The organism is Pseudomonas sp. P5_109 (genome assembly GCF_034009455.1).
Classification (GTDB): Bacteria; Pseudomonadota; Gammaproteobacteria; order Pseudomonadales; family Pseudomonadaceae; genus Aquipseudomonas.
The window spans coordinates 2,903,261-3,133,946 of the sequence record NZ_CP125380.1 but is presented as its reverse complement, the minus strand read 5'-3'; the positions used below and the strand labels follow the sequence as shown (position 1 = coordinate 3,133,946).

Here is a 230,686-nt window from a genome sequence, read left to right as displayed (position 1 = left end):
CTGCAATACGTGACGTCCGCGCACTCCATCGTCTTCGTCGGCCTGTTGCCCCTGGCGACGGCGGTGTTCGGCGTGCTGCGCGGCGGCGAGCGGCCACGGGCGGCGTTCTGGATTTTCTCGGTGCTGGGCAGCCTGCTGGTGGTCGGGTTTGCCCTGTCCCAAGGGCTGACCGCCTCCCCGCAGGGCGACATCCTGATGCTGCTGGCCATCCTCGCCTGCGGCCTGGGTTATGCCGAAGGCGCGAAGCTGTCGCGCACCCTCGGTGGCTGGCAAGTGATTTGCTGGGCACTGGTATTGTCGCTACCGGTGGTAGCGGTGCTCAGCTGGATGCGCATGCCGGTTTCGTTCAGCGGCATCAGCATGCCGGCCTGGTTCAGCCTGGCTTACGTCTCGCTGTTCAGCATGCTGATTGGCTTCGTGTTCTGGTACCGCGGGCTGGCCCAAGGAGGCATCGCCGCCGTTGGGCAATTGCAGCTGCTTCAGCCGTTCTTCGGGCTGACCCTGGCTGCCACCCTGCTGCATGAACACGTCAGCATCGGCATGCTGGGGGTCACCGTCGCCGTGATCCTCTGCGTCGCCGGGGCGAAAAAATTCGCCAAGTAATCCCTGGTACGGTGGTTTAGGCCCATGACTGTATGGGTCTGGCCACCCGCGAGCTGTGATAGAAATAGCGCTCTTGCTTCAGGAGCCCACCATGGACCTCGCCACCCTCTCCCTGTTTCTGCCGGCCTGCTTTGCCCTCAACATGGCACCCGGCCCCAACAACCTGCTGTCGGTCAGCAATTCGACCCGCTATGGCTACCGCACCGCGTGCGTGGCCGGCATCGGCCGGTTGCTGGCGTTCGCCGGGATGATTGCCCTGGCCTCGGCGGGGCTGGCGGTGGTGTTGCAGACCTCCGAGCTGCTGTTCTACGCCATCAAGATCCTCGGCGCGGCGTACCTGTTCTACCTCGCCTGGCAATTGTGGCGCGCCGATCCTGGCGTCGAAAACGTGGTCAGCACCGCGCCCGTTGGCACGCTGGCACTGGCCCGACAGGAGTTCCTGGTGGCGGCCGGCAACCCCAAGGCGATCCTGATCTTCACCGCGTTCCTGCCGCAATTCGTCGACTCGACCCACGCCATTGCGCCGCAGTTCGTGGTGCTTGGCGCGCTTTTCCTGGTGCTGGAATGGATTGCCATCGGCGCTTACGCTTACATGGGCCTGCACATGCGTCGCTGGTTCGCCAGGCCGTCGGGCAAGCGGATATTCAACCGCTGCTGCGCCGGGTTGCTGTCGGCGGCGGCTTCGGTACTTCTGATGGCCAGACGCGCCTGAAGGATTGGCTTTTAACGCATGTGGGAGCGGGCTTACTCGCGAAAGCGGAGTGTCAGGCACCTCAATGTTGAATGACACGACGCCTTCGCGAGCAAGCCCGCTCCCACAGAATAAGCCCTCTTTTTCGCTCGGGAATTCACTGTCGATTTTCCGGTGGAGACCACCCATGACGCGATCTATGCTGCGCCCATGAACCTACAAAAAACGCTGCTCCCGCCCCGCACCGAGATGGTTCGCGCCATGCTCGAACGAGACACCTCCTACGAGGGCGTGTTCTTTACGGCGGTCAAGACCACAGGCATCTTCTGCCGCCCCGGTTGCACCGCCCGCAGCCCGAAGCCTGCGAACGTCGAGTTCTTTGCCAACGCCCAAGAGTGCCTGGCGGCGGGCTACCGCGCCTGCCTGCGCTGCAAACCGCTGGACAATGCCGCCAGCGCGCCGGACTGGGTGCAGTCATTGTTCAAGTCGGTAGATGCCGACCCGGAGCAGCGCTGGACCGACGCCCACTTACTGGCCGCAGGCATCGAACCGCTGAAACTGCGGCGTTGGTTCAAGCAGCACTTCGGCATGACCTTCCATGCGTGGCTGCGCGCCCGACGCTTGGGCATGGCATTGGGCGGGATCAAACAGGGCGACTCCATCGACGGCGTTGCGTTCGATTCCGGCTACGAGTCCCTGAGCGGTTTCCGCGATGCCTTTCAGAAGTCGTTTCACATCACCCCGGGCCGCGCCGCCAACAGCGAGCCACTGCTGTTCACCCGCCTGACCACGCCGCTAGGGCCGATGATCGCCATGGCCGAACGCCGTGGGCTGGTGCTGCTCGAGTTTCTCGACCAGGCATCGCTGAGCCCGGAAGTTGAAGCACTGCAAAGCCGTTTCGGTTATGCCGTGGCACCGGGGCACAACCTGCATTTGCAGCAGATCGAAGCGCAATTGTCCGCCTATTTCGCCGGCACGCTCACCGAGTTCAGCGTGGCCTTGCACATGCCCGGCAGCGAGTTCTCGCGCCGGGTCTGGGCCGAACTGGCGAAGATCCCCTACGGCCGGACCACCACCTACGGCGCCATCGCGGCGATCCTGGGCAAGCCCGGCGCCAGCCGAGCAGTAGGCCTGGCCAACGGGCATAACCGCTTATCGATTGTCGTGCCCTGCCACCGGGTGATCGGCGCCGACGGCTCGTTGACCGGCTACGCTGGAGGCCAGCCGCGCAAGGCGTTTCTGCTCAGGCTGGAGAACGCGGCGGTGCAGTACACGGAGCAACTTGCGTTCTGACCCCTCATGTCTTTTGCAAAAGGAAGGAAGCTCGATGGACAGGCTCGACGATCAACTGCACCAACTGCATCACGATGGCTTGCTGATCCTCACCAATGTCGCCGACGCCGCCGGGGCGCGGCTGGTGGAGCAACTGGGCAACAAGGCCGTGGCTACCAGCAGCGCGGCCGTGGCCTGGGTGCATGGCTACCCGGATGGCAACGCCCTGCCCCTTGAGCGACTGGTCTCGACGGTCGAGTCGATTGCCCGGGTCATTTCGGTGCCGCTGACCATCGACATCGAGGCGGGTTATTCCGATGACCTGGATCAGGTGGCCCAGGTGGTTGACGCGGTGATCGCCGCCGGTGCTGTCGGGATCAACATCGAAGACGGCTCCTCGCCGCCGGAGTTGCTGGTACGCAAGATTGAAACCGCGCGCCAGGTGGCCGATCGCCGTCAGGTGAACCTGTTCATCAATGCACGCACCGATGTCTACCTGCGCGGCCTGGTGCCTGCCGAAGACCGCGTCGCCGAAACCCTCAGGCGCGCCGCACTGTATCAGGCGGCCGGGGCCAACGGCCTGTTCGCGGCCGGCGTTACCGCCGAGTACGAGATCAAGGCGCTGTGCCACGGCACCTCGCTGCCGCTCAATGTGCTCGGCTTCCCGGGCCTGCCGTCGCCCACAGAGCTCGAGGCACTCGGCGTTCGTCGCCTGAGCGCCGGTTCAGGCATCGCCGAATTCCTCTACGGCGCCATGGCCGGCATCGCCAAAAGCTTTCTGCAAACCGGCAAGTTCGACAGCCATGACCTGAAGGCGTTGACCTATGGCGAAGTGAACGCCCTGTTGAAACCGTCCGGGAAAGCCTGAGCCCATGTCCGACGGCTATCTGGCCGCCAGCCGGTTCCTGGCCGCCATCGATGAAGACTGGCGCCGCCACATCGACGCCATCGGCCCGTGCCTGCACCAACCGCATCCGGCGCGTGATCCCTATGAGTCGCTGGTGCGGGCGATTGCCTATCAGCAACTGCACGCCAGGGCCGGCGATGCGATTGTCGGCCGACTGCTGGCGCTGTTCGGTTCGGGTGCATTTCCCCGGCCTGAACAGATCGTCGCGACCGATTTCGAGCAGATGCGCAGTTGCGGGTTTTCCGCGAGCAAGATCGCGACCATCCAGGGCATCGCCCAGGCATCCCTGGACGGCGTGGTGCCGGATTACGCCACGGCGCTGGCCATGGAAGACGAGGCGTTGATCGAGCGTCTGATCACGTTGCGCGGTGTCGGGCGCTGGACCGTGGAGATGCTGCTGATCTACAGCCTGGAGCGGCCGGACATCCTGCCGGCCGATGACTTTGGCGTGCGTGAGGGTTATCGACGGCTCAAGGGGCTGGACGTGCAGCCGACGCGCAAGCAAATGATCGAGATCGGGTTGGGGTGGAGCCCTTACCGGACGGTGGCGGCCTGGTATTTGTGGCGGGTGCCAAACAAATAGACCGCGTTATCGTTCTTCGCGAGCAAGCCCGCTCCCACATTCGACCGCATTCCCATGTCAGAACTCGGTTAAATGTGGGAGCGGGCTTGCTCGCGAAGACGTCAGCCCAGTCAACACATCACCCGAAACAGATCACAACCCCGACTTCAACCGACTGAACGCCCGAATCAACGCCCGGTTGAACGCCTTGCCATTGTCATTCTTGCTGTACAGCGAAGCCTTGACCGCGGCCGGCGGATACGTCCCCGGATCGTTGCGAATCGCCGAGTCGACCAAGGCGTCCGCCGCCGTGATCGCATTGGCGTAATGGATGGTGTCGGTGATCGGCGCAATCACTTCCGGGGTCATCAGGTAGTCCATCAATGCCAGGCCGGCCTGCGGGTGCGGCGCATCCTTGGGAATGACCATGGCGTCGAACCAGATCAACGTGCCCTCCTTCGGAATCCGGTACTTGAGCGAATACGGTTTGCCCGCCGCCTCGGCCTGGCCGGCCGCGATGCCCACGTTGCCGTTCCACGACATCGCCACGCAGGTGTTACCGTTGGCCAGGTCGCTGATGTTCAGGTCGTTGTCGAAGTAGCGAATGTACGGCCGAATTTTCGCCAGTTGCTGCTCAGCCAGTTTCAGGTCGTCGAGGTTCTGCCGGTTGATGTCCAGCCCCATGTATTTCATGACCGCCGCAAACACTTCATTGGGATCGTTGAGCAGGCTGACCCCGCAATCGGCGAATTTCGCGACCACGGCCGGGTCGAACAGCATGGCCCAACTGTCGGTCGGTGCGTCGGGCAGGCGCTGCTTGACGGCCTCCTCCTGAAAGCCCACGCCCGTGGTGCCCCAGGCGTAGATCCCGGCATAACGATTGCCCGGATCGAACACCGCCATGTGCTGGCGGAACTCTTCGCCGACACCAGCAAAGTGCGGTAGCTGCTGTTTGTCCACCGTCTGCACCGCGCCACTCTCGATGGCGCGCGACAGGTGCTGCCCCGCCGTCAACACCAGGTCGTAGCCACTGCGACCGGTGAGCAGCTTGGTCTCGACGGTTTCCAGTGAGTCGAAATGATCGGCCACCACATGGATGCCGGTTTTCGCTTCAAAATTCTTCAAGGTGTCCGGGGCCAGGTACTCGCCCCAGATGTACAGGTTGACCACCGGCTTGGCGGTATCGGCGGCCTGCACACACAGGGGTGCAAGCACCAGCAGTATTGCTTGAGTCAGTTTGTGCAGGCCCATATTTACACTCCTTTGCCCGCGTACTGCGGCATGGTGATGCACGCGACGTTGCCGCCGCCGAGGAGGATTTCCCGGGAGTTTTCGATACCGACGATGCTGTGTTTCGGGAACAGCTCGGCCAGGGTCGCCAGCGCCACCTTGTCGTTGCGATCACCGAACAGCGGCACCACGATCGAACTGTTGCCGGCGTAGTAGTTGATGTACGACGCACAGATCTTCGTCCCGGCCTGGCGTGTATGGCTGCTGTCCTGCTGATCCAGGCCTTCGGCCTCTTCGGCGGTCCACTCCAGCACATCCGGTTGCGGCAGCTTGTGCACGATCAACTCGCGGCCACGACTGTCGCGGGTGCTGCGCAGGATGTCGTAGGCCTCCTGATAGATTTCCCACTGCGGGTCGTCGCGGTTGTCGGTCCATTGCAACACCACTTCGCCGGGACGCACGAAGCACGCGAGGTCGTCGACATGGCCATCGGTTTCGTCGAACTTGCAGCCCCGTGGCAGCCAGATCACCTGCTCGGCGCCGAGGTAATCGGTGAGGCGACGGGTGACTTCGTCCTTGCCCAGATGCTGGTTGCGATTGCGGTTGAGCAGGCACTGTTCGGTGGTGAGGATGCTGCCTTGGCCGTCGCTCTGGATGCCGCCCAGTTCGGCGATCAGCGGCGCGCGATAACGGTCGAAGCGTTCGATTTCGAGGATCTTGCTGGCGATCTGGTCGTCCTTGTCCCACGGGTAGTACAGGCCACCGTCGAGGCCGCCGTAGGCGTTGAATTCGAAGTCGACGCCGCGCACTTCGCCGCTCTGGTCATTGACCACAAAGCACGGGCCGCTGTCGCGGAACCAGGTGTCGTTGCAGGTCATTTCCACCACGCGCACTTGCGGCGGCAACTGCCGGCGCGCGGTGGCGAACTGGGCCGCCGAGGCGCAGACGGTGACCGGCTCGCTCATGGAAATGGCGGTGACGATCTGCACCCAGACTTTCTGCGCAGGCTTGGCACCATTGCGCCAGACGTCGGTGCGCTCTGGCCAGCCGAGCCAGCAACCGGACTTGGCTTCGAATTCGCCGGGCAGACGGAAACCGTCCTGTTTGGGGGTGGTGTCGAGCAAACGGGCCATGGTCAAACCTCTTCAGCAGGGATTGGAATGACCACAGGCTAAGGGCGTTGGCGACTGGCCCGCCAACGATGATTATTGCGGAATACTTGAGTTCAACTCATCAATCGAGCAATTGATCGTTGAACCATTCCAGCATCTGCGCCACCGCCGGCCGCTCCAGCCGCACCCGCTCGCACACCAGCGCGTATTGGCCGAGCGCGGTCATGCTCGAGGTAAACGGACGGACCAGGCGACCACTGAGCAAGTCTTCCTGGGCTGTCAGGTTGTCACCCATGGCCACGCCCTGCCCCTGGGCGGCGGCCTCCAGTGCCAGCCCGGCGTGGGCGAAATACAGCTGCCGGTCGGGGCGTTGGTCGCCGGCATGGCTGGTGAGCCACGCGGTCCAGGTCTTGCCGTCCTGGTCGTCGTGCAGCAGGCAATGGCGAACCAGGTCCTTCGGGGTTTTCAGCGTGCCCTGGTTGAACAGGCCGGGGCTGCACACCGGGAAGAACTGCAACGCCGGCAGAGGCCGGACGAAATACGCCGTGCTGTCCACCGGGCCAGTGCCGTAGGTGATCGCCAGGTCGATGTCCTCCCCGGGCGCCGTGGCGTCGATCGGTTGTTCGTACAGATGCAGGGTGATGTGCGGATAGCGCGCATAGAAATCCGTGAGCCGGCTCATCAGCCACTTTTGCGCCAGCTCGGCGGTGACCGCCAGGCGCAATACGGCGAGGGATGAAGGGTCGCGCAGTTCATCGCAGGCATCGCCAATCAGCTCGAACGCCTGCTGCAAGCTCTGCATCAGGCGCCCGGCCGCCAGGGTCGGGCGAATCTGCCGGCCTTCGCGCACGAACAGCGACACACCGAGCTGCTCTTCGAGTTGGCGAATCTGGTGGCTGACCGCACTGTCAGTGACACATAGCTCGGCCGCCGCCCGGCCGAAATGGGCATGGCGGGCGGCGCATTCGAAGGTGCGCAGGGCTGCCAGGGAAGGTAATCGTCGCATTGGGTTTTGATCCCGGTTTTTTAGAGGGCCATGCTGACTTGGCCGTTGGTGGGCGTCCAGTGGGACCGCGTTATCGTTCTTCGCGAGCAGGCCCGCTCCCACATTTGGAACGCAATCCCCTGTGGGAGCGGGCTTGCGAAGAGGCCGGCGCATTCACCACCCCTCCAACGGCCTATCACGCGGGCTGATCAACGATGACACGCCCCAAAACCCGGCGCATGTTGATGCCTCAACCGGAGGGATACGCCATGCTCGACACACTCAAACAGATCAACTCGACCTCGGCCTTCAACCGCTGGGCCGGCTTCGAAGTGACCCGCGCCGAAAGCGGCGAAGCCGAACTCACCCTGGCTTTTCGCGAAGCCGACATGGCGCAATACGCCGGCTTCCTGCATGCCGGCCTGATTGGCGCGATGCTCGATACCGCCTGCGGTTTTGCCGCCGGGACGGTCGCCGGCAACGTGCTGGCCTCGCACTTCTCGGTCAATTGCCTTGCGCCTGCGGTGGGTGAAGTGTTCATCGCCCGGGGTCGCGTGGTGAAGGCCGGCAAGAAGCAGGTATTCGCCCGCGCCGAGTTGTTCGCGCAAAGCGGCGATCAGTTGAAACTGGTGGCGACCGGCGACGCGATTCTGGTGCCTGTCCAATAGCCGCGACGGTCTAGGCTGTCCTGGGTACGTCCAAGACAGCCGGAGGCTCTCATGCAACTCGAAGGTTCCTGTCATTGCGGCGCGGTGTCGTTCAGCCTGACCAGCGCCCACCCCTACCCTTACCAGCGTTGCTACTGCTCGATCTGTCGCAAGACCCAAGGTGGCGGCGGCTATGCGATCAACCTCGGGGGCGATGCCGCCAGCCTCAAGGTTCGCGGGCGCAAGCACATCGCGATCTACCATGCGCGGCTCAAGGAGGAAGGCGACAAGCGCGCCCACAGCAGCACCGCCGAGCGGCATTTCTGCTCGGTATGTGGCTCGGGCCTGTGGCTGTTCAGCCCCGAATGGCCTGAGTTGGTTCACCCCTTCGCCTCGGCCATCGACACGCCGCTGCCGGTGCCGCCGGAGCACACGCACCTGATGCTCGGCTCGAAAGCGCCGTGGGTGGAGGTCCAGGCGCAGCCCGGGGATCAGCAGTTCGAACGGTACCCCGAAGAATCCATCGCCCAGTGGCATGAACGTCTCGGCCTGGCTCGCTGAGAATAATTATCAATTTTTTTCACACGGCAGTTCCCCTTTGCGTTTTTCGTTCGGTTAACCCCTCAGAAGCACTTCAACTACCGATCGATTCGATGCAAAGGGATCCCCATGTCGCACCAGCTTGTCGCCCGTTTCCGTTTTGCCTTGTGCCCTCTGGCGCTGGCCCTGCCCGCCGCCCTGCTGAGCCTCGTTGCCCACGCTGCTGAAACCGATGCCGAAAAGAAGCCGGCCAGGGACGACGGCGTACTGCAACTGGGCGCCACGACCATTTCCGGCCAGGCACTGGGCGCCACCACCGAAGGCACTCACTCGTACACCACCGGATCCACGTCTTCGGCCACCGGCCTGCCCCTGTCGATCCGCGAGACGCCGCAATCGGTGACGGTCATCACCCGCCAGCAGATGGACGACCGTGGTGTGCAGAGCGTCGGCGATGCTCTGCGCAACACCCCCGGCATTTCGACGCAGAAGTACGACAGTGACCGTACCGAATTTTCCGCCCGTGGCTTTGCCATCACCAACTTCCAGTACGACGGCATCAACATTCCGTATGACGGTGTCTACGGTGAAAACCCTGCCAACGGCGACGACGCGTCCAGCCTGGACCGCATCGAGATCGTCAAGGGCGCGACCGGCTTGATGACCGGTGCGGGCGACCCGTCCGCCACCGTCAACCTGATCCGCAAGAAGCCGACCAAGGAATTCAAGGCGTCGATCAGTGGGACCGTCGGTTCGTGGGACGCCTATCGCAGCGTCGGCGACATTTCCGGCTCGCTGAACGATTCCGGCAGCGTGCGTGGCCGCTTCGTCGGCGCCTATTCCGACAAGAACTCCTACCAGGACCATTACAGCCAGAAGAAAGACCTGTTCTACGGCATTCTCGAAGCCGACCTGACACCCGACACCCTGCTGACCTTTGGCGTCGACAAGTCAAGCGCCACCCCGCGCGGTTCGTCCTGGACCGGCAACCCGGTGTACTTCTCCGATGGCGGGCGTACCGACTTCCCGCGTCACTTCAACCCGGGCGCCGACTGGAGTCGTCGCGACTTCGACGACATCACCTACTTCGCCTCCCTGGAGCAGGCCCTGGCCAACGACTGGAAGTTCAAGGCCACCTTCGACCAGAAAACCACCGATCACGACACTCGACTGGCCTCGGCCAGCGGCGGCAACCCGGACCGCGCAACCGGCGAAGGCATGTTCCTGTACTGGGGGCGCTGGGAAGGTCATCGCGTGCAAAACACCGCTGACGTCAACGTCTCCGGCCCCTTTACCCTGGGTGGCCGCGAACATGAGCTGACGGCGGGCTTCATGGCTTCCCACTCGCGCCAGACCGGCGCGACCTTCGACACCAGCGCTTTTGCCACGGTCCCGGGGGGCATCTACGACTGGAACGGCGATCTGCCAGAACAGAACTTCCCGAAAAACGGCAAATACGAACGCACCCAGAGCCAGAACGGCCTGTACCTGGCCACGCGCCTGCACGCGACCGACGACCTGTCGATCATCCTCGGCAGCCGCTTGAGCACCTACAAGTACAATGAAGACTATTCGTACTATCCGGGTGTCGGCCTGGATGACACCCATGCCAGCTACAAGGAACATGGCGTGGTCACGCCTTATGCCGGCGTGGTTTATGACCTGGACGACACCTATTCGGCCTACGCCAGCTACACCAGCATCTACCAGCCGCAAACCTACAAGGACATCAACGGTTCGACCCTGGCTCCGGTCGAAGGCGACAGCTACGAAGCCGGCCTGAAAGCCGCTTACTTCGACGGCAGACTGAACGCCAGCCTGGCCTTCTTCCGCATCGAACAAGACGGTGTCGCCGAATCGATCGGCACCAACCCGGTGACCAACGAAGGCATCTACAAAGCCATCGACGGCGCAACCACCAAAGGCGTGGAACTGGAACTGGCCGGTGAAGTGACCGATGGCTGGAACGTGTCGGCCGGCTACACCTACGCCCGCACCCGTGACGCCGATGAACAGCGCATCTTTGGCTTCCCGCTGTCGACCAGCAAACCGGAACACGTCGTGCGCACGTTCACCACCTACCGCCTGCCCGGCGCACTGGATCAGGTGACCATCGGTGGCGGCATCAGCTGGCAGAGTGCGTTCTACGGCAAGATCTACAGCCCGACCGTGGGCGACTACACCCGCATCAAGCAAGGCGGCTACACCCTCGTCGACCTGATGAGCCGCTACCAGTTCAACGAGAACCTGAGCTTCACCGTCAATGCCAACAACGTCTTCGACAAACGCTACCTGACGGGACTGGGCAACTTCGACACCACCTACTACGGCGAACCACGCAACGTGATGCTGACCACAACGTGGGATTTCTGAAGCGGAACGCCTGACACGAAAAACCGGCCAACTGACCTAATGCTGTTCAGTTAAGGAAATTGTAGGAGCGAGCTTGCTCGCGATGGACTCAAGAGCGCCGCGTTTAGCCAGTAAATACGCGTTATCGTTAACGACCATCGCGAGCAAGCTCGCTCCTACAGAGGACCACATTCGCTTAAGTGAACAGCATTGCCCCAACTGGCCGGTTTTTTTCTTCACGCAACCCCGGAAACAGGCATGATCCTTACGCTTGGGACGGCCCTTTCAGTTCGACCTGGTTGCCGTCCGGATCGAAGCAATAGATAGACAGCCCACGGCCGTCGGCGCCGAAGCGCACGGCGGCTTTCTCGGGAGTCAGGCCGAAGGACTGTAAGTGACTGATCAGCGCTTCCTCGTCGAACGGTTCGATGCGCAGGCAGAAATGATCGACGTTGCGCCGCTCGCGGGCTGCGGCAGCACCGCCCTTGCGGCCGAGCTCGCCATGAATGTCGACGAGGTCGATCATCGAGGTGCCCGCACGCAAGTGCACCATGCCCAGATCGTCGCGGCGCTTGACCAGTTCGGCACCGAAAACCTCGCCGTAAAAAGTGATGCTTCGTTCGAGATCCTCGACGCGCAGGACAATGTGATCGATATGCTTGATCGTGAATGCTTGCATTGGGATGATTCCTGAAAATACCGTCTACAGCATGACCGGTGACCCGTTGACTGTAGTTCAGGACCACAAAAAATCACTGGCGACTTTTCGGTGCAAGCGCCACCGCCGCGCAACCGGGCAGCGCCTGCAGGGGTTACGCCGCAGCCGGTACACCGCTGTGGAAACGGAACTCCACATCCGGGGATTCGATGAGCTCCTGCTCGGCGGCGCGGACCTTGTCGATCACCTGGGCAATGTCCTTGGCGTCGCCGTACTGGTAAGCCAGCTTCAGGTACCCCTGGAAATGCCGGGCCTCGCTCTTGAGCAAACCGAAATAGAACTTGCCCAGCTCCTCGTCCAGATGCGGCACCAGCGCTTCGAATCGCTCGCAACTGCGGGCCTCGATGAACGCCCCCACCACCAATGTATCCACCAGCTTTACCGGCTCGTGACTGCGCACCACCTTGCGCAGCCCCGAGGCATAACGCCCCGCCGACAGCTGGCGCAATTCGATCTTGCGGCGTTTCATCAGGCGCATGACCTGTTCGTGGTGCACCAGTTCTTCCCGGGCCAGGCGCGACATCATGTTGATCAGATCGACGTGGGAGTGATACTTGGCGATCAGGCTCAACGCGGTGCTGGCGGCCTTGAATTCGCAGTTCTTGTGGTCGATCAGCAGGGTTTCCTGATCGGCCAGCGCGGCCTGGATCCAGCCGTCGGGGGTGCGGCAGCCAAGGAACTCGTGAATTTCGGGAAGGATCATGGGGCTCACGGAAAAATAGGTTCAAAACGAAGGGCGCCGATTATACCGGCCTGCCCGCAGACCACCAGTCGCCAACCGTTGATATGCATCAAGTCACCGAATCGTCGGCAGCAACTATAGTTGTGCAACGCCGTGCCTTTTCATTTTCAGGAGATAGCGATCATGCAAGCCGTACGCAGCATTCTGGTGGTCATCGAACCCGAACACTCCGAAAGCCTGGCGCTCAAACGGGCGAAGCTGATCGCCGGTGTGACCCAGGCCCAGTTGCATCTGCTGGTGTGCGACCCCAAGCATGATCACAGCGCCATGTTGGGTGTGCTCAAGGCCGCTTTGCTGGAAGACGGTTACAACGTCACCACCGAGCAGGCCTGGAACCAGAGCCTGCATCAAACCATCATCGATGTGCAGCAAGCCGAAGGCTGTGGTCTTGTGGTGAAGCAGCACTTTCCCGACAGCGCACTGAAAAAGGCCCTGCTGACACCCGAGGACTGGAAATTGCTGCGCGAATGCCCTTCCCCGGTACTGTTGGTGAAAACCGCTGGCTCATGGAAAGACAAAGTGATCCTGGCAGCTGTCGACGTGGGCAACGCCGACGGCGAACATCGCCACCTGCACGACACCATCATCGATCATGGCTATGACATTGCAACCCTGGCCAAGGCGCACTTGCACGTGATCAGCGCCCACCCGTCGCCGATGCTGTCGTCGGCCGACCCGACGTTTCAACTCAGCGAAACCATCCAGGCGCGCTACCGCGAGCAATGCAAGTCGTTCCAGGCTGAATTCGACATCGACGATGAACACCTGCACATCGAGGAAGGCCCGGCGGACGTGTTGATTCCGTTCATGGTGCACAAACTGCAGGCGGCGGTGACGGTGATCGGTACCGTGGCGCGTAGCGGGTTGTCAGGGGCGTTGATCGGTAATACGGCGGAAGTGGTGCTTGATGCGGTGGAGAGCGATGTACTGGTGCTCAAGCCGCAGGAGATCGAGGATCATCTGGAGGAAATGGCCGTCAAGCGTTGAGGCCGAACATGCTTTTGTGGCGAGGGGGCTTGCCCCCGTTGGGTCGCGAAGCGGCCCCCTGCATTCCGGCAGATGTACTGTGCCAGCTCAATTTGCGACGGCTGCGCCGCCGAGCGGGAGCAAGCTCCCTCGCCACAGTTCGGTGGCTCAGCCGCCGAAGGCGTCCTTGAGGAACCCCGGCGCAATGTAGCGCTGGTAATGCGCCTCGGAGAGCAGGAAAAATTCCCGATCAATGGCATCGCGCAATTCCGGCAGGTTCCACTCGCGAAACTCCGGCAGCAACACCATCCCGTAAGCTTCCAGATTATTGATCACCCGCGCGCCCCGGGCGATCAACTGGTAGGCCCAGCAATATTCCGACTGATGGGGCACGAAACGGATCTTGCGCTGTTCCAGTTGCATTCGCAGCAATGCCGGGTCGAAAATTTCCACCTTGGCGGCCATCACCTGGGACAGCAACTGCTCGAGACGCAGCCATACCGCGCGCTTTTCTTCCTCGTTGTAACCGTTCCAGTGGATCACTTCATGGTGGAAACGCTTGCAGCCACGGCACACCAGGTCACCGTAAACAGTGGAGCAAAGGCCGACGCACGGCGTCTTGATGGTCTGATTGGGCATAGGTAGGCAAAAACGCGAAAAGCAGAACAGGCCGGCATGTTAGCCCTTTGTCCGATATTCATCACCCCTCAAAGTCAAAGGGTTAAGGTCAATGGCACCTTGCTGGCCGCCTCCACCAAAGTCCAATAAAACCTGACTTACCTTAATTTTTTTTTTGCCGTAGAATCAGCCTGCCTTTTTAGGCGCCAATGTCCGTTAGAAGCTGTTTTCAAAGCGTCACGAGCACAGTCGTTCCTTCAGAGCGGTGTTGGCGATGGGTTTTTCCAGCGGGGAAAAGCCCAACGCCAACCCTCATCAGCTCCCGTTCTGCAGGCGTAAAACTTTGAAAGCAGCTTCTGTAAGGAATTGTCGGTAATTCTGGCTAAGTGGCTCACAACGCCATGCAGCGCATGAGTACGGCAATTTCGGGATGAGCGTCCCGGACACCCATTTGGGACCACTGATGAGGGTAATAACTGTGCTTGAAGCCTACCGCAAACATATCGAAGAGCGCGCAGCACTGGGTATCGTTCCCCAGCCGCTAAACGCCGAACAAACTGCAGGCCTGGTCGAGCTGCTGAAAAATCCCCCGGCTGGCGAAGAAGCATTCCTCGTTGACCTGATCACCAATCGCGTTCCGCCAGGCGTGGACGAAGCAGCCTATGTAAAGGCCGGCTTCCTGTCCGCCCTCGCCAAAGGCGAAGCCAAATCCCCCCTGATCGACAAGAAGCGCGCTGTTGAACTGCTCGGCACCATGCAGGGCGGCTACAACATCGTGACGCTGGTCAACCTGCTGGACGACGCCGAACTGGCTCCGGTAGCTGCCGAAGAACTCAAGCACACCCTGCTGATGTTCGATGCCTTCCACGACGTGGCTGAAAAAGCCAAGAACGGCAACGTTCACGCCAAAGGCGTCCTGCAATCCTGGGCGGACGGCGAGTGGTTCGTGAAGCGCCCGACCCTGGCCGACAAAATCAGCCTGCGCGTGTTCAAGGTCACCGGCGAAACCAACACCGACGACCTGTCCCCTGCTCCTGATGCCTGGTCCCGCCCGGACATCCCGCTGCACGCCCTGGCCATGCTGAAAATGGCTCGCGACGGCATCGTGCCTGACGCACAAGGCGTCACCGGTCCGATGAAGCAGATCGAAGAGATGCGCAACGCCGGCTTCCCGATCGCCTACGTCGGTGACGTGGTCGGTACCGGTTCTTCGCGTAAATCGGCCACCAACTCGGTGCTGTGGTTCTTCGGTGACGACGTTCCTTACGTGCCGAACAAGCGCGCCGGCGGTTTCTGCTTCGGCAGCAAAATCGCTCCGATCTTCTACAACACCATGGAAGATGCTGGCGCACTGCCAATCGAATTCGACGTTTCCAACATGCACATGGGCGACGTGATCGACCTGTACCCGCATGCTGGCAAAGTCTGCAAGCACGGCACCGACGAAGTCCTGACCACCTTCGAAATGAAGACCCCGGTCCTGTTGGACGAAGTACGTGCCGGCGGCCGTATCCCGCTGATCATCGGCCGTGGCCTGACCGAGAAGGCTCGCACCGAGCTGGGCCTGGCACCTTCGGACCTGTTCAAGAAGCCTGAAGCACCGGCTGAAAGCACCAAGGGTTTCACCCTGGCGCAGAAAATGGTCGGCAAGGCTTGCGGCGTGACCGGCGTTCGTCCGGGCACCTACTGCGAACCGAAGATGACCACCGTGGGTTCCCAGGACACCACCGGTCCCATGACCCGCGACGAACTGAAAGACCTGGCGTGCCTGGGCTTCTCGACCGATCTGGTGATGCAGTCCTTCTGCCACACCGCGGCTTACCCTAAGCCGATCGACGTGACCACCCACCACACCCTGCCTGACTTCATCATGACCCGCGGCGGTGTTTCCCTGCGTCCGGGCGACGGCATCATCCACTCGTGGCTGAACCGCATGCTGCTGCCAGACACCGTCGGTACCGGTGGTGACTCGCACACCCGTTTCCCGATCGGCATCTCGTTCCCGGCCGGTTCCGGCCTGGTCGCGTTCGCCGCTGCCACCGGCGTCATGCCGCTGGACATGCCTGAGTCGATCCTGGTTCGCTTCAAAGGCGAACTGCAGCCAGGCGTCACCCTGCGTGACCTGGTTCACGCCATTCCTTACTACGCGATCCAGGCTGGCCTGCTGACCGTAGAGAAGAAAGGCAAGAAGAACGCCTTCTCCGGTCGCATCCTGGAGATCGAAGGTCTGCCTAAGCTGACCGTCGAGCAAGCCTTCGAACTGTCTGACGCCTCGGCTGAACGTTCGGCTGCCGGTTGCACCATCCAGCTGTCCAAAGAGTCGATTGCCGAGTACCTGCAGTCCAACATCACCCTGCTGCGCTGGATGATCGGCGAAGGCTACGGCGATGCACGTACTCTGGAACGTCGCGCTCAAGCGATGGAAGCCTGGCTGGCCAACCCTGAGCTGCTGCAAGCGGACAAAGACGCTGAATACGCTGAAATCATCGAGATCGACCTGGCCGACATCAAGGAGCCAGTGCTCTGCGCGCCGAACGACCCGGACGACGCTCGCCTGCTCTCCAGCGTTGCTGGCGAGAAGATCGACGAAGTGTTCATCGGTTCGTGCATGACCAACATCGGTCACTTCCGCGCTGCCGGTAAACTGCTGGAACAGGTCAAGGGTCAGTTGCCAACCCGTCTGTGGCTCTCGCCGCCGACCAAGATGGACGCTCACCAGCTGACCGAAGAAGGCTACTACGGCATCTACGGCAAGGCCGGCGCGCGCATGGAAATGCCGGGCTGCTCGCTGTGCATGGGTAACCAGGCACGTGTAGAGCCGAACTCGACCGTTGTGTCGACTTCGACCCGTAACTTCCCGAACCGCCTGGGTGACGGCGCGAACGTCTACCTGGCTTCGGCTGAGCTGGCGTCCGTGGCTTCCATCCTGGGTCGCCTGCCGACCGTCGAGGAGTACATGGAATACGCTGGCAAGATCGACAGCATGGCGGCCGATGTCTACCGCTACCTGTCCTTCGACCAGATCGCCGAGTTCCGTGAAGCCGCTGCGAACGCCAACATCCCGGTCGTTCAAGCCTAACGTTGCAACGCAATGAAAAACGCCGCCCATCGTGAGATGAGCGGCGTTTTTTATGCCTGAAGACTCACCTGTGGGGGAGCTTTTGTGGCGAGGGGGCTTGCCCCCGTTCGGCTGCGTAGCAGTCGTAAATTCGGTCAGCACTGTTTAGTTATGGAAATGCAGGGGCCGCTGCGCGACCCAACGGGGGCAAGCCCCCTCGCCACACAAGCCCTCCCACAAATTATGTGTTCAACCTGAGCGCCTGCTGCACCGCTCCATCCACACTCAACCCACTCAGCACCACCCCGCTTACCGCCACCTGCGGCAACACCGCCAACGCCAATTGTGCGTCGTCCTTGAGACGCGCCAGAATCAGCCGTTTGCCCTCCTGATGCACCCGCACAAAAAACTCCTGCAATGCCTCGATGCTGGTGCCATCCAGATCGGGGGACTCCTCAAGACTGAGAATCACCGTATGAACCGGCGTTTGCGAATGCCGGATCAAGCGCAAGGCAGCGCCAAGAATCCGCTCGACGTTGGCAAAGAACAACGCCTCACCCGGCCGCACAATCAACACGCCCGGCACTGCTTGCGCCGTTGGATGGCGCTGCAAGTCGACAAAATCGCGACCGCCATCGATGCGCCCCAAAATCTGGATATCCGCCGCCGACATCTGCTTGAGCATCAGCAACACACTGATCGCCACTGCCACCAGCAAGCCGTCCAGCACCCCCAGCAGCAACACCGCCCCCACGGCACAGATCACCAGCAAGCGGTCTCGACGCCAGATGAAATAGCGTCCCAGCGGCTGCAGGCTCAAGCCGCGTCCCAGGGCATGGATGACGATGGCGGCGAGGATCGGTTCCGGCGTCAGCGCGATGTAAGGCAGCACCGTCAGCACAATGACCAGCACCACCAGCGCCGCCACGATACCGGCCAGGCGTGAAGTGGCACCCGCCGCCTCATTCGCCGACGTGGCCGAATACCCCGCTCCCGCCGGCATGCCGTGGAACAGGCCGGATAGCAGGTTGGAGGCGCCGAGGGCCAGCAGATCGCGGTTCGAGGTCACGCGATCACCGTGCTTGAGCGCATAGGCACTGATCGAGCCATAAGACTCCGCGTACAGAATCATCACCATGGCGAACGCCAATTCACCCAGACGCAGCCAGTCGGTAAACGGCAATACCGGCAACCTCGGCACCTCCAGGCTCAGGTCGATTACGCCGATCAGCTTCACGTCATAGGCCGGCAGATCCAGCCACTGCCCCGCGGCAATACCGATCACCACCACCAACAATCCACCTGGCAGGCGCCGAAACCGGGCGAACAGCCATAACAAGGCCAGCGCCACCGCCCCGACACCAGCTGCCACCCAGTTCCATTGCGGCAATTGTTCCAGCAGTTGCGGCAGAAAGCGCACCAGGTTGGCATCGGTCAAATGCACGCCAACCACGCTGGCAACCTGTTTGAGAATGATGGTCAGCGCCAGGCCAAAGGCGAAACCACGCAGCACCGGTTTGGCGATGAACGACGTCACGCTGCCGAGCTTGAACAGCCCCGCCAGCAAGAAAAACACCCCGGTCACCAGGACCAGGCCGATAGCCAGGGTCGAGCGAAGCCCGGGATTGCCATTGGCCAGGGTGGCGGTCGCGGCGGCCAGCACGGCGGCGGAGGATGAAGTGGCCGAGACAATCGCAAAGCGGCTGGTGCCGAACACGCCATAACACAACAACCCGGCGAACAAGGCAATGACCCCGGCCTGGGGCGCCAGTGCGGCGATGCTTGAATAAGCGACCGCTTCGGGCAGCAGCAGGCCGGCAATCGACAGACCGGCCAACAGGTCCTGCCAGCGGTTGGGTTGCTCGGTGGGATTTACGTTGGGGGCGCTCGACAATCCGGTGTCTCCAGGCGAAAAAAAGCCGCTGCACGTATCACGTGCAGCGGCCACTGTAGCTGTCAATCCGGCACTGCGCGAGCAGGCCGGTCGATCACGCGGTCAGCGAATAGACCAACGCCGAAATCGCCACCAGGCCCACCGCCGTCACGAAGACGTTGGACGCCTGACCGCGATAGCGCGCCATCGCCGGCACCTTGCGGATGGCGTACATCGGCATCAGGAACAGGATCGCCGCGATCACCGGGCCACCGAGGGTCTCGATCATGCCGAGAATGCTCGGGTTCAGCGTGGCAACGATCCAGCACACTACCAGCATGAACGCAGCGGTCATGCGGTCCAGGGCCTTGGCCGACGGACGCTTGCCGCTCTTGACGATCAGGCCCTTGAGACCTTCGCTGGCACCGATGTAGTGCCCAAGGAACGACTTGGAAATGGCCACGAAGGCTATCAACGGCGCCGCGAAGGCGATGGTCGGATTGCTGAAGTGGTTGGCCAGGTACGACAGGATCGACAGGTTCTGCGCCTTGGCTTCAGCCAGTTGCGCTGGCGACAGGGTCAGCACGCAACTGAAGACGAAGAACAGCACCATCACCACCATCAGCAGGTGGGCGCGAGACAGGATCTGCGAGCTGCGCTCCTCGGCGTGCTCACCGTAGCGACGCTTCTGGTCCACGGCGAACGCCGAGATGATCGGCGAATGGTTGAACGAGAACACCATTACCGGGATCGCCAGCCACAGGGTGTGCAACAGCGCCGAGGGTGCCGGCACGCTGCTGGCGGTGCTCAGGATGCCGCCGTTCCAGTGCGGAACCAGGTACACCGCCAGGAACAGCAGCGCGACGATGAACGGATAGACCATCAGGCTCATGGCCTTGACGATCAGTTGCTCGCCGCAACGCACCACCGCCAGCAGACCAAGGATCAGCACCAGCGACAGCGCGGCGCGCGGTGGCGGCGTGATGTGCAGTTGATGCTCGAGGAAACTGCCCACGGTGTTGGTCAGCGCCACGCTGTAGATCAGCAGGATCGGGAAAATGGCGAAGAAGTACAGCAAGGTGATCAGCGCACCGGCCTTGATGCCGAAATGCTCTTCCACCACTTCAGTGATGTCGGCGCCTTCGCGACCGGACAGCACGAACCGGGTCAGCCCGCGGTGTGCGTAGAACGTCATCGGGAACGCCAGCAACGCCAGGACCAGCAGCGGCCAGAAACCGCCCAGGCCTGCGTTGATCGGCAAAAACAGGGTACCCGCACCAATCGCCGTGCCAAACAGGCCAAGCATCCAGGTGGTGTCTTGGCGATTCCAGCTCGACAGCGTTGCTGGTGTCGCGTCTACATAGCGTTCGTTAACGCTATTGGCCTGATCATTCATCCGGTGGGATCTCCACATTCCGGTCACTTGCCACCCGGCCAGGACGCGTCGGAATACCCGACAGGCAGCGCCCGGCCGAAACAGGGGCGGCATTCTGGGGGATTAGTGAGCAGAAGCAAAGACTTAGGTGAGGAACGGTGGTACCAGGTTGCCGATAAAACCCCTGTAGGAGCTGGCTTGCCAGCGATGGCGACCTCAAGATTACCGCCATGTTCCACGGCCCCATCGCCGGCAAGTCGGCTCCTACAAAGGAATGCGGTGATTGCGGTGCGGGCACTTGATCGCCAAAGAGCAGTTCGCACTTGATAAAGGTCTACCATCATGTATTTTTAACCCACCTGCATTCCTTCTGGAGTCTTCCCATGCCACTGGTTCGCGTCGACATCAAAAAACATCAGGACCCCACCCACGCCAAGCGCATCGGCCAACTGATCTATGCCGCCATGCACAGCACCATCGGCGTGCCGGAAAACGATAACTTCCAGATCCTGAACGAACACGATGAGCAGCATTTCATCTTTGATCCCGGTTACCTGGGCATCGACCGCACCGACCAACTGGTGGTGATCCAGATCACCATGAGCGAAGGCCGGACCATCGAGCAGAAAAAACGTCTCTACAAAACCATCGCTGAAAGCCTTAATGCAGAGCTGGCCGTACGCCTGGAGGACGTTTTCATTAACCTGGTGGAAGTGAAAAAAGAGAACTGGTCGTTCGGCAATGGAATTGCCCAGTACGCCCTCTGATATTCAACCTGCGAACCGAGAGTTACCCATGCCCCGAGTTTCCCGTAAACAAGCCGACCTCAACCGCGAGACTATCGTCGATGCCGCCACGCGGCTGTTTCGCGAACGCGGCTTGCACGGGATCAGCGTGGTCGATGTGATGGCCGCCGCGGGCCTGACCCACGGCGGCTTCTACGGGCACTTCGAATCCAAAGAAGCCCTGGCGCAGGAAGCCAGTGGCCGGGCCTTCGAGCAGGCCGCGCAACGCTGGCAAGCGCGGGTGGCCGGGCATGACAACAAGGACGCCGCTCATCGCGCCGTGGTCGAGCTCTATATGTCCGACGAAAGCCGGGACAATCCGGGCGACGCCTGCCCGGTGGTGGCCTTCGCCGGAGACATGTGCCACGAGGCCGCCGACAGCGGTTTGCGCCAAACCTACCTGCAAGGCCTGAACAACCTGCTCGACTCCCTGGGTACGCTGCTGGACACAGAGGATGCAGCCAGTAAACGGCAGCAGGCGCTGGTGCAGTACTCGTTGATGTTCGGTGCGCTGATGCTGTCCCGGGCCACCCGCGGCGATCCGTTGTCGGACGAGATTCTCGAAGCCGCACGCGCCGCTCTCATGCCCCGCAATCCCGGGAAACTGTAGGAGCCAGCTTGCCGGCGATGGACTCCAACGCGCCGCGTTTATCCAATTCATACGCGTTATCGTTAACGACCATCGCTGGCAAGCCAGCTCCTACAAGGGACCGGGTTCCAGTCGAAATAGTGTGAACACCAAACTGTAGGAGCCGGCTTGCTGGCGATGGACTCAAGTGCGCCGCGTTTATCCAATTCACACGCGTCATCGTTAACGACCATCGCTGGCAAGCCAGCTCCTACAAGGGACTGCGTTCCAGTCGAAATAGTGTGAACGCCAAACTGTAGGAGCCGGCTTGCTGGCGATGGACTCAAGTGCGCCGCGTTTATCCGGTTCATACGCGTCTTCGTTAACGACCATCGCTGGCAAGCCAGCTCCTACAAGGGACCGCGTTCCAGTCGAAATAGTGTGAACGCCAAACTGTAGGAGCCGGCTTGCTGGCGATGGACTCAAGTGCGCCGCGTTTATCCAATTCACACGCGTCTTCGTTAACGACCATCGCTGGCAAGCCAGCTCCTACAAGGGACCGCGTCCGAGTCGAAATGATGTGAACACCAAACTGTAGGAGCCGGCTTGCTGGCGATGGACTCCAGTGCGCCGCGTTTATCCAGGTCACACGCGTTATCGTTCACGACCATCGCTGGCAAGCCAGCTCCTACAAGGGACTGCGTTCCAGTCGAAATAGTGTGAACGCCAAACTGTAGGAGCCGGCTTGCTGGCGATGGACTCCAGTGCGCCGCGTTTATCCTGTCCACACGCGTTATCGTTGACGACCATCGCTGGCAAGCCAGCTCCTACAGGAGACCGCGTACTGGTCGAAATGATGTGAACGCCAAACTGTAGGAGCCGGCTTGCTGGCGATGGACTCCAACGCGCCGCGCTTATCCAGCTCATACGCGTTATCGTTAACGACCATCGCTGGCAAGCCAGCTCCTACAAGGGACGTAAACGCCGCAATAAAGGTCCGCAGGCTCCTACACTGACCGCAGCTGGCGGTTGCCAAGCTATCCTTGAATCAGCAATCTCACATCACGTCCGAGCCGATTTTTCGATGCCCACAGGGAGCCAAGCATGCCTGTAACCGTTCTGGTACTGGTTGAAACCATCAATGATTACCTGCCAATCCTCGAGCATCAGGGCTTTCACCTGATTCTGGCCCCGACGCCCGCCGAGCGCGCCGAAGCCATCGCCCGCCATGCCGGACAGATCGATGCTGTCCTCACCCGCGGCCCATTAGGGTTGTATGCCGATGAAATCGCCGCGCTGCCCAAACTCAGGATCATCTGCGTGATCGGCGCCGGCTATGAACACGTCGACCTGCAGGCCGCCGCCAACCGGGGTATCACCGTCACCAACGGCGCCGGGGTCAACGCCTCGTCCGTCGCCGACCATGCCATGGCGCTGCTGCTGTCGCTGGTGCGCGACGTACCCCGCTGTGATGCCGCCGTACGGCGCGGCGAGTGGCCGAAGATCATGCGCCCTTCCCTCGCCGGCAAACGCCTGGGCATCCTCGGCCTCGGCGCGGTCGGCATGGCCATCGCCAAACGCGCCGGCGCCGGGTTCGACATGAGCATCAGCTACCACAACCGCCAGCATCGCAGCGATGTGCCCTACACGTTCTGCTCGACCCCGACCGAACTGGCGCGCGCCTCGGACTTCCTGGTCGTCGCCACGCCCGGCGGCCTGGGCACCAAGCACCTGATCAATCGCCAGGTGCTCGACGCGTTGGGTCCCAAGGGGTTTATCGTCAACATCGCCCGGGCCAGCGTGATTGCCACCGCTGACCTGATCATCGCCCTGGAGCAACGCCGGATCGCCGGTGCGGCACTGGATGTGTTCGATCACGAACCGCAAGTGCCGGATGCGCTCAAGACCCTGAGCAACGTGATCCTCACGCCGCATGTCGCCGGGCTGTCCCCGGAAGCCACCCAGGGCACCGTCGAACTGGTGGGCAAGAACCTCGTGGCGTTTTTCTCCAATCAACCGGTGCTGACGCCGATCGACTTGCCGCCGACCCTGAGCCAGGTCGCTCACTGACGGTGATTCAAACACCTGTATCAAAAACAATGATTGGCCGGCAACACGCTCACCTATAAGAGCCGTTCGCGGTTGTGGGGGAGCGGTGTGCGCATTAGATTAGCCAATAGTTTCAGGCCTCCAGAATAAGCAGAAGGGATAAGCATGGCGCTTAATGACCAGTCCACCCGTATCCGCACCGGCGAAGAGCTCGATGCGAGCCTGATCGATCCGTACCTCAAGGCCCATATTCCGGGGCTCAGCGGTTTGCCGCAGATCAGCCAGTTTCCGGGCGGCGCTTCAAACCTCACCTACTTGCTGGAATACCCCGAACAGGAATTCGTCCTGCGTCGCCCGCCGTTCGGCCACAAGGCCAAATCCGCCCATGACATGGGCCGTGAATTCCGCATCCTCAATCAACTGCGCGACGGCTTTCCGTACTGCCCGAAAGCCTACGTTCACTGCACCGACGAATCGGTGATCGGTGCCGAGTTCTACGTGATGGAACGGGTCAACGGCATCATCCTGCGCTCGGAACTGCCACCGGAACTCGGGCTGGATTCGGCAAAAACCGAAACCCTGTGCAAGAGCTTCATCGACAAGTTCGTGGAACTGCATCGCGTCGACTACAACGCCTACGGCCTGGGCGACCTGGGTAAACCCGAAGGCTACGTGGCGCGGCAAATCAAAGGCTGGAGCGATCGCTACGAAAAAGCCCTGACCCCCGATGCGCCCCAATGGGAAGCGGTCAAGGCCTGGCTCAACGACAAGATGCCGGCCGACCATCCGACCTCCAGCATCGTGCACAACGACTACCGCTTCGACAACGTCATCCTCGACCCGAACAATCCGATGCAGATCATCGGCGTGCTTGACTGGGAACTGACCACTCTCGGCGATCCGTTGATGGACCTGGGCAACACCCTCGCCTACTGGATCGAAGCCGATGATCCGGCGCCGGTGCAGATGATGCGCCGCCAGCCGAGCCACGCGCCGGGCATGTTGACCCGCCGCGAGTTCGTCGACTACTACGCCGAACGCTCGGGCATCCGCATCGACAATTTCGACTTCTACTACACCTACGGCCTGTTCCGCCTGGCCGGCATCGTGCAGCAGATCTACTACCGCTTCTACCATGGCCAGACCCAGGACAAACGCTTCGCGCAGTTCATTCACATGAACAAGCTGCTGGAGCAGATGAGCTTGCAGGTCATCCAGAAATCCAGCCTCTGACCACGATGCGATCCCCTGTAGGAGCGAGCTTGCTCGCGAAGGTCGTGAACGCTAACGCGCGATTACTGGCCAAACGCAGCAAGTTCGTCCTCACCGAACAGCATTAGCCTCTACCCCAGCATTCGACCGCATAAGAAGGAAATCCCATGTCCAAGACTCAGTTGTTCGACCTCGACGGCAAGATCGCTTTCGTCTCCGGCGCCAGCCGTGGCATCGGTGAAGCCATCGCCAAATTGCTGGCCCAGCAAGGCGCCCACGTGATCGTCTCGAGCCGCAAGCTTGAAGGCTGCCAACACGTCGCCGACGCGATCATCGCTGCCGGCGGCAAAGCCACCGCCATCGCCTGCCACATCGGCGAAATGGAACAGATCAGCCAGGTCTTCGCCGGCATCAAGGAACAGTTCGGCCGCCTCGACATCCTGGTCAACAACGCCGCGACCAACCCGCAGTTCTGCAACGTGCTGGACACCGACCTCAGCGCCTTCCAGAAAACCGTCGACGTGAACATTCGCGGCTACTTCTTCATGTCGGTCGAAGCCGGCAAGCTGATGCGCGAAAACGGTGGCGGCAGCATCATCAACGTCGCCTCGATCAACGGTGTTTCGCCGGGGATCTTCCAGGGCATCTACTCGGTGACCAAGGCGGCGGTGATCAACATGACCAAGGTGTTCGCCAAGGAATGTGCGCAGTTCGGGATCCGTTGCAATGCCTTGCTCCCAGGCCTCACCGACACTAAATTCGCCTCGGCGCTGGTGAAGAATGAGGCAATTCTGAATACCGCTTTGCAGCAGATTCCGCTCAAGCGTGTGGCGGACCCGAGTGAGATGGCGGGGGCGGTGCTTTACCTCGCCAGCGATGCTTCGAGCTACACCACGGGTGTTTCGCTGAATGTGGATGGTGGCTTCCTGTCCTGATTCTGGTTCCGAATGAAAAAAAGGCAGCCGATCAGGGAGATAGGCTGCCTTTAGTTCACACTGTTACCACCGGTCGCTCGGCAATCAAATCACTTTGGCCTGCTAACAAACTCAACCTACTCCGCTGCCGGATAGCAAACTGACTTTATTACCAGCTAATGGGCTATCCGCTTTAGGAACTAATGTAACTGTGCGCTTTGAACTACTAAGACAGGGAACTTCATTATTGGATACATCAACGCCATCAATTTAACGACAGCCTCATCCGACAGATTGTTCTAAATCAACTTGCTGACCGCAATTTTCAATGGATTAATCACTCCCCCCGCCCCTACCACAGAAATCTGGAAGGTGCCGCTTCTGTTATATCCGGTCACCTGCCAACGCCAATTGGGTCCTCCTATCCCTCCAAATGGCGGTGCACTTTGAATATCGCCCTGGGATAGCCCCTGTAAGAGCTGACAAGTCAACGTAATATTGTGTCCAGCGATCGGACTGCCCCGCTTAGGAACCAGCGTAACTTCCTGAGCCTGCCCCTTTATGAATACATTTCCACTGTCAGGCACACTTTGCCCATCAATCTTCACCTCAACTTCATCCCTCAGATCGCCCGATACCAATTTGCTGACGGTCAAGGTAATCGGTGTGGTCATGCCCTTACCCACCAATGCCAGTTGGAACGTTCCGCTATGTACCCTCCCCAATACTGCCCAGCTATAGGTGGTTTGCTCACTACCAAAGGCCGGTACACTCACCACGCTGCCGGCACTGAGACCGCTTTTGATTTCCCAAGTCAACGTGACCGGAAGGCCGTCCAACGGGCTGTTGGGCTTGGGGGTCAACGTCACTATTCGACCATGATCCCGATAAAACCAATTGCCCTCGGTGGGCACGGCGGCGCCGGCAATTTTCACATCTGCCTCATCCGCCAGGTTGCTCGACAGCAACTTGCTGACAGCCAGGGTAATCGGTGTGGTCATGCCCTTGCCCGACAAGGCCAATTGGAAGGTGCCGCTCTTGGTGTTCCCGGTCACTGCCCAGCTATGGGTAGTTGGCTCACTGCCGAAGGCCGGTGCACTCACCACATTGGCGATATCGAGGCCACTTTTGATTGCGCAGGTCAGGGTAACTGGAAGGCCGGCCAGCGGGCTGTTGGGTTTGGGGGTTAGCGTCACCGTTTGCGGTTTGCCCCGGTAAAACCAATTGCCCCCGGCGGGCACGGCGACGCCGTCAATCTTCACGTCTGCCTCATCCGCCAGGTTGTTCGAAAGCAACTTGCTGATCGCAATTTTTATTGGAGTAGACATTCCCTGCCCTACCACAGAAATTTCGAAGGTGCCGCTTCTGGTATATCCAGTCAACTGCCACTTCCAGTTTGTAACTCCTCCCCCCCCAAATGGCGGTGCACTTCGTATATCGCCTTGGAATAGCCCCTGTAACACCTTATAAGTCAGCGTAATATTGTGTCCGGCGATCGGACTGCCTGGCTTAGGGATCAACGTAACTTCCTGAGCCTGCCCCCTTATGAATACATTTCCACTGGCAGGCACACTTTGCCCACCAATCTTTACCTCAACCTCATCCGCCAGGTTACTCGACAGCAACTTGCTGACAGCCAAGGTAATCGGTGTGGTCATGCCTTTACCCGCCACCGCCAACTGGAAGGTGCCACTTCTGGTTGCCCCGGTTACTGCCCAGCTATACGTGGTTTGCTCACGGCCAAAGGGCGGCGCACTCACCACGTCGGAGGTACCGAGGCCGCTTTTGATAGCACAGGTCAGGGTGACTGGAATGCCGGCCAGCGGACTGTTGGGTTTAGGGGTCAACGTCACCGTTTGCGCCGTACCCCGGAAAAACCAATTCCCCCCGGGAGGCACGGCGACGCCGTCAATCTTCACGTCTGCCTCATCCGCCAGGTTGCTCGAGATCACCAGGCTTCGGTGCTCCCACGACTCCACCACTTCCCGGCTGAAAAACACCAGGGAGATACGTCCGCTCTTGCCTGCATCCGGCTTAATCTTCCAATGGAACTTGCCATTGACGGGAGCCAACCAGGCGCCGAATTCCGGCGACGCAACAGGCTCCAATCCGCCATTGCCAGCCAGCCCCAGGTTGAGCTCCCTGGCGATCGCGGGTGGAGCTTCCACTGTCACTTCGCTCTCCTGCCCGCGGAACAAAACGAGTTCCGCCCCCCATTCCACTTTCGTGCCGTTGATAAACAACGTGGCTTGTTCCCAAGGACTTGGTTCTGCGGTTGCAGCTTTTAATTCGGTGGTCATTACGACGTTTCCTTTTCAGCGTTGGACATAAAAAACAGTCCATGAACTATCAGGAAAAATCGATGTGCCGAGAACAACCATAAATGACAGGTAGGCTGGTGAAAAAAGTGTATTTCTCACTAATTTAGGAGTTCCTGATAGCAGCAACTATCAGAAATGACAGAAATAAAGATCATTCAGCATGGCCGCGCCGTTCACCAGCGCGGCCGTCACGCTGGTTTACTGGGTAACACACCGAGTCGTGGTGGTGACTCGGGTCACCTGCCCGTCTTCGCCCCGTACATCGCCCAGGACGTCGGTTTTATCCATGGCCTGGCAAGTGCGTTCAGGAGGGGGTGGAGTGACCGTTGGAGGGGGTGGCGGGCTGGAGCAGCCGCCGAGAATCGCCACGCACAATGCCAGCGACAAAGGTGAGATAACGCGTTTCCCAAGAGTTTTCATAGGTTGACCCGCGATAAGTGATAGACACATTTTTGTGACAACAAAACCTGCGCGCAAAATCCACACACCTGTCACAAAAATAAATATCTGCGAATCATTTATAGCCCAGCCGGTGGCTAATGCCAGCAAAAGCTGGCAATTCTTACATCACCGAGCCTGGGTATTGCAGGGAGTTACTGGCCAGTTCGTAGCGCAATTCGTCGATCAATGCAGCGACTGATTCTGTAGTTTGCAACGTACTCAAGTTCAGACCACTGACCACCAGGTCCACCTGCCCCGAAACCGGGTGATAGAGCTTTACGGTCAGCGAATGATTGCCCGTGATGTCGCATTCGCAAGCCAGGGGTGAAAAACTGCGTTCGATCAGCATCCGCAGCTGTGCCAGCGTGATCATTGCGACGGGGCCTGGCGGGCTGATACATCGTGTAACTGGCTCATGGCGGGCGGTTCCTTTTGCGGATAACGAAGAGCGCATGCAGATGACTCTTGGACACCTGCTGCTCATCCCCAGCCTAAGAGCCGATACGCCAGGTCAACACATGAATTTGCACCCTGCGCATTAGTGCATTTGCACCTTAACGCTGCCCCTTGTGCCGCCACTCGCTTGAAAATAGTCCCCGCTCCCGCGCCCAGACAATTGCCTCGCTGCGACTATGAATATCGAGCTTGGAATACACCGCGGCCACATGGTTGCGCACGGTGTTCGGCGCGAGTTTCAGGCGCGCGGCGACTTCCTTGTCGGCCAGGCCTGCGCAAATCAGGCCCAGTACATCGCGTTCACGGGCCGTCAGGTCGGTGAAAGAGCCGCCAGGCAACTGCGCAGAATTGACGATCTTCACGTTAGCCAGTTTTTCGATCAGCGTGCGGCTGAACCATGAGGCGTCCTTCATCACTTCCTCGATGGCCGACACCAGTTCCAGCTCGGTGCGCCTGCGTTCGGTGATGTCCATCAACACCAGCAGATAACATCGGCGGTCCTGAATGTTCACGGTGCCCGCCGACACCGCGCAATCGATCAGCCCCGCGTCTTTTCTACGCACGCGCACGTCGATGCGATCCAGGCTGGCGGTTTTCTCCAGCGCGGCGAACAGGCGGATGCGCGCGTTTTTGTCGTCGATGAAATCGATCTGCGCAATGCTGATCCCAAGCACCTCTTCACTGGAATAACCCAGGGTATCGAGGAACGCATCGTTGACATCCAACACCAGATGATCAGCTGCGCCGCATATCAGTATCGGCACCGGAGACAGGCGAAAGGCCTTGGCAAAGCGTTCCTCGCTCTGGCGCAGGGCGATTTCAGCTTTGTGCCGGGGCTCCACGTCGACGAATGAAAACAACATGCAGGCCTCGTCGTTGAGCTCCAGCGGTTGGCCGGCCACGATCACTTGCTTGCTGCCGCCATCGGGCAAGCGCAACTCGGCCTCCATCTGTGGAATGGTCGCCCTTTCGCGCAGGCGCTGTTTGGCCAGTTCCCGGTTTTCCACCTGTTCCAGCACGTCCAGTTCATAGGCCGAAGCGCCGATCACCTGGTCACGTGCATAACCGGTCATTTCGAGGAAGCCGGGATTGACCTTGATGTAGCGCAGATCACTGAGGCGGCAGATCACCGCCGGTGCCGGGTTGGCGGCGAAGGTTTTCTCGAAGCGCTGCTCAGCGCTGGCCCAGTCGGTGACATCGTCCATGATCAGCACCAGCGATTCCGGCTCGCCACGGCTATCGGCCAATATCAGGCTGCGCACACGATGGACCCAGGTGCGCTCTGCGTCCGCTGCCGACGTCAATTCCACCAGCACATCGCCGAACGTCTCGCCCCGGCCCACCCGGTTGATCGGGTAGCTGTCGACCGGCACCACATGATTGTTGCGATAGCGCAGTGTGAAGCGTTTGGTATACGCCTCGGCGTTGGCCCCCAGATCACTGACCTGTTCGACGCCATGCATCGTCAGCGCCGCCTCGTTGGCCCACAGGATGCTCTGGTCGGGGTCGAGCAGAATCACCCCATCGGACAGGCCGGCGATGATCTGCTGCAACTGGCGACGATTGGTTTCCGTGGTCAGGACGTCCTGGCTCATCACGCCTCCACAAGTGTTTTGCCCCTGTGAAGAGTACGACCGCAGGAGTGCCCGATCGTGCGAAGGACCTGTGGGAGCGGGCTTGCTCGCGAAGGCGGTGTATCAGTCAACATCGATGTTGAATGTAGCGCCGTCATCGCGAGCAAGCTCGCTCCTACAGGGAGCAGCGGACGTCACCGGGTTCAAGCCGCCAACTCGCCCTTGGCAACTGCCGCCGAAGCCGCCAGCATCGCCCGCAACAACACTGCACACCCGGCCGCCAGGTCGTCGGGCGCGGCGTTTTCGATTTCGTTGTGGCTGATGCCGCCTTCGCACGGCACGAAGATCATCCCGGCCGGGCCGAGTTCGGCGAGGAAGATCGCGTCATGCCCTGCTCCGCTGACGATGTCCATGTGCGACAGCCCCAGGCCCTGGGCGGCGCCGCGCACGGCTTCGACGCAGCCCTTGTCGAAGTACAGTGGCGGGAAGTCGGCGGTTGGCGTGAGCTCGAAGGTCAGGCCGTGTTCGTCGCAGGTGGTTTCGATGACTTCACGTACTTCGGCGATCATCGAGTCCAGGCGTGCCGGTTCCAGATGGCGGAAGTCCAGGGTCATGCGCACTTCGCCGGGGATGACGTTGCGCGAGCCCGGATAGGCTTGCAGGCAACCGACGGTGCCGCAGGCGTGGGGTTGATGGCTGAGGGCAGCGCGGTTGAGCGCTCCGACGATCACCGCGGCGCCAACCAGGGCGTCCTTGCGCAAGTGCATCGGGGTTGGGCCGGCGTGGGCTTCGACGCCGCGCAGTTTCAGATCGAACCATTTCTGTCCGAGAGCGCCCATCACCACGCCTATGGTCTTGCGTTCGTCTTCCAGGATCGGGCCTTGCTCGATGTGGGCTTCAAAATAGGCGCCGACTTTGTGGCCGCTGACTTTGCGCGGGCCGGCATAGCCAATGGCATTCAGCGCTTCACCCACAGTCACGCCATCGGCATCGACCTTGGCCAGGGTTTCCTCGAGGGTGAATTTTTCTGCGAACACGCCGGAGCCCATCATGCATGGGGCGAAGCGCGAGCCTTCTTCGTTGGTCCAGACCACCACTTCCAGCGGCGCTTCGGTTTCGATGTTGAGGTCATTGAGGGTGCGCAGCACTTCGACGCCGGCCAACACACCGAAGCAACCATCGAACTTGCCGCCGGTGGGCTGGGTGTCGATGTGGCTGCCGGTCATCACCGGAGGCAGGTCGGGATTGCGCCCGGGGCGACGGGCGAAGATATTGCCGACGGCGTCGATGCTGACGCTGCATCCGGCATCCGTACACCATTTGACGAAGATGTCCCGGGCCTGGCGGTCGAGGTCGGTCAAGGCCAGGCGACATACCCCGCCCTTGACCGTGGCGCCGAGCCTGGCCAGCTCCATGAGCGATTGCCACAGGCGGTCGCGGTTGATGTGCTGATGGCTGGACTGCAGAACGTCTACGACCGCGTTCATGATGATCTCCTCAGGCTGTTCTTGTGTGTTTCTTCAGGCAATTGGTTGGTGTCTGTGAGGCCGCCTTCGCGAGCAAGCCCGCTCCCACATTTGGAATGCATTCCCCTGTGGGAGCGGGCTTGCTCGCGAAGAGGCCATCAGCTACACCGCAGATTTCGCGACAGATGGGTTGGGCCGCATCACACTCAACCCGTAATAAATAACCCCACCCAGCGCCGAGCCGGTAAACCAGCCATAGCTGTAGAACCAGCTGAACGCATCGCTGCCCAGGGACAGCAGCGTCAACGCCACTGGCACGCCGAAAGCAATGAACCCGCACCAGTTCCACGCCGGGTACACGTCATCGCGGTACAAGCCGGCAAGGTCCAGTTGTTGTTTCTTGATCAGGAAATAGTCCACCACCATGATCCCGGCGATCGGCCCCAGCAGGCTGGAATAGCCGAGCAGCCAGTTGGAATAGACGGTTTCCAGACTGACGTCAGAGACAATCAGGCCGAGTTTTTTCAGCAGCTCATGGGCCATCAATGCCAACCCGACAAACCCGGTGAGCAATACTGCCTTGGTACGGTTGATCGCCTTGGGCGCGATGTTCTGGAAGTCATTGGTCGGCGACACGATGTTGGCGGCGGTATTGGTCGACAGCGTGGCGATGATGATCAGCGCCATCGCCAGTGCGACCCAGACCGGGCTCTGGATATGACCGATCAGGGTCACCGGATCGGACACCGTCACCCCCACCAGTTTCACCGACGCCGCGGTCATCACCACGCCGAGGGAGGCGAACAGGAACATGGTCAGCGGCAGGCCGATTATCTGCCCGACGATCTGGTCCTTCTGGCTTTTTGCGTAGCGACTGAAGTCCGGAATGTTCAGTGACAGCGTGGCCCAGAAGCCGACCATCGCCGTCAGCCCGGCCGCGAAGTAGCTGGCCACGCCGGCGCCTTCGGGACGCTTGGCCGGGATTGCCAGCAGTTCGCTCATCGATACGTTGGGCACGGCCCAGACCAGCAGGCCTACGCCCACCAGCACCAACAGTGGCGCCGACAGGGTTTCCAGCCATTTGATCGACTCGGCGCCACGAATCACCACCCACAGGTTCAGCGCCCAGAACACCATGAAGCCGATGACCTCGCCGGTGCCCCCCAGGGATTTCCAGCCCTCGAACACCGAGCCGAGGAACAGGTGAATCGCCAGCCCGCCGAACATGGTCTGGATGCCGAACCAGCCACACGCCACCAGGGCACGGATCAGGCACGGGATGTTGGAACCGAGCACGCCGAAGGACGAGCGCAGCAACACCGGAAAGGGAATGCCGTACTTGGTACCGGGGAAGGCGTTAAGTGTCAGGGGAATCAGCACGATGATGTTGGCGAACAGAATCGCCAGCAGCGCCTCGCCGACGGTCAGGCCGAAGTACGCGGTCAGCACGCCGCCGAGGGTGTAGGTCGGCACGCAGATCGCCATGCCCACCCACAATGCGGTGATGTGCCACTTGTTCCAGGTGCGTTCGTGCACCTTGGTCGGTGCAATATCGTGGTTGTAACGGGGACTGTCGAGGACATCGCTGCCGGCTTCCAGCTCAACCAAGCCGTCGCGCTCGGTCACTTGCGATCTGATCTGTTGCATGGCCGCTCCACTGTTCTTTTGATTATTGTTGCTCATCAGGGGTCGGCGACTTCAATAAACGTGCCGAGTACCCCGACTACGCATCGGGCAGTTCCATAAACACATTGCAACCAACTGATGTTCATCAGGTTTATTCGCTGACTCGACTATTTGTCAGGCCACTCAGGCCGAATGCCAGGCAAGTTGTCGAAACAGTCAGGACTCAATCTGGTGCGTTGATCTTTTTTCAATGGCCGCGCATCAACCATAGACCATACTCAAACAGCTGATTTCACATAAGAAATCTTGACCATTTTGAGATCCTGTCAAGTGCGTCAAAATGGTGAACGGCCTCACCATTTTGGTGACTTACTATTTTATTACTTAAATATCAAATACTTAATTGCTGAATAAGCTTATAAAAAATATTCTTGCCGATTCGGATAAGTGCAGCTAGCGTTTAATCTTGACAGCGTTGACAGGATTAATTCTGCGCCGGTTGTCTCGAATAAAACATCTAGAACCGGCACAAGCCGGTCATTGCCTGCGAGGAACTCGGAATGTCTCTGTTGATCCGTGGCGCCACCGTTGTTACCCATGATGAAAGTTATCGCGCCGATGTGTATTGCGCAGACGGCGTGATCAAGGCCATCGGCGAAAACCTCGATGTTCCCGCAGAGGCCGAAGTGCTCGACGGCAGCGGCCAATACCTGATGCCCGGCGGCATCGACCCGCACACTCACATGCAACTGCCGTTCATGGGCACGGTGGCCAGCGAAGACTTCTACAGTGGCACGGCGGCGGGGCTGGCTGGCGGCACCACCTCGATCATCGACTTTGTGATTCCCAATCCGCAGCAATCCTTGATGGAAGCCTTCCATCAATGGCGCGGCTGGGCCGAGAAGTCGGCATCGGACTACGGTTTTCATGTCGCCATCACCTGGTGGAGCGAGCAGGTTCGCGAAGAAATGGCCGAGTTGGTCAGCCAGCACGGCGTCAACAGCTTCAAGCACTTCATGGCCTACAAGAACGCGATCATGGCCGCCGATGACACCCTGGTGGCGAGTTTCGAACGCTGCCTGGAACTGGGCGCGGTGCCGACCGTGCACGCGGAAAACGGTGAGCTGGTGTATCACCTGCAGCGCAAGCTGATGGCCCAGGGCATGACCGGGCCGGAGGCGCACCCCCTGTCGCGCCCTTCACAGGTTGAAGGCGAGGCTGCGAGCCGGGCGATCCGCATCGCCGAGACCCTGGGTACGCCGCTGTATCTGGTGCACGTCTCGACCAAGGAAGCCCTGGACGAAATCACCTACGCCCGGGCCAAAGGCCAACCGGTGTACGGTGAAGTGCTGGCCGGCCACCTGCTGCTGGACGACAGCGTCTACCGCGATCCGGACTGGCAGACCGCCGCCGGTTATGTGATGAGCCCGCCGTTTCGTCCTCGCGGCCATCAGGAGGCGCTCTGGCATGGCCTGCAATCGGGCAACCTGCACACCACCGCCACCGACCACTGCTGCTTCTGCGCCGAGCAAAAAGCCGCTGGCCGCGACGACTTCAGCAAGATCCCCAACGGCACCGCCGGCATCGAAGACCGCATGGCCGTGTTGTGGGATGAAGGGGTGAACAGCGGACGCTTTTCGATGCAGCAATTCGTTGCGCTGACGTCCACCAACACCGCGAAGATCTTCAACCTCTACCCACGCAAAGGCGCAATCCGCGTCGGTGCCGATGCCGACTTGGTCCTGTGGGACCCGCAAGGCACGCGGACCATTTCCGCCAAGACCCACCATCAGCAGGTGGACTTCAACATCTTCGAAGGCAAGACCGTGCGCGGCGTACCCAGCCACACCATCAGCCAGGGCCGCGTGGTCTGGGCCGACGGCGACCTGCGGGCCGAACGCGGGGCCGGGCGCTACATCGAACGGCCGGCGTACCCGGCGGTGTTTGATTTGCTGAGCAAGCGGGCTGAGTTGCACAAGCCGGTTGCTGTGAAACGCTGAAATCGAGGCCTTCGGCCTTCGCGAGCAAGCCCGCTCCCACAGGGGAACGCATTCCAAATGTGGGAGCGGGCTTGCTCGCGAAGAGGCCCGCACAGACAACACAAAAAACAATGCCCATTCAGAGGCAGCACCTCAAATAACCGTGAGGCCAAAACCGTGATCAAGACCCTGGACCACCTCCCGCATCCCCAAGAGAATGCGGCCGCCCTCGCCGGCCACTTCACCGACCTGGCGCCGCCGCTCAACGAGCGCCAGGCCCATCTCGAAGCCTCGCGCTGCCTGTACTGCTACGACGCGCCCTGTGTGAATGCCTGTCCGAGCGAAATCGACATTCCCTCGTTCATTCGCAACATTGCGCAGGACAATGTGCAAGGCGCCGCGCAGAAGATCCTCTCGGCCAACATCCTCGGCGGCAGTTGCGCCCGGGTTTGCCCGACAGAAGTCCTTTGCCAGCAAGCCTGCGTGCGCAACAACGCCCATGAATGTGCGCCAGTCATGATCGGCCTGTTGCAACGCTACGCCGTCGACAATGCGCATTTCAGCACTCACCCCTTCCAGCGCGCTGCCGCCACCGGCAAGCGCATTGCCGTGGTGGGCGCCGGTCCAGCCGGTTTGTCCTGTGCCCACCGCAGCGCCATGCACGGGCATGACGTGGTGATTTTCGAAGCGCGGGAAAAGGCCGGCGGCCTCAATGAGTACGGGATCGCCAAATACAAACTGGTGGATGACTACGCGCAACGGGAGCTTGAGTTCCTGCTGGAAATCGGCGGAATCGAAATCCGTCACGGGCAGAAGCTCGGGGACAACCTGACCCTCAGTGAACTGCATCAACAGTTCGACGCGGTGTTCCTCGGACTCGGGCTCAACGCCAGCAAACAACTGGGCCTGGCCCACGAAGACGCGCCAGGCTTGCTCGCCGCCACCGACTACATCCGCGAACTGCGCCAGGCCGAAGACCTGACCCAACTGCCCCTGGCCGACCACTGCATCGTCCTCGGCGCAGGCAACACCGCCATCGACATGGCCGTGCAAATGGCCCGCCTGGGCGCCCGTGACGTGAATCTGGTGTATCGGCGCGGGACCGAAGAAATGGGCGCCACCCATCACGAACAGGAGATCGCCAAGGCCAATCAGGTACGGCTGATGACCTGGGCGCAACCGGAAGAAGTGCTGCTCGACGACCACGGTCGCGTGCGCGGCATGCGCTTCACCCGCACCCATCTGCTCGAAGGTCGCCTGCAAAGCACCGGCGAAACCTTCGAACTGGCCGCCGATGCGATCTTCAAGGCCATCGGCCAGGCCTTCGACGGCAGCTCCCTCGCCGATCCGCTGGCCCGTGAACTCAAGCGCCAGGGCGAGCGCATCGAGGTCGATGAACAGCTGCGCACCAGCATCCCCGGCGTGTATGCCGGCGGCGACTGCACCAGCCTCGATCAGGACCTCACCGTGCAAGCGGTGCAACACGGCAAGCGCGCTGCCGAGGCGATCAACGCGCAACTGATGCTCAACGTGGAGGCTGCATAAATGGCCGATCTGTCGATTGTCTTCGCTGGCATCAAAAGCCCCAACCCGTTCTGGCTGGCCTCCGCGCCGCCTACCGACAAGGCCTACAACGTGGTCCGCGCCTTCGAGGCCGGCTGGGGCGGCGTGGTCTGGAAAACCCTGGGGGAAGACCCGGCGGCGGTCAACGTGTCGTCGCGTTATTCGGCGCACTTCGGGGCTAACCGGGAGGTGCTCGGCTTCAACAACATCGAGCTGATCACCGACCGTTCGCTGGAGATCAACCTGCGGGAAATTACCCAGGTGAAAAAGGACTGGCCGGACCGCGCGCTGATCGTGTCCCTGATGGTGCCCTGCGTCGAAGAGTCATGGAAACACATCCTGCCGCTGGTGGAGGCCACCGGCGCCGACGGTATCGAGTTGAATTTCGGTTGCCCCCACGGCATGCCGGAACGCGGCATGGGCGCGGCAGTCGGCCAGGTGCCGGAATACGTTGAACAGGTCACCCGCTGGTGCAAGACGTATTGCTCGCTGCCGGTGATCGTCAAGCTCACGCCGAACATCACCGACATCCGCGTCGCCGCCCGCGCGGCCCATCGTGGCGGCGCCGATGCGGTGTCGTTGATCAACACCATCAACTCGATCACCAGCGTCAACCTCGAACGCATGGTCGCCAACCCCATGGTCGGCAGCCAAAGCACCCATGGCGGTTATTGCGGTTCGGCGGTCAAGCCGATTGCCTTGAACATGGTCGCCGAAATCGCCCGTGATCCACAGACCCGGGGCCTGCCCATCAGCGGCATCGGTGGCATCGGCAACTGGCGCGACGCCGCGGAATTCATTGCATTGGGCTGCGGTTCGGTGCAGGTGTGCACGGCGGCAATGCTGCATGGCTTCCGGATTGTCGAGGACATGAAGGACGGTTTGTCACGCTGGATGGACAGTCAGGGCTACGCCAGTATCTCGGAGTTTTCCGGCCGCGCGGTGGCCAACACCACGGACTGGAAGTACCTGGACATCAACTACCAGGTGATCGCGAAAATCGATCAGGAGGCTTGCATCGGTTGTGGGCGTTGCCATATCGCCTGTGAGGACACTTCGCACCAGGCCGTGGCCAGCCTCAAGCAGGCGGACGGCACGCACAAGTATCAAGTGATCGATGAGGAGTGTGTGGGCTGCAACCTGTGCCAGATCACCTGCCCGGTGCAGGACTGTATCGAGATGGTGCCGGTGGAGACCGGCAAGCCGTTTCTGGACTGGAATCATGATCCGAGGAATCCTTATCACGTCAGTCCTTGAAATCTGCGGCGCCTGATCTGGCGCCTTCGCGAGCAAGCCCGCTCCCACATTTGGAATGCATTCCAATGTGGGAGCGGGCTTGCTCGCGAAGAGGCCGGCAGCCACACCACCCAACCTCAAGGCTCCAACCCAATCCCCCGCAAAATCACACTGGTCACCGTCTGCACCGCCCTTTCGAACTGCATGTCCGACAGCGGCTGGTGGTCGTTGAGAATATTCACCTGGTGATCGAAGTCGGCATAGTGCTGGGTCGAGGCCCAGATCATGTACAGCAGGCTCGACGGTTCCACCGGCAGGATGCGCTTGTCGTCCACCCACTGGCGGATTTTCGCTTCCTTCATCTTGGCCCAGTCGTACAGGCTCACATCCAGCGCTGTGCCGAGGGTCGGCGCGCCGTGGATGATTTCGTTGGCCCAGACTTTCGAACCATAAGGCCGGCTGCGGGAATGGTTCATCTTGGCGCGGATGTAGCTGCTGAGCACCACGCGCGGGTCGTCGAACATCTCGAAACACAGCGCGTCCTGCTTCCAGACTTCCAGCAAATCGAACAACACCGCACTGTACAGTTCGGTCTTGGTGCTGAAGTAGTAGTGCAGGTTGGAACGCGGCAATTGCACTTCAGCGGCGATGTCGGCCATGGCCGTGCTGCCGAAGCCCTTTTCAGCGAAGACCTTTTCCGCCCCCAACAGGATTTTTTCGACGTTACTGCGACGAATCTCGATCTTGTGATTGCCCATGCGGGTCCCCGACAACAACGTTGAGCAAGACTAGCATCCGCTCTGGACTGCGGCGACAGGGGAAAACGAAACTTCGTACAGCCGCTGTCGTAACGCTAAACTCAGCGCACTTGGAAACTGCCATAGGTACTCACGATGCTGCTCAAGAAAACCCTGACCATCACTGCCCTGCTCGGCTCGCTGCTTGCCGCTTCTTCGGCATTTGCCCACGCCCACCTGAAAAGCCAGACACCGGCCGCCGACAGCACCGTGACCGCGCCAACGCAATTGCGCCTGGAGTTCTCCGAGGGTGTCGAGGCCAGTTTCACCAAAGTCACCCTGACCCGGGATGGCGCATCGGTGGCGGTCAAAGCGTTGACCACCGAAGGCAGCGACAAGAAGACCCTGATCGTCACCCCGGCCGAGCCGTTGACCGCCGGCGCCTACAAAGTCGAATGGCACGCCGTGTCCGTCGACACCCACAAAAGCGAAGGTGCCTACGCCTTCAAGGTGGGCCAGTAATTCATGGCGAGCGCGCTGGTGCTGTGCCGCTTCCTGCATTTCATCGTGGTGCTGATGCTGTTCGGGGCCTGGGTGTTCAGGCCGTTGCTTGCAAGTGGCGAAACAGCGCTGGATCAGCGTCTGGCACGGACCACCCGTTGGTTGGCTGGAGTGGCGCTGCTCAGTGGTGCCTGCTGGTTATTGCTGATTACCGCGAGCATGGCCGGGGCCTGGGACGCGGCCTTCGATCCGCCGACCCTGGGCCTGGTACTGGGCAATACTTTTTTCGGCCAGGTCTGGCGCTGGCATTTGCTGATCAACATCGCATTGGTGGCGTTACTGCTGAGCCCACTGCGCGCCAACCTTGCGCTGCGCCTGATCCTCAGCGGCTTGCTGCTGGCCACCCTGGCCCCGGTCGGCCACGGCGCCATGCTCGATGGCACCGCCGGGCATTTGCTGATCCTCAATCAACTCATTCACTTGATCTGCGTCGGTGCCTGGCTCGGCGGCCTGATGTTGCTGGTGATGATTCTGCGAGCGCCTGCGGGGCATTCGATGCGCACGTTGTTGCTGCGTTTCAGCGGCATCGGTTACGGGTTGGTCGCCGGGTTGCTGATCACCGGGCTGATCAATGTGCGGGTGCTCACCGGGGCATTCTGGCCGACGCCGCTGTTCAGCGGATTTGCCTTGATCCTGTTGATCAAGGCCGCGCTCGTGGCGGCGATGCTGGGTCTGGCGCTGTTCAATCGGCTGCGCATCGATGACTGCGAGCAGCGTCTGGCGACTTTGCGCTCCAGCGTGATGCTGGAATGGCTGCTGGGGATTGGCGCAGTGGCGGCGGTTTCGCTGCTGGGCACCCTACCCCCGATGATTTCCAGCTAATCACCCCATCCCCTGTGGGTGTGGGCTTTTGTGGCGAGGGGGCTTGCCCCCGTTGGACTGCGCAGCAGTCCCTTTTTTTGGGGCCGCTGCGCGACCCAACGGGGGCAAGCCCCCTCGCCACAAAGGCTCACCTACGCAAATACAATCCTTTGCACCAAGTCATCGTATAACTTCCCATTGACAACCCACAAAAATCCCGCAAATATCGCCCCCAATGTTGTACGACGACGTATGACAACAATAAAAACAAGAAACAAGGGAGCGTCACAGTGAGCAAGTTCGTCCGCAATTCCTCCGCCCGTTCTTCGCGTGCAAACTTTTCCCGTCGTCATGCCCTGAGCCTGATCGGCTGCAGCAGCCTGGCCCTCGCCCTGCCCATGACTTGCCAGGCCGAAGGTTTCACCGACGACGCCAAGGCCACGCTGAACCTGCGTAACGCCTACTTCAACCGCAACTACACCAACCCGGCCTACCCCCAGGGCAAGGCTGAAGAGTGGACGCAAAACTTCATCCTCGATGCCCGGTCCGGGTTCACCCAGGGCCCGGTGGGCTTCGGTGTGGATGTACTGGGCCTGTACTCGCAGAAGCTCGATGGCGGTAAAGGCACCGGTGGCACGCAGTTGTTGCCGATCCACGATGACGGCCGCCCCGCCGACAATTTCGGCCGGCTGGGTGTGGCGCTCAAAGGCAAGATTTCGAAAACCGAATTGAAGGTCGGCGAATGGATGCCGGTGCTGCCGATCCTGCGCTCCGACGATGGCCGCTCGCTGCCGCAGACCTTCCAGGGCGCCCAGGTGACCTCCACTGAAATCACTGGCCTGACGCTGTACGGCGGTCAATTCCAGAAAAACAGCCCGCGCAACGACGCGAGCATGGAAGACATGTTCATGAACGGCAAAACGGCGTTCACCTCGGACCGTTTCAACTTCGGCGGCGGTGAATACGCGTTCAATGAAAAGCGCACGCAGGTCGGCGTCTGGTACTCGGAACTCAGTGACATTTACCAGCAGCAATACTTCAACCTGACCCACAGCCAGCCCGTCGGCGACTGGACCCTGGGTGCCAACCTGGGCTACTTCATCGGCAAGGAAGACGGCAGCGCCAAGGCCGGCGACCTCGACAACAAGACCGCATTTGCCCTGCTCTCGGCCAAATATGGCGGCAACACTTTCTATGTCGGCCTGCAAAAACTCACCGGTGACGACGTGTGGATGCGGGTCAACGGCACCAGCGGCGGCACCCTGGCCAACGACAGCTACAACTCCAGCTATGACAACGCCCGGGAGAAATCCTGGCAGGTGCGCCACGACTACAACTTCGCTGCCCTCGGCATTCCCGGCCTGACCCTGATGAACCGCTACATCAGCGGCGACAACGTGCACACCGGCGCGATCACCGATGGCAAGGAATGGGGCCGCGAATCGGAACTGGCCTACACGGTGCAGAGCGGTGCGCTGAAGAACCTCAACGTGAAATGGCGCAACGCGAGCATTCGCAAGGACTTCAGCACCAACGAATTCGATGAGAACCGGATTTTCATCAGCTATCCGATCAGCCTGTTGTAAACACACACCCCCTGTGGGAGCGGGCTTGCTCGCGAAAGCGTTAGCATGGGCGACATGTAGGTTGGATGTGACGGTGCCTTCGCGAGCAAGCCCGCTCCCACAGGATGGCATTTCAAGCCGGATGTTTAATCCGGCAAACAGAAACGACCCTCCGTCAATTTCCACCAATGTCGCGTTGACAAGAGCCGGAAACCCTAACGATACTTCGCCTAGTCGTACGACAACCTACAACAAATCAATAACAACAACCGCGCGCCCAGGATTCCCATGACGACCACAGCAACCGCCCGCATCCCTTTCAACCGCCTGCTGCTGACCGGCGCCGCCGGTGGCCTCGGTAAAGTCCTGCGCGAAAGCCTGCGCCCTTACGCCAATGTCATTCGCCTGTCGGACATCGCCGACATCGCGCCAGCCATCGATGACCGTGAAGAAGTGATGCCGTGCGACCTCGCCGACAAGCAAGCGGTGCATCAACTGGTCGAAGGCGTGGACGCGATCCTGCATTTCGGCGGCGTGTCGACCGAGCGTTCGTTCGAAGAAATCCTCGGCGCCAACATCTGCGGCGTATTCCACATCTACGAAGCCGCGCGTCGCCACGGTGTGAAGCGGGTGATCTTTGCCAGTTCCAACCACGTGATCGGCTTCTACGGGCAAGACGAAGTCATCGACGCCCACTCCCCTCGCCGCCCGGACAGCTACTACGGCCTGTCCAAGTCCTACGGCGAAGACATGGCCACGTTCTACTTCGACCGCTATGGCATCGAGACCGTCAGCGTGCGCATCGGCTCCTCGTTCCCGGAGCCGCACAACCGCCGGATGATGAGCACCTGGCTGAGCTTCGGCGACCTGACCCAACTGCTCGAACGCGCCCTGTACACCCCGAACGTCGGCCACACCGTGGTCTACGGCATGTCCGACAACAAGGACATCTGGTGGGACAACCGCTACGCATCGGCCCTGGGTTTTGTCCCGCAGGACAGCTCCGAACAGTTCCGCGCAAAAGTCGAAGCCCAACCGATGCCCGCCGCCGATGATCCGGCACGGCTGTATCAGGGCGGCGCCTTCTGCGCTGCCGGCCCGTTCGGCGACTGAACACTTACCGCTCACTTGATCCCCACAACAAAAACCAAGGGAATGAGTTGCCATGCAAGCCGAATTGATTGTCGACGTCCGCAACGCGGTCGGTGAAAGCCCGGTCTGGGTGCCTGAGGAAAACGCGCTGTACTGGGTGGATATCCCCGCCGGCGCTTTACAGCGCTGGCGTGCCGATTCCGGCCAGGTGGACGCCTGGAAAACCCCGCAGATGCTGGCTTGCATTGCACGCCATGCTGACGGCGACTGGGTTGCCGGCATGGAAAGCGGGTTCTTCCGCCTGCATACGCGTAACGACGGCAGCCTCGACAGTGAACCGCTGGCCCACGTCGACCACGCCCGCACCGACATGCGCCTGAACGACGGCCGCTGTGACCGCCAGGGCCGCTTCTGGGCCGGCAGCATGGTGCTGAACATGGGCGCCAACGCCGCCAACGGCACCTTGTATCGCTACAGCGCCGGGCAGCACGGACCGCTCGACGCTCAATTGAGCGGGTTCATCGTGCCCAACGGCCTGGGCTTCAGCCCGGACGGGCGTACGATGTACCTGTCCGATTCCCACCCGCAGGTCCAGCAGATCTGGGCCTTCGATTACGACATCGACACCGGCACCCCCTCCAATCGCCGGGTGTTCGTCGACATGAACCAGCACGAAGGTCGCCCCGATGGCGCTGCGGTCGATGCCGATGGCTGCTACTGGATTTGCGCCAACGACGCCGGCCTGATCCACCGCTTCACTCCCGACGGCCGACTCGACCGTTCCCTCGCCGTACCGGTGAAAAAACCCACCATGTGCGCCTTCGGTGGCCCTCGACTGGACACGCTCTTCGTGACCTCGATCCGCCCCGGCGACGACCATGACCCGCAATCACTGGCCGGTGGCGTGTTCGCCCTCGATCCCGGCGTCAAAGGTTTACCCGAACCCCGTTTCAACGATTGAGCAACCTCGACAGAAAAGCGCTCCCGCTGCATCGCTGTGCCTTGAATAAAAAAACAATAAAACTGGAGACACCCCCATGGACTTCAAACGCACCTTGCTCGCCGCTGCACTCCCGTTCGCCTTCTCCCTCAGCAGTGCCGCCCAGGCGCTGGAAATCAAATTCGCCGACATCCACCCCGCCGGTTACCCGACCGTGGTGGCTGAAGAGCAACTGGGTAAAACCCTGGTCGCCGACAGCAACGGTGCGCTGACCTTCAAGATGTTCGCCGGTGGCGTACTCGGCTCGGAAAAAGAAGTGGTCGAACAGGCCCAGGTCGGCGCCATCCAGATGGCCCGGGTCAGCCTTGGCATCGTCGGCCCGGTGGTGCCGGACGTGAACGTGTTCAACATGCCGTTCGTGTTCCGCGACCAGGCGCACATGCGCAAGGTCATCGACGGTGAGGTCGGCGACGAAATCCTCGACAAGATCACCAACTCCGAATTCAACCTGGTCGCCCTGGCCTGGATGGACGGTGGCACGCGCAACATCTACACCAAAAAACCGGTACGCAGCCTTGAAGACCTCAAGGGCATGAAGATCCGCGTGCAAGGCAACCCGATGTTCATCGAAACCATCAACGCCATGGGTGGCAACGGCATTGCGATGGACACCGGGGAAATCTTCAGTGCCTTGCAAACCGGTGTGATCGACGGCGCGGAAAACAACCCACCGACCCTGCTCGAACACAACCACTACCAGAACGCCAAATTCTACAGCCTGACCGGCCACCTGATTCTGCCCGAGCCGATCGTGATGTCGAAAATCACTTGGGAAAAACTCACCCCGGAGCAACAGGCCCTGGTGAAGAAAACCGCCAAGGCGGCACAGGCTCAGGAACGTACCCTGTGGGATGCAAAATCGGCCAGCAGTGAGGAAAAACTCAAGGCCGCAGGCGTCGAGTTCATCACCGTCGACAAGAAACCTTTCTATGAGGCAACCGCCTCGATCCGCGAGAAATACGGCGCACCTTACGCCGACCTGATCAAGCGTATCGAAGCCGTTCAGTAACCCTCCCTGCACTCAAGAAAGGCCCGGCGCCGCTGACGTTGGTGTACGTCAGTGCGCGCCCGGTTACGGTGGAACCCGATGAAGAATCTGCTGCTAGGCATCAATGACAAGCTCTACATGACCTGTATCTGGGTCGCCGGGCTCTCCGTTCTGGCCATTGCGTTAATCATTCCCTGGGGCGTGTTCGCCCGCTACGTCCTCGGCACCGGCTCCAGTTGGCCGGAGCCCACGGCGATTCTGCTGATGATGGTGTTCACCTTCATCGGCGCCGCTGCCAGCTACCGGTCCGGTTCGCACATGGCAGTGGCCATGCTCACCGACCGCATGCCGGCGCATCTGCGCAAGGCCATGGCCGTGTTCGCGCAACTGCTGATGGCAACGATCTGCCTGTTCATGGCCATCTGGGGCAGCAAGCTGTGCATGTCCACCTGGAACCAGTTCATGAGCGCCCTGCCGACCTTGCGTGTGGGCATCACCTACATGCCGATTCCGGTGGGCGGCGTGCTGACGCTGGTGTTTGTCCTGGAAAAACTCCTGCTCGGTGACCAGAGCAACCGCCGGGTCGTGCGTTTCGACCTCGTTGAAGAAAACGAAGGGGCTGCCTGAATGGACGCATTTATTCTGTTGGGCAGTTTTATCGCGTTGATCCTGATCGGCATGCCGGTCGCCTACGCCCTGGGGTTTGCCGCCCTGATCGGTGCATGGTGGATCGACATTCCGTTCCAGGCCCTGATGATTCAGGTCGCCGGGGGCGTGAACAAGTTCTCCCTGCTGGCCATCCCGTTCTTTGTACTGGCGGGTGCGATCATGGCCGAGGGCGGCATGTCCCGACGCCTGGTGGCGTTCGCCGGGGTGCTGGTCGGTTTCGTGCGTGGTGGCTTGTCGCTGGTCAACATCATGGCCTCGACCTTTTTCGGCGCGATCTCCGGCTCCTCAGTGGCGGACACCGCCTCGGTCGGTTCGGTGCTGATTCCAGAAATGGAACGTCGCGGCTATCCCCGGGAATTCGCCACGGCGGTGACCGTCAGCGGTTCGGTGCAAGCCTTGCTGACACCGCCCAGCCACAACTCGGTGCTCTACTCGCTGGCCGCCGGCGGCACGGTGTCGATTGCCTCGCTGTTCATGGCCGGCGTGGTGCCGGGCCTGTTGATGAGCGCATGCCTGATGGTGTTGTGCTTGATCTTCGCCAAGAAGCGCGACTACCCCAAGGGTGAAGTCATCCCGATGCGCGAAGCGCTGAAGATCTGCGGCGAAGCGCTGTGGGGCCTGATGGCGATGGTGATCATCCTCGGCGGCATTCTGTCCGGCATTTTCACCGCGACCGAGTCGGCGGCGATTGCGGTGCTGTGGTCGTTCTTCGTGACCATGTTCATCTACCGCGACTACAAATGGAGCGAACTGCCAAAACTGATGCACCGCACCGTGCGCACGATCTCGATCGTGATGATCCTGATCGGTTTCGCCGCCAGCTTCGGCTACATCATGACCCTGATGCAGATCCCGGCGAAGATCACCACGCTGTTCCTGACCCTGTCGGACAACCGCTACGTGATCCTGATGTGCATCAACGTCATGCTGCTGTTGCTCGGTACGGTCATGGACATGGCGCCGCTGATCCTGATCCTCACGCCGATCCTGATGCCGGTGATCCTCGGCATTGGCGTGGACCCGGTACAGTTCGGCATGATCATGCTGGTCAACCTGGGCATCGGTTTGATCACACCGCCGGTGGGCGCGGTACTGTTCGTGGGGTCGGCCGTGGGTAAAGTCAGTATCGAATCAACCGTCAAGGCGCTGCTGCCGTTCTACGCGGTGCTGTTCCTGGTGCTGATGGCCGTGACCTACATTCCTGCCATTTCGCTGTGGTTGCCGCATCTGGTGTTGTAAAACACCTTGTCAGAAAGCTCCCTGTAACCAGGGAGCTTGCTGGTCAGGGGGCTTTTGTGGCGAGGGGGCTTGCCCCCGTTCGGCTGCGCAGCAGTCGCAAATACAAGCGACTCGGTGCTCCTCAAAAATTGCAGGGGGCCGCTTCGCAGCCCAACGGGGGCAAGCCCCCTCGCCACAGGGAACAGTGCAGCTACATAAAAATCACATAGCAGGTCTACATGTCACTCACACTGCTCGAACTCGAAGACGAACTCACCCACCTCACCCTCGCCCCGGAGCTGGGCGCCAGCATCGTCAACTGGACCGTGCGCAGCACCGGGCAACCCTTGCTGCGACACGCCGATGAGCATGCCCTGAACACCGGTCTGCCCGGCAAGCTCGGCTGCTTTCCCTTGATCCCCTGGTCCAACCGCATCGCCGATGGCGGTTTCGATTGTCCCGATGGCTGGCTGGCACTGACACCCAACAGCCTCACCGATCCCCTGCCGATCCACGGCAGCGCCTGGCAGCAGGCATGGCAGGTGATTTCCCGAACTGAAGATGAAGTGGTCCTGCAACTCGATAGCACAACGCCCTTCGCCTATCGCGCCCGGCAACGCTTCCATTTGAGCGCAGGCAAGCTGAGCATCGAAATGCATGTCACGCACCTGGCTGAGCACGCTGCATGGCATGGTCTGGGATTGCATCCGTACCTGCCACGGACACCAAACACCCGACTGCAGGCACCGGCACGGCAGGTGTGGTTGTGCGACGGGGCGAAACTGCCGACAGCACTTGGCGCGTTGCCGGTCGAGTGGGATTTTCAGCAACTCAAGCCATTACCCGAAACGCTGGTCGACAACGGCTTCTGCGAATGGGACGGCCATTGCCTGATCCAACAGCCCGACCTCGGATACGAGTTGGACTGCCAGGCCACTGGCAGCGATTACTACCTTCTCTACTGCCCCGTGGGCCTGGGGTTTTTCTGTATCGAACCGGTGAGCCACCCGGTCAACGCGCACCACTTGCCCGGTCGACCGGGCCTGCGTTTGCTGGAACAGGGTCAATCCACCGAACTGGGCTTCACCCTGCAGTATCGGCCGTTTCAGGCTGGTGCCCCCAACAATTGACTCAACACCGCTCGCAACTTGCCGGGCTTCACCGGTTTGTTCAGCAAGGGTGCGTTGAGTCGCTGCAACGCACGCCGACAATGGTCGGTGCGGTCGGCGGTAATGATCACCGCTGGAATGTCCTGGTGGAAATGCTCGCGCAGATGTCGCACCACATCACAGCCGACCACCCCGTGATCGAGGTGATAGTCGGCAAGAATCAGTTCCGGTGCCTGCCCGCGTAGCGCCGCCAGAGCAGCCTCTTCATCGGTGGCGACCAGAACGTCGCAGCCCCACTGCCCGAGCAACGCGCTCATGCTATCGAGAATGCTCACTTCGTTGTCGATCACCAGTAAACGACGTCCCGGTAGCGGGTTGCCGGTGCCCGGTTGTGACACCGCCTGGCTCACGGGCAGCGGAACTTCGTCGGATATCGGCACCTCGATGCTGAACATCGAACCCCGCCCCGGCATCGAGTACACACCGATCCTGTAGCCAAGGATCTTGGCGATGCGCTCGACAATCGCCAGCCCCAGGCCCACGCCCTTGCGGTCGGCGGCGCGGCCGACGTCCAACTGGTTGAACTCGAGGAAGATCGAATCGAGCCGGTCGGCGGCGATGCCACGCCCGGTGTCCCAGACCTCCAGGCGCAACATCTCGCCCCGACGCCTTGCCGCCAGCAGGATGCTGCCTTCATCGGTGTAGCGGCAAGCATTGCTGAGGAAGTTGCGCAGGATCCGCGTCATCAGGCGCAAGTCGGTGTTGATGGCGTAATCGGCCATGCGCACCCGCAGGTTCAAGCCGGCCGCCTGGGCGACGGACTGGAACTCCGACACCAGCGGCCCGAGCAGTTCGTCGAGGCGGTACGTGGCAACGTCCGGCTTGACCGCGGCCTGGTCGAGCCGGGAAATGTCGAGCAGATCCGTCAGCAAATCCTCGGCCCCTTCCAGGGCCTGGTGAGTGCGCTCCACCAGCACCTGTTCGGCTTCCGGCAATTTGCGTTCGCGCAAGGTCGAAATCAGCAACCGCGCGGCGTTCAGCGGTTGCAGCAGGTCATGGCTGGCGGCGGCGAGGTATTTGTCCTTGCTGTGATTGGCGGCCTCGGCGGCATCGCGGGCGTCGCGCAAGGCCTTGGCGATCTGTTTACGCTGGGTGATCTGCTGCTGGAGGTTACGGTTAGCCTCGAGCAACTCATCGGTGCGCGCGACGACGCGCTGCTCCAGTTCGTCATTGAGTTGCTGCAGGCGTCGCTGGGCCAGCTTGCGCTCGGTGATATCGGAGACGAAGCCTTCCACCAAGCCTTCCTGGCCGGGCTTGAGCAGCAGGTTCATCAACACATCCAGGTGACTGCCGTCCTTGCGCCGCAAGCGGGTTTCATAGCCGTGCAGGCTGCTCTGGTGCCGGAGGATTTCGCCGATGGTTTCCAGCTCCTGCGCGCCGTCGACGAACAGGGTGCTGCCCAGGTCGGTCAGGGAGAACAGCACCTCCTGCGGGTCCTGGTAGCCAAGCATGCGTGCCAGCGCCGGGTTGGCGGCGCGCATGCCATCGTGCAGGCTGGCCTGGAAGATCCCGTGCACCGCGTTTTCGAACAGCCACTTGTAGCGGTTACGCTCGGCTTCCAGATCATCCAGGCGCGCGGCCAGCTCCGGATAGTGACTCTTGCGCGCCGAATGGCTGCCCAGCCCCAACAACCCGGCCAGGGCCCGTTGCTGCTCGTCAGAGGGCTTCGCCATAGACGACCTCGACATCACGCTGGCTGGATTCGCGCGGGTTGGTCAGGATGCACGGATCGTGCATCGCATGCTGCGACAGGAACGGAATGTCCGAGGTCCTGACGCCATGCAAACCGAGGGTTTCATGAAAGCCGATGGCGTGCTTGAGGGCGATCAGGTGTTCGACCAGGCGCCCGCAGATCTGCCGGTGATTCAGGCCTCGACAGTCGATGCCCAACGTCTCGGCGATCACCTTGAAGCGATCAGGCGCCGAGTTGTAATTGAAAGCCACCACGTGCTCGACCAGCACCGCGTTGCACAGCCCATGGGGCAGATCGAGAAAGCCGCCGAGGCTGTGGGACATGGCATGCACAGCACCCAGGATCGCATTGGAAAACGCCAGCCCGGCCTGCATGCTGCCGAGCATGATTTTTTCGCGCAACGCGATGTCCGTCGGGTTGGCGATCATTTGCACCAGGTTGCCATTGATCAGGCGCATCGCCTCCAGTGCATGGGGATCGGTCAGCGGCCCGTGGCCGGTGGATACGAAGGCTTCGATGGCATGCACCAAGGCATCGATGCCGGTACAGGCCGACAGGAACGGGTCCATGCTCAGGGTGGTTTCCGGGTCGATCAGCGAAACGTCCGGCACCACGGCCTTGCTGACGATGGAGAACTTCATGCGCTCCTGCTGATTGGAAATGATCACGAATTGCGAGACATCGGCCGAGGTGCCGGCGGTGGTCGGAATCAGGATCAGCGGCGGGCTGGGCACGCGGATGGTGTCCACACCCTCGAAATCGAGAATGCTGCGGCCATGGGCGACGACAATGCCGATGCCTTTGCCGCAGTCCATCGGACTGCCGCCACCGACGGCGACGATCACGTCGCAGTGGTTTTCCCGGTACATCTCGGCGCCGAGCATCACCTCTTCGACCCGTGGGTTCGGCGAGACATCGGAGTACAGGCAATACTGGATGCCCAGCGCTTGCAGGCTGGCCTCGACATCGGCGACCCAACCGGCAGCAATCACACCGGGGTCACTGACCACCAGGACCTTGCGTGCGCCAAAGGTCTTGGCGTAATTGCCGACACTGTGCCGGCTACCGGCACCGAAGATGATTTCAGGGGAAACGAACTTGCGCAGCTGGTTGAGACTCTGGCTCATTGGAAAGCCTGTTTTTATTGTTTTGGAAGGTAGAAACCACACTAAACCATCCAGCTGTGAATGCAATCAGACCAAAGAACAGCGCTGCCCGGGCTGTAACAGAACCCTGTGGGAGCGGGCTTGCTCGCGAAGAGGCCCTGTCAGTCAATATTGATGGTGACTGACACTCCGCCTTCGCGAGCAAGCCCGCTCCCACAGGAGATCTGTGCCGCCAGGCTTATCCGCGATAGATCAGCTGCGAAGCCTTCGCGTTACGCAACGTCAGATGCTCCATCCCCAACCCCGGAGCCTCAGCTTCTTCACGGGCCTTGAGGATCACCCCATGGTGGGGCGACTTGCTGCACACCGGGTCGGCATTGCTGGCATCGCCGGTCAGCATGAAAGCCTGGCAGCGACATCCCCCCAGGTCCTTGTGCTTTTCATCGCAGGAGCGGCACGGCTCCTTCATCCAGTCATCGCCGCGAAAGCGATTGAAGCCGAACGAGTCGTTCCAGATGTGCGAGAGGCTGTGCTCGCGCACGTTGGGAAATTGCACCGGCAACTGCCGGGCGCTGTGGCAAGGCAAGGCCGTGCCGTCGGGGGTGATGTCGAGAAACAGGTTGGCCCAGCCGTTCATGCAGGTCTTGGGACGCTCTTCGTAGTAGTCCGGGGTGACGAAGATCAGTTTGCACGGGTGGCCCTGGGCTTCAAGGCGCTCGCGGTATTCATTGGTGATGCGCTCGGCACGCTGCAATTGCTCACGAGTGGGCAACAGGCCGACGCGGTTGAGTTCGGCCCAGCCATAGAATTGGCAGGTGGCCAGCTCGACAAAGTCCGCCTCCAATTCCAGGCACAGCTCGATGATCTGCGCGATCCGGTCGATGTTGTGCCGATGGGTGACGAAGTTCAGCACCATCGGATAGCCCTGGGCTTTCACCGCCCGGGCCATGGCGAGTTTCTGGGCAAAGGCCTTGCGCGAACCGGCGAGCATGTTGTTCACCGCTTCGTCGGCGGCCTGGAAGCTGATCTGGATATGGTCCAGCCCGGCCACCTTGAAGTCGCGCACCTTCTGCTCGGTCAGGCCGATGCCGGAGGTGATCAGGTTGGTGTAGTAGCCCATGTCCCGGGCGGCCTTGATCAGTTCGGCGAGGTCCTGGCGCACCAATGGCTCGCCACCGGAAAACCCCAGTTGCGCGGCCCCCATGTCCCGCGCTTCGCGGAATACGCGAATCCATTCTTGCGTGCCCAGTTCCTCGCCCTGCCGGGCAAAATCCAGTGGATTGGAGCAATACGGGCACTGCAGCGGACAGCGGTAGGTCAGCTCGGCGAGCAGCCACAACGGCGGTCCGGGCAACGTCTCACTCGATCCAGAATTGCGCATGGGCCACCTCCAGAAACGCCAGCACGTCTTCGTCGATCCCGGGTACCCCGGGGAAACTGGCGCTCAATCGATCAATGATCGCCGCCACGCTGCGCTGGCCATCCACCAGGCCGAGAATCTGTCCGGCACTGGCGTTGAGCTTGATCATGCCTTCGGGGTACAGCAGCACGTGGCAGTCCTGGCGCGGCTCCCATTGCAGACGAAAACCGCGGCGCAAGGCCGGTGACTGCTGGCGATCGATCAGGCTCACAGGGCGATCCCCCGGTGCCAGACGTTGTCGCCGGTGACCGTGTGATACGGCGGGCGTTCGAGCTCATAGGCCATGCTCATGGCATCGAGCATGCTCCACAGCACGTCGAGCTTGAATTGCAGAATCTCCAGCATGCGTTGTTGCCCCTCGGCCGTCACGTAGTGCGCCAGGGTTATGCGCAAGCCGTGCTCGACATCGCGCCGCGCCTGGCTCAGGCGCGTGCGGAAATAGTCGTAGCCGGCGACGTCGATCCACGGGTAATGGGTCGGCCAGGCGTCGAGTCGCGACTGATGGATCTGTGGCGCAAAGAGCTCGGTCAGCGAACTGCTGGCCGCTTCTTGCCAGCAGGCGCGACGAGCGAAATTGACGTAGGCGTCCACGGCAAATCGCACGCCGGGCAGCACCAGTTCCTGGGACAGAATCTGCTCGCGATCCAGCCCCACCGCTTCGCCCAGGCGCAGCCAGGCCTCGATGCCGCCCTCGCTGCCGGGGATGCCGTCGTGGTCGAGAATCCGTTGCAGCCATTCGCGGCGCACGTCGCGGTCCGGACAGTTGGCGAGAATCGCGGCGTCTTTCAGGGGGATGTTGACCTGATAGTAGAAGCGATTGGCGACCCAGCCCTGGATCTGCTCGCGGCTGGCGCGGCCGGCGTACATGGCTTGGTGGAAGGGGTGGTGGATGTGGTAGTAGGCGCCCTTGGCGCGCAGGGCGGCTTCGAATTCTGTGGGGGACATGGGGGTGTCAGTCATTTTGTTCTCCGGGAACTTCTGCGGTGCCTGTACTGGCCTCTTCGCGAGCAAGCCCGCTCCCACATTTGGAATGCAGTTTCCTGTCGGAGCGGGCTTGCTCGCGAAGGGGTCAGCCGCTACAGCTCAATACTCATGCCGTCATAAGCCACTTCAATACCCCGCCGCTCCAGCAGCGCCCGCTCGGCCGAGTCTTCATCGAGGATCGGATTGGTGTTGTTGATGTGGATCAGCACCTTGCGCTGGCGGTTGAAACCCTCCAGCACTTCAAGCATCCCGTCGGGGCCGCTTTGTGGGAGGTGCCCCATTTCGCTGCCCAGGCTCTGGCCGACTTCGCAGATGCGCATCTCGTCGTCGCGCCACAGGGTGCCGTCCAGCAGCAGGCAATCGGCACGCTGCATCCAGCCCAGTACTTCGCCGTCGATTCGGCCAAGGCCCGGCGCATAGAACAGCGAGGCGCCGTTGCGCAGGTCTTCAATGAACAGGCCAATGGTGTCGCCCGGTTGCGGATTGCCGCGATTGGGCGAATACGGTGGCGCGTTGCTCACCAGGGGTATCGCTCGAAATTGCAAATGCCCGCAGGCCGGGATGCTGAACGGCTGGCGATCGAGACCGACCGGTTGCCATTGCAACCCGCCGTTCCAGTGCTCCAGCATGTTGAACAACGGGAAACCGCTGCTCAGGTCCTGGTGCACGCGCTCGGTGCACCACACCGCATGCGGGCAACCTTCACGCAGGCTGAGCAAACCGGTGCAATGGTCAATCTGGCTGTCCAGCAGCACGATGCCGGCGATGGCGCTGTCACGCAGGCGCCGCGCCGGTTGCAGTGGCGCAAAACTCTCGAGTTGCGCGCGAATGTCCGGTGACGCATTGCACAGCACCCACTCCACACCGTCGTCACTCAGGGCAATCGACGACTGCGTACGGCGCTGTGCCCGCACGTTGCCATTGCGCGCACCGGCGCACTGGCGGCAGTTGCAATTCCACTGAGGGAATCCACCGCCAGCGGCGGAACCGAGAACGCGGATGTGCATGGCGGATGCTCCAGAAGGCAGGCCCGGCCAACGTATCCGCTGGCCGGGTGATCAATCAACGGTTGGCGAAATACATCGTCACTTCGAAGCCAATGCGCAGATCGATAAACGCGGGTTTAGTCCACATGGGTCATTCCTCTTCTTGTGCCCGGGTGATTCCGGTAGAGCCATTAATGCACGGGGCGATGAGCGCCCGAATGCTACTTTCGAAGGAGTTTGCGGGGTGATTTGGTAGGGGGTGTTGCATGGTCATTGGCATCACACAAACCCCATGTGGGAGCGGGCTTGCTCGCGAAGGCGGTGTGCCAGTCAACATCTCTGCTGAATGACACTCCGCATTCGCGAGCAAGCCCGCTCCCACAGGTTATGCGGCGTGTTTAAGGAATCAGAAGAACCCCAGCGGATTGATGTCGTAGCTCACCAGCAGGTTTTTGGTCTGCTGGTAGTGATCGAGCATCATCTTGTGGTTTTCCCGACCGACTCCGGACTTCTTGTAGCCACCAAACGCCGCATGCGCCGGGTACAGGTGGTAGCAGTTGGTCCACACGCGCCCGGCCTTGATCGCCCGGCCCATGCGGTAGGCGCGGTTGATGTCGCGGGTCCACAGGCCGGCGCCGAGGCCAAACTCGCTGTCGTTGGCAATCGCCAGGGCTTCCGCTTCGTCCTTGAAGGTGGTGATACCCACCACCGGGCCGAAGATTTCTTCCTGGAACACGCGCATCTTGTTGTGGCCCTTGAGCAGGGTCGGCTGGATGTAATAGCCGCTGGACAGGTCGCCTTCCAGACGTTCAGCCGCACCGCCGGTGAGCAGCTCGGCGCCCTCCTCCTGGGCAATGGTCAGGTACGAGAGGATCTTGTCGTATTGCTGCTCGGACGCCTGGGCGCCGACCATGGTCTCGGTGTCCAGCGGATTGCCGCGCTTGATCTTGACGATCTTCTTCATCACCTCGGCCATGAACGGCTCATAGATCGACTCCTGCACCAGCGCCCGGGACGGACAGGTGCAGACTTCGCCCTGGTTGAAGAACGCCAGCACCAGGCCTTCGGCGGCTTTTTCGATGAACGCCGGTTCAGCGTTCATGATGTCTTCGAAGAAGATGTTCGGCGATTTGCCGCCCAGTTCGACGGTGCTCGGGATGATGTTCTCGGCGGCGCAATGCATGATGTGCGCGCCCACCGGGGTCGAGCCGGTGAAGGCGATCTTGGCGATGCGTTTGCTGGTGGCCAGGGCCTCGCCGGCTTCGCGACCGAAACCCTGGACGATGTTCAGCACGCCCGCCGGCAGCAGGTCGGCGATGAGCTCGGCGAAGACCATGATCGACAGCGGCGTTTGCTCGGCAGGCTTGAGTACGATGCAGTTGCCGGCGGCCAGGGCCGGGGCGAGTTTCCAGGCGGCCATCAGCAGCGGGAAGTTCCACGGAATGATCTGCCCGACCACACCCAGGGGCTCATGGAAGTGATAGGCCGTGGTCAGCTCGTTGATCTCGGCAGCCCCGCCTTCCTGGGCGCGGATGCAGCCAGCGAAGTAACGGAAGTGGTCGGCGGCCAGCGGCACGTCGGCGTTCAGGGTTTCGCGCACGGCCTTGCCGTTGTCCCAGGTTTCGGTGACGGCCAGCACTTCAAGGTTCTGCTCGATGCGATCGGCGATTTTCAGCAGCACCAGGGAGCGGTCCTGGGCCGAGGTCTTGCCCCAGGCATCCGCTGCGGCATGGGCGGCGTCCAGGGCCTTGTCGATGTCGGCGGCGCTGGAGCGCGGGAATTCGGCGATCACTTCACCGTTGACCGGCGAGGTGTTGGTGAAGTACTCGCCATTGATCGGAGCGACGAACTCGCCACCGATGAAGTTGCCGTAGCGCGGCTTGAAGGTAATGAGGGCGCCTGGGGTTCCGGGTTGTGCGTAGATCATGGTGGGCCTCTGTCTGGGTCGATGCCTGTCGTACTGACAGGCGATGAGCCGATACTAGAGAGCCCCGCGTGCCAGACGAATGCATCGTTGGCAGGAGGGGCTCTCGTTATTTGGTCGTAGATTTCACACTGATCACTGTAGGAGCGAGCTTGCTCGCGATGAGCCCGAGAACGCCACGGGGTATCAGGTTTCCAGCGTTATCGTTGACGACCATCGCGAGCAGGCTCGCTCCTACAGGGGTTATGCGGTGGAGTCGGGATCAGTGCTTAGCGACAAGGTCCTTAGGCAGCTTGAAGGTCCAGAGCATGCCGCCCTGGTTGAAGTCCTTGATGCGCTTGGCCACTTCACCGCCCCACAGCGGTACCGCACCGCCCCAGCCGGAGAGCACCGAGACGTACTGTTCGCCGTCCATTTCCCAGGTGATGGGCGAGCCGAGCACGCCGGAGCCGGTCTGGAATTCCCAGACCTTTTCGCCGGTCTTGGCGTTGAAGGCCTGCAGGAAGCCTTCTGGCGTGCCGGTGAACACCAGGTTGCCCTTGGTGGTCAGCACCCCGCCCCACAGCGGCGCGTAGTTCTTGTGGCGCCAGACTTCCTTGCCGGTTTTCGGATCGATGGCCCGCAGCACGCCGATGTAGTCTTCGTTCAACGGCTTGATGGTGAAGCCGGCGCCGAGGAATGCCGCGCCTTTCTTGTAGGCGATGCCTTCGTTCCAGATGTCCATGCCCCATTCGTTGGACGGCACATAGAACAGCCCGGTGTCCTGGTTGTAAGCCATCGGCATCCAGTTTTTCGCGCCGAGGAACGCCGGCGCGACAAACACCGAACTGCCCTTGACTTCGGAGCCCGGGGCACCGGGACGACTGGCCTCGTTGTAGATCGGCCGGCCGTTCTTATCCAGGCCGGTGGCCCAGGTGATCTTGTCCACGAACGGGAAGCCACGGATGAATTTGCCGTTGGTGCGATCCAGCACGTAGAAGAAACCGTTACGGTCGGCAGTGGCCGCCGCCTTGATCTCCTTGCCACCTTCGCTGTAGTTGAACGACACCAGCTCGTTCACGCCATCGTAGTCCCAACCGTCGTGGGGCGTGCTCTGGAAGTGCCACTTGATGGTGCCGTCGTCCGGGTTGAGCGCCAGGCGCGACGACGAGTACAGGTTGTCGCCAGGGCGCAGGTGCGAGTTCCACGGCGCCGGGTTGCCGGTACCGAACAGCAGCAGGTTGGTTTCCGGGTCGTAATAGCCGCCCAACCAAGGGGCCGCGCCGCCGGTTTTCCACAGATCACCCGGCCAGGTCTTGCCCGCTTCGCCGCCGGAGATGCCGTTCTCCACCGCTTTGCCGTCCTTGTAGACGTAGCCCATATGGCCTTCGACCGTCGGCCGGGTCCACAGCAGATCACCGTTTTTCGGGTCGTAGGCCTCGATCTTGCCCACCACGCCGAACTCGCCACCGGCCACGCCGGTAATCAGCTTGCCGTTGATCACCAGCGGCGCGGCGCTGATCGAGTAGCCTTCCTTGTGGTCGGCGACTTTCTTGCTCCACACCACCTTGCCGGTGTCTTTGTTCAGCGCCACGAGCTTGGCGTCGAGAGTGCCGAAAATCACCAGATCGCCATACAGAGCGACGCCACGGTTGATCACGTCGCAGCAAGGGCGGATGTCATCGGGCAGGCGTGCATCGTATTGCCAGAGTTTCTTGCCGGTGCGCGCATCCACGGCGAACACCCGGGAGTAGGAACCGGTCATGTACATCACGCCGTCCTTGACCATCGGCTGCGCTTGCTGGCCACGCTGTTTTTCACCGCCGAAGGAAAACGCCCACGCCGGGCGCAGTTCCTTGACGTTGTCGACGTTGAGAATATCCAGCGGGCTGTAGCGCTGCCCCTGAACGCCGAGGCCGTTGGTCACGACCTGTTCCGGGTTCTTCGGGTCCTGGAGAATGTCCTGGTCGGAAACCCCGGCCAATGCCTGGCCGGACAACAGCATGGCACTGAGCAGCAGGCTCAAGACGAAGGGCTGGCGACGTGCGGGTTGGGTCATGACGGCTTCCTCTGCGGATTTTTGTTATTTCCGGAAAATTTTCCCGGTCTGGTGCAGATTCTTGAGCGCCGCCGCCCTAGCAACAATTGCCCGCAATGAGGAGATTGCTAGTTCCTTCGTACAGGGTGGGAGGAGATGAGCAGCGAATTTTGTGTCCGGCATAGATCCCTTGTGGGAGCGGGCTTGCTCGCGAAGACGGAGTGTCAGGCGACATCGATGTTGAATGTGTCGGCCTCTTCGCGAGCAAGCCCGCTCCCACATTAGATCGGGGTGGGTCAGTTATTTGCGTTGGAATCCACCCGCGTCATCCGCTCACGCTCGTAACGCGGGTACAGATGGCTGACGCTGCGGATCAGTTCATAGCGGCTCAGGTTGATCCCGGCGAAGCGTTCGGGGATGGGGCTGCGGATCATCTCGGCCATGTCGCTGCCATTGGCCGCGCCGTCGCGCATCAGCTGATCGAGCCAGGTCAGGTAATCGCGCATCTGCTCGAACGGTTGTGGATCGCTCGACACCGGTCCATGGCCCGGCACGACCTGCGTCCAGGGCAAGCCTTGCAGGGTCGCGATGTCCGCCAGCCACACCGCCAGCCCTGGACTGTTGGGCGTGGTCAGCGCCCGTTGATAAAACACCAGGTCCCCGGCAAACAACACGCCGGTTTGCTGGTCGAGAATAGCCAGATCCGCGCCCGTATGCCCACCCAGGCTCAGCAGACGCAGATCGTGATTCCCAAAACTTTTCACCCCGGGTGCCAACGCCTGGGTCGGCAACACCACTTCGGTGCCACGCATCCAGTCGCCGACCATGCGGTACATATTCTCGGCCATGGCATCGCCTTGCTGATGCAGTAGCTCGGTGGTGCCGGCCAGGGCGCCGATCGGCACGTCGCTGAAGGCTTGGTTGCCCAGCACATGGTCCGGGTGGTGATGGGTCAGCAAGACCTCGATCACCGGCTTGTCGGTGGTGGCGGCAATGGCCTTGCGCATCGCTTCGCCGTAACGCCGGGACGGCCCGGTGTCGATCACTACCACACCGCGTTCGGTGACGATGAACGCGGTGTTGACGATGTTGCCGCCGTTGGCCTTGGCGAAATTATCGGTGCTGCCTTCCAGCAGCCAGGTGTCCTGGGCGATCTGCCGAGGCTTGAGTGAATATTCGAGATCGGCCAGGGCCGGCAGACTGACGCTCAGCACCATCAACAGGATCCAGCGCATGCCACGCTCCTTGGGGTCAGGGGATCGACGCATCGAACTCATTGCCGCTGTTGTCCCGCAGCAGCAGGCGCGTTTGCCCTGCCCCTTCGATGTCGAAGGCCAGGTTGGGGTTTTCGCTGACCGCGGGAAACAGCTCCAGCCGGGCCAGCACTTGCTCGTTGTGGTCGCGCAGCTCGGCATGGTTGATGAAGAATTCCGGGATGCCGCTGACCATGCCGTTGTCCATGGGATGGGCCACCTGCAATCGCAAACGGCTGAATTCGCCCCGGGGATAGCGCCCGCCGAGCACTTCGCCAATGCGCTCTTCCCAGCCCGGTTGATTCCGAACCACGCTCGGTGCGGTGCAGCCGCCACCCGCTGCGTCAATCAGGGTCGAGCCGACATGCCACAACCCGTCACGGGTCAACACCGCCGCGCGCAAGGGCGTGGCCTGTTCGATGCGAATGCGCAACGACAGCCAGGGCAAAACCGAATTCAGCGGCTGGAAGTCGACGATTTTCGGCAAAGGGTTAAGTTCTGCCCAGGCGAGGATTTTCACCACCTCGCCCTTGAACGCCCTGGCGTCGATTTCCAGCGGTACCTGCCGGGCATCTTCGGCAAACGGCGGCGCCAGCAGCTTGACCCGCTCATCGAAAACGAACGGCGCATTGCCCAGGAACTGCTGGTGATAGAAGGCCCACATCACCGATGGCACCGGGTCTTTACCGGGATCGATAGCGCCAGCCTGTGCCGCCAGGCTTAACCAGCAAGCCAACAGACAACTCCCTCGCCATTTCATCGCCTGCTCCTTATTGATACATCTCGGGTACGTCGTATTGCAGGCCGTAATGGCCGTAGATGGTCTTCACCGAACCCTCGCGGATAAGCGCTTCCAGCGCCTCCTCCACGGCATAGGCCAGTTGACGGTTGCTTTCGTGCACCGCCATGCCGATTTCCCAGAGTTGCTTGCCCATGTTCGGATAGGCATTTTCTGCCAGTGCCACTTGCGGGTCGGCCGCTTCATGGACCTGCCAGTCGATTTCACCGCGCATGGCCATCACCGCGTCGACCTCACCGGCCTTCATCGCGGCAAACGCCTGGGGTACGCCCGGATAGTGATGGGTCTTGCCGGCGAGCATGCCGTTGAACACCGAGGTCAGGTAGAACGACGGCACGCTGTCGACTTCGACACCAATCGGGTGCTGCTCGAACACCGCGACGCTGGCGACCTTGTCCAGCCGCCGGCGGTCATAGGCCACCTGCCACTGCTCGTTCTGGTACGGACCGAACATCACCACGTGGCCATTTTCCAGTTCGCCGAGTTCGTTACGCTTCTGCGCGTAGTCACGGTCGTAGGGCACGCGCATCATCAGGTCGGCCAGTTGCTGGTTGTGCAAGGCACTGGCACGCCAGATGTAATCGCGCAGGTCGTCATCGAGCTTTTCCCCGGCCGGCGCCCAGATCAGCGTCAGGCGCACGCCTAGCGCCTTGGCCAGGGCCTCGGCGAGTTCGACATCGACACCCTGGGGTTTGCCGGCGCGTTCAAAACTGTAGGGCGCGAAGTCCTTGTAGACCGCCACCTTCAGCTCCCCGGCGGCGATCATTTCGTCGTAGTTGCGAACCTGCGCCTGCGCCGCCTGGCAGCACAGCCACAGAGCGCTGATCAACACCGCGAGCAGGCGCATGGGTCACTCCTCGACGTGCACAGTGTCCAGATAAGTGCGCACCGCCCACAGGGCTTCCTGGCTCAGGTAGTCGGCCATCTTCGGCATGTACACCCGACCGTCGCGCACCGCGCCATGGCGCACCCGTTCGGCGAACCATTCATCGCCCGCCTCACCGACATCGAGCATGCGCAAGTCGGGGGCGATACCGCCGGACTTGGCTTCCAGGCCATGACAGGCCGCGCAGTTCTGGGTGTAGGCCGAGGCACCGATTTCCACTGCCTTGTCGTGTTCCGCAGCGGTGCGATACGGGTTCACCGCGGCCCAGCCATCGGCATCGAGTTGCACTCCGGCGTCCTTGATCGGGGTCAGCCCCGGGGTGGCCACGGCTTGTGGCACCACGTTGCCGTGGGCCCAGACGGAACCTGCGCTGATCAAACCGGCCAATAGCCCGGTCACGAGCAAGGCGTTGCGTTTTGTTGTCATTGTTATGCCCTCTGGATTGCACGCAAAACCTCTTGGCAGAGGCTATGGCAGCCATCTTAGAAAGCCCTGCGCCCAGACCCCATGCTGCTTTGGTGGTCGCCGCCTACTCCCTTGGTCGTAAGGCTATCGGTGGACACGGGACGCGGGCCGTGGAGCCGGTCAACGCCGATCAGGGTCAGGATCAACAGGAACGGCAGGAGCAGTGCTTTGACGATACGCATGGTTAATCCCCTCCAGATCAAAGGCCGTGGTTGCCCATGCTAGAACCGCGCCGCGCGTGGCGGTCTACTACCTTGGTACTGGCCCTTCGGTACTTTCTGCATATTTTCACTGCACCACAGCCTTCCTATGCTGGCGCTACCTGTAATGGAGTGCCTTATGCGCGAGCTTGCCCCTTACGCCCTGATCTACCTGCTGGCGATTGCCTGCGCCGCCGGCCTGGCTACCCAGAGCCAGGCCGCCGATGCGCTCTTGCAGGTGCGGATCGGCTACCTGGGTTATCGCCCCGATCCCGGGCCGCTGCTGTCGAACGTCATCCCCGAGCCCACCGATGCCGGGCTGCGCGGCGCCGAACTGGCGATCACCGACAGCAACAGCACCGGGCGTTTTCTCAACCACGGCTACAGCCTGATCAGCGCCAGTGTCGACAGCCCCGAGGCCTTGCTCGAAGCGGCAAAGGTGCAGCATGAACAAGGCCTGCGCCTGTTTGTGGTGAATGCCCCCGCGACCAGCCTGCGCCAATTGAGTGCAGCACTGCCCGACAGCTTGCTGTTCAACGCCGGTAGCCCCGATGACAGCCTGCGCACCACCGATTGCCTGCCCAACGTGCTGCACACCTTGCCGAGCCGGGCGATGCTCGCCGATGCCCTGGCGCAGTTTCTGGTGCTGCGCAAATGGCAGCGGGCACTGCTGATTGTCGGCCCGACGCCGGACGATCAAGCCTATGCCGCCGCCCTGCGCCGCGGGGCCAAGCGCTTTGGCTTGCAACTGGTGGCGGAAAAAACCTGGAGCTTCGATAACGACCAACGCCGCAGCGCCCAGGCGGATATGCCGCTGTTCACCCAGACCGCCGAGTACGACGTGGTGCTGGTGGCCGATGAACGCGGCGACTTCGGTGAATACGTGCCCTACCAGACCTGGTACCCGCGTCCGGTCGCCGGCACCCAGGGCCTGACCCCGGTGGGCTGGCACAAGACCGTGGAAACTTATGGCGCCGCGCAGCTGCAAAAACGTTTCGAAGCCCTGACCGGGCGCTGGATGAATGACCGCGATTTCGCCGCGTGGATGGCCGTGCGCAGTATCGCCAGCGCCGTGAGCAAACTGCGCCAGGCCGAGCCGATGGCGATCCGTACGCTGGAAATCAGCGACCAGTTGCCACTCGACGGTTTCAAGGGCCGCAAGCTCAGCTACCGGCCGTGGAACGGCCAGTTGCGCCAGCCGATTCCCATCGTCCAGCCGCGAGCGCTGGTCAGCACCTCACCCCAGGATGGCTTTCTGCACCCGTTCAACGAGATGGACAGCCTGGGCTACGACAAACCCGAGGTCAGCTGCCGCTTTCCCTGATCCGATAATCACAACAACAAGGAATCCGCCATGCGCCGCACCCTGCTCTGCCGCTCCCTGCTTTCTTGGGCCATGCTGCTCGCCGCAGGCCATGCCGTTGCCAGCACAGCCTGGGTCTCCAACGAAAAGGACAACAGCCTGAGCCTGATCGACCTGCAGACCCTGCAAGTCACCGACACCCTGCCCGTCGGCCAGCGCCCCCGCGGCCTGCTGCTGTCCCATGACAACAAGCTGCTGTACATCTGCGCCAGTGACTCGGACCGGGTCCAGGTGATGGACGTGGCCACGCGCAAGATCATCAAGGAACTGCCCTCGGGCAAAGACCCTGAACAATTCGCCCTGCACCCGAACAATCGCTGGTTGTACGTCTCCAACGAAGACGATGCGCTGGTCACGGTGATCGACACCGAGACCTCCAAGGTGCTCGGCCAAATCAACGTCGGTGTAGAACCCGAAGGCATGGCCGTCAGTCCTGACGGCAAGTGGGCGGTCAACACCAGCGAAACCACCAACATGCTGCACTGGATCGACACCAGCACCCAGACCCTGGCCGACAGCACCCTGGTGGACCAGCGCCCGCGCTTCGTCGAGTTCTCCCCCGATGGCGCCCAGCTCTGGGCCTCGGCGGAAATCGGCGGCACCGTGACCATTCTCGATGTAGCCAGTCGCACCGTGCTCAAGACCCTGAACTTCCAGATCAAGGGCGTGCACCCGGACAAGGTCCAGCCGGTCGGCATCAAGCTCAGCGCCGATGGCAAATACGGTTTTGTCGCACTGGGCCCGGCCAATCATGTGGCGGTGATCGATGCCAGGACCTTCGAGATTCTCGATTACCTGCTGGTGGGTCGACGGGTCTGGCAGATGGCGTTCACCCCGGATCAGAAACAACTGCTGGCCACCAACGGCGTCAGCGGCGATGTCTCGGTGATCGATGTCGACAGCCTCAAGGTGAGCAAATCGGTGAAGGTCGGGCGCTATCCCTGGGGCGTGGTGGTGACGCCATGAACGCCCTTGAAGTCAGCGACCTGAGCTTTGCCTACGGTGCCCGAGAGGCCTTGCGCAAGGTGAGTTTCAGCCTGGAACCCGGGCGCTTCGCCGCGCTGCTGGGACCCAACGGCGCGGGCAAGTCGACCCTGATTGCCCTGCTGACCCGGCTCTATGATCTGCAGCACGGCGAGATCCGCATCGGTGGCTGTTCATTGCGCAGCGCGCCACGCCCGGCACTCAGGCAACTGGGCGTGGTGTTCCAGCAAAGCACCCTGGACCTGGACCTCAGCGTCGAGCAGAACCTGCGTTATCACGCGGCATTGCATGGCTTGTCCCGGCGTGAGACCGACCTTCGGGTCGACGCTGAACTGGCCCGCCAGACCCTGACCGAACGCCGCCGCGAACGGGTGCGTGAACTCAATGGCGGCCATCGTCGCCGGGTGGAAATTGCCCGCGCCCTGTTGCATCAACCGCGTCTGTTGCTGCTCGATGAAGCCAGTGTCGGCCTCGACCCGGCGAGCCGCCTGGCGCTCAACCAGCACATCCGCAGCCTGTGTCGCGAGGAACGCATCAGCGTGCTCTGGACCACCCACCTGCTCGATGAAGTACAGCCCAGCGATGACTTGCTGATCCTGCATCAGGGCCGGCTGGTAGCCAGCGGACAGGCCGATGCCCTGAGCCTGGAACACGGCGGTGACCTCGGTTCGGCCTTCACCCGCCTGACAACATCAGGAGCTGCCCAATGAACGCTTACTGGCAATGCTTCAGCGGTATCGTGCTGCGCGAATGGCTGCGCTTTGTGCTGCAACGCACGCGATTTCTCAGCGCCCTGGTGCGGCCGCTGCTGTGGCTGCTGGTGTTCGCCGCGGGTTTTCGCGCAGCGCTGGGAATCGCGATCATCGAGCCCTACGACACCTACATCCCCTATGAGGTCTACATCATTCCCGGGTTGGCCTGCATGATCCTGCTGTTCAATGGCATGCAGGGGTCACTGTCGATGGTCTACGACCGCGAGATGGGCAGCATGCGCGTGTTGCTGACCAGCCCCCTGCCCCGAACCTTTCTGCTGTGCAGCAAACTGTTGGCCACCTCGCTGATTTCGCTGTTGCAGGTGTATGCGTTCCTGGCGATTGCCTGGGTCTACGGCGTGCGGCCACCGGCCATGGGCTTGTTGCTGGCGTTGCCGGCCCTGCTGCTGGTGGCGTTGATGCTCAGCGCACTGGGCCTGTTGCTGTCGAACGCGATCCGCCAGCTGGAGAACTTCGCCGGGGTAATGAATTTCGTGATCTTCCCGCTGTTTTTCCTGTCGTCGGCGCTGTATCCGCTGTGGAAGATGCGCGAGGCCAGTGAGTGGCTGTATTGGCTATGCGCACTGAATCCGTTCACCCATGCGGTGGAGCTGGTGCGTTTTGCCCTGTATGAACGCTTCAATCCGCTGGCGCTGGCGGTGTGCTCGGGGCTGACGCTGCTGTTTGCGCTGCTCGCCGTACTGACGTTCAACCCGCAGCATGCGGCCCTGCGCAAATCCAGCTGACACCCCCCTCTGTAGGAGCCGGCTTGCTGGCGATCCAGACGACGCGGTGTATCAATTTCACCGCGTCGCCTGGATCGCCAGCAAGCCGGCTCCTACTTTAGTACTGGTTCTACCTGTCTATCGTCGCATTCCCAACGCCCCCCGACTGGCATGTAATAGGTCCATAACTATAAGGACTGAACCCATGCCACGTGCCCGACGTTGCCTGTTGCGCCCTGCTCTCGCCGTCCTGTCGCTGAGCCTGCTGCTGAGCACCGCGCAGGCCGACACTGCGCTGTTCTCCACCGACGGCTATCGCATCGGCCTGTACCGCAGCCCGACGCCGGAACAACTGCAAGGCGCAACCCTCATCGACACCCCCGCCCTGCAAACCCTGCTCGGCCAAACCCCGCGCCCGGTGCTGATTGACGTCTACCGCCGGCAGTGGCTGCAAGGGCAATTCATCGAAGACCAGCCCCATGAAAACCTGCCCGGCAGCCATTGGCTGGCCAATACCGGGGACGGCGACCTGACGCCGCAATGGCAGGACTATTTCGCCGCCAACCTGAAAAAGCTGACCGCCGGCGACCCGACACAACCGCTGGTCTTCTACTGCCGCTCCGACTGCTGGTTGAGCTGGAATGCGGTCAAGCGCGCAGCCACCATGGGCTATAAGACTCTGTATTGGTATCGCGATGGCCTGGACGCCTGGCAAGCGGCCAACCTGCCGGTTTCGCCAGCCCGGCCCGAACCCTTTCCCTGAGCTTTACGCGTGCACGCAGTTGCCACACCATAATCAAAATAATGAGGTGAAAGGCCATGTACAAAATCCTGATTGCCGACGATCACCCACTGTTTCGCGAAGCCATCCACAACGTCATCAGCGACGGTTTTGCCGGCAGCGAAGTGATGGAAACCGCCGACCTGGACAGCGCCCTGGCCCTGACCCAGGAGCACGATGACCTGGACCTGATCCTGCTCGACCTGAACATGCCCGGCATGCACGGGCTCAATGGCCTGATCAACCTGCGTAACGAAGCGCCGACCATTCCGGTGGTGATTGTCTCCGCCGAGCAGGACAAACAGATCGTGCTGCAAGCCATCACCTACGGTGCAGTGGGCTTCATCACCAAGTCGTCACCCCGCACCCAGATGACCGATGCCATCCAGCAGATTCTCAATGGCAATGTCTACCTGCCCCCGGACATCATCCGCACCGGAAAAAGCAGCAGCCACCGGCGGATGAACGACACCCCGAGTTTCCCGCCCGAACTGCTCCAGGCCCTGACCCGCAAGCAACTGCAGGTGCTGGAGCGCATGACCAAGGGCGAATCGAACAAGCAGATCGCCTACACCCTGGAAATCGCCGAGACCACGGTCAAGGCCCACGTCTCGGCAATCCTGCGCAAGCTCAACGTGCACAACCGGGTGCAGGCGATCCTGAGTGCCGGGGATATTGATTTCGGGTCTTATCTGCGGCGTTGAGTCAGTAAGACCGCGGCGCCCCTTTCGCGAGCAAGCCCGCTCCCACAAGGACAGCGATGTACCTGTGGGAGCGGGCTTGCTCGCGAAGGGGCCGTCCCATGCACCGTAGATTTCAAGGCCGGCCAAGCAAATGACTCATCGCCGTCTTCAGCTTCATCGGCCGCACCGGCTTGTGCATCAGGGTGTGGCCCAGCTCGCGGATCTGTTGCTTGAGTTCATTGCTGTAGTTGGCCGTGATCATCATTGCCGGGACCGGTGAGGCACGACGGGCATTGATTCTTGCCACCGCATCGACACCGTTCTGATCGTTGTCCAGATGGTAGTCGGCGATCAGCAGGTCGGCCTCGGCGTGGTAGTTGTCCACTTGCCGCGCCAGGTCCTCCTCCGACAGCGCCGTCACCACCCGACACCCCCACCCCTCCAGCAAGGTGCGCATGCCGGCACAAATGGTCGCGTCGTTGTCCAGCACCCAAATCCGCGCACCCCGCAGGCGCTCGAGCATCGGCTCGCTCATCTGCAACGCCGGCGGCGGTGTCGGCGCGGTGGCGCTCAAGGGCACTTCGACCGAGAACATCGAACCCCGGCCCGGCCACGAGCGCACATGTATGGGATGGCCGAGGATGCCGGCAATTTTCTCGACAATCGCCAGGCCCAGGCCCAAGCCGCGATCCTGATCGGGTCGCTGCACATCACCGCGCTTGAACTCCTGGAAAATCTCCTCCAGGCGATGCTCGGCAATGCCCATGCCGCTGTCCCAGACTTCGATCGTCAGGCACTGATGATGCCGCCGGCAACCGAGCACCACGCGACCACTGTAGGTATAGCGAATCGCATTGCTCAGCAGATTGCGCAGAATCCGCGCGAGCAACTGGATGTCGCTGCGCACCAGCGCCGAACAGCCAATGAAGTGCAGTTGCAGGCCTTCACTGCGGGCCACCTGGGTGTATTCAGCAGCCAGGTTCTCCAGCAGCTCACTGAGGGCGAACGGCGCAATGTCAGCCTTGATCACCCCCGCATCGAGCTTGGAAATATCCACCAGGGTGCCGAGCAGGTTCTCCACGTCTTCCAGGGAATTGCTCACGTTGCGCACCAGAATCTCGCTGGACATCGGCTCGCGCCGCTCCAACAAGGCGCTGGTAAACAGGCGCGCGGCATTCAACGGTTGCAGCAGGTCGTGGCTGACGGCGGCGAGGAACTTGGTCTTCGACAGGTTGGCCTGCTCGGCTTCCTGCTTGGCTTCGCGCAAGCGTGACTCGACCAGGCGCCGCTCATCGATCTCGCGCAGCAGCTGGTCGTTGAGGGTGGTCAATTCCGCCGTGCGCTCGCGTACCCGCAGCTCAAGGTTCTGATACGCCTGATGCAGCGCTTCGGCGGTGCGGCGGCGTTCGGTGATGTCGCGGATCAGCACGAAAATCCCCACCACCTCGCCACTGGCCAGACGGTTGGGCACATAGGAGCGCAGCATGTAGCGCTCCTGGTTGTTGACGTTGGTTTCGGCGAACTCGAAGGTCACGCTCTCGCCGTCCAGTGCCCTGGCCACGTAGGACTCCAGCCGCTGATAATGCTGTTCGCTGTGCACTTCGCGCAGGCTCTGGCCGAGCATCACGCCGCGGGGCCAGCAGTACCACTCTTCATAGACCTTGTTGGTGAACTCGTAGACCAGGTCAGCATTGAGGTAGGCAATCAATGCCGGTACGTGATCGGTGATCAGGCGAATCCAGTGTTCGCTTTCACTCAGCGCCTCGGCGTGCTGGTAACGTTCGGTGATGTCGGTGAAGGTATTGACGAACCCCCCGGTGGGCAACGGATGGGTGCGGATTTCCAGGACCCGGCCATCGTACAGGCGCTGTTCGCATTCGCGTACCGGTCGTCCGTTGCCATCGCGACTGGCCGGGGTCAGCAGGTTCAACTCGCTGTCGGCGATCACTTCGGCAAACGGGCGATGCGCCGCCACCGGCGCCAGGCCGCTCAACTCCAGGAACCGCCGGTTCCACAACTCCAGGATGCCCTCGGCGCTGACCATTGCCACCCCTTGGGACAGGTTGTCGACCGCCCGTTGCAGCAGGTGCGACTTCTGCGCCACCGCCTGCTCCCGTCGCATGGTTTCGCTGAGTTTGACGTCGGTAATGTCGGTGAACAGGATCACCCGCCCGCCCTCCTGGGTGGGCCGCTCGCTGACTTGCAGCCAGCGCCCGTTCTGCAGGCGGTACAGCAGGTTTTCGTCGGCATGCCCCCAAGGCTCTTCGGTGAACAGGCCGTTGTTCATCATCAATCGCTTGACCTCGGTCAGGCGCATGCCGGCATTGATCCGCACCCGGCTGTTGCGCCAAAACGCCTTGAAGCGACTGTTGAACAGCACGATTCGCTGCTCGGCGTCGAACAGCACGAAGGCGTCGGAAATGCTTTCGATGGCATCGATCAGGTGTTGATGCGCCGTTTCCGCGCGCAGGCGGGCTTCGCTAAGCAGATGATTGCCGGCCTTGAGTTCGGCCATGGCCTGGTTCAGGGCATCGGTGCGTTCGCGCACTTGCTCGGCCAGCACCACCGAATGCTGGAATGCCGCGTACGGATCGTTGCCGCGGGTTCCCCCGGACTCGACCCGTTCGATCAGCGCGCCATTGATGCGCTGCAGTTTATGGTTTTCCAGGCGCAGCCTGGCCAGTTCGGCCTGCAGCTCAGCGATGTCCTGGGGCGCGGCTTCGGGCAATGGCAACGCCGGTGAAGGTCTGGTTGATGTGCATGCCATTGAACTGTTCTCCGTAGGTGTTGAAACCCATCACCCGTTGCTCACGCAAAAACCTGCCGATCTGATCAAGACTGCCGTCGTCTTCGAGTTCCAGACGCCGCAGGAAACAGTCGCAACCGATGGTCAGCAGCAAATCGCCCAGGCGTTCCTGCAACCCCTCGAACAGGCTCTGCAGGTTCGGCAGCATCGGCCCCGGGGTCATGGCGGTGAGGACGATGCCGTTTTCCACGGCGCAGTAGAAACTCAGGCTCAGGTCCGGGTGCACCTGCTGGATGGCCCGCACGTAGTACTGCTGGTTGATCCGCACCGCCAACGGGTGCGCGGCGAAGACCCGGTGATCGAGCTGCGCCACCGGCACGCCGATGTGCCGGGCGTACTCGGCGGCGGCCGGCTCGGCATTGAGTTCGAAGACCCGGCGCAAGGTGCTGTCGGCCCCGGTGACCACCAGCTTCTCGGCGCGGGGCAGCACGTGGTGGGTGGTGAACACTTCGAAATCCAGCCAGGTATTGACCAGCACCACCACAGCCGCGCCGCTGTGGAACCCGCCATCGAAGTACACATGGGTATGGGTCAGGTAGTTGTCGTCGCCGGCCGAGCCGCCGAAATGCGGAATGTCGCCCAATGCCGCGCTCAAGGCCGCGAGGACCATTTCTTCACGGCTGGACAGGCCATCGAGCAGGGTCAGGGCAAAGCTGTTGCCCTTGATCGGGGCCAGGGTGTTGCTGCGACAGCCACTGACCAGGCGCTCGACCATTTGCTGGGCGTCGATCAGGCTGAAGTGCTCCATCTGGTCGATCAGCTCGATCGCAATGGAAAAGTGCCGGTGATCGAAACCCACCGCCGTCACGCAATTGCGCCCGTAGCCCAGCGGGGTGATTTCCCCGGCACTGGTGCAGCCCACCAGGCGAATACCGCCGAAGCTTTGCTGCAAGGCCTGGCCCAGCACCTGCAAGTCGTACTCGGCGGAACAGAAGAACAGCACGAACCCCAGGTGCGGATGCAACAACTGGCATGCCAGTTCCTGCGCGACCTGCCGGGCATCGGTGGCCTGGGACATTGCACTGACGACACCTTCGCTCTGCAGCATCATCGTCTCCGGCTGGTGCGTGTGTATGAGGCACGAGTGTACGAAGTCTGTGGGGGGGGACGAATGCTACTTGGGTAGCGGGTAGCCGCTTCGATGGGATGAGAATGTTTGAGGGGGGTGAGGACTTGAAGGCTGTAGCTGGAGATGTGAAGTACGCGCTTTGGTGGCGAGGGAGCTTGTCGGATCGCCGCACCGTCCCGCTGGACTGCGTAGCAGGCCCAAAACCGGCCGATGCGCGACCAGAATCCGGACCGCTACGCGCTCCAGCGGGAGCAAGCTCCCTCGCCACAGGGAAAGGATGAGCAGATCGGCTTTGTTACCAGGTCAATACCGCACCCACGGCAAAGGTGTCGGTGTTTTCGTTCTGCTCGTTAGTGTCGTGGCCGTTGATTTCGAACTGGTTGTACTCGGCCACCAGCTTGAGGTTGTCGTTCACGTCATGGAACAACGCGATGCCGCGGGTCTCGTAGTCCGCGCCACTCCCGACCACGCCGTTGCCATCGTCATTGGTCTTACCGTAGGACAAGGCCAGGCGGTTCTTGCCCAGTTTGTAGGAGCCCTGCAACAGGTAGCCGTCGCTGTCGACGTTACGCAAGGTCGGCTCGCCGGCATTGTTGGTGAAAAACGGGTTGATGCCCTTGGCCTGGAAGCCGGACCCGGTGAGGGACAAGCCGCCCATCTTCGCCTGCACGCCATAACCGACACCTTTGGAGGTGACGGTCTCGACCGTGGAATCGGTGTTGTCCGAGGTCTGGTAGCTGCCGTTGACCCAGCTATAGATCTTTGCCCCGGCCAGGTCGAACTGATAGGTGACTTCGCTCTCGGTACGCGGGTTTTCCTGATAGGCCTTGCCCGTCGGGCTGCTGTCGTTGGTGTCCACCGGGTCCATGATGCCGACCGCCACGCGCAGACCGTCCATCACCGGGGTGCGATAGGTGATCTGCGAGGTTGGGAACGGATACGGATAACCGGTGCCGATGTTGCCGAACGACACCCCGCCGCCATCCACCAGCCCCAACGTATCGCTGACCTGACCATAACCGGCGAGCATTTCGTCGAGCAGGATGTTGGAACGGGCGAACAGCCCGAAGTCCTTGCCGATCAGCACTTCGCCCCATTCCGGGTTGGCCACGGTGCCATAGAACTGCCGCACATCAATGGCGGTGTCGGTGCCGTTGGTTTGGCTGTCGTTGATGGTGACCCAGAACGAGGCACGGGCGCCGAGCTTGAGATCGTCTACCTGCTTGCCCATGTTGAACCCCAGGTAGTTGGGCAAGAAGCCCATCTTGACCCGCGCCTGTCGACGGTCGAACTGATCGCCGGTGCGGTCGACATCGCTGTTCACGTAGAAGGCGTTGATGTAGCCGTCGGTGGAGAACGTGGTCTGGTCCTTGTCGTACAGCATGATATCCGCCCGGGCCACCTGGCTCAGGCCAAGGGCAGACAGGCTGGCGATCAAGGCAGGCAGAAAACGATGCGTGACGTTCTTATTGTTGTGCATGGCGCGCTCCGAAACGGGGGACTAAGTGTCGGAGGCGATTATCGAAACCAGACCGGCGGCGCCATACGCTGCCTTGGAGCTGGTTTTCAGGTGCTTTGGAATGGACGACTGTACGCGACAACTAAGGCGTACGACCGTTTGTTGGCAGGGCAAGCCACTAAAGTTGTAAAGAACCGCTTTTCGTAGGATCCGGCTTGCCGGCGAAGGCGCACTTGAAGCCCCCTTCGCCGGCAAGCCGGGCTCCTACAGGTCAATCGCTGGCTTTTATCAGCATGTAGGCGGCGACCACGAAGCAAATGCTGGCGAACCCGACCTGCAACGCCCGTGCCGGCACACGGGCACAGAGCTTGCGGCCGATGATCATGCCGACGATGCTGGAGACGATGAAGGCAATGCCCAAACCATCGATGCGCACCCCGGCATGGAATGCGCCGATCACCCCGATGGCGGAAATCAGGCTGATCACCATCAGCGAGGTGGCGATGATCCCGCGCATCTGCACATCGGTCAGTTGCTTGAACGCCGGGACGATCAGAAAGCCGCCGCCCACCCCCAGCAATCCAGAGACCACGCCGGTCACCGCCCCGAGTGCGGCGAGGGTCGCGGTGCATTTGGCGGTCCAGGAAAAGCGTCCGGTCTGCTGATCGAGCATGCAGTTCTTCTGGCCCCAGTTGGCGTGGCCGTGGTCGCTCGGGCCTTCATCCTTGCGCTCACGACGCAACATCCGCCAGGCCACCATGACCATCAGCAGGCTGAACAGGATCATCAGGATCTTTTCCGGCAACTGATGGGCGAAATAAATACCCACCGGCGAAAACACCGCACCGAGCGCAGCGATCAACAACGCCGCGCGATAACGCACCAGGCCATGACGCAAGCCATCGATGGCGCCGACCGCTGCCGCGCTGCCCACCGCAAACAACGCCACCGGAGCGGCCTGGGTCATGCTCCAGCCCAACCCCAATACCAGCGCCGGGACCGCAAGGATACCGCCGCCGGCGCCGGTCAAGCCGAGCACCAACCCCATCACTACGCCAAACAGACTTGCCAGCAACATAGGGAGTTCTCAGTCGACCCTGGACAAACGCGTCAGCCACTCACGGCCCTTGAGCATACCGTTCCAGTAGAACCACGGTAGCAGTGTCGCCTTCAGCCACCACGCCGAGCGGCGCGGTGTCGTCGGGTCAAGGGGAAAGGTCGGCAGCAATTTGCCGGCGTAACCGAACTCGGCGAGGATCACCTTGCCCTTCTCCACCGTCAGCGGGCAGGAGCCGTAGCCGTCGTACTTCAGCGGCAGTGGTTGCAGCGTGCGCAACGCCAGCAGGTTCTCGGCCACCACCACGATCTGCTTGCGCACCGCCGCGGCGGTTTTTGCATTGCTGGTGCCGCAGATATCACCCAGCGCGAAGACCTCCGGATAACGCGGATGCTGCAAGCTGTGCGGGTCGACCTCGCACCAGCCAGCGGCATCGGCCAGCGGACTGCGGGCGACGAAATCCGGGGCCAGCTGAGGCGGCACGACGTGCAGCAGGTCAAAGGTTTTTGCCTGGCGGGTGACATTGCCATCGGCGTCCCTGACGTCGAACCATGCGGTTTTTGCCGGGCCGTCGACCTTGACCAGGTTCGAGTTGAACGCCAACCGGGCGTTGTATTTCTCGATGTACTTCATCAGCGGCGGGACAAAGGTCGCCACACCGAACAGTGCCGCGCCCGCAAGATTGAATTCGACGTCAATGTTGTTCAGCACGCCGCTCTTGTTCCAGTGATCGCAGGACAGGTACAGCGCCTTTTGTGGCGCTCCCGCACATTTGATCGGCATGGCCGGCTGGGTGAACAGCACCTTGCCGCCGCGCAGTTTCTGCACCTGATCCCAGGTGTAGGTCGCGTGCCGGTAGCTGTAGTTGGAGGTCACGCCGTGCTGGCCGAGGGTTTCCTCCAAGCCTTCGATTTTCTCCCAGGCCAGGCGCAGGCCGGGGCAGACGATCAGGTTTTGATAGCTGACCGTGCGTTCGTCCGCGAGCGTGAGTTGGCGCTTGTCGGGGTCGATGCCCATCACGGCAGCCTGCAGCCAGTGGGCCCCGCGCGGCATCACCGACGCCATCGGCCGCACGGTGTTTTCCACGTTGTAGGCACCACCGCCGACCAGCGTCCAGGCTGGTTGGTAGAAATGCCGGGCGCTGGGCTCGATCACAGTGATGTTCAGGTGCGGGCTACGCTTGAGCAGGCTGGCGACAAAGCCGATGCCTGCCGTGCCGCCGCCGATGACCACGATATCTGCACTGATGGATGGGCCCCAGTGTTGATCGTTCATTGCTTGTTCCTTTTGCTGTACGCAAATTTTCTTCCAGCCGCGACACAAAACGACTGTAGGAGCGAGCTTGCTCGCGATGGTCGCTAACGATTACGCGTGTTATCTGTATAAACGCGGTGCCATTACGTCCATCGCGAGCAAGCTCGCTCCTACAGGTTCGGTGTGTTAGCTGGCATCAAGGTTGTACCCAGCTTTTAAGCACCGCCCCGCAATACAGCCCGGAGAGGGTTTTCATCACCTGGATCACTTCATGGCTGGCGAGACCGTAAAAAATATACTTGCCTTCACGACGGGTCGCGACCAATCCCTCATCGCGCAGGATGCCCAACTGCTGGGACAGGGTCGGTTGGCGCACGCCGGTCATTTTCTCCAGCTCGCCCACGTTGCGCTCACCCTGGGTGAGCTGGCACAGGATCAACAGGCGATCCTCATTGGCCAGGGCCTTGAGCAGCGCGCATGCCTTGGAGGCCGAAGCGCGCAGTTGAGCGACTTCACATTCGTTCAGACTGGATTGCATTTGCAGGATGCCTTCAAAGTCACTTAAGCTACTAACATTATGTTTTTATATAAAGTGTTGCAACCCATCGCTGACTTTTCTACTCCTGCCCAGGTTCGTGCCCATGCCCGCGCTGATTGAAGCTTTCCTCGACCCCGCCTCCTCGACCTACAGCTACGTGGTCTACGAGGCTAATGGCGGGCAGTGTGCGATTGTCGACCCCGTGCTCGACTACGACGGTGCGGCCGGGCGTACCGCGACCACCCAGGCTGACAAAATCATCGCCTTCGTCCGTGCCCACAGACTGCAAGTGCAATGGCTGCTGGAAACCCACGCCCATGCCGATCACCTGTCCGCCGCGCCGTATCTGCGCGGGGAATTGGGCGGCAAGATCGCCATTGGCGAGTCGATCAGCAAGGTCCAGGACGTGTTCAAGGCGCTGTTCAATCTGGAGCCCGCCTTTCGCGTCGACGGTTCGCAGTTCGATCAGCTCTTCGCCCCCAACGAATCGTTCATGATCGGCAACCTCAAGGCGACCGCCCTGCACGTGCCCGGCCATACTCCGGCGGACATGGCCTACCTGATCGACGGAGATGTGATTCTGGTGGGCGATACGATGTTCATGCCCGACGTCGGCTCTGCCCGCTGCGATTTCCCCGGCGGCAACGCCAACCAGATGTTCGCGTCGATCCAGAAATTGCTGGCTTTCCCCGCCAGCGTGCGCCTGTACGTTTGCCACGACTACCCGCCCGAAGGACGCGCTCCCGAATGCATGACCACCGTCGGTGAACAGCGCAAACACAACATTCACGTACGCGACGGTATCGACGAAAACGCCTTCGTGGAAATGCGCACCCGGCGCGATGCGGGGTTGGGGATGCCGACACTGCTGCTGCCGGCGATCCAGGTGAATGTGCGGGCGGGGAATTTGCCGCCGGCGGAAGACAATGGTGTGACTTACTTGAAGATTCCGATCAATCAGTTGTGACTGCCGGGCTGCACCTCCTGCTTGCGCCACTGCCGGGACGCCGCGCTGTAGGTAAACGCGAGAACCTGACCGGGAGAGATGACATGTTCAAGCTCATCCGTACCCTGGGAGTGACTGATTCGGGTGGTGTAGGGTGCGTCGCACACGAACAGCACCACACTGTTGGCTGGAGCTGCCGCCGGCAAGTACACCAAGGGCGCGTAATTGCCGACCGACAATGTATAGCGAACGAATTTCTCGCCGTCGCAGGGCGCCGCAACCACATGCCCGTGCTCATTCGGCGAGCAATCGCGCACCTGCAACGCCCATTGGCGCGAACCATCAAGACACACCAGGGCAACCACCTCCCCCTTGGATAAACGGACGCCAGGCAGCGGAACATCACTGCCACGCAGATCCAGTTCACATTCCGCGTCCGCGTCCGAGCAAATCAGCAACCGGTGTGGCTCTTCATCAAGAATCGGCGGCAGCGCCACTGTTTCAGTCCAGTGCGAGTCATTGATCTGCAAGATCATATGCCGGGCGCTTGGCATGCCTTGAACGCCAATACTCGTCGGGCTGGCCTGTACAACATCAGGAATGCCCAACGCTCGGCGGCGGAACTGGTTGGCATAGATGATGTTGTCCACCAAACGATGCCGTAACGACCAATCGCAATTGATGATGTAGTACTTCATGATCGGAGAACTGGCATTGCCTGCAGCAAACCACGACATCAACGACCCCGAAATATCTTTGGCGCCGTCGAATGGAAAACTCATGCGATGGGCTTGAATGGCCCGCAATTCACCCAAGGGTTTGGTTTCATTGCCGACCCGATCAATAAACGCTTTGAGCTCACGATCCGACGGCGTATTCGAGCCTATCCAGCGTTGATTGACGCCGTTCCAAAAAAGCGCATCCCTGGGATAGGCGTTGTATGAAATGACGACATTTTTATAGTTTGGCAACGCCCATATTTGCGACACCGTCAGATCTCGATACACAGGCGATATGATCGATTCGCCCAAATAGGATTTTATTATTCCAGCTAGTTCACGATGGGCACCGGCCGTAAAATTCCTGAACTGATGAAAATTCAGAATCACGATCTCGCGTTTAGTGTCCCAATCAGAGCTTTGACGAAACATGCGCACAGCATCGAGAATATCGCCCTGGACCGTTCGCCCGTTGTTTGTTGAATGAAAAATCGAATAACGCCGTGGATCACCAACCAGGTATCCCCAATAATACTGAACCCTGAGATCCAGCACTCGAATACCGGCATTCAATTGATGGTACGGTGCAACGTCCTGACATACCTCTAGACTAGGGGTAGACGCTGCTTGTTTGTCGAAACCCGAATTGTGGGTACCGGGCAGAATTGCCATATGAATCGGCAAGTTGTTGACCACACCGTATGCGCGCATCCAGTGGGTACGAATGTTGTTGAAGGGTTTGCATATCCCGCCACTCCAACTTCCTCCCGGGCACCAACCAGCGGTAATTCCAATATCGCTATCCATGGCAGATGGACCCGGCCCACCGTCCAGAGCGGCCTGGATATCCATTAAGTCAGTTCCACCCATATCCTCGACAAACGGATCAAAAACAGGAGGAACATATTCTTTTATATTTCCGTAATCATCCAGATCATCAGGATTGACGTCCAGCGAGCAGGCCAAAGCAATTTTATCTAATACAGGCTTCATTATGTTTCACTCTAGTTAATCAATAGTGGAGAGCAAAACATAAAGAAAACTGCATCACACAAACATGAGTTCAAACTGTAGAGCGGCGCTGTACAGCTGTGACTTATTGCATCAGTAAAAACAGTGACACCGCCAATCCTTATTTATCCAGCGTCAACCCATTGGCCGGCAATGGCAGCGCCGTTTTATAGCGCACCTGTTTGAGCGCAAAACTCGACCGGATGTTCGCCACCCCCGGCACTTTGGTCAGAAAGTCCATCATGAAACGCTCCAGCGACTGGATCGTCGGCACCAGAACCCGGATCAAGTAGTCCGGGTCGCCGGCCATCAAATAGCACTCCATCACCTCGGGGCGATCGGAAATCGCTTCTTCGAAATGCTGCAACGCCTCCTCCACCTGCTTCTCCAGGCTGACGTGAATGAACACGTTCACATGCAAACCCAGCAGGTCGGCATCCAGCAGCGTCACTTGCTCGCGAATCACCCCCAGTTCTTCCATGGCCTTGACCCGGTTGAAACACGGCGTCGGCGACAGGTTCACCGAACGCGCGAGATCGGCGTTGGTGATGCGTGCGTTCTCCTGAAGGCTGTTGAGAATGCCGATATCGGTACGGTCCAGTTTGCGCATGAGACAAAACCACCTGCTTTTTGTGTTTATGCAGGTTTTTTATCTGCAAATGATCTTTAGCGCAACGAAACAGAGAGAAATATTCTTCTTGGGCGGGCCTATGATTGTTGTAGGACAAGATTTCTTCTACCGAACGAAATCTGTCAGCTCACTACAAGAAATTCACAAGATCGAGCGTAGAAGCCATGACCCAAGCGTATGAACCGCTGCGCCTGCACGTCCCCGAACCCTCGGGCCGTCCCGGCTGTAAAACCGACTTCTCCTACCTGCATCTGACCGATGCCGGCACGGTGCGCAAACCCCCAATCGACGTTGAACCGGCTGACACGGCTGACCTGGCCCGTGGCCTGATTCGCGTGCTCGACGACCAGGGCAATGCCCTTGGGGCGTGGGCCGAAAACGTGCCGGTAGAGATCCTGCGCAAGGGCATGCGCGCCATGCTCAAGACCCGCATCTACGACAACCGCATGGTCGTCGCCCAGCGTCAGAAAAAGATGTCGTTCTACATGCAGAGCCTCGGCGAAGAAGCCATCGGCAGTGCCCAGGCCCTGGCCCTGAACATCGACGACATGTGCTTCCCGACCTACCGCCAGCAAAGCATCCTGATGGCCCGCGACGTACCGCTGGTCGACCTGATCTGCCAGCTGCTGTCCAACGAGCGCGATCCGCTCAAGGGACGTCAGTTGCCAATCATGTACTCGGTCAAGGAGTCCGGTTTCTTCACCATCTCCGGCAACCTCGCCACCCAGTTCATCCAGGGTGTGGGCTGGGGCATGGCCTCGGCGATCAAGGGCGACACCAAAATTGCCTCGGCCTGGATCGGCGACGGCGCTACCGCCGAATCGGACTTCCACACCGCCCTGACGTTCGCCCACGTGTACCGTGCGCCAGTGATCCTCAACGTGGTCAACAACCAGTGGGCAATCTCCACCTTCCAGGCGATTGCCGGTGGTGAAGCGACCACCTTCGCCGGTCGTGGCGTCGGTTGCGGCATTGCCTCCCTGCGGGTCGACGGCAACGACTTCTACGCTGTTTATGCCGCTTCCGCCTGGGCCGCCGAACGTGCCCGCCGCGGTCTGGGCCCGACCATGATCGAATGGGTCACCTACCGCGCCGGCCCGCACTCGACCTCCGATGATCCGTCGAAATACCGCCCTGCCGATGACTGGAGCCACTTCCCGCTGGGCGATCCGATCGCGCGGCTCAAGCAGCACCTGATCAAGGTCGGCCAGTGGTCCGAAGAGGAACACGCCGCCGTCAGCGCCGAGCTGGAAGCCGAAGTGATCGCCGCACAGAAAGAAGCCGAGCAATACGGCACCCTCGCCGGCGGCCAGATTCCAAGCGCCGCGACCATGTTCGAAGATGTCTACAAAGAGATGCCGGAGCACTTGAAGCGCCAGCGCCAAGAGTTGGGGATCTGACATGAACGATCACAACAACACTATCGAGCTAAGCACGGAAACCGCCATGACCACGACCACCATGACCATGATCCAGGCCCTGCGCTCGGCCATGGATGTGATGCTTGAACGTGACGACAACGTCGTGGTCTTCGGCCAGGATGTGGGCTACTTCGGCGGCGTGTTCCGCTGCACCGAAGGCCTGCAGAACAAGTACGGCACCTCGCGGGTGTTCGACGCGCCGATCTCCGAAAGCGGCATCGTCGGAGTCGCCGTGGGCATGGGCGCCTACGGACTGCGGCCGGTCGCCGAGATCCAGTTCGCCGACTACGTGTACCCGGCCTCCGACCAGATCATTTCCGAAGCTGCCCGCCTGCGTTATCGCTCGGCCGGCGAGTTCACTGCCCCGATGACCCTGCGCATGCCTTGTGGCGGCGGCATCTACGGTGGCCAGACCCACAGCCAGAGCATCGAGGCGATGTTCACCCAGGTCTGCGGCTTGCGCACGGTGATGCCGTCCAACCCGTACGACGCCAAGGGCCTGTTGATCGCTTCCATCGAAAACGATGACCCGGTGATCTTCCTTGAGCCGAAACGCCTGTACAACGGCCCGTTCGACGGTCACCACGACCGCCCGGTAACCCCGTGGTCGAAACACCCCGCCGCGCAAGTGCCGGACGGTTACTACACCGTGCCGCTGGATGTCGCCGCGATCACCCGTCCGGGCAAGGACGTGACCGTGCTGACCTACGGCACCACGGTCTACGTCTCGCAAGTCGCTGCCGAAGAATCCGGCGTCGATGCGGAAGTCATCGACCTGCGCAGCCTGTGGCCGCTGGACCTGGAAACCATTGTCAAATCCGTGAAGAAAACCGGCCGCTGCGTCGTGGTTCACGAAGCCACCCGCACCTGCGGTTTCGGCGCCGAACTGGTGGCGCTGGTGCAAGAGCATTGCTTCCACCACCTGGAAGCGCCGATCGAACGCGTCACCGGTTGGGACACCCCTTACCCGCACGCGCAAGAGTGGGCGTATTTCCCAGGGCCGTCCCGAGTGGGCGCGGCGTTGAAACGGGTCATGGAGGTCTGAATGGGCACGCACGTTATTAAAATGCCGGACATTGGTGAAGGCATTGCAGAAGTTGAATTGTCGGTATGGCACGTCAAGGTCGGCGACATGGTCGTCGAAGATCAGGTCCTGGCCGATGTGATGACGGATAAAGCGATGGTGGATATTCCGTCGCCGGTGCATGGCAAGGTCATCGCCCTTGGCGGCCAGCCAGGTGAAGTCATGGCGGTCGGCAGTGTGCTGATCAGCATTGAAGTCGAAGGCGCGGGCAACGTTAAGGAATCGGCGCAACCGGCCCCTGTGAAACCAGCGCCTGTCGCAGCGCCGAAAGTCGAAGCCGTGGTGGAAAGCAAACCGGTCGCCGCCCCAGCGCCGAAAGCTGCCGTATGCCAGGGCCCGATGGTCGCTCGCGCAGCCGATGAACGCCCACTGGCTTCCCCGGCCGTGCGCAAGCATGCCCTGGACCTGGGCATCCAGCTGCGTCTGGTGCGTGGCAGCGGCCCGGCCGGTCGCGTGCTGCATGAAGACCTCGACGCCTACCTGGCCCAGGGTCAGTCGAATGCATCGACGGTCAGCAGCGGCTACACCCAGCGCACCGACGAACAGCAGATCCCGGTGATCGGCATGCGTCGCAAGATTGCCCAGCGCATGCAGGACGCCACCCAGCGCGCCGCCCACTTCAGTTATGTCGAAGAAATCGACGTCACCGCCGTGGAAGAGCTGCGCGCGCACCTCAACGAAAAACACGGCGCGACCCGCGGCAAGCTGACCTTGCTGCCGTTCCTGGTCCGCGCGATGGTCGTCGCCCTGCGCGACTTCCCGCAGATCAACGCCCGCTACGACGACGAAGCCCAGGTCATCACCCGCCTCGGCGCGGTGCATGTCGGCATCGCCACCCAGGCCGACATCGGTTTGATGGTGCCGGTGGTGCGTCACGCCGAAGCCCGCAGCCTGTGGGACAACGCGGCGGAAATTTCCCGCTTGGCCACTGCCGCACGCAATGGCAAGGCCAGCCGCGATGAACTGTCCGGCTCGAGCATCACCCTGACCAGCCTTGGCGCCTTGGGCGGCATCGTCAGCACGCCGGTGCTGAACCTGCCGGAAGTAGCGATCGTCGGCGTGAACAAGATCGTCGAACGGCCAATGGTGATCAAAGGCCAGATCGTGATCCGCAAGATGATGAACCTCTCCAGCTCCTTCGATCACCGCGTGGTCGACGGCATGGACGCGGCGCTATTCATCCAGGCCATCCGTGGCCTGCTCGAACAACCCGCCACGCTCTTTGTTGATTAAGCATTTGTGGAGAAAGTCATGCAAACTTTGAACACCACGCTGCTGATCATCGGCGGCGGCCCTGGCGGCTATGTGACGGCGATCCGTGCCGGTCAGCTTGGCATCCCGACCATTCTGGTGGAAGGCCAATCGTTGGGCGGTACCTGCCTGAACATCGGCTGCATTCCGTCCAAGGCACTGATTCACGTCGCCGAGCAGTTTCATCAGACCCGGCACCACCATCAGCTTTCGCCCCTGGGCATCAGCGTTTCCGCGCCGACGCTGGACATCACCAAGAGCGTCGAATGGAAAGACGGCATCGTCGATCGCCTGACCACCGGCGTCGCGGCGCTGCTGAAAAAGAACAAGGTCCAGGTCATTCAAGGCTGGGCCAAGGTGGTTGACGGTAAAACCATCGATGTTGGCGACACGCGCATTCTGTGCGAGCACCTGGTGCTGGCCACCGGTTCGAAAAGCGTGAACCTGCCGATATTGCCGATTGGCGGGCCGATCATCTCGTCCACCGAAGCCCTGGCGCCGACCTCCGTGCCAAAACGACTGATCGTGGTCGGGGGTGGCTACATCGGCCTGGAGCTGGGTATTGCCTACCGCAAGCTCGGCGCCGAAGTCAGCGTGGTGGAAGCGCAGGAGCGCATCCTGCCGGCCTACGACGCCGAACTGACTCAACCGGTACACGACGAGCTGAGAAAACTCGGCGTGAAGCTTTACTTGAAACATAGCGTGCAAGGCTTTGATTCAGAAGCAAATACCTTGCAAGTACTGGCCCCGAACGGCGCGACCCTGAACCTGGAAACCGATCAAGTGCTGGTGGCCGTCGGTCGCAAGCCGAACACCCTGGGCTGGAACCTCGAAGCGCTGAACCTGGACATGAACGGTTCGTCGATCAAGATCGACCACCGCTGCCAGACCAGCATGCGCAACGTCTATGCCATCGGTGACCTGAGCGGCGAACCGATGCTCGCGCACCGGGCCATGGCCCAGGGCGAAATGGTCGCCGAGCTGATCAGCGGCAAATCCCGCGAGTTCAACCCGACCGCCATCGCCGCCGTGTGCTTCACCGACCCGGAACTGGTGGTGGTCGGCAAGACCCCGGACGAGGCCAACGCCGCGGGTCTGGACTGCATCGTGTCGAGCTTCCCGTTCGCCGCCAACGGCCGGGCCATGACCCTGGAGTCGAAAAGCGGCTTCGTGCGCGTGGTCGCCCGTCGCGACAATCATGTGATTGTCGGCTGGCAGGCGGTGGGCGTCGGCGTATCGGAGTTGTCGACCGCGTTTGCGCAAAGCCTGGAAATGGGCGCGCGGCTGGAAGACATCGGCGGCACCATCCATGCGCACCCGACGCTGGGTGAGGCGGTGCAGGAAGCGGCGCTGCGTGCATTGGGGCATGCGTTGCATCTGTGATTCAGGGCGATTGATGGTGGCTGTAATGGCCTCTTCGCGAGCAAGTCGAATCGTCGCACCGCCGCTCCCACAGGGGGAATGCATTCCAAATGTGGGAGCGGGCTTGCTCGCGAATTCTCAAGGTCAATGCGAATTATCTGCCGATCAGCCGATAGTCTGGGCTGCGATTTAGCCCAAGAATGAAGTATTGTTGTGCCCATCCAAAAAACGTCAGAAGCCTTGAACCGTTTCGGCGGTTGTTAAGTGATAGAGGGTGTCATGGGTAACGAAAGCATCAATTGGGACAAGCTGGGTTTTGACTACATCAAGACCGACAAGCGCTATCTGTCGTACTTTCGCAATGGCGAGTGGGACAAAGGCACCCTGACCGAAGACAATGTGCTGCACATCAGCGAAGGCTCCACTGCCCTTCACTATGGCCAGCAATGCTTCGAAGGCATGAAGGCCTATCGTTGCAAGGACGGCTCGATCAACCTGTTCCGCCCGGACCAGAACGCCCTGCGCATGCAGCGCAGCTGCGCGCGCCTGCTGATGCCGCTGGTCGACACCGAGCAGTTCATCGAAGCCTGCAAGGAAGTGGTCCGTGCCAACGAGCGTTTCATTCCGCCGTACGGCACCGGCGGCGCGCTGTACCTGCGTCCGTTCGTGATCGGCGTGGGTGACAACATCGGCGTGCGTACCGCGCCGGAGTTCATCTTCTCGATCTTCTGCATCCCGGTTGGCGCCTACTTCAAGGGCGGCCTGACCCCGCACAACTTCCAGATCTCCAGCTACGACCGCGCCGCGCCACAGGGCACCGGTGCCGCCAAGGTCGGTGGCAACTACGCCGCCAGCCTGATGCCGGGCTCCAAGGCCAAGAAAGCCCACTTCGCCGACGCCATCTACCTGGATCCGATGACCCACACCAAGATCGAGGAAGTGGGTTCGGCCAACTTCTTCGGGATCACCCACGACAACAAGTTCGTGACCCCGAACTCGCCATCGGTACTGCCGGGCATCACCCGTCTGTCGCTGATCGAGCTGGCCAAGACCCGTCTGGGCCTGGAAGTGGTTGAAGGTGACGTGTTGATCGACAAGCTCTCCGACTTCAAGGAAGCCGGCGCTTGTGGTACCGCTGCGGTGATCACGCCGATTGGTGGCATCGACTACAACGACCACCTGCACGTGTTCCACAGCGAAACCGAAGTCGGCCCGGTCACCCAGAAGCTCTACAAAGAGCTGACCGGCGTGCAAACCGGCGACATCGAAGCGCCAGCGGGCTGGATCGTCAAGGTTTGACCTGACGCCAGACGCACAAAAGCCCCCCATCGAGTGATCGATGGGGGGCTTTTGTTTGCATTGTACTGACAAACCCACCACGCCCCCTGTGGGAGCGGGCTTGCTCGCGAAGGGGCCGTCAGATTCGACATCATCATTGCCTGACACACCGCTTTCGCGAGCAAGCCCGCTCCCACACTGGTTTTGTGTCGTTCGCAGATCTTGTGCGCCCTGTAAACCCCTGTGGGAGCGGGCTTGCCCGCGAAGGCAGTATGTCGGCCACCGCAGAAACAACCGGAAAAATGCTATTGATCGTTAACGGACACCCCCGTTGTGGTCGGAGCCGCCGCAAGCGGTGATCTTTTCCCGTTACCTTCAACCAGCAGCGGCAACTCAAACCCAAACCGCCTCGCCATTTCCCTGCGCCCCAACGCCGTCAACGCCAACGCCCGACTGTCCAGATCCTGCGTCACCCACTTGCGCTTGAGCGCCGTTTGCAGCAAGGCCGCGCCCAGCGATCCTCCCAGATGTGGTCGGCGCATGCTCCAGTCCAGGCACGGGCAGGCAAAGCGGCGGCGCAAGGTGCTCAAGTCCTGTACCTCGATCCCAAGCCCCTGAAACATTGCCGAACCACTGTCACTCAAGCGATAGGCCTGTTCGTCGGTTTCCTCCAGCCAGCCCGCTTCAAGCATCCGGTCATGCAACAGCACGGCCAGGGTGCCTGCCATGTGGTCGTAGCAGGTGCGGGCAAATTGCAGGCGATCCGGGGTACGCGACTGGAAGCCCGGCGCGGTGTTCTGGCCGATCACCATCAGCGCTTCCAGGGCCTGGGCCACGCGTTTGTCCGCGAGGCTGTAATAGCGGTGACGTCCCTGGACGTGCAGCCGCACCAGCGCCAGCTCCTTGAGTTTGGCCAGGTGGGCACTCGCGGTCGACGCGCTGACTTCGGCCACCGCCGCCAGTTCGGTACTGGTGCGGGCGTGGCCGTCCATCAGCGAACAGAGGATTTTCGTCCGCGCCGGCTCAGCGATGGCTGCCGCCACCTGCGAGACGCCGGTGTCGTGTTGTTCTGCGCTCATATTTCGCTCCCGGACGAATCAACAGCCTTTCGGACTGGAGATAGTAGCAACACTTTCCAACAACAAAAGGCTGTGACCCATGGACCCGATCATCGCTGCGACCCATTCCGATCCCTATCCCTACTACGCACAACTGCGTGCCGAGGGTGGGTTGGTTTTTTATCCGGGGCTGAACATGTGGCTGGCCAGCAGCGCCCAAGCGGTGGCCGCCGTGCTGGCGCATCCCGATTGCCACGTTCGACCGGCGCAGGAGCCAATCCCCAAGGCGATTGCCGACGGCATGGCCGGCCAGGTGTTCGGTCAATTGATGCGCATGAATGAGGGCGAGCGCCAGCGTTGCCCACGGGCGGCGATTGCGCCGGGGCTGGAATTGATCGATGCGCAGCAAGTCGAGGCCCTGGTCAGCGCCCGATTGATCACCGCCGACGCCGCTGGCCTGTACAACGCCATGTTCCGCGGACCGGTGTGCGTGGTGGCGGCGTTGCTGGGCTTCACCCCGGCCCAGGGTCGCGCCATCAGCGAACTGACGGCGGATTTCGTGGCCTGCCTGTCGCCCCTGAGCAGCCCCGCACAACTGGCTGCCGCCCATGCCGCCGCCGAACAGTTGAGCGGTTACTTCATCGAATTGCTCGACGATCCGCACAACCACAGCCATCTGCTTGCAGGAATCCGCCAGCGCTTCGCCGCCGACGCAACGCCATCGTTGATCGCCAACCTGATCGGCCTGTTCTCCCAGACCTTCGAGGCCACGGCCGGGCTGATCGGCAATGCCTTGCTGGCACTGATTCAACACCCGTCGTTGCGCAGTGATTCAACCCACATCGAAGACCTGGTGGCGGAAGTGCAGCGCTTCGACCCGCCGGTACAGAACACCCGCCGCTTCGTCGCCGCCCCCTGCGAGATTGACGGCGTGGCTCTGAATGCCGGTGATGTGATCCTGGTGCTGCTGGCCTCGGCCAATCGCGACCCGCAACTCAACGACAACCCCGACGCATTCCTGCTCGAACGCCCGAACCGGCGCAGCTTCACTTTTGGTGCGGGGCGCCATCAATGTCCGGGGCAAACACTGGCGCTGAGCATTGCTGGCGCTACCGTCCGGCAAATTCTGGCGATGCGGCCGGCACTGGATCGCCTGATCTGGCATTACCGCCCGTCCGCCAATGGACGAATTGCGCTGTTCTCGGATTGGCCAGCCGCGTGATCGACGATCAGCCCAACTGCCCAACCCGTGCAGCATCCGGCCAGAACAACGCCGCCTGCCCCACCCGCCCACCGTGTTGATCGATGAGCGTCCACACCTTGCCTTCATGAATCATGAAGGCATTCCCTTGCCGATCCACCCGATAGCCACTGTAACCATGAGCAATGCCATGGGCCGTGACCTGCTCCAGCAGGGTCTGGCGCACCGCGCGATCCAGTGGCGAGGCGCTGAAGCGTGACGGCATGCCCAGAAACTCCGGGCGCGGGTACTTGAAGCAGGCCAGCGCCTGTTCATTGGCGTAGAAAAACACAGGATCGTCTTCAGTGCCGTGGGCCAGCAGACTGTAGGGCGCGTGGGCGTGCAACCAGTGCAGGCGTTCCAGTGCGGTCAGCGACTGCGGCGCTGGCAGGTGTTCGCCGGTCCAGTGCCGATAGGACTCGTCCAGCAGTTCGATGGCCGTGGCGTATTCATCGTTGCGCAACATGCATTCTCCCTGACAAACGCGGTCAATCATCCCGCGTCAGCACTTCCAGCAATTCAATTTCGAAGATCAGGTTCGAATTCGGCGTGATCTTGCCCATGGTGCGTTCGCCATAGGCCAGGTGCGCCGGCACCAGCAATTTGCGCTTGCCACCGACCTGCATGCCCATGATGCCCTGGTCCCAGCCCTTGATGACCCGCCCGGTGCCGATCACGCACTGGAAGGGTTTGCCACGGCTGTAGGAGGAGTCGAATTCAGTCCCGTCCTCCAACCAGCCACGGTACTGGGTGGTGATCAGTGCGCCTTTTACGGCGGCTTTTCCTTCACCCAACTGAAGATCGATTACCTGAAGCTCGTCATTCATTGAATTCACTCGTATGCTCACTCGCCCTCAAGGGCCTGATGGGCGCCGTTTTCCCAGATTTGCCGTCGGTTGGCAACCCTTGCCGTCTCCGCGCGCGGCGATTAAAGCTGTTTGCTGAACTAAGATAATCAACTACGACCCGTACGGTTCAACGCCCTGATGGCCATGCCCGAATGATCATGCTCTGGACCAGCGCCATCCTTGGTTTTATGACGCTCACCCTGATCGTCGTGTTGATCTGGCGCGTACGCTTGCTGCAAAAGCAACTGGCGCAGTACCGCACGATCATCAATAACCTGTCCGAAGGCCGGAACATCCACCAGGATGGCGACGCCGAGCGCTTCAAGCGCAGCCAGTATTTCGCTCGCATCGGCACTTGGGATTGGGATGTCGACACCGACCGTTTGTACTGGTCAGATGCCATTTTCGGCATGTTCGGCTTCAAGATCGGCGAAGTTACGCCCTCTTATGCGCTGTTCTGCTCCTGCGTGCACCCGGACGACCGGCTCAGGGTTCGCGCCGGCGAACTGCGCTGCCTGGAAACCGGCGAAAACCATGATGAGGAATACCGCGTGGTCTGGCCCGACGGCACGATCCGCTGGCTGCGCGAAACCGGCAACGTGGTCAAGAACGACCATGAAGAAACGATCAAGATGATGGGCGTGGTACGCGACATCACCGAAGAAAAGGCCTCGGCCAGCTACCTCAAGCACCTGGCCCATTTCGACCCGCTGACCGGCCTGCCCAATCGCCTGGTGCTCGAAGAGCGCCTGTCCGAAGCGCTGGAGCAGGCGCGCATCAGCGCCACGCGGGTGGCCCTGGTGTTTGTCGATCTCAATGGCTTCAAGGTCATCAATGACCGCTATGGTCATGCGGCCGGCGACCGCGTGCTGGTCACTACCGCGACACGACTCAAGCGCATTCTGCGTGGCACCGACACCGTCGCCCGGATCGGTGGCGACGAATTCGTGGTCATCCTCCAGGACTTGCCCCAAGGCAAAAGCCTGCAAGACGAAGCGCGCACCATCTGCCAGAAAATCTTCGTCGAGCTCTCCCCGCCCATCACCATCGGCAACGACCAGCGCCACATCGGCACCAGCCTGGGCGTCGCGGTGTTCCCCGATCACGCGCCGAGCATCGACCGCCTGCTGCACATTGCCGACCTGGCGATGTATGAAGCCAAGCGCAGCGGGAACAATCAGTATCGATTGGGCACCGACAGCGTGGTGCGAGCACATAGCCAATAGTCTATCCCCACGCAGGCATTGATCCACTTCACACATCAATGCATGCCAACAATGCAATTAACATATCGATAGCCCTGCTCCACTATCCGCCTCAATAAGAACCGTGCGCCGCATCCAACCGGCGCACGTCATAAAAGCGGTGGAGTACAGGTCAATGACAGCATCAATCCAACGGTCCGCGACTACCGGTCGCTCCCGGGCCAGCGCGATCTTCCGGGTCACCTCGGGCAATTTCCTCGAACAGTTCGACTTCTTCCTTTTTGGCTTCTATGCCACGCAGATCGCTGCCGTGTTCTTTCCGGCCAGCAGCGAATTCGCCTCGCTGATGATGACCTTCGCGGTGTTCGGCGCAGGCTTCCTGATGCGTCCGCTGGGCGCGGTGGTACTGGGTGCTTACATCGATGACGTGGGCCGGCGCAAAGGCTTGATCCTGACCCTGTCGATCATGGCCAGCGGCACCATTCTGATTGTGCTGGTGCCCGGTTACGAAACCATCGGCTTGTTCGCCCCGGCCCTGGTGCTGATCGGGCGGCTGCTGCAGGGCTTTTCCGCCGGTGCGGAACTGGGTGGCGTGTCGGTGTACCTGGCCGAAATCGCCACGCCCGGCCACAAGGGATTCTTCACCAGCTGGCAGTCGGGCAGCCAGCAAGTGGCGATCATCGTCGCCGCTGCGCTGGGTTACGCCTTGAACCAGTGGATGGCACCGAGTGTGATTGCCGACTGGGGCTGGCGGATTCCGTTCTTCGTCGGCTGCATGATTGTGCCCTTCATTTTCCTGTTGCGCCGCAACCTGGAAGAAACCGAAGAATTCGCCACCCGTAAACATCGCCCGAGCATGGGTGAAGTGTTCCGTACCCTGGGGCAAAACTGGCTGATCGTGTTCGCCGGCATGATGATGGTCGCGCTGACCACCACCGCGTTCTACCTGATCACGGTGTACGCACCGACCTTCGGTAAAACCGTGCTGCACCTGAGCACGTCCGATGCGCTGCTGGTGACCTTGCTGGTCGGCGTTTCGAACTTCATCTGGCTGCCGATTGGCGGCGCGCTCTCGGACCGTATCGGTCGACGCCCGGTGTTGATCGCCATGGCGTTGCTGGCCATCGCCACCACCTATCCGATGCTGACCTTTCTGGTCAACGCGCCCAGCTTCATGCACATGCTGCTGGTGCTGTTGTGGCTGTCGTTCATCTACGGCCTGTACAACGGCGCGATGATCCCGGCGCTCACGGAGATCATGCCCGTGGAGGTTCGGGTGGCCGGCTTCTCCCTCGCCTATAGCCTGGCCACGGCCGTGTTCGGCGGGTTCACCCCGGCGATGTCGACCTTGTTGATCCAGTACACCGGCGACAAGGCCGCGCCCGGTTACTGGATGAGCTTTGCAGCACTGTGCGCGCTGTGCGCGACGCTGATGCTCTATCGCCGCGCCTCGAATCATCTGCATCCGGTGGCGTCGTGAACCTGCCCTTTGTCGAGACCATGACCATGAAGAAACCGTTCAAATTCGCCGCCCTCGTGTTGGCGGCCACCTTTGGCCTGAGCAACCTGGCCCAGGCTGAAGAGGTCCGTGTGATGACCTCCGGCGGTTTCACCGCGGCCTACAAGATCCTCGGCCCGAAGTTCGCCGCCGCCACCGGCAACACCCTCGACACCGCGCTCGGCCCCTCCATGGGCAAGGCCCCGGAGGCGATTCCCAATCGCCTGGCCCGCGGTGAGCAAGCCGACGTAGTGATCATGGTCGGCTACGCCCTGGATGATCTGATCAAACAAGGCAAAGTCGACGCTGCTTCTCGGGTCGAACTGGCCGACTCGCGCATTGGCCTGGTGGTGCGCGAAGGTGCGCCGAAGCCGGACATCAGCAATGTCGAGGGCCTGAAAAAGACCCTGCTCGAGGCGAAATCGGTGGCCTACTCCGACAGTGCCAGCGGCGTTTACATCGAGCAGCAGCTGTTCAAACGCCTGGGGATCGAAGACCAGCTCAAGCCCAAATCGACGATGGTGCCGAAAATCCCCGTGGGCTCGGTGGTTGCCACTGGCGACTATCAATTGGGTTTCCAGCAGGTCAGCGAATTGTTGCCGGTGCCGGGGGTGAGTTTCGTGGCGAAGATTCCGGAGTCAGTGCAGTCGGTCACCCGGTTTGCCGCCGGTATCCCGGTAGGCGCCCGGCACCCGGCCGAAGCCAAGGCCTTGCTGGAATACCTGGCCTCGGCCCAGGCGCAAGCGGACGTGAAAGCGACCGGGCTGGACTCGGTCAGCCGTTGACCGACGGCTGCACGACTTTCATTTCTACCACCAGCCGTTCCAGCTCCAGTGCCGCCGGGGTCAGGGTTCGACCCCGGCGCTTGATCAGACCGACGCTACGCATCACTTGCGGATCGGTCAGCGGCACCCGCGTAAGGATCGGATGATCCGCCGCCGGCATCGCCATCAACGGCACCGCCGCCACCCCCAACCCTGCCTCCACCAGACCGATCATGGTGGTCACGTGCCGGGTTTCGCAGATGCTCGGCCGCTGCGGCACCACCCCGGTCAGCGCCTGGTCCAGCAGAAAACGGTTGCCCGAGGTTTTATCCAGCGAGATGTAATCCTGCTGATAGAACTCGTCCCAGGTCACGCTGCTGCGCCCCGCCAGCGGATGATCGCGCCGGCATGCCACGACATACCCCTCTTGCACCAGGGGCTCGAAATCCACTTCGGCTTCCAGGGTGCCCATGAAACTCAGGCCGAAATCCGCCTCGCCATTGACCACCGCACTCAACACTTCGTGGGCACTGGAATCGAGCACCTTGACCTTGATCCGCGGAAACTGGCGGTGATAGTGCGCGATCACCCGCGGCATGAAGTAATACGCCGCCGACGGCACACAGGCGACCGTGACGTGGCCAAGCCGGGTCGAAGCGACTTCACTGATGCCCAGCAACGCCACATCCAGATCGTCCAGCAGGCGTTCGACGCTGGGCATGAAACCGCGTCCGGCCTGAGTCAGGCTGACCTTGCGCGTGGTGCGTTCGAACAGCCGCACGCCAAGGGCGTCTTCGAGCTTTTCGATGCGCCGGCTCAAGGCGGGCTGGGAAATGCGCACCGCATCGGCGGCCTTGCGAAAGCTGCCCTGCTCGACCACGGCACGGAAGGCTTGCAGGTCATTGAGGTCGAAGTTGATCGCCATGGAGTTACTCGGCAACGAAGCGGATTGATCAGCTAATTCTATAAATGTAACTAATTAATGCAAATTGTAACATCTGCGTCCGAGCGCTTTGCTGACGCCGACAGGCTCAACCTTTATTCTTGTCACCCCCGCTGTCCCGAGTCCTGGAGTTTCGCCCATGCCCCATGAAGGCAACCTGCTACAAGCCGCTGTCGTGTTTCTGCTGGCGGCCGTGCTCATCGTCCCCTTGGCCAAGCGCCTGCAACTGGGGGCGGTGCTGGGCTACCTGTTCGCCGGAGTGGTCATCGGCCCATCGGTGCTGGGCCTGATCGACAACCCGCAAAGCGTCGCGAACATTTCCGAGCTCGGCGTGGTGTTGCTGCTGTTCATCATCGGCCTGGAGCTGTCGCCGCGCCGTCTGTGGGTGATGCGCAAATCAGTGTTCGGCGTGGGGCTGGCGCAGGTGCTGCTGACTGGCACGGTGATCGGCGTGGTGGCGCTGTGGCTATTTGGCCAGCCGCTGAACACCGCGATCGTCCTCGGCCTGGGCCTGGCGCTATCGTCCACGGCGTTCGGCCTGCAAAGCCTGGCCGAACGCAAGGAACTGACCAGCCCCCATGGGCGGCTGGCGTTCGCGATCCTGCTGTTTCAGGACATCGCCGCGATCCCGTTGATCGCCATGGTGCCGTTGCTTGCCGGCGGCGATCACAGCACCACCGCCAGTGAAGACCTGAACCACGGCCTGCAAGTGCTGGTAAGCATCGCCGTGGTGGTGATCGGCGGGCGTTATCTGTTGCGGCCGGTGTTTCGCGTGGTGACCAAGACCGCGTTGCCGGAGGTCTCCACCGCCACGGCGTTGCTGGTGGTGATCGGCACCGCATGGTTGATGGAGCTGGCCGGTATTTCCATGGCCCTGGGCGCCTTCCTCGCTGGCCTGCTGCTGGCGGACTCCGAATATCGACATGAACTGGAAGCCCAGATCGAACCGTTCAAGGGCCTGTTGCTCGGGCTGTTTTTCATCAGCGTCGGCATGGGCGCGAACCTGAGCCTGCTGCTGAGCATGCCGTTCGCAGTGCTGGGCCTGACTCTGCTGCTGATCGCGATCAAGCTGCCGCTGCTGTTTATTGTCGGTCGCCTGGCCGGCGGCTTGAAGCAGGTCAGCGCGATCCGCCTGGGTATCGTGCTGGCGGCCGGTGGTGAATTTGCCTTCGTGGTGTTCAAGATCGGTCGCGATCACGGGCTGTTCGCGGCACAACTGTATGACTTGCTGGTGCTGACCATCACCCTGTCCATGGCCGTGACGCCACTGTTGCTGCTGGTTTGCGCACGCCTGGCCAGCCCGAAAGTGCAACCGGTGGAAGTGCCGGAGAAGTTCCGCGAAATCGACGCCGACGCGCCACGGGTGGTGATCGCCGGCATGGGCCGCATGGGCCAGATCGTTGCGCGGATTTTGCGCGCGCAGAACATCAAGTTCGTGGCCCTCGACACTTCGGTGGAAACCATCGAACTGTCGCGCAGTTTTGGTGGCGTGCCGGTGTTTTATGGCGACCCGATGCGCCCGGAAATCCTCAGCGCGGCCAAGGTCGGGGAAGCCGAGTATTTCGTGATCGCCACCGACGACCCGGACACCAACATCAAGACCGCCGAACTGGTGCGCAAGCTTTACCCGCATATGAAAATCATCGCCCGTGCCCGCAACCGCCAGCATGTGCACCGGCTGATGGACGTTGGCGCTCACGCCGTGCGCGAGACCTTTTATTCGAGCCTGGAAATGAGCCGGCAAACCCTGATTGGGTTGGGATTGACCCAGGCCCAGGCGGATGCGCGGATCAAGCGTTTCAAGCAGCACGACGAAGAGGTGCTGGAAGCCCAGCATGCGGTGTATGACGACGCGGTGAAAGTGATGCAGACGGCGCAGGAAGCGCGGGTGGAATTGGCCAGGTTGTTTGAGTCGGATCAGTTGCAGGAGCAGGCAGGTACAAAATGAGGTGAATTCGAGGGCCTCTTCGCGAGCAAGCCCGCTCCCACATTGGAAATTTGTCGCTCACACGCTCTTCTGTGGGAGCGGGCTTGCTCGCGAAGAACGATAACGCGGTGTGATGGAATAACCACAATTTCAAAGGAACCACCATGACTGACCAACCTGCCCCCGCCCTCAAGGAAATCTTCAACGCCGAGCGCCTCAAGCACATCGCCACAGAGATGACGGCGGTGTATCCCGAATTCGACGGCAAAAAATTCCTCAAGCTGGCCCAATCCGGCCTGGCCGACCTCAGCGTCATGCAGCGCATGGCCCGGGTCAGCGAATGCCTGCACGCGGTATTACCGCTGGACTACGCGGCATCGCTGCAGGTGCTGCGCGCCCTCGCCCCGCGCCTGAACAGCGGTTTCGTCAGCATGTGCCTGCCGCACTACGTCGCCCGCTACGGCGCCCATGCGTTCGAGCAGTCGATGGACGCGCTGAAGTACTTCACCACCTTCGGCTCCTCGGAATTCGCGATCCGCCATTTTCTGCGCAGCGACCTCGAGCGCTCGCTCAAGCTGATGCACGACTGGTCGCTGGATGACAACGAACACGTACGGCGCCTGGCCAGTGAAGGCTGCCGGCCACGCCTGCCCTGGTCATTCCGGCTGGAGCCGGTTCAGGCCGATCCGACACTCGCCGCGAAGATCCTCGACAACCTCAAGGCCGACACCAGCCTGTACGTGCGCAAGTCCGTGGCCAACCACCTCAACGACATCACCAAGGATCACCCCGACTGGGTGCTGGACCTGATCGAAGGCTGGTCGCTGGACAACCGGCACAGCGCATGGATCGCCAGACACGCCCTGCGCAGCCTGATCAAACAGGGCAACCAGCGGGCACTGGCGATTATCGGCGCCGGCGGCAAGCCTGAAGTCGAGATCGTCGATGTGAAGGTCGAACCTCCGGTGATTGGCCTGGGAGAAAAAATCACCCTGTCGTTTGCCGTCAGATCCACCGTTGAAAGCAGCCAGCGCCTGGTGATCGACTACGCCATCGATTACGTCAAGGCCAATGGCAGCACCTCGGCGAAGGTATTCAAGCTCAAGGCGCTGACGCTGCCCGGCAACGCCGTCGAAGCCGTCAGCCGTAGTCAGCAGATCAAGGAACTCACCACCCGCAAGCATTATGCGGGGCGCCATGCCGTGCATGTCATGGTCAATGGTGAGCGGTTGGCCAGCACGGCGTTCGAGATTCTCGGTTAAACCATTAGATCAATTGTGAATCTACCGACGCCTTCGCGAGCCAGCCCGCTCCCACAGGGGAACGCATTCCAATGAGGGAGCGGCGGTGCGACGATTCGACTTGCTCGCGAAGGCGTCAGCTCAGGCAGCGCCCAACAACACCCCCTGCTCCCGCTCACACAACTCCACCACATAATCCCACATCACCCGCAGCCGCACCGACTTGTGCAGTTCCCGACGAGTACTGATCCAGTAGCTGCGCTGGATGCTTTCGTCCGGCAGCAGCGGCACCAGGTCCGGATCGGCGCTGGCCATGTAGCACGGCAGCACGGCAATCCCCAGGCCTGAGCGCGCCGCCTGTTGCTGGGCGATCACACTGGTGCTGTGAAACACCACCTGCGGGTTGCGGCAGAAGCTGTTGAGGAACATCAGTTCCTGGCTGAACAGCAAGTCATCGACGTAACCGATCCAGGCGTGGCGCCCCAGGTCCTCGCGACTGCGCAACGGCGGCGAACGGTCGAGGTAGTCCTGGCTGGCATAGAGCGCCAGGCGATAGTCGGTGAGTTTGCGGGTGACCAGCATGTCGGCGAACGGGCGTTCCAGGTGGATGCTGATTTCCGCCTCGCGGTTGAGGATGCTGACAAAACGCGGCACCGCCACCAGTTCCACCTCCAACCCCGGATAACGTTCGAACAAGCCGTTCATGCGACTGGCCAGGAACATGATGCCCAGGCCTTCGGTGACCCCGACGCGGATCTTGCCCAGCGGCGCGGTGGACTGGGTGATCTCCTCCTGGGCCAGCAGCGCGACGTTCTCCATGGCCTCGGCGTGTTTAAGCAACGCCTCGCCGGCCGGGGTCATCTCATAACCCTGGGCATGCTGGACGAACAGCGCCGTGCCGAGGCTCTTTTCGATGGCCTCGATGTGCCGCGCCACGGTGGCATGGGTGGTGTTCAGTCGGCGGGCCGCCGTGAGCAAACGCCCACTGCGCTGCAACTCGAGAAAAAACCGCAGGTCATTCCAGTCGAACATGAATCGTCCTTGTTCGTTGCCGTTCGGGATGCTGTTTAAAAACGCACAGCGGCTGCGCAAAAACTAACATTCTTTTGACGAAAGCTAACAACTAGGATGACAGACAACAAGAACAACAAAACGAGGTCAGGGATGCAGGCTTCCCTAGATGAGTACGATTACATCGTGGTCGGGGCCGGGCCGGCCGGGTGTCTGCTGGCCAATCGACTGTCGGCCAACCCGCAACATCGCGTATTGCTGCTCGAAGCCGGCGGCCGCGACAACTATGCGTGGATTCACATCCCCGTGGGTTACCTGTTCTGCATCGGCAACCCGCGCACCGACTGGTGCTTCAAGACCGAAGCGCAACCCGGCCTGCAAGGTCGCGCCCTGAGCTACCCGCGTGGCAAGGTACTGGGCGGCTGCTCCTCGATCAACGGCATGATCTACATGCGCGGCCAGGCCGGCGACTACGATAGCTGGGCCGCCGACGGCAATCCTGGCTGGAGCTGGCGAGACGTGTTGCCGCTGTTTAAACAGAGTGAAAATCACTTTGCCGGCGCCGCCGAATTTCACGGCGCCGCGGGCGAATGGCGGGTCGAACGCCAGCGCCTGTCATGGCCGATTCTCGATGCGTTCCGCAGCGCCGCCGAACAAAGCGGCATCGCCAGCATCGATGACTTCAACCAGGGCGACAACGAAGGTTGCGGCTACTTCCAGGTCAATCAGAAGGCCGGCATCCGCTGGAACGCGGCCAAGGCGTTTCTCAAACCGGTACGCCAGCGTCCCAATCTCACTGTACTGACCGGGGTCGAAGTCGACCGCGTGCTACTGGACAATGGCCGCGCCTCAGCGGTCAGCGCCCGTTGGCAAGGCCAGGCGAAAACCTTCAAGGCACGCAAGGAAATCATCCTCTGTGCAGGCTCGGTGGGTTCGCCAGGCATCCTCCAACGCTCCGGCATCGGCCCGCGTCCGCTGTTGGAGCGATTGGGCATCGGCGTCGCCCATGAGCTACCCGGTGTGGGTGGCAACCTGCAGGATCACCTGCAACTGCGGCTGATCTACCAGCTGGAAAATACCCGCACCCTGAACCAGATTGCCGGCAGCCTGTGGGGCAAGATGGGCATGGGCCTGCGTTACCTGTATGACCGCAGCGGTCCACTGTCCATGGCGCCGAGCCAGTTGGGCGCCTTTGCCCGCTCGGGGCCGGAACAGACCTGCGCCAACCTCGAATATCACGTGCAGCCGCTGTCGCTGGAGCGCTTTGGCGAGCCGCTGCATGCGTTCCCGGCGTTCACCGCATCGGTCTGTGATTTGCGTCCGCAAAGCCGTGGCCGGGTCGATATCCGCTCGGCTGACCCGCAAGAAGCACCGCTGATCCAGCCCAACTACCTCAGCCACCCCGAAGACCTGCGAGTCGCCGCCGACGCCATTCGCCTGACCCGGCGCATCGTTGCCGCCCCGGCCCTGCGTGCCTTCAACCCGGTGGAATACCTGCCCGGCGCCAGCCTGCAAAGCGAAGAACAACTGCACGAAGCCGCCGCGCGCATCGGCACGACGATTTTCCATCCGGTGGGCACCTGCCGCATGGGCAACGACGCCGACGCCGTGGTCGATGCGCAACTCAAGGTCCACGGGATCCCCGGCCTGCGCATTGCCGACGCCTCGATCATGCCGCGCATCACCTCGGGCAACACCTGCTCGCCGACGCTGATGATTGCCGAAAAAGCGGCACAAATGATTCTCAACCCTGTCACCTTCAATCACACCGAACCAAAGGAGCTGGTCACACTCCCATGAACGACACACGGACACTGTAGGAGCGAGCTTGCTCGCGATGGTCGTCAACGATAACGCTGCAAACCTGACACCCACGTGCGCTCTCAGGTTCATCGCGAGCAAGCTCGCTCCTACAAAGGAACGCGTACACCCGATACATCGACAGAAGCGGCACCCGCCCACAAGGCCGGCGCCGACAGTGGAACAACAAAAACAATCACTGTGAGGGATACCGGTATGTCAGAACACGTTCAGCCCCTGGAAGCCGTGCGCAGCGCGGGCACCAGCCAGGAAACCCAGAAAGTCATCTTTGCCTCGTCCCTCGGGACAGTCTTCGAGTGGTACGACTTTTTCCTCTATGGCGCCCTCGCGGCGGTGATCAGCAAGCAGTTCTTCGCCGGGGTCAACGACACCACGGCGTTCATCTTCGCGCTGATGGCCTTCGCCGCCGGCTTCATCGTGCGGCCGTTCGGCGCGTTGGTGTTCGGTCGGTTGGGGGACATGATCGGGCGCAAGTACACCTTCCTCGCGACCATCATCCTCATGGGCCTGGCGACGTTCTGCGTCGGGCTGCTGCCGACCTATGCGAGCATCGGCATCGCCGCGCCGATCATCCTGGTGGTGCTGCGCATGCTCCAGGGCCTGGCCCTGGGCGGTGAATACGGCGGCGCCGCGACCTATGTCGCCGAGCACGCACCGATCGGCAAGCGCGGCTTCCACACCAGCTGGATTCAATCCACCGCGACCCTGGGCCTGTTGCTCTCGCTGCTGGTAGTGCTGGGCTGCCGCTACTTCACGGGCGACCAGTTCGAAGTCTGGGGCTGGCGCATTCCGTTCCTGTTTTCCATCGTGCTGCTGGGCATCTCGACCTGGATTCGCATGAGCCTGCACGAGTCGCCGGCCTTCGTGAAAATGAAGGAGGAAGGCAAACTGTGCAAGCAGCCGATCCGCGACTCCTTCGGCAAATGGGAAAACCTCAAGGTGGTGTTGATCGCCCTGTTCAGCATCAATGCCGGGCAAGCGGTGACCTTCTACGCCGCGCAATTCTATGTGCTGTTTTTCCTCACCCAGTTCCTGAAAATGGACCCGGCGGTGGCCAACGGCTTGCTGATTGTCAGCGTGACCATTGGCGCCCCCTTCTTCATTTTCTTTGGCTGGCTGTCGGACAAGGTCGGGCGTAAACCGGTGCTGATGCTCGGCCTGTTGCTGGCCACCGCATTGTACTTCCCGATCTTCAAGACCCTGGCCCACTACGCCAACCCGGCCATCGACCAGGCCAGCCGCCAGGCACCGATCACCGTGATGGCCGACCCGGCCACCTGCACCTTCCAGTTCGATCCGGTGGGCAAGGCGAAATTCGACAGCCCGTGCGACAAGGTCAAGACCTTCCTGGTCAAGCAGGGCCTGCCCTACCAGAGCGCAGCGGCCCCGGCCGGCAGTGCCGTGCAGGTCAGCGTCGGTGACGTGAAGATCGATGGTTTCGACGAAGCCGCCCTGCGCGGTGCCGTGACCCTCGCCGGGTACCCGCAACAGGCGGACATGCAGCAGATCAACAAGCCGATGATCGTCGCGCTGATCGTCGCGCTGATCATCATCTCGGCGATGTGCTACGGCCCGCTCGCTGCGTTGATGGTCGAACTGTTCCCGACCCGCATCCGCTACACCTCGATGTCCCTGCCCTACCACATCGGCAACGGCTGGTTCGGCGGCTTCCTGCCGACGGTGTCGTTCGCGCTGGTGGTGTACACCGGGGACATCTTCTACGGGCTGTGGTATCCGGTGGTGATCACCGGGGTAAGCCTGGTGGTGGGGATGATTTGCCTGCGTGAGACACGCAACGTCGATCTCGACAAGAACTGAGGTCATGCCTGCCGACGAGGGAGCTTGCTCCCTCGTCACGTTGATCAGACTTCGGCGTCAAGCAGCTCGAACTTCACCTGATCCGGATAGAACGCCACGTATTCGCGTATCTGCTCCACCGATATCTTGGGATGCTCATAACTCCACACCGCATTGGCAGCCTCATGCCCCGGCACCTGCAAACTGAAATAACTGGCATCGCCTTTGTACGGGCAATAGCTGGTGTGGTCGGTGCGGGCGTAATACTTCTCGTCGATATCCTCTCGCGGCACGTAGTACACCGGCGGGTAGTTGGCCTCCAGCAACACCAGCGCGCGAGCCGAAGCGGCGACCTGAATGCCGTGGAACCTCACCAACAGACAACCAGGCTGCTCGGCGATGGTGATGACAGGGCTAGGACCGGAGCTTTTCATGGAAAACGTTCCTCATGACGGTGATGGACCTGCAAATCGATGATGATGGTGGTGGTGGTGGTGGTGTGGGAGCGTGGCTTGCCCGCGATGGGCTGCGCAGCAGCCCCAAAACCTGAAACCACGATCCATCAGGTATAACCCAAGTTTCCCCCTCCCGACGGCTTCACAGCCGAACGGAGCCTGCCGGCACAGTCCGTCGGGCGCGACACACCATGCTGTACATCCATACAGATAAAGATTGCCCCATCGCCCATCAACCGCCATTCTGTCCACCTCTGACTCATTGATCGACGATGGTGGTTATGCGGCTGTACCTCTGTGAAAAACCTTCCCAGGCCAAAGACATTGCGGCAGTACTCGGCGCCAGGCGCCGGGGCGACGGCTGTTGGCTGGGAACGGACGTCACGGTGACCTGGTGCATCGGCCACCTGCTGGAAACCGCGCCACCGGATGCGTACGACGCGCGCTACAAGCGCTGGGTACTGGCCGACCTGCCGATCATCCCCGAAAAGTGGAAGATGACCGTCAAGCCGCGCACCGCCAGCCAGTACAAGGCGGTCAAGCGCCTGCTCGGTGAAGCGTCCGAACTGATCATCGCCACGGACGCCGACCGCGAGGGCGAAATGATTGCCCGGGAACTGGTGGAACATTGCCGCTATCGCGGGCCGATCCGCCGCCTCTGGTTGTCGGCACTGGACGATGCGTCAATCCGCAAGGCCCTCGCGGCCCTCAAACCGGGCAACGAAACCTTCAGCCTTTATCACTCGGCCCTGGGTCGCTCCCGGGCCGACTGGCTGATCGGCATGAACATGAGCCGGCTGTTCACCTTGCTGGGGCGCCAGTCCGGTTATCAGGGTGTGTTGCCGGTGGGCCGGGTGCAAACGCCGACCTTGCGCCTGGTGGTGGATCGCGATCGCAGCATCGCCGACTTTGTGCCCATCGCCTATTGGGCGATCGATGTGCAACTGCTGCACAACGGCACCGCCTTCACCGCGCAGTGGCGCGCCGCGTCCGACGTTTGTGACGATCAGGACCGCTGCCTGAATCAGGCGCTGGCACAACAAGCAGCGGCGGCCATGAGTGGCGCGGCCAGCGCGCGGGTGGTCAAGTTGCGTACCGAGCGGATGCGCGAAGTAGCCCCGCTGCCGTTCGACCTGGGCACCCTGCAGGAAGTCTGCTCGAAGAAGCTCGGCCTCGGCGCCCAGGAAACCCTGGACATCGCCCAGGCGCTGTACGAAACCTACAAGGTCATCACCTATCCGCGCAGTGATTGCGGCTACTTGCCCCTCAGCCAGCACAGCGAGGCGCCGGCCATCCTGGCGGCGTTGCGCCAGGCCGATCCGGCGTTGAACGCCTTGCACGACCACCTGGAGCCGCAACGCCGTTCACGGGCCTGGAACGATGCCAAGGTCAGCGCCCACCACGGCATCATCCCCACCGCTGCGGCAAAGAATCTCGACAAGCTGGCGGGCAAGCAGCGCGCGGTCTACACGCTGATCCGCGCGCGCTACCTGGCGCAGTTCCTGCCCAATCACGAATACGATCGCACCCAGGCAGACTTCGATTGCGCCGGCGAAGCCTTGCGCGCGGTCGGCAAGCAGATCATCGAACCGGGCTGGAAACGCGCCCTGCCCGAAGCGCTGGCACCGACCAAGGGGCGCGAAGCTCCCGCACCGCAAACACTGCCCAATCTCGCCGAAGGCATCGATTGCGCAGTGGCGGGCGTGCAACTCAAGGACCTCTGGACGCAACCGCCGAAGCCGTTCACCGAAGGCGATCTGATCAAGGCCATGAAGAACGTCGCCAAACTGGTGGACGACCCGCTGCTCAAGCAAAAGCTCAAGGACACCACCGGCATCGGCACCGAAGCGACCCGCGCGTCGATCATCCAGGGCCTGCTCGACCGTGGTTATCTGGTCAAGCACGGCAAGGCCCTGGCCGCCACACCGGCCGCGTTCAGCCTGATCGATGCCGTGCCACGGGCCATCGCCGATCCGGGCACCACGGCGATCTGGGAACAGGCCCTGGACATGGTGCAAAGCGGGGAAATGAGCCTGGAAGAGTTCGTCACCAAACAGGCGGCGTGGATGAGCAAGCAGGTCAGTCGCTGTGCCGGGCTGAACCTGACCATCAGCGGTCCGCCGCCGACCGGCAGCGCTGCAGCCCCCTGGAAGAAAAAGCGCAAAGGCACTGCGCGCAAACCAGCAAGCGGCACCAGGCGCAAGGCAAAACCGGCAAGCAACCCTCAAACCTGACACCGAACCCTGTGGCGAGCTCCCTCGCCACAAATTACTTGTCGCCAACCATAATGAATTGGTGTCCCTGCCCCGGCGTAACTGGAGCCAACCCGTATGTCTTTGATTGAACTGCACACCGCCCAACGCGATGAGCTGGATACCATCGAGAACCTGATGCAGTTCTACACCTACGACTTCAGCGAATGGTTGCCACTGAAACTGGGCGAATACGGTTTCTTCAACATCCTGCCCATGCCCGACTACTGGCGACACCCGGCCACCCGCCCCTTCCTGATCAAGGTCGACGGGGAACTGGCCGGCTTCGTGACCGTGGATAACCGGACACACCTGCCCGGTGCCGACTACAACATTGGCTATCTGTTTGTCAGTCGAGGTTTTCGTGGCCAGGGTGTCGCGCGATTTGTCGTATCCACCCTCTTGAGCCGACTCCCCGGTCAATGGCAGATTTTCCACATCGACGCGAACCAGCCGGCACGCCTGTTCTGGACCGCCGTGATGCCGGGGCTCGACATTGGCGGCCTCACCTTGCATCAGCAGGTGGTTGACCGTCATCCCTGCACTTTTTACCGCTTCGAGTGTCCGTCTTTCTCGTCCTGACCGACACACCTTCCACTCCGCCCGCTAATTCCCAACAGCTTTGTCCGACAATATGTAGTGACTGAAAATATTCACTACAAAACCGTTGACGCCTCCGATTTGCCCTTGCATGATGCAGACGTCTCCCCGATCGGGAGTACAGGCAACACGTTTGAGCAAGCTCGTCTGACCGCCGAGCTGTTTTTCCCGGATACACGCTGCCCACAAGGCAGATTGAAGAAGCTGACCTGGCCTGAACGTCCAGTACAAGGGCGAGAAGACTTGGCGAGCAATCCTCATGATGCTTGTGGCCGACCCTGAAAACGTCGGCAGTGGCCTTAAGGTTTTCGCCGCTTCTCTTCGTTGTGACGCTATTGCGTAGCAGTTATTCAACACGACTACATGCAACAGACGCAGGACCCCGCCCGATAAGGCGGTCGAACGCTGACGTCCTGGTTTCGGTGCCAGGGATCAACTAACCGATGGGCTACCTGTATTAGCGAATCAACTTTGAAAGATCACCAATTGGTCAAGGGGCATATATGATGAATCTGAACAATCAACCAACTATCGATGAACTGGCTCGTATGTTCGCTGCAAAAAAAGACAGCCACGACAACCATATTCTCTGGATCAGCAAGTGTGGCCAGGTTCATATCGACTGCCTGTCGCCGCATGCCCATGAAGCAGAGTTCGACCAGAACAACCAGAACCTGCTGGCCCGACTGAAGATGTACCGTCGCGGCCAGGGCTATGTCGGCAAAAAAGCCGCAGCCGACAAGGACTTCATCGGTAACGTTCTGCAAACCCTGAAACAGGCCTGGGCCTCGATGCAGGGTCAGAACGAAGTTCGGGTGATTGACCGGCTGTACTAATTATTATTGATAAACAAAGCCTGCTCCCAATAAGGAGCAGGCTTTTTTATGCCCGTACAAAGATCAAATCTGGGAGCGGGCTTGCTCGCGAATACGGTGTGTCAGATAACACTATGCCAATTGATACACGCAGTCTCCTGTAGGAGCTGGCTTGCCAGCGATGGTCGGTAACGATAACGCTTGGGTACCGGGTAAACGCGGCGCACTGGAGTCCATCGCCGGCAAGCCAGCTCCTACAGGGTTTTGTGGTGCTCAGGAAAAATCGGTGCCTGACACCAGCGCCACAAACGCCAGTGACGCTGCACTGTGGTAGTTGTTCTTGCGCCGCAGCATCGCCGCCCCGCGTTCAGGCGCTGATCCCGCCATGGACAGTCTGCGCAATGCCCGATCCTGAGTGGCGATGGGTTCCGGCAGGATGGTGGCGATGGCGCCGTGTCGGATGACTTCCAGCAACGTATTGACCGAATTCACTTCGATCACCACTTTGGGCGTGATCTGCGCCTGAGTGAAATACTCATCAATGCAGGTGCGGGTGATGTAGTCCGGGGTCAGCAGGGCAAACTCAAGCTCGGCAACCTCCTGCGAGGACAACGTGCCCTGATATTCGTAAAGCGGATGCTCACGCCCAACCATCAACCCCAGGGTCTCGGTAAACGCCGGGATCGATTCGATGTCCGTACTTCGCACCTGATCAAACGCAATCGCGATGTCCAGCGAATCATCCGCCAGCCCGGCCTCGATCTCGTCCATCGACAGCTCGAAAATCTCCAGGTGGATGTTCGGGTAGCGCGCCACGTAGTCGCGCACCAGCGGCCCTACCAGATAGGCCATGAACGTCGGCGTCATGGCCAGGCGCAAGGTGCCGCGGGACAAATCCTTCACGTCATGCAACGCACGCTTGCCCGCTTCCAGCTCCACCAGTACCCGCCGCGCGCATTCAATGTAAGCCACGCCGGCATCGGTGGGCTTGACCGTGCGCGAGGTGCGGTCGAACAGGCTCACACCCAGGGATTCTTCCAGTTGGCGGATCTGCTGCGACAAGGTCGGCTGGGACACGTGCAGCACTTCGGCGGCGCGGGTGAATCCACCCTGGTCGGCCACCGCCAGCAGGTAACGCAAATGTCGAAGCAGCATGGGATTCTCCATCTATAGGCTGTACTTATGGATTGCATTGTATATCGGTCTTGGACGCTATGGATTGATCGGCAGAAGATGGCCCCACACCCAAGCAACACCACTCCCGATAGGAGAATCACCATGCAACAGTCCCATGCCTACAACGACCCAAGCCTGGCCCTGACCACTTCTGTCCTGGATGCCAAGGCGCGCAAAAACCTGTCGTGGCAGGACCTGGCCGACGGCACCGGTTTGAGCCTGGCCTACGTCACCGCCGCCCTGCTCGGTCAACACCCGCTGCCGGAAGCCGCCGCCCAAGTGGTCGGCGACAAACTGGAGCTGGACGCCGACGCCGTGGCCCAATTGCAGATCATCCCGCTGCGCGGCAGCCTCTCGGGTGTGCCGACCGACCCGACCATCTACCGCTTCTACGAAATGATCCAGATCTACGGCACCACCCTCAAAGCCCTGGTTCATGAGCAGTTCGGCGACGGCATCATCAGCGCGATCAACTTCAAGCTCGACATGAAGAAAGTCGACGATCCGGAAGGCGGCTCCCGCGCCGTCATCACCCTCGACGGCAAGTTCCTGCCCCTGCGTCCTTTCTAAGTTGATACCGGCCCGCACGACCGGTGCGGGCCGAACCCTGCTCATCCAAGAGGAAGCGATCATGAAAGCGCTCATCGACGGTTTCTTGAAGTTCCAGAAAGAAGCCTTTCCGCAACGCACCGACCTGTTCAAACACCTGGCCACCACCCAACACCCGGGCACGCTGTTCATTACCTGCTCCGACAGCCGCGTCGTGCCGGAACTGCTGACCCAGCAAGAACCCGGTGAACTGTTCGTGATCCGTAACGCCGGCAACATCGTGCCGTCCTACAGCCCACACCCGGGTGGCGTATCGGCCACGGTCGAATACGCCGTCGCTGTGCTCGGCGTCACCGACATCGTGATCTGCGGTCATTCGGACTGTGGCGCCATGACGGCCGTGGCCAAGTGCACCTGCATGGACCACCTGCCCGCCGTCAGCGGCTGGCTGCAACACGCCGAGTCGGCGAAAGTGATCAACGAGGGGCGGCCACACGCCACTGAAGCGGCCAAGGTCAGTTCGATGGTTCGCGAGAATGTCATCGCCCAACTGGCCAACATCCAGACACACCCGAGCGTGCGACTGGCCCAGGAAAAAGGCCTGCTGAACCTGCATGGCTGGGTGTACGACATCGAGACCGGTTCGATCGACGCGCTGGATGCCGACAGCCGAAGCTTCGTGTCGCTGGTCGAGCATCCGGGCACTTGCGCCGTATCGGCCAAAGTGAGCAAAGCCGCCTGATCAGAACCACCGCTTGATCAAAAAAGTGACCGCCCTTGCAGCGGTCACAGCTTCGGCTCTCTCAGCGTTTGACGCCCAGATCGACCTGGGTCATGCGACTACGAATGGTGAACACACCATCCCCCGAAAGAATCGCACTGCGCGCAAACAGGCGCCCGCTCTCCCAGTTCGAAAGCCCCAGTTCTGGCTTGTTCAATGCGTACTGGCCGTCGACCCAACGGGTAATGCCATTGCCGACAAAAGGCGCGTTGACCGCGTTATAGAAACGATCCTGAGCCTCGCCGCTTTCACTGATCAACGACACGGTGAATTGCGGGCTGTAGCGATTGAACAAGGCAATGGCGCTGTCCAGGTCGTCGACGATTTTCAGACTGACTTCCGGAGTTTCTTCCCACTCCCACTCGCGATCCAATTGATCTTCCGGCAACGGCTCGGCCTGCGCCTCGGTCTGATAACCCTCGGCGCGATACACCTCGACCGAGGCAGCCAGCCAGTCTTGCGGCAGGTGCGACTCGCTGCCTTCGACGATGTGCAGCTTGCAGCCCTGCCCCCGTGCGGTGCCGGCTTGCTTCAAAGCATCGAGGAACAGCGGCACCAGCTCAGCGGCGCGATCGCGGTGGATCAGGCAGACGTTCAGGGTGTTGCAGACCTTGCGGTCCAGGGAGTTGCGCACCACGGCGGCAAAGCGCCGGGCATCGGCATCGGCGTTGGCGACCAGCCAGGCGCCACCGGTGCCGTGCAGGCTGACCGCCGTGCCGGCCTGCTGGGCGATGCTGCCCAACTGGCTGACGGCGCGACCCGAACCACGGGCCACCGCCAATGACAGGCGCCGGTCAGCGAACATCGCCCAACCGGCGGCGTGGTTGACGCTTTCCACCAGCGACACCGCACCGGCCGGCAAGCCGGCGTCGCTCAGTGCAGTGTTCAGTGCATGGGTCACGATCGCCTGGGCCGTGCCCAACGCATCACTGCCGATGCGCAGCACCGCCGTGTTGCCGGTACGCAACACCCCGGCCGCATCGGCAAACACATTCGGTCGACCTTCGAAGACAAACGCGACGATGCCCAACGGCGAGACCACTTGCTCGACTTTCCAGCCATCGTGCTCGACGCAACTGATCACTTTGCCTCGGCTGGCCGCGGCATCACGCCAGGCGCGCAGGCCGGCGATCATGTCGCGACGCATGCGCTCATCGGCCAGCAAGCGGGTGGTCGAGCGACCGCGAGCCTTGGCCCGCTCGATGTCGGCCAGGTTGGCGGCCTCGATCAGCGCCCAGCATTGCGGGGTTTCCAGGCGTTGGGCAAACAGGTCGAAGAAGGCGCTGATGGCTTGATCGGAAACCGCCGACATTGCGGTAAACGCCGCCTGGGCGCGCTCGATCGCAACGTTGGCCGCTTGCTGGTCCGCCACGGGGATCAACAGTAACTCGCCGCTGACCTGCTCCACCAGCAGATGGTCACCGGGCTGGAAGCGTTGTGCCAGTTCGGGGCTGACGACAGTGACACGATTACCGGCGAAAGGGATTGGCGTGCCAGCGACTAGACGTTCGAGCGCAAGAGACATGAAGCGGTTACACCATGCAATGGGCGGCCGGAAAATGTATAGCAATTTCCCCGGAGCGTCACGCTTCAGACCGGTGATCCCCTGTGGGAGCGGGCTTGCTCGCGAATACGGTGTGTCAGGCACCATCAACGTGGCTGACACACCGTATTCGCGAGCAAGCCCGCTCCCACCCTGGTCGTGCGTTGGGTGGAAAAACTCATGGTTAACGTATCTCAATGTATACAGCCCCGCCCCCGACACACCCCACACTCAAAACCCCGCCAAAACGACACACCGCAGATACACCCCGCTGATCAAATTCACCTGTCGATTGGCCAAGCCAGTCAAAGCGCCAAACACTCGGGGCATGTCGTTGCCCCGCATCCCTGACCTGAAAGAGATCAACGCCATGAGCACCTCCATTTCTTCGGCCGTCAAAGGCCTGCACCTGAACCTCGACCGTGCCGGCGACTGGGTTGCGCCCCTGGCGCTGCGGGTGTTCCTCGCCTGGGAATTCCTCGAGTCCGGCCTGGAGAAATTCAACGGACAAAACTGGTTCGCCGATATCCAGCAGCGCTTCCCGTTTCCGTTCGACCACATTCCAGCGACGCTGAACTGGGAACTGTCGATGTGGGCCGAACTGATCTTTTCCATGACCTTGCTGCTGGGCCTGGGCACGCGTTTTTCGGCGTTGAGCCTGATGGTGGTAACGCTTGTCGCAACCGCCGCCATCCACTGGCCCGCCGACTGGCATACCCTGAGTGAACTTGCCCAGGGTTATGCCATCAGCAACAAGGGTTACGGCAACTTCAAGCTGCCATTGATCTACCTTGTGGCCTTCACGCCGCTGCTGCTGTCCGGTGGCGGCAAGCTCAGCATCGATGCGCTGCTGGCTCGTTTCATCTGGCGTCGTTGAAACGAAACCTGCAACGCAATACCTGTAGGAGCCGGCTTGCCGGCGATGGCCTCAAGTGCGCCGCGTTTATCCGGTTCACCCGCGTTATCGTTAACGACCATCGCCGGCAAGCCAGCTCCTACAAGGGACCGCGTCCTGGTCGAAAAGATGTGAACACCAAACTGTAGGAGCCGGCTTGCTGGCGATGGCCTCAAGTGCGCCGCGTTTATCCTGTACACACGCGTTATCGTTAACCACCATCGCTGGCAAGCCAGCTCCTACAAGGGACCGCGTCCGAGTCGAAATGATGTGAACGCCAAACTGTAGGAGCCGGCTTGCTGGCGATGGCCTCAAGTGCGCCGCGTTTATCCTGTTCACCCGCGTTATCGTTAACGACCATCGCCGGCAAGCCAGCTCCTACAAGGGACCGCGTCCGAGTCGAAATCATGTGAACGCCAAACTGTAGGAGCCGGCTTGCTGGCGATGGCCTCAAGTGCGCCGCGTTTATCCTGTACACACGCGTTATCGTTAACGACCATCGCCGGCAAGCCAGCTCCTACAAAGGACCGCGTCCTGGTCGAAATGATGTGAACGCCAAACTGTAGGAGCCGGCTTGCTGGCGATGGCCTCAAGTGCGCCGCGTTTATCCTGTACACACGCGTTATCGTTAACGACCATCGCCGGCAAGCCAGCTCCTACAAAGGACCGCGTCCTGGTCGAAATGATGTGAACGCCAAACTGTAGGAGCCGGCTTGTGGTCGGGCGAATCAGGTTGTCGCCCATGACCAGCAGCGTATCGAACGAGCGCTGGTCGAACACTTCGGTCTGCACGGCAAAACCGGCGGACGTCTGCACCAGTCCCCCCGTTTCGGACAGCAATGCAATGCGATACAACGGCTCATCCACGGCGTTGTTGGCCAACTCGAAAGCGGCACACATGGCCAGGCCCAGCACCTGAAAACCGGGGTAAACAATGAGTCCGATCTGGTGCATGGCGATATGACCCTAAACGCGGCATGCCTGATATTCAGGCCAGAATCTGCACTCTAACCCGAACACCCCGCACCGGACACAGGAGCGCCTCGCGCATTCGCCGATGACGACCGATAATGAAGCGGTTTGCATCTCACCGAGGAATTGAAGGATGTCGCTGACTCTTTATTTCCATCCACTCTCGTCGTTCTGCCACAAAGCGCTGATCGCGCTCTATGAACTGGACATCGGGTTTGAAAAACGGATCATCGATCTGGGCAACGAAGCCGACCGGGCCGAGCTTCAAGCGCTGTGGCCGATTGGCAAGTTCCCGGTGCTTCGCGATCACGCCCGGCACAAGGATGTACCGGAGTCGAGTGTGATCATTGAATATCTGGACCGGCTTCATGCCGGCCAGGCGTCGTTGATTCCGCACGATTGGGAAGCCGCCCTGGACGTACGCCTGTGGGATCGTTTTTTCGACCTTCACGTCCAGGTGCCGATGCAGAAGATCGTCGCTGACCGAATAAATGCCGCAAACGGCGACCTGACCCGCGAACGCACCGCGCTGGCAACGGCGTACGGCATGCTCGAACGTCAGCTGACGGCAAAAACCTGGGTGGCCAGCCCGGCGTTCAGCATGGCCGATTGCGCCGCCGCCCCGGCGCTGTTCTACGCCAGCACCCTCGTGCCCTTTGCCGACGAGCATCGCCACTTGAGTGCTTATTTCGACAGGTTGACCCAAAGACCCTCGGTCGCGCGGGTCATCGATGAGGCAAGGCCGTGGTTTTCCTGGTATCCGTTTGCCGAGGCCATCCCGGAGCGCTTTCGCTAGAGGCGCCAGCGCAGCTGAGGAACGGGAGGCAAAAACGAAAAATCCCCGTGATCCATCAAGACATGGATCACGGGGATCAGTGTGAATGCTTGGCTCTGATCAGGCCGGAACACCCAGGATGATGTGGGAAGCCTTGATCACTGCCGTGGCGCTGACGCCGGCTGCCAGGCCCAGCTCCGCCACCGCATCGCGGGTCACGATTGAATAGACTTTCGAACCGCCAGCCAGCTCGATGACCACTTCTGCATTGACCGCGCCATCGGTAACGCTCAGTACCTTGCCTTCCAGGCAGTTACGCGCCGACAGGCGAATGTCGCTCGATTCGGTCATCAACATCACCCAAGGCGCCTTGATCAACGCGACGGCCTCTTTGCCGATGGCGATGCCCAGGCTTTTGATGCTTTCCATGGTGACGACGGCAACCAGTTGTTCGCCACCCGCCAGGGTCAGAACCACTTCGGCGTTGACCGCGCCTGGCTGGACCTGGCTGACTTTGCCTTTGAATACGTTGCGTGCACTGACTTTCATTTGAGGCATCCTTTTCTTGACTTTAAAGTTAGGAAACGGCGTGCATCATCAGTGTAGGCGCTATGTAGAAACAACTACAGCGCGCCTCTGGTTCAGTGACGGATGGCCAGACCAGCCCAGAAAATCTTCATCAAACGCGCAGCAAGAACGCCCGCGAGCCTTGGCTGAAAGCGGGTTCGCACAGGAACATCCGGGACATGAAAAACGCACGCAAATAACCAGCGCATCGACGAATATTAACCGTCGGTCGGGTGTTATCTGATTGCGCAGGAAGTAAAAATGGCAGGGGCGGCTGGATTCGAACCAACGCATGGCAGGATCAAAACCTGCTGCCTTACCGCTTGGCGACGCCCCTGTATCTGTAGCGATGAGTGCATGGCACTCGCTTTCTTGAGTGGCAACGAGAGCTGTTGCCTGCTTGCGTGACAGGCTCCCTGAGGGCCTGTGCAAGAGTGGGCGCAAATTTACCAACATTTGCCGCAACTGGGAAGCCCTTTTAAAAGAATTTGTTTTTTTAAAACAGTCGCTTAGTGTTGAGTCGAATCCAGGAGGAGTGATCGGCGCACGTTCAGCCCGATCACGTCTGCTACGCTTTTCTTTGAACGGATCGAATCGGGAATCGTTTGCGCATAACCCTTCCTTTGCCATTTGAGGGCGCCAAATGTGAAAGGCAAATTGATGGGCACCGTTACAACTCTCCTGGTGGTCGGGGCCGCGATTTACGGGCTCAACACCTGGGAACACATCGAGAGCCAGCGACAGGAAGCGGTCTGCAGGGCCGCCCGGGAGCATCTCAACGGTCTGGAAACCCAGGCGCGCGCCCTGGCCTCCGGGTTGACGGTCGAAGCCTATGCCGAAGCCGAAAAAGCCGAGGCCGGCCAGTTGGTCCTGGCACTTGATACGGCCAAGGATGAAGCCGAGGTCAATGCCGTCATCGACAAACACTCCGCTGCCGTCGAAGCGCAGATATCGGCCGAAGACGCAGAGGTCCAGTCGCGGGGCGATCAACCCTTCCTCGGCCAGGAATTCAAAAAGCAACGCATCCCCACCGACATCAAACAGGAGTTCAAGCGAGCTGAAAAAGCCGTCGCCGACACCTGTGGATAGTGTCGACTGCCAGCTTCAGATTTGTCGCCAGCGTCTAGACTTCAGCAAAAGCACGTAGCAACCAGACTCCGCGTTCATAACAAAAAAAACGACTAAAAACGAGGACGCCCCGACTTTGAAAACATCAATCCTCTGCGCCATGGCGAGCCTGCTGGTGTCCGTCGCGGTGTCTGCCAACGGCGTCATTCCTGTCCTCGAACTGGACTTCACACGGTCTGCGACGGAAACCCTGAAAAAAATCGGCATCAACGACGCGTGCATCATCGGCGCCTCGAACCCTGTTGCGTTCACTTATTGCCGGGAAGGATCGACGACACTGTGGAAGTATCAGGCATTGGACCTGGATCAAATGGCGGTAATGCACAGTGATGCAACGCAGCCCTCGACGGTCTACCAGCCCATATCCGTCCTGGAGTTCAATAGCGCGGCCTGTGAACACGAGAGCAATATGGTCGCCGTGGAAAAACCGGCAACGATACGTTGGCTGATCCTCGGCTTGATGGCCATGTCCCTGCTGATCGGCTTGCGCTACAGCTATCGGGCCATGCTGCTGCGCCGCCAGAACGCCAGCGAGTACTCGCAACCCGAAGAGCAAGCATCGAGCGATGCCCCGCCGCCCTTCCAGGCAACCGCACAAACAAAAGCCCTGGCAGCGTTTGGCCTCGCTGTTGTCGTGGCCGTCGTTTACTTCAACTACACAGGGTATTGAACAGCAGGTGAGCGCGCCGTTGCGGCGCGCTCACCGGTCACTCAGTGCGGCGCGCGCGGGATGGTCTTGAGCAGGTCTTCGGGGCTGATGTGACCGACCACACTGCCCGGTTGCGGCAGATTGAGGATGTGGCCCTTCATCTTGCCGATGATGTGCATCTCGCAAGGCTTGCAGTCGAACTTCAACGTCAGCACTTCATCGCCGTGAATCAACTGCATCGGCGCGACCTTGGTGCGCACGCCAGTCACGCCCTTGGCCTGTTTCGGGCACAGATTGAAGGAGAAACGCAGGCAGTGCTTGGTGATCATCACCGGCACTTCACCGGTTTCCTCGTGGGCCTCGTAGGCCGCATCGATCAGCTTGACGCCGTGGCGATGATAGAAGTCCCGGGCCTTCTGGTTGTAGACGTTGGCCAGGAACGACAGGTGCGAGTCCGGGTACACCGGCGGCGGCGTGGTTTCGGCTTTACGGCTGCCACGCGGGTGCGCGGCGACCCGCGCTTCGGTCAAGGCTTCGATCACTTCACGACGCAAGGCCTTGAGCTGCGAGTTCGGGATGAAGTACGCCTGCGGCGCGTCCAGCCTGATATCGATGGCGTGGTACTGCGTAGTGCCGAGTTGGCCGAGCAGATCCTGCAATTGTTCCAGCGCCTGCTCCGGCTTGTTGGCCGCGCCGAACGGGCCGGCCAGCGTGACGCTGGCGCTGATGCCTTCCTCGCTGTTCGCGGTCAGTTCCAGCTGTTCTTCACGCAGGCGCGCGACCCAGCTCAGGGCGATGCGACGCTCGGCAGAAGTCTTTTGCAGCGCCTGTTGCCAGTTGTGATCCAGATTGCGATTCAGCGGATGGTTGGGGCGCAGCTTGTACATTCCCTCCGGCATCTCATTGGGCTCGACGCGATAGCGATAGCGCTTCTCGCCGTCTTCCTCGAACTCGCCTTTGGGTTCGGCGATGTTGGCGCGAAAACCCACCACTTCACGCTTGACCAGCACGTTCAGACCGTCGCCGTTGGACAGTGGCTCGTGCGTCACGACCAGCATGTCACGCTTGGCGACTTTCTCCACCACACCCACCGGCAGACCGGTGAAGGTCGGCGAGTCGAAGGCGCCGATATCGATCTTGCGATCAGTGACGAAGTAATCGGTGCTGCCACGGTGGAAGGTTTTTTCCGGGTCGGGCAGGAAGAAATGCGCGGTGCGGCCACTGGAGGCACGGGCCAGGTCCGGGCGGTCTTCGAGCACGGCGTCGAGGCGCTGGCGGTAGTAGGCGGTGATGTTCTTCACATAGCCCATGTCCTTGTAGCGACCCTCGATCTTGAACGAACGCACGCCGGCCTCGACCAGGGCGCGGATGTTGGCGCTCTGGTTGTTGTCCTTCATCGACAGCAGGTGTTTTTCGTAAGCGATCACGCCACCCTTTTCGTCCTTGAGGGTGTACGGCAGACGGCAAGCCTGGGAGCAGTCGCCACGGTTGGCGCTGCGCCCGGTCTGCGCGTGGGAAATGTTGCACTGGCCGGAAAACGCCACGCACAGCGCGCCATGGATAAAGAATTCGACGGCCGCGTCGGTTTCGTCGGCGATGGCGCGGATCTCCTGGAGATTCAGCTCGCGGGCCAGCACCAATTGCGAGAAACCGGCCTGATCGAGGAACTTCGCCCGTTCCAGCGTACGGATGTCCGTCTGGGTACTGGCGTGCAGTTCGATCGGCGGAATGTCCAGCTCCATCACACCCAGGTCCTGGACGATCAGTGCATCGACGCCGGCATCGTACAACTGGTGGATCAGCTTGCGGGCCGGCTCCAGTTCGTTGTCGTGCAGGATCGTGTTGATGGTGGTGAACACCCGGGCGTGATAACGACGGGCGAACTCCACCAATTGGGCGATATCGCTCACTTCGTTGCAGGCATTGTGGCGGGCGCCGAAGCTCGGACCACCGATGTAGATGGCATCGGCGCCATGCAGGATGGCCTCGCGGGCGATGCTCACATCGCGGGCAGGGCTGAGCAATTCCAGGTGATGTTTGGGCAAAGACATAGTTTTTTTAGTCAGGCTTGTCACGGTCGAGGCGTGCATTGTAGCGGCGAAACGCCTGACCGGCACCCGTATGCTGCCGGGTGGCGTTTTGAGTAGCCTTGTAGGAGCGAGCTTGCTCGCGATGGACGTTAACGATGACGCGGGCATTCTGTATGCACGCGTCGCCCTTATGTTCATCGCGAGCAAGCTCGCTCCTACAGGTTTCGAGCAAGTACACAGATTTCGTGTCCGACACAGACCCACTGTGGGAGCGGGCTTGCTCGCGAAAGCGTTGGGTCAGGTAACACCTGTGCAAGCTGACACTCCGTCTTCGCGAGCAAGCCCGCTCCCACAGGGTTATATGTGTGTGGCGCTGATCAGGCCTTGGCGGCCATGGCGGTGACTTCGACGCGCATGCCTTCGACGGCCAGTGCAGCTACGCCTACGGCAGCGCGCACCGGCCATGGCTTGGCGAAGAAACGCTTGTAGACCTCGTTGAACGCGGCGCGGTCGGCCATGTCGGTGAGGTAGATGGTCAGGTGCATCACGCGGTCCATGGAACTGCCGGCACGCTCCAGCGCAACCTTCAGCGCTTGCAGGGTGCATTCGCTCTGCAGGGTGATGTCGCCCAGTTCCAGGCTGCCATCGGCGCGGGTGGGGATCTGGGTGGAGACCAGCACACCGGCGAAACCGACGACGTCGGAGGAAATCGAATCGGCATCGAGATCGGGGGTAAAGGTCAGGTCGTGGTTTGCCATGGGAGCTCTCTTGCTTGAAGTGGTGAGGCAGGTGCCTTTTGCGCGGCCAGTTTACAGGGCCATTGCCGGCGCGTCGCTAATCCAGCCCAGACGGTTGCTCGTGCCCGGTGGCCTGGCGGTACTGGCGCGGGGTGAAACCGGTCAAGGCCTTGAACTGCCGGGTGAACGCGCTGTGGTCGGTATAGCCGCATTGCAGGGCGACCTCGGTGATCGGCACATCAGTAAGCAGCAACCGATGCGCATGCTCCAGGCGAACCTTCTGGATCATCTGCCGGGGCGTCAGGTGGAACACACGTTTGCAGTAGCGTTCCAGTTGCGCCACGGAAATCCCGGCGATGCGCGTCAACTCGCCGAGGGTCACGCGACGGTTGAAATGCGCGCGAATGTGTTCGTCCACCGCCGCCAGGCGCTGGTACGCCGGGTGCGTGTCGCTGGCTGATTGCAGGTCGACCGAGATGCCCGCCAGGCCGATGATTTCATTGCGGCGGTTGTACAGCGGGCGCTTGTGGGTCAGGCACCAGCCCGGCTCGCGGCTGCCGTACAAATGCAACTCCAGCTGGTCCTCCAGCACAAAGCCCTGCTCCAGCACGCGCCGGTCCTGCTCGGTGTAACCGGGCCCCAATTGCTCGGGAAACACCTCGGCGCTGGTCTTGCCCAGCAGCGGTTTCAGGTGTTTCAAACCGCAGCGTTGCACCAGCGTGCGATTGGCCATGACATAGCGCGCCTGCACATCCTTGATGAAGATCGCGGCATTGGGAATGACATCCAGCATGGGCAACAGCAGCGCAATGCCGGCCAGCAGTTGTTCGATGGATTCGGGGCGGTTCGAGTTGTCGCCCTGGCACAACAGCGCAAATGCATCCTCAGTCATCAACCGGCCCCTCGCAAAAATCAGACAGCTGCCATTGTGCTGATTTCGTCATCGACACCCAAGCAAAACATCAATCGCGAGCACGCCGCCAGGTTCAATCTATGCCCACCGCCCTCCTCGGCAAAACCGAAAAGAGGCGATTTGAAGTGCACACCTGCCTATCCAAAAACTCACAAGAAGGCGATGTAATGTCAGGCCAAGGCAAGTTCAAAAAACAACTTTCGTTGATAGACCTCACGTTTATCGGACTAGGGGCCATCTTCGGCTCCGGCTGGTTGTTCGCAGCCAGCCACGTCTCCGCCATCGCCGGGCCGGCGGGGATTTTTTCCTGGCTGCTGGGCGGTTTTGCGGTGCTGCTGCTGGGCATCGTCTACTGCGAACTCGGCGCGGCGCTGCCGCGTGCCGGCGGGGTGATTCGCTACCCGGTCTACTCCCACGGCCCGCTGCTGGGTTACCTGATGGGCTTCATCACGCTGATCGCGTTTTCCAGCCTGGTCGCCATCGAGGTGGTCGCCGCGCGCCAGTACGCCGCTGCGTGGTTTCCCGCATTGACCCAGGCAGGTTCGAGCAATCCAACGGCACTTGGCTGGCTGCTCCAGTTCGGCCTGCTTTGCCTGTTCTTCATGCTCAACTACTACAGCGTGAAGACGTTCGCCAAGGCCAACAACCTGATCAGCATGTTCAAGTTCATCGTGCCGTTGCTGGTGATCGGCGTGCTGTTCACTTTCTTCAAGCCGGAGAACTTCCAGGCCCAGGGCTTCATGCCGTACGGGCTGTCCGGTGTCGAGATGGCGGTGTCCGCCGGCGGCATTATCTTCGCCTACCTGGGGCTGACGCCGATCATCTCGGTGGCCAGCGAAGTGAAGAATCCGCAACGCACCATCCCGATTGCACTGATCCTCTCCGTGCTGCTGTCCACCGCGATCTATGTGTTGCTGCAAGTGGCGTTCCTCGGCGGCGTGCCCACCGAAATGCTTGCCAATGGTTGGGCCGGCGTGGCCAAGGAACTGGCCCTGCCCTACCGCGACATCGCCCTGGCCTTGGGTGTGGGTTGGCTGGCCTATCTGGTGGTGGCCGACGCGGTGATCTCCCCCAGCGGCTGCGGCAACATCTACATGAACGCCACCCCGCGGGTGATCTACGGCTGGGCGCAGACCGGCACCTTCTTCAAGGTCTTCACGCGCATCGACGAAAAGTCCGGCATCCCGCGCCCGGCGCTGTGGCTGACCTTTGCCCTGTCGGTGTTCTGGACCCTGCCCTTCCCTTCGTGGGAAGCGCTGATCAACGTGGTTTCCGCCGCGCTGGTATTGAGCTACGCCGTTGCGCCGGTGTCGGTGGCCGCCCTGCGCCGCAATGCGCCGGACATGCCGCGCCCGTTCCGAGTCAAGCACATGGGCGTCCTCGGCCCGGTGTCGTTCATCATCGCCGCGCTGATCGTCTACTGGTCCGGCTGGAACACCGTGTCCTGGCTGCTCGGCCTGCAGATCCTGATGTTCGTGGTGTACCTGCTGTGCGGTCGCTTCGTGCCGACCCAACACCTGAGCCTGGCCCAGCAAGTGCGCTCCTCGGCATGGCTGATCGGTTTCTACGCGGTGACCATCGTGCTGTCCTGGCTCGGCAGTTTCGGCGGCATGGGTGTGCTCACCCATCCGTTCGACACCCTGGTCGTGGCGGCCTGCGCCATGGGCATCTACTACTGGGGCGCGGCCACCGGCGTACCGGCGCATCTGGTTCGCCTGGACGCCGAGGACGGTGAAGAAGAAGCCGATCCCGTCTACCGCGGCCAGCGTCCGATCGGTGTGTCTGCCCAAACCGCTCGCTGAAATTCAGGCCGGCAAAACCTGCGTGTTCCTCTAATGGATGTGTTTATGAAAAAAGTACATGTCATTGATTCCCACACCGGCGGCGAGCCGACTCGCCTGGTGATGTCGGGCCTGCCGCAGCTGGCTGGCCGGACCATGGCCGAGAAGCGCGACACCTTTCGCGAGCAGCATGACCCATGGCGTCGCGCCTGCCTGCTGGAACCCCGTGGCAACGATGTGCTGGTGGGTGCGCTGTATTGCGAACCAGTGTCGCCAGATGCCACCTGCGGCGTGATCTTCTTCAACAACGCCGGCTACCTCGGCATGTGCGGCCACGGCACCATCGGCCTGGTCAACTCGCTGCATCACCTGGGCCACCTCCAGCCTGGCGAGCACAAGATCGATACGCCAGTGGGCCCGGTCAACGCCACCCTGCACGAGGATGGCAACGTCACCCTGCGCAACGTGCCCGCCTACCGCTACCGCCGACAGGTGCCGGTCGAAGTGCCGGGGCATGGCCGCGTGTACGGCGACATCGCCTGGGGCGGCAACTGGTTCTTCCTGGTGTCCGACCACGGTCAGGTCTTGCAGATGGACAACGTCGACTTCCTCACCGAATACACCTGGGCAATGCTCAAGGCCCTCGAGGACCAGGGCATCCATGGTGACGACGGCGCGCTGATCGACCACATCGAACTGTTCGCCGATGACGACCACGCCGACAGCCGCAACTTCGTCATGTGCCCCGGCAAGGCCTACGACCGCTCGCCCTGCGGGACTGGCACCAGCGCCAAGCTCGCGTGCCTGGCGGCCGACGGCAAACTGGCCGCCGGTGAACGCTGGGTCCAGGCCAGCATCACCGCCAGCCAATTCATCGGCAGCTACGAATGGGAGGGCGAACGCATCATCCCTTTCATCACCGGCCGCGCCTACATGACCGCCGACAGCACCTTGCTGATCGACGAACAAGATCCCTTTGCGTGGGGCATTTGAGCCGCCACGTTTCTTCCTTCACCCGATCTGCATGAACGCTTCAAGGAGTATCAACAAAATGAGCGACAACATTTTCACTGGCTGCATCCCTGCCCTGATGACCCCGTGCACCGCCGAGCGCAAGCCCGACTTCGACGCGCTGGTGGCCAAGGGTCGCGAGCTGATCGACATCGGCATGAGCGCAGTGGTGTATTGCGGTTCCATGGGTGACTGGCCGCTGCTGACCGAAGCCGAGCGCCAGGAAGGCGTGGCGCGCCTGGTGGCCGCCGGCGTTCCGACCATCGTCGGCACCGGTGCGGTCAACAGCCGCGAAGCGGTGTCCCATGCGGCACACGCGGCCAAAGTCGGCGCCCATGGCTTGATGGTCATCCCTCGGGTGCTGTCTCGCGGCGCTTCAGCCACCGCGCAAAAAGCCCACTTCGCCGCCATTCTCGAAGCCGCTCCGGGCTTGCCGGCGGTGATCTACAACAGCCCTTACTACGGCTTCGCCACCCGCGCCGACCTGTTCTTCGAACTGCGCCGCGAGTACCCGAACCTGATTGGCTTCAAGGAGTTCGGCGGTGCCGCCGACATGCGCTACGCCGCCGAACACATCACCTCCAGGGACGATGACGTGACCCTGATGGTCGGTGTCGACACCCAGGTGGTGCATGGTTTCGTCAACTGCAACGCCACCGGCTCCATCACCGGCATCGGCAACGCCCTGCCGCGCGAAGTGTTGCGCCTGGTGGCCCTGAGCAAACAAGCGGCCAAGGGCGATGCCAAGGCGCGTCGCCAGGCACGGGAACTGGAATCGGCACTGGCGGTGCTGTCGTCCTTCGATGAAGGCTGCGACCTGGTGCTCTACTACAAGCACCTGATGGTGCTCAATGGCGACAAGGAATACAGCCTGCACTTCAACGAGACCGACGTGCTCAGCGATGCCCAGCGTCGTTACGCCGAGAACCAGTACACGCTGTTCCGCCAGTGGTACGAGCAGTGGTCGGCCGAGCAGAACTTCGCCTGACATCCGGCCTGTACAGCGGCGTGCCAATGCGCGCCGCCTTTGTTTTCGACCAATGGAGCCTAATGCCGATCAATAAAGGGATCGACCAACACTGATCAACCTGTGGCGAGGGTCTCGATTGGCATTACCCCTTGGAGCTCCGTTGTTTCGCTGACGGATCCGCCCAATTTTTTAAGGAAACACCATGACTCTGACAGGCAACATGCTGATCGGCCAGCAGGCCATCACCGGCAACCGCGAAGTGATCCGCGGCATCGATCCCGCCACGGATCTGACCCTTGAACCGGCCTACCACGGTGGCAGCGGCGAACACGTCGAGCAGGCCTGCGCCCTGGCGTGGAGTGCACTGGACAGCTATCGCGCGACGTCCCTGGACCCACGCGCCGAATTCCTCGAAACCATCGCCAGCGAAATCGAAGCCTTGGGGGATGAGTTGATCGACCGCGCCGTGGCCGAGACCGGCCTGCCACGCCCGCGCATCCTGGGTGAACGCGGCCGCACCTGCCAGCAACTGCGCACCTTTGCCCGCACCGTGCGTGCCGGCGAATGGCTGGATGTGCGGGTCGACTCCGCACTGCCGGAACGCCAGCCCCTGCCCCGCGCGGATCTGCGTCAGCGTCAGGTGCCGCTCGGCCCGGTAGCGGTGTTCGGCGCCAGCAACTTTCCCCTGGCCTTCTCCGTTGCCGGCGGGGACACCGCCTCGGCACTGGCCGCCGGTTGCCCGGTGATCGTCAAGGCCCATGGCGCGCATCCGGGCACCAGTGAACTGGTGGGCCGAGCCGTGGCCCGTGCGGTCAAACTGTGCGGGTTGCACGAAGGCGTGTTTTCGCTGTTGTACGGCTCCGGCCGCGAAGTGGGCATCGCCCTGGTCACCGACCCGCGCATCAAGGCCGTGGGTTTCACCGGCTCGCGCAGCGGCGGCATCGCCTTGTGCAACGCGGCCCAGGCGCGTCCCGAGCCGATCCCGGTGTACGCGGAAATGAGTTCGATCAACCCGGTGTTGCTGTTCCCGGCAGCCCTGCAATCACGCGCCGAATCGCTGGCGCAAGGCTTCGTCGCCTCCCTCACCCAGGGTGCCGGCCAGTTCTGCACCAACCCAGGCCTGGTGATTGCTCGTCAAGGCCCGGACCTGCAACGGTTCATCAGTACGGCAGCAGAGCTTGTACAACGCAGCGCGGCGCAAACCATGCTGACGCCGGGAATCTTCAATGCTTATGAGTCCGGCGTCGGATCACTGGCCGAACATGCGCAAACCGTGGCAACCGGCCTGCGTGGCGAAACCCCGAACCAGTGCCAGGCCCACCTGTTCGTCACCCACGCCTCGGATTTTCTCGCCAACCCGGCGTTGCAGGCGGAAGTATTCGGCGCCGCGTCGTTGATCGTGCAATGCGCCAGCGATGACGAAATCGGCCAAGTGCTTGAGCACCTGGAAGGCCAATTGACGGCTACGTTGCAGCTGGACGATGGTGATCTGGAAAGCGCCAGGGCCCTGCTGCCGACCCTGGAGCGCAAGGCCGGGCGCCTGTTGGTCAATGGCTGGCCGACCGGTGTCGAAGTATGCGACGCCATGGTTCATGGCGGCCCGTTCCCGGCGACGTCCGATGCGCGCAGCACCTCGGTGGGCACCGCCGCCATCCTGCGTTTCCTGCGTCCGGTCTGCTACCAGGACTTCCCGGACGCCTTGTTGCCGGCCGCGCTCAAGCATGGCAATCCGTTGCAGTTGCGTCGCCTGCTCGACGGCCAGAGAGAAGCCTAGGCCATGACCAACCATTCTCCCTTGAACCCCTCGCACGTCGAGGCAGACGTTGCCGTAATAGGCGCCGGCATCATCGGCGTCGCCTGCGCCCTGCGCCTGGCGCATCAGGGCCGACGGGTGGTGGTCATCGACCAGCAGGAGCCCGGCCGGGGCGCCTCGTTCGGCAATGCCGGGCACCTCGCCACCGAACAGGTGTTCCCCATCGCCGACCTGTCGATCCTCAAGCGCCTGCCCGCCATGCTCATGGACCCGATGGGCCCGCTGCGCCTGGACTGGAAATACATGCCCCGGGCCCTGCCCTGGTTCGTGCGCCTGTTGCTCAACCTGCGCCCGGCGCCGTTCCAGCGCACCGTGGCCGGCATCCGCGCGCTCAATGAAAGCAGCCTGGGTGCCTGGCACCGCTTGCTGCAGACCATCGAGCGTCCCGAACTGATGAAAGAAGACGGCTCGCTGCTGGTGTTCGAGCGCGCCGATTCGCAGCAGGCGATCGAAGCGCTACAATCGCGCATGCGCCAACAGCAAGTGCCGGTGGATTTCTGGCAGGCCAGGGCCGTGCGCGATGCGGCGCCGCAGCTCAGCGAACAGATTCGCGGCGGCTTGTTTTTCCCGCGCACCGGGCATTTTCTCGATCCCTTCCAGGTGGTCGGCGAACTGGTCCACGCAGCCAAAACCAGCGGCGTGCAGTTCCTCAAGCAGCGAGTCGAGGGCGGGCAACTGAGTGAACTCGGCGTGTCGTTGATCACCGATCAAGGCCGTTTCAGCAGCCGCCAGGTATTGATTGCCTGTGGCGCCCATTCAGCGAAGCTCACCGCCGCGCTGACCGGCAAGAAAGTACCGCTGGACACCGAGCGCGGCTATCACCTGATGCTGCCTCACGAGCACGGACGCTTGCCGTTCGCCGTCACCTCGCTGGAGCGCAAGTTCATCATGACGCCGATGACCGACGGCCTGCGCCTGGCCGGCACCGTTGAATTCGCAGGTCTCGACAGCCCGCCAACCATGGAGCGCGCCTGGCAATTGCACCGCCTGAGCAAAGGCCTGTTCAAGCACGATCTGAGTGCTGAAGCCGCCACACCGTGGATGGGTTTCCGCCCCTCCTTGCCCGACTCCCTGCCGATCATCGACCGGGTGTGCGACGGCAAGGTCCTGCTCGCTTTCGGTCATCAACATCTGGGGTTGACCCAGGCAGCGGTCACGGCGGAGATGATTGCGCAGATGGCCTCGCCCTTGATCGGCGCCCAATCCCACAGCCTGCCGGCGACTGCGCCGTACAGGCTGGATCGTTTCTGAACGAACCCACCGAAAACCTTCTGGTCGGGACGCTACCGCACCTCGATCAGAAGGTCTTGCTGGCGCTGACCACCACGGTCGCGGTGCACACGCAGCATCAGGCGTTCATCGAATGCCTGAACGAGTACCTGGACGAGTACCTGGACGAACAGGCGTTGCACTGAACAGGCACAGGCACGTGGCGAGGGAGCTTGCTCCCGCTGGGCCGCGCAGCGGCCCCAAAAGGACCACCGCGTCAGCATGGACCTACTCAGGCGGGTCAATCCGATCCAACTCCCGGTTCGCCGTGATCTCCGCCAGCATCACACTGTTGGAGATCCCCAGCAGGGCATTGCGCGCCCCACCGTCCAGATGATCCACCAGTTGATGCACCATCACATCGACGGACGCCAGCGTCTCCACCAGATACACCATCAGGGTTTCAGTCGTGGCTTCGGGGTCAACGGTAAACAGGTGGCCGGGCGTACGCGGCGTGGCTTTGATGTCGGCAGCCGAGGGGAAGTGAGATGTCGGATCGGCATCCGTCGGATTGGGGGTTACCTTGAACATATGCTGAGTTTCCTATTGGGTGCCACCCCTCTTGCGACTAAACGAAAGGGGAGGCAGCTGTACGCAGGTTAGTCGACCGGGAAACTCAGCAATCCGGCGCGCCCGAGGGCGCCCTGCGTACAGCCACCATCAAGTACAGGCAATGAAAGACCTGCATGACAGATGCACGCACAACTGAGTTACCACGGGCGACTAAACCCGACCACTGATGGGCAGTGGCGCGAATCAAGTTACCGATGGGCTCCAAGGCGCACAAGCCGGCGGATTCTGGCGTAACCGTAGGCAACGACGCAAGATCTTGTAGCTTTCATGAAGTAACCCTGACGCCCGTTAAACACGCGCCCTGCGGGCTAGCCCTCAGGGCAAGAAACAACGCATGGACAACAGACGCAGACCAACTGTGGCGAGGGGGCTTGCCCCCGTTGGGCCGCGCAGCGGCCCCAAAAAAGCCCGAAGCACAAAACCGCAGCCGAGCGACACCCCAATCACCGCAACGGCGAAAACTTCGCCGGCAAATAGATCGTCGAGCGCATGTCGCGCAGTTGCGGGCCGGAGTTTTCCGGCGGCCAGACGCCGTCGGCGACCGCCTGGGTGCGCACCTGCAAGCGCTGTTCAAGGCTGGCCCACGGCCAGATGTGCAGATAGCGCGGCAGCGCACCGTCAGTGGCGTAGAACGCCGCGTATACCGAAGAATACTGCTCGGCGGTCCGCACCTCGATGGCTTTGCTCCAGCCGTCGAGGGTCGGCTGCAAGCCGCTGCTGATCAGGTCGTAGACGCGTAACTCATAGAACGGACCATGCTGGCCGGCGCTCAAGGGTTCGAGGAAGGGAAACAGTGTGTAGTTTTCGATGCGCAGGTCGGTGATGAATTCGTTGATGCCAAACGCACTGCCCCCCAGCAGAAAACGCTCGCGCTCGGCTTGGCGCAGGCTTTCGTCCGCATAGCCGCGCAGCACGGCGATCTGGTTCAACTGGCCGATCTCCGAGGCCCAGCAGCCCATCAATGTGCCGCCGACTTGCGGCTTCGCCAACTCAGTCTCGATGCGTACCAGCGCATCGGCCACCGTGCGCACGCGCACGGTAAAAGTGATCAGTTCAAAAAAACGCATGGCGACTCCGGCGAACGGCTTTCAAAGCCCACAGCCTATGACAGCCCCTGCCGGCGGGATATTGAGACTAACCCTATCGGTGACGGCATTTGCCGCAGTGTTCTAGGTAGTTTCTTTACGTTGAGCAGCGCTGTGCAATTCACAGATCGTGTTCAATGCCTTCACCCAATGGACCTTGATGCAGGATTCGCGATGAATATGCTGTGGGCATGTTTCCGTGATCTCGCATGACAACAAGAGCCCACTCCATGCACAGCCCTAGAACGCTCTACCAGAAACACATCGACAGTCACACGGTTTGCACCCTCGACGATCAGGGCCATGTGCTGCTGTACATCGACCGCCAGGTCGCCAACGAATACACCAGCCCGCAAGCCTTCAGCGGCATGCGTGAAGCGGGCCGCAAGGCGTGGCGTCCGGGGGCGACGCTGGCGGTCGTCGACCACGTCAACCCGACGGCACCGACGCGCATTGCCGCCATGCCGGATGCCGGGGGCGCCCTCCAGGTGTCCTACTTCGAAGAAAACTGTCGCGACTTCGGCATCGAGCTGTTCGACGTGCTGGACAAGCGCCAGGGCATCGAGCACGTCGTGGCCCCCGAGCAAGGCTTTATCCTGCCGGGCATGGTCGTGGCCGCCGGCGACAGCCACACCACCACCTACGGCGCCCTGGGAGCCTTCGGTTTCGGAATCGGCACCTCGGAAATCGAACACCTGCTGGCCTCGCAAACCCTGGTCTACAAACGCCTGAAGAGCATGCGCGTAACGGTCAATGGCGTGCTCGGGGCCGGTGTGACGTCCAAGGACATCATCATGGCCCTGATCGAAAAAATCGGCGCTTCCGGCGCCACCGGTTACGCCATCGAGTTCGCCGGCCAGGCTATCGACGCCCTCAGCGTCGAAGCGCGCATGACCATCTGCAACATGGCCGTCGAAGCCGGCGCCCGGGGCGCGTTCATGGCCCCCGATGACAAGGTCTTTGCCTATCTGCAACTCAAGCCCCGGGCCCCTCAGGGCCAACTGTGGGAACAGGCCGTCGCGAAATGGCGAGGCCTGCACAGCGACGCCGCTGCGGTGTTCGATCGCGAAGTCAGCCTGGATGTCGGGACCCTGGAACCCATGGTCACCTGGGGCACCAGCCCCGATCAGGCCGCACCGGTGGGCGGACAGGTGCCGGACCCGGCCGCGCAGCCGGACCTGATCCTGCGCCAGGGCATGCAACGCGCCCTGAACTACATGGGCCTGGAACCGGGCATGCCGCTGAGCGACGTGGTGATCAGCCATGCCTTCATCGGCTCCTGCACCAATGCGCGCATCGAAGACCTGCGCGATGTCGCCCGCGTCGTGCGCGGCAAACGCGTGGCGGCCCACGTGCGGGCCATGATCGTGCCCGGCTCGACGCTGGTGCGAAACCAGGCCGAAGACGAAGGGCTGGCGCAGATCTTCCTCGATGCCGGTTTCGAATGGCGCCAGTCCGGTTGTTCGATGTGCCTGGCGATGAATGACGATGTGCTCGCCCCCGGTGATCGCTGCGCTTCAAGCACCAATCGCAACTTCGAAGGACGCCAGGGCGCTGGCGCGCGCACCCACTTGATGAGTCCGGCCATGGTCGCCGCCGCGGCGATTACCGGGCATTTGACCGACGTGCGCACGTTCGCGCTGGAGGCTTGAACCATGCAACCTTTCACTCTCGTCAGCGGCAGTGCCGCCCCGCTTCTGGCCGCCAACATCGACACCGACGTGATCATGCCCAAGCAGTTCCTCAAAGGGATTGATCGCAAGGGCCTGGACAAGGGGCTGTTCTTTGACCTGAGGTTCCTGGCGTCCGGTGAGCCCAACCCCGGATTCATCCTCAATCAACCGGCCTGGAACGACGCTGCGTTTCTGCTGACGGGGCCCAATTTCGGTTGTGGTTCGAGCCGCGAACATGCGGTCTGGGGACTCAAGCAAGTGGGCATCCGCGCACTGATCGGCACCAGCTTCGCCGGCATTTTCTACGATAACTGCCAGCGCAATGGCGTGTTGGCGATTCAGCTGAATGAGGACCAACTCAAGCAGATTGCCGCGTTGATCAGCGATCCGGCTACGGCGCGAATCAGCGTCAATCTGCCGGAGCAAACCATTGAACTGGCGGACGGCAAGGTGATCGCGTTCGATATCGATCAACTGCGCAAGCAATCGTTGCTGCTGGGGCTGGATGCGATTGGCACGACGTTGCAACGGGCCGAGCAGATTCGCGGTTTCGAGGCCCGGCACCTGGCGGAGAACCCCTGGTTGGGCTGACGGAAAAACCTCTGGCTGTGGCTGTTGCGTCAATGATTTGTAGGAGCGAGCCTGCTCGCGATGGACTCAAGGGCGACGCGTTTAGCCAGTTAGCACGCGTTATCGTTGACGACCATCGCGAGCAAGCTCGCTCCTACAGAGGATCAAGGCGTCGGTGGTTTATTCAACCGACAGATGACGAAAGTACTCTTCGAGAAACTCGACGCACACCCGCAGCTTGGCCGATTGGCTCAGCCGCGTCGGGTACACGGCCCACACGTTGGCGCTCTGGGTGTACTCATGCAGCACTTGCACCAGCCGCCCCTGCTCGAGCATCGGCTTCACGTCCCACATCGAGCGCAACAGAATCCCGCCGCCACTCAGGGCCCACTGCAACACGATCTCACCGTTGTTGGACGACAACGGCCCGCTGACACGCACCGACTCTTCCTGCCCGCCCTTCGCCAGGCTCCACACGCCGAACGCGTTGTTGCGCTCCTTGAGCACCAGGCAATCGTGGTCTTTCAAGTCCGCCAGCGATTGCGGTACACCGCGCCGCTGCAGGTATTCGGGCGTTGCACACAGCACCCGCCGGTTGCTCACCAGTTTGCGCCCCAGGTGCTGGCCCGGCAGGTCATCCCCCACGCGAATTTCCAGGTCGAAACCCTCGCCGACGATGTCGACCACACGATCGAACACGTCCAGGCGCAGCTCGAGCTTGGGGTAGGTTTGCGACAGCTCGCAGATCGCCGGTGCCACATGATTGCGGCCAAAGCCGAAACTGCTGCAGATGTGCAGCGAGCCCATCGGCTGTTGCCGCGCCTCGGATATTTCGCTGACGAAGTCATCGAAGTCACCGAGCAATTTCTCCGCCCATACCCGCACCCGCTCGCCGTCGTCAGTCAGCGCGATGCGCCTTGTCGTGCGGTGCAGCAGGCGCGTCGTGAGCGTGGTTTCCAGCACGGAAATGCGCTTGCTGATGTAGGCCGGCGAATACCCCAGCTCCTCGGCGGCACTGGCGAAGCCGTTTTTGCGCACGACGGTGAGGAAAACCTTGAGGTCTTCCGGCAAGGGAAACTGATCACGATTCGTGTTCATACGCCTCATACTTTCGCTGTTTATTGCGTTATTTGCGAAGGATACCATCGATCTACCGAGGAGCAATCCATCCCCGGTGAGCCGTGGTTTCTGCATCCTCGATAAAAACAAGCATGAGGAAAGCGCAACATGAACAAGCCCTATGAGCAAATCCTTAACGCCCCCGACGGCGGTTTCGTGCAACGCCTGCGCAGCCTCTGCGCCTACGAAATCGGCGTCATCCCGCTGCCGGTATTCCTTGGCATCGCCCTGATTGTCTTTCTCTCCGCGCACCTGGGTTTCCTGCCCAAGAACATGATCGGCGGGCTCGCCGTGATCATGACCATGGGCGTGTTCTTCGGCCAACTGGGCTCGCGCCTGCCGATCCTCAAGGAAATCGGTGGCGGCGCCATCCTGTGCCTGATGCTGCCGTCGATCCTGGTGTTCTACGGCTTCTTCGGGCCGGCGACGATCGACGCGACCAAAATGCTCATGAAGGACGCCAACTTCTTGTACTTCGTGATCGCCAGCCTGGTGGTCGGCAGCATTCTGGGCATGAGCCGCTTCATTCTGGTCCAGGGCATGATCAGGATGTTCATCCCCCTGCTGGTCGGCACCCTGGCGGCCGTCGCCAGCGGATTGATCGTCGGCAAACTGGTCGGCTACAGCTTCCACCACACGTTCTTCTTCATCATCGTGCCGATCATTGGCGGCGGGATCGGTGAAGGCATCCTGCCCCTGTCGCTGGCCTACTCGGCGATCCTCGGCGGCACCCCGGATATCTATGTGGCGCAACTGGCACCAGCGGCGGTGGTCGGCAATATCGTGGCGATCATCTGTGCCGGCTTTCTCGCTCGCCTGGCGCTGAAGCGCCCGAGCATCAATGGCGAAGGTGCGCTGATCCGCGCCAGGGACGAGAACGATAAATTCAAGGTCAAGGAAGACAGCGGCGCCCTTGTCGACTTCCGCGTCATGGGCGCCGGCGTGCTGCTGATCTGCGCGTTTTTCGTCCTCGGCGGCCTGCTGGAAAAAGTCGTGGGCATTCCCGGCCCGGTGATGATGATTCTCGCGGCGGTGCTGTTCAAGTACGCCCGGGTGCTGCCGGAAAAACTCGAGAAAGGCGCCAACACCTTCTACAAACTGGTGTCCGCCGCGTTCATCTGGCCGGTAATGATTGGCCTGGGCATGCTCTACGTGCCACTGGACAGCGTGGTCAAAGTGTTCTCGGTCGGCTACGTGCTGGTCTGCGTCTCGGTGGTGGTGTCGATGACCGTGGCCGGTTTCTTCATCGGCAACCTGATGAAGATGTACCCCATCGAATCGGCCATCGTCACCTGCTGCCACAGCGGCCTGGGCGGCACCGGGGACGTGGCGATCCTCTCGGCGTCGAACCGCATGTCGCTGATGCCGTTCGCACAGATCTCCACGCGAATTGGCGGGGCTTCGACGGTGATTCTGGCGACGATCCTGTTGCGGATGTTTGTTTGAAGTTGATCCGCTGGCACGGCTGTTCCGCTCTGCAGAGGAACACCCTTTTCATCACTTGAAAAAATCACTCGGCGTCTTGCCAAACTGTTTCTTGAACATGGTGGTGAACGCGCTCGGGCTGTCGTAGCCCAGCTCCCCGGCGATGTCGATGATCTTCTCCCCCACGGCGATTCGTTCCAGCGCCAGCAGCAGTCGCGCTTGCTGGCGCCATTGGCCGAAGGTCATGCCGGTTTCCCTGCGGAAACGGCGCTGGATGGTTTTGGCGTCCAGGCTCAGCCGCTCGCTCCAGTCCGCCAGGGTCGAGCCATCCCCGGGATCACGCCGCAATGCGCTACAGATCAGGTTGATCCGTGGATCGGCGGGCTGTGGCAGGTTCAATGGCAAGGTCGGCAGGATCGTCAGCTCATCCAGGATCAGGCGCAGTACGCGGGCCTCCCGTGCGTTCGGTTCTTCGCCGAAGTCGAAATCAACCGAGACTTTGATCAGCTCACTCAGGAGTGCAGAAACGCTCACGGCCCGAGGTTCGGCGGGCAGTCCGATGCTCGCGTCAGGGTGCACGAACACACTGCGCATCTTGATTGGCCCGACACAGCGAATCGAGTGCACTTGCCCACTCGGCATCCAGATGCCACGGCTCGGCGGTACGGTCCATTGGCTGCTTGCGGCGTGCACCACCATCACCCCTTCGATGGCATAGATCAGTTGATGCTTCTCGTGGGAGTGCGGCTGGATAAACCAGTTTTCCGGGTAATCGGTCGCGCTGCTGCGAACGTCCCAGTCGCCCTGGTCGATGTCCGCGAGAAATTTATCCAGTGGTTTGATCATGACGCCCTTTTTGCGATGGTCACTGCCCGATCTGCGCGAGACGGGCGATTTCAAGGCCCCTAGGATAACGCCGAACCCTGAAATTGACTGCTTCGCAGTTCGCGTTTATCCGGAAGAACGCCCATGTCGACCACCACCCTCAGCTCACCCTCACCCACCGCCTCGGTTGCAAGCCAGGCCAGCCCGCTGGTCATGCGCGTCATCGGCGCCTGCGCCCTGGCGCACCTGATCAACGACCTGATCCAGGCCGTGCTGCCGTCGATCTACCCGATGCTCAAGACCACCTATGGCCTGAGCTTCACCCAGGTCGGGCTGATCACCCTGACCTTCCAGCTCACCGCTTCGCTGCTGCAACCCTGGATCGGTTTCTACACCGACCGTCATCCCAAGCCGTGGCTGTTGCCGGCGGGCATGGTCTGCACCCTGATCGGCATCCTGATGCTGTCGATGGTCGGCAGCTTCCCGGCGATTCTCGTGGCCTCGGCGCTGGTGGGCGTCGGCTCGTCGACCTTTCACCCGGAGACCTCGCGGGTGGCGCGCCTGGCTTCGGGCGGTCGCTACGGCCTGGCGCAGTCGACCTTTCAGGTCGGGGGCAACGCCGGCAGCGCCTTCGGCCCCTTGCTGGCCGCTGCGATCATCATTCCCTATGGCCAAGGCAACGTCGCCTGGTTCGGCCTGTTCGCGGTGTTTGCCATCCTCGTGCAGTACGGCCTGAGCCGCTGGTACCGCAATCACCTGAACCTGTTCAAGCTCAAGCAAGGCAGCAAGGCTACCCACGGCCTGTCGAAACAGCGAGTGACTTTCGCCCTGGTGGTGCTGGCGTTGCTGGTGTTTTCCAAATACTTCTACATGGCCAGCTTCACCAGTTACTTCACCTTCTACCTGATCGAGAAGTTCGACCTGTCGGTGGCCAGTTCGCAGCTGTACCTGTTCCTGTTCCTCGGCGCCGTCGCGGCAGGCACCTTCTTTGGTGGCCCGATCGGCGACCGGATCGGCCGCAAGCAAGTGATCTGGTTCTCGATCCTCGGAGCGGCGCCCTTCACCCTCGCCCTGCCCTACGTCGACCTGTTCTGGACGGGCGTGCTGAGCATGATCATCGGCTTCATCCTCGCCTCGGCATTCTCAGCCATCGTGGTCTTCGCCCAGGAACTGGTGCCGGGTAACGTCGGCATGATCGCCGGGGTGTTCTTCGGCCTGATGTTCGGTTTCGGCGGGATCGGGGCGGCGTTGCTGGGGCACCTGGCGGATATCCATGGCATCGAGTACGTCTACACCTTGTGCTCGTACCTGCCGCTGCTGGGAATTCTGACCATACTGTTGCCGTCTACTGGACAACGCTCGTCAGGAGTGTGAACAGCCATCAGGAGGAAAAACCCATGAAAATCGTAGTCACCAGCGTGCTCGTCGATGATCAGGCCAAGGCGCTGGCCTTCTACCGGGATGTGCTCGGTTTTCAACTCAAGCACGATATTCCCATGGGCGAACATCGCTGGTTGACCCTGACCTCTCCCGGCGATCCCGAGGGCGTCGAGCTGCTGCTGGAGCCCAATGCCCATCCTGCGGCGAAGGCGTTCCAGGCGGCAATCAAGCAGGACGGCATTCCCTGCACGTTTTTCGGCGTCGATGACGTGCAAGCCGAATATGTCCGGCTCAGCGCCGCCGGCGTGCAGTTCACCCGCCCACCGACGGTGATGGGACCGGTCACCCTCGCGGTACTGGACGACACCTGCGGCAATCTTGTCCAGATCGTCCAGCACAACTCCACCGCCTGATCATTTCTGCTACCAGCCCTGTAGCACTCGGTAACACCTGGCCCCAATGCGGTGCGTCTTTTAAACGCCATGTCGTGCGCCACCCCGTTCCACACGGGGCCACCCGCCATGGCGTACTTTGTGCATCCAAAGGCCATCCTCTTCTGCCTGTAGTCGCCATGCGCCCCAAGGAACTGAAACTCTGGACCACCGGAGTCGCCCACCTGCTCGACCTGCCTGCCGGACATGCGCGGCTGTCGGGGTTGAGCCACTGGCTGCGGCAAATCTGCCCGGTCGATCATTTCGTGTTGTTTGTCTACGAAGGCAATCACCGGCCATTGGCGTTGTTCGATACCTTCTCGGCGGACAAGCGTGCGGTGTATGTCGACGACTATCAGTGCGGGCCTTACCTGCTTGATCCGTTCTACCTGGCCTGTACCCGCGGGCAGGCGCCGGGGTTGTGGCGCCTGCGCCAATTCGCCCCCGACCATTTCTACCTTGGCGAATACTTCCTGACCTATTACCAGCAAACCGGCCTGGCCGAGGAAGTGGCGTTCTTCGTCGACCTCGGCGGTGGTGCCACGGCGGTGTTGTCGTTGATGCGCTCCAGTGCCAGCTGTGCATTCAGCAGGGACGAAATGCAACTGGTCGAGTGTGCGCAAGCGGTGGTCGAGCAAGTCATCAATGAAGCCTGGCGCCTGCGTCAGGCTCAGGAGCCGCGACCGGCGCAGGACCTGGACTTCAAGATCCGCGAAGCCTTCGACCACTTCGGCGCGCACATCCTCACCGGGCGCGAGCAGGAGATTGTCCAGTTGCTGCTGCGCGGCCACTCCAGCGCCTCGGTGGCCGAACAACTGAACATCAGCCCGGGGACGGTGAAGATTCATCGCAAGAATATTTATGCGAAGTTGGGGATTGGCAGCCAGTCGGAGTTGCTGGGGTTGTTTATTCGGGAGTTGACAGAGGATCCGTTGCAGGCTCCAGGGCTCAAGCTGCAAGCCTGATACCTGTCGGTTAACAGAAAACCCTTGTGGGAGCGGGCTTGCTCGCGAAGGCGGTGTATCAGTCGCCATGTAAGTTGCCTGACACACCGCCTTCGCGAGCAAGCCCGCTCCCACAGGTGTATCGGTGTTCTGGAGACTGGGTGTTATGGCGGGTCCAGCTGATCCAGTGCCCGGTTCACTGCCAACTCTCCCAGCATGATCACCTGCGCAATGCCCAACAGCGCGTTGCGGCTTGTCCCTTCCAGATGATCTACCAGATCGTTGGCCATGACATTGGCCGACGCCAGTGATTCACAGGCATGCACCAGCAAGGTTTCGAGATTGAGGTCGGGATTGACGATGAACATGGTGCTGGGCTTGCGCGGCGTCGCCATGATGTGGGGGCCGGGGTTGAGATCGAGGTTTTCGTACGGGGATGCCGGATCGGAGTCCGGCGGATTGGGTGTGACCTTGAACATGGAATGGACCTCTAGCGCGAATAGTAAGGAGCCATCACCCTCGCTACCAAACGAAAGGTGGCGGCCACACGCGGGTTGGTAGACCGGTCGCACTAGAACCCGGCGCCCGCAAGGGAGCCCCGCGCATGACCACCATATAAATCACAGTCCCAAAAAATGACTGCATCAAGGTGGCGTAATGCGCCTAGAACGAAGACGGGCTACCAAACCCGATCACTGTTTTCCAGCGACCGGCAAACGATAAAACCCAACCCCAAGGCGCACAAGCCGGCGGATTCTGGCGTACCTGTAGGCAACGACGCAAGCTGGTGTAGCTTGCGGGAAGTAACGCTGACAGCGATTAAACATACGTGTCTCAGCCTTGAATCTACGTGGCTTGCCCACGTTGAAATTCCCAGGACCGCAGAGGAAATATCTGACGTATTTTTAAGGTTGGCGGCCGGAAGCTTGAGGTTTAACTTGGCCGCGCTGATCAGGGATAGCAATTTCTCGCCTGATGCGGGCGTTCTTTCAGGCATTCAGGGTGAAACGATTACATGCGCGAGACAAGGGTCGAGAAAGGCAATTACCCGATTGGCGACATTTGGCGCTATGATCGCGTCAAATGTCGCATAGAGGTAAACGGTATGCCCGCCGTCAAAAATGAAGTCGTAGGGACAGAGACAAAGCGTGTCACCCGCAAGCCTACTGAAGTGCTGCTACATGGCCGTAGTGGCGATACACGCATGTTGATCATCCGATACACGCAAGAAGGCTTTGACCTGAGTGACGTCAGGGACATGATTTCCATATCCGGCCTGTACATGGAGCACGACCTTGTTCAGCGCATTACCGGGAAATCCCTGAGGACGGTGCAGCGCCTGGCAAAGGAGACCCAGCCGGTTCGGCTGAACCAGCAGCAAAGCACTGTCGCTTTTCAGTACGCACAGGTACTCGAACACGCCATCAATGTATTTGGCGATCAGCAGTTGGCTGAGGACTGGCTGAAGAAACCCTGCAAGTACCTGGAGGGTCATATTCCTCTGGAATTGATCGACAATTCGCTGGGTTTCCAGGTCGTAGAGGACTACCTGACCCGAATTGAGCACGGGGTTTATCAATGAATCCTTTGCCTTGGGATGGGAAGTGGCACGCCTGGCGTCTGGATCGTGCGGTTTTCAAGGACTCATGGGATAGCGGCATTGGTGCGCAACAATCCGGCGGCCGATGGAATCCTCCTGGCCGCCGGGTTATTTATGCTTCGGCCGACCCGGCTACGGCGATTTTAGAGGTCGCCACCCACGCAGGCTTCGATACTCTCGACAGGGTGCCTTATGTGCTGACGTGTTTCGAAGTTCTGGATTCGAATGTCATCAAGGTTGTTCAGCCCGAAGACGTGCCGAACCCGAACTGGCTCATTCCATCTGAACTCTCGCCCAATCAACAGCATTTTGCTGATGAGCTACTGGCGCAACATCCATTCGTGCTTATTCCGTCTGCAGTTACGCGCCACTCCTGGAACCTGCTGGTTAGCTGTGATTTGGCCGCGGATCAATTCAAGCTTGTTTCGCAGGAGCGTTTTGGACTGGATACCCGTTTGCTGAAATGAACTCGAATGTCGACTTGGCCTACCAGTACCAAAATGCAGCATTCGCGTGTGATCTCTACACCTCACCGCCTACCGAACGTTTGAACCATTCCCCTCCTATCCCCCAAGGGATATATACACCGCAAAACCCCCATTGCTAGTTTGGCCCCCGACGCACTGATTCATCACTGCAAGGGAGCCCGCCTCGTGAACAACACCCCGCCAAGCGATATCGAATTCTGCAATGTGGTCAAACGCTATGGCGAGGTGCAGGCCGTCAGTGGTCTGGATTTTGCGGTGCGGCGTGGCTCGTTTCATTCCTTTCTCGGTGGTTCGGGCTGTGGCAAGACCACCACCCTGCGCATGATCGCCGGCTTCGAACAGCCCACCAGCGGCGAGGTGCGCCTGGCCGGTAAAAACGTGGCTGGTGTGCCGGCTTTCGAGCGGCCGGTGAACATGGTGTTCCAGCATTACGCGCTGTTCCCGCATCTGACCGTGGCGCAGAACATTGCCTATGGCCTGCGCTATCGCACCCCGCGCCCGGACAAGAAACAGCAACTGCGCATGGCCGATGAAGCGCTGGAGATGGTGCGCCTGAGCGGCTTTGGCCAGCGCAAACCGAGCGAGCTTTCCGGCGGCCAGCAACAGCGTGTCGCCCTCGCCCGCGCCTTGGTCAACAAGCCGACGGTGTTGCTGCTCGATGAGCCGCTGGCCGCGCTGGATCGCAAGCTACGCAAGGAGATGCAATCGGAACTGCTGCGTTTGCAGCGGGAGGTCGGCATCACCTTCGTGCTGGTCACCCACGACCAGGAAGAAGCCCTGTCGATGAGCGACAGCATCAGCGTGATGCACAACGGTTCGATCATCCAGACCGCCACCCCGGAACAACTCTACGAAGCCCCGGCCAGCCGTTACGTGGCTGACTTTATCGGCGAGTCCAACCTGTTCGACGGCACCGTGCGCCAGCTCAATGGTAACTCCGTGGTGCTGCGTACCGAGCAGGGCCTGGAGCTGACCAGCCCCCTCACCCCTACCGGCAAGGGCCTGAGCGCCAACGCCGCCGGGTGCATCGCGGTGCGCCCGGAGCTGATCAGCATCGCCGGCGCCAATGCCGAGTTGAGCCGCGAAGTGAAGCTGCCGGGTTGCGTTGAAGACCGCATTTACCTGGGCAACTCCACCGAATACCGCGTGCGCACCCAGGCCTTCGGCGTGGTCTGCGTGCGGGTGCCGCGCCAGCAGGATCACGGCGCCAATGCATTCGAACACGGCGCAGCGGTTCGCGTCGGCTGGGATCACGCCAATGGCTTGGCCATGGCGTTGTAAATCATCGATTCGTTTCATCAACCGGATGTGGAGCGTGCTATGGACCAGAAGACTTTTATAAAAACCCTGCGCAGCTGGCAGAACGGCTCGATCAGCCGCCGCGAGTTCCTTGGCCGCACCGGCCTTGGGATTGCCGCCGCCGTGGTCGCGACCAACATGCCCGGCCTGCTGACCTCCAGCGCAGAGGCTGCCGAACAGGCCAAGCTGGGTGATCGCCTGTCGCTGGCGACCTGGCCGAACTACCACAGCCAGGAAAACCTCGACGCTTTCGCCAAGACCACCGGCGCCCGGGTGTCGATGAGCGTGTTTGGTTCCAACGAAGAAATGCTCGCTAAACTGCAGGCCGGCGGCAGTGGCTGGGACGTGCTGGTGCCGACCAACTACACCATCAGCACCTACGTCGGCTTGGGGCTGATCGAACCGCTGGACCTGTCGCGCATTCCCAACTTCGACGCCTCGGCGTTCCAGCAGAAGTTCATGGCCCAGGGCACGGTGGACGGCAAGGTCTACGCGGTGCCAAAAAACTGGGGCACCACCGGCATGCTCTACGACACCGGCAAACTGAAAAACGGCCCGACCAGCTGGAAGGAGTTCTGGGCCGCCGCCCAAGGCCCCGCCAGTGGCCGCACGATGGTTCACGACTACCAGTTGACCGCCATCGGCAACGCCCTGAAAAGCTTCGGCTACAGCTTCAACTCCCTTGATCCGAAAGAACTGGCCGACGCGGAAAAGCTGCTGATCGAGGTCAAGCCGCACCTGTTCGCGATCAACTCCGACATCCAGCCGTCGATGCGCAGCGGCGATGCCTGGCTGGCGATGTCGTGGACCGGCGATGCCTCGCAACTGCACCGCGACAACGCGCAAATGCAGTTCGAGCTGGGCAAGGAAGGTGGCGAGCTGTGGAGCGACTTTTTCGCCATCCCGAAAAGCTCGGAGCACAAGGACGCGGCCTACGCCTTCATCAACTACCTGCTCGACCCGCAGCACAACAAGCTGGAAGTGCTCAGCCACGGTTACCCGAGCGGCGACAAGCGTGTCGACGCGCTGCTGCCGGTGGCGATGCTCGACGATCCGATCATGTACCCGGCCGCCGAGGCCCTGAGCCCGCTGGAGTTCGGTGCCGCCGCGACGCTGACCAGCCCGGCGCGCGCCGAACTGATGGCGCGTTTCAAGTCCGCCTGATCGCCTGACCATGGCCAATGAGGAGTCACCCATGAATGCCGCCGCCCACCCGCAAACGGTGCAGCCGGGCCATGCCCTGGCGGTCGAGGTTCGCCAGCGGCGCAGCCTCGGCCGACGCATCACCCTGCTGATGCTCTTGCCTTCGACCCTGTGGTTCCTGCTGCTGTTGTTGATGCCGCTGGTGATCATCATGGTTTTCAGTTTCGGCGAGCGCAGCGCCGTGGGTGGTTACGCCGGTGGCTTCACCCTGGCCAACTACCTGAACCTCGGCTCTCGCGGCGCGGCGTTCAGCAACACGCTGATGCTCGCGCCGCTGGGCACCCTGGTATGCCTGGTGGCGGCGTATCCGCTGGCGTACTTTCTTGCGGTCAAGGTCAGCAGGAATCGCTCGCTGCTGCTGACGCTGGTGATCGTGCCGTTCTGGACCAGTTTCCTGATCCGCACCTATGCGTGGATTTTCATCCTCAGCGGCAAAGGCATCCCGGCGCTGCTGGCCAGCCTGGGTCTGGAGGATGTGCGATTGATCAACACGCCGTGGGCGGTGCTGATCGGCATCGTCTACGGCTACCTGCCGCTGATGGTGTTCCCGATCTACGTCAGCCTGGAAAAACTCGACAAGCGCCTGCTCGAAGCCTCGGCGGACCTGGGTGCCAGCGCCTTCGAAAGCTTCCGCCGGATCACCTTGCCGTTGTCCGCGCCGGGGATCATCACCGGGGTAATGCTGGTGTTCATCCTGCTGATGGGCGAGTTCCTGATCCCGGCCATTCTCGGCGGCGGCAAGGTGTTCTTTGTCGGCAACGCGCTGGTCGACCTGTTCCTGCAATCGCGCAACTGGCCGTTCGGCAGTGCGCTGGCCATGACGCTGGTGGCGATGATGCTGCTGATCATCGGCGTGTACTTGAAACTGGTGGCGCGCTACGGCGGCCGCCCTGCCGACGGAGGCCTGTGACATGTGGCTGCGCAGCTATTCGACTTCGCTGTACCTGTTCCTCTATGCGCCGATTGCCTTGATCGTGCTGTTCAGCTTCAACGCCGGGCGCAGTGGCCTGGCGTTCCAGTGCTGCTCGGTGCAATGGTTCGGCACCGCGTTCGGCAACCCGTTCATCATGGAAGCCCTGGGCAACAGTGCGCTGATCGCTTTCAGTTCGGCGGTGATTGCCACGTTGTTCGGCACCCTCGCGGTGTTCGGTTTGCAGCGCTGTGGCGCCAAAGTGCGCCTGCTGTTCGATGCACTGACCTATTGCGCGATCATCGTGCCGGGCATCGTCATCGGCATCTCGACACTGATCGCCTTTATCAGCCTGTTCGACCTGATCAATCCGCTGCTGGCAAGCTGGCTGCCGACGGTGCCGAAGTTGAACATGGGGTTCTTCACGGTGATCGCCGCGCACTCGCTGTTTACCATGGCCCTGGTCATGGTGATCGTGGGCAGCCGCGTCGATTCGCTGGACAAGGCCCTGCTGGAAGCCTCGGCGGACCTGTACGCGCCACCGATGGACACCTTCTGGCGGGTGACCCTGCCGCAGATCAGCCCGGCGATCATGGCCGGGTTCCTGCTGGCCTTCACCTTCAGCTTCGACGATTTCATCATCGCGTTTTTCGTCGCCGGCTCCGAAACGACGCTGCCAATCTACATCTTTTCCTCCATCCGCCGCGGCGTGACGCCGGAGATCAACGCGATTTCCACGGTGATCATCTGCGTGTCGCTGGCCCTGCTGTTCACTTCCCGCCATCTGCAAAACCGCCGCACCGGCGTCCAGGAGTCGCACCATGCGTGATCAGCTCTACATCAACGGCGAATGGGTCAGCCCGGACCTGGGTGGCTATCTGGACGTGATCGACCCCGCGACCGAACAGGTCTTCCACCGGGTGGCGGCCGGCACTGAAGAAGACGTCGATCATGCCGTGCGTGCGGCCCGTCGCGCCTTCGACAATGGCTGGGGCCAGACCAGCGGCGCCGAGCGCGCGCAGTGGCTGGAGGCATTGGCCGATGAACTGGAAACCGGCAAACAGGCACTCTCGGAACTGGAAGTGCGCGACAACGGCAAACCCTTGCCAGAGGCGCAGTGGGACATCGGCGATGCCATCGCCTGCTTCCGTTACTACGCCGGTCTGGCCCGCGATCTGGACCAGCAGCAGGATCAGCCGCTGGCCTTGCCGGATGAGCGTTTCCGTTGCCGCATCCGCCACGAACCGATTGGCGTGGCCGGACAGATCATCCCCTGGAACTACCCGCTGCTGATGGCCGCGTGGAAGGTGGCGCCAGCCTTGGCCGCCGGGGCCACGGTGGTGTTGAAACCGTCCGAATTGACGCCGCTGACCGCCCTGGAACTGGCGGCTGCCGCCGATCGTATCGGCTTGCCGGCCGGGGTGTTGAACGTGATCACCGGCCTTGGCGCTGACGCCGGCAGCCCGCTCACAGAACACCCGGGCGTGGACAAGCTGGCCTTCACCGGCAGCGTGCCCACCGGGGCGAAAATCATGTCGGCGGCGGCGCGGGACATCAAGAACATCAGCCTTGAACTGGGCGGAAAGTCGGCCTTCATCGTGTTTGATGATGCTGATGTCGAGGCCGCCGTGGAGTGGATTCTGTTCGGGATTTTCTGGAACCAGGGCCAGGTGTGCAGCGCCACCTCACGCCTGCTGGTGCAGGAAAGCATCGCCCCGCGCCTGATCGAGCGGTTGGTGGAAGAAACCCGCAAGATCAGCATCGGCCCCGGTATGCAGCCCGGGGTTCTGCTCGGTCCGCTGGTCAGCCAGGGCCAGTACGACAAGGTGCTCGGTTTCATCGACCAAGGCCTGGCCAGCGGCGCCCGCTTGCTCACCGGCGGACGACGCCCGGCGCACTTGCGCGAAGGTTACTTTGTCGAGCCGGCGATTTTCGATGAGCCGGGGCACAGCAGCATTCTGTGGCGCGAGGAAGTGTTCGGCCCGGTGCTGTGCATCAAGCGCTTCAAGACCGAAGAACAAGCGGTGCAAATGGCCAACGCCAGCCGGTTCGGCCTGGCTGCTGCGGTGATGAGCGCGGACCTGCAACGCACCGCCCGGGTCGCCAACCAACTGCGCGCCGGGATCGTCTGGGTCAACTGCTCGCAACCGACCTTCGTCGAAGCGCCCTGGGGCGGCATGAAACATAGCGGCATCGGCCGGGAGCTGGGGCAATGGGGGCTGCACAATTACCTGGAAGTCAAGCAGGTGACTGAGTACGTCAGTGACCAGCCTTGGGGGTGGTACTTGAAGTAAAGGCCTGTCTGGCAGACCGTGGCGCCTGCATCGCCAGCAAGCCGGCTCCTACAAAAGCGATGCCAGCAAACCTGTAGGAGTTGGCTTGCCAGCGATGGGGCCATCACATCCAGAATGAATGGCGCCTGACCCACCGCTTTCGCGGGCAAGCCCGCTCCCACAGGGATTGTGGCCGGCCGCAGGATTGGCATTCACTGAAGATCAAAACTGTGGGAGCGGGCTTGCCCGCGAAAGCGGTGGGTCTGCCAACATCTCTGTTGGATGTGCCGGCCTCTTCGCGAGCAAGCCCGCTCCCACAGGGATTGTGGCCGGTCGCAGGATTGGCATCACTGAAAGATCAAACTGTGGGAGCAGGCTTGTGACAACGGGTTATCAACGGGTAATTTGAACGGTCTGCCCTTCAAGACACGCCGGAGTTGATCAATGCGCATCGCCTTGCTGTCCGACATGCACCTGTCCGTCAACGCGGTCCCTTTCCCCGCCGTGGAGGCCGATATCGTCGTGCTCGCCGGGGACATCGCCCGGCCGGCCAACGCCATCGAGTGGGCCAGTGCGTGTCCGGTTCCACTGTTGTACGTGGCGGGCAATCACGAGTTTTATGGCAGCGACCTGGTCTCCACCTACAAACAGTTGAACAGCCTGGCGCAAGGCACCCGGATCCACGTTCTGGAACGTTCGGAGTACGTCCACGATGGCGTACGTTTTCTCGGCTGCACCTTGTGGTCCGACTACCGTCTGCTCGACAGCCCGGAGGATCGGGCGCTGGGCATCGACCTGGCGACCCAACTGATCCGAGACTTCAGCCACATCAGGATCGCCCCCGATTTCCCCGACCTGTTCACGCCGGCGATTTCCCAGATGATTTTTCTGCAAACGGTCGCCTGGCTGGAAGACTGCTTCACCCGCGACAACAGCACACCTACGGTAGTGATCTCTCATTTCGCCCCGACCCGGTCGAGCATCAGCCCGACCTTTGCCGGTTCGCCGATCAACTCAAGCTTTGTCTCGGACCTCGAAGCACGTATCAAACATTGGCAGCCGACACTGTGGCTGCATGGCCACACCCACGGCAGCTTCGATTATCGGGTGGGCAACACCCGCGTGGTCTGCAACCCCCGGGGCTATGCCAAGAACGGCATCAATGAAAATCCTGATTTCGATGCGGCCTTCGTCATCGATCTGGATTTCTGAGGTAACTCTCGGGTCAACAGCACCGCGTATTGCACTTACCCCGGCCAAATCGCGCTTCCTGGCGCTCGCGGAAAAACACCTCATAGCTCATGACCGGCTCGCCCGGACGGTTGCGGGCCATTTGCGCCACGTAGTTGTCGTATTCGGGAACGCCGACCATCAATCGGGCGCTCTGGCTGAACAATCTGACGAACTGCTGCAGTTTGCGGAACATGGCTGATCTCTCTGTGAACGTGGGACCTGGCCCATGTAACCGCGCCCATGTATCTGCAATGTGTCCACATCCGGCGCCTTTGTATGCTCAAGTATCCAGGCTCGCGCCCGATGCAACGCTGGCAACCCGCTACACTTTCCTCGCTCCGCCGCTGCACCCGAGCGGCCATGACCCCTGACTTCTGATCTGGAGGTATCCCATGAGCGACAGCAGCGAACTCACCACTTTTACCGGCTGGGCCGCCACGGCGGCAGGCGCGCCACTGGAGCGCTACAGCTACGATCCCGGTCCGTTGGGCAACGATGAGGTCGAAGTCACCGTGGAGTATTGCGGCGTCTGCCACTCCGACCAGTCGCTGATCGACAACGATTGGGGCATCAGCCAGTACCCGTTCATTCCCGGCCACGAGGTGGTCGGCCGTATCGTGCGGATGGGCGACCAGGTACGCGGTCTGGAAATGGGCCAACGGGTGGGCATCGGTTGGTACAAGGGCAGTTGCATGCATTGCACGTCGTGCATCGAGGGCTCGCATAACCTGTGTCGCACCGTGCAACCGACCATTATTGGCAGCAACGGCGGCTTTGCCGACCGCATTCGCTCGCACTGGGCCTGGGCCCTGCCGATCCCGGCCGGGCTCGATCCGGCGATGGCCGGGCCGTTATTCTGTGCCGGCTCGACCGTGTTCAACCCGCTGGTGGAATTCGGCATCAAGCCCACCGACCGGGTCGGTGTGGTGGGCATCGGCGGTCTCGGTCACCTGGCGCTGCGCTTCCTCAACGCCTGGGGCTGCGACGTCACGGCCTTCACCTCATCGCTGAGCAAACAGGACGAAGCCAAGCGCCTGGGTGCGCACAAGGTGGTCGCCTCGACCGACACCGATGCGCTCAATGCCATTGCCGGTACCCTGGACTTTCTCCTGGTCACCGCCAACGCCAACCTCGACTGGACGGCCATGCTCGCCACCCTGCGCGGCAAGGGGCGCCTGCACTTTGTCGGCGTCGTGCCCGACGCCATACCGGTGCACGTGTTCAACCTGATTCCCCAGCAGAAAGTCATGTCTGCCTCACCGGTCGGCTCACCGGCCAACACTGCGATGATGCTGGAGTTCTGCGCCCGCCATCAGATTGTGCCGCAGGTCGAGATGTTTCCCATGAGCCGGATCAACGAAGCCGTCGATCACTTGCGCAGCGGCAAGGCGCGCTACCGGGTGGTGCTGGACGCGAGTCAGTGACAGTCGACGAACGCGGCGAGGGTCGTCAACGATAACGTGTGTGAACCGGATAAACGCGGCGCATTCGAATCCATCGCCAGCAAGCCGGCTCCTACAGCTCCCCGGGAAGTACGCGATCACCTGTAGGAGCCGGCTCGCTGGCGATGGTCGTCAACGATAACGCGTCTGAACTGGATAAACACGGCGCATTCGAGTCCATCGCCGGCAAGCCGGCTCCTACAATTCCCAGGGAAGTACGCGATCACCTATAGGAGCCGGCTTGCTGGCGATGGTCGTCAACGATAACGCGCCTGAACTGGATAAACACGGCGCATTCGAGTCCATCGCCGGCAAGCCGGCTCCTACAGTTCCCAGAGAAGTACGCGATCACCTGTAGGAGCCGGCTTGCTGGCGATGGTCGTCAACGATAACGCGTCTGAACTGGATAAACACGGCGCATTCGAGTCCATCGCCGGCAAGCCGGCTCCTACAGTTCCCCTCAGGGATTGGCTGCCTGCACTGGCGCCGATGGCATATGCGGGTCGTTCCAGCTGAACCGGTAGGCTTTGCCGGTCTCTTGCGGCAGGCATTTGCCGTTGTCGGCATCCACCCCCACGATCGACCAGTTCGCCCGGGCGTTTTCCCCCAGTTCACGGGCCGCTTCGGGTTTGAAGCACTGGTTCAGCACTTCATCCGGCACCAGTGCGTAGGCCTTGGGGTGTTCGCGCAGGTACTGCGCGGCCTTTTCGATGGTCGAATAGTCCATGCCGAAATGCACGATCGGCTGTCGGGCAAACAGCCAGTGCCCCTCCTCCCAGTTGACCAGCACCAGATCGGCACCCTGGGTCATGGTCGCGGCCTGCGCCATGAGCAGCTGATCAATGTTGGTGCCTTCCTTGAGCGGTTCGATGAAACCACGGGCGAACCACAACGCGAACCAGGTCGCCACCAGTGCCGGGAACGCCCGACGCAAACGCGGGTGCCGTTTGAACCAGCGCTTGAGCAGCCACGGGATCAACGGTGCGGCGACCAGCACCAGCCCAGGCAGCGCCGGGTAGATGTACAGCTTGCGCTTGCCAGTGCTGAAGCAGAAAAACAGTACCACCAGCGCCACCCACCCGAGCAACACCAGGACCCGGCCGTCGCGTTTTTGCAACTGCCGGCGCCAGGCCGGCACCAGCCATGGCAACACCAGCACCAACGGTAGCCAGTACTGCGGAATCACGTTGGTGAAGAAGTACCAGAACGGTTCGCGGTGATGCCACGCCGCAGCATAGCGGCCTGCGGTCTGGTGCAGGAGGATCTCCCGCGCATAGGCGATTTCGTCTGCACTGCCATTGATAATGATGGACAAGGCCAGGGGCAACAGCCAGATCGCAATGGCACCCAGCATGACTGCAAGCCCCAGCAACCACTTGCGTGCCTCACCGGGCATGGCCACCACGCCGGGCCAGCCTTTGCGCACCGCATAGGCGTACGGAATCAGCATCAGCGCCGGCAGGAAGCCCACGCCCTTGGTGATCACGCCGATGCCCATGGCCGCGCAGCCCGCGTAGAACCAGCGCCACGCCGGACCAAGCAGCAGGTGCCGCGCCAGACCGTACAGACCCAGGGAGGTGAACAGAATCAGGAAGCTGTCGATCTGGCCGGTGCGCAGGATGCTATAGGTCTGGTACGTCGCCAGGTACAACAGCGCGGCGTTGCGCCCAGTACGTTGGGTCCACAGGCGACGCCCCAGGTCATAGACCATCGCCGTGACCGTCACCGCGGAAAACAGTCCCGGGATATAAAGGGCGATGTTCGGTTTGCCGGTCAGCCAGGTGAAGAACGCCACCGTCCACATGAAAATCGGCGGCTTGTCGCCGTAGATCTCGGCGGCACGGTGCGGGATCAGCCACGAGCCGTTTTGCAGCATCTCCAGCGCGACACCGAGGAAGCGCTCCTCATCCACATTCTGCGCCTGACGCAGGCCCATGCCCGCGCCGATCAGCAACAGGGCAAGCAGCATCAAGCCCAGGCATTCAACCCTGGGCGACAACGATCTACGCATGCTCATTCCTTTACGCTTCTGCTTTTGGCAATCAATTGCAGGTTGCGAAAATAGACGATGGAACCAAAGGCCTGCCCGACGATGAACACCGGGTCCTGGCGATAAATGGCATAGGCCAGCAACAAGGTGCTGCCGACGATGCTCAGGTACCAGAAGTTGGTCGGGATCACGCTGCGTTTTTTGTACTCGCTGTACAGCCACTGCAGGACAAACCGCCCGGTAAAGGCAACCTGCCCCGCAAAGCCGACCAGCAGCCAAAGGGTTTCACGGGTCAGCATCATCCTTCGAGCTCCTGGGCAGTGGTGTTCAGGCGCGTGCGTTTGATCAGCCACCAGACACCGATCAGGTCAAGAATGCCGACCAACGCGCGATCAAGGTTGCCGTATTTCGATACCCCGGCCGTGCGTGGCCGGTGGTTGACCGGGTGCACGATCATGCGCCCGTTGTGGCGCTGGATCAGCGCCGGAATGTAGCGATGCATGTGGTCGAAATACGGCAGGCGCAAGAACGCCGCGCGCTCGATCAGCTTCAGGCCGCAACCGGTGTCCGGGGTGGCGTCCTTGAGCAAGCGCCGACGCAGGTTGTTGGCGAACCGCGAGGCGTAGCGTTTGCTCGCGGTGTCGCGGCGATTGACCCGGTGCCCGGCGACCAGTTGCACATCGACCTTGCCCGGTTCGCCGCGCACCAGCGCGAGCATGCCGGGGATGTCCGCCGGGTCGTTCTGGCCGTCGCCATCGAGGGTCGCCAGCCACTGCCCACGGGCTTCACGGGCGGCGTGGTACAGCGAAGTGCTCTGCCCCAGCGACCGTTCGTGGTGGAGGATGCGCAAGGTGTTCAAGCCGTCGTGGCGGATCTGCCGCAGTTCATGCAGGGTCGCGTCGGTGCTGCCATCGTCGACCACGATGATTTCGTAGGATTCATCAGCCAGCGCCACGCGGATTTCCTCAAGCAATGGCTTGAGGTTGTTCGCTTCGTTCTTGGCGGGAATCAGTACGGATACAAAAATGTCTTGGCTCATGGAGTCTCTCTCGCCCTTTTTGATTATTCGAGATCAGAGGCGAACGCTTCAAATCCGGTAGAACTGCCGATACCACTTCACAAATTCACTTACGCCGGTTTCCAGCGTCACCTGCGGGCTGAAGCCCACCCACTCGGCCAGTGCCGAGACATCGGCCCAGGTCTTGACCACATCGCCGGCCTGCATCGGCAGATAGTTGCGTCGGGCTTGCAGGTCCAGGGCGGACTCCAGGCACTCGACGAAATCCAGCAACGCCACCGGCATGCCACGCCCTATGTTGAAGAGCCGGTTGACCCCGGTAGCCAAGCCTTGCGGCAGCGGAGGCTTTGGGCGCAACCGGGCGATGCCTTCGACAACGTCGTCGACATAAGTGAAATCCCGCGACATCTGGCCCTGGTTGTAAATGTCGATGGGCAGGCCTTTGAGGATGGCCTCGGTAAACTTGAACAGCGCCATGTCCGGGCGGCCCCATGGGCCATAGACGGTAAAAAAGCGCAGGCCGCTGGCTTTCAGGCCATACAAATGGCAGTAACTTTCGGCCAGCAGTTCATTGGCGCGTTTGCTCGCGGCATAGAGCGAAACGGGATGTTCGACCGGGTCCTCGACACTGAACGGCAGCTTGCTGTTCGTGCCGTACACCGAGCTGCTCGAGGCGTAGATCAGATGCTCGGGACGATGGTGCCGACAGGCCTCCAGCACATTGAGGAAGCCGACCAGGTTCGATTGCCCATAGACATCCGGGTTGTCCAGCGAGTAACGCACCCCGGCCTGGGCGGCCAGGTGTACCACCTCGGTAAAAGCGTGCTCCTGAAACAGGCTCATCAGGGCCGGTTTATCGACGATGTCCATTTTCCGGAAGCGAAAACCCGGCAACGTCTCCAGCACCTTGAGGCGCGCGTGCTTGAGTTCCACGTCGTAATAGTCGTTGAGGTTGTCGATACCGACGACGTCCAGACCCTCGCGGCACAAGCGCTGGACCGTATGAAAACCGATGAAACCGGCCGCACCGGTGACCAGGACGGTCATAGGGCGTACGCCGGCGACTGCGCCGTGATCGGCGCGAGATTACTGATCCAGACCCTCGTCAGCTTCATGTTTGGTTCCTGCTTATCGCGTCATTCGCGCACCGTTGCGTGATGAAGCTTATAAAACAGAAACATTTCAGTTTCGATAACGCCTCGCGCGACCTCAAAAAAATAAAATATTTGGCCGAAATCACCGCTACTATCTGGCCGATCCGTCATGGGGTTTGTAAAACCGGAACAAGCCGATATCCACGGTCTTGATGTATTCCTTGGCCCAATCCGGCTTGACCGTACGGTCATGGAAATACAAGGCACCCTGAGTACGATCCGGCAATTCCTTGTTCAGCGCCTTGCGCGCGATTTCCTTGGCCATCGCGTAAGGCACTTCTTCCTGGACCGAGTCGGATTTGCCGTCACACCACCAGGAGAACTGGCAACTCTTGGTCTCCGAGCCTTGTTTGACTACTTTGCACACGGTGTCCGGAAAGCCTTCGTGGCCCAGGCGATTCATTACCACGTTGGCCACCGCCTCCATGTCGGCGGCATTCTTGCCCTTGGCTTCCCAGTAAATCGACCGGGCCAGGCAGGTGATTGCATCGTCCAGCGGCGCGGCACCCGCCGGGTCAACGGCCTGGACTTCGGATGGAGTAATGGCTTCAGCCTTGGCCGCCGGCGCGGGGCTGTTGCTCTCGGCGGCTTTGTGTTCCAGCACCTCGGCCTTGTTCTCGGCCGATTGCTGTTTTTGTTGTTGATCGGTTGCGAATACCGGGCCGGCGAGCACTGTGAAGGCGAGGCAGATGGCGATCCAGTCGGGGCGCATGATCGGGGTCACTCGGTGAGCGATTCGATTCAGTGTAGTAGTGAAATGATTTCACCGGCCCCACTACACTCTGGATAAATCCGTTGTCTTAGAAGGGGCAACTTCGCGCATCATGGGTGCCATCTGCTCAAGGGGGATTTTCATGGAATTCATCTCATCCGCAATGCGTTTTGCCGGCGTGTCACTGGGCCTGGTATTCGCCGCCAACGCCGTGGCGGCGGACGAAGCGCAATTGATCGAATCGATCAACGTCTACCGCAGCCAACCGCAGCGCTGTGCCGGCCAGGTCTCATCGGAGCTTCCACCGCTGTCGGCCGACCCGCGCCTGGTGCTGACCGCCCCGAGCATCGGCAACCTGCAGCAGGCCATGGCCACTGCCGGCTATCCGATGAAGAACGTGCAGGCCATCAGCCTGTCCGGGCCTCGTGATGCGGCGTCGGCGATGAAAGCGATTCAGGAGAGCTTTTGCCAGATAGTGCTCGACCCACAGTTTGTCGATGTCGGCGTCAGCCGCCAGGACCGTGAATGGCGCATCGTGGTCGCACGGCCGCTGTTGAGCGCACGCCTGGGCGACGCGCAGGCCGAAGGCCAGAAGCTGCTCACCGAACTCAACACCGCCCGCACCCGGCCACGCCAGTGCGGCGCGCAATCCTTCGCCGCCGCACCAGCGCTGGCCTGGAACGCCACGCTGGCCAGCGCCGCCGAAGGCAACTCGCGCTCCATGGCCAACAACAACTATTTCGACCACAAGGACCGCGACGGCCGCACCCCCGGCGACCGCGCGGAACTGGCCGGGTATAACTTCCAGCAGATCGGCGAAAACATCGCCGCCGGGCAGGACACCGCGCACAAGGTGGTCGAAGGCTGGCTGACCAGCCCCGGCCATTGCGCCAACCTGATGAACCCGCAGTTCCGCGAACTGGGCGCAGCGTATGCGACCGATCCGAAGAGCGATGCGGGGATTTACTGGACGGCGATGTTTGGGGCGCAGTGAGCGCCATAGCCCCCGAAGCGATTGCATTGGGGGCTGTTTGTGGTCAAAAAACACGTCGAAGAGCGGAGTAACTTTACAAAAAGAAAGATCTTTCTGAAGGAAATTTCTGAAATATCAAAAACCACACATGAAGTCTTGAAATTTCAAAGCCCAATAAATATACCTACCCCTTACGACACCATTTCGAATAATAATTTCGACTTCAAAGCAAGGGCCCTATGAAAAACGCAATATCACCTACAAGAAATGAAAACTTTTCTGACTGGTATCAACAAGTGATTATACAGTCGGAAATGGCTGAGAACTCTCCAGTTCGAGGCTGCATGGTTATCCGTCCTTGGGGGTATGGCATATGGGAGCAGATTCAACGAGAACTTGATAAGAAAATCAAAGACACAGGACATTCAAACGCCTATTTTCCACTTTTGATCCCGTTATCCTTTCTTCAAAAAGAAGCCGAGCATGTAGAAGGCTTTGCCAAAGAGTGCGCAGTGGTAACCCATCACCGTCTCGAAAAGTCGACGGATGGAGCGCTTGTTCCCGCAGGAACACTAGAAGAACCGTTGATCATCAGGCCCACCAGTGAAACGGTCATCGGTGCATCCTTTTCACGATGGGTACAAAGCTATCGGGACCTACCTTTGCTTATCAATCAATGGGCGAACGTACTGCGCTGGGAAATGCGTCCCCGGATTTTCCTGCGCTCATCGGAGTTCCTATGGCAGGAAGGTCACACCGTTCACGCAACTCATGATGAGGCCTTGGTCGAAACGCTACAGATGTTGGATATCTATGAGCGTTTTACTACCGAGCACCTGGCCATACCAGTAATCAAGGGCGAAAAGTGCTCCTGGGAACGATTTCCAGGCGCCGTCAGCACCTATACCATTGAAGCGATGATGCAAGACGGCAAGGCCCTGCAAGCAGGTACTTCTCATTTTTTAGGCCAGAACTTCGCACAGAGTTCAGACATCCGCTTCGTGAACAAAGAAGGGATAAAAGAACTGGCATGGACCACGTCTTGGGGAGTATCCACGCGACTGATCGGCGCGATGATAATGGCCCATGGTGACGATGATGGACTAGTACTCCCGCCCCTCGTGGCACCGACGCAGGTCGTCATTATCCCGATCGTGCGCAACGAACAGAATGCAGATGCCATTCATGACTACTGCAAAAAACTGCAAAAGCAGATTTGTCGGAAAAAACTGAAGGGGCAAAACCTTCGGGCTAGTGTTGATTCGCGGGACATGAACAGTGGCGAAAAAAAGTGGTACCACATCAAGCGTGGTGTCCCTGTCCGGATCGAGATTGGCATAAAGGAACTGGAGCAAAATGCGGTGTCCTATTCCTGTCGAAACAACTCCAAAACCATTCTCAAAATTGACGTTGGAAATTTCGTTAACAACATCTCGAAAACACTGAATGCCCTTCAAAAAGACATGTTGGAGATGGCACAGAAAAAACTGTCAGACAACACCACAACGGTCACAACTCTGGGCGAATTCAAAGAGCGATTCAAACAGAATGCAAAACTTAACGCCTTTGTTCTCGCCCCCTTCACAGAAGATGAAAACGTTGAAAAAACTATCGGAGAACTTGGAGCAACCGTTCGCTGTATTCCGCTAAAACAACCTGGAATCTCCGCAACCTGTTTATTCACCGGCCGTAAAACGAACACGTGGGCACTTTATGCAAAGTCATATTGATCCCTGACCACCTACAGCCCCGCTATTGCGGGGCTGTATTGTTTCCAGAGAAGCCAACTTTCCGCCTGCGCTGTAAAAAATCACACCGCCTATCAACCAAAAACCCAGAACCCTGTGCGTAGACTCGGGGGTGATCGCTTTGCCTAAGAGCCCGGTTTGCCGGCGATAGCGACCGCAAGTGCCTCATCGCAGTTCGAACTTGCTCGCGAAAAACGTCTGAACAACGCGATCATTCAGACAGTACGCGTTATCGTTGACGTCCATCGCGAGCAAGCTTCGCTCCTACAGGGAACGAGTTCATTTGCGATCAGGTCGGCTGTAAGGCCGCCTCGCTTTTTCTTTTGCTTTGGCTTTTGATCTTCTTGCCCCCTCGAGAGGCCGAGCGCAGGTTCTGCGCAGTGGGCAACCCGGCATGGATGCCGGGTTAGCTGCCCTCGGCCATGGATGGCCGATGGCGGCGGGCCCACGGAGCAGGACCGGAGCGAGGGCATGCCGAGCCTAGGCGAGGCACCGAACGAAAGGGGCAAGAGCCCTTTGGTTACTTTGGGGCTTTTCCAAAGTGACCCGCTGTAAAAGCGGAACCATAGGTGGCCGTTACCAGAGAAATGGATATTCACCCCACCCAACCCAATCCATACATACGCCTCAAAGTGAACCGGAAATGACCTGCCGTCAGTGGCTACTCATCCCGGCCGCATGCATCAACATCCGCAACGCCCCCGCCACCACCCCCAACGCAACCACACTGCCCAGCCAGTTCTTGGTAACAGCGATCAGCGCGCCCCAACCAGCGGCGGCACCTTTGTAGGGTTTGTAGCGGTCGACTTGAGACATGGTACTTCTCCGTGACAATGCACACAGGCTTGGACCGGATTCAGGTCATTGTTCGAATAGACGGAGAAAGCATATGAATGGCGTTTAAATATTGTCCAATCGCTATTTATGACAGCATTATCGAAACACTCCATCACGATTTTTTACCTTTATTTTCAATTAGTTGAAATAACTTTAGGCTCATTTATCACAAAATAAAGTTCATCATAGAGCCGGTCGATCACCCGGTCATCAATAGTGATTGGACGCCCGCTAAAGTTGCTCTTAGCCTGCGCTCAACAAGTCCGTAATTAACGGAATTCGTAACTGTAGGAGCGAGCCTGCTCGCGATGAGCCCAAGGGCACCGCGTTTAACCAGAAAGCGCGCGTAATCGTTAACGACCATCGCGAGCAGAGCTCGCTCCTACAAGTTTTTCGGTGCCAGGAGAAAAAGTCATGTCAGAACGAGTCCTGATCGATGGGTTTGCAAGGCGCGTGGACTATCTGCGGATGTCGGTCACCGACCGCTGCGATTTCCGTTGCGTCTATTGCATGGCCGAGGACATGCAGTTTCTGCCGCGCCAACGGGTACTGACCCTGGAAGAGATTTTTCAGCTGGCACAAAGCTTCGTCGCACTGGGCACCCGCAAGATCCGCCTCACCGGGGGCGAACCCCTGATCCGCCCGGGCGTGGTGCAACTGTGCGAGAAGATCGCCGCCCTGCCCGGCCTGCGTGAGCTGTGCATGACCACCAACGGTTCGCAGTTGGCCAAACTGGCCGGGCCGTTGTTCGACGCCGGGGTCAAGCGGCTCAACATCAGCCTCGACTGCCTGGACCCGCAACGTTTTCGCGAACTGACCCGCACCGGTGACCTGGCGCCGGTGATCAAGGGCATCGACGCGGCCAACCAGGCCGGCTTTCGCAACACCAAGCTCAATTGCGTGGTAATGAAAGGCCGCAACGACCATGAGATCAATGATCTGGTGAGCTTCGCCATCGACCGCAACCTCGACATCTCCTTCATCGAGGAAATGCCGTTGGGCACCATCCACGAGCACAGCCGCGCCGAATCGTTTTTCGCAAGCAGCCAGGTCCGCGAACGCATCGCCGAACGCTACACTTTGATTGATTCCGCCGAGTCGACCCAGGGGCCGTCGCGCTACTGGCGCCTGGCCGAGGCGCCGCAGATTCGCCTGGGGTTCATCTCGCCCCACAGCCACAACTTTTGCGGCACCTGCAATCGGGTGCGGCTGACCGTGGAAGGACGTCTGCTGCTGTGCCTGGGCAATGAGCACTCGGTGGATCTCAAGGCTGTCCTGCGCAGCCACCCCGGACAACCCGAGCGTCTGGAAAAGGCCATTATCGAGGCCATGAAACTCAAGCCTTATCGACACAACTTCGAAGTGAACGACGACGTTCAGGTCGTTCGCTTCATGAACATGACGGGCGGCTGAAACCCATGATCGTGAGACCCAAACCCAACCTGATCGGCGTCCTGACGTCTCTCAAGGGTTCGATTGCCAAGCGCATTGCCTGGCGCAGCCTGATGGTGACGCTGCTCGCCTCGGCCATCGTGCTCATCGAAACCCTGCACCCCAGTTACTTTTCCAAGGTCAGCGCCACGCCCTTCACGCTGCTGGGTTTGTCGTTGTCGATCTTCATGAGCTTTCGCAACAACGCTTGCTACGACCGCTGGTATGAAGCACGCAAGGCCTGGGGCGATGTGATCGTCGAGGTCCGCTCGATGATTCGTGAAACCCTGGTGATCAAGGACACCGATGAGCGATACACAATCCTCAGCAACCTGTGTGGCTTTGCCCATGCCCTGAACGCACGGCTGCGCCAGGAAAACGAACTGGCAGCCAGTGGCGACTGGCTGCAGCCGATGCCCAAGGGCAACTCCACGGACGTCACCGGGCAAATACTGATGCAAGTCGGTCAGCAGTGCTCGACACTCAACGAGTCCGGGGTGATCAACAACTGGCGCTACACGCTCATGGCCAATCATCTGACCAGCCTGACCCATGCCCAGGCCGTCTGTGAACGGATCAAGAACACCCCGCTACCCTTCCCCTACACTCTGTTGCTGCACCGCACCATCTACCTGTTCTGCATCCTCCTGCCATTCGCCATGGCCGAACCCCTGGGCTGGTTGACACCGATCTTCACCGCGATTGTCAGCTACACCTTTTTCGGCCTGGATGCGATTGCCGATGAACTGGAAGACCCGTTCGGCCGCGACGAAAACGACCTGCCCACCGACGCCATCGTGCGCAACATCGAGCGTGATGTGCTGACGGCACTAGGCGTGACGGAGTTGCCGCCACAACTGGAGCCGGTGGATTTTGTGTTGACCTGACTTTCAGGAAACACACAAAACCTGTGGGAGCGAGCCTGCTCGCGATGGCGGTGGGTCTGCCAACACGCGCCGCCAGGGCCCGATGGCACTGGCACAAACTCCGCCTGAAGCGTCTATCCAACGCGCTCGCGCGTAGCTACAGTCACGGGTTCAAAGCTTATCTGCGCAAGGAATTTCCGCTTGAGCCCGATACCCTCCCCGATCACCGGACAGGCTGTGCCACCACCGCGCACTATCAGCCTGCGCGAAGCCTTCCTGTTCTGGCTCAAGCTCGGTTTCATCAGCTTTGGCGGGCCGGCAGGGCAGATTTCGATCATGCATCAGGAACTGGTCGAACGCCGGCGCTGGATTTCCGAGCGGCGCTTTCTGCACGCGCTCAACTACTGCATGTTGCTGCCCGGACCCGAGGCCCAGCAGTTGGCGACTTACATCGGCTGGCTAATGCACCGGACCTGGGGCGGCGTGATCGCTGGCGTGCTGTTTGTGTTGCCGTCGCTGTTCATCCTGATTGCGTTGTCCTGGGTGTACATCGCCTTTGGCGAAGTGCCCGTGGTCGCCGGATTGTTCTACGGGATCAAGCCGGCAGTCACGGCAATCGTGGTGCAGGCGGCCCACCGGATCGGCTCGCGGGCGCTGAAGAACGGCTGGTTATGGGGCATCGCCGCCGCGTCCTTCGTGGCCATCTTCGTGCTCAACGTGCCGTTTCCGTTGATCGTGCTCGGCGCGGCAATCGTCGGTTACTTCGGCGGACGCCTGGCACCGGAAAAATTCAGGACCGGAGGCCACAGCGCGGCGAAAAAGTCCTTCGGTCCGGCCGTGATCGACGACGACACCCCAACTCCCGAACACGCCCGCTTCAGTGGCTGGAAACTGGCGCGCCTGGCCATTATCGGTGCGATCTTGTGGACGTTGCCCATGGCCATGCTCATCGTACTGTTCGGCTGGGAAGGCACGCTGACCCAGATGGCCTGGTTCTTCACCAAGGCCGCACTGTTGACGTTTGGTGGCGCCTACGCGGTGCTGCCGTATGTGTATCAGGGCGCGGTCGGTCACTACGGATGGCTGACGCCGACACAGATGATCGACGGCCTGGCACTGGGCGAAACCACGCCAGGTCCGTTGATCATGGTCGTCGCCTTCGTCGGTTTCATCGGCGCCTACGTGCATCAGGTCTTCGGCCCGGATCAGGCCTTTGTCGCCGGCGCCATCGCCGCCACGCTGGTGACCTGGTTCACCTTCCTGCCTTCGTTCCTGTTCATCCTCGCCGGCGGGCCGCTGGTGGAATCGACGCACAACGAACTGAAGTTCACCGCGCCGCTGACGGCCATTACGGCCGCCGTGGTGGGCGTGATTCTCAATCTGGCCTGTTTCTTTGCCTACCACGTGCTCTGGCCCAAAGGTTTCGAGGGACACCTGGACTGGCCCTCGCTGCTGATCGCCCTGCTGGCGGGCATTGCGCTGCTGCGTTTCAAGCGCGGGGTGATCGAGGTGTTGATCGGTTGCGCACTGATCGGCCTCGGGATTCACCTTGCAGGTTGAAGGACGACCCCCTACTATCCAGCATCCCCGGAGGCTTCGGCCTCCAACGATTTCCGCAGCCGGAAACACGCGCATGAAGCGTATCGTCAACCTGCCCATGGCCCTGCGCCGCTCGAAACTGCGTCATTCCGCACGTCCGCCGGATAGCGCCCTGCTCGCCTGATTGGTGAGCCCCCTCCTTTCGCTATCCCGGTCCGCGTGAACCCTGCTCAGCCACACACAGAACCTGTGGGAGCGGGCTTGCTCGCGAAAGCGGTGTGTCATTCAGCAGTGATGTCGGCTGAAAGTACGCTTTCGCGAGCAAGCCCGCTCCCACCCTGACTGCGCTCACCTGGCCGGCATTGGCTTCTCCCAATTCTGCCTGGACACCGACATGACTCAACGTTGCAATTCCTACTACACCGCCACCCTCAACCAGGACACCGATTACCCGACGCTGCAAGGCCGGCACCGGGTTGATGTGGTGATCATCGGCGGCGGGTTCACCGGCGTGGCCACCGCCGTCGAGCTGGCGGAAAAAGGCCTGAAGGTCGCCATCGTCGAAAGCCACAAGATCGGCTGGGGCGCCACCGGGCGCAACGGCGGCCAGGTCACCGGCAGCCTGTCGGGTGACGAGGCCATGCGCAAACAGATGCGCCGCACCATCGGCGATGAAGTCGACGACTTCATCTGGAACCTGCGCTGGCGCGGGCACCAGATCATCCAGCAGCGCGTGGAAAAATACGGCATCGCCTGCGACCTCAAGCACGGCCACCTGCACGCCGCGTACAAACCCGCGCACATGGTCGGCTTGCGCAAGGACTACGACGAGGCGGTGCACCGTGGCATGGCCGACGAAGTCAGCCTCCTCGACCGCAGCCAGGTCCGCGACCTGTTGCAAAGCGACCTGTACCACGGCGCGATCAAGAACACCCGCAACATGCACCTGCACCCGCTCAACCTGTGCATCGGCGAAGCCCGCGCGGCCGAAAGCCTGGGCGCACTGATCTTCGAAAACAGCGAAGTGCTGGAGATCATTCACGGAGACACGCCCGGAGTGCGCACTGCCCACGGGCACATCGACGCCAACCAGGTACTGCTGGCCGGCGACGTCTACCACAAGCTGGAACCGGGCAAACTCAAGGGCAAGATTTTCCCGGCCATGGGCGGCATCGTCACCACCGCGCCGCTGGGCGACCTGGCCAGACAGATCAACCCCGAAGACCTGGCGGTCTATGACTGCCGCTTCGTGCTCGACTACTACCGCCTGACCGCGGACGGTCGCCTGTTGTTCGGTGGCGGCGCCAACTACAGCGGCAAGGATTCGCGCGACATCGCCGCCGAACTGCGCCCGTGCATCGAGCAGACCTTCCCGGCGCTCAAAGGCGTGGCCATCGACTACCAGTGGAGCTGCGCGATGGGCATTGTGATCAACCGCATCCCGCAACTGGGCAAGCTGTCGGACAACGTCTGGTATTGCCAGGGCTACTCGGGCCACGGCATCGCCACCACCCACATCATGGGCGAAATCATGGGCCGGGCGATCACAGGACAACTGGAACAGTTCGACACCTTCGCCGCCTGCCAGCACATCCGCGTGCCCATGGGCGATCTGCTCGGCAACCCGATGCTTGCCGCGGGCATGTGGTACTACCAGATGCTTGAGCGATTGCGCTGATCCATTCGCTGCACATCCGGCATTGATGTTGTTTGTGCCGGCCTCATCGCGGGCAAGCCCGCTCCTACAGGGATCTTGGGTGACCACATTTTTGCGGTCACTGAAAATCAAAATGTGGGAGCGGGCTTGCTCGCGAAGGGGCCGGAACATTCAATACACCCGCCAGCCAAAATCGCTCAGACCTGCACCACCTCAATCCCCAGCCCCCGATAATCCTCGACATTCCCCGAAGCCACATGCCGCTCGGTGATCAGCGTATGCACGCGCTGGCAAGGCGCGACGACAAAGGGTTCCACCGCGCCGAGCTTGTCCGCCGTAGTGACCGCAATCACATGGGACGCACAGTCGAGCATCGCCTGCTTCACCGGCACTTCATCAAAATGCAGCGAGCTCAATCCCACCTGCGGGTGGATCGCGCAGACCCCGGTAAACAGCAAATCGGCCTTGATGCCCGCCAGCAGCCGCAGGGTTTCGTGGCCGCTGGCCGACATCGTCGCCGGGTTGAGCTGACCGCCCGCCAGGATCACCTTGATGCCTTTGTATTCGGACAGCGTAATGGCGGTCATCGGCGACGCGGTGATCGCGGTAATGGCGATGTCCTCTGGCAACGAGCGCGCGATCTGCAAGGTGGTAGTGCCGGAATCGAACACCACGATCTGACCGTCCTGCACCCGTTGCGCGGCCAATTGCGCCAGATGGGTTTTCACCTCGTCGGTTTCACTGATCCGGGTGAAGTAGTCCTTGCCCGTGTCTTTGGGTCGCGGCAACGCCCCGCCGTGCACCCGCTGCACCAGGCCGGCGCTGGCCAGTTCCGCCAGATCGCGGCGGATGGTGTCTTCGGAGACCGCGAAATGCTGGCTCAACTCCGAGGCCATGACCTTGCCATCACGTTCGAGGATCAACAGGATTTTTTGCCGGCGCACTGACGGCAGCTCGGCGGCAGAATGATTGTCGTACATGTTTTTGCTCGTTTATGCGTAAATCTGCGTGTTTGTGCGAGATTAGCCAAAGCACGGGATAAACACAAACGGGCGGCCGGGCGAACAGGTTGAAGTATCATTTTTTTCGATCTTTCAAATCATTACACCGAATTTTTTATTTTCCTGTGACCTGTTCAAGATGGCGCCGTCACTCATGCTTTGGATGGAAACTTCATGAATATCAATTTTGCTTTTGCGTGCATGATCGTGGTCTCGTTCACGATTGCACTGGTTCACGCTTGACCGGTGCCGGTCGTCCAACCAATCGGTAAAAGCCTGACAAATCAGGAATATGCTCTATAACCAGTGGTGACGCGATTTCCGATCAGGGGAACTGGAGTTCCTCCGGAAGTTGATCTCTCAAAAAGCTGCGGACAATTGAGTGCCCGCCAGGAGACACCACCCCATGAAAGCCCTGAAAATCGCTGCCAGTGAAGGCGCATCCGAATGTTTCCTGAACGCCCGGGAGGTGGTTCCGCTCGGTCACACCGACTTCACCGACGTGGCCGTGGCCGTGGTGTCGGTCAATGATGTGTTGGCCGGAGCCCTCGACGCCATCCAGCGCACCGGTTTTGATGTGCCGATTTTCCTGGTGGCGTCCCCCGGCACCAGCACCCACCCGCGAGAAGTCTACAAACACCTGAATGACGTGCTGCTGCAGGTCAATGGCATCTTCGACCTGTCACCGAGCAACGTCGAATACCATGGCAACCAACTGGAAACCGCCGCCAAGGCCTACGAAGAAAGCCTGCTGCCGCCGTTCTTCGACGCCCTCAAGCACTACACCGAAGCAGCCAATGCGACCTTCGCCTGCCCCGGTCACCAGGGCGGCCAGTTCTTTCGCAAGCACCCGGCCGGTCGGCAGTTTTTCGACTTTTTCGGCGAGACGCTGTTTCGCGCCGACATGTGCAACGCCGACGTCAAGCTCGGCGACCTGCTGATCCACGAAGGCCCGGCGCTGCTGGCGCAGAAACACGCGGCGCAGGTGTTCAATGCGGACAAGACCTACTTCGTGCTCAACGGCACCTCGGCGTCCAACAAGGTGGTGACCAACGCCCTGTTGACCCCCGGCGACCTGGTGCTGTTCGACCGCAACAACCATAAATCCAACCACCAGGGTGCGCTGCTGCAGGCCGGCGCGACGCCGGTGTATCTGGAAACCGCGCGCAACCCTTACGGCTTCATCGGCGGCATCGACGCCCACTGTTTCGAAGAAGACTACCTGCGCGAACTGATTGCCGAAGTCGCCCCGGACAAGGCGCAACTGCCGCGGCCGTTCCGCCTGGCGATCATTCAACTGGGCACCTACGACGGCACCGTGTACAACGCCCGGCAAGTGGTCGACCGCATCGGCAAGCTGTGTGACTACATCCTGTTCGACTCGGCGTGGGTCGGTTACGAACAGTTCATCCCGATGATGAAGGACTGCTCGCCGCTGCTGCTCGACCTCGACGAAAACGACCCCGGTATCTTCGTCACCCAGTCGGTGCACAAGCAGCAGGCCGGTTTTTCCCAGGCCTCCCAGGTGCACAAGAAAGACCGCCACATCAAAGGCCAGGCCCGTTATTGCAACCATCACCGGCTGAACAACGCGTTCATGGCCCAGGCGTCCACCAGCCCGTTCTACCCGCTGTTCGCCTCGCTGGATGTGAATGCGCGCATCCACTCGGGCCGCAGCGGCCTGCGCCTGTGGGAAGACTGCGTGAAGTTCGGCATCGAGGCGCGCAAGTTGATCCTCGAAGCCTGCACCATGGTCCGCCCGTTCGTGCCGTACACCATCGAAGGGCGCGCCTGGGAAGACTATCCCACCGAAGAAATCGCCAATGACATCCGCTTCTTCGAGTTCCATCCCAAGGATCGCTGGCACGCCTTTGCCGGTTATGCCGAGAAGCAGTACTTCATCGACCCGTGCAAGCTGCTGTTCACCACCCCGGGGATCGACCCGGTCGACGGCAGCTACACCGGCTTCGGCATTCACGCCGGCATCCTCGCCAACTTCCTGCGCGAGAACGGCATCGTTCCGGAAAAATGCGACCTCAACTCGATCCTGTTCCTGCTCACCCCGGCCGAAGACTGGGCGAAGATGACCCACCTGGCCGCACAGATCGCCCGTTTCGAACGCTTCATCAGCGATGACGCGCCGATGAGCCGGGTACTGCCGGCGATCTACGCGCAGCATCAGGAACGCTACCGCAACTACACCATCCGTCAGCTCTGCCAGGAAATGCACGACCTCTACCGCCATCACAACGTGCAGCAACTGCAAAAGGACATGTTCCGCAAGGAACACTTCCCGAAAAAGGCCATGAACCCGCAGCAGGCGCAAATCGAGTACATCCGCGGCAACGTCGAACTGGTGGCGTTGGCGGATGCGGATGGGCGGATCGCGGCTGAAGGTGCGTTGCCTTATCCGCCGGGCGTGCTCTGCATCATCCCGGGCGAAGTCTGGGGTGGCGCGGTGCTGAAATACTTCCTGGCGCTGGAGGAAGGCATCAACCGCTTGCCGGGTTTCACGCCGGAGTTGCAGGGCGTGTATTTGCAGCAGGAAGGCGGTCGTACCCGGGCGTATGGGTATGTGATCAAGGCTTGATACCTGGGCAGGCATTACTGTGAGGCAATGCCTGCTTTTGATCAGCCGCTTGCCAGCATCGCCTTGGGCGACGCGGTGGGTCTGGCCGTTCACGCCGGGAACGACCGTTTGTTGAGAGGCTTTTACAAGTCGATGTCCGGGTTTTCGCTGACCAGTTCAAGGTCGAAGCGGTAGGCTTGGCTGATGCCTTCGGTGCCGATGAACGACAGCACTTGCTGGTCGCCGACGAAGTCTTTGATGGACAGGCTGAAATGCGTTTGGTTAGACGGGTTAAACATGGTCGGCTCCCTGTTCCGTGGTCATCCATTGTGGCCACACGCGCAAGCGCTCACGGGGGACAGATTTATTTTCCATTGCCACTCTCGTTATCACGAAAATAAATATGTCCCCTTTTCGTCTCAAAAAACCATTCAGCCAGCGCGGACTTCAAGGAGCGTTCAGTTATTGCGAGCTGATGCTCTGCGTTAATTTCAGGAACTTCGGGATCACAGCTTCGGGCAGAGGCGTCAAGTCTTTCAGGCCGTCGGTGCCTTTCTGGAACGTGAACATCTGCGCCGCGATCAGCGGACTGGCCAGGCCGCCGACATGGGCGATGGCGAACCAGGCGCGATCCTGTTCGGCGGATTCCGGTCGTGGATCCAGGCGCCAACCTTCAAGGGTGGTCATGCGCTCGCCGATGTAGAACTTCTCCATAATCTTCGACTTCTTCCATTTTTCCGCGTCGTAGCCGGGGCGGTAGTCGGTGTCGTAGGTGCCTCGGGTGGGTTTGGTCGGATCGCCCAACGAGGCGTTGATCAGGCTCATGATGACGTTGGGCGTGCTGGTGAAACGCAGGCTGTTCTTGACGCTGAATCCCGTTTTGCCGTCGTCATGAATGAAGCCGTAGGGCATACATACGCCCGGGCCGCTGGGAACTTGGTAGAGGTCGCGGGCTTCGAAGCGGGCGGCTAGGTCTTTGATCCGTTGCGCAGCGTTCTCGGCGGGTTTGTTCATGTGGAAATAGAACACTCGGTTGTTGCGCCAGAGCAGGAACTCGTAAGGAGTTTCCTTGCTACCTAGTATATGGGCGTCGGGAATGTCTAACTGATGTTCGTAGGTTTTTGTTTTTTTTATATCTTCTTCCAGAGTTTTTATTTCATTTTCCTGATTCTTAATGATGTCGGCGGAGTAGTTCATTCGCTTGATTGACTGCAAAAGACGCTCGTTGGTTCTTAGCCTGTCTCTCAGGTGGTCCTTGTACGCTTCCGATTGATATAGGATTGCGTTGCGGGCTCTGTCGAATTTTTCGCGCGTTGTGATATCACTAATACGGATAGTGAGTTCATCGTAGTCGTAGCTGACATAGTCGCTGACTGCATAAATATTCTTGGAAAAAGCGTGTCCACCCGGGCTATTTATTTTGCTATGTTCAATTCTGAATGTTGCCCATTCGAATCGGTCTGTAGACTCAAAATTTATGCGTCCCAAGCATTCGTTAAATGAGGGGTTTGCATAGGCCTGCTGGGTGACCAGCAATAGGCCAGTGAATACAACTATTATTCGGTTCATGAACTATGCTCTGCTCGGTGTGACGGCTCGCTTAAGCTTGCGATGCGCACATCATTTTTCTTATCTTTGTTGTGAGCAATGATCGTCAGATTCAATCCTGAGTTATTGTTCTCACCTTTGGTCCAATTGACGGGAAAGGCTGTAATGAAACCTTCGACGCCAACTGGTGCGGAAAATTTCTTTACCGCCGCTAAGGTCATACTTTCCCAAAACGCCAGTTGGTAAGGCAGCGGAGCGGAAATCTGACCTCCAAACTCCCGATCCAGCGTAGAGTGGTAAGTCCAAGTTGGCCAGACAGGCGCAGGAAAACCGTCCTGGTATTTGCTGATTGTGGACGCTTCTATTACTTGTGAACTATTAAAGTTTTGCGGAATAAAATCAAATGTTTTCTCATAAGCTTCCGAGTTGTTTTTTGCTTGCTCCTGAATCTTCTGCCACGTACTCTCTGCAGCAGGTTGATTGAGAAAGTCCTCCGTAACAACAAATGGCGCTACAGGCCCATTCTTTTTTGCCTGACTCATCCCAAAATGCTTCTTCCACAAATCTTTGCGCAACTTATTGATAGTTTTCCCTACCTTTTGATTGTGCGTGCCGTCCAGCTTGGCGTCGGTCGAGTCGCTGTCTCGCACAATCACCGCCAATTCCGAGTCGCGTGTACCACACAGGCTACGGTCATTAATATTAGCGCTGCCCAGAATGGCAACGCGATCGTCCGCGATCAACAACTTGCTATGTATGTAAATCTGTTCGGTCACGACCCTATCACCGAGGGTATCCCACGTTCGAAGGTTCAATAGAGTCAGGTACTTCGTCCAGTCTTGCTGTGCGTAGACGGGTTTTTCGTTAATGTCAAAGCGCTCAATGATCTTCGCAGCCTCCTCCCGACTTGCTCCACGATCCATCATCGCCTTCAACGCCATATGCCGCTGAATACGTTTAACCAGGCTCTGCTCACCAAACACCAGACTCTGCATGGTCAGGTGGATCTGATGCATGAGGTTCAGCACATTCAACGCGCCCTCCGGGTGTACCGGCAAAACCAGATACACGTGGAACGGCCGGTTTTCGACAACCGCCCGACCAATTCGGTCGGCCAGCGCTTTACCGATGGGATTACCGAGTTTCTCTTCCTTTCCAAGTTTCTGGGTCAACCAGCCTTGGGCATTGGTTTGCCAGATGGTGAGGAAACCGTTTAGAAATTCGCTCGCTTCTTTTCCAGGCTCTTTGCCGATGGCATTGACTTCTTTCCAGTCGATCTTGGTAAAGTCCTGGTCTTCGAGCGCTTCGCGCAGCTTGATCCGGGCGACGTAGCCTTGGTGCAGGGTGGATGGGTCGCGCAGACTTGCCATCGGGCCGGACAGAGGCTTGCCTTCGGACAACTCCCCCTCATCCCCAAAGTCCGTCTGAAAAAACTGGTTCTCGATGTAAATGAAGTGCTGGGCGCTGGAAATGGTCTGCAGCATGGCGCGCAGGCAGTTGTCCTGAACACCGCCAGCGTTGAATCCGGGAGGCAGCGGCAAACTCACTTGGGCCTTGCCTCTGCCCTTGGCTTCCTGGCTGGTCATGGTGGCCGAAGCACTGCGCAATACCTGTACACTGACTTTGCCCGTCAAGGTCGTTGGGGGTGTCGGTAATGTGGGCGCCTGGTCGATCCATACCGGCTTGGGCATTGGCAGATTCAGGTTGATGCGGTCGTTGGCGTCCAGGTGATGGGGCAGTCCGGCTCCTTTGGCCAGGCTGTTGACCCACTCCATCAGAGCAATGACGACGTCGGTCTTTTCCAGACTTTTGATTTCGGCGATATAAGCTTGCTGACCGTTCCAGCGGTCGATGAAGTTACGCGACAGGTCATACACCGACGGCCCTTCGATGCGACTGTGAACGTCCTGCCACGGCATGCGTGGCTGATCGTCGGCCAGCCGACTGTAATCCGACGAGGCCAGCGGCTGCGCTTTGTGCTTGAGGTAGACGAACGGCTCGCGATGGTTCTCCAGACGATTTTGTAGCAACGCGTAGAAGTGCCCGAGCAACGAGGTGGCGATCTGGCCGATATCGCTCAGCCAACCCAACTTGTCCGCGGGCATGGCGTCGTAACCCTTGTCGCAGAACATCGCGATCATGCGTCCGAGGTCGGTTGAGCTCATCCATTTGTTGATCAGTTCGTGGCTTTTCAGGCGCAACGCTACCCGCAACTCGCCGACGCTGCTTTCCACTTCCCGGATCCACACCTGCACCTGACCTTTGAGCGGTTCGGCGATAGGCAGGCGCGTCCAGTTGTGCTTGATCAGCGCGGTGATCTGGCGGATGGCGGTATCGAGCAGATACTGCTTGGGTTTGGCCAGAGGGTCGATGGCGCTCACGTACTCTTCCAGGCTGTTGCCGCCCTTGGCCATCCAGTCGAACACCGGCAATGGCGGGCTGGCAAAGAAGTTCTGCACCGTCGCGACCATATTGATAACAGTATCGATGCGGGGCAGCGCTACTTTGAAGTTGTACGTGTCAGTGCCTACCGTCATCTCTGCCGTGGGCTTGGACAGATCGAACAGGGTGCCGAGCAGCAGGCCGGTGCGGCTGACGTGATGTTGCATGTCCATCCAACCCAGATGCGGGATCCCCGGGTTGTACGCGTCATTGCCCTTGCGGTCGCGGGCATCGAGGCTGAAGTTGTTGTCATCGCAGCGGCCGTAGGCCAAATCGATACCGCCGACGTAGCCGATCATGTTGTCGATCACCACGCATTTCTGGTGATGGGAAAACGTCGAGCCCAGGCCTTTCATGTCGCTTTGCTGGATAGCCGGTGTACAGAACGCACGCGCACCACCGAGGCCGGCGTTGAGCTGAAACACCGCGAGCATGGTTTCGAAGTCGTGGGTGCCGACGCTTGCGGCGGGGCTTAGCCATGGCATGACGAAGACTTTGAGTGTCGGGGCTTTCACCAGCGCAGCGTGCAGGCACTGCCAGAGGCTTTGCTTGCCGTCCAGCGTCACATCGTAGTTGATCTGCCAGCCGGTGATGAAAATCGAGGTCTTGGCATTGCTGATTTCCGTGGCCAGATCCTTGTAGTAATCCTCGCCGGTGGTGAAGAAACGCACGTCATTGCCGCTGCGTTTGGGCGCGAAGGCCGACTGGTCCTGGATGAAGAAATCCGGCGCATTCACCGCCGGCAGGGCCTTGCCCTGAGCGGTGTTGATCTGGCTGATTTCCTTGTGGCGAATGCCGTTGTAAGGCGTTGCGGAGTCCGTCATATTCAATCCTCCCTGGTTTGCAGCTGGCTGTACAGATCGTCGTCGGCGAGCAGATCCTGTTTGCTGCGTTCACTGTTCGCGGTACTGATCCGGCCTTGTTTGGCGCTGTCGTGGAAGTCGAGGGCGGCGAGAGCGAAGCGTTCCTTGTCGGCGTCCGAGGGTTCGTCGTGCAGCGCCACCGGCACCCGTTGTCCCGGATAGCACAGCCACAAGGGACCCTTGGCCGCGTAGGCTTGGGACAACTTCAAGCGCTGCGCATCATCGATGTTGACGCGTCCGTCATCGTCGGTCTGACCTTCGAGCAGAGGGGCTTCTTCACCGCCCTGAACGATGGACCAGGCTGTGTGGGCCAACGGAAAGCCTTCGTCGCCCGGTACGTCGGTCAACTTGATATCGAAGAAATATTCCCTTTGCTTGGGCGGTGGTTTGAGCACGCCGGGCTGGGCAGTGTCGAGCAGATTGCCGGGCTTGGCTGATGGCGTTGGTACCGGCAGTTTCGGCAACTCAATCCCAATCCCCGTCCCATTCCCCGGCGATCCCCCCGCATTCGCCTTCACCACCGGCCCCAGCACCGTAATGCCACCCGCATCCAGTTTGATAAAACTCCCCCCGGCCTTCATCGTGAGTTCCATCCCCGCTTCGATCACGATCTTCTCCCCCGCCTTCAGGTGAATCTCGCGCCCCGCGCTCACCAGTTGCGCCGTGCCCAGCTTCACATGCTGGTTCTGCGCGACGGTCAGGTGGTCGTCCATCCGCACTTCAACCTTGCGGTCGGCGTGGGTGGTGCGGTGTTCTTCAGCCTTCAGCTCGGTGTAGGTGTTCTTTTCAACGGTGTCGTGCCGTTCGTTACCCACGCGGATTTTCTGGTCGTTCTCGATGTTTTCGTCCCAGTCGCGCTGGGCATGCAGGAAGATCTGCTCTGCACCTTTTTTGTCTTCGATGCGCAGTTCGTTGAAACCACTGCCACCCGGCGAGCTCAGGGTTTTGAACACCGTGCGGGTTTTGTTTGCCGGCAGCGGGTACGGGACCGGGTTCGCTTTGTGGTACAGGCAGCCGCTGATCAGCGGCTGATCCGGGTCGCCTTCCAGGAAGGTCACCAGCACTTCCATGCCAATGCGCGGAATGGCGATGCCGCCGTAGCGGTCGCCGGCCCAGCCGCTGGAGACGCGCAGCCAGCAGCTGGTTTTGTCATCGGCCAGGCCTTCGCGGTCCCAGAAGAATTGCACTTTGACCCGACCGTATTGATCGCAGTGGCTTTCTTCGCCTTTGGGGCCGGTGACCACGGCGGTCTGGCTGCCGAGGACGCGTGGTTTGGGGTGTTTCAGTGCCGGGCGGTAGAACACGTCCCACGGGGTGGCGAGGAAGCGGTTGCGGTAGCCCTGGTGGAAGTCGTCCTTGCTGGTGCTGGTGTCGCTGGTGTCGCTGGTGACCGACTCTTCCAGCACTTGCGGCTGCTTGCCTTCGTGGGTGAGTCGGGTCAGCAGCCACAGGTCGTTCCACTCTTGGCGCGGATGGTCGGAAAGCTTCAGGAAGTGGCCACTGAGGAGCGTGGTCTGGTCGCCCCGGCCTTCTGCTTGCTGATAGTCCGCGCGATGGCGTTCGATGGCGCGTTGGCTGAGCAGATTTGCGCGGGCGCGGGTGAGGAAGCGGCCTGGGTAGTCGTAGTCTTCGAGGTCCGGGCCGGTGATGTCGCCATGGGGTTTGCAGGCGGCTTCGAGTTGCAGGTTGGGCTTTTCGAAGTCGTAGTCGCGACGGGTGACCCGGCCGGTACGGGTGGCCAGGCGGACATTGAAGTTTTTGATCACCGGTTCGTCGGCGACCATGCCGCTGCCTTGTACGTAGGCGGTGGGTTGACCGGGTAAGGGAAAAACGCTCTGGTTGTCGCCAAACACCAACACGTGGCCGCTGGTGCTGTGCTGGAAGTGGTAGTGCACACCCTCTTCTTCACACAGGCGCTGGACGAAGTGCAGGTCGGTTTCGTCATACTGCACGCAGTAGTCGCGATCCGGGCACGGCTGGCTGAGTTGGAAACGGTAGACGTCGCTTTGAATGCCATGCTCTTCGAGGATTTTGGCGATGATTTTCGGCGCCGACATCTGCTGGAAAATGCGCTGGTTGGTGCGGTGATGCAGGTATTGCAGTTGCGGCACCAGGGCAACGGTATAGCGACTCAGGCGCTTGCCGGCATCACCTTGGGCGACGCTGTAGATCTGGCCGTGCACGCCGCTGCCTTGCCGGTCGAACGCCAGGAACGCTTGCTTGTGCAGGAGCTTTTCCAGGTCGATGTCCGGGTTTTCGCTGACCAGTTCAAGGTCGAAGCGGTAGGCTTGGCTGATGCCTTCGCTGCCGGTGAACGACAGCACTTGCAAGTCGCCGACGAAGTCTTTGATGGACAGGCTGAAATACGTTTGGTTAGACGGGTTAAACATGGTCGGCTCCCTGTTCCTTGGTCATCCTTTACGGCCATACGCGCAAGCGCTGCAGCCAGGACGGTGTGATGCTCAGGGCATCACGCAGTTGTGCAGCGGTGATCGTTCGATCCACCGCCTCGAAAGCCAGCGCGGAGCGCAAGGCAGGCCAGCAGTGCTTGGGTAAGTGCGCGGGCGCTTGCAGTTCGCTCGCCAGGTGGTTGTCGCGGGCCTCGGTCGACGGCAGGCGGCGAAAGGGGTGCTTGCCGCCCGCCAACTCATAGATCACGCAGGCCACACCGTAGATGTCGGCACTGGTCGCCAACGCCCGCCCTTCGAGCATTTCCGGGGCGGCATAGCCGGGTGTCCAGGCGTTGAAGCGATCACGGCTCAATTGGGGCAGGCCATGCAGCTCACCTTCCAGCGCCTGGCCGAGGCCGAAATCGAACAAGCGCACGCCCTCCTCGCTGACCATCACGTTGCTGGGCTTCATGTCGCCATGCATGACGCCGCGCGCATGGGTGTACGCCAGGGCATCGAGCAACGGCAGCACGATTTCGCGCAGCTCGTTCCAGGGCAAGCCAAGTGGGCGTTCGCATAGCAGCTTGTCCAGGGTCAGCCCGCGCATGAGCTCCATGGTGATGAAGGCGCGCTGGCACTCGATGTCCACTTCAAAACTGTGCAAACGCAGGACGTTGTCGTGACGCAGACGCCGGGTCAGGGCGAACTCGCTGTAGAGCAGCGCGCTGGAGTCAGGGCACTCGGAAAATTCCTCGCTAAGGATTTTCAGCGCGATATAGGGGGCAGGATCGCCAAACTGTTCGCTCAACAGATCCCGTGCGCGGTAGACAGTGCCCATGCCGCCCGCACCCAGCAGGCGCTCGATGCGATAACGACCGACCAGCAGCTCGGGCGGAGCACCAATGCCGGCCTTGGTCGATGTAGACGCGGCAACGGCCGTTTTCGGCTTTGTGTTCAGAGATTTGACGAACGCAAAGCAGGTCAGGCTGTTGTCCTGCTCTTCGCTCACCGACAGGTCGGCGACAGGTTGTACGAAATCGGTCACTGGCGGATCACCACGGCGGTCAGGTTATCCCGTGCCGAGCCGCGCAACGCACCATCGAACAGGCGGTCCAACGCGACATGCGGCGCCACGAGGCTCAAGGCGCTGCCCAGGGCGTCGCAGGTCAGCCCTTGATACAGGCCGTCGCTGCACAGCAAAAACACATCACCGGCATACACCTCCAGTTCCAACACATCGAGGGTCAACTGCTCCGCCGCGCCCACCGCCCGGGTCAACGCATGGGCGGATGGATGAGTCCTGGCCTGTTCGGCGCTGAAGTTTTGCTCGTCCATCAACTGTTGCTGATACGAGTGGTCCTTGGACAGCTGGTACAAACGCTGGCCTCGCCACAAGTAGCAGCGGCTGTCGCCGGCCCAGATGCACGCAGCGCGCTTGTCCTCCACCAGCAGCACCACCACGGTGCTGCCCATGATGCTGTCCTGACGCCCGGCGGAGACCGTCAACTCCTGGCCCAGGCGCCGGTTGAGCCAGTGCAGGCACTGGCGAATGTCGGTGATGCGCGCATCAAAATCCGCCTGAACCGGCAACTCTGCGAGGCTGGCAACAATCAGTTGGCTGGCAATGTCTCCGCCTTGGTGACCGCCCATGCCGTCCGCGACCACCCACAGTCCCTGCTGGGGGCAGTCGAGGAAGGCATCTTCGTTGCGCGCCCGCACCTTGCCGGCATCCGTACGCGCCGCGCTGCGCCAAGGACTGGCTAGCTGCATCAGAGCTGCACCGGCATGCGGAAGGTACGCAACACGCCCATGTCGAACGGGTTCGGCGTGCGCTGGCTGATCAGCAGATAGTTGGCGCGCAGGCCGCCTATATCGGCCTTTAGCACCAACACGTCGCGCCCGGTAAGGTATTCGGTCTGCATCAGGTCAAACAGGCGGAATAGTGACCAGGGTCCGGTGTTTTTCTCGATACCAATCGGACGACCGACAATCTTGTCGAGCACCAGGCTGGTACGACCGCCCTCAGCGTCGGTCGGCCATTTGAACGACATCGGCACAATCGGACCGTGGCGGTACTCGATGGTCTTGTCGCCGAACTTGAACTCGGAACGGCTGACCACCGGGTCCAGCGTGTACGGCTCGAGTTTGAACTGTACCTGCGGTTCCGCCGGGTTATCGGCAAAGAAGCTCTGCCGGATGACCTGGGCGGCAGCCATTTGTTCCAGGTATACCCGGGAGACCGGCAAGCTGTGGCCGTCAATACTGCGCATGCGGTAGTTACCCGGCTCGCCGCTGACGAACGGACGCATGTAGCTGTCGAAAAAGCGCTCAGCAATGCCCTGGGCCTTGAAGAACTCGCGGAAGTCGCTGATTGCCACATCGCTGGAGCTGTGGGCGTTGAACGGGTAACGCTGGCTTATCGCCTTACCATAAAAACTGTAGAGCTCGCTTTGATAGCGCAGGTTTAGATACCGATAGGCATCGCCCAGCACCAGATGCCAGCTGTTTTCCGCCAAGCCGCTGAACCACAGGCTCACTGGCCGCGGCAACCGTCCTGATGCGTTACGCAGGTTACTCAGCGCATCACGCTGTCCGCCCATGCGAGTCCTGGCCATTTCAAACGCCGCCTGCTCCGGCGCGCTGGCGCGTGCGAGGCTGGCCATTTGCAGTTGCAGCTCGTTGAGAGCATTCAGCGCCGGGGTCAGGTCAGCCGCCGGGCCGTTGCTGTCATCGAGTAATCGATGTAAAGGCTCGAAGCGCCGTTGCAGTGATTTCTTCGCCGTGTCCGGCAGTTTTTTCGTCAAGGCACCGGCGGTTTTGTCAGCTAACGCGGCCCCCAGCTTACCGGTCTTGCCGCCCTTCTCCGCCAGCTTGCCGACGGTGTCTGCCGCATCGGCCGCGTCGTCGGCGACTGCCGGAAAACGCGTGTGTTCACGTACTTCAACCAACAATTGGAGGATCGGCGAGTTGGCCGATGTCAAGCCCGCCAGCTGTTCGGCGCCTTCACCGAAATCGTTGACCGCCGGCAATGCCACGCTGCCAACCGCCTCGCTCCAATAGTTGGCGTAGTCGCGGAAGTACAGTTGCTCCAGTTCCACCATCAAGCGGCGCAAGTCCATGGTGCTAAGGCCCGAGCTTTCGCCCAACACCCAGTTGTCCCGCAGTATTGCGGTGACCAGCACGGAGCCTTGCACCGAGAAATACTGCTGATAACCCTGCTGGGTGTAGAAACCCGGAATCACATAACCGGTGCCTGCAAACAGCGCGGCTTGCAGCCCCAGATGTTGGCTCAAGCGATACTCGGGCAGATTGCGCGCCTGCTCACGCAGCATGCGATAGACCACAGTAGCCAGCGACTCGTTGCGCAGCACCTGGCGAGCCTGGGCTACCAACTGGTCGTTGACCGGATAGGTAAACGGCAATTCAAGCAAGCGCTCGAAGTGCGCGTTCAAGTCATTCTGCACCGCTGTGTTGCCGATGTAGCGCTGAGACCACTCGGTTGCGACCCATTCCTTGAGCCACGGTGCATCACGGCGGTCGCTCATGCTCAGCATCAGGTACGCACGCAGGCTATTGAGCAGGCGATCGCGGTCCTTCATGTTGGCGCGAATCTGCCCTTCCAACAGCAACGCCACCCGTGGCAAGAGTTGCACTTGCAATTCGCCCTCATAGGCGTCCTTGACCACCGGGTTGACGGTTTCGCCCTGGTACAGGCCACCTCGCTCCTGATAACCCACATCGCCCTTTTTCGCAAAGACCTGGGTCGCGGCATAGCTGCTGTCGAGGGTCTTGAGTGTTGCCATTGAATCGTCGCGCGCAGCCAGGGTCGAGCGATGTTGCGTCCAGCTTTGCGCCAGGCTGCGCAGCTTTTCCAGCCGCTCGTAGTTGGCGGAGAAACCGCCGGCCCAGAGCAGGCCGAACAGTGCCAATGCGGCCAGCGCGCCCACGTACAAGGTACGTTGGCCCCAGTGAATGCGCCTGCGTTCACGCTGGTCCAGGCCCGCCAGATCAGCCTCGGGGAAAATAACCCGGCTGAGCATATGATGAATAAAGCGCGAACGGCCGCTACGCAGGGTCGGCAACACAGCGGCTTTCATACCGAGGTTGGCGCCGATGCCGGCGGCGGTGGCGTCCATTTCTTCGGTCAGGTGCGGTGCGTTGGTCAGGTAGAAGCCACGCAACTGACTGACCCGCTGGTAACGATTGCCGGAGAATGCCAACTCAACGAACAGGCACAGGTGCTCACCGATTTGCCCCAATTGGTGGGGGAAATCGAGGATACGACCGCGGCGCTGCATGTCGCGCTCCTGGTGCATTCGCATGATCACTTGACTGTTAAGGCGATGCAGCAGCGCTTCGAACTCGGCGCGCAGTACGGCCACGTCAGTGCCGCTCTGCTCTTTGCGAAAGGTGCTACCCAAAACCTGATCGCTTTCTTCGCGGCTCATCTGGTCGAAAAACTCATCAAAACCCAGTAAGCGATCAGCCTTGCTCAGTACCAGGTAAACCGGCACATCCACATGCAGCTTCTGGTACACGCTCTGCAGGCGCTCACGGACATGTTCGGCGATCTCCTTAAGGGCCGGCTCGTTGCCGCTCAGGAGCGCTTCCACGGAAATGGTCACCAGCACACCATTGAGGGGACGATTGCGGCGGCGTTTACCCAGCAAGTCCAGCAGGGTATTCCAGGCTCTGCCGTCGACTTCGTGGTCGGGCTGGCTCAGGTAGCGGCCGGCGGTGTCGATCAGCACGCCATGGTCGGCGAAGTACCAGTCGCAATGCCGGGTACCACGGGTGTCGCGGGTGAGTTTGCGCTCGAACTTGTTGATCGGAAACTCCAGCCCGGAGAAGTCCAGCAGGCTGGTCTTGCCGCTGCCCTCCGGCCCGATCAGCAAGTACCAGGGCAAATCGCTGCGCCAGCGCTCGCTGCGGCCACGGTAGAGGCTCGAGGTCTTCAGGGTTTTCAGGGCATCGTTGAAACGCGCCTTCAACTCCTTTTGTTCCTCGTCCATCTGTTCTTCCCGGCGGATACGGTCCTGGCCGCCTTCACTGTCCTCGACGGTTTTTTTACGCACACCGGCGCGCCAGCCGACAAAGACCATGCTCAGGCCCCAGCTCAGGAACAGCACGCAGATGGTCAGTAAACGCGCGCTCGCGCCTTCCCAAAACTTATGGTCATCTACCGCCAGCAACGGGCCGGCAAACCACACCAGCAGCGCTACAGATAATACAATCAGCAAGGTCCAGACCCAGGTCTTGCGCAAGAATGCGCCGACTTTCTTGAAAAGCTTTTTCATCACGCGTCCCTGTTTACGGCTGCGACTGCGGCACGGCCGCGATGGGGTCAATCGGCTGATAAGGTTGCAGCACGGTGTCGCGTTGCTCGCTCAGTACCCAGGCAAACCCGGAGTACATCACCACCAGGCAGACCACGGTAAACAGCACCACCATCCATGTCGGTACGATGCGCACCAGATTGCGCCGCTGATCCTTCAAGCCTTCCCAGTGGGGCGATAGCTCCCGTGGCACATCACCGCGCAATTGCCGGATCTGCCTGTACAAGGCATCGCGGATGCCTTCCAGCTCCAGCATCCCGCGCGCTTGCACCCGGTACTTGCCCTCGAAACCCAGGGCCAGGCACAGGTACATCAACTCGAGCATGGGCAAATTCTTGATCGGGCTTTTCGACTGGTGATCAAGTAGTTGAAAGAACTTTTCACCGCCAAAGGTTTCGTTGTGGAAGCTGCTAAGCAGGCTCATCTGCGACCACTCGCTCTCATTGCCCCACGGTGTGGTGACCACGGCTTCGTCGATCACCGTGCACAACACGTAGTGCGCCCCCATGACCTGGCTGCTTTCGACGCCATCGTTCAAAGCGCGCACGTCGAAGAGCTTCAACCCGCGAGTCAGCCGTTCGTTAAGCGCGCGCAGGTCTTCGCGGGTTTCGCCGTGCTTGAGCCGCACCACTTCCGAGAGCAATTCACAGGCGGCGGCCACCAATGAATTGAGGCTGACGTTAAACGCTTCGGCCGGGCGCAGGCGCGCGGCATAAATCATGCGTTCTGCCAGTTCCTCGAAACGCGGCGGCGCCGCAAAGTCCGTCAGTGGTTGCGAATCCGGGCCATGGCCCTGACGGTCGAGCAGGATGGTTTTATCGTCCTGAGGGTGTTCTCTGTCCTTGATCATGTCGGTCAGTTCCTGATGGCCCAGAAATTCAGCTCAAGCTCGGCGAACTCGCCGGAGACGTGGAACGCGAAGCCGCCGGAACGCTCCAGTTGCGCCAGGTCCTCTGAACTGAGTTCGAGAATGAAATAGGTTTTGTTGGAGTGAAACGCGATCTGCCGCGGCGCCACCGGCAAGGGTTTGACTTTGATGCCGGGCAAATGCAGGTTGACCAACTGGCGGATGCGCTCGACCGGACCGACCTTCAGGTGCGACGGCAAGCGCTGGCGCAGCTCTTCGGAGTCGCAGTGGGCACTGGCGGCCAGCACGAACGAGGCCGAGCCCAGCAGCTTGTGGTCGAGCAACGGCGATACGGTGATTCCATACTGTCGCGCCTGCAGGACCAGCTCGATCGCATGCTGCTCCAGCACCATCGACAGCACTTGCCGAATGGCTTCCATCAGTTTGCGAAAGCTCGCACCCTGGTCACTGTGTTGGTAGCGGCTGTCCAGACGCGGGCGCTTGGTGTCGCTGGAAAAGGTTGCCAGGTCACCGAGCATGGTCAATAACGTGCGGTACAGCTCCTCCGGGTGGACCTGCTCAAGGCCCAGGTAGTGGCGCAGCAGCAGTTCTGTGCGGTTGATCAGCTGCAGCATCATGAAGTCGCCGACCTCCGCACCGCCGACCTTGCCGTTGGAGCGAATCCGCTCAGCAATGGTGTCCCCGCGGTGACCGAGCATGCTGATCACCTCTTTGAGGCACGACAGCAGGTAGCTGGAAGCATGGGTCTGGATATAGGTCGGCACATAGTCTGGATCGAGGGTGATCACACCGTCGGGCGTGGTGTCGAGCACTTCACAGACTTTCAACTTCACATAGGCCTGATCGCTCTGTTGTTCGCCCAGCAGCAGCTTGATATCCGGGCGTGCACAAGTGACCTGGCTGGCGGAATCATCGCCGGCATTAGAGTCGGCCACCCCGGCGTCGTAAGCGATGTAGCGCGCCAAGACGTCGGATTGCTCCATGCGCCGCGCCTCGATGTGGTTGCCGGTAACCAGCGGCAGCGCCAGGTAAACTGGCGTATGGCCGGTGTTCGGCGGCACAACAAGGACCATCGGCTCGGTGTTCCCAACCAGTTCGAACAGGCTGCCGTCGGGCAGGATTCCTGAGGCCTGGCTGATTACCAGCTTGCCCATGTTGAGGAACTGCAAGTCGATTTCCAGGTGGAGAAAGCCCCAGGTGTAGCCACCCAGCAATTGGGTGCGCGTCTTCATCTGGTGGTCGTAGTAGCGATCGTTATGCTGAAAGTGCTGCGGGCGCAGCAACATGCCTTCCTGCCAAATGACTTTATGCGTGTTCATGGTCAGTCAGCCGCCTTGGCGAGGGTTGCATGGGTGTTGCGCAGGCCGTTCTGGCCCAGGGTCAGGTCGGCATCGGTCGCCGTCAGCGCAGGCACTTGCAGGGTGTAGCGCCATTGGGTGTCCGAGAGGTCGCGGTAAGCGGCGAGCACGCCCACATAGCGACTACCCTGCGCCACGCTGAGTTTGAGCTCCACGGTTTCGCCTGGACGCAGCTCCATTTCTTCGCTGGCGACCATGTCCGGTGCCAGCGTTTCCCTGGCGCGGTCATACAGGCTGAAAAAGTCAGCGTTCTCGAATGCTACCGGATGCTTGAGTTCGATCAGGCGCACGACAATCGGCGATGGGCGCCCATTGAGGTCCGGATTCACCTGGTCGCTGGCGGTCAGCTTCAGGTTGAGCTTGGTGAGGTGCGAATACGGCGATAAAGACGAGCACCCGGCTATTAGCACCAGTGCTGCCAGCGCAGTCAGCGTCTTGAAAAAAACAGTCGAGCGGCGGGGCATGCGCTTCATCCTTGGTGGTCGGCGTTGAGGGTGGAAATCAGGCGAATCTGTTCTTCGTAGGCCTGGGCGAAATCACGGGTCAGCAGGCGTTCACTCCAGTCATCGTCCTGGCAGAGGGCGTGGTGGTAGCGCCCGTAGGCTCTCCAGCGACTGCCGGAGGTGGCGAACAAGGGTTTGTTATCGCGCTCGAAGCGCAAGGTCAGTTGTTGCGGTGAAAAATGCTCCAGGGTTCCGCGAACTGTGGCGCGGCTGGCAGTCAGCAATGCCACTTGATGGGCTTGCAGGTCCCGGAAGGAACGGGAGATTGCCTGGCTGGCCGGCATCTGCCCCGGCTTGTCGGGCTGCAACAGAATGTCCAGAGCTTCACCGGCATCGGCGGCGAACTTCAATGGGTTCTTGTGCGTGCCTTGCACGAGGGTCTGGGCCAGGCGCAGTTCGTTTTTCAATTCGCTGCGGGTACGCAGGCTCTGCTGCAGGCCGCCGATGCTCTGCTTGAGCAAGCGCGCGGCATTCAGGGCCAGCGCCTCTTTGGCATCGTGGTCCAGTTTATTGAGGTCAACGCCCAGGGCGCCCCCGAACTGCTCCCAGAAACCATCAGCCTGGCGCTCGACGACTGGCGCAGCTACCGGTTCAGCAGCTACCGGCGCCTCCACCAGCTCTGGCACCATCAGGCTTTCCATATCGATACGCGCATAATCGGCGCGTTGGCGGGTGTCCTGAATGATGTGGCTGGATGAGAGCAGCTCTTCGATTTCCGAATACACGCGCTCTTGCTGATCCAGCGCTTTGAGCGGGTCCAGATCGAGAAACGCGTCGTCGGGAATGATACTGCCGGCAGCTTGTGGACGAACTGGTTCCACAGCGAATATGGCCGGGTCGCGGATCAACCGTGCACGAATCTCAAAGTCCCCCAGCATGTAACGGCTTCCGTGCTCTATCCGCACCGCTTCGCCTTTGCGCAGGCGTGCACCGCTGTCACTGGCCTTGATACCGTTGCTGCTGGTATCGGTGAGGTAAAAAGCGCCATCGCGATAGCTGACCAGCGCGTGGTGGCTGGACAAGTGCCGCTTGCGGTCGGGGATGATCCAGTCACAGTCATCACCCCGACCGATCACACCACCGGTCTGCTTGAAGGTCTTCTGGCACAGCTCGGTGGGCACGAACTGCCTGGTGTTGAGCATTTCGAAAACCAGTTCCATGGTGATACTCCTTCGCTCAATTGCCGCGATTGATCGCCTGCGGATCACCCAGGGGGCGGTAGGCAGCGTCGTTGAATTTGTAATTGCCGCCGCAGCCACCAAGGCCACATACAACAGCGAGGGTCAGCAGCACGGCTTGCCAGTGACGAACAGACATCAGAGGGTCTCCAGAGAGCAGCAAAGGGCACCGACCTTGTGGCTGGCACGGTTAACGAAAAATGCGTTGGAATCGAGCAACTCAGGCTTGGTCATCGGCCCTCCACACGTTGATGTTCAGGCGATCGAGGCGGTAGAGAAAGGTACGACGCGGCAGGCCGAGCTCACGGGCGGCGTTGGTCCGATTACCGTCGTTCTTGCGCAGACAATCGAGCATCAGACTTCGCTCGATCTGATCAAGCCGTTCGCGCAGGTTCAGGCTGCTGCCTTGAGGCATGGTGTCGATATGCAAGGAGAAATGCTCAACCAGCAATTCGTCGCCCTCGCACAGCAACAGCGCCCGTTCGACCAGGCCCTTGAGCTCGCGCACGTTGCCGGGAAAGGCGTAGCTGGCCAAACGATCAAGGGCATCGTCGGACCAACTCACTGCATCGCGCTGCAAAAAAACGCACGCCCTGTCGGCAAAGTGGCGTGCCAGTACCAGGATGTCCTCTGCGCGCTCGCGCAGGGCCGGCAACTCGATGGGGAAATGCACCAGTCGGTAATACAGGTCTTCACGAAACTGCCCAGCGCTGACCAGAGCCAACAGATCCCGATGCGTCGCGGCGATAATGCGCACATCGACTTTGTGGGTGTCATTGGAGCCCAGCGGGCGAACCTCGCCCTCCTGTAGTACCCGCAACAGCTTGGCTTGCAACGACAGCGGCATATCGCCCACTTCGTCAAGCAGCAGCGTGCCGCCGTTGGCCGCATCGAACAGTCCGACGCGGTCGCGGTGGGCCCCGGTAAAAGCGCCTTTGCGATAGCCAAACAGCTCGCTTTCCAGCAGGTTTTCCGGCAGCGCCGCGCAGTTCTGCACGATGAAGCTTTTGGAGCGACGCGGGCCGCAATCATGAATGGCTCGGGCTACCAGTTCTTTGCCGGTGCCGGTCTCTCCACGCAGCAACACGGTACAGGGGCTGTGCAACACTTTGCCGATTAGCGAATAGACTCGGTGCATGGCCGAGCTGCTGCCAATCAGGCCATAGCCACTGGCGCTGGGCGCACAGACCGGCAGCGCTGACAGCTCAGTGCTCGGCCGGTGTAGCCGCTGAAGCAGATGCAGTTGGTCGACGACAAACGAACCAAGCTGGCGGAATGAGTTGGCAAATCCTTGCAGGTCGAGGTGTTGGTAGCTGGCGCACAAAAGCACCCCTTCCAGGGCCTTGTGCTGGTTGACCAAGGGTACGCACAGCAGCGATTCCCATGGTTTGGCCTGACTGGGCAGAAAGCTGGTCGAGTGCAGGCTACCGCTCAACCCAGTGAGGCATATCACACGGTTCTGACACAGTGCGAATTGCAGCAGTTGCTCGGCGTTGTAATCCGCTGGCAGGCTTTGCGCTTCACGGGGTTGCAGATTGCCGTCCAGGCACTCTGCGTTCATCTCCAGGCTGGTGTGGGTTGCATCCAACAGATAAACCTGCGCCAGTTCGCAGCCACTGAGCTCGGTCAAGCCGCGCGCGAAGGCGCCCAGCAGCGCCGCGCCGTCCGTTGCCCGCGACAGACTGGTGAACTGCGCCAGCAGCCCTTCGGCATAGACCAGCGGTTGGGGCACGTGAGTAAACATCATGCCCTCCTCATGTGAATTCGCAGGTGACACTGGCATCGCCGGCTAGCGTGGCATGGACACGTTTGAGGCTTTCGCCCGTTGCCATCGCATCCAGCAAGCGGTCAGCGACCAGGGGCAGGACATGAAGGTCGAGCAGGTGGTCGATTAACCGCGCACCGCTGTCGCTCTGGGTACAGCGGTGCGCCAAGTGGTCGACGAGACTCTGGCAGTAGGTGAAGTCCAACTCGCGACGGCTCAGGCGTTCGCCAAGACGACCGAGTTTGATTTCGATCAGCTCGCGCAGTACCGGACCTGCGACCGGGTAAAACGGGACTACGCGCATACGCGCCAGCAATGCCGGTTTGAAGTGCTTGCTGAGCACCGGGCGGATGGTTTCTTCGAGCACTTCGGCGCTTGGCCGCTCACCGTTTTCACACAGGGCACTGATGCGGTCGCTACCCAGGTTGGACGTCATCAGGATCAGGGTGTTGCGAAAATCGATTTCGCGCCCTTCGCCGTCATTGGCCACGCCTTTGTCGAAAATCTGATAGAACAGGTTGAGTACGTCCGGGTCGGCCTTTTCGACTTCATCGAGTAACACTACGGAATAAGGTTTCTGCCGCACCGATTCGGTGAGCATGCCGCCCTCGCCATACCCAACGTAGCCCGGTGGCGCGCCGATCAGGCGCGACACGGTGTGTTTCTCCTGGAATTCCGACATGTTGATGGTGGTGATAAAGCGATCACCGCCGTACAGCAAATCGGCAAGTGCCAGGGCCGTTTCGGTCTTGCCGACACCACTGGGGCCGACCAGCAGGAACACACCCACCGGCGCATCCGATTTGTTCAGGCCAGCGGCAGTGGCGCGCATTGAGCGGTCCAGGGCGTGTACCGCCTGCTCCTGACCACGAATGCGCAGGCGCAGATCGCTGGCGAAACTGGCGACCTTGGCGTTGTGCTCGCGGGCCAGTTGCGCCAAAGGCACGCCGGTCCAGGCGCTGATGACTTCGGCCACCAGCCGTGGGCACACCTCGAAACTCACCAGCCGTTCTTTCACTTGCATTGCTGTCAGGGCGGTGTGGGTGTCGTGCAGGTCGGTTTCCAGTGACCCTACCGTGTCAGTCTCGGTTTTTGCTGCCGCGTCTTCGACCTGCGCAGCGGATTCCCGCGCTTGCGCCAGTTGCTGGCGAAGCTCGAGTAGGCGTTCGGCCAGAGTTTTCTGTTCAGTCCAGAGGATCTCCAGAGCTGCCCTTTGCGCTTCGGCTTCCTCCAGGCGCACCTCCAGCGCCGTCAATGCTTCGTGATCGACCGGCAAACCGGCTTCGGCATCACGGCGCAATGCCTGGCGTTGACGGCCACCTTCAGCCAGTTCGCCACGCAGGCGCTCAAGACTTTCCGGGGCGGCGGCCAGACTGATGCGCACGCGGGCACAAGCGGTATCAAGTACATCGACGGCCTTGTCCGGCAACTGACGGCCAGCCAGATAGCGTGCTGATAGCTCGGCAGCCGCTACCACAGCGTCATCACGCAAATAAATGCCGTGGCTTTTTTCATAGACCTGCGCCAGGCCGCGCAGGATAGTCACCGCTTCATTGACGGTGGGCTCATGCAATTGCACCGGCTGGAAGCGCCGCGCCAATGCAGGGTCTTTCTCGAAATACTTCTTGTACTCCGCCCAGGTGGTGGCAGCGATGGTGCGCAACTCACCACGGGCCAGCGCCGGCTTGAGCAGGTTGGCGGCGTCGGAACCACCGGCGTTGCCACCCGCGCCGATCAGTGTGTGAGCCTCGTCGATAAATAGAATGATCGGCCTGGGCGACGCCTTGACCTCATCAATCACGCCTTTCAGACGGCGCTCGAACTCGCCTTTGATGCTGGCCCCGGCCTGTAACAGGCCCATGTCCAGGGACAACAACTCGACCCCCTTCAACACCTGCGGGACTTCACCGGCGGCAATGCGCGAGGCCAGGCCTTCGACGATCGCGGTTTTGCCTACTCCGGCTTCACCGACCACGATCGGATTGTTCTTGCGACGCCGAGCAAGGATATCGACCATCTGCCGAATAGCGCCGTCGCGGCACAACACAGGGTCGAGTTTACCGTCGCGGGCCTGCTGGGTCAGGTTGTGGGTGAAGCGCTCGAGCAGCGACTCCCCCGGTGCAGCCGCTTTGGCGGTGTCGGTTTTTTCCTGCCGGGACAGAGCAAATGCCTTCAACCGCTCGATATTCAGCCTGGCCAGCAACGGTTGGTAGCGACTACCCGCGTAGCGCATCGGGTTACGTAATACTGCAAGGATCAGCGCGGCCTGTTCGACCTGGGTCTGGCCCAATTCAAGGTTGGCCACCAGCAGTGCATCTTTCAGCCACTGAACCAGCTCCGGAGCAAACACCGGGTTGCGCGAGGCGCTGTGCTCGACGCGTGACTGCAAGGCGGCGCTCAATTCACCGGGGTCGACTTCGGCGTCCTGCAAGGCACGCGCAAGCAAGCCCTGCGGGCGCTCAAGCAAACCGAGCAACAAGTCTTCCACGAGGACCCTGGTGCCGCCGCGTGCGACACAACGCTCGGCCGAGCGTTCCAGGTCGCGGCGGGTTTCGGCGTCCAGCGCCTGTATCAGTTGCTGCAGATCTACGTTACTCATGACGCTCACATCCTTAATGAATTTTGCTGCCCAGGGTGACGACACCGTCTGCGTGTTCGCGACCGAGCCAACTGGTCCATCCCAGCCGGCAAGCGTTTTGTTCGCCGATGCGCAACTCACGAATTTCTTCGTGGCGCAGCACCAGCCGAATGTCGTAATCAAGCGGGTCGCGCAGGGTGAACCGCACCAGCGCGCACAGCGGCTGATAACCGAAACCGATGGGCAGAAACTCGTGAAAACGTTGCCAATCCAGCTCACGAATGTGAATACGAAATTTGCCGCTGCGGTCGCGTACGCTTTCCCCCAACACCACGCTTTCGCCGAGCACGGTGTTGGCCAGGCCCAGACAGTTGCGCTGTTCCTCAAGGATCTCGACGCGGCGTTCGATGCACTGTTCAATGGTCAACTCGGCGTGTTTGAAGTAGTAACGCAGCACCGCTTCAATCAACGCCGCCGAGTGCGCCCGCAAGCTGAGCAAACCGAGGTAAGGCAGCAGGCGCTTCCAGTTCAACTCACTGGCGCGGCGGATCTCTTCGCCGCCCAGGCCGATCAGCGCAAACAGCTGCGCGGAAAACGGGTCGTTCGCACCGCTTTCGAAACTGGCTCGGTAGCGATACTTCTTCCAGATCGGCAGCATCAGCCGTTGCAGGCGATGGTGAAACAAATCCAGGAAGTTGCGGGTCGGGTTGCCGTCCTCGCTGTCGCCCAGGGCCTGCTCGCCATAAAACGCCGGCAGCGGCGACCCAGAGCCCACCAGGCCAATCAGGTTGAAGCGCAGGCGCGCGCGCATTTGCCCGTGCTCATGGAAAAACTCCACGCGATCAACGTCACTGCCCGGAAAGCCCAGGCTCGGATTGGCCTGGAATTCCAGTTGATCGTACAAATCGTCCTGACTCAGGTTCGGATGCGCCTCGCGCAACCGGTCAACCACCAGCAGCACAGCCTGAAACAGCGAGTACTCGCGTATACCTCGGGTCAGCGCGCTTAAAGCAGCGGCTGAAGGCCCATACGGGGTGTCCATTGATACACCTCTCCCTGTGTGCTGTTTACCCGCAGCTCGTGAAACGAATTGAGACTGGCGTAAAGCGCGAAAAACTCGTTGAGAACCGACGCGAACACGAACAGGTCGCCCTCGCCGATATAGCCTTGCGGGTCGATGGTCAGCTCGGTGCGCAAACCACGCACCGGCAACCCGTGATGCAGGCGGTCGACATGCTGATGCTTGATGGACTTGAGTCCACCGAGCAGGCGCTTGCTGACCTTTTCGGCCTGCTGGTCGTAGTAACGCGGCAGGTCGTAGGTTTCGAGAATCACCTTCAATGCGTTGACGTCAGCCAGTGACAGGTAGTTGAGCGACATATTGCTGATCAGCTTCCACAGAAAATCGTGGGTCAGCGGTGGTGCATAACTCGACGTGGCCGGGGTGATATTGCGAAAGCTGAGAAACTCCGGGGTCTCTTCGCACGCCTGGTTGATTTCGCCGAGCTTGAGCTTGAGTGGCAGGTTCTGGTTGGTGCACATCAGCTCGATCGACAGGGTTTCATTGGCTTCGGTGTGGCGGATGCCGAAACTCAGGTAAGTGTCGAGGCCGTCGTGCAGCATCGAGGAACGCTGACGGATGCTGTAATGCGGGCGGCTGTTGGGCACGTCGAAACTGGGATCGTGCTCGAAGGATTCGAATGGCACGTACTTCTGATAACTGACGCCGCCGAGCTTCCAGCCGGTTACGGATTCCACCGAGAACACGCCGCAATTTCCCAGATCGAATTGCGCTGGCAGCAGTAGGTATTCGTCCTGCTTTCCGTCGAGGCGGATTGGCAGTGCGTCGTGCTTGAACAGGTTCACGATCGGCGTGCAGTACAGCTTCACGTTTTCCAGCGTCGGACGCATGCGCATGATGCCGCTCTTGCGAATGTCGAAGCGTAACTCCAGACCGCGCATCAGCTTGAGCGTGTCTTGCGGCAGTGCCTTGAGAATGTCCAGACCGTTGACGTCGACGAACAGGAACTTGTCCTGGAAGGCGAAGTATTCCTGCAGGTAGCGATAACCACGGAAGGTGTTCAGCGGATACGGGATCAACGCTTCTTCTTCGGCAAAGCCCACCGGTTTGACCCTATCACCCGGAATCTTGAACGCCATCGGCTTGCCGCTGACGCCATCTATCGGCTCGCCGGCACCGTCGAGCGGGATCAACTCGATGCCTTCAAGGTTGCTCAGCAGGCTCAGGTAAAGCATCTGGCTGATATAGCGCTCACCGGCGAAGTGCAGGCGCAGCGTGCTCAGTTCCAGCTCACCGAGGTGGCCATCGGCACTCATTTCCAGGCGCAGGCTGAGCAGCGAGCCATCGCCCTTCACAGAGTAATTCAGCGCGGCCAGATGCAGCGGCAAGACGTCGGTCGCATAGCAGGTGCGAAAGCGGCAAGGCACGTCTTCGACCGGCTCGCTTTCCACCGGCGTATCACGCTCGACCACCAGCGCCGGCCCCGAACGCTTGAGCGGATCGAACTGCAAAATGCTGAACGCCGGCAGCGGCCGCATGTAGTTCGGCCATAGCAGTTGCATCAGGGAATGGCTGAGTTCGGGCAACTCGTCATCAAGCTTCTGACGCAGACGCCCGGTCAGAAACGCAAAGCCTTCCAGCAACCGCTCCACATCCGGATCCCGCCCGGCCTGCCCCAGATAGGGCGCCAACGCCGGACTACGTTCGGCGAAACGGCGCCCTAACTCGCGCAGTGCGGTGAGTTCGCTTTGGTAGTAGTGGTTAAAGGACATATTGTTCAGTTTTCCAGATGAGTAGTTGGCGAATTACAAATAAACGCGCTCATCCACTGCCCTTTCCATTGCGACAAGGAATAAATAAAAACCCGTTTTCTGGCAGAGCCGAACCTAAAACAATTCACTGAACACCCAATGATTGAAACTATACAGCGCAGTCGAGACCACGATAGACAACAGCAATACTGGCGTGCCCGCTCGCAAACTTCGCCGCAGTAATAAAATGCTCAGAGCGCTGACAAAATAATAAAAAGCCACCACCATCATCGGCATGAAGATCACAATACAAAATAGAAAAAGTGACTCATACAAGCCAGGCAGAAATGACAGTGATTCCAGATCAACAATGGAAGACTGAGTGTGCGGATGCGTAACCGACATCAGCAACAACAGTGCTGAAAAACACAAGTAAACATACCGAATCACTTAACGAAGCCCTTTTGCGTATAGAAACTTCGCCAGATCCCGACGGCGCGACTTGCCTTCAGCGTTTTCGCCCGAATAATAAAAATGACCACCGCCATTCAACATTTGCGCGCCCAACTCGGCAGACGCCTTCATCAATTCTTCGTCGGAAATTCCCGCATATATGGGGTCACCCTTGTCTTTCAGGTCGATGATCGTCGCGTTTCCGATGTTCGGGTGCGTAGTGACGGCAACCTTGAGGCTTTTGTTAATCGGGGCGCCAATTAGAACAAGGTGATCGACCCTAATCCCGGCACGCGCATAGTAAATGGCACTGCGCGCGGCGATAACAGCTCCCCAGGAATAACCGACGATATTGAACTGGCCAACCTTCGGAAGAGGCTTGGTAATTTGCAATACACTCAATGGAAACTCTGTCGCTTTCAATTTGCTGACATCACGACTTATTTTCATCGCCAAAAGGTCACCAAGAGGCGTACAAACGGCGTCATTGTAATTTTTGACCGTGATCATCCCGAACAGATATTTTTTCTCTATATACTCGTTGCCATACTCACATTTCTGCAGCTCGCCATACTCAAGAACCACAGGATCCTTTTCATCCTGGTTATACAGCACGACCGAAGATGCATCGCTAAGCATGTCCACAAGTTCGGGAACATACCTGTCCATACCCATAGTCAGAGATGAGTAATTTCCAGAAATTGCATTGGATATCCCAACCTCTTTAAAGGCCGAAATCATGTCATTGTTATAGGCCCCAACCATGCCAGCGCCTCCCAGAAAAACTGTAAGCCCATGTTCAACTGCAACGGGTTTTGGCTCAAGGCTCTGAGTCGGAGTACTCTGCCTAGTTGAAATTTTGACGAAATTTCCGTTGGCTGTTGTCTTTATATCCGCGCTCATTGATCAGTCTCTTGATCCAATGTAAATGTCGATCTTCTCGGCTTTCTTGTGACGAGACACGCGATGGGTCAGCCCCTGGTCGTCTGTCACACCCTCCTCCTCGGAACCATCTTCACGCACCAACAAGTAACGCGAGTTGGCCATAGGCCTGCCAGTCGTATCCGTCAGTACAAACTGCTCATCAAAGCCCGGAATGATCAAAGGCAACGGCGGCACAAACGGCGCGGGCGTATGCGAATTGCCAATAATCACCGTCCCGGACCCCGCCGTAACCTTATTGCCATGCGTCCCAACGGAATCCACCGTCGCAGCCGCCTTGCCATTGATAAAAACAGTCGTCGCCAACCCACCGGACAGCACCCCGCCACACTCCGTGACGTCACCTTGGCGAGCTGCCGGCAAGCCGTCGAAAAATACGTCGCCGGAACCGCTGACTATCGGGTTGCTACCGTGGCCCGGTAGTGGACAAGCGGTGGGGTCGGATACGCGTGCTGCGGGTTTGCCGGACATTGGGAATCTCCTTAGTTGACCTTCACTTGACCGCTGCCATCCAGGCACGCGGCGAAACTGACCTGGCGTTTGAAACCCTCGACTTCCAGAAGACCTTCGATACTGAAGGACAGGCGAAGCTGATCGTGTTCACGCGGCAGGGAAATGACACGCACCTTGCTCAGGCGTGGCTCGTAGGCTTCGATGAAACGTTCGATGGCCTTTCGCGCTTGACTCAGGGAGTCGTGCAGGCTCAGGCGCATGTCATTGAGATCGGGTAGCCCGTAGTCGGACAGCGTCTGCACACTGCCCGCCCGGGTACTGAGCATCTTGGCCAGATGGGCAGCCACCGACGCCATGGCGGAGGTCTCTCGGCTCCAGCCGACGCGTTTGTCCGCGTCGCCACCCAGGCGTTCGAAAAGGCTGCCGTATCCAGTCATCAGTCAGGCTCCGCTTACTCTTTGTCCAGCTTGCCAACCAGCGACAAGGTGAAGTCAGCGCCCATGTACTTGAAGTGCGGGCGCACATTGAGGCTGACGCGGTACCAACCTGGCTCGCCGTCGACATCGCTGACCACGATCTGGGCGGCACGCAGTGGGCGCCGGCCACGTACTTCGGCGCTTGGGTTTTCCTGGTCGGCAACGTACTGGCGGATCCACTTGTTGAGTTCCTGCTCGAGGTCGGTACGTTCTTTCCAGGAACCGAGTTGCTCGCGCTGCAGCACTTTCAAGTAGTGAGCCAGACGGTTGACGATCATCATGTACGGCAGTTGGGTACCGAGCTTGTAGTTCAGCTCGGCGGCCTTACCTTCTGCACTGATGCCGAAAAACTTCGTCTTCTGCACAGAGCTTGCGGAGAAGAATGCCGCGTTGTCGGAACCCTTGCGCATGGTCAGGGAAATGAAACCTTCTTCGGCCAGCTCGTATTCACGACGGTCGGATACCAGTACTTCGGTCGGGATCTTGGTTTCGATCTCGCCCATGCTTTCGAAGCGGTGCAACGGCAGGTCTTCCACCGCACCACCGCTTTGCGGCCCGATGATGTTCGGGCACCAGCGGAACTTGGCGAAGCTGTCTGTCAGCCTGGTACCGAACGCGTAGGCGGTGTTGCCCCACAGGTAGTGTTCGTGACTGTTGGCGACGGTTTCCTTGTACACGAACGATTTCACCGGGTTTTCTTCCGGGTCGTACGGGTTACGCAGCAGGAAACGCGGAACGGTCAGCCCGAAGTAGCGCGAATCCTCCGACTGGCGGAAGCTCTGCCATTTGGCGAACTGGGGGCCTTCGAAGTGATCTTTCAGATCCTTCAGGTCCGGCAGGCCGGTGAAGCTTTCCAGGCCGAAGAATTTCGGGCCGGCAGCGGCAATGAACGGGGCGTGGGACATGCAAGCAACACTGGACACGTACTTCATCAGCTTCACGTCCGGCGAGCTTGGGGACATGAAGTAGTTGGCGATGATCGCGCCCACCGGCTGGCCACCAAACTGGCCGTATTCAGCGGTGTAGACGTGTTTGTACAGACCGGACTGCATAACTTCCGGCGAGTCCTCGAAATCGTCCAGCAGATCGTCTTTGGAGACGTTGAGGATTTCGATCTTTATGTTTTCGCGGAAATTGGTGCGGTCAACCAGCAAGTGCAGACCCCGCCACGCCGACTCCAGGGATTGGAAATCAGCATGATGGAGAATCTCGTCCATCTGGCGACTGAGCTTGGCATCGATCTCGGCAATCATGCGATCGACCATAGCTTTCTTGACCGGCTCACCGCTGTTCTGCGGCTTTAGCAGTTCTTCGATGAAGGCCGATACACCGCGCCTGGCGATGTCGTAGGCGTCATCGTCCGGCGTCAGCCGGGTTTCGGCGATGATGCTATCGAGAATACTGAGTTCGCCGCTTTCGGCGCTTTTTTGCTTTGCTGCGCTAGTGCTCATGGTGTTGGCTTCCTTGGCTGATAGGGACTCAGGCGTCCGGGGCTGCGGTGTTCAGGCCCAGCTCACCCAGTACGCGACCGCGGGATTCGTTGTCGGCGAGTACGCCTTCAATGGCTTTGCGGAACGCAGGCGCATTACCCAGCGGACCTTTGAGGGCCACCAGTGCGTCGCGCAGCTCCATCAGTTTCTTGAGCTGCGGCACTTGCTCGACCAGGCTGGCCGGGTTGAAGTCCTTCATCGAGTTGACACGCAAATTCACCGCCAGCTCTTCAGTACCACCCTCCTCCTGCAGACGATTGGGCACACTCAGCGTCAGTTGCAGTTCTTGCTTGGCCAACACGTCATCGAAGGTCATGCTGTCGATGCTGATCGGTTTGCGATCTTCGACTTTGCGCTCGTCCTTGCGGTGGGTGTAGTCACCAACGGCCAGTAGTTTGAGCGGCAGTTCAATTTCTTCCTGAGCTCCACCGGCGGCATGTTTGAAAGTGACGTTGATGCGTTCCTTGGGGGCTACCGAGCCTTCTTTGGCCATGGCGTTTCTCCTTGCGGTTGTGGCCGTGAGGCCTATTCGAGTACCACTTCAAGATCGAGGTGGCACAGCCTGCGATAAATCTCTTCCTTGCGTTCGCGCACCGCGTGGTTTTGCGGCAGCAACTCGCAGCAGCTATGCAGCAGATGGAGCACTTCCAGCGCAAGATCCGGCTCCCAGGCGTGTATGCCTGAGTCCTGTAATGTTTGGTCGAGTGTTTCGAGTTGGGTTTTGGCCAGTTCGTATTTCTTCGCCAGAAAACACAGGCGTGCCAGGGCGAACTGCCAGAAAAATCGGACTCGGCCTCCCTGCGCGTTCTGCAGGCCCTGCTTCAGTATCTGCACGGCGGTCTTGAGACCGTCCTTGCGCAATACCGGCAACACCTCTTCCAGCGCGAGTTCCCAAGCCGGCTGTGCATGGGAGACTTCCACCTTGCGCGGTGCGCTGCTGGCCTGCAGGTGCGGCATGACATTGGCGCTGATCCAGGCTCGCGTGGCGGGATCGGCGAAAGGCGCCCCGTCGTGAAAGCGTAATTCGAGGAGGCCGGGCAAACGCTGAATCAACAGCGCGAAATGAATTTCCACTTCACGCATGGACTGGTCGGCATTCAAGCCTTGCAGGCACTCCCAGACCAGGCGCTGGCCATCGAACCAGAATGGCGCCTTGGCCAGGCTCGCCTCGACTTCAACAATGAGATCGGCGTATGCCGCCTGATCGTAGCGATTCTGGTAGGACTTGAGCCTGTCCGCCGGCAACGCGCGTAAGGCGGTGACGTGTTCAGCATTGCGCTCCGGCACCGCGTCGATGGGCAGCCACAGCAGCACACGATTGAGGCGTAAGGCGCGCACGTCAGTAGCCTTCTGCTTGAGCCACCATGTACACAACGGTCGTGCATTGTCCTGCTGAGCCCGCAGCGCCTTGTGTGCTTCTTTTTCATTGTCGATCGGCGTTCCCGCGGCGAACAGTTGCGTGGCGGCCTGCTTGACCTGGGCAACAGCAGCGCCGACCACGCCCGGCTCCGGCTGGTTATCGGCCGCGCGCTGGACCATGCTTTTCAGCCGACGCGACATCGGCAACAAGAGCGGAGCATCGTCGCCCAAATGCCGGGTACAAACAGCATCCAGTCCTTCGAGGTGCTCGACCAATCGGCGGAACAGTGGCAGTTGCCCTTTGATCGCTACGTTTTCGTTCAGCACCTGCTCGAGGCGTGGCACGATCCAGCTGATCGCGGCGCTGCGGGTTCGGGCCTTACCGGGGTGAATATCGTCCCAATGGTGCTCGCACAGATGGTGCAAAAAACCGAACCCCGCCACCAGCCCCTGAAACGATTCGCTCTGATACAACGCCCAAGTCAGCCAGACCCCAACTCGCAAATCTTTTGATTGAGTAAGCAACAGGCTCTCGCTGTTTTCTCGAACTTTCAGCCAATCGATCTGGCCGCTTTCGTGCATGGATTGGGTTTTGCCAAGCTCACTTTCCAGCGCCTCATATTCACTCGAAAAACGAACGTCTTCGCCCGCAAAACTCTCCGGGGAAATTGAGATTCTTGCGAGCTCCAGATAATGAGCGGAGAGTTTGCTGGAGTAGGACATCCACTACCTTTATTATAAAAAAACGTTGAACGGCGAGTTAAGAAAATGTCGAAAGACAAAAGAAAACAGAACATTTCAACTCAGTTAGATCACGCCTTTTAGAAAGACAAAGCCTGTGCAGGGTAATGACCACTTTGCAAGATGCGCTTAAGTAGACATAAGAAACCACATTATCAATCGACAGAATTTATTTGAAAAAAGCTAAAAACCTATAAGCTCGCATGAATTAGCAGGCAATCGCCAACTTCACTAAAAACCATTGAGAAAGAGCTACTTCAGCCAATAATCTTGTGCACTTCCCGTGGGGGCGTTCATCCTGCACCTGCGCAAGCCAATCGCCTGAACCCGGGAAGGATGATCGCTTCATCGGGTAAAAGTCTACACCTGAGACCCAAGATCCTGTAAATCGGAATTGTCCTAGAAGCACGCATGAAATTTCCTACAACGCTCTAAACCTTATGATCCCCTGTCGATACACAATGGCCGCTGTTGGCAAATAGTTGCCCACTCCTTGTGGACAAGTCTGTGGATAGCTCTCCGCAGCCCCTATATTTACTAACATCAAATCAAGTGCGCAAGAAGTTGCACACCACTGTGCAAGAAGTTGCGCAAAAACCAGGACAATGCCTTGATAAAATATCAGCACACAGATCTGAAAAACCAACTAACCCTTGATTTACCTACTAAATAAATAACATGGCACGATGTTTGATATCTGAGGTCACCCACCGGGCGATCTCGCCTTCCGGGCAACCTCATTTATCCAACAAGGAGCAACTCCATGGCTACACCAGCGTACATGTCCATCATCGGCACCAAACAAGGCCTGATAACGAAAGATGCCTTCACCGCTGACTCGGTGGGCAACACCTACCAGGAAGGTCACGAAGACCAGGTGATGGTTCAGGGGTTCAGTCACGAAGTGATCATTCCACGTGACCCACAGTCCGGCCAACCGACCGGCCAGCGCGTTCACAAGCCAGTGAAAATCACCAAGGTGTTCGACAAGTCCTCGCCCCTGCTGCTGTCGGCCCTGACTTCCGGCGAGCGCCTGAACGAAATCACCATCCAGTGGTACCGCACCTCGGCTGCCGGCACCCAGGAACACTACTTCACCACCAAGCTTGAAGACGCAATCATCGTCGACATCAAAGACTACATGCACAACTGCCAGGACCCGTCGAACTCGCACTTCACTCACCTGGAAGACGTCGAATTCACCTACCGCAAAATCACCTGGACCCACGAAGTTTGCGGTACTTCGGGTTCCGATGACTGGCGTTCGCCTGTTGCTGGCTAAGCCTGGCTGACCGTTTCAAAACATCGGCCAGCCCTGCTGGTCGATGTTGTTTTCAACGTTGCATGACACAAGGAACAAGGGATGTTCGCACCAGCCAATCAGACCCACTTCAACCTGTCCATCGAGGGGCTGGCAAACGACCTTCAAGTCTTCTCTCTGACGGGTCGCGAAGCCATCAACCAGCCGTTCTCGTTCGACATTGATTTAGTCAGCGAGCAACCGTCCCTCGACCTCGAAACCTTGATGCACAAGCCCGCTTTTTTGCAGCTGTCACCTGATGGCAACGGCATTCACGGCCAAATCCATCGTGCCACCCAGGGTGACTCCGGCAAGCGTCTGACCCGCTACGCCGTGACGCTGAAACCGCAGCTGGCCAACCTGGCGCACCGCATCAACCAGCGCATCTTCCAAAACCTCAATGTGCCAAGAATCATTGGTACGGTTCTCGAAGAGCATGGCATTCAAAGCAATGCCTACATCTTTAACCTCGGTGCGATTTATCCCGAACGCATTTACTGCGTTCAATACGATGAGTCGGATCTGCAGTTCATCCAGCGCCTGTGCGAGGAAGAAGGTATTCATTACCACTTCCAGCACAGCGCCACCGCCCACCAACTGGTGTTCGGTGATAACCAGGCGGTGTTCCCGAAACTCGCTCCCGTAGCCTACAAGCAAGACTCCGGCATGGCGGCGGACGACCCGGTCATCAAGCGCTTCGACCTGCGTCTGGAAACCCGTACCAGCCGCACGATCCGGCGCGACTACGACTTTGAAAAACCACGCATCACCCTCGAATCCGAAAACCGCGGCGACGCCCTCCCCGACCTCGAAGACTATGACTATCCGGGTCGCTTCATCCATCGCGAACGCGGCAGGCACCTTGCCAAACGCGCCCTGGAGCGCCATCGCAGCGACTATCAGCTCGCCAAAGGCGAGAGCGACCAACCGTTGTTGGTCAGTGGACACTTCCTGCCACTGACCCAACACACCAAGACCCGCTGGAACGACCTGTGGCTGCTCACCGAAGTCCACCACGAAGGCAAACAGCCGCAAGTGCTGGAAGAGTCGATGACCAGCGACACCAGCTCGCTGAAAGACGATTTCCACCAGGGTTATCGCAACCGCTTCCAGGCCACGCCGTGGGACGTACCGAACCGCCCGCCCCTGCGCCACCCGAAACCGCGCATCCTCGGCAGCCAGAGCGCCGTGGTCACCGGCCCCGAAGGCGAAGAAATCCACTGCGATCAATACGGCCGGGTGAAGGTGCAATTCCACTGGGACCGCCAGGGCCAAAGCGACGATAAAACCAGCTGCTGGCTGCGCGTGTCCTCCGCCTGGGCCGGCGCACATTACGGCGGCATCGCCATCCCGCGAATCGGCATGGAAGTACTGGTGACTTTTCTTGAGGGCGACCCCGACCAGCCACTGATCAGCGGCTGCCTGTACCACAAGGCAAACACCGTTCCCTACGAGTTGCCGACCAACAAGACACGCAGCACCTTCAAAAGCATGAGCTCACCCGGTGGTGGTGGCTTCAACGAGCTGCGCATCGAAGACAAAAAGGGCCAGGAACAGATTTTCCTGCACGCCCAGCGTGACTGGGATGAACACATTGAGCACGACCAGAAAATCCGCGTCGGCAACGAGCGCCACGACACCGTCGAGCAAAACAGCTACAGCGAGTTCAAGGCCGAGGAACACCACACCGTCTACGCCGACCGCAAGGTGCAAGCGCGGGCGGATGACCACCTGACCGTAGCTGCGAACCAGCACGTCAGGATTGGCAGCGGACAATTCATCGAAGCCGGGCAGGAGATTCACCTGAGCGGCGGCATGAAGGTGGTGCTGGAAGCCGGCAGTGAACTGACGCTTAAGGCCGGCGGGAGCTTTATCAAGATCGATGGCAGCGGCGTGGCGATAAGCGGGCCGGTGGTGAATGTGAATGATGGAGGCAGCCCGGGCAATGGGACGGCGGCGGCGCCGTTGTTGCCGGGGCCGCTCAAGCAAGCGGATGCGGATAAGGCGGGGCAATTGTTGGCGCCAGCGCAGCGGCAGGCGCTGATGCAGAAGAAACCTGTTTGCGCGATTTGCGAAGCCGCCAAACGGGAGGTGCAAAAAAATGCCTGACACACAATGGCCGCTGAAAAATGGATTGCCTCAAGGCCTTCCGTGGAATGGCACGGTGGGTCTGCTACTGGATGGCGTGAGCGTCGAAAAGCTTGCGCAGCACCTGTACCAGTGGGCGCAAAGTCCTGTATTCGAACCGCTGTACCTTGGCACTCCCTGGGCCGAACTCCTCGATATTTCTCCGTGCCTGGTGCAGATAAAAACCCAAGACGATCCAGTCCTGACACAGTTCCTGAGTGCCTCCCGCCAGGAGTGGGGTTATCTGGCATTCAGCGACCACTCATGGGAACACATGGTCGCGCACTTCCGTTGGCTCACCAGCGTATTGCACCCGCAAGGCGAAGAAGTGTTGTTACGCATCGCCGACCCCGCCGTCACCCAGGCCCTGCTCGCGCATGGGCAAAGCCTCAAGGAAACCACCTTGTTCGGCCCTTGCAAGCAACTCGTCACCGCTGATGCTGCACTGGGATTCTGGCACATGAATCTGCGCCCGGGCGATGCACCAAAGACCGATCATAACCAACGCTATCGACTGACCGAAATACAGCTCAGTCTTTTGGATGAGGTGAATTTTCGCAATGTAGTCATGCGCCTCGACCAACACATGCATGAACACTTCCCTAACTATCAGGCTCATGCGACCCCGCAGCAGCGCCGGGAACATCTGCATGCGCTCGCATCGGCCGCCTACGATCGCGGGTTCAACACCGAACTCGATGTAACCCTCTACGCCAATATTCACGGCTTCCTCGGCGTGCAAGCACTGGTCGAGCATCCCGATCTCGATGCACTGCTTGCAACCCCCTCACATCGCACGTCGATCCAACGCATCGAACACCTCGCCAGTGTCGCCAAGGAAAGGGCTGAACTTCTGCAAAGGAACCCTGTATGAGCACCTCGACACCCGCAGGAAAAAACCCTAACCACGTCAATGCAAGCCGCGACGATGCAAAGAACTCCATGGGTACCTGCCCGCTGATGAAGAGCCAGGTTCAATTGGTGCCGTTACGCTATGGATTGGTCGATGGCACGGCGTTGGACCCCTCGAACGAGATCCCTGTCCCGTACACACTCGGTACTCGCCCCCTGGGCATTCGCCTGCTGCGCGATGGCTGGCTCTATGTGATCGACGGTCAAAAGGGAGAACTGTCGGAGTATCGGCTCACCGATGGACTGGTCAGCGCGATGCTCTGGCAAGGGAAGGAAGTCCACACTGATGTTCGGGAACAGCCCATCAGCGAACCTGTTTTGATATTTTCCAAACGCAGTGAACTGCATATCAGCTATTCCGAAATACAGTGGACCGCAAAAAAGTGCCACCAGGTACTCAAGAGCCAATCCGAACGCAAGTTCTTCATGCAGGCGGTCGATCTGGGGCAGGCCAATTGTGAAACGGGAGGCCCCGGTTTATTGACGCCGGCCCAGGCCGAACGCTGGCTGGCCGAGGTCGCCACCGCTCGGGTCCGCAGCGAGCAAACTGCCCGGGATGAGGCGGCGGCAAAAGCACTTCAAGAGGCTGATAATGCTGAACGCCGCAAACGCGGCGAGCCGGAAGAAAAAGCGACGCTCATTCCCACCGTCAATGTCTATGGCACCCCCGAAAATGAACGCATCCCCTATTTGTGGGAAATGCCTGAACGCTTTCGTGAATCATCGATGAGCCCCCTGAGCGGTTGCATCGAGGAAGAGTACCGGCATGACGTCTTGTATTTGGTGGTGGAGGATTCCATTGGCGTCCTTCGCGACCTTGCCAACTACCAGGATCAGGTGGCCGACTGGATCGATACATGGGCCAAGGGTGGATCGCAAGAACGTGCCAACGAGCGTGATTATCTGCTGGCCTGCTATATCGAGTCGCTGACTCAATTGACCCGGGAGGAGATCGACGGGCTGGCCGACGCCAGTGACGACCCTGCCATCAAACGCATGCTCGGCGACCTGGATAACATGCAGGAGCCGGAGCAAGGTACAACACGCCAAACCATTGTCGAATACCTCAACAAAGGCGGCTTGCCCACCCCACCGAAAGGCAGTCCGGTACCGCCAGAACTGGCCAGGTTGCAAAAGGAGGCGCTGGACGACGCCATGCACATGGCCCGCTACCAAGGGTCCGCACCCGACTACACGGCATCGGGTCGAAACATCGAAGACACGGATCGTCGCTATTACACCCGTGAACACTTCAAGGAGGCGCCACAAGACTTCGTCGAGACACATTTCGAGGCCCTGCTCAAGCTCGGTAAAGAGCAAGACCGCCGAATCAAGGACGTTCTTGATGGCGCCAAGATGGGCCAACGCGGTATCAACGATCTGATCGACCGTGACGCGATGGACAGTGCGCTGTTCCAGCACCGCCAATCACTCAAGCGTTGGAACACGCTACTCGACAACATTACCGCGGATCGAACAGCCCTGCTGTGCGCCGGGCGTTTTCATAAAAGTGCCTGGTACTACGACCCCCAGAATGCCGAACAGATTGGCCAATGTTTTGCGACCGAATACGCCTGCCTGAAGGATATTTGTCGAAGCGATGAAGCCTGCGAGGTGATTCTCCAGTACCTGGAGAAAGAACCGCAATTCAGCCGCCCCATGTTTTATACGCTGCCCTACAGTCAACAGACGGCCTTGTGGGTGCAGTATGCGTTCGCGCCGGCGGCGGGCATGACGTTGTTCAACAACCTGTCCGAGTATCTGAAAAGCCTCCAGGATATCGAGAAAAACCGTTTGCCGGCCCTCGACAGGCTCCCGGACGACACCCGTGCGGTGGCCGACGCCGCGCAGCAGACCATGACCCCGGCGCTCAATCGCGGCATTGAAAAAGTGCTGGCCGACTTTGATCAGGTGCTCAAGGGGCAGCCGATGCCTGATCTTGATCAGCTCTTTCGTCGTTTACCCAAGGCGTTGCCGACGCGAATTCTCGATGCGGCAAGGCGCGAGGGCGTGACCTTTACCGTCGCATCGGAGGCCGAGAAGGCTGCGCTTGGACGCACCCTCAAGGATTTGTTCGAAGAAAAAGCCTATCTGCAAACGCTTAATCGCGAGCGCAACAAGGTAAAGCAAACGAGGGGGCACAAGTCACCCCAAGCGCAACAGCTCCAGGTTGAAATAGCCATCGCCCGCCAGCAGCTGACAGGCACCGAAGCGCGGCTGGCGGGGGCACTGAGTCCTATTGGCGACTTGCCTGGCAACAGCGTGCGGTTGTATGGGGCAACGCCCGTAAGGGCGGGCATCACGGTGGTATTTCCTCCGGCGAGCCAGCAGGAAATAGCAGGGTTGATGAAGAACTATCGGAGCGGTGTGAAGGCTGCGCCGAAATTGAATCTGATGGGGGATGGGGCGGCGTTGTTGTTGTTTGTGGTGCAGGCTTTGAATCTGCGGCAAGTGTTCGCTGAGACTTTGGCTACAAGTAAAAACCAACGAACTTGGCGACCTGCTCTGAATTCTTTCGCGGCTACGGGCGCAGCAGGCTTTGCTGCAGCTCAAGGTGTATTCGATACAGCGCTGAGCGCGCGTAGCTTAGTGTTGGCCAAAGGGCTACAGAATCACGCAGTCGCCCATGTACAGGTGCAGATGGGAAAGTTGCACATTGGTCTAGGAGTGATGACTTATGTATTCGGGCTGTTCGCTGCCGGTTCCAGCCTCAACAGTTATCAAGGTAGCTGGGAGCAAGCCGTCCGCAGCGGCAACGATGGGGCTCAGGCCGGCGCGGTCATGTCGATGGTGGGTTCAGGCGGTTTGCTGGCAAGCAATATGTATGGCCTGGGCAATACGGTCTACGCGACGGCTACGGTAATTGCGGCCAAGCAGGGGGCTGCCAGGACCGCGGCATGGGCCGCCTCCGGTGTCCGGCTATCAAGCGTTTTTTTCCGCGCGAACCTGGCCGGCGTTCTGTTTACGGCGTTGGAGTTGGGTGGAAACTATGTTTACAACTACTACAACACCAGTGCTCATGACCAATGGCTACAAAATACACCGTGGGGACAGGACGCGAGTAAACGCAAAGCGTTGAGTCTCACTGAATACCAAAACGCCTTGATCGCGATCGTACAGGCACCTTCTGTGCAGGTCGGTCGTGTTGAACATGACTCCTGGTGGAAAAACCTGCTTCTGCGAGCCAAAGTCGGCGATATCCACTTGTTGTTACCCGGGCTAGATACTGCAGCCTTCCTGGCGCCGCTGGGCGGCAAGCCCAGCCATCAATTGTGGATCGGAGCGTACCGCATCAACAAAATTCGCGTGGATAGAGCGCAGACCAGCGAACGCTGGGAAATGCTTAGCGAACCTGTCGACGCCGGACTACGCCGCGTGGACGACAATCAGATCATTCTCTGTGTCAGCTACCCGGAAGCCCGTGAGCGGATTGTCGGTAAAACGGGCGAGGAACTGATGCTGGTTGTGGCCATTCAAAGCATCCATTCCAGCGGGCTGCCGCAACAGAGAACGCACTACATTCGTCTTGACCCAAGGGGAGACGGCGCCTTCCCATCGATTGATCGAGTCCCTCCCTCGCCTCACGCCCCTCTGCTGCAAGTAGAGCCCCTGATGCTGGAGTTGGCTGCGCATGTCTAAATCCCTTGATCGCCACCCGATTGATCCGCCGGTAATGAAATTACATCGCGCAGGAGACGTCGAACCGTTTCCCTCTGGCTACACGACGTATTTGGCACCGCTACCACTACCTACAGAGGCATCACCATACAGCCCCTACGTGAGCGATCTCAACGACGCGTACCTAGACTTTGGCGGCGGCAAGCCCCAAGTATTGACATGGCAGGTGACATTGGGTGGTCCTTTTACCGCTGCGTTCTTGATGCTCGTCGGTGCTCCGGTTATCAGCGCTCTTATGGCGGCAGGCCTCGGCTACGGTCGGGATGATATGTGGGATGCGATGCAAGGCGTCTTTTTAGCTGGTTTGGAACTTGTAATCTGGATGTCTTTGCTCTGCTTGGGCGTCGGTCTCGGCGTATGTATCTATATTCACAACCAATACACCGAAGTAATCCCCACACGCTTCAACCGCCAACGCCGCGAGGTCTGCTTCATGCCCACGGGCGCGCACGCTCCGATTTTTGTACCCTGGGAATCCCTCTCCGCCTGGGTCGTCCAGGCCCAAGGCGCCACACAGTATGGTGTGACTCGCCAGTACGGCATGGGTATGGGCTTTCACTATCAAGGTGAACTGGTCAGCGTTGAATTCATGTGCGGTGGCATGCAGCTGGCGATTGCCCATTGGGAAGCCGTTCGCGCCTATATGGAATACGAAGTCCACGACCTCAAAAGCATCCAGGACCCCATGGACCTGCAAGGCCCCGACGATCCCCCCCATGAGGGCCTGCACACCTTCCGTAATGCCCGCGCCCGCCTGCACCGCAGGGTGCGTGAAAAGGAAGTCGGTTGGGTTTACGCTTTTTTCTGGTACCTCTACCACGTCATGACTTTTTGGACGCTGCCCAACCGCCTCGTCGAATGGGAAGTGAAGCGCATCGCCAGGGTCGGCCGCAAAAAACTGCCTGAGGCCATGCAGGTATGGTCGGAGTCGATCCCTGCGGATCAGTGGGCGAAGCCAAGCGACGAGTTGATTCGCCTGGGTAAACAGGTCAAAGCGCTCAAGCAACGCAGACCGCTGCGCGCGATCACCGACATTTTTGCCGAGGTTTATCGGGGCGAAAATAATGCTGCGGGTGATCCGAAACGCAAGCCCGCGCGCTCGCGAAAATGACGCAGAGCGCTAAAGTCGGCGACATCCACTTGCTGTTACCCGGGCTGGATACTGCAGCCTTCCTGGCGCCGCTGGGCGGCAAGCCCAGCCATCAATTGTGGATCGGCGCCTACCGCATCAACAAGATTCGCGTCGATAGAGCGCAGACCAGCGAACGCTGGGAAATGCTTAGCGAACCTGTCGACGCCGGACTACGCCGCGTGGACGACAATCAGATCATTCTCTGTGTCAGCTACCCGCAAGCCCGTGAGCGCATTATCGGTAAAACGGGCGAGGAATTGATGCTGGTCGTGGCCATTCGAAGCACCCATGCGAGTGGGCTGCCACAACAGAGCACGCACTACATTCGTCTAGATCCAAGGGAAAGTGGTGCCTTCCCTTCGGTTGCTCAAGTCCCACCCGCCCCTCACGCCCCTCTGCTGCGAGTAGAGCCTCTGATGCTGGAGTTGGCTGCGCATGTCTAAAACCCTTGATAGCCACCCAATTGATCCGCCGGCAATGAAACTGCACCGCGCTGGAGACGTCGAACAGTTTCCCTCTGGCTACACGACGTACATGGCACCATTACCGCTGCCTACCGACGCATCGCCCTACAGCCCTTATGTGAACGATCTCAACGACACCTACCTGGACTTTGGCGGCGGCAAGCCCCAAGTGTTTCCGTGGCAGGTAACATTAGGTATTCCTTTTACCGCTGCGTTCTTGATGCTCGTCGGTGCTCCGATTGTCGGCGCTCTTTTTGGGCTAAGCCTCGGCTACGGTCGGGATGATATTTGGGATGCGATGCAAGGTATCTTTCTAGCTGGTTTGGAACCAACCATTTGGATGTATTTGTGCGTACTGAGCATCGGTCTCGCCGTCTGGCTCTACGTCCACAATAAATACACGGAGGTCATCCCCACCCGCTTCAACCGCCAACGCCGCGAAGTCTGCTTTATGCCCACGGGAGCGGAGGCGCCACTTTTCGTACCTTGGGAATCCCTCTCCGCCTGGGTCGTCCAGGCCCAAGGCACCACACAGTATGGAGTGACTCGCCAGTACGGCATGGGCATGGGCTTTCACCATCAAGGCGAACTGGTCAGCGTTGAGTTCATGTGTGGTGGCATGCAACTGGCGATTGCCCATTGGGAAGCTGTCCGCGCCTACATGGAATACGAAGTCCACGACCTCAAAAGCATCCAGGACCCCATGGACCTGTAAGGCCCCGACGATCCGCCTCATGAAGGCCTGCACACCTTCCGCAATGCCCGCGCCCGCCTGCACCGCAGGGTGCGTGAAAAGGAAGTCGGCTGGATTCACGCCTTTTTCTGGTACCTCTACCACGTCATGACGTTCTGGACGCTGCCCAATCGCCTCGTCGAATGGGAAGTGAAGCGCATCGCCAGGGTCGGCCGCAAAAAACTGCCTGAGGCCATGCAGGCGTGGTCGGAGTCGATCCCTGAGGATCAGTGGGCCAAGCCAAGCGACGAGTTGATTCGCCTGGGTAAACAGGTCAAAGCCCTCAAGCAACGCAGACCGCTGCGCGCGATCACCGACATTTTTGCCGAGGTTTATCGGGGCGAAAATAATGCTGCGGTTGATCCTAAACGCAAGCCCGCGCGCTCGCGTAAATGACTCCGGAATGTGCTTCGCATGCCCACAACCCGCAGCATAGCCATTGCGGCAACGGTTGATCGGGCATTAATTAAAATGGCAGTAACTGTGCCCGACTCCTCAAGACCGGGCACAGGCCTCATCGCACAGTGTGCCTCTAGAACCTCTCCGCAATCCGCCGATACGGATAATCCGGCTCCCGGTAATCACCCGGCGCCTGCCGTTTGGGCAACTTCACTTTTGCCCGCGGTATTTCTTCGTAGGGAATGCTCCCCAGCACATCACTGATGATGTTCAGTCGCGCCCGGCGCTTGTCATTGGAGTTGGCGACCCGCCACGGGGCGAAATCGGTGTCGGTGGCCTCGAACATGTCGTCCCGGGCACGAGAGTAGTCGTACCAGCGGTTATAGGACTTGAGGTCCATGGGCGACAGCTTCCAGATCTTGCGTCCGTCGGTGATACGCTCCTTGAGACGCCGGGTCTGCTCTTCCTGGCTCACCTCAAGCCAGTACTTGATCAGGATGATTCCTGATTCGACCAGTGCCTGCTCGACGCGCGGCACCGAGGTGAGAAAATTGCGCACCTGCTCTTCGCTGCAGAATCCCATGACCCGCTCTACACCGGCGCGGTTGTACCAGCTGCGATCGAAGATCACCACTTCACCGGCCGCCGGCAGGTGCGGCAGATAACGTTGCACATACATCTGGCTTTTTTCCCGATCGGTCGGTGCCGGCAACGCCACCACCCGGAACACCCGTGGACTGACCCGTTCGGTCAGCGCCTTGATGGTTCCGCCCTTGCCGGCGCCATCACGGCCCTCGAAGATGATGCAAACCTTGGCGCCCGAGTGCTGCACCCACTCCTGCAACTTGACCATTTCGACATGCAAGCGCGCCAGTTCCTCGAGATACACCTTGTTCTTGAGCTTGTCGCCTTCAGCCGGTTTGTTTTTCGATGCAGCCTTCTTCTTTGCCATGCCCGTTACCTCCTTCAATGCGTCACACAGCGGTCGGAGTGCGCCCGGCCGCGTTCATTCAGCGTCTGCTGCGCTGGTAATGTTCAACCGCCTGCTCCAGGTTCAGGAACATGCGCGCTTCGCCCAGCGTATGGCCCAGCGGTGCCTTGATGACCATGTCCCATACACTCGGGTTCATGCCTACCAACCACAGTGAAATGCCTTTCTCGCTCATGCGCTGCTCCGCGCTGGTGAGCATTTTCAGGGCGGTGTATTCCAGGTCGAACACACTGCGCAGGTCCAGGACCACGACTTTGGGTGTCGCCCTGTCAATCAACGGCCGGATCTTCTCGGCGATGCGCTCGGCATTGGCGAAGAAGATCCGCCCCTCGGGCCTGAGCAACAACAGCCCGTCAAAGCGCTCGTCGTCTGTGTTGCCAGTGGACTGCGGGCGATAGACGTTGGTGCCGGGCTTGCGTCCCAGGACGTGCACCGGTGGGTCCGAGACCTGATAGGCCAGGGCCAGCAGCGAGACGATGATCGCCACGACGATCCCTTGCAGCGTGCCCAGCAGCATCACGCCGATCATCGCCACCACGGCCCAGGCAAACTCGGTACGACGCACCGACAGGATCTCGCGAAACTCCGCCGGCTCGATCAGGCCCACCGAGTACACAATCACCACGGCAGCGAGCGTGGCGTTGGGCATCAGGCCAATGAGCGGCGCCAGCAGTAGGCAAGTGCCCAATGCCAGTGCCGCGGTGACCAGTGCGGCCAATTGCGAACGCGCGCCGGCCAGGCGGTTCACCGCCGTTTGGGTAGTCCCGCCACCGGCGACCATGGCCCCAAGAAACGCCCCGCCGATGTTGGCAACACCGGTGGCCAGCAGCTCACGATTGGGCTGTGGCGCGGGCTCGTCACTGCGGGCGAACGCGCGCCCCGCCGCGATGGTTTCGGTGAAGCTCATCAGCGCGATACCCATCGCCGAAGGCCACAGGGTTTCGGCCATCGACCATGCCGGCAGGGTCGGTGCTGGCAATCCGATTGGCACCAGGCCAACGGCGGACACACCAAAGCTTTCCAGGCCCAGCAGGCTCATGGCGATGATGCCCAGCGCCACCGCGATCAAGGGTGCGGGCATTCGCGGGGTAAATCGCTTCATGCCGACCAGCAGCAAGACCATGAACACGCCGACCGCCACGGTTGGCAGCGAGGCATGGCCGACACTCTGGACAGTGGCCACCAGGTTGTGCAGGAAGCCACCTTTTTCGATGTGAGTACCCAGCAGCTTGGGCAACTGGTCGAGCACGATGACCACGCCGATGCCGGCCTTGAAACCCACCAGCACCGGCTCGGAAATGAAATTGGCGACGAAGCCCAGGCGCAGCAACCCCGCGACGATCAGGATCGCGCCCACCATCAGCGCCAGCGTGGCGGAACCCGCCAGCAAGGTCGCGGCATCGCCATCGGGGCTGATCTGGCCCAACGCGGAGCCGGCGAGAATGGCCAGGGTGGTTGTGGTGCTGACACTGAGCGGGCGCGAGGAACCGAGCACGGCATAGATCACCATCGGCACCAGCACCGTGTACAGCCCGACCTGCACCGGCAGGCCGGCAATGGTGGCGTACGCCAGCGCCTTGGGAATGACCACAGCCGCCGCTGTCAGCCCGGCGACCACATCGCCGCGCAGCCAGTCCGGCCGATAGCTGTCGAGCCACTCCGGGATCAACAGGCTGCGCACGGTACCCCGCGGTGGAGTGCCTGGAATCCGCTCTTGCGGATCGCTGCCTTGTTGATTCATCAGTCACTCCAGTCGCAAATCGTCCATGCGGATGATGAGTGGGCTCAACTGACCGCACAATCCATTAACTGCACGCGTAACCACGGCAAACCTTCATCGGCATTCAAGCGCGTGTGCCAGCAGGCAATCCGCTCAGGCTCGGCCAGTTACAAATGTAGTCGGTTTGCACGACTACGCCGCCCTATGGCTGGAGAAGGGGACAGACACCCCACCATCACCGCTCAAAAATGGAAAGCCTTATATGGACGACGCCATGAAAGCGATTAATGAGCTATACCCGCTAATTCCCCCCATTGCAGTTCTTCAACTCAGGAGTTTGGCAATGAAGCTCAAAACCTCTCTGGCAGCACTCATGGTTGCGGCAAGCCTTTTCGGCTGCACCACTTCCCCGAACCACGGCGTGAACGTCACGTTGGTCGCCACCCGGCAAAATGCCGGTCAGATCGGCACCGTCACCTTGACCGACTGGGACAAGAAAACCGGGCTCAGTTTCTTCATCAGCGGTGCTCCAACCGGGGTTACCCTGCCCCTGCGGCTTTACTCGTTCATCAATAACGGCAGCTGCGAGCAACCCGGGTCAGTCGCCTACGCGATGAACGACACCGTCAACACCGAACGCCAACCCGTACGCGGCTGGTCGTTCACCAGAACCGCGCCTGTGCCCTTGCAAACCCTGCTTGACGGCAAGTATTCGGTGGTCGTGCGAACGGCGTCGACCGATGGCAACGTCGATATCTTTTGCGGGGATATCAAGGCAACAGAGCCGGTGAAATAGCCGCGGCCATTGTAGGCCAGCCCACGCCCCGGCACCGCTCGTGCCACTCGTTGTGCAGTGCGAGCGGTGGCGTCGGGTGAACGGAAACGGGGGCGGCAACAACCAGTAACAAACCTGTCATTACTCACTGATAACGTCCTAGCGCTTTCCCGAACCGCATCCGTTCGATCTCCGACCGGCAGTTCCCCGTACCGGGCTTTGCCCATCCGCTCAAGGTGACACTTCAGGTGTACTCAAGCACGACGCGCAAGCAAATCATCATCAGATCCAACGACATGAACTGCGACGACTTTGGCGCGCTGTTCTCGAACCTGTTCGGCAACCTTTATCCCGACTCTCCACCGCACCCGAAAAACATCGACATCGGCGGGGTCTACGGCAGGCACGAAGGTGTCAGTTTTCGTCGCATGCACTTTCATGGCGACTTCACGGTGGCGTTTCCCGTCCCCCTTGATGAGATAACCTTCGTCATTCCCACCGCTGGCAAGATCATCTTCAACCACATCACCGAGTCGGTAGGCCTGGCGCAGATCGGCCTGGCCATCGACAAGGCCGAGGTCCGCTCGGCGCGCTTTGTCGACAATCATGCGCAGCACGGGATTTCCATCAGCCGGGCGCTGATCACCGAACGGCTGTCGATGTTGCTGGGCAAGCCGATCCTGCAAAAAGTCTGTTTCGAGCCCGTGGTGGATCTGAGCGTGCCAGCTTTACAGGGCATCAAGGCGCTGGTGGACATGGCCACCGGAACCGAGTTCGACCTGCTGATCAATACGGGCTCGCTGATGCCTTCACGCCTTCGCGAAATGTTGGTCGACGCGGTGCTCGAAACCTGGCCGCACAACTTCACCGAAGCCCTGCGGCGCCCTTCCCCACTGATCGCGCCGCGGCATGTGAAGCTGGCCGTCGAGTACATTCAGGAACACCCCGACCACCTGGCCAGCGGCACCGAACTGGCGCAATTGAGCAACGTCAGCCTGCGCGCATTGCAGGAGGGTTTTCAGCGTTTCATGGGCACTTCGATCGTTGCCTATCAGCGCCAGGTACGCCTGGAGCGCGCCTTTACCGCACTGTCCCAGGGTGTCTCGCCTTCGGTGACAGACGTGGCCCTGCAACACGGCTTCAGCAATGTCGGGCGGTTTTGCCAGTATTTCCAGAGTGCCTACGGTATCAGTCCCGCAGATGTGAGAAAGGGGGTGCGAACGCGGCCAATGGCGACCAATTGAGAAATTGTGGGAGCGAGCCAGTTCGCGATGCTGTAGTTACATTCAACATCTATGTCGACTGACACGGCCTCTTCGCGAGCAAGCCCGCTCCCACAGGGTTTTGCGCTTGCCACATGATCCGGGCACGACACACAACCTGTGGGAGCGGGCTTGCCCGCGAAGGGGCCGGAACTGTCAGGTCACTATCACAGGCCGCCCCCACAGATTGCCTTAACTGTTCGTCAGAACAGATAACTGGCCTTCAGGCCGCCATTGAAGCCGTGGCTGTCACCGCCACCGCTGGCGCCGATTTGCGCACCCACGCTCCATGGACCCAGGTTGCCCATGACATTGACGCCACCGGTGAACTGGTCACGGTTGTCGAAGGCGGCTTGCTGCTCAATGTCCAGGCCCAGCAGGTGCCCTTCGCTGTCGATGTCCTGATCGCCCAACACATGCTCGTAGCCCACCTGCACGCCCGGCACCACTTGCCAGGCGCCCAGGGCGACCGGTGCAAATGTTGCGTTGAGGTTGGCCACCGCGCTCTTGCGGGTCTCGTGGATGCCGTCGACGTCCAGCGCCAGCTCGCTGCCTTTCTCCTGAAAACCCGACAGGTTGACGTGGCTGACCCGCACACCGAGGCTCGGCTCGAGGGTCACGCCGCTCACCGGAACCCGATAACCCAGTGCCAGGGTCGCGCCGGTCAGGTTGCCATGGCTGTCACCCTTGGCCGTACCCAGACCACCGCCAAGTTCGCGCTTGCTCTCGTAATCGAGATAGCCGGCGCTGGCGTTGGCATCCACAAACAGGCCGCGCTCCAGACCGTTCGGGGCAAAGCGTGCGCCAACGTTGAAGAAAGTCAGGTCGGTATCGGCCTCGCCACCTGCGCCACCGACATTGCCGCTGCTGTAGCCGAAACCGGCATGGGCGCTGAGCTGTTCGGAAAAGCGCTGGGTCAGGCCAATCATCATGCCCTGGCTATGCTCGTTGCTGCTGGAAGCCTGGGACGAGCCGTCGGTACCCAGGTACCCCGCCAGGGCGGTGCTCCACAGGCGGTATTGCCCGGCCTTGAGGTCGATGCCGCTGGTGAACGGCGCGGCAGCCTGTTCGATCATCGCGCCCTGGCGCAGCAGATAGCTGGCAGCGTCGGCGTGCACCTGACCGCCGACAGTAGACTCGACGCCGCCGAGGCTGCCCGCATCGATGGCCGACTGCAGGTAGTAGTTGTAGGCGCTGTAGGTGCCCGACAGGCTGCTGTTCTGCAGTTGTTGCAACAACTGTGCGCCGGCCGCGGCGTTGCCGGCCAGGTCCGCCGCGCCAGGCAGGCTGTTGTAGAACACCATCTTGCCGCGCAGCACGTAGAGGGTTTCCTGGGACAGGCCGAGGCCTTCCTTGAGGTAGTTATCCATCGTGCCGTACTGCGCGGTCACCTCGTCGAGGCCGGCCTGCAGGTAACTGGCCTCCACGCCGATCAGCGGTCCATAGATGGTCGCCATGCCCGGTGGCATCGCCGCCAGGGTCGCCTTGATACGCGCGGCCGTGTAGTCGTTGGTGGCCAGGTAGTTACTCATGATGGTGGCATCGTCGACCCCGGCGATGCTTTGCAGCACGGCGGCGGTCCAGCCCGTACGGTCCTTGCCGGCGGTGCAATGGAACAACGCGGCGCCGTCGACCGTGGCCAGCTCATTGAACAGCTGGTTGAATTCGCTGCGCATCCCCGGGTTCCTGACGAAATCGCGGTTGGTGTCCTGCATCATCGCGGTGGCTTCGGCGGCGCTGTGGAACGCGACGTTGGTGACGTTCGCGCCAGAGGTGGAGCCGCCGATGATGTCGATGTTGGTGTAGCTCGCGCCCGTGAGCATCGTGTCAGGCGTGGCGGCGATCTCGACGGGCGTGCGCAGGTCGTAGACCGCCTTGATGCCCAGGCCGTTCAGGGTCGCCAGATCCGCCGTCGACGGGGTCAGCGCGTTGGAGCGATAAAACACCCCGCCACGCAGCGTGCCGTCATTGGCCGTGGTGTATGCCGTTGTAAGGCCGGCAACGTCGCGGAAGTTGTCGATGCTCTTCAGGCGTGGCGTGTTGAGGGAGACAGTCTCGGCAGCCTGGGCGGCGGCGATGGACAGGCTCAAAACAGACAGCGAACAAACAAGTCGTTGGAACACAGTGCAGCCTCATTGGAATAGCGTTGGGCTGACTAATATCTACGCTGAATGGGCGCTGAACATGACAAAAAACCCGCGAACGCAAATCACTGCGCGATGTGTCCGGGTGGCTCGTTTTCTGTCCGTGTAACGCCCGTTGTGCAGCCAGTTTTGGTGCTGCAAATGAACGCAGTGCCGGGTGAGAGCCAGGGGCGAAATGGCGAAACAAGGAAAACGGCCCTTTACAGGTTAATCAAACGCACCGTTGAGAATTTCATAAACCAGCCCGGTGGCCAGCGCAACCAGGATCAGATCCGTGCCGACTTGCTGCCACTCGTAACCGTCATAGTGGGGCAGCCTGCCGACCAGTCGGCCATCCAGCTTTTTGGCAATGCCCGGTGGAAGGGGCTTGCCTCGGGCAAGGTTCTTTTGAATACCTGGTGGCAAGGCAGGCCCGGGGCTCCAGTAGCCCGTATTCACGCCAATGATCTCGAGCACGCTACCGCGATTGATGCTCGGGCCATTGCTCCAGTCGCCGCCGCCGGAATTCTTGTTTTTGTTGCCATGACTCCCCTGGTTGCCATGGCTTGCCTTGCCGTTGCCCTGGCCGTTACCGGGATCAGCCAGCGCAGTCACCGGGCCACTGACCAGGGCCAGGCAGGTGATTGCTGCAATCAACGATCGAGACTTGAACATGAGTCGTTCCTTCGTGGCGGGGATGTTCCCTGAAATTTAGACGCTGTTGACGAAGTTGGTTCCGTCGAGTCAGCAAACGCCAAACCGTCTACGCTCTTCCGATCGAAGCCTTGCAGGCGTTTAGCGAAGGATGGGGCTAGTCGATTGCATTCAACTCACTGCGCCTCCCTGGAGACATCACCATGATCCGCCCCCTGATGATCGCCCTCACCCTGCTCGGCTCAAGCGTTGCGGCGCACGCCGATGTCACGCCGTTCCCGGCGTCTTTTCACACCCAGGACATCGCCGTCGATGGCGTCACGATGCACGTGCGCGTCGGCGGCAAGGGTCCGGCGGTGGTGCTGTTGCACGGCTTTGGCGACACCGGCGACATGTGGGCACCACTGGCGGCCGACCTGGCGCGGGACCACACCGTGGTGGTGCCGGACCTGCGCGGCATGGGCTTGTCGTCGATCCCGCAAAGCGGCTACGACAAGAAGACTCAAGCCGCCGACATCCGTGGCGTGTTGAATACGTTGAAGATCGAACACTCGGTGGTCGTCGGCCACGACATCGGCACCATGGTCGCCTTCGCCTATGCCTCGCGCTACCCGGAACGCACCGACCGCCTGGTGGTGATGGATGCGCCAGTGCCGGGCATCCCGCCGTGGAACGACATCGTGCGCTCACCAATGCTGTGGCACTTCGACTTCGGCGGCGCCGACATGGAACGCCTGGTCGCCGGGCGTGAACGCATTTACCTCGACCGATTCTGGAACGAATTCGCCGGCACCCCGGCCAAGGTCGACGAAGGCACCCGCCAGCACTACGCCAAACTCTACGCCCGCCCCGGCGCCATGCACGCCGCCTTCGCCCAGTTCCGCAGCATTCGCCAGGATGCCGTGGACAACGAGGCATCGATGGCGAAAAAACTGAGCATGCCGGTGCTGGCGGTCGGGGGCGAGAAATCCTTCGGGGCCAATGAAGCCATCGTGATGCGCAATGCCGCGGACAAGGTCACGGAAGTGGTGATTCCGGGAGCTGGGCATTGGCTGATGGAGGAAGCGCCGACGCAGACGATTGCGGCGATTCGTGGGTTTATGACGCAGTGAAGGCGCATCCCTGGCATCCGAAAAACATGTAGGAATTTACCGCCCGTGGCGAGGGAGCTTGCTCCCGCTGGGCTGCGAAGCAGTCCTCATCTATTGCAACTCATTTCCTCAGACACACCGCAGTGCCCGGTTTTACGGCGGCAGAGCCGCCGAACGGGAGCAAGCTCCCTCGCCACAGAGGTAATTTGGCGTCCTACAGGCCGGTTGCAGCCGTCGAAATCGATGCCTAATGTGCGCCCGTCGCTGACTTGAATTGGCGATAGGGTTTCGCAGCCCTGTAGATACGTGTAGTAACCTTGCAGCCCACCAAACCACTGACGGTCGCATCTGCGCCCGCATGTCGTTTTATGGTGGCTGTGTGTGGGAGATCTTCGGGTCTGCCGGGTTCCTCGTATCCTCGGTCTGCGAACCCGCACATAGCTACCACCCCATTCGATTCGCAGCGACCGGGAGTAGCTCTTCTTTCAGATACGAGGAAGTTTTACTTATGGATGCTAACAATCCGCAACGCCGCTTCACCCCCATGAAACAAATCGCCACCAGCTACCCCGTCCTTCTCATCGACAGCGACGCCCCGCTACGCGATCTCCACAACTGCGCCGCCGAACGCCTCAACGCCGTCCTCCAATACCTCAACCTCATGGCCTGCACCAGCCTCCCCGACTACGCCGAAAACGACATCAACACCGTCACGAACATTTCGCGGATTCTGCTTCAGGATGTGCGGGACGTGTTTGGGGTGATCGAGCGGCGGGGGTTTGAGGTGTCCAAGGCGCAGTAAGCGAATTCCAGCCGTAAAAAAACCCGCATTAATGCGGGTTTTTATAGCCTGATCCTGGTGGACTCTGTCTGGAAGAGCCGATTGTTCGGCCTGACAAAGCGCCACCGGGGCAGGCCCTATTAGAAGTTCGCCGGCGTGTTCGCGCTGATGATTTCCGCCTCATCCGCCCCTATATTGCGAAACCGGTGCGGCAAGGTCGTCGGGAAGTAATAGCCATCCCCGGCGTTCAGCACGCTGACCTGGCCATCCACGGTCAACTCCACGGTGCCACGTGTCACCAGCCCGCACTCTTCGCCTTCGGAGTGCACGATCGGCTCTTCGCCGGAACTGGCGCCCGGCGCGTATTGCTCGCGCAGCAGGCGCATCTGCCGGCTTGGTACGGAGGCGCCGATCAGCAGCAGGCGCAGGCCGTGGCGACCGAGGTCGGGCTGTTCGCTGGCGCGGAAGACGTATTGGTGTTCGCGGGGTGGCTGATCGAAGGTGAAGAAGTCGGCCAGGGACATGGGGATGCCCTCCAGCAGTTTCTTCAGGGAGCTGACGGAAGGACTGACCCGATTCTGTTCGATCAGGGAGATGGTTGCATTGGTGACGCCGCTACGCCGGGCCAGCTCGCGCTGGGACAGTTTGTAGCTTTCGCGTACTAATTTGAGTCGTGAGCCCGTGTCCATGACAGCCTTATGTGCGTACCGCGTAAGGGTAATGGGGGTGGAGAGCAGGCGCGGATCACGCCGTTTTCCGGTCCCGGAAACGTGAAAGGCGGCTATTAAATCACGTTTGTTCGTAATGCTCAGCAGGTTCGATAGACGGCAGAAAAAAACCACCTGTGGGAGCGGGCTTGCTCGCGAAAGCGGTGTGTCAGGCGACATCGATTTTGGCTGATATGACCTCTTCGCCAGCAAACTGGCTCCTACAGGGAACTGCGGTGTTTCAGATAAAAAACCGGCGGTTCCTGTTACACAGAAACCGTCGGCGAGGTAAAGCTTAGATGCCGAAACGGTCGCGCAGCGAGTAGTACACGGCGCCGAGGGCGGTCAGCGGCGCCGAGAAGGTGCGCCCGCCGATCATCGGCATGTGCGGCAAGGAGGCAAACGCGTCGAAGCGCTCGGCATCGCCACGGATCATTTCCGAGATCAGTTTGCCGGCCAGGTGCGAGCAGGTAACGCCGTGACCGCTGTAGCCTTGCATGTAGTAGGCGTTTTTCTCGATACGGCCGAATTGCGGCATGCGTGACATGGTCAGCAGGAAGTTGCCGGTCCAGCGGTAGTCGATCTTCACGTCCTTCAATTGCGGGAAGGTCTTGAGGATTTTCGGGCGGATCAGTTGTTCGATGTCGTCCGGCTCGCGTGCACCGTAGACCACGCCACCGCCGTACAGCAGGCGGTTGTCGGCAGTCAGGCGGTAGTAGTCGAGCAGGTAGTTGCAGTCTTCGACGCAGTAGTTGTTCTTGATCAGGCTATGCGCTTGCTGCTCCGACAACGGCTCGGTGACGACGATCTGCGAACCGCACGGCATGCTCTTGCTGGTCACGCGGTTGTCCAGGCCCTGCGGCAGGTAGGCGTTACCGGCGATCAGCAGGTACTTGGCCTTCACCACGCCTTTTGCAGTGCGCACGGTGATCGGCTCGCCGTAGGTGATTTCCACCGCTGCCGATTGCTCGTAGATCTTGCCACCCAGGCCGATGATCGCCGAGGCTTCGCCGAGGGCCAGGTTCAGCGGGTGAATGTGGCCGCCCTGCATGTCCAGCAGGCCGCCGACGTAGGCGTCGGAGCCGACTTCGCGCTTGATGTCGGCCGCGTCGAGCATTTTCAGGTTCTTGTTGCCGTAGCGTTCCCAGCTCTTCTTCTGCTCGGCCAGGCCCTTGAGCTGCTTCTTGTTCATCGCCGCGAAGATACCGCCGGGACGGTAGTCGCACTGGATGTCGTAGTGCTGTATGCGCTGACGGATGATGTCGGCGCCTTCGAAAATCATGCTGCCGAGGACTTCGGCGGTCTTGTCGCCGTAGCGCTCTTCGATGACATCGACGTCACGGCTGTAGGAGTTGACCAGTTGACCGCCATTGCGACCGCTGGCGCCGAAGCCGACCTTGGCCGCTTCGAGCACGGTCACGCTGTAGCCCGCTTCGGCGAGGAACAGGGCCGAGGACAGGCCAGTGTAGCCGGCACCGATCACGCAGACGTCGCAGTCCACCGCCCCTTCCAGCACCGGGAAATCGCCGGTGAAGTTGCGGGTGGCGGCGTAGTAGCTGTTTACATGCTGTTGCTTGGTAGCGCTGTGTTTCATAAATTTCTCCGATGGCCGCCGCAAGTTGCCGGCGACCGCCGCTTTATTGTTATTAGAGCTTGATCCAGGTCGCTTTGAGTTCGGTGTACTTGTCGAACGCGTGCAGCGATTTGTCCCGACCGTTACCCGACTGCTTGAACCCGCCGAACGGTGCGGTCATGTCGCCGCCGTCGTACTGGTTGACCCAGACGCTGCCGGCGCGCAAGGCACGGGCGAAGGTATGGGCCTTGCTCAGGTTGCTGGTCCAAACCCCGGCGGCCAGGCCGTAGATGCTGTCGTTGGCAATCGCCAAAGCTTCTTCAGTCGTGTCGAAGGTGATGACCGACAGCACCGGGCCGAAGATTTCTTCCTGGGCGATGGTCATGGCGTTGGTCACACCGTCGAAAATCGTCGGTTCCACGTACTGGCCACCGGTATCTTCGAGGGTGCGGCTGCCGCCGGCGATCAACTGAGCGCCCTGCTCTTTGCCGATCCCGATATAGCGCAGCACGTTGTCCAGTTGACGCTGGTCGACGACCGCGCCGACCGTGGTCGCAGGATCGAGCGCATGCCCTGGTTTCCACGCTTGCAGTGCTTCGACCAACAGCGGAATGAATTGCTCGCGGATCGAACGTTCAACCAGCAAGCGCGAACCGGCGGTGCAGACTTCGCCCTGGTTGAAGGCAATGGCACCGGCCGCGGCTTGTGCAGCGGCGCGCAGGTCCGGCGCATCGGCGAACACCACGTTCGCGCTCTTGCCGCCCGCTTCAGCCCAGACGCGTTTCATGTTGCTTTGCCCGGCGTAGATCATCAGCTGCTTGGCGATCGCCGTGGAGCCGGTGAAGGCCAGCACGTCGACGTCCATGTGCAACGCCAGCGCCTTGCCCACGGTGTGGCCGTAGCCCGGCAGGACGTTGAACACGCCTTTCGGGATGCCGGCATCCAGTGCCAGCTGGGCGATGCGGATCGCCGTCAGCGGCGACTTTTCCGAAGGCTTGAGGATGAACGAGTTGCCCATCGCCAGGGCCGGGGCGAATTTCCAGCTGGCCATGATCAGCGGGAAGTTCCACGGCACGATGGCCGCGACCACGCCGGCCGCTTCGCGCGTCACCAGGCCCAACTGGTCCTGGGGCGTGGCGGCGACTTCGTCGTAGATCTTGTCGATGGCTTCGGCGGTCCAGCGGATCGCGTTGGCGGTCGCCGGAATGTCGATGCTCATGGAGTCGCTGATCGGCTTGCCCATGTCGAGGGTTTCGAGCAGGGCCAGTTCTTCCTGGTTGGCCAGGATCAGATCGGCGAAACGGATCAGGATGCGCTTGCGCTCGGCCGGGGCCAGGTTGGCCCAGACGCCGGATTCGAACGCGCGGCGCGCGACGGCGACTGCCGCATTGGCGTCGGCCTCATCGGTGCTGGCGACGTTGGCCAGGAAACGGCCGTCCACCGGGCTCAGGCATTCGAACGTGGTGCCACTGGCGGCCGCGCAGTATTGGCCGTCAATGAATGCGCGACCTTCGATTGTTAGGGACTGGAAGCGCTGCTCCCAATCGCTGCGAGTGTTTGTCATTGTTGTGACTCGACGCAGGGGAATAGGTGATCGTCGGGCTGAAGCCCGTCAGTTCAAGTTCTGAAATGCAATCCCTGTGGGAGCGGGCTTGCTCGCGAAGGCGTCGGCACATTCAATATCGATGTCACCTGACACACCGCTTTCGCGAGCAAGCCCGCTCCCACATTTGATTGTGTTGAACCAACCAATCAGACGGTATGCAAGTACCAGTTGTACTCAAGGTCCGAGATGGAGTTCTCGAACTCGGCCAGCTCGCTTTCCTTGCACGCCACGAACACGTCGATGTACAGCGGGTCGATGTACCTGGCCATGACTTCGCTGTCGTCCAGCTCGCGCAGGGCATCGCGCAGGTTGTTCGGCAGGCTCTGCTCGTTCTGCTCGTAGCTGTTGCCTTCCACCGGTGCGCCCGGTTCGATCTGGTTGGTCAGGCCGTGGTGCACGCCGGCCAATACCGACGCCATCAGCAGGTACGGGTTGGCATCGGCGCCCGCTACGCGGTGTTCGATGCGCACCGAGTCTGGCGAACCGGTCGGCACACGCACGGCTACGGTGCGGTTGTCGATGCCCCAGCTCGGCGAGTTCGGCACGTAGAACTGTGCGCCGAAACGACGGTACGAGTTGACGTTCGGGCAGAGGAACGCCATCTGCGCCGGCAGGGTCTCGAGCACACCGCCGATCGCGTGTCGCAGTGCGGCGTTCTGCTCGGGATCCTCGCTGGCAAAGATGTTGTTGCCTTCTTTGTCGAGAATCGAAATGTGCACGTGCAGACCGTTACCTGCCTGGCCCGGATACGGCTTGGCCATGAAGGTGGTGTCCATCTCGTGGTCGTAGGCGATGTTCTTCACCAGACGCTTGAGCAGGACCGCGTAGTCGCACGCCTTGATCGGGTCAGCCACGTGGTGCAGGTTGACTTCGAACTGCGCCGGGGCGCTTTCCTTGACGATGGCGTCAGCCGGGATGCCCTGCTCTTTCGCGCCTTCGAGGATGTCTTGCAGGCAATCGACGTATTCGTCGAGATCGTCGATCAGGTACACCTGGGTCGACATCGGACGCTTGCCGGATACCGGCGAACGTGGCGATTGCGGACGACCGTTCACGTTGTCCTGGTCGATCAGGTAGAACTCCAGCTCGAACGCGGCGCAGATGGTCAGGCCCATGTCGTCGAACTTGCGCACGACATTGGCCAGCACTTCACGCGGGTCGGCGAAGAATGGCTGGCCTTCTAGTTCGTGCATGGTCATCAGCAGTTGCGCGGTCGGGCGCTTCTGCCAGGGTTCGATGCTCAGGGTTCCGGGGATCGGGTAGCAGATCCGGTCGGAGTCGCCGATGTCCAGACCCAGGCCGGTGCTTTCCACCGTGGAGCCATTGATGTCCAGAGCAAACAGGGACGCCGGCAGGTTAATGCCTTTCTCGTAAACCTTATGAAGACTGGTGCGCTCGATGCGCTTGCCGCGCACCACACCGTTCATATCCGCAATCAGAAGGTCGACGTACAAAACCTCAGGATATTTCTTAAGGAATGCGTTTGCTTCGTTGAGTTGAACGGTACGCAGGGGGACCGACATGTTGCACCTATTTAGCTGTTAATTATTATGTTCACTGCCCTTTCACGAGCCCAGTCAATCCGAAAGGCAAAGTGAAGTCAATAGCGAACACCTGGCCTTTCAGCGTTTATTTTCGGGCACTTCAGAGGCACGAGAGTGCCAGATACTCCCAAAAACGCCCGTAATTCCTGAAGATCGGACGTGCGGCGTTTAGAATTTTTTACATGAGAGTTGTTAATTAAAATCAACAAGGCTAAGCTCCAGAAAAGCTCGTTCAAGTGTCAAACTTCGAGGTGATAAAAATGGCATTCAAGCCATTGATCGGCGTTACTGCGTGCGTCAAACAGATTGGCCTGCACCCCTACCACATCAGCGGCGACAAGTACTTGCGTGCTGTCAGCGTTGCGGCGCTGGGGCTGCCTGTCGTTATTCCTTCTTTGGCTGAACTGACCGAAATCGATGACCTGCTGGGGCAGCTCGACGGTCTGTTGCTGACCGGCTCGCCGTCGAACGTGGAACCCTTCCACTATCAAGGCCCCGACAGCGCCCCCGGGACGGAGCACGATCCGCAACGGGACCGCACCACCCTGCCGCTGATCCGCGCGGCCATCGCTGCCGGTGTTCCGGTCCTCGGCATCTGCCGAGGCTTCCAGGAAATGAACGTGGCGTTCGGTGGCAGCCTGCATCAGAAAGTCCATGAGCTGCCGGGCTTCCTCGATCACCGTGAAGCCAACCACCCGGAGCTGGCCGTGCAATACGCACCGGCCCATGCGGTGAATGTGCAGCAAGGTGGCGTGTTCGAAGCGCTGGACCTGCCTGCGGTGTTCCAGGTCAACTCGATTCACAGCCAGGGCATCGACCGCCTCGCGCCCGGCCTGCGCGCCGAAGCCGTCGCCCCCGATGGCCTGATCGAGGCGGTCTCGGTCGAGCACAGCAAGGCGTTTGCCCTCGGCGTGCAATGGCATCCGGAATGGCAAGTGCTGGATAACCCTCCTTACTTGAGTATTTTCCAGGCGTTCGGCGAAGCCTGCCGGCAACGGGCGGCGCTGCGTCACTCGAGCTGACGACCCAAACCCACATTCAACGATTGACTGCCCACGCGAGCGGGCAGGCGCTTTTGCGCGTCCCGCTCGCCAGAACAACACACTGCGATAACAACAAGTACTACCAGGCAGCCAGGACGGCGGCGCCGAATTAACCCGGGACGGGAAACGCAATTCCCTGTAGGAGCGAGCCTGCTCGCGATGGATGTCCGGACACCGCGGGCATTCAGACTGCCAGCGTCATCGTTGGCGACCATCGCGAGCAGGCTCGCTCCTACAGAGAGGCAGCGTTGACTCCGGGTTTGCAATCCACTATTAAGCCGGGCCGTGTTGGCCGGGCGACTGAAACCTGTTGGGAGTTTCACATGGCAAACGCCTCCAGCATCTACAGGAAGGCAATTGAAGGTCACCAGGCACCGAAGAAGGTGTTGGTGAAAGTCGATCGCGTCACCAAGAAATTCGACGAAACCACCGCTGTGGACGATGTGTCCCTGGAAATCCACCAGGGTGAAATCTTCGCCCTGCTCGGCGGTTCCGGTTCCGGTAAATCGACGCTGCTGCGCATGCTCGCCGGCTTCGAGCGCCCGACCGAAGGCCGGATTCTGCTCGACGGCGTCGACATCACCGACATGCCGCCGTACGAACGACCGATCAACATGATGTTCCAGTCCTATGCCCTGTTCCCGCACATGACCGTGGCGCAGAACATCGCTTTCGGCCTCAAGCAGGACCGTTTGCCAGCGGCCGAAATCGACGCCCGTGTGCAGGAGATGCTGCGCCTGGTGCACATGACTCAATACGCCAAGCGCAAGCCGCACCAACTGTCCGGCGGCCAGCGTCAGCGCGTGGCCCTGGCCCGTTCCCTGGCCAAGCGTCCGAAGTTGCTGCTGCTCGACGAACCGATGGGCGCACTGGATAAGAAGCTGCGTTCGCAGATGCAGCTTGAACTTGTCGAGATCATCGAGCGTGTCGGCGTGACCTGCGTGATGGTGACCCACGACCAGGAAGAGGCCATGACCATGGCCGAGCGCATCGCGATCATGCACCTGGGCTGGATCGCCCAGATCGGCAGCCCGGTCGACATCTATGAAGCACCGGTCAGCCGCATGGTCTGCGAATTCATCGGCAACGTGAACGCCTTCGACGGCACCGTGGTCGAGGACCTGGAAGGCCACGCGATCATCCATAGCCCGGACCTTGAGCAGAAAATCTACGTCGGTCACGGCGTCAGCACCTCGGTGCAGGACAAGTCGATCACCTACGCGATCCGCCCGGAAAAACTGCTGGTCAGCACTATCAAGCCAGACAACCGCTACAACTGGTCCAGCGGCAAGGTGCATGACATCGCCTACCTCGGCGGCCACTCGGTGTTCTACGTCGAACTGCCTGGCGGCAAGATCGTCCAGTCGTTCATGGCCAACGCCGAACGCCGTGGCGCACGTCCGACCTGGGACGATCAGGTCTACGTGTGGTGGGAAGACGACAGCGGCGTGGTACTGCGCGCATGAAAACCTTCAATCAGCAATTCCTGAGACTGGTCCCCAGCGGGCGCAAGCTCGTCATCGGGATTCCCTTCATCTGGCTGTTCCTGTTCTTCATGTTGCCGTTCTTCCTGGTGATGAAGATCAGCTTCTCGGAAGCGGCCCTGGCCATTCCGCCCTACTCGGAGATCTACACCTACGCCGAGCAGAAATTCCAGCTGCTGCTCAACATCGGCAACTACACCCTGCTGGGCCAGGACGAGCTGTACCTGTCCGCCTACCTGGGTTCGTTGAAGGTCGCGTTTTTCAGCACGCTGATGTGTCTGGTGATCGGCTTCCCGATGGCCTACGCCATCACCAAGGCCAGCAAGGAAACGCAGAACGTCCTGATGCTGTTGATCATGATGCCGACCTGGACCGCGATCCTGATCCGCGTTTATGCGTGGATGGGCATCCTCAGCAACAACGGCCTGCTCAACGCGTTCCTGATGTGGACCGGGCTGACGTCGCACCCGATCGAGATCCTCAACACCAACACCGCCGTGTACATCGGGGTCGTCTACGCCTACCTGCCGTTCATGGTGCTGCCGTTGTACGCCAACCTGGTCAAGCACGACCAGAGCCTGCTGGAAGCCGCATCGGACCTGGGTTCGAGCACCTTCAACAGCTTCTGGAAAATCACCGTGCCGCTGGCCAAGAACGGCATCATCGCCGGCTGCATGCTGGTGTTCATTCCGGTGGTCGGTGAGTTCGTGATTCCGGAACTGCTGGGCGGCCCGGAAACCCTGATGATCGGCCGTGTGTTGTGGCAAGAGTTCTTCAACAACCGCGACTGGCCGGTGGCGTCCGCCCTGGCGGTGGTGATGCTGTTGATCCTGATTGTGCCGATTCTGCTGTTCAACCGCAGCCAGGCCAAAGAGATGGAGGCACGGGGATGAAACGCTTCGGATTTTCAAAGTTCATGCTGATTTTCGGCCTGTCGTTTATCTACCTGCCGATGCTGATCCTGGTGATCTATTCGTTCAACGCCTCCAAGCTGGTAACGGTGTGGGGTGGTTGGTCGTTCAAGTGGTATGCCGGTTTGCTCGACAACACCCAACTGATGGGTTCGGTGGTGCGCTCGCTGGAAATCGCCTGCTACACCGCCATCGCAGCGGTGGCACTGGGTACACTGGCGGCGTTCGTGCTGACTCGCGTCACGCGCTTCAAGGGTCGTACGCTGTTCGGTGGCCTGGTCACCGCGCCATTGGTGATGCCTGAGGTGATCACCGGCCTGTCGCTGTTGCTGCTGTTCGTGGCCATGGCGCAATTGATCGGCTGGCCGCAGGAACGCGGCATCGTCACCATCTGGATCGCCCACACCACGTTTTGTGCCGCCTATGTAGCGGTGGTAGTCTCCGCCCGCCTCCGCGAGCTGGACCTGTCCATCGAAGAAGCGGCCATGGACCTGGGTGCGAAGCCATTCAAGGTGTTTTTCCTGATCACCATTCCGATGATCGCGCCGTCACTGGCGGCCGGCGGCATGATGTCGTTCGCCCTGTCGCTGGATGACCTGGTGCTGGCGAGCTTCGTCTCCGGCCCGGGTTCCACGACCCTGCCGATGGAAGTGTTCTCGGCGGTACGCCTGGGGGTTAAACCCGAGATCAACGCCGTGGCCAGCCTGATCCTGTTGGCGGTGTCCATCGTGACCTTCATGGTCTGGTACTTCAGCCGCCGCGCCGAAGAAAGCCGCAAGCGCGCGATCCAGGAAGCCATGGACCAGACTGCCAGCGAATCCTGGCAGCAACCGAAAAAACAAATGGCAGAAGCGACTGCCTAGTCGTTGCCCGGTTAACTGTGGCGAGGGGGCTTTGTGGCGAGGGGGCTTGCCCCCGTTGGGTCGCGAAGCGGCCCCAAAACCGGAAAACTGCGGTGTCTCAGTTGCATCGCATTCACTGGTTTTACGACTGCTACGCAGCCGAACGGGGGCAAGCCCCCTCGCCACAAAAGCTCGCTCGCCACAGGTTTTGTGTTTTGTATAAAAAGAAATGGAGTTGTACCGATGAAAATGTTTGGCAGGACTCTGCTGACACTGTCCTTATTGGGCGCAATCGCCACGGGCGCCCAGGCCAATGACAAGGTTCTGCGCGTCTACAACTGGTCGGATTACATTGGCCCGGACACCGTCAAGAAGTTCGAAGACGAGACCGGCATCCAGGTGACCTACGATGTGTTCGACAGCAACGAAACCCTGGAAGCACGCCTGCTGGCGGGCAAATCCGGCTACGACATCGTCGTGCCGTCCAATAGCTTCCTGGCCAAGCAGATCAAGGCCGGGGTCTACCAGACGCTGGACAAGTCGAAGTTGTCGAACTGGAAAAACCTCAACCCGGTGCTGCTGAAAAACGCCTCCGCGAGTGATCCCGATAACGCCCACGCCATCCCGTACATGTGGGGTTCGATCGGCATCGGCTTCAACCCGGCAAAGGTCAAGGAAGTGCTCGGCGCCAACGCCCCGACCAACTCCTGGGACCTGCTGTTCAAACCGGAGTACGCCGAGAAGCTCAAGGCCTGCGGCATCAGTTTCCTCGACTCGCCGACAGAAATGATCCCGACCGCCCTGCACTACCTGGGCTACCCGGTGAACGATCAGGACAAACAGCACATCGCCGAAGCCGAGGCGCTGTTCATGAAGATTCGCCCGAACGTGGCGTACTTCCATTCGTCGAAATACATCTCCGACCTGGCCAACGGCAACATCTGCGTGGCTGTCGGTTACTCCGGCGACGTGCTGCAGGCCAAGGCCCGCGCCCAGGAAGCCGGGGACAAGGTGAAGATCGACTACAGCATCCCGAAAGAAGGCGCCGCCAGTTTCTACGACATGCTCGCCATCCCGCGCGATGCCGCCAACGTCGAGAACGCGTACCTGTTCATGAACTTCCTGATGCGCCCCGACGTGATCGCCGACATCACCAACAACATCGGCTACAGCAACGCCAACTCGGCAGCCACGCCACTGGTCGATGAAGCCATCCGCAACGATCCGGGTTCGTACCCGTCGGAAGCGGTGATGGCCACGCTCTATGCCGTGCCGGATCAGCCGATCGCCATCCAGCGGATCATGACCCGTGGCTGGACCAAGGTGAAGTTGGGCCAATAATCCAGAACCCCACCGAACCCATGTGGGAGCGGGCTTGCTCGCGAAGGCGTCAGGTCAGTCGACATCTCTATTGAATGTGCCGGCCTCTTCGCGAGCTAGCCCGCTCCCACACTTGATCGGTGGGGGGTTCAACACTTTCCGTTCGCGCAGCGCCTTACCACCGCTGCCTCTCCTGCAAGTAGAACGGCCTCACCTGGCTCCCTCGGTTCAGGTGAATTTGGCGCCCTCGGGCGCCTTTTTTTATTGGGGCTTTCAATGGTTTGGAGTCCACTTCATTTTCAGCGTAGGAGCCGGCTTGCTGGCGATGGTCGTTAACGATAACGCGTGTGAACTGGATAAACGCGGCGCACTTGAATCCATCGCCAGCAAGCCGGCTCCTACAGGTATTGCGTTATCCGCCTTTCGCGCGAAGAAGCTTTTTTATTGGGGATCGATCAACGGCCATTCGGCCAACGCCCGATAACGGCCCTTGTGGGATTCGAACAGGATGAATCGATCAGCCCGCAGAAAGAACTCGGGCGGTGTCGCGGATTCTGGCACCGACGCCCGATAGTCCCGCGCCAGGGTCAGGTGCGGACGGTATTCCTTCGGCGCTTGCTCCAGCCCGAACGGCAACATCGCCTGTTCCAGGTCATACACCAGGCGCAGCAATGCCGGGGTCGCCTGCTCCGGCGCGAGCACCAGCGCCCCTGCCCTGCGCCACACATCCAGGCGGTCCAGCAGCACCGTCAAACGCTCGCCCGGCGTGCGGATGGACGCCGCAGCGGTGCAGATGTCGGCAATTTGCGCCACCCCCACCGCCCCCAGAAACTTCAACGTCAGGTGAAAGTTGTCCGCCGGTACGGGCCGGCCGTTGCGCAGTTGCAACGCACTGCGCCACTGGGCGATATCCCGGCGCTGGGCCGGAGCACAGTCCAGGGCAAAGAACAGACGCTTGAACGGTTCACGGGTTTCGTCGTTCATGCCGCACACCTCTTGGGAAGACTGCCTGAGTGTACTCAACACCGACCTGCCGGCCAGCGCATTTGTGGCGCCGTGCGGCAGGCGCGTTATAGTTCTAGCATTCCGAAATACCGGAGGGGGCCATGCGACAAATCATCAGCAAAGAGCCATGGTGGGCCAGGCCGCCCGAGCCAGGCCAGGATGAACTCAAGCTGGAATGGGGCTGGCTGGTGCATTACAGCGAAGGTGAGCCGCGCTTCGAGTTCATCCGCGAGCGGCCGACGGACGACGAGATCCGCCAGCGCAAGAGTTGCAGGATCACCCCGACGCCGGAGTGATCCCGCGTCGGGTGTCAGGCCTGGAGGAGTACTTCGAACCCGCCGTAGACCATGCGCTGGCCGTCGAAGGGCATCGGATTGACGTCCGGCTTCATGCGCGGGTCCTGCATCATCTTGTCCATCCCGGCATTGCGAGTGGCCTTGTCCGGCCAGATGATCCAGCCAAAGGCAACGGTTTCGTCTTCCTTGAGTTTCACCGCCAACGGGAAGGAAGTGACCTTGCCCTCCGGGACATCCTCGCCCCAGCATTCGACCACGCTCAAGGCACCGTTTTCCTTGAAGACCAAGGCGGCGATCTTGGCGTGCCTGAGGTATTGCTCACGGTTGGCGGTGGGTACGGCAGCGATAAAACCATCAACGTAGGACATGAGTGTTCTCCTTGGGTCATGGGGTGTTCTGCTGGGTAGTCGATTGCGCTGGCGTCAAATCGACAGTGCCGGCGCTCAAACCGACCGGCGGTTGAGCACCGCCGCCCAGGCTGCCTTCAATCTGCCCCGCCATGTAAAGCGTGCTGGCCATGACACCGGTGGTCGGGTTCTGCACCAGTTTCATCCAGGCCTTGTCGAAGGTGTTGCCCAGACTGCTGCGGATCAGCGCCTCGCTGTCGGGCCGGTCGTTGGCCTGGATGATTGCGCGGATCGCCGCTACACCGACGGTGATCAATCCGCCGGCGAGTTTCCCGGCGGCGGCGGCCACGGCGCTGGCGGCCCCGCGCGGGGCCATCTCGGCTTCCATGCGCTGGCTGGCGCGCTTGGCCACAGGCGCCATCGCGGTGTCGGTTGAACCCACGCCCTTGTCACCGCCGGCCTTATGGATTTTGTCGATCAACGCAGCGTAGGCCGGCAATGAGTTCAGCGATTCGCTGTGCACGATCTGGTACAACGAGGCGTCCCGCGCCGGCGGCGGCCCAAGGGCGATGGCCGGGATTTTCTGGATGCGCCCGTTGATCTGGGCCATTGGCACACCGTGGCGAGTGGAGATTTTCTGCAGTTCTTCCTTGAGGATGTCGACATAGAATGCCGCCGCCAGGCCAAGAATCGCATCGGGATCGATTTCCACCGCCACCGGGGCCAGGACCTTCTCCTGATAGGCTTCGAGCAGGTACGCCGCCAGGTGCTTGGCCGAGGCATCCTGCTCGCCCTTGGCGCTGATGGTGTACCAGCTGACCTTCATCGACAGCCACTCCTGGGTCCAGTAGCTGCTGAACCACGGAATGAAGTTCTGTTCGGTCAGTTCATAGACCCGCGTGCGCCAGTAATCCATGGCGCCGCGGGCGTAGATTCTGGTCTGCTCGGTGGCCGACTGCGACGCGGCGACGATCTCCCGGTCGATTTGCTGCCAGGTGCTCGCGGAAACGATGACCGGCGCCACGACCACCGGCGCGCGCGCAGGCGTAGCACACCCCGCCAACACCACCAGCACGGCAATGATCAGCGAACGCAGGTTCACGATTGTGGCTTCCTACAGTTGTCATCGAACCGGAGGCTCGGTGATTGGACAACCTCTGGTTTGAGTATAGGTGGCGGCATGCGCATGGCCGACAGTTGGCGGTGCTTTTGAGGCCCCCTTCGCGAGCAAGTCCGCTCCCACAAGTAAGCGGTTGACCACGGACCTGTGGGAGCGGGCTTGCTCGCGAAGAGGCCCGCAACATCTGCACAACACCCATCACTGGCGTCGATATTCACCATCGCCGCGATTGCCTTCCGCTTGCCGGCCGTCAGCGTAGGATCAATCCCAAGCCAACACGAAACCCCGAATCGGAGGGGAACATCATGCTGATCCATCTGCTGACCTGCCTGGCCCTGACGGCGTTCACATTGAGCCTGTTTGCCGGGTACGTCCTGAGCGAGGAGCAAACATCATGACTGGCACCGTTAACCTCGCCGTGCGTTTTCCAGTGTTCGGCAATAATTTCTACGCGCAGAAATTCGAGTCACGTAAAGAGTTGACTCTGCTGTTCGACGAGAAGTTCGAGGCATTGCTGATCCCGGCAGCCGATCATCACTTCAGCAACGAAGTGGTCGGGCTCAATGATCAGTTCCGTTTTTTGAATGACGTGCTGGTCGAGCACCTCCTGGATATCGAACTGGCAAAAAACGCGGCCCGTTCGTTCGGGTTCTGACAGCGACCGCCGGTCGCACGGGCACCGACGGGAACCGCTCATAACGTTCGCTGGCTATTGCCAATCCCCTTGGCAATGTCGATCCCCCAATCCATCGCCGCTTCCATGTCGAGCATATGCGGCCGTGGATCGTGGTTTTCATCGATGGCTGTGCCGTCCGGCCGATAGACACCGATGAACATGCCCAACGAACCGTCTTTCAATATCTCGGCTTTGACTCTGATATTGCATCCGTTCGATAGCGTTTCCTTGTGCTCCATGTGGCGCTCGGTCATGTCTGCGTTCCTCCCGTCGCTGGATTCATACCCTACCCGCCATGCTAGCTCAGCCCCCGGCACTGCGCCGACCCGCTGGACCGGAGGCCTGCCCTGACAGCGCTGCAATGCCACCTATACTCAAGCCCACCTTCCCCCCTGGGGATCTGCACGTCCAACAATAAAAAGCAGAGGTGGAACATGGTCTGGCAGCAAGTCTACGATCCGTTCGGTAACCCGGTGCTTTCAACGCTCATGGCGGCTGTGCCGGTGGTGGTGATGCTGGCGTCCCTCGCGTTTTTCCATGTCAAGGCACACCTGGCGGCGCTGCTCGCCCTGGCCTCGGCCTTGCTGATCGCGATCTTCGCCTTCGGCATGCCGGCGAACATGGCAGGTTCGGCAGCGTTGTACGGTGCGGCCAATGGACTGCTACCGATTGGCTGGATCGTGTTGAACATCATCTTCCTGCACCGCCTGACCACCGAGAACGGTTCGTTCAAGGTGCTGCAGGACTCCCTGGCGCGCATCACCGATGACCGACGCCTGCAATTGCTCCTGATCGCTTTCTGCTTCGGTGCGTTTTTCGAAGGCGCGGCCGGTTTCGGTACGCCGGTGGCGGTGACTGGGGCGATTCTGATCGGGCTGGGGTTTTCGCCGCTCGCCGCCTCGGGACTGGCGCTGATCGCCAACACCGCCCCCGTGGCGTTCGGCGCCCTCGGCACGCCGATCATCACCTTGGCCAAGGTCACCGGGCTGGATGAAATGGAGCTGTCGATGATGGTCGGCCGCCAGTTGCCATTCTTCTCGGTGCTGGTGCCGTTCTGGCTGATCTGGGCCTTTGCCGGCTGGCGCAAGATGCTGGAAATCTGGCCGGCGATCCTCGTGGCCGGGGTCAGTTTCGCCGTGCCGCAGTTCCTCGTGTCGAACTATCACGGGCCGATGCTGGTGGACGTGATTGCCGCGCTGATTTCGATGGCCTGCCTGACCGGTTTCCTCAGGGTGTGGAAACCGGCCACCGTGCACACCTCCGCTGCACTGTCCGGCCGGGTCGACAACTCGAAGATCGACGCCGAGCACGACGAAAAGCCCGTACCGACTGCAACCTTCGCCAATGAGGCGAAACCTGCCGTGATGCGCGCATGGATGCCATGGATCATCCTGACGATCTTCGTGTTCATCTGGGGCACCCAGAGCTTCAAGAACAACTTCGACGTCCGCCCGGCCATCGACCCGCAAACCAGCACGGCCAAGCTCGACCCCCAGGGCAAGCCGATGCTCGAGGCCAATCCTGTGTTCGCGCCGGTCTTGACATTCAGCACCTTGCACTTGCAGGTGGTAAAAGTCCCGCCGGTGGTGGCGGCGCCGAAACCCGAAGAAGCCGTGTACAAGTTCACCTGGTTCACCGCCACCGGCAGCGGCATTCTGCTGGCGGCGATTGTCGGTGGCTTGCTGATGGGCTACTCGATCCCGCAACTGATTCGCCAGTACCTGCGCACCCTGTGGGTGGTGCGTTTTTCGCTGATCACCATTGCGGCGATGCTTGCCCTGGGCTTTCTCACGCGCTACTCCGGCCTGGATGCGACCATGGGCCTGGCCTTCGCCGCGACGGGCATTTTCTACCCGATGTTCGGCACCCTGCTCGGCTGGCTCGGCGTGGCGCTGACCGGCTCGGACACCGCGTCCAACGTGCTGTTCGGCGGGTTGCAACGGGTGACCTCCGAGCAGCTGGGCATCAGCCCGGTGTTGATGGCCGCCGCCAACAGTTCCGGCGGGGTCATGGGCAAGATGGTCGACGCCCAGTCGATCGTGGTCGCCTCCACCGCCACCCGCTGGTACGGCCATGAAGGGGAAATCCTGCGCTACGTGTTCTTCCACTCGATTGTGCTGGCGATCCTGGTCGGCGGGCTGGTGACGTTGCAGGCCTATGTCGCACCGTTCAGCCACATGGTGGTGGGCGGCCATTAAATCGACTCCCACACTGGAGAGTGTTTTTATTGAATGAATGGTCCGTCGTGCAGACAAACATCCCAATGGACAGTCGGCTGTATCAGGCCAATGATGAAGGTCAGTGGCCTCCTGCGAGAGTCATGAACCCATGAACATTCTCTACGATGAGCGCGTTGACGGCGCCTTGCCCGACGTCGACAAACAGGCGCTCCTGCACGCCCTGCAAACCCGCTTGCCGGCTCTGGAAATCCTGCATCAGCAGGAGGAGCTCAAGCCCTACGAATGCGATGGGCTGTCGGCCTATCGCACCACCCCGCTGCTGGTGGTGCTGCCCCGGCACATCGACGAGGTGCAAGGGGTGCTGCGCGTCTGCCATGAACGGCAGGTCGCCGTGGTGGCCCGTGGCGCCGGTACCGGTTTGTCCGGTGGAGCGCTGCCCCTGGAGAAAGGCGTGCTGCTAGTGATGGCGCGCTTCAACAACATCCTGCACATCGATCCCGCCGCCCGTACCGCACGGGTTCAGCCCGGCGTGCGCAATCTGGCGATTTCCCAGGCGGCGGCCCCCTTCGGCCTGTATTACGCGCCGGATCCGTCCTCGCAAATCGCCTGCTCGATTGGCGGCAACGTCGCGGAAAATGCCGGTGGCGTGCACTGCCTGAAATACGGCCTGACCGTGCACAACATACTCAAGGTCGACATCCTTACCGTCGATGGCGAGCCTCTGAGCCTGGGCTCCAACGCCCTCGACTCCCCCGGCTTCGACCTGCTGGCACTGTTCACCGGTTCCGAAGGCCTGCTCGGGGTGATCACCGAGGTCACGGTCAAGCTGCTGCCCAAACCGCAGACCGCCAAGGTGCTGCTGGCGGCGTTCGACTCCGTGGAAAAAGCCGGGCGCGCGGTCGGTGACATCATCGCCGCCGGCATCATCCCCGGTGGCCTGGAAATGATGGACAACCTGGCCATCCGCGCCGCCGAGGACTTCATCCACGCCGGTTATCCGGTGGATGCCCAGGCCATCCTGCTGTGCGAGCTCGATGGCGTTGAAGCCGATGTCGCCGATGACTGCGAGCGGGTGCGCCAGGTACTGCAACAGGCCGGCGCAACCGAGGTGCGCCAGGCCAAAGACGAAGCCGAGCGCGTGCGTTTCTGGGCCGGGCGCAAGAATGCCTTCCCGGCGGTCGGCCGCCTCTCGCCGGACTATTACTGCATGGACGGCACCATCCCCCGTCGCGAACTGCCCGGTGTGCTGCATGCCATCGCCGAACTGTCGAACGAGTACGGCCTGCGGGTGGCTAACGTGTTCCATGCCGGGGACGGCAACATGCATCCGTTGATCCTGTTCGATGCCAATCAACCCGGTGAACTGGATCGAGCCGAAGCCCTGGGCGGCAAGATCCTGGAGTTGTGCGTGAAAGTCGGCGGCAGCATCACCGGTGAACACGGCGTGGGCCGCGAGAAGATCAATCAGATGTGCGCGCAGTTCAACAGCGATGAGCTGACCCTGTTCCATGCCATCAAGGCCGCCTTCGACCCAAGCGGCCTGCTCAACCCCGGCAAGAACATTCCGACCCTGCACCGCTGCGCCGAATTCGGTGCCATGCACGTGCATGGCGGGCAACTGCCCTTCCCCGAGCTGGAGCGTTTCTGATGCACGGCCCTGAAGATTTCGACGACAGCCCGTCACTGCTGGAGCAGGTCAATCAGGCGCTGGAAAACGCCACGCCGTTGCGCATCCAGGGTTCCAACAGCAAAGGCTTCCTGGGGCGCACCACCGCCGGGGAAATTCTCGACACCCGCTCGCACCGGGGCATCGTCAGTTACGACCCGACAGAGCTGGTGATCACCGCCCGTTGCGGCACGCCGTTGTCGGAGCTGGCGCAAGTGCTGGATGCCGCGCAACAGATGCTGCCCTGCGAACCGCCGTCCTTCGGCGACGGCGCTACTGTCGGCGGCATGATCGCCTGCGGGTTGTCCGGGCCACGGCGCCCGTGGTCCGGCTCGGTGCGGGATTTCGTCCTCGGCACGCGGGTGATCACAGGGCATGGCAAGCTGTTGCGCTTCGGTGGCGAAGTGATGAAGAACGTCGCCGGCTACGACCTGTCGCGCCTGATGGCCGGCAGTCATGGCAGCCTCGGGCTGCTCACCGAAGTCTCGCTCAAAGTGCTGCCCAAACCCCGGCAGTGCCTGAGCATCAGCCTGGAAATGAACACCGAACGGGCCTTACT

Annotated in this window: 199 protein-coding genes, 1 tRNA gene and 2 pseudogenes (2 of these 202 cut by a window edge); 105 read left to right on the top strand and 97 right to left on the bottom strand. The window is 60.6% G+C overall.

Annotated elements, in window-relative coordinates; all coding sequences use genetic code 11:
• The 5 genes from QMK54_RS14270 to QMK54_RS14250 all read left to right on the top strand — a co-directional run.
• Positions 1–603 carry the 3' portion of a DMT family transporter gene (locus QMK54_RS14270; RefSeq protein ID WP_320402757.1) on the top strand. It extends 294 nt beyond the left edge of the window, so 603 of the gene's 897 nt are visible here — the last part of the coding sequence; its start codon lies beyond the left edge, outside the window; its stop codon occupies positions 601–603.
• Positions 604–694: 91 nt separating this feature from the next.
• Positions 695–1,315: a LysE family translocator gene (locus QMK54_RS14265; RefSeq protein WP_110662316.1), complete on the top strand. Its 621-nt coding sequence runs from the start codon at positions 695–697 to the stop codon at positions 1,313–1,315.
• A gap of 189 nt (positions 1,316–1,504) precedes the next feature.
• Positions 1,505–2,587, top strand: coding sequence for a bifunctional transcriptional activator/DNA repair enzyme AdaA (locus tag QMK54_RS14260; RefSeq protein WP_223591914.1), 1,083 nt, complete (start codon positions 1,505–1,507; stop codon positions 2,585–2,587).
• Between the two features lie 34 nt (positions 2,588–2,621).
• Positions 2,622–3,434 (top strand): isocitrate lyase/phosphoenolpyruvate mutase family protein, encoded by an 813-nt coding sequence (locus QMK54_RS14255; protein ID WP_320402756.1) that lies wholly within the window; start codon positions 2,622–2,624, stop codon positions 3,432–3,434.
• A gap of 4 nt (positions 3,435–3,438) precedes the next feature.
• A complete protein-coding gene (locus QMK54_RS14250) occupies positions 3,439–4,056 on the top strand; it encodes a DNA-3-methyladenine glycosylase family protein (protein ID WP_110660477.1) in 618 nt (205 codons plus the stop codon).
• A 132-nt stretch (positions 4,057–4,188) separates the two neighbouring features.
• On the opposite strand, the gene QMK54_RS14245 is transcribed toward QMK54_RS14250, so the two are convergent.
• From QMK54_RS14245 to QMK54_RS14235, 3 genes are all read right to left on the bottom strand, one after another.
• Positions 4,189–5,286, bottom strand: a complete 1,098-nt coding sequence (locus QMK54_RS14245) for an extracellular solute-binding protein (RefSeq protein WP_110660478.1) — start codon at positions 5,284–5,286, stop codon at positions 4,189–4,191.
• A gap of 2 nt (positions 5,287–5,288) precedes the next feature.
• Positions 5,289–6,398: an agmatine deiminase gene (gene aguA / locus QMK54_RS14240; protein ID WP_320402755.1), complete on the bottom strand. Its 1,110-nt coding sequence runs from the start codon at positions 6,396–6,398 to the stop codon at positions 5,289–5,291.
• A 100-nt stretch (positions 6,399–6,498) separates the two neighbouring features.
• Positions 6,499–7,383 (bottom strand): LysR substrate-binding domain-containing protein, encoded by an 885-nt coding sequence (locus QMK54_RS14235; RefSeq protein WP_103393673.1) that lies wholly within the window; start codon positions 7,381–7,383, stop codon positions 6,499–6,501.
• 248 nt (positions 7,384–7,631) lie between these two features.
• Between QMK54_RS14235 and QMK54_RS14230 the strand changes: the two genes are divergently transcribed.
• The 3 genes from QMK54_RS14230 (at position 7,632) to QMK54_RS14220 (ending at position 10,922) form a co-directional block, all read left to right on the top strand.
• Positions 7,632–8,030 carry a PaaI family thioesterase gene (locus QMK54_RS14230; RefSeq protein ID WP_110660481.1) on the top strand — a complete coding sequence of 133 codons (399 nt, stop codon included), beginning with the start codon at positions 7,632–7,634 and terminating at the stop codon, positions 8,028–8,030.
• A 51-nt stretch (positions 8,031–8,081) separates the two neighbouring features.
• Complete coding sequence (locus QMK54_RS14225) at positions 8,082–8,570, top strand: GFA family protein (RefSeq protein ID WP_223591904.1); 489 nt, start codon at positions 8,082–8,084, stop codon at positions 8,568–8,570.
• Between the two features lie 108 nt (positions 8,571–8,678).
• Complete coding sequence (locus QMK54_RS14220; RefSeq protein ID WP_320402754.1) at positions 8,679–10,922, top strand: TonB-dependent siderophore receptor; 2,244 nt, start codon at positions 8,679–8,681, stop codon at positions 10,920–10,922.
• Positions 10,923–11,166: 244 nt separating this feature from the next.
• Here QMK54_RS14220 and QMK54_RS14215 read toward each other — a convergent pair whose 3' ends face one another.
• The gene (locus tag QMK54_RS14215) at positions 11,167–11,580 is read right to left on the bottom strand and encodes a VOC family protein (protein ID WP_110662749.1); all 414 of its coding nucleotides are present in this window, start codon (positions 11,578–11,580) and stop codon (positions 11,167–11,169) included.
• Between the two features lie 133 nt (positions 11,581–11,713).
• The gene (locus tag QMK54_RS14210; RefSeq protein WP_007986374.1) at positions 11,714–12,322 is read right to left on the bottom strand and encodes a tRNA-(ms[2]io[6]A)-hydroxylase; all 609 of its coding nucleotides are present in this window, start codon (positions 12,320–12,322) and stop codon (positions 11,714–11,716) included.
• A gap of 162 nt (positions 12,323–12,484) precedes the next feature.
• On the opposite strand from QMK54_RS14210, the gene QMK54_RS14205 reads away from it, so the two are divergent.
• Positions 12,485–13,348, top strand: coding sequence for a universal stress protein (locus QMK54_RS14205; RefSeq protein ID WP_223591898.1), 864 nt, complete (start codon positions 12,485–12,487; stop codon positions 13,346–13,348).
• 147 nt (positions 13,349–13,495) lie between these two features.
• Here QMK54_RS14205 and QMK54_RS14200 read toward each other — a convergent pair whose 3' ends face one another.
• Positions 13,496–13,966, bottom strand: a complete 471-nt coding sequence (locus QMK54_RS14200; protein ID WP_056727706.1) for a DUF1289 domain-containing protein — start codon at positions 13,964–13,966, stop codon at positions 13,496–13,498.
• A gap of 457 nt (positions 13,967–14,423) precedes the next feature.
• Here QMK54_RS14200 and acnB point away from each other — a divergent pair, with 457 nt between their 5' ends.
• Positions 14,424–17,024: a bifunctional aconitate hydratase 2/2-methylisocitrate dehydratase gene (gene acnB, locus QMK54_RS14195; protein WP_320402911.1), complete on the top strand. Its 2,601-nt coding sequence runs from the start codon at positions 14,424–14,426 to the stop codon at positions 17,022–17,024.
• A 220-nt stretch (positions 17,025–17,244) separates the two neighbouring features.
• Here acnB and QMK54_RS14190 read toward each other — a convergent pair whose 3' ends face one another.
• Complete coding sequence (locus tag QMK54_RS14190; RefSeq protein WP_223591867.1) at positions 17,245–18,897, bottom strand: SulP family inorganic anion transporter; 1,653 nt, start codon at positions 18,895–18,897, stop codon at positions 17,245–17,247.
• 94 nt (positions 18,898–18,991) lie between these two features.
• Positions 18,992–20,272 carry a serine/threonine transporter gene (locus tag QMK54_RS14185; RefSeq protein ID WP_223591859.1) on the bottom strand — a complete coding sequence of 427 codons (1,281 nt, stop codon included), beginning with the start codon at positions 20,270–20,272 and terminating at the stop codon, positions 18,992–18,994.
• Between the two features lie 362 nt (positions 20,273–20,634).
• Here QMK54_RS14185 and QMK54_RS14180 point away from each other — a divergent pair, with 362 nt between their 5' ends.
• The 5 genes from QMK54_RS14180 (at position 20,635) to QMK54_RS14160 (ending at position 25,800) form a co-directional block, all read left to right on the top strand.
• The gene (locus tag QMK54_RS14180; RefSeq protein WP_110662100.1) at positions 20,635–21,018 is read left to right on the top strand and encodes a tautomerase family protein; all 384 of its coding nucleotides are present in this window, start codon (positions 20,635–20,637) and stop codon (positions 21,016–21,018) included.
• Positions 21,019–21,046: 28 nt separating this feature from the next.
• Positions 21,047–21,646 carry a TetR/AcrR family transcriptional regulator gene (locus QMK54_RS14175; protein WP_320402753.1) on the top strand — a complete coding sequence of 200 codons (600 nt, stop codon included), beginning with the start codon at positions 21,047–21,049 and terminating at the stop codon, positions 21,644–21,646.
• Positions 21,647–22,708: 1,062 nt separating this feature from the next.
• Positions 22,709–23,674: a 2-hydroxyacid dehydrogenase gene (locus QMK54_RS14170; protein WP_110659639.1), complete on the top strand. Its 966-nt coding sequence runs from the start codon at positions 22,709–22,711 to the stop codon at positions 23,672–23,674.
• Between the two features lie 144 nt (positions 23,675–23,818).
• Positions 23,819–24,886 carry a phosphotransferase family protein gene (locus QMK54_RS14165; RefSeq protein WP_110659640.1) on the top strand — a complete coding sequence of 356 codons (1,068 nt, stop codon included), beginning with the start codon at positions 23,819–23,821 and terminating at the stop codon, positions 24,884–24,886.
• Between the two features lie 146 nt (positions 24,887–25,032).
• On the top strand, positions 25,033–25,800 hold the full coding sequence (locus QMK54_RS14160) for an SDR family oxidoreductase (protein ID WP_007976320.1): 768 nt from the start codon (positions 25,033–25,035) through the stop codon (positions 25,798–25,800).
• 278 nt (positions 25,801–26,078) lie between these two features.
• On the opposite strand, the gene QMK54_RS14155 is transcribed toward QMK54_RS14160, so the two are convergent.
• The 5 genes from QMK54_RS14155 to QMK54_RS14135 form a co-directional block, all read right to left on the bottom strand.
• Entirely contained in the window at positions 26,079–28,079 is a 2,001-nt protein-coding gene (locus QMK54_RS14155) for a hypothetical protein (RefSeq protein ID WP_320402752.1), read from the bottom strand.
• A 583-nt stretch (positions 28,080–28,662) separates the two neighbouring features.
• Positions 28,663–28,914 (bottom strand): DUF1652 domain-containing protein, encoded by a 252-nt coding sequence (locus tag QMK54_RS14150; protein WP_110659641.1) that lies wholly within the window; start codon positions 28,912–28,914, stop codon positions 28,663–28,665.
• Between the two features lie 181 nt (positions 28,915–29,095).
• Positions 29,096–30,592 (bottom strand): helix-turn-helix transcriptional regulator, encoded by a 1,497-nt coding sequence (locus tag QMK54_RS14145; RefSeq protein ID WP_110659642.1) that lies wholly within the window; start codon positions 30,590–30,592, stop codon positions 29,096–29,098.
• Between the two features lie 182 nt (positions 30,593–30,774).
• Complete coding sequence (locus tag QMK54_RS14140; protein WP_223594760.1) at positions 30,775–32,058, bottom strand: Zn-dependent hydrolase; 1,284 nt, start codon at positions 32,056–32,058, stop codon at positions 30,775–30,777.
• Positions 32,059–32,199: 141 nt separating this feature from the next.
• Positions 32,200–33,684 carry an NCS1 family nucleobase:cation symporter-1 gene (locus tag QMK54_RS14135; protein ID WP_320402751.1) on the bottom strand — a complete coding sequence of 495 codons (1,485 nt, stop codon included), beginning with the start codon at positions 33,682–33,684 and terminating at the stop codon, positions 32,200–32,202.
• A gap of 539 nt (positions 33,685–34,223) precedes the next feature.
• On the opposite strand from QMK54_RS14135, the gene hydA reads away from it, so the two are divergent.
• The 3 genes from hydA to preA all read left to right on the top strand — a co-directional run bounded on the left by hydA (position 34,224) and on the right by preA (position 38,462).
• Entirely contained in the window at positions 34,224–35,663 is a 1,440-nt protein-coding gene (gene hydA, locus QMK54_RS14130; RefSeq protein WP_110659646.1) for a dihydropyrimidinase, read from the top strand.
• A gap of 156 nt (positions 35,664–35,819) precedes the next feature.
• Positions 35,820–37,187 carry an NAD(P)-dependent oxidoreductase gene (locus tag QMK54_RS14125; protein ID WP_320402750.1) on the top strand — a complete coding sequence of 456 codons (1,368 nt, stop codon included), beginning with the start codon at positions 35,820–35,822 and terminating at the stop codon, positions 37,185–37,187.
• Positions 37,188–38,462, top strand: coding sequence for an NAD-dependent dihydropyrimidine dehydrogenase subunit PreA (gene preA, locus QMK54_RS14120; RefSeq protein WP_110662019.1), 1,275 nt, complete (start codon positions 37,188–37,190; stop codon positions 38,460–38,462).
• A 116-nt stretch (positions 38,463–38,578) separates the two neighbouring features.
• On the opposite strand, the gene QMK54_RS14115 is transcribed toward preA, so the two are convergent.
• Positions 38,579–39,199, bottom strand: coding sequence for a TetR/AcrR family transcriptional regulator (locus QMK54_RS14115; protein ID WP_110662020.1), 621 nt, complete (start codon positions 39,197–39,199; stop codon positions 38,579–38,581).
• 135 nt (positions 39,200–39,334) lie between these two features.
• Between QMK54_RS14115 and copC the strand changes: the two genes are divergently transcribed.
• From copC to QMK54_RS14070, 9 genes are all read left to right on the top strand, one after another.
• A complete protein-coding gene (gene copC / locus QMK54_RS14110) occupies positions 39,335–39,700 on the top strand; it encodes a copper homeostasis periplasmic binding protein CopC (protein WP_223594752.1) in 366 nt (121 codons plus the stop codon).
• 3 nt (positions 39,701–39,703) lie between these two features.
• Positions 39,704–40,561 (top strand): copper homeostasis membrane protein CopD, encoded by an 858-nt coding sequence (gene copD / locus QMK54_RS14105; RefSeq protein WP_320402749.1) that lies wholly within the window; start codon positions 39,704–39,706, stop codon positions 40,559–40,561.
• Positions 40,562–40,830: 269 nt separating this feature from the next.
• The gene (locus QMK54_RS14100; RefSeq protein WP_110662306.1) at positions 40,831–42,126 is read left to right on the top strand and encodes an OprD family porin; all 1,296 of its coding nucleotides are present in this window, start codon (positions 40,831–40,833) and stop codon (positions 42,124–42,126) included.
• A gap of 267 nt (positions 42,127–42,393) precedes the next feature.
• Positions 42,394–43,218, top strand: a complete 825-nt coding sequence (locus tag QMK54_RS14095; protein WP_110662305.1) for an NAD-dependent epimerase/dehydratase family protein — start codon at positions 42,394–42,396, stop codon at positions 43,216–43,218.
• A gap of 52 nt (positions 43,219–43,270) precedes the next feature.
• Complete coding sequence (locus tag QMK54_RS14090; protein WP_223594748.1) at positions 43,271–44,158, top strand: SMP-30/gluconolactonase/LRE family protein; 888 nt, start codon at positions 43,271–43,273, stop codon at positions 44,156–44,158.
• A 76-nt stretch (positions 44,159–44,234) separates the two neighbouring features.
• Positions 44,235–45,206: a TRAP transporter substrate-binding protein gene (locus tag QMK54_RS14085; protein WP_223594747.1), complete on the top strand. Its 972-nt coding sequence runs from the start codon at positions 44,235–44,237 to the stop codon at positions 45,204–45,206.
• Positions 45,207–45,284: 78 nt separating this feature from the next.
• Positions 45,285–45,812 (top strand): TRAP transporter small permease, encoded by a 528-nt coding sequence (locus tag QMK54_RS14080; protein ID WP_223594746.1) that lies wholly within the window; start codon positions 45,285–45,287, stop codon positions 45,810–45,812.
• Positions 45,813–47,093 carry a TRAP transporter large permease gene (locus tag QMK54_RS14075; RefSeq protein WP_223594744.1) on the top strand — a complete coding sequence of 427 codons (1,281 nt, stop codon included), beginning with the start codon at positions 45,813–45,815 and terminating at the stop codon, positions 47,091–47,093.
• Between the two features lie 218 nt (positions 47,094–47,311).
• The gene (locus QMK54_RS14070; protein ID WP_160387790.1) at positions 47,312–48,202 is read left to right on the top strand and encodes an aldose 1-epimerase; all 891 of its coding nucleotides are present in this window, start codon (positions 47,312–47,314) and stop codon (positions 48,200–48,202) included.
• Here the strand turns inward: QMK54_RS14070 and QMK54_RS14065 are convergent.
• The 14 genes from QMK54_RS14065 to QMK54_RS13995 form a co-directional block, all read right to left on the bottom strand.
• Entirely contained in the window at positions 48,178–49,914 is a 1,737-nt protein-coding gene (locus QMK54_RS14065) for a NahK/ErcS family hybrid sensor histidine kinase/response regulator (protein WP_320402748.1), read from the bottom strand. The genes QMK54_RS14070 and QMK54_RS14065 overlap by 25 nt on opposite strands.
• Positions 49,898–51,061 carry an alcohol dehydrogenase-like regulatory protein ErcA gene (ercA, locus tag QMK54_RS14060; protein WP_046037285.1) on the bottom strand — a complete coding sequence of 388 codons (1,164 nt, stop codon included), beginning with the start codon at positions 51,059–51,061 and terminating at the stop codon, positions 49,898–49,900. Before ercA ends, QMK54_RS14065 begins: the two co-directional genes overlap by 17 nt.
• Before the next feature lie 217 nt (positions 51,062–51,278).
• Positions 51,279–52,421: a pyrroloquinoline quinone biosynthesis protein PqqE gene (gene pqqE, locus QMK54_RS14055; protein ID WP_110660741.1), complete on the bottom strand. Its 1,143-nt coding sequence runs from the start codon at positions 52,419–52,421 to the stop codon at positions 51,279–51,281.
• Complete coding sequence (pqqD, locus tag QMK54_RS14050) at positions 52,399–52,671, bottom strand: pyrroloquinoline quinone biosynthesis peptide chaperone PqqD (protein WP_110660742.1); 273 nt, start codon at positions 52,669–52,671, stop codon at positions 52,399–52,401. The genes pqqE and pqqD overlap by 23 nt, the downstream gene beginning before the upstream one ends.
• Complete coding sequence (pqqC, locus tag QMK54_RS14045; RefSeq protein WP_110660743.1) at positions 52,668–53,420, bottom strand: pyrroloquinoline-quinone synthase PqqC; 753 nt, start codon at positions 53,418–53,420, stop codon at positions 52,668–52,670. The genes pqqD and pqqC overlap by 4 nt, the downstream gene beginning before the upstream one ends.
• A 116-nt stretch (positions 53,421–53,536) precedes the next feature.
• Complete coding sequence (gene pqqB, locus QMK54_RS14040) at positions 53,537–54,451, bottom strand: pyrroloquinoline quinone biosynthesis protein PqqB (RefSeq protein WP_223594742.1); 915 nt, start codon at positions 54,449–54,451, stop codon at positions 53,537–53,539.
• A 55-nt stretch (positions 54,452–54,506) separates the two neighbouring features.
• Positions 54,507–54,578 (bottom strand): pyrroloquinoline quinone precursor peptide PqqA, encoded by a 72-nt coding sequence (gene pqqA / locus QMK54_RS14035; RefSeq protein WP_110660746.1) that lies wholly within the window; start codon positions 54,576–54,578, stop codon positions 54,507–54,509.
• 258 nt (positions 54,579–54,836) lie between these two features.
• Entirely contained in the window at positions 54,837–56,357 is a 1,521-nt protein-coding gene (locus QMK54_RS14030) for an aldehyde dehydrogenase family protein (protein WP_160387800.1), read from the bottom strand.
• 259 nt (positions 56,358–56,616) lie between these two features.
• The gene (locus QMK54_RS14020; RefSeq protein WP_110661132.1) at positions 56,617–58,392 is read right to left on the bottom strand and encodes a PQQ-dependent methanol/ethanol family dehydrogenase; all 1,776 of its coding nucleotides are present in this window, start codon (positions 58,390–58,392) and stop codon (positions 56,617–56,619) included.
• Between the two features lie 275 nt (positions 58,393–58,667).
• Positions 58,668–59,606, bottom strand: coding sequence for a quinoprotein relay system zinc metallohydrolase 1 (locus QMK54_RS14015; protein WP_110661131.1), 939 nt, complete (start codon positions 59,604–59,606; stop codon positions 58,668–58,670).
• 16 nt (positions 59,607–59,622) lie between these two features.
• A complete protein-coding gene (locus tag QMK54_RS14010) occupies positions 59,623–60,384 on the bottom strand; it encodes a quinoprotein dehydrogenase-associated SoxYZ-like carrier (RefSeq protein ID WP_110661130.1) in 762 nt (253 codons plus the stop codon).
• A gap of 10 nt (positions 60,385–60,394) precedes the next feature.
• Positions 60,395–61,270 (bottom strand): substrate-binding periplasmic protein, encoded by an 876-nt coding sequence (locus tag QMK54_RS14005; RefSeq protein ID WP_110661129.1) that lies wholly within the window; start codon positions 61,268–61,270, stop codon positions 60,395–60,397.
• 3 nt (positions 61,271–61,273) lie between these two features.
• On the bottom strand, positions 61,274–61,735 hold the full coding sequence (pedF, locus tag QMK54_RS14000; protein ID WP_110661128.1) for a cytochrome c-550 PedF: 462 nt from the start codon (positions 61,733–61,735) through the stop codon (positions 61,274–61,276).
• A 56-nt stretch (positions 61,736–61,791) separates the two neighbouring features.
• Positions 61,792–61,956, bottom strand: a complete 165-nt coding sequence (locus tag QMK54_RS13995; protein ID WP_181432096.1) for a hypothetical protein — start codon at positions 61,954–61,956, stop codon at positions 61,792–61,794.
• Positions 61,957–62,113: 157 nt separating this feature from the next.
• Between QMK54_RS13995 and QMK54_RS13990 the strand changes: the two genes are divergently transcribed.
• The 6 genes from QMK54_RS13990 to QMK54_RS13965 all read left to right on the top strand — a co-directional run bounded on the left by QMK54_RS13990 (position 62,114) and on the right by QMK54_RS13965 (position 67,283).
• Positions 62,114–63,298, top strand: coding sequence for an ABC transporter substrate-binding protein (locus QMK54_RS13990; protein WP_110661127.1), 1,185 nt, complete (start codon positions 62,114–62,116; stop codon positions 63,296–63,298).
• A 30-nt stretch (positions 63,299–63,328) separates the two neighbouring features.
• Entirely contained in the window at positions 63,329–64,303 is a 975-nt protein-coding gene (locus tag QMK54_RS13985; protein WP_223594740.1) for a YVTN family beta-propeller repeat protein, read from the top strand.
• The gene (locus tag QMK54_RS13980; protein ID WP_110663032.1) at positions 64,300–65,031 is read left to right on the top strand and encodes an ABC transporter ATP-binding protein; all 732 of its coding nucleotides are present in this window, start codon (positions 64,300–64,302) and stop codon (positions 65,029–65,031) included. Before QMK54_RS13985 ends, QMK54_RS13980 begins: the two co-directional genes overlap by 4 nt.
• A complete protein-coding gene (locus QMK54_RS13975; RefSeq protein ID WP_110663034.1) occupies positions 65,028–65,819 on the top strand; it encodes an ABC transporter permease in 792 nt (263 codons plus the stop codon). The genes QMK54_RS13980 and QMK54_RS13975 overlap by 4 nt, the downstream gene beginning before the upstream one ends.
• A gap of 184 nt (positions 65,820–66,003) precedes the next feature.
• Entirely contained in the window at positions 66,004–66,561 is a 558-nt protein-coding gene (locus QMK54_RS13970) for a PQQ-dependent catabolism-associated CXXCW motif protein (protein WP_160387810.1), read from the top strand.
• Between the two features lie 56 nt (positions 66,562–66,617).
• Positions 66,618–67,283 (top strand): response regulator transcription factor, encoded by a 666-nt coding sequence (locus tag QMK54_RS13965; RefSeq protein ID WP_110662661.1) that lies wholly within the window; start codon positions 66,618–66,620, stop codon positions 67,281–67,283.
• Between the two features lie 112 nt (positions 67,284–67,395).
• Here the strand turns inward: QMK54_RS13965 and nahK are convergent, their stop codons facing one another.
• The 6 genes from nahK to QMK54_RS13935 all read right to left on the bottom strand — a co-directional run bounded on the left by nahK (position 67,396) and on the right by QMK54_RS13935 (position 75,445).
• Positions 67,396–69,990, bottom strand: coding sequence for a hybrid sensor histidine kinase/response regulator NahK/ErcS' (gene nahK / locus QMK54_RS13960; RefSeq protein WP_317851687.1), 2,595 nt, complete (start codon positions 69,988–69,990; stop codon positions 67,396–67,398).
• Positions 69,959–71,116 (bottom strand): nitric oxide-sensing protein NosP, encoded by a 1,158-nt coding sequence (gene nosP / locus QMK54_RS13955; protein ID WP_110659424.1) that lies wholly within the window; start codon positions 71,114–71,116, stop codon positions 69,959–69,961. Before nosP ends, nahK begins: the two co-directional genes overlap by 32 nt.
• Positions 71,117–71,432: 316 nt before the next feature.
• Positions 71,433–72,617, bottom strand: a complete 1,185-nt coding sequence (locus QMK54_RS13950; protein ID WP_110659425.1) for a porin — start codon at positions 72,615–72,617, stop codon at positions 71,433–71,435.
• 250 nt (positions 72,618–72,867) lie between these two features.
• On the bottom strand, positions 72,868–73,674 hold the full coding sequence (locus QMK54_RS13945; RefSeq protein WP_110659426.1) for a sulfite exporter TauE/SafE family protein: 807 nt from the start codon (positions 73,672–73,674) through the stop codon (positions 72,868–72,870).
• A 9-nt stretch (positions 73,675–73,683) separates the two neighbouring features.
• Positions 73,684–74,928 (bottom strand): FAD/NAD(P)-binding oxidoreductase, encoded by a 1,245-nt coding sequence (locus QMK54_RS13940; protein ID WP_223594827.1) that lies wholly within the window; start codon positions 74,926–74,928, stop codon positions 73,684–73,686.
• Positions 74,929–75,103: 175 nt separating this feature from the next.
• Positions 75,104–75,445 (bottom strand): ArsR/SmtB family transcription factor, encoded by a 342-nt coding sequence (locus tag QMK54_RS13935; protein ID WP_008052731.1) that lies wholly within the window; start codon positions 75,443–75,445, stop codon positions 75,104–75,106.
• A 103-nt stretch (positions 75,446–75,548) separates the two neighbouring features.
• Between QMK54_RS13935 and QMK54_RS13930 the strand changes: the two genes are divergently transcribed.
• A complete protein-coding gene (locus tag QMK54_RS13930) occupies positions 75,549–76,412 on the top strand; it encodes an MBL fold metallo-hydrolase (RefSeq protein WP_320402747.1) in 864 nt (287 codons plus the stop codon).
• On the opposite strand, the gene QMK54_RS13925 is transcribed toward QMK54_RS13930, so the two are convergent.
• The gene (locus tag QMK54_RS13925; protein WP_223594823.1) at positions 76,403–78,103 is read right to left on the bottom strand and encodes a hypothetical protein; all 1,701 of its coding nucleotides are present in this window, start codon (positions 78,101–78,103) and stop codon (positions 76,403–76,405) included. The genes QMK54_RS13930 and QMK54_RS13925 overlap by 10 nt on opposite strands.
• 139 nt (positions 78,104–78,242) lie before the next feature.
• Positions 78,243–78,731 (bottom strand): Bkd operon transcriptional regulator BkdR, encoded by a 489-nt coding sequence (bkdR, locus tag QMK54_RS13920; RefSeq protein ID WP_046037311.1) that lies wholly within the window; start codon positions 78,729–78,731, stop codon positions 78,243–78,245.
• A gap of 185 nt (positions 78,732–78,916) precedes the next feature.
• Between bkdR and QMK54_RS13915 the strand changes: the two genes are divergently transcribed.
• The 5 genes from QMK54_RS13915 (at position 78,917) to QMK54_RS13895 (ending at position 85,169) form a co-directional block, all read left to right on the top strand.
• Entirely contained in the window at positions 78,917–80,152 is a 1,236-nt protein-coding gene (locus QMK54_RS13915; protein ID WP_110659431.1) for a 3-methyl-2-oxobutanoate dehydrogenase (2-methylpropanoyl-transferring) subunit alpha, read from the top strand.
• Between the two features lies 1 nt (position 80,153).
• Positions 80,154–81,218, top strand: a complete 1,065-nt coding sequence (locus QMK54_RS13910) for an alpha-ketoacid dehydrogenase subunit beta (protein WP_103393722.1) — start codon at positions 80,154–80,156, stop codon at positions 81,216–81,218.
• Entirely contained in the window at positions 81,219–82,490 is a 1,272-nt protein-coding gene (locus QMK54_RS13905; RefSeq protein WP_320402746.1) for a dihydrolipoamide acetyltransferase family protein, read from the top strand. It abuts the gene before it with no gap.
• 18 nt (positions 82,491–82,508) lie between these two features.
• Positions 82,509–83,891: a dihydrolipoyl dehydrogenase gene (gene lpdA / locus QMK54_RS13900; RefSeq protein ID WP_110659433.1), complete on the top strand. Its 1,383-nt coding sequence runs from the start codon at positions 82,509–82,511 to the stop codon at positions 83,889–83,891.
• Between the two features lie 258 nt (positions 83,892–84,149).
• Entirely contained in the window at positions 84,150–85,169 is a 1,020-nt protein-coding gene (locus QMK54_RS13895) for a branched-chain amino acid aminotransferase (protein ID WP_110659434.1), read from the top strand.
• A 284-nt stretch (positions 85,170–85,453) separates the two neighbouring features.
• Here QMK54_RS13895 and QMK54_RS13890 read toward each other — a convergent pair whose 3' ends face one another.
• On the bottom strand, positions 85,454–86,227 hold the full coding sequence (locus QMK54_RS13890; protein ID WP_223594817.1) for an ArsR/SmtB family transcription factor: 774 nt from the start codon (positions 86,225–86,227) through the stop codon (positions 85,454–85,456).
• A 79-nt stretch (positions 86,228–86,306) separates the two neighbouring features.
• Between QMK54_RS13890 and QMK54_RS13885 the strand changes: the two genes are divergently transcribed.
• On the top strand, positions 86,307–87,428 hold the full coding sequence (locus tag QMK54_RS13885; RefSeq protein ID WP_320402745.1) for a cytochrome P450: 1,122 nt from the start codon (positions 86,307–86,309) through the stop codon (positions 87,426–87,428).
• A 7-nt stretch (positions 87,429–87,435) separates the two neighbouring features.
• Here QMK54_RS13885 and QMK54_RS13880 read toward each other — a convergent pair whose 3' ends face one another.
• Together QMK54_RS13880 and QMK54_RS13875 are read right to left on the bottom strand one after the other, a co-directional pair.
• Entirely contained in the window at positions 87,436–87,912 is a 477-nt protein-coding gene (locus tag QMK54_RS13880) for an MEKHLA domain-containing protein (RefSeq protein WP_320402744.1), read from the bottom strand.
• A gap of 22 nt (positions 87,913–87,934) precedes the next feature.
• Positions 87,935–88,273, bottom strand: a complete 339-nt coding sequence (locus QMK54_RS13875; protein WP_110658650.1) for an FKBP-type peptidyl-prolyl cis-trans isomerase — start codon at positions 88,271–88,273, stop codon at positions 87,935–87,937.
• Between the two features lie 173 nt (positions 88,274–88,446).
• Between QMK54_RS13875 and QMK54_RS13870 the strand changes: the two genes are divergently transcribed.
• The 3 genes from QMK54_RS13870 to QMK54_RS13860 all read left to right on the top strand — a co-directional run bounded on the left by QMK54_RS13870 (position 88,447) and on the right by QMK54_RS13860 (position 91,782).
• A complete protein-coding gene (locus QMK54_RS13870; protein ID WP_110658649.1) occupies positions 88,447–89,520 on the top strand; it encodes a sensor domain-containing diguanylate cyclase in 1,074 nt (357 codons plus the stop codon).
• A 154-nt stretch (positions 89,521–89,674) separates the two neighbouring features.
• Positions 89,675–90,979, top strand: a complete 1,305-nt coding sequence (locus QMK54_RS13865; RefSeq protein ID WP_110658647.1) for an MFS transporter — start codon at positions 89,675–89,677, stop codon at positions 90,977–90,979.
• Between the two features lie 26 nt (positions 90,980–91,005).
• On the top strand, positions 91,006–91,782 hold the full coding sequence (locus QMK54_RS13860; protein ID WP_223594832.1) for a substrate-binding domain-containing protein: 777 nt from the start codon (positions 91,006–91,008) through the stop codon (positions 91,780–91,782).
• Here the strand turns inward: QMK54_RS13860 and QMK54_RS13855 are convergent.
• The gene (locus QMK54_RS13855) at positions 91,772–92,686 is read right to left on the bottom strand and encodes a LysR family transcriptional regulator (protein WP_110658645.1); all 915 of its coding nucleotides are present in this window, start codon (positions 92,684–92,686) and stop codon (positions 91,772–91,774) included. The genes QMK54_RS13860 and QMK54_RS13855 overlap by 11 nt on opposite strands.
• 157 nt (positions 92,687–92,843) lie before the next feature.
• On the opposite strand from QMK54_RS13855, the gene QMK54_RS13850 reads away from it, so the two are divergent.
• The gene (locus QMK54_RS13850; protein WP_110658643.1) at positions 92,844–94,652 is read left to right on the top strand and encodes a monovalent cation:proton antiporter-2 (CPA2) family protein; all 1,809 of its coding nucleotides are present in this window, start codon (positions 92,844–92,846) and stop codon (positions 94,650–94,652) included.
• A 143-nt stretch (positions 94,653–94,795) separates the two neighbouring features.
• Entirely contained in the window at positions 94,796–95,893 is a 1,098-nt protein-coding gene (locus tag QMK54_RS13845; RefSeq protein WP_223594811.1) for a DNA alkylation repair protein, read from the top strand.
• Positions 95,894–96,013: 120 nt separating this feature from the next.
• Here QMK54_RS13845 and QMK54_RS13840 read toward each other — a convergent pair whose 3' ends face one another.
• Positions 96,014–96,904, bottom strand: a complete 891-nt coding sequence (locus tag QMK54_RS13840; protein ID WP_223594809.1) for a LysR family transcriptional regulator — start codon at positions 96,902–96,904, stop codon at positions 96,014–96,016.
• Between the two features lie 132 nt (positions 96,905–97,036).
• Between QMK54_RS13840 and QMK54_RS13835 the strand changes: the two genes are divergently transcribed.
• Entirely contained in the window at positions 97,037–98,683 is a 1,647-nt protein-coding gene (locus QMK54_RS13835; protein ID WP_110658638.1) for a GMC family oxidoreductase, read from the top strand.
• 216 nt (positions 98,684–98,899) lie between these two features.
• Positions 98,900–100,522, top strand: coding sequence for an MFS transporter (locus QMK54_RS13825; RefSeq protein WP_223594805.1), 1,623 nt, complete (start codon positions 98,900–98,902; stop codon positions 100,520–100,522).
• A 44-nt stretch (positions 100,523–100,566) separates the two neighbouring features.
• On the opposite strand, the gene QMK54_RS13820 is transcribed toward QMK54_RS13825, so the two are convergent.
• Positions 100,567–100,935 (bottom strand): DUF427 domain-containing protein, encoded by a 369-nt coding sequence (locus QMK54_RS13820; RefSeq protein ID WP_110658634.1) that lies wholly within the window; start codon positions 100,933–100,935, stop codon positions 100,567–100,569.
• Between the two features lie 302 nt (positions 100,936–101,237).
• Between QMK54_RS13820 and QMK54_RS13815 the strand changes: the two genes are divergently transcribed.
• From QMK54_RS13815 to QMK54_RS13805, 3 genes are all read left to right on the top strand, one after another.
• Positions 101,238–103,190, top strand: a complete 1,953-nt coding sequence (locus QMK54_RS13815) for a DNA topoisomerase III (RefSeq protein ID WP_320402743.1) — start codon at positions 101,238–101,240, stop codon at positions 103,188–103,190.
• 96 nt (positions 103,191–103,286) lie between these two features.
• Positions 103,287–103,790, top strand: coding sequence for a GNAT family N-acetyltransferase (locus QMK54_RS13810; protein ID WP_110662542.1), 504 nt, complete (start codon positions 103,287–103,289; stop codon positions 103,788–103,790).
• Between the two features lie 524 nt (positions 103,791–104,314).
• On the top strand, positions 104,315–104,644 hold the full coding sequence (locus tag QMK54_RS13805; RefSeq protein ID WP_110662543.1) for a hypothetical protein: 330 nt from the start codon (positions 104,315–104,317) through the stop codon (positions 104,642–104,644).
• Positions 104,645–104,896: 252 nt separating this feature from the next.
• On the opposite strand, the gene cynR is transcribed toward QMK54_RS13805, so the two are convergent.
• Positions 104,897–105,778: a transcriptional regulator CynR gene (cynR, locus tag QMK54_RS13800; protein ID WP_223588108.1), complete on the bottom strand. Its 882-nt coding sequence runs from the start codon at positions 105,776–105,778 to the stop codon at positions 104,897–104,899.
• Between the two features lie 123 nt (positions 105,779–105,901).
• Here cynR and cynS point away from each other — a divergent pair, with 123 nt between their 5' ends.
• Together cynS and QMK54_RS13790 are read left to right on the top strand one after the other, a co-directional pair.
• Positions 105,902–106,369 carry a cyanase gene (cynS, locus tag QMK54_RS13795; protein ID WP_110662539.1) on the top strand — a complete coding sequence of 156 codons (468 nt, stop codon included), beginning with the start codon at positions 105,902–105,904 and terminating at the stop codon, positions 106,367–106,369.
• A gap of 61 nt (positions 106,370–106,430) precedes the next feature.
• Complete coding sequence (locus tag QMK54_RS13790) at positions 106,431–107,090, top strand: carbonic anhydrase (RefSeq protein ID WP_110662538.1); 660 nt, start codon at positions 106,431–106,433, stop codon at positions 107,088–107,090.
• Between the two features lie 61 nt (positions 107,091–107,151).
• Here QMK54_RS13790 and QMK54_RS13785 read toward each other — a convergent pair whose 3' ends face one another.
• Positions 107,152–108,654, bottom strand: coding sequence for an aldehyde dehydrogenase family protein (locus QMK54_RS13785; protein ID WP_320402742.1), 1,503 nt, complete (start codon positions 108,652–108,654; stop codon positions 107,152–107,154).
• A 388-nt stretch (positions 108,655–109,042) separates the two neighbouring features.
• Between QMK54_RS13785 and QMK54_RS13780 the strand changes: the two genes are divergently transcribed.
• Positions 109,043–109,549, top strand: a complete 507-nt coding sequence (locus QMK54_RS13780) for a DoxX family protein (protein WP_103393742.1) — start codon at positions 109,043–109,045, stop codon at positions 109,547–109,549.
• Positions 109,550–110,263: 714 nt separating this feature from the next.
• Here the strand turns inward: QMK54_RS13780 and QMK54_RS13775 are convergent.
• Positions 110,264–110,521 (bottom strand): annotated as a pseudogene (locus tag QMK54_RS13775) (GlxA family transcriptional regulator); the annotation flags it as partial.
• A 151-nt stretch (positions 110,522–110,672) separates the two neighbouring features.
• On the opposite strand from QMK54_RS13775, the gene QMK54_RS13770 reads away from it, so the two are divergent.
• Entirely contained in the window at positions 110,673–111,335 is a 663-nt protein-coding gene (locus QMK54_RS13770; RefSeq protein WP_320402741.1) for a glutathione S-transferase family protein, read from the top strand.
• 99 nt (positions 111,336–111,434) lie between these two features.
• Here QMK54_RS13770 and QMK54_RS13765 read toward each other — a convergent pair whose 3' ends face one another.
• On the bottom strand, positions 111,435–111,863 hold the full coding sequence (locus tag QMK54_RS13765) for a TOBE domain-containing protein (RefSeq protein ID WP_110660066.1): 429 nt from the start codon (positions 111,861–111,863) through the stop codon (positions 111,435–111,437).
• Between the two features lie 280 nt (positions 111,864–112,143).
• A tRNA-Gln gene (locus QMK54_RS13760) sits at positions 112,144–112,218 on the bottom strand.
• Positions 112,219–112,541: 323 nt separating this feature from the next.
• Between QMK54_RS13760 and QMK54_RS13755 the strand changes: the two genes are divergently transcribed.
• Entirely contained in the window at positions 112,542–112,970 is a 429-nt protein-coding gene (locus tag QMK54_RS13755) for a hypothetical protein (protein WP_110660065.1), read from the top strand.
• Between the two features lie 139 nt (positions 112,971–113,109).
• Complete coding sequence (locus QMK54_RS13750) at positions 113,110–113,679, top strand: hypothetical protein (protein ID WP_110660064.1); 570 nt, start codon at positions 113,110–113,112, stop codon at positions 113,677–113,679.
• A 41-nt stretch (positions 113,680–113,720) separates the two neighbouring features.
• Here the strand turns inward: QMK54_RS13750 and QMK54_RS13745 are convergent, their stop codons facing one another.
• The 3 genes from QMK54_RS13745 to QMK54_RS13735 all read right to left on the bottom strand — a co-directional run bounded on the left by QMK54_RS13745 (position 113,721) and on the right by QMK54_RS13735 (position 117,317).
• Complete coding sequence (locus QMK54_RS13745) at positions 113,721–115,709, bottom strand: U32 family peptidase (RefSeq protein ID WP_320402740.1); 1,989 nt, start codon at positions 115,707–115,709, stop codon at positions 113,721–113,723.
• A gap of 356 nt (positions 115,710–116,065) precedes the next feature.
• Positions 116,066–116,446 (bottom strand): RidA family protein, encoded by a 381-nt coding sequence (locus QMK54_RS13740; protein WP_110660062.1) that lies wholly within the window; start codon positions 116,444–116,446, stop codon positions 116,066–116,068.
• A 76-nt stretch (positions 116,447–116,522) separates the two neighbouring features.
• Positions 116,523–117,317, bottom strand: a complete 795-nt coding sequence (locus QMK54_RS13735; RefSeq protein ID WP_320402739.1) for an AraC family transcriptional regulator — start codon at positions 117,315–117,317, stop codon at positions 116,523–116,525.
• A 188-nt stretch (positions 117,318–117,505) separates the two neighbouring features.
• Between QMK54_RS13735 and QMK54_RS13730 the strand changes: the two genes are divergently transcribed.
• The 5 genes from QMK54_RS13730 (at position 117,506) to QMK54_RS13710 (ending at position 124,164) form a co-directional block, all read left to right on the top strand.
• Positions 117,506–119,140, top strand: coding sequence for an APC family permease (locus QMK54_RS13730; RefSeq protein WP_223595588.1), 1,635 nt, complete (start codon positions 117,506–117,508; stop codon positions 119,138–119,140).
• Between the two features lie 45 nt (positions 119,141–119,185).
• Positions 119,186–120,112: a 4-hydroxyproline epimerase gene (locus QMK54_RS13725; RefSeq protein WP_320402738.1), complete on the top strand. Its 927-nt coding sequence runs from the start codon at positions 119,186–119,188 to the stop codon at positions 120,110–120,112.
• A 58-nt stretch (positions 120,113–120,170) separates the two neighbouring features.
• The gene (locus tag QMK54_RS13720) at positions 120,171–121,118 is read left to right on the top strand and encodes a dihydrodipicolinate synthase family protein (protein ID WP_110660059.1); all 948 of its coding nucleotides are present in this window, start codon (positions 120,171–120,173) and stop codon (positions 121,116–121,118) included.
• 184 nt (positions 121,119–121,302) lie between these two features.
• Positions 121,303–122,874 carry an aldehyde dehydrogenase (NADP(+)) gene (locus QMK54_RS13715; RefSeq protein ID WP_320402737.1) on the top strand — a complete coding sequence of 524 codons (1,572 nt, stop codon included), beginning with the start codon at positions 121,303–121,305 and terminating at the stop codon, positions 122,872–122,874.
• 3 nt (positions 122,875–122,877) lie between these two features.
• Positions 122,878–124,164 carry an FAD-dependent oxidoreductase gene (locus QMK54_RS13710; RefSeq protein ID WP_320402736.1) on the top strand — a complete coding sequence of 429 codons (1,287 nt, stop codon included), beginning with the start codon at positions 122,878–122,880 and terminating at the stop codon, positions 124,162–124,164.
• Positions 124,165–124,410: 246 nt separating this feature from the next.
• On the opposite strand, the gene QMK54_RS13705 is transcribed toward QMK54_RS13710, so the two are convergent.
• Both QMK54_RS13705 and QMK54_RS13700 read right to left on the bottom strand, forming a co-directional pair.
• A complete protein-coding gene (locus QMK54_RS13705) occupies positions 124,411–124,713 on the bottom strand; it encodes a DUF6124 family protein (RefSeq protein ID WP_320402735.1) in 303 nt (100 codons plus the stop codon).
• Between the two features lie 485 nt (positions 124,714–125,198).
• Positions 125,199–125,822, bottom strand: coding sequence for an NIPSNAP family protein (locus QMK54_RS13700; RefSeq protein ID WP_223595605.1), 624 nt, complete (start codon positions 125,820–125,822; stop codon positions 125,199–125,201).
• A 248-nt stretch (positions 125,823–126,070) separates the two neighbouring features.
• Here QMK54_RS13700 and leuC point away from each other — a divergent pair, with 248 nt between their 5' ends.
• Both leuC and leuD read left to right on the top strand, forming a co-directional pair.
• Entirely contained in the window at positions 126,071–127,492 is a 1,422-nt protein-coding gene (gene leuC, locus QMK54_RS13695) for a 3-isopropylmalate dehydratase large subunit (RefSeq protein WP_320402734.1), read from the top strand.
• Between the two features lie 3 nt (positions 127,493–127,495).
• Positions 127,496–128,104: a 3-isopropylmalate dehydratase small subunit gene (leuD, locus tag QMK54_RS13690; protein ID WP_320402733.1), complete on the top strand. Its 609-nt coding sequence runs from the start codon at positions 127,496–127,498 to the stop codon at positions 128,102–128,104.
• Between the two features lie 159 nt (positions 128,105–128,263).
• Here the strand turns inward: leuD and QMK54_RS13685 are convergent, their stop codons facing one another.
• On the bottom strand, positions 128,264–129,181 hold the full coding sequence (locus QMK54_RS13685) for a LysR substrate-binding domain-containing protein (protein WP_110659213.1): 918 nt from the start codon (positions 129,179–129,181) through the stop codon (positions 128,264–128,266).
• A 129-nt stretch (positions 129,182–129,310) separates the two neighbouring features.
• Between QMK54_RS13685 and QMK54_RS13680 the strand changes: the two genes are divergently transcribed.
• The gene (locus QMK54_RS13680) at positions 129,311–130,648 is read left to right on the top strand and encodes a 2-hydroxycarboxylate transporter family protein (protein WP_110659214.1); all 1,338 of its coding nucleotides are present in this window, start codon (positions 129,311–129,313) and stop codon (positions 130,646–130,648) included.
• 51 nt (positions 130,649–130,699) lie between these two features.
• Here QMK54_RS13680 and QMK54_RS13675 read toward each other — a convergent pair whose 3' ends face one another.
• Entirely contained in the window at positions 130,700–131,473 is a 774-nt protein-coding gene (locus QMK54_RS13675; protein ID WP_320402732.1) for a helix-turn-helix transcriptional regulator, read from the bottom strand.
• A 123-nt stretch (positions 131,474–131,596) separates the two neighbouring features.
• Here QMK54_RS13675 and QMK54_RS13670 point away from each other — a divergent pair, with 123 nt between their 5' ends.
• The 3 genes from QMK54_RS13670 (at position 131,597) to QMK54_RS13660 (ending at position 134,228) form a co-directional block, all read left to right on the top strand.
• On the top strand, positions 131,597–132,826 hold the full coding sequence (locus QMK54_RS13670; protein ID WP_110659216.1) for an MFS transporter: 1,230 nt from the start codon (positions 131,597–131,599) through the stop codon (positions 132,824–132,826).
• Between the two features lie 23 nt (positions 132,827–132,849).
• Positions 132,850–133,245 carry a VOC family protein gene (locus tag QMK54_RS13665; protein WP_110659217.1) on the top strand — a complete coding sequence of 132 codons (396 nt, stop codon included), beginning with the start codon at positions 132,850–132,852 and terminating at the stop codon, positions 133,243–133,245.
• A 158-nt stretch (positions 133,246–133,403) separates the two neighbouring features.
• On the top strand, positions 133,404–134,228 hold the full coding sequence (locus QMK54_RS13660) for a response regulator transcription factor (protein ID WP_110659218.1): 825 nt from the start codon (positions 133,404–133,406) through the stop codon (positions 134,226–134,228).
• Positions 134,229–134,371: 143 nt separating this feature from the next.
• On the opposite strand, the gene QMK54_RS13655 is transcribed toward QMK54_RS13660, so the two are convergent.
• Positions 134,372–134,686 (bottom strand): DUF6124 family protein, encoded by a 315-nt coding sequence (locus QMK54_RS13655; RefSeq protein WP_320402731.1) that lies wholly within the window; start codon positions 134,684–134,686, stop codon positions 134,372–134,374.
• 626 nt (positions 134,687–135,312) lie between these two features.
• On the opposite strand from QMK54_RS13655, the gene QMK54_RS13650 reads away from it, so the two are divergent.
• The 8 genes from QMK54_RS13650 to QMK54_RS13615 all read left to right on the top strand — a co-directional run bounded on the left by QMK54_RS13650 (position 135,313) and on the right by QMK54_RS13615 (position 143,192).
• Positions 135,313–135,789: an antitoxin Xre/MbcA/ParS toxin-binding domain-containing protein gene (locus tag QMK54_RS13650; protein WP_103393764.1), complete on the top strand. Its 477-nt coding sequence runs from the start codon at positions 135,313–135,315 to the stop codon at positions 135,787–135,789.
• A complete protein-coding gene (locus tag QMK54_RS13645) occupies positions 135,786–136,274 on the top strand; it encodes an RES family NAD+ phosphorylase (RefSeq protein ID WP_103393765.1) in 489 nt (162 codons plus the stop codon). Before QMK54_RS13650 ends, QMK54_RS13645 begins: the two co-directional genes overlap by 4 nt.
• A 186-nt stretch (positions 136,275–136,460) precedes the next feature.
• Positions 136,461–137,576 (top strand): ABC transporter ATP-binding protein, encoded by a 1,116-nt coding sequence (locus QMK54_RS13640; protein WP_110659220.1) that lies wholly within the window; start codon positions 136,461–136,463, stop codon positions 137,574–137,576.
• Positions 137,577–137,615: 39 nt separating this feature from the next.
• Positions 137,616–138,758, top strand: a complete 1,143-nt coding sequence (locus QMK54_RS13635) for an ABC transporter substrate-binding protein (protein ID WP_110659221.1) — start codon at positions 137,616–137,618, stop codon at positions 138,756–138,758.
• Between the two features lie 31 nt (positions 138,759–138,789).
• Positions 138,790–139,707 carry an ABC transporter permease gene (locus QMK54_RS13630; RefSeq protein WP_110659222.1) on the top strand — a complete coding sequence of 306 codons (918 nt, stop codon included), beginning with the start codon at positions 138,790–138,792 and terminating at the stop codon, positions 139,705–139,707.
• 1 nt (position 139,708) lies between these two features.
• On the top strand, positions 139,709–140,536 hold the full coding sequence (locus QMK54_RS13625) for an ABC transporter permease (RefSeq protein WP_223593765.1): 828 nt from the start codon (positions 139,709–139,711) through the stop codon (positions 140,534–140,536).
• On the top strand, positions 140,529–142,001 hold the full coding sequence (locus tag QMK54_RS13620; protein ID WP_110659224.1) for an aldehyde dehydrogenase family protein: 1,473 nt from the start codon (positions 140,529–140,531) through the stop codon (positions 141,999–142,001). Before QMK54_RS13625 ends, QMK54_RS13620 begins: the two co-directional genes overlap by 8 nt.
• Positions 142,002–142,424: 423 nt before the next feature.
• Positions 142,425–143,192, top strand: a complete 768-nt coding sequence (locus QMK54_RS13615; RefSeq protein ID WP_320402730.1) for a metallophosphoesterase — start codon at positions 142,425–142,427, stop codon at positions 143,190–143,192.
• Between the two features lie 13 nt (positions 143,193–143,205).
• Here QMK54_RS13615 and QMK54_RS13610 read toward each other — a convergent pair whose 3' ends face one another.
• Positions 143,206–143,406: a YbdD/YjiX family protein gene (locus QMK54_RS13610; protein ID WP_007992067.1), complete on the bottom strand. Its 201-nt coding sequence runs from the start codon at positions 143,404–143,406 to the stop codon at positions 143,206–143,208.
• Between the two features lie 199 nt (positions 143,407–143,605).
• Between QMK54_RS13610 and ahr the strand changes: the two genes are divergently transcribed.
• Positions 143,606–144,637 carry an NADPH-dependent aldehyde reductase Ahr gene (gene ahr, locus QMK54_RS13605; RefSeq protein ID WP_320402729.1) on the top strand — a complete coding sequence of 344 codons (1,032 nt, stop codon included), beginning with the start codon at positions 143,606–143,608 and terminating at the stop codon, positions 144,635–144,637.
• 478 nt (positions 144,638–145,115) lie between these two features.
• On the opposite strand, the gene QMK54_RS13600 is transcribed toward ahr, so the two are convergent.
• The 5 genes from QMK54_RS13600 to QMK54_RS13580 form a co-directional block, all read right to left on the bottom strand.
• Positions 145,116–146,666: a glycosyltransferase family 39 protein gene (locus QMK54_RS13600; protein ID WP_320402728.1), complete on the bottom strand. Its 1,551-nt coding sequence runs from the start codon at positions 146,664–146,666 to the stop codon at positions 145,116–145,118.
• Between the two features lie 2 nt (positions 146,667–146,668).
• On the bottom strand, positions 146,669–146,947 hold the full coding sequence (locus tag QMK54_RS13595; RefSeq protein ID WP_085729405.1) for a lipid-A-disaccharide synthase N-terminal domain-containing protein: 279 nt from the start codon (positions 146,945–146,947) through the stop codon (positions 146,669–146,671).
• Positions 146,944–147,684, bottom strand: a complete 741-nt coding sequence (locus tag QMK54_RS13590; RefSeq protein WP_223593783.1) for a glycosyltransferase family 2 protein — start codon at positions 147,682–147,684, stop codon at positions 146,944–146,946. The genes QMK54_RS13595 and QMK54_RS13590 overlap by 4 nt, the downstream gene beginning before the upstream one ends.
• A 48-nt stretch (positions 147,685–147,732) precedes the next feature.
• Positions 147,733–148,710 carry an NAD-dependent epimerase/dehydratase family protein gene (locus QMK54_RS13585; protein WP_223593786.1) on the bottom strand — a complete coding sequence of 326 codons (978 nt, stop codon included), beginning with the start codon at positions 148,708–148,710 and terminating at the stop codon, positions 147,733–147,735.
• A gap of 198 nt (positions 148,711–148,908) precedes the next feature.
• Positions 148,909–149,529 (bottom strand): cell wall hydrolase, encoded by a 621-nt coding sequence (locus tag QMK54_RS13580; protein ID WP_320402727.1) that lies wholly within the window; start codon positions 149,527–149,529, stop codon positions 148,909–148,911.
• A gap of 142 nt (positions 149,530–149,671) precedes the next feature.
• Here QMK54_RS13580 and QMK54_RS13575 point away from each other — a divergent pair, with 142 nt between their 5' ends.
• Entirely contained in the window at positions 149,672–150,523 is an 852-nt protein-coding gene (locus QMK54_RS13575; RefSeq protein WP_320402726.1) for a CAP domain-containing protein, read from the top strand.
• A 218-nt stretch (positions 150,524–150,741) separates the two neighbouring features.
• Complete coding sequence (gene proS / locus QMK54_RS13570; RefSeq protein ID WP_320402725.1) at positions 150,742–152,232, top strand: proline--tRNA ligase; 1,491 nt, start codon at positions 150,742–150,744, stop codon at positions 152,230–152,232.
• Positions 152,233–152,904: 672 nt separating this feature from the next.
• Here proS and QMK54_RS13565 read toward each other — a convergent pair.
• Positions 152,905–153,066, bottom strand: a complete 162-nt coding sequence (locus QMK54_RS13565; RefSeq protein ID WP_110663354.1) for a DUF2474 family protein — start codon at positions 153,064–153,066, stop codon at positions 152,905–152,907.
• Positions 153,067–153,501: 435 nt separating this feature from the next.
• Between QMK54_RS13565 and moaA the strand changes: the two genes are divergently transcribed.
• The 4 genes from moaA to QMK54_RS13545 all read left to right on the top strand — a co-directional run bounded on the left by moaA (position 153,502) and on the right by QMK54_RS13545 (position 158,601).
• Positions 153,502–154,500, top strand: a complete 999-nt coding sequence (moaA, locus tag QMK54_RS13560) for a GTP 3',8-cyclase MoaA (RefSeq protein WP_320402724.1) — start codon at positions 153,502–153,504, stop codon at positions 154,498–154,500.
• Positions 154,501–154,505: 5 nt separating this feature from the next.
• Positions 154,506–155,405, top strand: coding sequence for a bestrophin family protein (locus tag QMK54_RS13555; protein WP_320402723.1), 900 nt, complete (start codon positions 154,506–154,508; stop codon positions 155,403–155,405).
• Between the two features lie 180 nt (positions 155,406–155,585).
• Positions 155,586–156,944 carry a chromate efflux transporter gene (gene chrA, locus QMK54_RS13550; RefSeq protein WP_110662616.1) on the top strand — a complete coding sequence of 453 codons (1,359 nt, stop codon included), beginning with the start codon at positions 155,586–155,588 and terminating at the stop codon, positions 156,942–156,944.
• Between the two features lie 373 nt (positions 156,945–157,317).
• Positions 157,318–158,601: an NAD(P)/FAD-dependent oxidoreductase gene (locus tag QMK54_RS13545; protein WP_110663058.1), complete on the top strand. Its 1,284-nt coding sequence runs from the start codon at positions 157,318–157,320 to the stop codon at positions 158,599–158,601.
• Between the two features lie 176 nt (positions 158,602–158,777).
• On the opposite strand, the gene QMK54_RS13540 is transcribed toward QMK54_RS13545, so the two are convergent.
• A complete protein-coding gene (locus tag QMK54_RS13540) occupies positions 158,778–159,560 on the bottom strand; it encodes a DeoR/GlpR family DNA-binding transcription regulator (RefSeq protein ID WP_320402722.1) in 783 nt (260 codons plus the stop codon).
• A gap of 427 nt (positions 159,561–159,987) precedes the next feature.
• On the opposite strand from QMK54_RS13540, the gene speF reads away from it, so the two are divergent.
• Positions 159,988–162,171: an ornithine decarboxylase SpeF gene (speF, locus tag QMK54_RS13535; protein WP_320402721.1), complete on the top strand. Its 2,184-nt coding sequence runs from the start codon at positions 159,988–159,990 to the stop codon at positions 162,169–162,171.
• On the opposite strand, the pseudogene QMK54_RS13530 reads toward speF, so the two are convergent.
• The 22 genes and pseudogenes from QMK54_RS13530 to tssA all read right to left on the bottom strand — a co-directional run.
• Positions 162,157–162,449, bottom strand: a pseudogene (locus QMK54_RS13530) (type VI secretion system tip protein VgrG); the annotation flags it as partial. The gene speF and the pseudogene QMK54_RS13530 sit on opposite strands and share 15 nt — an antisense overlap.
• Before the next feature lie 163 nt (positions 162,450–162,612).
• Positions 162,613–163,719 (bottom strand): hypothetical protein, encoded by a 1,107-nt coding sequence (locus QMK54_RS13525; RefSeq protein WP_320402720.1) that lies wholly within the window; start codon positions 163,717–163,719, stop codon positions 162,613–162,615.
• A complete protein-coding gene (locus tag QMK54_RS13520; RefSeq protein WP_320402719.1) occupies positions 163,716–166,964 on the bottom strand; it encodes a phospholipase D-like domain-containing protein in 3,249 nt (1,082 codons plus the stop codon). Before QMK54_RS13520 ends, QMK54_RS13525 begins: the two co-directional genes overlap by 4 nt.
• 2 nt (positions 166,965–166,966) lie before the next feature.
• A complete protein-coding gene (tssI, locus tag QMK54_RS13515; protein ID WP_320402718.1) occupies positions 166,967–169,393 on the bottom strand; it encodes a type VI secretion system tip protein TssI/VgrG in 2,427 nt (808 codons plus the stop codon).
• A 28-nt stretch (positions 169,394–169,421) separates the two neighbouring features.
• The gene (locus QMK54_RS13510) at positions 169,422–170,438 is read right to left on the bottom strand and encodes a serine/threonine-protein kinase (protein ID WP_320402717.1); all 1,017 of its coding nucleotides are present in this window, start codon (positions 170,436–170,438) and stop codon (positions 169,422–169,424) included.
• A complete protein-coding gene (locus QMK54_RS13505; protein WP_320402716.1) occupies positions 170,435–171,163 on the bottom strand; it encodes a PP2C family serine/threonine-protein phosphatase in 729 nt (242 codons plus the stop codon). The genes QMK54_RS13510 and QMK54_RS13505 overlap by 4 nt, the downstream gene beginning before the upstream one ends.
• Positions 171,163–174,690 carry a type VI secretion system membrane subunit TssM gene (gene tssM / locus QMK54_RS13500; RefSeq protein ID WP_320402715.1) on the bottom strand — a complete coding sequence of 1,176 codons (3,528 nt, stop codon included), beginning with the start codon at positions 174,688–174,690 and terminating at the stop codon, positions 171,163–171,165. The genes QMK54_RS13505 and tssM overlap by 1 nt, the downstream gene beginning before the upstream one ends.
• Positions 174,691–174,703: 13 nt before the next feature.
• Positions 174,704–175,579: a type IVB secretion system protein IcmH/DotU gene (gene icmH / locus QMK54_RS13495; RefSeq protein ID WP_320402714.1), complete on the bottom strand. Its 876-nt coding sequence runs from the start codon at positions 175,577–175,579 to the stop codon at positions 174,704–174,706.
• 5 nt (positions 175,580–175,584) lie between these two features.
• On the bottom strand, positions 175,585–176,916 hold the full coding sequence (tssK, locus tag QMK54_RS13490) for a type VI secretion system baseplate subunit TssK (RefSeq protein ID WP_320402713.1): 1,332 nt from the start codon (positions 176,914–176,916) through the stop codon (positions 175,585–175,587).
• A 2-nt stretch (positions 176,917–176,918) separates the two neighbouring features.
• Positions 176,919–177,419, bottom strand: a complete 501-nt coding sequence (gene tssJ / locus QMK54_RS13485; protein ID WP_320402712.1) for a type VI secretion system lipoprotein TssJ — start codon at positions 177,417–177,419, stop codon at positions 176,919–176,921.
• A 5-nt stretch (positions 177,420–177,424) separates the two neighbouring features.
• Positions 177,425–178,618 (bottom strand): type VI secretion system-associated FHA domain protein TagH, encoded by a 1,194-nt coding sequence (gene tagH, locus QMK54_RS13480; protein WP_320402711.1) that lies wholly within the window; start codon positions 178,616–178,618, stop codon positions 177,425–177,427.
• Positions 178,619–178,634: 16 nt separating this feature from the next.
• On the bottom strand, positions 178,635–178,775 hold the full coding sequence (locus QMK54_RS13475) for a type VI secretion protein (RefSeq protein WP_150715011.1): 141 nt from the start codon (positions 178,773–178,775) through the stop codon (positions 178,635–178,637).
• An 81-nt stretch (positions 178,776–178,856) separates the two neighbouring features.
• Entirely contained in the window at positions 178,857–180,380 is a 1,524-nt protein-coding gene (locus tag QMK54_RS13470) for a sigma-54 interaction domain-containing protein (RefSeq protein ID WP_320402910.1), read from the bottom strand.
• 10 nt (positions 180,381–180,390) lie between these two features.
• On the bottom strand, positions 180,391–183,000 hold the full coding sequence (gene tssH / locus QMK54_RS13465; protein WP_320402710.1) for a type VI secretion system ATPase TssH: 2,610 nt from the start codon (positions 182,998–183,000) through the stop codon (positions 180,391–180,393).
• 13 nt (positions 183,001–183,013) lie between these two features.
• Complete coding sequence (gene tssG, locus QMK54_RS13460) at positions 183,014–184,021, bottom strand: type VI secretion system baseplate subunit TssG (RefSeq protein ID WP_320402709.1); 1,008 nt, start codon at positions 184,019–184,021, stop codon at positions 183,014–183,016.
• Positions 183,985–185,772 (bottom strand): type VI secretion system baseplate subunit TssF, encoded by a 1,788-nt coding sequence (tssF, locus tag QMK54_RS13455; RefSeq protein WP_320402708.1) that lies wholly within the window; start codon positions 185,770–185,772, stop codon positions 183,985–183,987. Before tssF ends, tssG begins: the two co-directional genes overlap by 37 nt.
• Positions 185,773–186,201: 429 nt before the next feature.
• Positions 186,202–187,107, bottom strand: a complete 906-nt coding sequence (locus tag QMK54_RS13450; protein WP_320402707.1) for a hypothetical protein — start codon at positions 187,105–187,107, stop codon at positions 186,202–186,204.
• Positions 187,108–187,110: 3 nt separating this feature from the next.
• A complete protein-coding gene (locus QMK54_RS13445; protein WP_320402706.1) occupies positions 187,111–187,617 on the bottom strand; it encodes a PAAR domain-containing protein in 507 nt (168 codons plus the stop codon).
• Between the two features lie 11 nt (positions 187,618–187,628).
• Positions 187,629–188,036 carry a type VI secretion system baseplate subunit TssE gene (gene tssE / locus QMK54_RS13440; protein WP_320402705.1) on the bottom strand — a complete coding sequence of 136 codons (408 nt, stop codon included), beginning with the start codon at positions 188,034–188,036 and terminating at the stop codon, positions 187,629–187,631.
• Positions 188,037–188,050: 14 nt separating this feature from the next.
• A complete protein-coding gene (gene tssC, locus QMK54_RS13435) occupies positions 188,051–189,526 on the bottom strand; it encodes a type VI secretion system contractile sheath large subunit (protein ID WP_320402704.1) in 1,476 nt (491 codons plus the stop codon).
• 28 nt (positions 189,527–189,554) lie between these two features.
• Positions 189,555–190,058, bottom strand: coding sequence for a type VI secretion system contractile sheath small subunit (tssB, locus tag QMK54_RS13430; RefSeq protein WP_320402703.1), 504 nt, complete (start codon positions 190,056–190,058; stop codon positions 189,555–189,557).
• Between the two features lie 32 nt (positions 190,059–190,090).
• On the bottom strand, positions 190,091–191,647 hold the full coding sequence (tssA, locus tag QMK54_RS13425) for a type VI secretion system protein TssA (protein ID WP_320402702.1): 1,557 nt from the start codon (positions 191,645–191,647) through the stop codon (positions 190,091–190,093).
• A 781-nt stretch (positions 191,648–192,428) separates the two neighbouring features.
• Here tssA and QMK54_RS13420 point away from each other — a divergent pair.
• The 8 genes from QMK54_RS13420 (at position 192,429) to QMK54_RS13385 (ending at position 202,407) form a co-directional block, all read left to right on the top strand.
• Positions 192,429–192,947 (top strand): Hcp family type VI secretion system effector, encoded by a 519-nt coding sequence (locus tag QMK54_RS13420; RefSeq protein WP_320402701.1) that lies wholly within the window; start codon positions 192,429–192,431, stop codon positions 192,945–192,947.
• An 81-nt stretch (positions 192,948–193,028) separates the two neighbouring features.
• Positions 193,029–195,074 carry a type VI secretion system tip protein TssI/VgrG gene (gene tssI / locus QMK54_RS13415; RefSeq protein WP_320402700.1) on the top strand — a complete coding sequence of 682 codons (2,046 nt, stop codon included), beginning with the start codon at positions 193,029–193,031 and terminating at the stop codon, positions 195,072–195,074.
• Positions 195,075–195,150: 76 nt separating this feature from the next.
• Positions 195,151–195,966, top strand: a complete 816-nt coding sequence (locus QMK54_RS13410; RefSeq protein WP_320402699.1) for a DUF4123 domain-containing protein — start codon at positions 195,151–195,153, stop codon at positions 195,964–195,966.
• Positions 195,963–199,643: a toxin VasX gene (locus QMK54_RS13405; RefSeq protein ID WP_320402698.1), complete on the top strand. Its 3,681-nt coding sequence runs from the start codon at positions 195,963–195,965 to the stop codon at positions 199,641–199,643. Before QMK54_RS13410 ends, QMK54_RS13405 begins: the two co-directional genes overlap by 4 nt.
• The gene (locus QMK54_RS13400; protein ID WP_320402697.1) at positions 199,636–200,793 is read left to right on the top strand and encodes a hypothetical protein; all 1,158 of its coding nucleotides are present in this window, start codon (positions 199,636–199,638) and stop codon (positions 200,791–200,793) included. The genes QMK54_RS13405 and QMK54_RS13400 overlap by 8 nt, the downstream gene beginning before the upstream one ends.
• Entirely contained in the window at positions 200,790–201,257 is a 468-nt protein-coding gene (locus QMK54_RS13395) for a hypothetical protein (RefSeq protein ID WP_320402696.1), read from the top strand. Before QMK54_RS13400 ends, QMK54_RS13395 begins: the two co-directional genes overlap by 4 nt.
• Entirely contained in the window at positions 201,250–201,993 is a 744-nt protein-coding gene (locus QMK54_RS13390; RefSeq protein WP_320402695.1) for a hypothetical protein, read from the top strand. The genes QMK54_RS13395 and QMK54_RS13390 overlap by 8 nt, the downstream gene beginning before the upstream one ends.
• Positions 201,994–202,062: 69 nt before the next feature.
• Positions 202,063–202,407, top strand: coding sequence for a hypothetical protein (locus QMK54_RS13385; RefSeq protein ID WP_320402694.1), 345 nt, complete (start codon positions 202,063–202,065; stop codon positions 202,405–202,407).
• Positions 202,408–202,543: 136 nt separating this feature from the next.
• Here the strand turns inward: QMK54_RS13385 and ppk2 are convergent, their stop codons facing one another.
• Positions 202,544–203,362: a polyphosphate kinase 2 gene (gene ppk2, locus QMK54_RS13380; protein ID WP_320402693.1), complete on the bottom strand. Its 819-nt coding sequence runs from the start codon at positions 203,360–203,362 to the stop codon at positions 202,544–202,546.
• A gap of 58 nt (positions 203,363–203,420) precedes the next feature.
• On the bottom strand, positions 203,421–205,142 hold the full coding sequence (locus QMK54_RS13375; RefSeq protein ID WP_320402692.1) for a SulP family inorganic anion transporter: 1,722 nt from the start codon (positions 205,140–205,142) through the stop codon (positions 203,421–203,423).
• Positions 205,143–205,464: 322 nt separating this feature from the next.
• Between QMK54_RS13375 and QMK54_RS13370 the strand changes: the two genes are divergently transcribed.
• Positions 205,465–205,917 carry a hypothetical protein gene (locus QMK54_RS13370; RefSeq protein ID WP_110659591.1) on the top strand — a complete coding sequence of 151 codons (453 nt, stop codon included), beginning with the start codon at positions 205,465–205,467 and terminating at the stop codon, positions 205,915–205,917.
• A 275-nt stretch (positions 205,918–206,192) separates the two neighbouring features.
• Positions 206,193–207,140: a helix-turn-helix transcriptional regulator gene (locus QMK54_RS13365; protein WP_413787370.1), complete on the top strand. Its 948-nt coding sequence runs from the start codon at positions 206,193–206,195 to the stop codon at positions 207,138–207,140.
• 221 nt (positions 207,141–207,361) lie between these two features.
• On the opposite strand, the gene QMK54_RS13360 is transcribed toward QMK54_RS13365, so the two are convergent.
• Positions 207,362–209,281 carry a tyrosine-protein phosphatase gene (locus tag QMK54_RS13360; RefSeq protein WP_223595013.1) on the bottom strand — a complete coding sequence of 640 codons (1,920 nt, stop codon included), beginning with the start codon at positions 209,279–209,281 and terminating at the stop codon, positions 207,362–207,364.
• A gap of 228 nt (positions 209,282–209,509) precedes the next feature.
• A complete protein-coding gene (locus QMK54_RS13355) occupies positions 209,510–209,956 on the bottom strand; it encodes an anti-virulence regulator CigR family protein (protein ID WP_110659595.1) in 447 nt (148 codons plus the stop codon).
• Between the two features lie 182 nt (positions 209,957–210,138).
• Here QMK54_RS13355 and QMK54_RS13350 point away from each other — a divergent pair, with 182 nt between their 5' ends.
• Both QMK54_RS13350 and QMK54_RS13345 read left to right on the top strand, forming a co-directional pair.
• Positions 210,139–211,047: an alpha/beta hydrolase gene (locus QMK54_RS13350; protein WP_320402691.1), complete on the top strand. Its 909-nt coding sequence runs from the start codon at positions 210,139–210,141 to the stop codon at positions 211,045–211,047.
• Between the two features lie 487 nt (positions 211,048–211,534).
• Positions 211,535–211,828, top strand: coding sequence for a fructose-bisphosphate aldolase (locus tag QMK54_RS13345; RefSeq protein ID WP_223595026.1), 294 nt, complete (start codon positions 211,535–211,537; stop codon positions 211,826–211,828).
• Positions 211,829–211,947: 119 nt separating this feature from the next.
• Here the strand turns inward: QMK54_RS13345 and QMK54_RS13340 are convergent, their stop codons facing one another.
• From QMK54_RS13340 to QMK54_RS13325, 4 genes are all read right to left on the bottom strand, one after another.
• A complete protein-coding gene (locus tag QMK54_RS13340) occupies positions 211,948–212,496 on the bottom strand; it encodes a cupin domain-containing protein (RefSeq protein WP_007982140.1) in 549 nt (182 codons plus the stop codon).
• Positions 212,497–212,809: 313 nt separating this feature from the next.
• Positions 212,810–214,108 (bottom strand): NAD(P)/FAD-dependent oxidoreductase, encoded by a 1,299-nt coding sequence (locus QMK54_RS13335; RefSeq protein WP_223595028.1) that lies wholly within the window; start codon positions 214,106–214,108, stop codon positions 212,810–212,812.
• Positions 214,109–214,160: 52 nt separating this feature from the next.
• A complete protein-coding gene (locus QMK54_RS13330) occupies positions 214,161–215,651 on the bottom strand; it encodes an aldehyde dehydrogenase (RefSeq protein ID WP_110660880.1) in 1,491 nt (496 codons plus the stop codon).
• 188 nt (positions 215,652–215,839) lie between these two features.
• Positions 215,840–217,216 carry a glutamine synthetase family protein gene (locus QMK54_RS13325; protein ID WP_110660881.1) on the bottom strand — a complete coding sequence of 459 codons (1,377 nt, stop codon included), beginning with the start codon at positions 217,214–217,216 and terminating at the stop codon, positions 215,840–215,842.
• Between the two features lie 281 nt (positions 217,217–217,497).
• On the opposite strand from QMK54_RS13325, the gene QMK54_RS13320 reads away from it, so the two are divergent.
• The 5 genes from QMK54_RS13320 (at position 217,498) to QMK54_RS13300 (ending at position 222,858) form a co-directional block, all read left to right on the top strand.
• Complete coding sequence (locus QMK54_RS13320) at positions 217,498–218,259, top strand: gamma-glutamyl-gamma-aminobutyrate hydrolase family protein (protein WP_223595030.1); 762 nt, start codon at positions 217,498–217,500, stop codon at positions 218,257–218,259.
• A 344-nt stretch (positions 218,260–218,603) separates the two neighbouring features.
• Complete coding sequence (gene potA / locus QMK54_RS13315) at positions 218,604–219,746, top strand: polyamine ABC transporter ATP-binding protein (protein ID WP_110660885.1); 1,143 nt, start codon at positions 218,604–218,606, stop codon at positions 219,744–219,746.
• On the top strand, positions 219,743–220,657 hold the full coding sequence (locus QMK54_RS13310) for an ABC transporter permease subunit (protein ID WP_110660883.1): 915 nt from the start codon (positions 219,743–219,745) through the stop codon (positions 220,655–220,657). Before potA ends, QMK54_RS13310 begins: the two co-directional genes overlap by 4 nt.
• Positions 220,654–221,538 carry an ABC transporter permease subunit gene (locus QMK54_RS13305; RefSeq protein WP_320402690.1) on the top strand — a complete coding sequence of 295 codons (885 nt, stop codon included), beginning with the start codon at positions 220,654–220,656 and terminating at the stop codon, positions 221,536–221,538. The genes QMK54_RS13310 and QMK54_RS13305 overlap by 4 nt, the downstream gene beginning before the upstream one ends.
• 222 nt (positions 221,539–221,760) lie before the next feature.
• On the top strand, positions 221,761–222,858 hold the full coding sequence (locus tag QMK54_RS13300) for a polyamine ABC transporter substrate-binding protein (protein ID WP_110663189.1): 1,098 nt from the start codon (positions 221,761–221,763) through the stop codon (positions 222,856–222,858).
• Between the two features lie 420 nt (positions 222,859–223,278).
• Here the strand turns inward: QMK54_RS13300 and thpR are convergent, their stop codons facing one another.
• Positions 223,279–223,821: an RNA 2',3'-cyclic phosphodiesterase gene (thpR, locus tag QMK54_RS13295; RefSeq protein WP_320402689.1), complete on the bottom strand. Its 543-nt coding sequence runs from the start codon at positions 223,819–223,821 to the stop codon at positions 223,279–223,281.
• A gap of 122 nt (positions 223,822–223,943) precedes the next feature.
• Here thpR and QMK54_RS13290 point away from each other — a divergent pair, with 122 nt between their 5' ends.
• Complete coding sequence (locus tag QMK54_RS13290; protein ID WP_056727280.1) at positions 223,944–224,138, top strand: hypothetical protein; 195 nt, start codon at positions 223,944–223,946, stop codon at positions 224,136–224,138.
• 14 nt (positions 224,139–224,152) lie between these two features.
• Here QMK54_RS13290 and QMK54_RS13285 read toward each other — a convergent pair whose 3' ends face one another.
• On the bottom strand, positions 224,153–224,506 hold the full coding sequence (locus QMK54_RS13285; protein WP_320402688.1) for a DUF1428 domain-containing protein: 354 nt from the start codon (positions 224,504–224,506) through the stop codon (positions 224,153–224,155).
• A gap of 16 nt (positions 224,507–224,522) precedes the next feature.
• Positions 224,523–225,587, bottom strand: coding sequence for a hypothetical protein (locus QMK54_RS13280; protein ID WP_110660576.1), 1,065 nt, complete (start codon positions 225,585–225,587; stop codon positions 224,523–224,525).
• Positions 225,588–225,999: 412 nt separating this feature from the next.
• Between QMK54_RS13280 and QMK54_RS13275 the strand changes: the two genes are divergently transcribed.
• On the top strand, positions 226,000–226,260 hold the full coding sequence (locus QMK54_RS13275) for a hypothetical protein (protein WP_223595044.1): 261 nt from the start codon (positions 226,000–226,002) through the stop codon (positions 226,258–226,260).
• A gap of 38 nt (positions 226,261–226,298) precedes the next feature.
• Here QMK54_RS13275 and QMK54_RS13270 read toward each other — a convergent pair whose 3' ends face one another.
• Entirely contained in the window at positions 226,299–226,535 is a 237-nt protein-coding gene (locus tag QMK54_RS13270; protein ID WP_110660574.1) for a hypothetical protein, read from the bottom strand.
• A gap of 180 nt (positions 226,536–226,715) precedes the next feature.
• Here QMK54_RS13270 and QMK54_RS13265 point away from each other — a divergent pair, with 180 nt between their 5' ends.
• From QMK54_RS13265 to glcE, 3 genes are all read left to right on the top strand, one after another.
• Entirely contained in the window at positions 226,716–228,479 is a 1,764-nt protein-coding gene (locus QMK54_RS13265) for an L-lactate permease (protein ID WP_110660573.1), read from the top strand.
• 130 nt (positions 228,480–228,609) lie between these two features.
• Positions 228,610–230,109 (top strand): glycolate oxidase subunit GlcD, encoded by a 1,500-nt coding sequence (glcD, locus tag QMK54_RS13260; RefSeq protein ID WP_320402687.1) that lies wholly within the window; start codon positions 228,610–228,612, stop codon positions 230,107–230,109.
• Positions 230,109–230,686: the 5' portion of a glycolate oxidase subunit GlcE gene (glcE, locus tag QMK54_RS13255; RefSeq protein ID WP_320402686.1), read on the top strand. The gene runs 487 nt beyond the window's last position; only the first 578 of its 1,065 coding nucleotides appear in the window; its start codon is at positions 230,109–230,111; its stop codon lies off the right edge, out of view. Before glcD ends, glcE begins: the two co-directional genes overlap by 1 nt.

Coding starts and splice junctions, on each gene's coding strand:
- QMK54_RS13710 (WP_320402736.1), top strand. CDS start 122,878: ATGACCAACCATTCTCCCTTGAACCCCTCGCACGTCGAGGCAGACGTT.
- QMK54_RS14015 (WP_110661131.1), bottom strand. CDS start 59,606: ATGCGCTGGATCCTGTTGATGGTGCTGAGCGTCAGTCTGCCGGCCCTG.
- QMK54_RS13985 (WP_223594740.1), top strand. CDS start 63,329: ATGCGCCGCACCCTGCTCTGCCGCTCCCTGCTTTCTTGGGCCATGCTG.
- QMK54_RS13370 (WP_110659591.1), top strand. CDS start 205,465: ATGAAGCTCAAAACCTCTCTGGCAGCACTCATGGTTGCGGCAAGCCTT.
- QMK54_RS14080 (WP_223594746.1), top strand. CDS start 45,285: ATGAAGAATCTGCTGCTAGGCATCAATGACAAGCTCTACATGACCTGT.
- ahr (WP_320402729.1), top strand. CDS start 143,606: ATGAGCGACAGCAGCGAACTCACCACTTTTACCGGCTGGGCCGCCACG.
- QMK54_RS13660 (WP_110659218.1), top strand. CDS start 133,404: ATGCGCCCCAAGGAACTGAAACTCTGGACCACCGGAGTCGCCCACCTG.
- QMK54_RS14230 (WP_110660481.1), top strand. CDS start 7,632: ATGCTCGACACACTCAAACAGATCAACTCGACCTCGGCCTTCAACCGC.
- thpR (WP_320402689.1), bottom strand. CDS start 223,821: ATGAACGACGAAACCCGTGAACCGTTCAAGCGTCTGTTCTTTGCCCTG.
- copD (WP_320402749.1), top strand. CDS start 39,704: ATGGCGAGCGCGCTGGTGCTGTGCCGCTTCCTGCATTTCATCGTGGTG.
- QMK54_RS13870 (WP_110658649.1), top strand. CDS start 88,447: ATGATCATGCTCTGGACCAGCGCCATCCTTGGTTTTATGACGCTCACC.
- pqqE (WP_110660741.1), bottom strand. CDS start 52,421: ATGCGCAATTCTGGATCGAGTGAGACGTTGCCCGGACCGCCGTTGTGG.
- QMK54_RS13555 (WP_320402723.1), top strand. CDS start 154,506: ATGATCGTGAGACCCAAACCCAACCTGATCGGCGTCCTGACGTCTCTC.
- QMK54_RS13625 (WP_223593765.1), top strand. CDS start 139,709: ATGTGGCTGCGCAGCTATTCGACTTCGCTGTACCTGTTCCTCTATGCG.
- QMK54_RS13470 (WP_320402910.1), bottom strand. CDS start 180,380: ATGTTTACTCACGTGCCCCAACCGCTGGTCTATGCCGAAGGGCTGCTG.
- QMK54_RS14140 (WP_223594760.1), bottom strand. CDS start 32,058: ATGAACGCGGTCGTAGACGTTCTGCAGTCCAGCCATCAGCACATCAAC.
- QMK54_RS13950 (WP_110659425.1), bottom strand. CDS start 72,617: ATGCACAACAATAAGAACGTCACGCATCGTTTTCTGCCTGCCTTGATC.
- QMK54_RS13785 (WP_320402742.1), bottom strand. CDS start 108,654: ATGTCTCTTGCGCTCGAACGTCTAGTCGCTGGCACGCCAATCCCTTTC.
- QMK54_RS13610 (WP_007992067.1), bottom strand. CDS start 143,406: ATGTTCCGCAAACTGCAGCAGTTCGTCAGATTGTTCAGCCAGAGCGCC.
- QMK54_RS13770 (WP_320402741.1), top strand. CDS start 110,673: ATGTCGCTGACTCTTTATTTCCATCCACTCTCGTCGTTCTGCCACAAA.
- QMK54_RS13345 (WP_223595026.1), top strand. CDS start 211,535: ATGGATGCTAACAATCCGCAACGCCGCTTCACCCCCATGAAACAAATC.
- pqqB (WP_223594742.1), bottom strand. CDS start 54,451: ATGCACATCCGCGTTCTCGGTTCCGCCGCTGGCGGTGGATTCCCTCAG.
- QMK54_RS14215 (WP_110662749.1), bottom strand. CDS start 11,580: ATGCAAGCATTCACGATCAAGCATATCGATCACATTGTCCTGCGCGTC.
- QMK54_RS13850 (WP_110658643.1), top strand. CDS start 92,844: ATGCCCCATGAAGGCAACCTGCTACAAGCCGCTGTCGTGTTTCTGCTG.
- QMK54_RS14250 (WP_110660477.1), top strand. CDS start 3,439: ATGTCCGACGGCTATCTGGCCGCCAGCCGGTTCCTGGCCGCCATCGAT.
- QMK54_RS13450 (WP_320402707.1), bottom strand. CDS start 187,107: ATGAGCGCGGATATAAAGACAACAGCCAACGGAAATTTCGTCAAAATT.
- QMK54_RS14205 (WP_223591898.1), top strand. CDS start 12,485: ATGCAAGCCGTACGCAGCATTCTGGTGGTCATCGAACCCGAACACTCC.
- QMK54_RS14155 (WP_320402752.1), bottom strand. CDS start 28,079: ATGACCACCGAATTAAAAGCTGCAACCGCAGAACCAAGTCCTTGGGAA.
- QMK54_RS13880 (WP_320402744.1), bottom strand. CDS start 87,912: ATGTTGCGCAACGATGAATACGCCACGGCCATCGAACTGCTGGACGAG.
- QMK54_RS13580 (WP_320402727.1), bottom strand. CDS start 149,529: ATGCGCCCCGACTGGATCGCCATCTGCCTCGCCTTCACAGTGCTCGCC.
- QMK54_RS13860 (WP_223594832.1), top strand. CDS start 91,006: ATGAAGAAACCGTTCAAATTCGCCGCCCTCGTGTTGGCGGCCACCTTT.
- QMK54_RS13930 (WP_320402747.1), top strand. CDS start 75,549: ATGCCCGCGCTGATTGAAGCTTTCCTCGACCCCGCCTCCTCGACCTAC.
- QMK54_RS13780 (WP_103393742.1), top strand. CDS start 109,043: ATGAGCACCTCCATTTCTTCGGCCGTCAAAGGCCTGCACCTGAACCTC.
- QMK54_RS13275 (WP_223595044.1), top strand. CDS start 226,000: ATGACTGGCACCGTTAACCTCGCCGTGCGTTTTCCAGTGTTCGGCAAT.
- QMK54_RS14145 (WP_110659642.1), bottom strand. CDS start 30,592: ATGAGCCAGGACGTCCTGACCACGGAAACCAATCGTCGCCAGTTGCAG.
- QMK54_RS13330 (WP_110660880.1), bottom strand. CDS start 215,651: ATGACAAACACTCGCAGCGATTGGGAGCAGCGCTTCCAGTCCCTAACA.
- QMK54_RS14090 (WP_223594748.1), top strand. CDS start 43,271: ATGCAAGCCGAATTGATTGTCGACGTCCGCAACGCGGTCGGTGAAAGC.
- nosP (WP_110659424.1), bottom strand. CDS start 71,116: ATGCTGCAGAGCGAAGGTGTCGTCAGTGCAATGTCCCAGGCCACCGAT.
- QMK54_RS13420 (WP_320402701.1), top strand. CDS start 192,429: ATGGCTACACCAGCGTACATGTCCATCATCGGCACCAAACAAGGCCTG.
- QMK54_RS13905 (WP_320402746.1), top strand. CDS start 81,219: ATGGGCACGCACGTTATTAAAATGCCGGACATTGGTGAAGGCATTGCA.
- QMK54_RS14160 (WP_007976320.1), top strand. CDS start 25,033: ATGTCCAAGACTCAGTTGTTCGACCTCGACGGCAAGATCGCTTTCGTC.
- QMK54_RS13745 (WP_320402740.1), bottom strand. CDS start 115,709: ATGTCTTTGCCCAAACATCACCTGGAATTGCTCAGCCCTGCCCGCGAT.
- QMK54_RS13700 (WP_223595605.1), bottom strand. CDS start 125,822: ATGCGTTTTTTTGAACTGATCACTTTTACCGTGCGCGTGCGCACGGTG.
- QMK54_RS13725 (WP_320402738.1), top strand. CDS start 119,186: ATGAAAAAAGTACATGTCATTGATTCCCACACCGGCGGCGAGCCGACT.
- QMK54_RS13965 (WP_110662661.1), top strand. CDS start 66,618: ATGTACAAAATCCTGATTGCCGACGATCACCCACTGTTTCGCGAAGCC.
- QMK54_RS13975 (WP_110663034.1), top strand. CDS start 65,028: ATGAACGCTTACTGGCAATGCTTCAGCGGTATCGTGCTGCGCGAATGG.
- QMK54_RS13825 (WP_223594805.1), top strand. CDS start 98,900: ATGTCAGAACACGTTCAGCCCCTGGAAGCCGTGCGCAGCGCGGGCACC.
- tagH (WP_320402711.1), bottom strand. CDS start 178,618: ATGGAACTGGTTTTCGAAATGCTCAACACCAGGCAGTTCGTGCCCACC.
- QMK54_RS13675 (WP_320402732.1), bottom strand. CDS start 131,473: ATGATCAAACCACTGGATAAATTTCTCGCGGACATCGACCAGGGCGAC.
- QMK54_RS13305 (WP_320402690.1), top strand. CDS start 220,654: ATGAAACGCTTCGGATTTTCAAAGTTCATGCTGATTTTCGGCCTGTCG.
- QMK54_RS13885 (WP_320402745.1), top strand. CDS start 86,307: ATGGACCCGATCATCGCTGCGACCCATTCCGATCCCTATCCCTACTAC.
- QMK54_RS13595 (WP_085729405.1), bottom strand. CDS start 146,947: ATGATGCTGACCCGTGAAACCCTTTGGCTGCTGGTCGGCTTTGCGGGG.
- QMK54_RS13685 (WP_110659213.1), bottom strand. CDS start 129,181: ATGAACACGAATCGTGATCAGTTTCCCTTGCCGGAAGACCTCAAGGTT.
- QMK54_RS14075 (WP_223594744.1), top strand. CDS start 45,813: ATGGACGCATTTATTCTGTTGGGCAGTTTTATCGCGTTGATCCTGATC.
- QMK54_RS13715 (WP_320402737.1), top strand. CDS start 121,303: ATGACTCTGACAGGCAACATGCTGATCGGCCAGCAGGCCATCACCGGC.
- preA (WP_110662019.1), top strand. CDS start 37,188: ATGGCCGATCTGTCGATTGTCTTCGCTGGCATCAAAAGCCCCAACCCG.
- QMK54_RS13815 (WP_320402743.1), top strand. CDS start 101,238: ATGCGGCTGTACCTCTGTGAAAAACCTTCCCAGGCCAAAGACATTGCG.
- QMK54_RS14260 (WP_223591914.1), top strand. CDS start 1,505: ATGAACCTACAAAAAACGCTGCTCCCGCCCCGCACCGAGATGGTTCGC.
- QMK54_RS13335 (WP_223595028.1), bottom strand. CDS start 214,108: ATGAAACACAGCGCTACCAAGCAACAGCATGTAAACAGCTACTACGCC.
- QMK54_RS13875 (WP_110658650.1), bottom strand. CDS start 88,273: ATGAATGACGAGCTTCAGGTAATCGATCTTCAGTTGGGTGAAGGAAAA.
- QMK54_RS13865 (WP_110658647.1), top strand. CDS start 89,675: ATGACAGCATCAATCCAACGGTCCGCGACTACCGGTCGCTCCCGGGCC.
- QMK54_RS13665 (WP_110659217.1), top strand. CDS start 132,850: ATGAAAATCGTAGTCACCAGCGTGCTCGTCGATGATCAGGCCAAGGCG.
- QMK54_RS13505 (WP_320402716.1), bottom strand. CDS start 171,163: ATGCAGCTAGCCAGTCCTTGGCGCAGCGCGGCGCGTACGGATGCCGGC.
- cynS (WP_110662539.1), top strand. CDS start 105,902: ATGCAACAGTCCCATGCCTACAACGACCCAAGCCTGGCCCTGACCACT.
- QMK54_RS13915 (WP_110659431.1), top strand. CDS start 78,917: ATGACCCAAGCGTATGAACCGCTGCGCCTGCACGTCCCCGAACCCTCG.
- QMK54_RS14225 (WP_223591904.1), top strand. CDS start 8,082: ATGCAACTCGAAGGTTCCTGTCATTGCGGCGCGGTGTCGTTCAGCCTG.
- tssH (WP_320402710.1), bottom strand. CDS start 183,000: ATGAGTAACGTAGATCTGCAGCAACTGATACAGGCGCTGGACGCCGAA.
- QMK54_RS14265 (WP_110662316.1), top strand. CDS start 695: ATGGACCTCGCCACCCTCTCCCTGTTTCTGCCGGCCTGCTTTGCCCTC.
- QMK54_RS13935 (WP_008052731.1), bottom strand. CDS start 75,445: ATGCAATCCAGTCTGAACGAATGTGAAGTCGCTCAACTGCGCGCTTCG.
- QMK54_RS13740 (WP_110660062.1), bottom strand. CDS start 116,446: ATGGCAAACCACGACCTGACCTTTACCCCCGATCTCGATGCCGATTCG.
- QMK54_RS14085 (WP_223594747.1), top strand. CDS start 44,235: ATGGACTTCAAACGCACCTTGCTCGCCGCTGCACTCCCGTTCGCCTTC.
- QMK54_RS13855 (WP_110658645.1), bottom strand. CDS start 92,686: ATGGCGATCAACTTCGACCTCAATGACCTGCAAGCCTTCCGTGCCGTG.
- QMK54_RS13585 (WP_223593786.1), bottom strand. CDS start 148,710: ATGACCGTCCTGGTCACCGGTGCGGCCGGTTTCATCGGTTTTCATACG.
- QMK54_RS13980 (WP_110663032.1), top strand. CDS start 64,300: ATGAACGCCCTTGAAGTCAGCGACCTGAGCTTTGCCTACGGTGCCCGA.
- QMK54_RS13730 (WP_223595588.1), top strand. CDS start 117,506: ATGTCAGGCCAAGGCAAGTTCAAAAAACAACTTTCGTTGATAGACCTC.
- QMK54_RS13790 (WP_110662538.1), top strand. CDS start 106,431: ATGAAAGCGCTCATCGACGGTTTCTTGAAGTTCCAGAAAGAAGCCTTT.
- QMK54_RS13755 (WP_110660065.1), top strand. CDS start 112,542: ATGGGCACCGTTACAACTCTCCTGGTGGTCGGGGCCGCGATTTACGGG.
- QMK54_RS13270 (WP_110660574.1), bottom strand. CDS start 226,535: ATGACCGAGCGCCACATGGAGCACAAGGAAACGCTATCGAACGGATGC.
- QMK54_RS14210 (WP_007986374.1), bottom strand. CDS start 12,322: ATGATCCTTCCCGAAATTCACGAGTTCCTTGGCTGCCGCACCCCCGAC.
- QMK54_RS14220 (WP_320402754.1), top strand. CDS start 8,679: ATGTCGCACCAGCTTGTCGCCCGTTTCCGTTTTGCCTTGTGCCCTCTG.
- bkdR (WP_046037311.1), bottom strand. CDS start 78,731: ATGCGCAAACTGGACCGTACCGATATCGGCATTCTCAACAGCCTTCAG.
- QMK54_RS13395 (WP_320402696.1), top strand. CDS start 200,790: ATGACGCAGAGCGCTAAAGTCGGCGACATCCACTTGCTGTTACCCGGG.
- QMK54_RS13735 (WP_320402739.1), bottom strand. CDS start 117,317: ATGACTGAGGATGCATTTGCGCTGTTGTGCCAGGGCGACAACTCGAAC.
- aguA (WP_320402755.1), bottom strand. CDS start 6,398: ATGGCCCGTTTGCTCGACACCACCCCCAAACAGGACGGTTTCCGTCTG.
- cynR (WP_223588108.1), bottom strand. CDS start 105,778: ATGCTGCTTCGACATTTGCGTTACCTGCTGGCGGTGGCCGACCAGGGT.
- QMK54_RS13325 (WP_110660881.1), bottom strand. CDS start 217,216: ATGTCGGTCCCCCTGCGTACCGTTCAACTCAACGAAGCAAACGCATTC.
- QMK54_RS14165 (WP_110659640.1), top strand. CDS start 23,819: ATGGCGCTTAATGACCAGTCCACCCGTATCCGCACCGGCGAAGAGCTC.
- QMK54_RS13810 (WP_110662542.1), top strand. CDS start 103,287: ATGTCTTTGATTGAACTGCACACCGCCCAACGCGATGAGCTGGATACC.
- QMK54_RS13475 (WP_150715011.1), bottom strand. CDS start 178,775: ATGTCTGTTCGTCACTGGCAAGCCGTGCTGCTGACCCTCGCTGTTGTA.
- QMK54_RS14135 (WP_320402751.1), bottom strand. CDS start 33,684: ATGCAACAGATCAGATCGCAAGTGACCGAGCGCGACGGCTTGGTTGAG.
- tssK (WP_320402713.1), bottom strand. CDS start 176,916: ATGAACACGCATAAAGTCATTTGGCAGGAAGGCATGTTGCTGCGCCCG.
- tssF (WP_320402708.1), bottom strand. CDS start 185,772: ATGTCCTTTAACCACTACTACCAAAGCGAACTCACCGCACTGCGCGAG.
- QMK54_RS13350 (WP_320402691.1), top strand. CDS start 210,139: ATGATCCGCCCCCTGATGATCGCCCTCACCCTGCTCGGCTCAAGCGTT.
- QMK54_RS13835 (WP_110658638.1), top strand. CDS start 97,037: ATGCAGGCTTCCCTAGATGAGTACGATTACATCGTGGTCGGGGCCGGG.
- QMK54_RS13945 (WP_110659426.1), bottom strand. CDS start 73,674: ATGTTGCTGGCAAGTCTGTTTGGCGTAGTGATGGGGTTGGTGCTCGGC.
- QMK54_RS14115 (WP_110662020.1), bottom strand. CDS start 39,199: ATGGGCAATCACAAGATCGAGATTCGTCGCAGTAACGTCGAAAAAATC.
- hydA (WP_110659646.1), top strand. CDS start 34,224: ATGTCTCTGTTGATCCGTGGCGCCACCGTTGTTACCCATGATGAAAGT.
- tssC (WP_320402704.1), bottom strand. CDS start 189,526: ATGAGCACTAGCGCAGCAAAGCAAAAAAGCGCCGAAAGCGGCGAACTC.
- potA (WP_110660885.1), top strand. CDS start 218,604: ATGGCAAACGCCTCCAGCATCTACAGGAAGGCAATTGAAGGTCACCAG.
- QMK54_RS13645 (WP_103393765.1), top strand. CDS start 135,786: ATGAATCCTTTGCCTTGGGATGGGAAGTGGCACGCCTGGCGTCTGGAT.
- QMK54_RS13445 (WP_320402706.1), bottom strand. CDS start 187,617: ATGTCCGGCAAACCCGCAGCACGCGTATCCGACCCCACCGCTTGTCCA.
- QMK54_RS13820 (WP_110658634.1), bottom strand. CDS start 100,935: ATGAAAAGCTCCGGTCCTAGCCCTGTCATCACCATCGCCGAGCAGCCT.
- QMK54_RS14005 (WP_110661129.1), bottom strand. CDS start 61,270: ATGCGCCTGCTCGCGGTGTTGATCAGCGCTCTGTGGCTGTGCTGCCAG.
- QMK54_RS14150 (WP_110659641.1), bottom strand. CDS start 28,914: ATGATCACGCTGGCACAGCTGCGGATGCTGATCGAACGCAGTTTTTCA.
- tssE (WP_320402705.1), bottom strand. CDS start 188,036: ATGACTGGATACGGCAGCCTTTTCGAACGCCTGGGTGGCGACGCGGAC.
- QMK54_RS13300 (WP_110663189.1), top strand. CDS start 221,761: ATGAAAATGTTTGGCAGGACTCTGCTGACACTGTCCTTATTGGGCGCA.
- QMK54_RS14070 (WP_160387790.1), top strand. CDS start 47,312: ATGTCACTCACACTGCTCGAACTCGAAGACGAACTCACCCACCTCACC.
- QMK54_RS13655 (WP_320402731.1), bottom strand. CDS start 134,686: ATGTTCAAGGTCACACCCAATCCGCCGGACTCCGATCCGGCATCCCCG.
- leuD (WP_320402733.1), top strand. CDS start 127,496: ATGCAACCTTTCACTCTCGTCAGCGGCAGTGCCGCCCCGCTTCTGGCC.
- QMK54_RS14170 (WP_110659639.1), top strand. CDS start 22,709: ATGCCTGTAACCGTTCTGGTACTGGTTGAAACCATCAATGATTACCTG.
- QMK54_RS13340 (WP_007982140.1), bottom strand. CDS start 212,496: ATGGACACGGGCTCACGACTCAAATTAGTACGCGAAAGCTACAAACTG.
- QMK54_RS14200 (WP_056727706.1), bottom strand. CDS start 13,966: ATGCCCAATCAGACCATCAAGACGCCGTGCGTCGGCCTTTGCTCCACT.
- pedF (WP_110661128.1), bottom strand. CDS start 61,735: ATGACAACAAAACGCAACGCCTTGCTCGTGACCGGGCTATTGGCCGGT.
- QMK54_RS14180 (WP_110662100.1), top strand. CDS start 20,635: ATGCCACTGGTTCGCGTCGACATCAAAAAACATCAGGACCCCACCCAC.
- QMK54_RS14030 (WP_160387800.1), bottom strand. CDS start 56,357: ATGATCTACGCACAACCCGGAACCCCAGGCGCCCTCATTACCTTCAAG.
- QMK54_RS14245 (WP_110660478.1), bottom strand. CDS start 5,286: ATGGGCCTGCACAAACTGACTCAAGCAATACTGCTGGTGCTTGCACCC.
- proS (WP_320402725.1), top strand. CDS start 150,742: ATGAAAAACGCAATATCACCTACAAGAAATGAAAACTTTTCTGACTGG.
- QMK54_RS13890 (WP_223594817.1), bottom strand. CDS start 86,227: ATGAGCGCAGAACAACACGACACCGGCGTCTCGCAGGTGGCGGCAGCC.
- QMK54_RS13680 (WP_110659214.1), top strand. CDS start 129,311: ATGAACAAGCCCTATGAGCAAATCCTTAACGCCCCCGACGGCGGTTTC.
- QMK54_RS13520 (WP_320402719.1), bottom strand. CDS start 166,964: ATGACGGACTCCGCAACGCCTTACAACGGCATTCGCCACAAGGAAATC.
- QMK54_RS13940 (WP_223594827.1), bottom strand. CDS start 74,928: ATGAACGATCAACACTGGGGCCCATCCATCAGTGCAGATATCGTGGTC.
- tssA (WP_320402702.1), bottom strand. CDS start 191,647: ATGTCCTACTCCAGCAAACTCTCCGCTCATTATCTGGAGCTCGCAAGA.
- tssG (WP_320402709.1), bottom strand. CDS start 184,021: ATGGACACCCCGTATGGGCCTTCAGCCGCTGCTTTAAGCGCGCTGACC.
- QMK54_RS13265 (WP_110660573.1), top strand. CDS start 226,716: ATGGTCTGGCAGCAAGTCTACGATCCGTTCGGTAACCCGGTGCTTTCA.
- QMK54_RS13805 (WP_110662543.1), top strand. CDS start 104,315: ATGAATCTGAACAATCAACCAACTATCGATGAACTGGCTCGTATGTTC.
- QMK54_RS13840 (WP_223594809.1), bottom strand. CDS start 96,904: ATGTTCGACTGGAATGACCTGCGGTTTTTTCTCGAGTTGCAGCGCAGT.
- QMK54_RS13565 (WP_110663354.1), bottom strand. CDS start 153,066: ATGTCTCAAGTCGACCGCTACAAACCCTACAAAGGTGCCGCCGCTGGT.
- QMK54_RS13600 (WP_320402728.1), bottom strand. CDS start 146,666: ATGCGTAGATCGTTGTCGCCCAGGGTTGAATGCCTGGGCTTGATGCTG.
- QMK54_RS14020 (WP_110661132.1), bottom strand. CDS start 58,392: ATGACCCAACCCGCACGTCGCCAGCCCTTCGTCTTGAGCCTGCTGCTC.
- pqqC (WP_110660743.1), bottom strand. CDS start 53,420: ATGACTGACACCCCCATGTCCCCCACAGAATTCGAAGCCGCCCTGCGC.
- QMK54_RS14010 (WP_110661130.1), bottom strand. CDS start 60,384: ATGAAATGGCGAGGGAGTTGTCTGTTGGCTTGCTGGTTAAGCCTGGCG.
- icmH (WP_320402714.1), bottom strand. CDS start 175,579: ATGATCAAGGACAGAGAACACCCTCAGGACGATAAAACCATCCTGCTC.
- QMK54_RS13285 (WP_320402688.1), bottom strand. CDS start 224,506: ATGTCCTACGTTGATGGTTTTATCGCTGCCGTACCCACCGCCAACCGT.
- ercA (WP_046037285.1), bottom strand. CDS start 51,061: ATGAGCCAGAGTCTCAACCAGCTGCGCAAGTTCGTTTCCCCTGAAATC.
- lpdA (WP_110659433.1), top strand. CDS start 82,509: ATGCAAACTTTGAACACCACGCTGCTGATCATCGGCGGCGGCCCTGGC.
- QMK54_RS13375 (WP_320402692.1), bottom strand. CDS start 205,142: ATGAATCAACAAGGCAGCGATCCGCAAGAGCGGATTCCAGGCACTCCA.
- QMK54_RS13630 (WP_110659222.1), top strand. CDS start 138,790: ATGAATGCCGCCGCCCACCCGCAAACGGTGCAGCCGGGCCATGCCCTG.
- QMK54_RS13635 (WP_110659221.1), top strand. CDS start 137,616: ATGGACCAGAAGACTTTTATAAAAACCCTGCGCAGCTGGCAGAACGGC.
- tssJ (WP_320402712.1), bottom strand. CDS start 177,419: ATGCCCCGCCGCTCGACTGTTTTTTTCAAGACGCTGACTGCGCTGGCA.
- QMK54_RS14175 (WP_320402753.1), top strand. CDS start 21,047: ATGCCCCGAGTTTCCCGTAAACAAGCCGACCTCAACCGCGAGACTATC.
- QMK54_RS13310 (WP_110660883.1), top strand. CDS start 219,743: ATGAAAACCTTCAATCAGCAATTCCTGAGACTGGTCCCCAGCGGGCGC.
- tssI (WP_320402718.1), bottom strand. CDS start 169,393: ATGTTTAACCCGTCTAACCAAACGTATTTCAGCCTGTCCATCAAAGAC.
- QMK54_RS13925 (WP_223594823.1), bottom strand. CDS start 78,103: ATGAAGCCTGTATTAGATAAAATTGCTTTGGCCTGCTCGCTGGACGTC.
- QMK54_RS13845 (WP_223594811.1), top strand. CDS start 94,796: ATGACTGACCAACCTGCCCCCGCCCTCAAGGAAATCTTCAACGCCGAG.
- glcD (WP_320402687.1), top strand. CDS start 228,610: ATGAACATTCTCTACGATGAGCGCGTTGACGGCGCCTTGCCCGACGTC.
- QMK54_RS13765 (WP_110660066.1), bottom strand. CDS start 111,863: ATGAAAGTCAGTGCACGCAACGTATTCAAAGGCAAAGTCAGCCAGGTC.
- QMK54_RS13290 (WP_056727280.1), top strand. CDS start 223,944: ATGCGACAAATCATCAGCAAAGAGCCATGGTGGGCCAGGCCGCCCGAG.
- QMK54_RS13705 (WP_320402735.1), bottom strand. CDS start 124,713: ATGTTCAAGGTAACCCCCAATCCGACGGATGCCGATCCGACATCTCAC.
- QMK54_RS13620 (WP_110659224.1), top strand. CDS start 140,529: ATGCGTGATCAGCTCTACATCAACGGCGAATGGGTCAGCCCGGACCTG.
- tssB (WP_320402703.1), bottom strand. CDS start 190,058: ATGGCCAAAGAAGGCTCGGTAGCCCCCAAGGAACGCATCAACGTCACT.
- QMK54_RS13320 (WP_223595030.1), top strand. CDS start 217,498: ATGGCATTCAAGCCATTGATCGGCGTTACTGCGTGCGTCAAACAGATT.
- QMK54_RS13670 (WP_110659216.1), top strand. CDS start 131,597: ATGTCGACCACCACCCTCAGCTCACCCTCACCCACCGCCTCGGTTGCA.
- QMK54_RS13720 (WP_110660059.1), top strand. CDS start 120,171: ATGAGCGACAACATTTTCACTGGCTGCATCCCTGCCCTGATGACCCCG.
- QMK54_RS13525 (WP_320402720.1), bottom strand. CDS start 163,719: ATGAACCGAATAATAGTTGTATTCACTGGCCTATTGCTGGTCACCCAG.
- QMK54_RS13405 (WP_320402698.1), top strand. CDS start 195,963: ATGAGCACCTCGACACCCGCAGGAAAAAACCCTAACCACGTCAATGCA.
- QMK54_RS13400 (WP_320402697.1), top strand. CDS start 199,636: ATGTCTAAATCCCTTGATCGCCACCCGATTGATCCGCCGGTAATGAAA.
- QMK54_RS13545 (WP_110663058.1), top strand. CDS start 157,318: ATGACTCAACGTTGCAATTCCTACTACACCGCCACCCTCAACCAGGAC.
- QMK54_RS14095 (WP_110662305.1), top strand. CDS start 42,394: ATGACGACCACAGCAACCGCCCGCATCCCTTTCAACCGCCTGCTGCTG.
- QMK54_RS14185 (WP_223591859.1), bottom strand. CDS start 20,272: ATGAATGATCAGGCCAATAGCGTTAACGAACGCTATGTAGACGCGACA.
- moaA (WP_320402724.1), top strand. CDS start 153,502: ATGTCAGAACGAGTCCTGATCGATGGGTTTGCAAGGCGCGTGGACTAT.
- QMK54_RS13390 (WP_320402695.1), top strand. CDS start 201,250: ATGTCTAAAACCCTTGATAGCCACCCAATTGATCCGCCGGCAATGAAA.
- speF (WP_320402721.1), top strand. CDS start 159,988: ATGAAAGCCCTGAAAATCGCTGCCAGTGAAGGCGCATCCGAATGTTTC.
- QMK54_RS13995 (WP_181432096.1), bottom strand. CDS start 61,956: ATGCGTATCGTCAAAGCACTGCTCCTGCCGTTCCTGTTGATCCTGACC.
- QMK54_RS13990 (WP_110661127.1), top strand. CDS start 62,114: ATGCGCGAGCTTGCCCCTTACGCCCTGATCTACCTGCTGGCGATTGCC.
- QMK54_RS13355 (WP_110659595.1), bottom strand. CDS start 209,956: ATGTTCAAGTCTCGATCGTTGATTGCAGCAATCACCTGCCTGGCCCTG.
- QMK54_RS14235 (WP_103393673.1), bottom strand. CDS start 7,383: ATGCGACGATTACCTTCCCTGGCAGCCCTGCGCACCTTCGAATGCGCC.
- QMK54_RS13365 (WP_413787370.1), top strand. CDS start 206,193: ATGAACTGCGACGACTTTGGCGCGCTGTTCTCGAACCTGTTCGGCAAC.
- QMK54_RS13970 (WP_160387810.1), top strand. CDS start 66,004: ATGCCACGTGCCCGACGTTGCCTGTTGCGCCCTGCTCTCGCCGTCCTG.
- QMK54_RS13615 (WP_320402730.1), top strand. CDS start 142,425: ATGCGCATCGCCTTGCTGTCCGACATGCACCTGTCCGTCAACGCGGTC.
- QMK54_RS13910 (WP_103393722.1), top strand. CDS start 80,154: ATGAACGATCACAACAACACTATCGAGCTAAGCACGGAAACCGCCATG.
- QMK54_RS13650 (WP_103393764.1), top strand. CDS start 135,313: ATGCCCGCCGTCAAAAATGAAGTCGTAGGGACAGAGACAAAGCGTGTC.
- leuC (WP_320402734.1), top strand. CDS start 126,071: ATGCACAGCCCTAGAACGCTCTACCAGAAACACATCGACAGTCACACG.
- QMK54_RS13575 (WP_320402726.1), top strand. CDS start 149,672: ATGGAATTCATCTCATCCGCAATGCGTTTTGCCGGCGTGTCACTGGGC.
- tssM (WP_320402715.1), bottom strand. CDS start 174,690: ATGAAAAAGCTTTTCAAGAAAGTCGGCGCATTCTTGCGCAAGACCTGG.
- QMK54_RS13895 (WP_110659434.1), top strand. CDS start 84,150: ATGGGTAACGAAAGCATCAATTGGGACAAGCTGGGTTTTGACTACATC.
- QMK54_RS13540 (WP_320402722.1), bottom strand. CDS start 159,560: ATGTACGACAATCATTCTGCCGCCGAGCTGCCGTCAGTGCGCCGGCAA.
- ppk2 (WP_320402693.1), bottom strand. CDS start 203,362: ATGGCAAAGAAGAAGGCTGCATCGAAAAACAAACCGGCTGAAGGCGAC.
- QMK54_RS14065 (WP_320402748.1), bottom strand. CDS start 49,914: ATGGCGAAGCCCTCTGACGAGCAGCAACGGGCCCTGGCCGGGTTGTTG.
- QMK54_RS14255 (WP_320402756.1), top strand. CDS start 2,622: ATGGACAGGCTCGACGATCAACTGCACCAACTGCATCACGATGGCTTG.
- QMK54_RS13590 (WP_223593783.1), bottom strand. CDS start 147,684: ATGAGCCAAGACATTTTTGTATCCGTACTGATTCCCGCCAAGAACGAA.
- tssI (WP_320402700.1), top strand. CDS start 193,029: ATGTTCGCACCAGCCAATCAGACCCACTTCAACCTGTCCATCGAGGGG.
- copC (WP_223594752.1), top strand. CDS start 39,335: ATGCTGCTCAAGAAAACCCTGACCATCACTGCCCTGCTCGGCTCGCTG.
- QMK54_RS13750 (WP_110660064.1), top strand. CDS start 113,110: ATGGCGAGCCTGCTGGTGTCCGTCGCGGTGTCTGCCAACGGCGTCATT.